We start from the raw sequence: 221539 nt of genomic DNA, 5'->3' as shown, positions 1-221539 counted from the left end.
ACACCGTTGGCGCCGATCTCGCCGAACGCGGCGACGATGGGGTCGGACGCGGCCTTGTCGAAGCTGGCCTTGAGGGCGGGCGGGCGGCCTCCGACGTCGTACATGGCATCCTGGGCGGCTTCGGTGCTCAGGTAGTTGACGGCGAACTCGTTCGCGGCGAGCGCGTTGGCGCTCTTCGCCGAGATGAAGAAGCCGTTGACGCCGATGAAGGGCTGGGCGTCCTGGTCGCCGACCGTGGGGAGCTTGTCCACCGCGAGGTTCAGGCCTGCCGCCTGCGCGTCGGGGACGTTCCACGGACCGGTAAGGAAGTAGGGCGACTCGCCGGCGTTGAACTTCTCCTTGGCGATGTCACCCGTGATGTTCGAGTTGATGACCTTCGACCCGGTGTCGCCCCACTCCACGAGCTTCTTGGCGAATTCCACGCCGTTCGGCTCGCCGAGCAGCAGCTCGTCGGCGTTGTAGCTGCCGTCCTCGTTCTGCCCGAACACCGGCACGCCCATCGAGGTCTGCAGCGGGTACAGGTGGTAGGGATCGCCCTGCTTGGGGTCCATGCCGACGAGGAACGGGTAGGTCGCCTCCCCGGCGGCGACGGCGGCCTCGCCGTTGGCGATGACCTCGTCGAACGTCCCGGCGGCCTCGGGGACGAGGTCGGTGTTGCGGAGCAGGGCGATGTTCTCCAGCGCGTAGGGCACGCCGTAGACGCTGCCCTCGTACGTCATCGCCTGGATGGCGGACTCCTGGAACTCCGAGGCCTTGTCGCCGAGTTCCACGGGGGCGACGACGCCGTTCTGCACGAACGTGCCCAGCCAGTCGTGGGGGCCCACGATCAGGTCGGGTCCCTTGCCGGTGGGCACCTGGGTGATGAAGTCGTCGCGGACGGCGGCGAAGTCCTTGACCGCGAGCTTGACCTCGATCCCGGTGTCCTCCTTGAAGGACTTGGTGATCTCCTCGAGGGCGGGGGCGCGCTCGGCGTCGACCCACATGGTGAGGGTGGTGGCGCCACCCTCGGCGAGGTCGGGAGCGGCGGAGCTGGAGCCGGCCGAGGAGGACTCGGCCGCCCCGCCGCCGCAGGCCGTGAGGGCCAGGACGGCCACCGACATGACGCCGGTGATCAGAGCGTGCCGACGCGTCGGCTGGGTGGATCGCACCTTCATTGGTGAACCTTTCATGAGCGGCTTCTGGGGGTCTCCCGGAGGAAGCACGGGGCTTCGCCGGCCGGGAGACGTGGATGTCGCAGCCGCTCCCTGCTCGGAGGCGACGGTGACCCGAGTCACAACTGTAAACGCTTGCATCAGTTTTACCCAATATCGGACCTGCGACGCGCCGGTACCCGAGGAAAGTCGCGAAGACAAGGCGTGTTCTTCTGAAAACGCTTCCATAATCGGGTCCGGTGCGGTCTAGGATGATCCGCATGTCTGAAGTTGCCCCCCTCCTGCACGGCGAGGACCTGTCCTCCCCCGATGCCTTCCATGCGCCGCTCCACCTCCCGTCCGAGGGCGACCAGTGGTGGCGCTCGTCCGTCATCTACCAGGTGTACCCGCGCTCCTTCCGCGACTCGAACGGCGACGGCATGGGGGACCTGCCGGGCATCACGGCCGAGCTCGCGCATCTGGCCGAACTCAGCATCGACGCGGTCTGGCTCTCGCCGTTCTTCACCTCGCCCCAGCGCGACGGCGGCTACGACGTCGCCGACTACTGCGACGTCGACCCCCTCTTCGGCACCCTCGCCGACTTCGACGCCCTCGTGGCCCGCGCGGACGGCCTCGGCATCCGGGTGATCGTCGACCTCGTCCCCAACCACTGCTCCAGCGAGCACGCACTCTTCCGCGCCGCCCTCGCGGCCCCGGCGGGGTCCGCGGAACGGGCGATGTTCATCTTCCGGGACGGCCTGGGCGCCGACGGCAGCGAGCCTCCCAACAACTGGCAGTCGCACTTCGGCGGGCCGGCCTGGACGCGCGTCATCGACGCCGACGGCACGCCGGGCCAGTGGTATCTCCACCTCTTCGATTCCTCGCAGCCCGATTTCAACTGGGACAACCCCGCGGTGCGGGCCGAGTTCGAGCGCGTCCTGCGCTTCTGGCTGGACCGCGGCGTCGGCGGCTTCCGCGTCGACGTCGCCCATGCCCTCATCAAGGCCGAGGGCCTGCCGGACTGGGGCGGACGCGCGGACGGCGGATCCTCCGAGGGCTTCCCCGGCTGGGAGGCGCCCATGTTCGGCCAGAAGGAGATCCACGACATCTACCGGAGGTGGCGGGCCATCCTCGCCGAGTACGACGGCGAGCGCATCCTTTGCGCGGAGGCCTCGATCGATCCCCTGCCGCGGCTCACGAACTGGGTCCGCTCCGACCAGATGCACCAGGCGTTCAACTTCGCCTACCTCCACCACCCGTGGGACGCGCACGGTCTCCGGCACGTCATCTCTTCCTCCCTCACCGCGTTCGACGCCGTGGACGCCCCCACCACGTGGGTGCTCAGCAACCACGACGTCGTCCGGCACGCCAGCCGCTTCGGGCTGACGGACGGCCCGCCGCGCGGCGGCGACGGCATCGGCCGCGCGGACGCGCAGCCCGACACCGCGACCGGCCTCGCCCGCGCCCGCGCCGCGTCGCTCGCCATGTTCGCGCTGCCCGGCGGGATCTACCTGTACCAGGGCGAGGAGCTCGGCCTGCCCGACCACACCGCCATGCCCGACGACGCGCGGCAGGACCCGACCTTCGTCCGCACCGCCGGCGAGAGGATCGGCCGCGACGGATGCCGCGTGCCCCTCCCCTGGCAGTCCGAGGCCCCGGCCTTCGGGTTCGGGGACGCCGCCGCGCCCGCGACCCCATGGCTGCCGCAGCCCGAGGGGTGGGCGGACTACGCCCGCGACGTGCAGTCCGCCGACCCCGAGTCCACCCTCTCGCTGTACCGGACTGCCCTGCAGCTCCGCCGGGACCTGCGCCTGGGCGCGGGATCCCTCAGCTGGTCCCGGGACTTCGAAGCGTCCGACGTCGTCGCGTTCCGCAACGGCGAGGTGCTGGTGGTGCTGAACATGGGCGAGTTCGCCGCCCCCCTGCCGGAGGGCACCGTGATCGCCGAAAGCACGCCGGGCTCGGTCACCGACGGCATGCTCGCCCCGGACGCCTGCGCCTGGCTGATGGCCTCCGCCGGGTAGGAGATCCGCGCGGGATCCGCAATGATCGGACGGGGACACCCTCCCGGGGTGTCCCCGTCACTGCTGCCCACACGGAAAGGGGACCATGGCCGGCATCAAGGACGTCGCGCAGCTGGCCGGCGTGTCCACCGCCACGGTCTCCCGGGCCCTCAGCGGCAACGGCCGAGTCTCCGAACGGTCGCGCGCGCGTGTCCTGCAGGCGGCGAGGGAACTCGACTTCGTCGTCAGTTCGACGGCCTCCTCGCTGGCGTCCGGGCGCCACCGCAACATCGGCGTCGTGGTGCCGTCCGTCGCCCGCTGGTACTACTCGCAGATCGTGGACAGCCTCGCGGCGTCGCTCCTCACCGCCGGCTACGACCTCACGCTGTACAACCTGAACGAGGACGCCGCCATCCGCGACCGCGTCCTCTCCGAGTTCCTGCTCCGCCAGCGCTGCGACGGCGTCATCCCGGTCTCCCTCGAACTGAGCCGCGAGGAACTGGGCCAGCTCCTCGCGGTCGGCAAGCCCGTCGTGGGGATCGGCGGACCGCTCCCCGGCGCCGAGACCTACAGCGTCAACGACCGCGAGATCGCCGAGCTCGCCACCGAGCACCTCATCAGCCTCGGGCACCGGCGCATCGCCCACCTCGGCGGGTCCGACGCCTTCGAGAACGACTTCCGGATCGCGGGAACGCGCCGCCAGGGCTACGAGGCGGCGATGGCCGCAGCGGGCCTGGAGATCCTCGACTCCTGGCGCGTGGACGCCGACTTCACCATCCAGGGCGCGCACAGCCAGGCGAAGCAGCTCCTCGGCTACCCGCGGGACACCCCGACCGCCGTCTTCTGCGCCTCGGACGAGATGGCGATCGGCGCCATCCTCGCCGCCCGCGAGCTGGGCCTCCGCGTCCCCGAGGACGTCTCGGTGATCGGCATCGACGGCCACGAGCTCGGCGAGGCGCTCGGCCTGACCACCGTGGCCCAGTTCCCGCAGCAGCAGGGCAAGCGTGCCGTCGAGCGCCTGCTGCAGATCCTGCAGGACCCGGACGCCTACCGCCCCACGAACCACTGGGCCCGGACGGCACTGATCATCCGCTCGAGCACCGCCGCCCCGCCCGCCTGACCCGGGCCCTGTACCGTTCCCGGGGACTTCGGCCCCCGGAGAGGCGTGTCGGGCCCCGACACGCCGTGGTTCCGGCCTGGATCCGGTCCAAAGTCCCCGGCGTCGGCCCGAAGACGCAGGAGGGCCCGGCACCCCGGGAGGGATGCCGGGCCCCGACGGGGTGCGGCTACCGTGCCTCGAACACCGCCACCGTGCGGGCCGGGACCGTGAACGTCCCGTCCTCGGCGGCCGCGGCCTGCCGCACGACGTCGTCGCCGCCGTCCGCCTGGACGGCGTGCAGCGCGAAGCCGTCGCCGGCGGCGGCGGGGACACGCTGGGTGGCGGGCTCGTCGGAGGCGTTGAAGACCACCACGACGCCCGTCCGCTCCGGGTCGACGTCGGCACCGACGGTGTCGTCCAGGTGCATCACGATCACGCCGGGGGCCTGATCGGCGCCGCTGCCCGGGAAGGACAGCTTCTGCTGGACGAGCGCGGCGGTCCCGAGGCTGAACAGCGGGCTGCCCTGCCGGATCCGCAGGAGCTCCTGCGCCCGGCCGTTCGCGGCCTCGATGTCCGCCGGTGACGGCTTGAGTGCCGGGTCGGCCAGCAGCGGCTGCATGAACGCGTACTTGCCCTCGTTGTCAGCCCGCGGCGGCAGGCCACGGCCGAAGCCGTTGTCCGTCCCCGTGTGGTCGAGAACGTTGAACCAGTCGCCGGAATCGTAGCTGTTGCGGTCCAGCGACTTGCTGCGCAGCGCCTCGCCACCCGCGTGCCAGAAGGAGACGCCCTGCCCGAAGGCCGTGGTGGAGAGCGCGAGGGTCTGCATCCTGATGCGGTCGGCCATCGGAGTGTCGGCCGGCAGCTTGAACGCGAGCGCGTCGAAGAGCGTCTCGTTGTCGTGCGCCTCGACGTAGGTGATGCTCTCCTGCGGATCGGCGGCGTACCCGGTGGGTGAGCCGTTGTAGTCGACGTCGGCGCCCGTGACCCGGTCACCGTTGCGGTCGGTGAACGTGTAGTCCTTCAGGTTGCCGGTCAGCCCCACCCGGATCTGGTCCTGCGACAGCAGCAGCTCGGCACGCTGTTCGGCCTCGGTCCCGTTGCCGGCGACGCCGTTCGGGTCGGTCAGCAGCCCGGAGGCGAAGCCCTGGATCCGCGGGTCGTCGTCGAAGGGTCCACCGCCACGGACGGCGTCGCGGAGGCGGTCGTTGAACGTGCCGATACCGGTGCCGGCCATGGTGGCCTGCGTGGCCTGGACGAACCGGGCGTTGTCCGCTACCTCCCCGAAGTTCCAGCCCTCACCGTAGAGGTAGATGGACGTGCCGTCCACGCCGTCGCGCTCGAGCGTCAGCCTGTCGAGGGCGGCGCGGACATCGAGGATGTTCTGCTTGGTGTGGTGCCCCATGAGGTCGAACCGGAAGCCGTCGAGCTTGTAGGTGCGCGCGAGGGTCACGATCGAGTCGACCATCAGCTTGCCCATCATGGTGTGCTCGGTCGCCGTGTTCGGGCAGCAGGTCGAGGTCTCGACGGCTCCCGACGCCGGGTCGAGGCGGTGGTAGTAGCCGGGGACGATGCGGTCGAGGTTGTTGTCCGAGGACTGCCCGGCACCCGCGGTGTGGTTGTAGACGATGTCCTGGACGACCCGCAGCCCGGACTCGTTGAGCGAGGCGACCATGCCGCGGAACTCGCGGATGCGTGTGGCGTCCTCGGGGTTCGTCGAGTAGGAGCCCTCGGGCGTCGTGTAGTGCAGCGGGTCGTAGCCCCAGTTGAAGCCGTCACGGGCGGCGACCTCCCCGACGCACTGCTGCTGCTCGGTGCTGTCGGGGGCGAACGCCTCGAGGTCGCACGCGGGTTCGGCCTGCTGCGTCCGATCCTCCTCGATGGTCCCGATGTCGTTCACGGGCAGGAGGTGGACGGCGTTGAGCCCGTTGTCGGCCAGCTCGGAGAGGCGCTGCATGCCGGCGCTGTCCGGCCTGCTGAACGCGGCGTAGGTGCCGCGCTCGGCCTCGGGCACGGTGGTGTCGGAGACCGAGAAGTCGCGCACGTGGAGTTCGTAGACGGACAGCTCCTCCGGACGCTCGAGGGCCGGTTTCGGCAGGGCCGACCACGACGACGGCATGAGCGCCGGATCCGCGAGGTCCACGATCAGGGACCGCTCCGAGTTCGTGGACAGGCCCACGCTGTAGGGGTCGGTCACGAGGTTGTGTTCCACGGCGCCGGTCTCGGGGACGAAGACCTCGACGTCGTAGAGGTAGTACGCGCCGTTCCAGTTCTTCTCGCCGTCGACGCTCCACACGCCGTCCTTGCCCGCGCGCAGGGAACGCGTGGTGATCGGGTCCCCGCCGGAGCCGTCGCGGAAGACCTGCACGGACACGCTGCGCGCCGTGGGTGCCCACAGCTCCAGGTGCGGCTTCCTGCCCTTCCAGGTGAGTCCGAGTTCCTGCCGTGCCGCCCCCGCGTACAGGTCGTCGAGCACGCCGGGCACCTGGACGCCCGTGGTCGCCAGGAGCTTCCCCTCCGGGGAGACGGCGGCGAGGAGCAGCTGGCCCTTCAGCAGGTCCCCGGCCCTCCGCGCGTCCTTCTTGGCGAGCGTCACCGTCGCGAGGTCCGCCAGGTGCGGATAGCGGGCCGCGAGCTCGGCGGGCAGGGCGTCGCTGCCGCGTCCGAGGTCGAGAAAGGTGCCGCCCGTGACGGTGTCCTCGTCGGCGACGAGGCCGCCCTCCGGGGCGGAGTACAGCCGGAAGCGGGCGTCGGCGGGCACGTCCGCTCCCCAGGCGAGGGTGTCGGCGGTGAGCCAGTGCGCCGCCGTCGATCCCGTGGGCGCGGTGGGCGCGTCGCTCGAGATGACGTGCGTGCGGTGGTCGTACGTGAAGGTCACGGGGCCGCCCGGGGCCTGCAGCGCCAGGTTTGCCCCGCCGGCAGCGCCGTCGGCGCCGTAGTTCTCGCCCCAGGACCCGTTCAGGGCCACCTTGTACTCGTAGGATCCGGCCGGGACGTCGAAGGTCGCCGACCAGGTGCCAGGTGATCCGTCCACGGGGACGAGCCTCGTGGCGGCGCACTCCGGCTGCCAGTCGTCGGGGCAGCCGAGTTCCGCCTGCAGGGAGCCCACGAGCGCCACCGCGCCCGGCGGGGTCGTGTGGTCGGCCAGCGCGGGCGCCGGCATGAAGGTCGCGAGGAGCGGCGCGGTCAGGACGACGGCGGCCAGCCGGGAGCGGCGCCGCAGCGCTGGTCTCCCGCCGGTCCGGCCCGTATCCGTGGTGTTCAGGGTCATGGTGGTCCTTCCCCGGCCCTGCGTCGCTGCAGGCCGGACTGCGCGGGTGATGTTCCGACCCTAGGGACGGCGAGCACCGAGCGTCAAGGAATTTGCAAAACTTTCACGCAATCTTTCGAACCGCGCTGCGCCCTGCGCTAGATTGGGGCCATGACTCCCGGGAAGCGCAACGAGCGGCCGCGCCTCGATGACGTCGCCCGGACCGCCGGGGTGAGCGTCCCCACGGTGTCCCGCGTCCTCAACGGCAAGGGCGGCGCCTCCCAGGAGACGCGGGAAGCCGTCCTCGCGGCGATGGACAGCCTGGGCTACGAGCGGCAGTCCCGCACGGCCGGGCGCTCCAAGGGGCAGATCGGCGTCGTCGTCCCCGACCTCGTGAACCCGATCTTCCCGGCGTTCGCGGGCGCCATCTCGGCCCTCCTCGCCCCCAACGACTACATCCCCGCCCTGTGCACCCTGCCGGGCGGGGGCATCACCGAGGACGAGTACGTCGCCCTGCTGCTGGACCAGGGCGTGAGCGGCATCATCTTCGTCTGCGCCGCCCACTCCGACGGCCGGGCGAGCATGGAGCGCTACCGGCGCCTGCGCGGCCGGGTGCCGTTCGTCCTCGTCAACGGGGCCAGGCCCGAGATCGACGCGCCGTCCGTCTCGAACGACGACGTCACGGCCATCCGCACGGCGGTCCGGCACCTCGTGGCGCAGGGCCACCAGCGCGTCGGCTTCGCCACCGGCCCCGACCGGTTCATCCCGAGCCGCCGCAAACTGGAGGGGTTCCGCTCGGCGCTCGTCCAGTTCCTCGGCGAGGACGACGCCGCGCCGCACATCGCGACGAGCATGTTCACCATCGAGGGCGGGCAGAGCGCGGCGGACGAACTCATCGAATCGGGCCACACGGCCATCGTCTGCGCCTCGGACGTCATGGCACTCGGCGCCGTCCGCGCCGCACGGACCCGGGGCCTGCGGGTGCCGGAGGACATCTCGGTGGTCGGGTTCGACGACTCCCCCCTCATGGCCTTCACCGACCCCCCGCTGACGACGCTGCGGCAGAACGTGCCGGCGATGGCGGAGGCGGCGGTCCACGCCCTGGTCACCGAACTGGACGGGGACCGCGCCACGCGCACGGAGATCCTGTTCCAGTCCGACCTCGTGGTCCGCGGGTCCACCGGGGCGGGACCGGCGGTGCGCACCGGCCCGGAGCCGTCCGGGGGCGCGACGGATCCGGGCGGGGTTCGTCCCTAGCGGCGTGCCGGGTTCGGAGCCCGCACGGGCTCGGGACGCCAGACCATGAGGGCCTGGCTGCGGGGGCGGGGACGCTGCCCGCGGGCGAGGGTGACGACGTCCCCCGCGAGGCCCGCCGCGAAGATCCGGCTCGACTCCGCCTGGACGCGGCGGGCGGCCAGTTCGGAGGACAGTTCCGCGACGCGCGACTGCAGCGCCGCCACCTGGTTCTCGAGCTCGAGGATCCGGCGGATGCCCTCGAGCGACACGCCCTCCTGCGAGAGGCGCTGGACCTCGCGGAGGGTGCTGACGTCCTTCTGGGAGTAGCGCCGCGCCCGGCCCGGCGCCCGGCTCGGCGTGACGAGGCCGAGGCGGTCGTACTGGCGCAGTGTCTGCGGGTGCATATCGGCGAGCTCGGCGGCCACCGAGATGACATAGATGGGCAGGGTGTGGTCCATGACGGGCCTCCTTCCGTTGCCGATACTCCCTGGTCCTGCTCGAAATGCTGCTGCTACAGGCGCGCCTTCGCGGCCAGGCCTGCCCGCGGGTCGGCGTCCTTCGTCGCCGCGCGGAACGTCTCCACGGCGGCCTGGGCCTCCTTGGACAGGTTCTGCGGAACGACGACGTCCACGGTGACGAGGAGGTCTCCGGTCGCCTTCGACGTCTTCACGCCCCGGCCCTTGAGCCGGAGCGTCCTGCCCGACGGCGTGCCAGCGGGCACCCGCATGGTGACCATCTCGCCGGAGAGCGTCGGCACCTGGATCTCGGCGCCGAGCGCCGCCTCCGGGAAGCTGACGGGCACATGCACGCGGATGTTGTCGCCGTCGCGCTTGAAGAGCGGATGCTCCTTCACGCTGACGCTGACCATGAGGTCACCCGGGCCTGCCTGACCGGGCTGACCCTTGCCCTTGACGCGGACCTTCTGGCCGTCGCGGATGCCGGCGGGGATGCGGACGTCGATCTGTTCCCCGGAGGGTTCGCGCAGCCCGATCGTCGTGCCCTTGATGGCACCGGCGAAGGAGATCGAGGTGGTCGCCGTGCGGTCCGCACCCTTCTGCGGGCGGGTGGACTGGAATCCGCCGGGGAATCCGCCGCCCATGCCCCCGCCGCCGCCGAACAGGTCCGCGAACTCGGGAGGCAGGTTGCCGTTGGAGAAGCCGGTGCGCTGGCGGGTCCCCGCGCCCTGGCCGAACAGGTTGCCGAAGACGTCCTCGAAGCCGCCGCTCCCGCCGGCGCCGCCGCCCGCTCCGCCCGCGGAGAAGCGCGCGCCGCCGCCCATCGCGCGGATGGCATCGTACTGCTGGCGCTCTTCGGGATCGGACAGCACCGAGTAGGCCTCCGACACGTCCTTGAACGTGCGCTCCGACGCGGCATCCCCCTGGTTCTGGTCGGGGTGGTGCTTGCGGGCGAGCTTCCGGTACGCCTTCTTGATCTCGTCACCGGAAGCGCCCTTGGAGACACCCAGGATCTTGTAGAAATCCTTGTCGACCCAATCCTGACTAGCCAATTGGCGTCTCCTTTCCTAGTTCATACGAATTCGAGAGGTGGGTGAACGGGCGTGCGCCGGGGCAGTTTCCGAGGAAGGCGGCTTTAATATTCCAAGGGCCGCCAAGGCCCGCAGGAATTTCGTTGCCGCCGTTCGGGAACTGCCCCGGCGCCTGAGGCGCCGATTACTCCGGCACTGCCACGATCACCTGGGCGGCCCGGAGGACGCGCTCCCCCTTGCGGTAGCCCGCGCGGAGGATCTGGCTGACGCTGTCGGCCTCGACGTCCGCACTCGGCTGCTGCATGAGGGCCTCGTGGATGTTCGGGTCGAACGCGACGCCCACCTCGTCGATACGGGCGAGTTCGTACGTCTTCAGGACGTTCTCGAGCTTGCCCGCGATCGCCGCGAACGGGCCGTCCGCCAGATCGCCGTGCTGGCGTGCGGCGTCGATGTCGTCGAGGACCGGCATCAGCGAGTTGAGGACGCCGATGACCGCCTGGTCGCGGGCGACATCCCGGTCACGCTCCACCCGGCGCCGGTAGTTGACGTACTCCGCCTGCAGGCGGAGCAGGTCGTTCCGGAGTTCCGCGACGACGTCGACCGCCGGGTTGCTCTCCCCGTCGGCGCCGGCCTCGTTGAGGATGGCCTCGGCCTGGGCCAGGGCATCCCCCTCGGAGGCGTCGGTCGCGGGCGTGTCCTGCGCACCGGCCGCGGATCCCTCCGCGGCCGGCTCGCCGGCGTCCTGCTGCTGCCCACGGACGTCGCCCGACTCAGGGTCGATCTTCCGGCTGTCGGATGAGTTCATCGGCTCTGACTGGTGCTCTTCTTCATTTCCGTGGTGCGGCATGATTACTTCTTCTCGTCGGTGTCTTCGTCAACCACTTCGGCGTCGACGATGTCCTCGTCGGAGCCTGCGGCGGCTGGCTGGTCGTCGGCGGGCGCGGCGCCCGCCTGGCCGGCGTCCTGCTGGGCGGAGGCGTAGATCGCTTCGCCGAGCTTGGACTGCGAGGCCTGCAGCTTCTCGTAGGCCGTCTTGACCTCGTCGTCGTTGTCCTGCGTCTCGAGGGCCTTCTTGAGGGCGTCGACGTCGGCCTGGACCTCGGTCTTGACCTCCTCCGGCAGCTTGTCCGCGTTGTCGGCGATCAGCTTGTCCACCGAGTAGGCGAGCTGCTCGGCGCCGTTGCGGACGTCGGCGGCCTCGCGGCGCTTCTTGTCCTCGGCCGCGTGCTCCTCGGCCTCGCGCACCATGCGGTCGATGTCCTCCTTGGAGAGGGAGGAACCGCCGGTGATGGTCATCGACTGCTCGGTGCCGGTGCCCTTGTCCTTGGCGGACACGTGCACGATGCCGTTGGCATCGATGTCGAAGGTGACCTCGACCTGCGGGACGCCGCGCGGAGCCGGGGCGATGCCGGTGAGCTCGAACGTGCCCAGCGGCTTGTTGTCGCGGGTGAACTCGCGCTCGCCCTGGAACACCTGAATGGCCACGGACGGCTGGTTGTCGTCCGCCGTGGTGAAGGTCTCGCTGCGCTTGGTCGGGATGGCCGTGTTGCGCTCGATGAGCTTGGTCATCATGCCGCCCTTGGTCTCGATGCCCAGGGACAGCGGGGTGACGTCGATGAGGAGGACGTCCTTGCGCTCGCCCTTCAGCACACCGGCCTGCAGGGCGGCGCCGACGGCCACGACCTCGTCCGGGTTGACGCCCTTGTTGGGCTCCTTGCCGCCGGCGAGCTCCTTGACGAGCTCGCTGACCGCGGGCATGCGGGTGGAACCGCCGACGAGGACGATGTGGTCGATGTCGGCCACCTTGATGCCGGCTTCGGTGATGACGTCGTGGAACGGCTTCTTCGTGCGGTCCAGGAGGTCCTTGGTGAGGTCCTGGAACTTGGCGCGGGAGAGGTGCTCGTCGAGGTGGACGGGGCCGTCCGGCGTCACCGAGAGGTACTGCAGGGAGATGTTCGTGGAGGTCGCCGAGGACAGCTCCTTCTTGGCCTGCTCGGCGGCTTCCTTGAGACGCTGCAGCGCGATCTTGTCCTTGGACAGGTCGGCGCCCTTGGCCTTGGCCTGCGAGAGCAGGTAGTCCACGACGCGCTGGTCCCAGTCGTCGCCACCGAGGCGGTTGTCACCGGCGGTGGAGCGGACCTGGATGGTGGAGAAGGCGTCCTCGTCCTTGCCGACCTCCAGCAGGGAGACGTCGAACGTCCCGCCACCGAGGTCGAACACGAGGATCAGCTCGTCCTCCTTGCCCTTGTCGAGGCCGTAGGCGAGAGCCGCGGCGGTCGGCTCGTTGACGATGCGCAGCACCTTCAGGCCCGCGACCTCGCCGGCCTCCTTGGTGGCCTGGCGCTCGGCGTCGTTGAAGTACGCCGGCACGGTGATCACGGCGTCGGTGACCTTCTCGCCGAGGTAGCTCTCGGCGTCGGTCTTGAGCTTCTGGAGGATACGTGCCGAGATCTCCTGCGGCGTGTACTTCTTGTCGTCGATCGCGACATCCCAGTCGGTGCCCATGTGGCGCTTGACCGACGCGATGGTGCGGTCGATGTTGTTGACGGCCTGGCGCTTGGCGATCTCGCCGACCAGGACTTCGCCGGACTTGGAGAATGCGACGATCGACGGCGTGGTGCGGGCGCCTTCGGCGTTCGCGATGACGGTGGGCTCGCCACCTTCGAGAACCGAGACGACCGAGTTGGTGGTTCCGAGGTCAATACCTACTGCACGTGACATGCAAATTCCTTTCGACTGCCCGGGATTTGCGAGGCGCTCATCCGCCGGGCGCGTAGATTGAGCGTTCTGCACTCAACTATACGGGCGTGCCTCCGGAGAACAAAATGGAGTTGAGTCGAGCCGACTCAACTAGGGTTCGAGCGACGACCGTCGCGTGCCGACAGCCCCGCGCGCCGCGCCTTCAGGAAGCCCTCGATCACGTCCCAGGCCACGATGGCGAGGATCGCCGCGAGGATGCCCGCACCGAGCAGCGCCCCTGCCGCCTCCGGCGCTCCCGGGTCCCATCCGACGGCGGCCGGGAATGCGGGGTTGAGTAGCCGGTCCCCGGCCCACAGGAACACGGCCGGGACGACGAAGGCGAGGTTCAACCCGAGGTTCACCGCGGCGAGCGACCAGGACCACCCGCGCCGGTACAGCACGACGGCGAACACGGCCTCGGCGGCGAGCAGGCCGAGGAACCACGGGATCCAGAAGGACCACAGCCCCGGATCGAGGAACGGGACAGCGCCGCCCGCGGAGTCCCGGACCGCCGGGAGGAGCTGCTGCCAGATGATCACGCCCGCGACGAGGGCGAGGACGACGAGGGACGCGATCAGGTCCGGCAGGCGGCTGCGGCGCGAGTGGTCCGGCAGGTCCGGCAGGGCCTCGGGCGTCCACGCCGCACCGGGCCCGGGGGCGCCGCTGCGCTCGATGATCACGAACACGAGCGTGATCCAGAAGGCGAGGTGGACGGTGACCCCGAGCGCCGTCGAGACGGCGCTCCCGATGGCGTCCCCGGGATCGTTCGTCACCAGCAGCTGCGCCACCAGGACCGCCGCGGCGGAGATCGGCACGACGAGCAGCGTGACGGTCCTGAGCAGCCGCCACCAGTCGAGGTAGTACCGCGGCCCGATCAGGGTCAGTGGTCGGTCGACGTAGGCTGCGGCGAGCCGCTCCGGATCGCCCAGATCGGTGAGCGCCCGGGATTCCGCCGCCGGCATGTCCTCACCGGCGGCGACGCGCGCGCGGACGCTCTCCTCGACCAGCTCCCGGATCTCGGGCTCGAGGCCGGGGCGTTGCGGCTCCGGGACGGTCCGCACGGCGGCCCAGACATAGCGGTCGGTCAGTGTGGTCATGGCAGTTCCCCTTCGGCGATGCGGTGCAGCGATGCAGTCAGCCGATCCCAGTCGGCAGTGAGGGTGGCGGCGAGGGCGGCGCCGGCCGGGCTCGTCCGGTAGAACTTGCGCGGACGGGACTCGGCGGTGTTCCACTCGCTCGTCAGGAGCCCCTGCTTCTCGAGGCGCCGGAGCAGGGGGTACAGGGTGTTCGCGTCGACCTGGATCCCGAGCCCGTCGAGAGCCTCGAGAAGCGCGTAGCCGTAGTCGGGGACGCGCAGGCGGGCCAGGCAGGCGAGGACGACCGTCCCGCGCCGCAATTCCTGCAGGTGTCCGGCAACCAGGTCGTCATCATGGGCCATGTCAGAAACTATAGTGTGCTTCACACACTATAGGAAGGGCGCATCGCCCCTACCGATGATCAGGGCACCCCTGCACCGTCTACCCTGCTGTCCCACCACTCCAGGAGGTCGCCATGCATCCCCCCACCCGGACGCCCGGCGCCCCCGTCCCGGTCCGCGCCATCCCCGCCGAGGAACTCGTGCTCGCCGGCAGCAGGACACGCCGCTTCGAGGGCGGATCCTTCGGCTCCGCCGTCTCCTACTTCGCGGTGGACAGCGACCCCGGGCACACCGTCGCCCTGCACCGGCACCCCTATGTCGAGACGTGGGTCGTCGTCGAGGGCCACGTCCGCTTCACGGTCGGCACGGTGGCGCTGGCAGCAGCGGAGGGCGATACGGTCGTCGCGCCGACCGGCGTGTGGCACGGTTTCACCAATGACGGCGACGGCCCGCTGCGGATGCTGTGCATCCATGCATCGCCGCGCATCATCCAGGAATGGAAGGACGACGTGGTGACCGCGTAGCCGTCGCCGTCATTGCGCCGGCAGCGGGGGCCCCGTGACGAACCCGTCCAGGTCGTGGGATCGAATCCGTCCCGGGCACGGATCCGCGGGCGCGGCGGGTGCCATACTGTCCGACATGGATCTCGAACAGTGGTGGCAGAGCGTCACGCCCCGGACCCGCGACTGGCTGATCGCCCACAACGGGGAAGCACTTCCGCCCGAGGTGGTCGCGGAGATCAGTGCCGCCGGCGGCCAGGTGGCCTCCGAGTCCTGGTGGATGGGCGAGCGCACACCCGACGGCCTCTTCCTCTCGGACGCGGCGACCGACTGGATCGAGGAGCGCGCCAACCAGGAGTAGCTCCGGGCGGCGCTGTGATCGACCGCGACCGCGTCACCGCAGGACGAGCAGCACCGCCAGCAGGAGCATGACGGCGGCGATCAGTCCGTCCAGGATGCGCCACGCCCGCGGACGGGCGAAGACAGGCGCGAGGAAGCGGGCCCCCACGCCGAGCGCCGAGAACCACAGGACGCTGCCGAGGGCGGCACCCGCCGCGAACCACCACCGTCCCGGCGTGCCGTGCGTATTCGCGAGGGAGCCGAGCAGCAGCACGGTATCGAGATAGACGTGCGGATTGAGCCAGGTCAGGGCCAGGCACGTCCCGAGCGCTGCACGCCAGGACATCGCGGCGGATCCGCCGTCGACGTCGAGGCGCTCACCCCGGACTGCGCGCCGGCCCGCGAGGACGGCGTAGCCCGCGAGGAAGGCCGCCCCGGCCCACCGGACCACCTCCAGGACCACGGGGGCCCGCTCGATCGCCGCCCCCAGCCCGCCGACGCCGAGGACGATCAGCACGAGATCCGAGACGGCGCACACCGTCACGACCAGCGCCACGTGGGACCGCCGCAGGCCCTGGCGCAGCACGAAGGCGTTCTGCGCGCCGATGGCCACGATCAGGGTCAGACCGGCGGCGAGGCCGGTGGCGGCGGTGGAGATCATGGCTTCACGCTAGGCCGCCGGACCAGCTTCAGACCAACTAATGATTCTTCAGTATGGTAAGAGTTGCTCATGAAGCGCATCGATCCCGATCAGGCCGAGGCCCTCGCGGCGATCATCGACCAGGGCAGCTTCGACGCCGCAGCCTCCGTGCTGTCCGTCTCACCCTCGGCGGTCAGCCAGCGGATCCGGGCCCTCGAGGTGGCCGTCGGCCGTCCGGTCGTCACCCGGACCCGCCCCCTGCGCCCCACCGACGCGGGGCAGGCGGTCATCCGCTTCGCACGTCAGTTCGATCTGCTGGCAGCGGACCTCGCCGCCGAGCTCGACTCCGCTCGCCACGGCCGGCGCATCACGATCGTGGTCAACGGCGACTCCCTGCACACCTGGGCGTTGCCGGCCCTCGCGCGGGTCGCGGACACCCTGCAGCTCGAGATCCTCCGGGAGGACGAGGAGTACTCGCTCGAACTGCTGCGCAGCGGAGCCGCCTCGGCCGCCATCACCTCGGTGGCCTCCGCCGTACCGGGGTGTTCCTCGCAGCCGCTGGGCATCATGCGCTACGTGCCCGTCTGTTCCCCGGGCTTCCGCGACGCCTGGTTCGCGGCCGGTGCGACGCCGGACCGGCTCTCCCGCGCACCCGTGGTGCTCTTCGACCGGAAGGACGACCTCCAGGACCAGTATCTGCGCTCGCGCACCGGCGCGGCCCCTGATCCGCCGCGCCACTACGTACCCGCGGCACAGGAATTCGCGGACGCGGTCCGCCTGGGGATGGGGTGGGGCCTCGTGTCCGACCTGGAACTGCGGTCCGACCCGCAGGGTTTGGTCCCGCTCGACCCGCGGGGCCTCGTCGACGTCCCGCTGTACTGGCAGCAATGGCGCCATGGTTCAGCGGCGCTCGCTGCTGTCGGTGAGGCGGTGTCCAGGGCCGCGGCGGAGCTCCTCCGACCTCCGGGATGAGGAAGTGCCCGCGCGCCGGACACCCTGCGCCCGGCAGCAGCGGCACCGCGGTGGGACGCCGCTCCCGCGTCGTTCACGAAGGTGTGGGTGGGTGTTGCTACGATCATCGGGCGAGCAGCCGCTCGTCGACAAAGGCAAACCCGGTGCGAGCCGGGGACGCAAAGCCACGGGACCCTCGAGGTCAGCCGGGCCGCCGAAGAGAACAGGTCCACGGAAAATGCCTCGGACACGCCACGTCCCCACCGTTCCCATACCGGTCTGCCGGCGGACCCCCCTCGCCCCCCGGGGCAGCCGATGACCAGCGCCGCACCGGGCGATCGCCGTGCCGCCGTCGTCATCGAGGACGATCTCGACATCCGGAACCTCGTGAGTGCCGTTCTCGAGCAGGGCGGCTTCGCGGTCAGTGGCGCGACCACCGGGCGCGAGGGCGTCGACGTGGTGCGCCGGCAGCATCCGCTGGTGGTGACCCTGGACATCGGGCTCCCCGACATCGACGGCTACGAGGTCCTGCGGCGGATCCGCAACACGACCGACTGCTACGTGATCGTGCTCAGCGGCCACAGCGACGAGATGGACATCCTCACCGCACTTCAGGCGGGAGCCGACGACTACGTCCTGAAGCCGTTCCGGCCCCGCGAACTCCGGGCACGGATCGACGCGATGCTGCGCCGCCCGCGCATCGGGCAGAACGCGCAGCACCCGCCGGTCCAACCCGCGGCGCCCACCCCGTCAGCCCCGTCCGACGCCTCCGACGCCTCCGGTCCGACGAAGCCCGCCGACGTCCTGAGGAACGGCGGCGTCACCGTGGACGGCGACGCGCGCATCGCCCGGTGCGCCGGGGTCGAACTCCCGCTCACGAAGACGGAATTCAACCTGCTGTACGAATTGATGCGGGGCAACGGCGCCGTCCGCACCAAGGACGACCTGGTCCGCGTGTCGCGGGGCCCGGACTACCGCGGCTACAACTTCGTCAGCCGCACGGACGAGCGGGCCATCGAGGTGCACATCGCGAATCTACGCCAGAAGCTCGCGCGCTTCGACGCCGCCGAGCTCATCACCACGGTGCGCGGTGTGGGCTTCCGTGTCATGCCGGGGACCAGGGACTAGACCGGGCCGCTCAGGGACCTTCCGGGTACGCGTCCCGCAGTTCCGCCAGCGTCTCCGCCGCGCAGCCGCGCAGCAGGACAGCCGCGTGCCGGGCGCCGTCGAGGTCGTCGGACGCGATCCTCCCGCGGACCGCCCGCGCGGCATGGTGGAGGCGCACCGCGCCCACCATCATGGCCGACGTCAGGACGCTGAGGACGGCGTCCTCGGCTCCAGCGGCGTCGCCGTCCCCGATCCGCCGTTCCAACCGCTCGACCTTGCCCTCGAGCGTCCCGGAGAAGTCCCGCGCGAACCGGGAGACGACGGCGGGGTCGGAGAAGTCACGCGCCATGTCCGCGAGGACGGTGGGGTCGACGAGGGGCGTCGTCGACCCCGGCGCGTCGGGGGACGGCGCGGCGCCCTCCGGGACGGGTGCCGCGCCGTCCACCGGATAGCGGCCCTGATGCTGGTCAGGGCTTGACGGAGTCGAAGGTAGGGGCACCGTCCCAGCGTAGCGACGGCCGGTGGGCGGCGTGCACCCGCGTGGAGTTCTTGCGCAAAGCTTGCGCTGGAGCATGCCGTACGCCCTTCTCATTGCTGCGCTTCACGGCTCCGCCACCCGGATGGCCCGATCCTCGTCGCGCACCAACGGCGGGTCGCGCCGCCGGACACCGACCACTGCTGCGCGATCGGCGTCCGGCCGCCCGCGCCCCGGACCCTCCTACCGTGGGGACGGCACCTTCCCGAGCTTCGACGGCCACCAGATCTTCGGCCCGATGTCGTACGCCAGGGCCGGGATCAGCAGCGAGCGCACCAGGATGGTGTCGAGGAGCACCCCGAAAGCCACGATGAACGCGATCTGCGCGAGGAACAGGATGGGGATCACGCCCAGCGCGGCGAAGGTCGCCGCAAGGACCACGCCGGCCGAGGTGATGACGCCACCCGTCACGCCGAGCCCGCGCAGGATGCCGGGCCGGGTGCCGATCCGGAGGGACTCCTCGCGGACCCGGGTCATCAGGAAGATGTTGTAGTCCACCCCCAGCGCCACGAGGAACACGAAGCCGAACAGCGGCACCGACGCATCCGCCCCCGCGAACCCGAAGACGTTGTTGAACACCAGCGCCGAGACACCGAGGGCCGTCGCGTAGGAGAGCGCCACACTGGCGACGAGGAGCACCGGCGCGAGCACGGAGCGGAGCAGGACGATCAGCACGATCAGGATGACCACCAGGACGATCGGGATGATCTTGACGAGGTCGGCGAGCGCGGTGTCGTTGGTATCGATCGCCACCGCCGTGACCCCGCCGACCAGCGCGTCTTGACTGGCGTCGTCGAGCGCGGTCCGCAGCTCGCGCACCACGTCCTCCGCCTGCTCGGAGTCGGCCTGGTACTCGAGGGTGCCGCTGATGAGGACCCGCCCGTCCTCGACCACCGCGGCACCGCTGCGGTCCGCGGTCAGGGCGGCGTCGGAGATGCCCTCCTGCGCCGAGACGATGTCGAGCGCGGCCTCCTGGTCGGCCTCGGGGGCGACGACGTAGACGGGGCTGCCGGAGCCCGCGTCGAAGTGGCGGGCGAGGGCGTCCTGCCCGTCGACCGCGTTGGACGGGGTCAGGATCAGGGCGGACTGCGGGACGCCGTTCGCCTGCAGCTGGGTCAGCCCGAGGGCACCGGCGACCAGGATGAGCAGCGATGCGATCCAGAGCACGCGTGGGCGGCGGCCGACGAGCAGGGCGACGCGGCGCCACAGCCCCTTGAGCCGCTCGAGCCCGGTCTCCGGTCCCGCGCCGGTCGGGGCGGCATGCCTGCCGTGGTGCGGGGCGACGACGGCGGTCGCCTCAGGGTTGTAGCGCGGGAGCAGCGGCCAGAACGCCGCCCTGCCGAACAGGAGGAGGAACGCGGGAAGGAGCGTGAGCGCCGCACCGAGGGAGAAGGCGATGCCGATGGCGGCGATCGGCCCTAGGCTCCGGTTCGAGTTCAGATCCGAGAAGAGCAGGCACAGCAGGCCGAGGATCACCGTGGCGCCGGAGGCGAGGATCGGCTCGAACGAGCCGCGGTAGGCGACCCGCAGGGCCTCCCATCTCGTCTCGTGCTCCACGAGCGCCTCCCGGAACCGGGCGACGAGCAGCAGCGCGTAGTCCGTGGCCGCGCCGATCACGAGGATCGAGAGGATGCCCTGGCTCTGTCCGCTGAGCTGGATGAGGTCGAGCTTCGCCAGGCCGAAGATCAGCAGGATCGACGTCGCCAGCGCGAAGACCGAGGTCAGGAGGACGAGGAACGGCAGCACGATGGACCGGTAGACGACGAGGAGGATGATGAACACGGCGCCGAGCGCCACGGCGAGCAGGATGCCGTCGATCCCGCCGAAGGCCTCGACGAGGTCGTTGGTGAATCCCGCCGGGCCGGTCACGTAGCCGGTGACGCCGTCGGGCAGTTCGTCGTCCAGGATGGTGCGCAGCTCCCCCACCACCTCGGCGAGTTCGGCGTCCGAGGAGACGAAGGCGACGTACTGGACGGCGAAACCGTCCTCCGACGGGATGGGCCCCGCGACGGCGGGCGCTCCCTCGGCCGGAGCCTCGAGCCCCTCGACCCCGCCGAGGGTCACGCCGAGTTCCTCGTAGGCTCCGAGATCCCGGGGATCGATGGCGGTGTCCGACTCGGCGACGATCACCGCGGGAATGGCGTCGGAGTCACTGAACTGCTGCTGCAGCTCCCCGGCTTCCGTCGACTCGGCGCTGGCAGGAAGGAAGGACGCCTGGTCGTTGCTCGAGACCTCTTCGAGGCGTCCGAACGTCGGGCCGCCCACCGCCGCCCCGGCCAGCCAGATCAGGACCACCACGACGGGCAGCAGCACCCTCAGCCATTTGTTCTTCATTCCACTCCACGCCTCTCTCAGATTCTCTCTGTTGCAAAGTATATCCATGGCGGAGATAACAGGGAACGGCCTAAGCTGGGAGGGACAGGAGGCGAGGACCATGTCCACGAGGGACGAACTCATGGCGCTGATGCGGCAGTTCACCGTCGAGACCGAGCGCTACGTGGAAGCCGCCAGCGAGCGCGACAGCCTGTACCGCACCGACCTCCACGCCCTGAGCATCATGATGGGCGCTGCCCGGGCCGGGATCACCGTGACGCCCGGCCTGCTGCGCGAGGAGCTCAACCTCAGCTCGCCCGCCACGACGGCCCTGGTCGACCGCCTGGATTCCGCCGGCCACGTCACGCGGCGTCGCAGCGAGGTGGACCGGCGGCAGGTGCACCTCCTACTCACCGAGAAGGCCCGGAGCACGGGTGCGATGCTGTTCGCCCCGCTCGCCCGCCACATCAACGGTGTCCTCGACCAGTACACGGAGGAGCAGCTGGCCCTGCTGCGCGACATGATGCAGAAGATCACCGACGCCACGGTCGCGGCGAAGGACGACGCGCGGGACGGCGCCGAGCCGTCCGCGGACCGGCCGACCGGTTAGCCTTCGGAGCATGAACGACGAGGTCTACTCCCACGGACACCATCCGAGCGTGACGGCAGCGCATGCGATGCGCACGGTGGCGTCGTCCGCCGCCTACCTGGAGCCGTTCCTCGAGGCCGGCATGGACCTGCTGGACATCGGGTGCGGGCCGGGCAGCATCACCGCCGGGTTCGCGGATCTCGTGGCACCCGGCCAGGTGACCGGCATCGACCGGTCGGCCGACGTTGTTGCGCAGGCGTCCGCGACCCACGCGGACGTGGCCAACGTGGCGTTCCGCGAGGGCAACGTGTACGACCTCGACGCCCCCGACGAGTCGTTCGACGTCGTGCACGCGCACCAGGTGCTGCAGCACCTCGCGGATCCGGTGGCGGCGCTCCGGGAGATGCGTCGCGTGGTCCGGCCCGGCGGCATCGTGGCCGTCCGCGAGGCGGACTTCGGCGCGATGACCTGGTACCCGGCGGTCGACGAGCTCGACGAGTGGCGGGAGCTCTACGGACGGCTGGCCCGCGGGAACGGCGGCGAGCCGGACGCCGGCCGGCGCCTGCCGGGGTGGGCGTCCGCGGCGGGCTTCGCGGACGTCGAGGTGTCGTCGTCGACCTGGGTGTACGCCACCGCCGGGGACCGGCGCGCGCACGCGGAGTCCTGGGCCGAGCGCGTGCAGCATTCGGCCTTCGCGGCGCAGACCACGGAGCGGGGCCTCGCCGACCGGCAGACCCTGCAGCGCCTGGCCGAGGGATGGCGGCGGTGGGCGCGCGCGGAGGACGCCCTGTTCCTCATGCCGAGCGTCGAGATTCTCGCCCGCGCCTGAGCCGACCGCCGATAGGCTGGCCGGATGTACCGCATCGTCGCCGTCTGCACCGGCAACATCTGCCGATCCCCCATGGCGGAGCTCATGCTCGTCCACGCCTTCGCCCGGGCGGGGCTGCAGGACTACGTGGCCGTCGACTCCGCGGGGACCACCGACTGGGAGGCCGGCAAGCCCATCGACGCCCGGGCCGCGGCGAAGCTGGCGGAACTCGGGATCGAGAGCCACCTGCACCGCGCCCGGCGCTTCGAGGCCGCCTGGTACCGCGAGCGGGACCTCATCCTCGCCCTGGACCTGGACCACTACCGCGAACTCCGCCGGGACGCGCCGGACGGCGACGCACGGGACAGGATCCACCTCCTGCGCGAATTCGATCCGACGACCACGGACGCCGACCTCGAGGACCTCGGCATCTACGACCCCTGGTACGGCGACGCCAGCGACTTCGACGCCACCTGGCGGATGGTCCACGGCGCAGTGGAGGGCATCGTCCGGTTCGTGCGCCACGAGCTGGACGCCTGACGCTTACCATGAACGGGTGAACCCCTCCCTCTGGCTGGCGCTGCTCGGCGCGCAGACCCTGATCAGCTTCATGCCCGGAGCGGGCGCGGTGAACACGATGAGCAACGCGCTGACGGTCGGGTTCCGCCGGTCCATCTGGGGGATCATCGGCCAGCAGGCGGCCCTCCTCGTGCACATCGGCGTCGCCGCGGCCGGCGTCGGACTGCTCGTGGCCAACTCGCCGCTGGCCTTCAACCTCATCCGCTACCTCGGTGCCGCGTACCTGATCTACCTGGGGGTGCGGAAGTTCCTCCAGCAGCCCGAGCACAGCGAGGTCCGTGCCCGGCAGGTCCACGAGGGCGCCTTCTCGATGATCCGTCGCGGCCTCTGGGTGAACCTGCTCAACCCGAAGGCCATCGTGTTCTTCCTCGCCCTGATCCCCCAGTTCATCCGCCCGGACCGCCCGCTGCTCGGCCAGTACGCCGTGCTCGCCGCGACCGTCCTGGTCATCGACGTCCTCGTCATGTGGTTCTTCTACGCCGGCGCCGCCCGCTCGTTCCGGCGCTTCACCCAGGACGACCGCGGGCAGGTGGTCCTCAACCGCACCTTCGGCTCGCTCTTCGTGGGCGTCGGCGCCCTGCTCGCCGTGGCCTGACGCATGCCCTCCGACACACCGCTGCTCGTCGCCGTCGACGGGCGGTCCGGGGCGGGCAAGACCACCCTCGCCGTCGAGCTCTCCGCCCTCCTCCGCGAGCACCACAGCGTCAGCGTCTTCCACCTCGAGGACATCTACCCGGGCTGGGACGGGCTCGACGACGGCATCGGCCGCTACGTGGAGCGCGTCCTCCTCCCCCTGCGGTCCGGGCGGCCGGCGCACTGGAACGCCTGGGACTGGGACCGTGGGCAGGACGGCGCCGAGCGGACCACGGCGGCGGCCGAGATCGTGCTCCTCGAAGGCGTCGGAGCGGCGGCCGCCGCGGCGCGCCCCCACCTCGACGCCGTCATCTGGGTCGAGGCCGACACCGGGGTGCGGCACCGGACCGCGATGCAGCGCGACGGCGAGGCGTACGCGCCCTTCTGGCAGCGCTGGGCGGACCAGGAGGACGCCTGGCTGGCCGGCGACGCCCCCGCCGCGGTGGCCGACGTCGTCGTGCAGGGCCACTCCGGGCCCCCGTCGCCCCGCGCCGTCCGCCTGGCACTCACCGGACTGCCGGCGTGCGCGATCCTGCTCGCCCCGGAGCGGGCCGGCCGCCGCGGGCTCCGGCTGGACTGCGAGCGCATCGACGCGACGCCGGACACCGCCGCGCTGTTCTCCACCCTGTACGGGGCGTCCCCCGCGGCCGTCTGGCTGGACAGTTCCGACGCCGGGACCACGACGCCCCTGCCCGAGGGGCGCAACCGCTTCAGCATCCTGGCGGACGCCTCGGGCGAGTTCGGGCAGCAGGCCCTGCACCGGGACGGCACCACGGAGATCACGGCGGGCCCGGTCACCACGCGCATCCGCGAGCCCTTCTTCCGCTGGCTCGACGACGTGTGGGGCCGCCGGGCGGTCCGCACCCCGGAGGGCTTCGCGTGCGGGTTCGGGCTGGGGTGGCTGGGCTACCTCGGCTACGAGCTCAAGCGGGAGACCGGCGGCGCCGCCGTGCCCCTGCCGGCCGACGCACTCCCGGACGCCGCGCTGATCTTCGCGGGCCGCGCCGTCGTCGTGGACCACGCCGAGGCCGCCGTCTTCCTGCTCACCCTCACGGACGGGCGGCGCAGCCCGGACCGCGAGGCCTGGCTGGCGAGGGCACGCCGGGCCGTCGCGGCTCCCACGCCCGTCCCGCCGGCCCCCGTCCCGCCGCCGCCCCGGTTCGCCGCCCGGGACTCCCGCGAGGAGTACCTCGCGAAGACCCGCCGCGCGCAGGCGGAGATCGCCGACGGCACCACGTACGAGGTCTGCCTGACGACGTCCCTCTCGGCCCGCGTGGAGCCCCTCGACCCGCTGGCGACGTACCTGCGCCTGCGCGCCGCGAGCCCGGCACCGTTCGCGCACTACCTCCGTTTCCCCGGTTTCGCGGTCGCCAGCACCTCCCCCGAACGCTTCCTGAAGCTCGGCCAGGACGGCTTCATGCGGGCGGAGCCCATCAAGGGCACGCGCGGGCGGTCGGCGGACCCGGCGGAGGACGCCGCCCTGCTCGAGGACCTGCGGACCTCGGCGAAGGACCGCGCGGAGAACATCATGATCGTGGACCTGCTCCGCAACGACCTCTCGCACCATGCGCTCCCGGGCTCGGTCACCGTGAGCAGGCTGTGCGCGATCGAGTCCTACGCCACGGTGCACCAGATGGTGAGCAGCATCGACGCCCGCCTGCGGCCGGGCAGCGCGCGGGCCGGCGTGATCGGATCCGCGTTCCCGGCCGGGTCGATGACGGGCGCGCCGAAGATCAGCACCATGGCCATCCTCGACCGCCTGGAGCAGGCCCCGCGCGGCCCCTACTCGGGCGCTGCCGGGTACTTCAGCCTGACCGGCGCCACGGATCTCGCCGTCGTCATCCGGACCCTCGTGCTGGCGGAGGACGGCGACGCCACGCGCCTCACGCTCGGCGTCGGCGGGGCGATCACCGCCGACTCGGACCCGGCCGAGGAGTGGGCCGAGGTGCGCACGAAGACGCGCGGGGTCCTCTCCGCCCTGGGATCGGACTTCCCGGCCTGACGGCGGCCCCGACCCGGGGCACCTGCACACCCCGCGCGCGCAGACCCGGGGCAACGGCCCGAACCCGCGGGGGCTGTCCCCCGGCTCTGGTCACCCGCCGCGGCGACCCCGACCCGGCGGCGGCACGCCCGGGCGCCGACGGCTACGCTGAGGCCCATGACTGTTCTTGTGTTCCTGGACCCGGCCCATGACGACGGGAGGGTGGTCGACGCGTCCGAGCCGCAACTGATGGCCACCGACCTCGGCGCCACCCGCGGGGACGGCCTGTTCGAATCCCTGCTCGCCGTCGACGGGGTGCCGCGCAAGGAGCAGGCGCACCTGGACCGCCTCGCGGGGTCGGCCGCCGCGCTGGATCTCGCGGTCCCGGACGCCGGAGCCTGGAGCCGCGCGATCCGCACGGGCCTGCGCGAGTTCGCGGCGACGGACCCCGACGAGCGGAACGCCGTCGTGAAGTTGATCGCCACGCGCGGCGTGGAGGGCGCAGGACGGGCCACGGCCTGGGTGCAGGTGTCCCGCGTGCCGGAGGCCACCCTCCGCCAGCGCGAGACGGGCCTGAACGTCCTCTTCCTCGAGCGCGGCTACGACAGCACCGTCGCCCAGCGGGCGCCCTGGCTGCTGATGGGCGCCAAGACCCTCTCCTACGCGGTCAACATGGCCGCCGTCCGCTACGCGAAGGCGCACGGGGCCGACGACGTCATCTTCACCTCCTCCGACGGCAAGGTGCTGGAGGGCCCGACGTCGACCGTCCTCCTCGCCTACGACCGTGACGGCCGGAAGACGCTCCTGACGCCGCAGCTCGAGAGCGGGATCCTCGCCGGGACCTCGCAGAGCGCCCTGTTCGCCGCGGCGAAGGAGCAGGGCTGGGAGCTCGGCTACGGACCCCTGGAACCGCGCGACCTCCTGGAGGCGGACGCCGTGTGGCTGATCTCGAGCATCCGGCTCCTCGCCCCGGTGCTCTCGCTGGACGGCCAGGAGCTCCGCACCTCGAGCGCCCTGACCGCCGAACTCGCCGGCCTCGTGGACCGTTTCGTGTAATCTCCGCCACAAAACGGCCCTCCGGGGCCCTTCTGCTACGTCAAGCGTCGATTTCCGGCCCGTCCCGTTTTGACCCGGCGCTTCGTGCTGCCCTAGCGTTTTGCCTGCAATCAAGAGTTCCAGCCCTCGGCCCTGGCCGGCTGGACAGCAACCCTCTCCCGTAGTGGGGTGCTCCAGGTGAAGATTCGGCCGCCGGGACAAGTCCCCCGGTTGGCAAGTACGGCGTCGTGCGGCCTGTCCCGGACCATTCCCCGGTGACGGCACCCGTACCCGCGCACAGTCCAGAACAGTGAGCGTGTCACCCAGCAGCCTGTCCCCCGCCGCGACCCGGCACCCCCGCACCATCCCCGTTCTCCGCGCCCTCCCCGGCCCGGCACCCCGAAGGACACCATGAACATCTCCCGCAAGGTCCTGGCGGCATTCGCCGTCCCCTTCCTCGCCCTGACCGTCTCCTGCGGCAGCGGCAGCAGCGAGCCCACCGAGGCCACCGACGCCCTGGCCGGCAGCGACCAGCAGTCGCTGGACCAGTACACGACCGACACCACGACGCCGATCGACGAGATCGACACGTCCGAGCTCGGCCTCATCACCGACGGCACCCTGCGTGTCGGCACGCTCTCCGACGCCCCGCCGAACATCTTCCTCGAGGACGGTGTCTTCACCGGCTACGACAACGAACTGCTGCGCGCCATCGGCGACAAGCTGGGCCTCGAGGTCGAGTTCGCGTCCACGGACTTCTCCGCGCTCCTGGCCCAGGTGCAGAACAAGCAGTTCGACGTCGGATCCTCCTCGATCTCCACCACCGCCGAGCGCCGCGAGAACGTGGGCTTCAGCAACGGCTACGACTTCGGCTACATGGCCGTCGTCACGAAGAACGGCTCCTCCGTGACGGGCTTCGACTCCCTCTCGGAGAGCACCCGCATCGGCGTCGTCCAGGGCACCGTCCAGGACGACTACGTCTCCAACACCCTCGGCCTCGAGCCCGTGCGCTTCCCCGACTACAACACCGTCTACGCGAACGTGAAGAACGGCCAGGTGGACGCCTGGGTGGCCCCGTCGCAGCAGGCCACCGGCCAGGTGAAGGACGGCGACGACACCACGATCGCCGAGACCATCATCAACACCGAGAACTTCACCGCGTACGCCGTGAACAGCGACAACCAGCCGCTCATCGACGCCCTCAACGCCGGCCTGGACGCCGTCGTCGCCGACGGCACGTGGACCGAGCTCACGCAGGAGTGGTACCCCGAGCGCGAGATGCCCTCCGACTGGAAGCCCGGCAGCAAAGCCGTGGACGTAAAGTAGCGGTCCCTGCATGGATGCCCTCGAACAGCTCGGTAGGACCTTCTTCGACTGGGAGGCGATGGCGGCCGTCCTGCCGGACCTCCTGACCGTCGGACTGCCGAACACGCTGCTGCTCGCCCTCGCCTCGGGGATCATCGGCACCGTCGTCGGCATGATCCTCGCCGTCATGGGGATCTCCCGCAACCGCGTGCTGCGGTGGATCGCCCGCGTCTACACGGACATCTTCCGCGGCCTGCCCGCCGTCGTGATCATCCTGCTCATCGGCCTCGGGCTCGGCCCGGTCCTCCGGGAGATCACCGGCAGCACGAGCCCGTACCCGCTGGGCATCCTCGCCCTGTCGCTGATCGCGTCCGCCTACATCGGCGAGATCTTCCGCTCCGGGATCCAGAGCGTGGAGAAGGGACAGCTGGAGGCCTCGCGTGCCCTCGGCTTCAGCTACAACGCGTCGATGCAGCTGGTCGTGATCCCGCAGGGCGTGCGGCGCGTGCTGCCCGCCCTGGTCAACCAGTTCATCTCGCTCATCAAGGAGTCCTCGCTCATCTACTTCATCGGCCTCGTCGCCAGTGAACGCGAGCTCTTCCGGGTGGGCAACGACGCCGCGAGCAACACCGGCAACCTGTCACCGCTCATCGCCGCCGGCGTGCTGTACCTGTGCCTGACCATCCCGCTCACGCACCTGGTCAACTTCATCGACAACCGGCTCCGCGTGGGCAAGCAGCAGAAGCCCGAACCGGACGAACTGGCCGCACCGATCGGCGAAGGAGCAAAGGCGTGAAGACCATCGACTCGGGCACCCTGACGGGCAGGAACCTGCACCTGTCCTTCGGCTCCAACCACGTGCTGCGCGGCATCGACCTGCACGTGGAACGGGGCACGACGGCGTCGGTCATCGGACCCTCCGGATCCGGCAAGTCGACCCTCCTGCGCGTCCTGAACCGGCTGATCGAACCGGACCGCGGGGACATCCTGCTGGACGGCCGGTCCGTCCTGAAGGACAACCCGGACGAGCTGCGCCGGCGCATCGGCATGGTGTTCCAGCAGTTCAACCTGTTCCCGCACAAGACCGTGCTGGACAACGTCTCGCTGGCCCTGCGCAAGCTCCGGAAGATGCCGGCGGAGCAGGCCCGCGACAAGGCGCTCGCGCAGCTGGACCTCGTGGGCCTCAGGCACAAGGCCGACGCCCGTCCCGGCAACCTCTCCGGCGGCCAGCAGCAGCGCGTCGCGATCGCCCGCGCGCTGGCCATGGACCCCGAGGTCATGTTCTTCGACGAGGCCACCTCCGCGCTGGACCCCGAACTCGTCAAGGGCGTCCTGGCGCTCATGGCGGACCTCGCGACGGCGGGCATGACCATGGTCGTGGTCACCCACGAGATGGGCTTCTCGCGCAACGTCTCGGACACCGTGACCTTCATGGACGGCGGCGTCGTGGTGGAGTCCGGGCCGCCGGCGGCCATCTTCGACGACGCGCAGACGCCCCGCCTGAGGTCGTTCCTCTCGGACGTGCTCTAGCCCGGGGTCCGTTCGTCCGGGCCCTGGTACCGACCCCGGGGACTTCCGACCCGGACCCGTCCGTTTCGACGGCGTGTCCGCCCCGACACGCCGTCATCGGCCGCCGATGTCCCCGCAACCGGTACATCGTGGCGCAGGGTCAGGCGGTGCCGGGGTCAGGACAGGATGAAGTTCCAGGTCCCGGCGAGGACCGCCGCCGTCGTCGCGCCCACCGCGATGGCCAGGCCGACGCCGGCCACGACGACGTCGAGCCCCGTGAACGTGCTCGCCCTCGCCCACGTGCGCGTGCCGCCGCCGAAGCCGCGCGCCTCCATGGCCGTCGCCAGCCGGGTGGCGCGCCGGATGGCCTGCACGATCAGGCCGAACGACTGCCCCAGCAGGTTCCGGGTCCGGGCGACGATCGAACCGTCCGACCCGATCCCCCGGGCGTGCCGGGCGAGCCCGAGCATCTCCCACTGCTCCACCAGCAGTCCCACGAGGCGCAGCGACGCCAGCGCCCCGAGGACGAAGCGGTGCGGGAGGCGGAGCTTCTGGGCCAGGGCGTCGGCCAGGTCCGTGGGGTCCGTGGTGAGCAGGAGGAAGATCCCCGGCAGGGCGAGCGCCAGTCCGCGCAGCCCGACCGCGATCCCCGCCGCGACGGAGCCCTCGGTGAACAGGACCGGCCCGACGTCGAGCAGCACGCCGCCCGTCTTCTCCGCGAGCAGCGCCGTCCCGTACGCGCCGAGCAGGGCGGCCACCAGCAGGGGCCAGATCCGACGGACCAGCCCGACCACGCTGATGCCCAGCAGCGGCATCAGGGCGAGCTCGCAGGCGAGGACCACCGCGGCGCTGACCCAGTCGATGCTCGCCATGAGCGCGAGCGTGATCACCACGGCGGCGAACAGCTTGGACACCGGGTTGGCGCGCAGCAGCGTGACCCCGGTGAGGACCGGGGTCAGGTAGTCGCCGCTCACCGGACCACCAGGCGCCCGGCCCCGCCGGAGACGTGCAGGGTCGCCCCGCCGAGCGCCGCGATGAAGTCGGCGTCGTGGGTGACGGAGACGACGGCGACGCCGTCCTCGATCAGTTCGCGCAGGAGGGTCACGAGTTCGGCCCAGGTCAGGGCGTCCTGGCCGAACGTCGGTTCGTCGAGGATCAGGATGCGCGGTGCCGTGGCGAGCATCGTGGCCACGGACAGGCGCCGCTTCTCCCCGCCGGAGAGCGTGAACGGGTTGGCCCGCAGCAGGTGCGTGAGGCGCAGCCGTTCGGCCAGCTCCGCGATGCGCCGCGGGTCCGCCGTCCCGCCCACCGTCCGCGGACCGAACGCGAGCTCCTCCCCCACGCTCGGGGTGAGGAACTGGTGCTCGGGTTCCTGGAAGACGGTCCCGATCCGCTGCACGAGCTGCGCCGAGCGCCAGCGGAAGGGATCCGCGCCCGCAGCGCCCGCGAGATCGGGGGCCGCCACGACACGCCCCGCGCGGGGGCGCAGCAGGCCGCCGAGCGTGAGTGCGGCCGTGGACTTCCCGGCGCCGTTGGGCCCGGTGATGCACAGCGCCTGCCCGGCGCGGACGTCCAGTCCCAGCCCCTCCACGGCGGCCGGGCCCCGCTTCGTCCGGGCGACCGTCAGGCCCTGCGCGGACAGCAGCACCGGGCCCCCGCCGTCGGGGACGTGCCCTCCGACGGACGGCTGCCGGTCCGGGGTCCACACGCCGGCCTCCGCGAGCCGTGTGCGCGTGCCCTCCTGGCCCAGGACGGTTTCCGGTGCGTCGTCGGCGAGCACGCCCCCGGCGGCGTCGAGCACGATCACACGGTCCACGACGTCCGCCCACACGGCGACGCGGTGCTCGACGACGACGAGCGTGGCGCCCGTGCGGTCGAGGACGCGGACGACGGCGTCGCGCACTTCCAGCACGCCGTCGGGGTCGAGGTTCGCGGTCGGCTCGTCGAGCAGGAGCAGGCCGGGCTCCATGGCGAGCACCGCGGCGAGGGCGAGGCGCTGCTTCTGTCCGCCCGAGAGCGCGCTGGTGGGGTGGTCGAGCGGGAGGTCGAGCCCGACGTCGTCGAGCGCGCGGTGCACCCGCCGCCAGATCTCCTCCCGCGGGACGGCGAGGTTCTCGGCGGCGAAGGCCACCTCGTCGCCCACGCGCGCGAGGACCACCTGGGTCTCGGGGTCCTGCAGCACGAGGCCCGCGCGGCCGCGGGCGTCGGCGGGGCGGACGCCGTCGAGCAGCAGCTCGCCCTCCTGCTCGCCCTCGTCCTGGCTGCCGAGCAGCCCCGCCAGCCCGTGCAGGACGGTGGACTTGCCCGCCCCGGACGCGCCGAGGAGCAGCACGCGGTCGCCGGGCCGGAGGTCGAGGTCGAGGTGGCGGGCCGCGAAGGCCTTCCGGCCGGCGTGGCGCCAGCCCCATCCCCGGGCGCTGACGGATGCAGCTCCCGGGGACGGCGCCTGCGCTGGTGTCACACGTCCGCCGTGCGGCCGGCGGCGAACGAGGACAGCACGCCCGTCCTCGCGAGTCCGCGCATGGCCAGCCAGGAGAGCAGGCCCGCGATGACGACGCCGGAGAGGGAGGCGAACACCGTGTACAGGAGTTTGAACTCGAAGCTCCAGAGCGCGTTGTAGAGGATGTTCTCGCTGATCGCGAGCGCCAGCCCCGCGCCGAGGCCCGCGAGGAGGGCGACCGGCAGGTTCCACTTCCGGTAGAGGAAGAGCAGGAACACGAGTTCGGCTCCCGCCCCCTGGATGGCCCCGGAGATGAGGACGCCGACGCCCCACTGGGTGCCGATCAGGGCGGAGACCGCCGCGGCGAGGACCTCGCAGTAGATCGCGGCGCCCGGTTTGCGGATGATCAGCCCGCCCAGCACGCCGGCGACGAGCCACCCGCCCGTGTACAGGCCGGCGAGCGGCGGGAACCCGGCGGTGAGCACGCTGATGCCCGAGTAGCCCGCGGACCAGACGAAGAACAGGACGCCGACGGCGACGCCGATGACCGAGGCCACCACGATGTCGACGACGCGCCACCGGCTGGTGCGGGGGGAGAGGCCCTCCAGGGCCGTTGATGATGCCATGCTGATTCCTCCTGGGATGCAGGAGGGGAGGGTGCGCGGCGGTCGCACACCCCGAGAACTCGACTCCCTTCGCCGGTACTAGCCGGATCAGGTTCGAGGGTCTGCGGCATTCCGCACTCTCAGCGCCCGTTCCGGCAGCATGCTGCGGATCGGCGCTCCCCTGTCGTGTGTTGCTTGAGCGCCTCCGATCCTACACCCGCCCTCCGCCTGCGGAGAGGAGATCGGCCCGGCTAGGCTAGGCGGGAGACCATCGGACGAGAAGGAGAAACCATGAACGTCGTGTTCAAGCTGCTGGGTGTGGGCATGAGTGTCGGTGCGGGCTACGTCGGGACCAAGCTCGTCGACTTCCTGTGGGAGAGGATCACCGGCGAGGCGCCGCCCAAGAGCAAGGACGGCCTGGAGAACACGCTCCGCTCCGCGCTGGTGTTCGCCATCATCTCCGGTGCGGTGAGCACCACCATCCAGGTCCTGACCAACCGGTCCACGCAGAAGGCCATCGAGCGTTACTCGAAGTCCCGCGACCTCACCTGAGGCGCTCGACGCGGGAGGGGCGCTCTTCGGGGCGCCCCTCCCGCGTGTGTCAGGGCTCCCCGTCGCCGCCGAGCTCGGGTTTGACGGCCTGCAGGATGCGGTGCAGGTTCATGCCGATCGCGGCCGCCGATCCGAAGGGGACCGTCTCGGACGAGGACTCGTAGGCCGCCTTCTCGAGGACCTTCAGGGCCCGTTCGGCCTCCCGGACCATGTCCGTGCTGTGCTCGTCGACCGTCCACAGGTCCAGCACGTTCCCGGTCGCGGTGAACGCCTCCTGCAGGGGCGGGCGGACCGCGGCGGGAAGGGGGTGCTCGACCGCCGTCCCGTGGAGCCCGTCCTGCAGCATGTTCATGATGTTCAGCGTGTGCGAGGCGACGATCTCCAGGACCTCGACGTGCCGGTAGTCGCGGCGCATGTCCCGCGGGTGGAAGCGCCGCCGGACGTTGCCCTTCCGGCTCTCGGTCGCGTACTGGAGGGCGCTCCGGGCGTTCCGGACCGACGCCGTGAGGGCGTCGCGGCGTTCCGCCCACCGCGGGTCGTCCCCGGCCCAGTCCTCCTCGAGGGCCTCGCCCATCTCCTGGAGCTCCCGTGCCGCGGTCCGTCGGAGGCCACTCATCTGCCCCACCGCGTCATTGAGGTGCAGCGGGGGCAGGATCAGCGCACTGACGGCGAGGCCCACGCCCACTCCCACGAGGGTCTGCACCAGGTACCCCAGCGAATAGCCGAGGTTCTCGTTGCCGATGACGAGCACGAACAGCCCGGCCGAGGCGATCCCGGACCCGCCGCCGGCCGTCTTCTTGAGCACACCGCCGAGCAGCACACCCGCCCCGACGACGAAGGCGATCGTCATCCAGTCGGGGTCACCCGCCCAGACGGCGACGTACGCGAGGAGGATCCCGACCGTGAGCCCGACGACGGTCTGCAGGCCGAGCTTGAGGGTGCCCGCCACCGTCGGGTAGATCGCCAGCAGCGCACCCAGCGGCGCGTAGTACGGGTATTCGGCCGGGGTCCCGGGGATGGCGAGGGCGATCGTCCAGGCGAGCGCCGCGGCGAGGGCGGCCTTGCCCGCGAGGAGGATCTGCGGGTCGAGGACCGCGGCACGGAGGCGCTTCCTGAGGTCGCCGTCGAACCGGGCGGCGAGAATGCCGAAGCCCGGGTGGATCTTCATTGTGGGCATCCCGCAGTATGACAGCCGAACCTTGGAGTCCTTCTCCCGGGAGCGCCCATCGGCGCATACTGGCGGCATGACCCTCCTCACCACGCAGCAGGTCCTCGACGCCGGCCTCACCGACTGGCGCAAACTGGCCAAGGCACTGCACGCCCGCTTCCTCACCGGCGACTTCGCCACCGGGCTCGCCCTCGTCACGGCGATCGGCGACCTCGCGGAGGAGGCGGGTCACCACCCCGACGTCGTCCTGACCTACCCGCACGTCGACGTCACGCTCCTCAGCCACGACGCCTCCGGCGTGACGGAGCGCGACGTCGACCTCGCGCGGCGGATCAGTGCGGCCGCCGCCGAGCACGGCGTCGCGGCGGACCCCGCGGCGCCCGCCGTCGTCGAGCTCGCCCTCGACACCGCCGACGTCGCCGCCCTCGGCCCGTTCTGGGCGGCCCTGCTGACCGGTGACGCCGGCGCGGTGGACGGCGACGACGTCGAGGACCCGGGCGGGCGCGTCCCCCTCCTCTGGTTCCAGCACACCGACGCCCACGAGACCCCCCGGCAGCGCTTCCACCTCGACGTCTGGGTGCCGCACGATGCCGCGGAGGCACGGATCGCCGCCGCCGTGGCCGCGGGCGGACGCGTGGTCGACGACGCCCGGGCGCCCTCGTTCACGGTCCTCGCGGATCCCGAGGGCAACCGCGCCTGCGTCTGCACCGCCCTGGAGCGCTGAACACATCCTCGGGAGGCGAGCATGACCCATGGGAGCGCAGCCCCCGAAGACGTCGACGTCCTCGTCATCGGCGCGGGCCCCACGGGCCTGACGCTGGCGAACTGGCTGGTGAAGCTGCGGGTGCGCATCGCGGTGGTCGATGGCAAGGACGGCCCGACCGTGGAGTCCCGTGCCCTCGGAGTGCATTCACGCTCGATGGAGATCTACGACCAGCTCGGGGTCGTCGATCGCGTGCTGGCCGAGGCCGTGCGCGTGCAGTCGATCCGGCAGGGATTCGAGCATGCCTCCTTCGCGGCGGTACCGCTCGCGGGGTTCGGCCGGGGGATCACGCCGTACCCCGGCGTCTACATCCTGGAGCAGAGCGCCAACGAGCGTCTCCTCGGCGACAACCTGCGCGCGCTGGGTGGATCCGTGAGGTGGCGGCACCGGGTGTCCTCTCTGGAGCAGACCGACGGCGGTGTCCTCGTCGTCGTCGACGGCCCTGCCGGCTCCTCGACGATCCGCGCGCAGTTCGCCGTCGGCTGCGACGGAGCATCCTCCACCGTCCGGTCCCTGTGCGGAACGGCCTTCGAGGGGACGACCAGCCGGCAGAGCTTCTTCCTCGTGGACGCCGTGGGCGTCGGCGGGTTGGTCCCCGCGTCCATCAACGTCCGCCTGGGCGCCACCTCGTTCCTCCTCGCGTTCCCCATGCGGCCCGGCGACGACGGCAGGACCGGGCATCGCCTGATCGGTATCGCCGGCGATGACGACGCCCCGTCCACGACCGAGGACTCCGCACGCCGCCGCCTGGCCGAGGTCTTCGGGGTCACCTACGAGGATTCCCGCTGGTTCTCGACCTACCGCGTCCACCACCGGATCGCGGCACGGTTCCGCGACCGTTCGGTCCTCCTCGCCGGTGACGCGGCCCACGTCCACTCCCCGGTCGGCGCGCAGGGCATGAACACGGGGCTCCAGGACGCACACAACCTCGCGTTCAAGCTCGACGACGTCGTGTCCGGCCGGGCACCCGAGGCACTTCTCGACCGCTACGAGGCCGAGCGCCGGCCCGTGGCCGTACGCCTCCTGCAGACGACGGACACCGTCTTCCGCGGGGTCACGTCCGAGGCGCGGCGGGCTGTCCTGATCCGCCGCTTCGTGCCGCGGGTGGTGCTGCCCGTCGCGGTCGCCGTCCTGCCCCGCCTGCCGATCGGCCGTCGCGTCGCGGGCTACCTCGGGCAGATCCGCATCCACTACCGGCTGGAGGGTTCCGCGTCCGGGCGGCGAGCCCGCCGGGACGCCGTCGTGGGCCGCCGGCTCCAGTGGACCGGCGAGAACTTCGACGTGCTGCGCTCCGCGTCCTGGCAGCTGCACCTGTACGCCCCCGACGATGCTGCGGTGCGACGTGCCGAGGCCGCCGCCCTCGAGCTCGGGCTCCCGCTGCACGTCTTCGACTCCACCGGGTCCACGCCCCTGCGACCCGGCACCCTGTACCTCGTGCGGCCGGACGGCTTCGTGGCCGCCGCGTCCCTCCCCGCCGGGGCCGTCGTCCCGTTCCGGGCGGCGCGGGAGGGTTCCCCCACGTCTCCCGCCGAGCCATCCGCGCGCCGGGCACCCCGTCCCCTGCGCCGCCGTCGGACGGCCCGCCCCGGCGGAGCCGCCGGGAACGAAGGAGTCGGCGGAAGCGTCGGTGGCACGGTCTAGGCTTCGACGGACGGCACGCCCACCGCGGGTCGATGGCGCGTCGGCGGACGACGGCGGGAAGGAGCGGGACGATGGATGGTTCCGGTGCGGCCGGATCGGCGCTGGGTCGGCCGGCCGGCGGGGCGGAGGTCGGCTCGCTCCTGCCGTCGGGCTACGCGTCTCCCGCGCAGGACTGGTTCGAGGACCGGATCGACCTCAACCGCCACCTCATCCAGGACATCACGAGCACGTACATCGTGCGGGTCTCCGGGGACGCCATGGACGGCGCCGGGATCTCCGACGGCGACGAGCTGATCGTCGACCGCGCCCTCCGGCCGGCCGACGGCTCGGTGGTCATCGCCGTACTCGACGGCGAGCTCGTCATCCGGAGGATCCGCATCGCACCCACCGGCGTGGTGCTCGTCGCCGCGAGCCCGGGCCACGAACCCTTCCCCGTGCCCGATCCGGATGCCCTCGTGATCTGGGGCGTCGCCACCCGGTGCCTGCACCGTGTCTGAGCACGGCCGCAGCATCGCGCTCGTCGACGTCAACAACTTCTACGTCTCCGCCGAACGGGCCTTCGACCCGTCGCTCGAAGGCCGGCCCCTCGTCGTCCTCTCGAACAACGACGGCTGCGTGATCACCCGGAGCCCCGAGGCCAAGGCCCTCGGCATCACGATGGGCACACCCTGGTTCCGCATCGCGGGCCAGGCGCCGGCCTGGGGGCTGCAGGTGCGCTCGAGCAACTACGAGCTCTACGGCGACCTGAGCGCCCGCGTCATGGAACTCCTCGGCCGCCACACCGGGCACCTCGAGATCTACAGCATCGACGAGGCCTTCCTGACCCTCGCCGGTCCGGCCGCCGCCCAACGGCGGGCGGGAACGGAGATCCGGACCGCCGTGCGCCGCCACGTCGGCCTCCCCGTCTGCGTGGGGATCGCACCCACCAAGACCCTCGCCAAGCTCGCCAACCGCTGGGCCAAGGGCAATCCGGAGTTCGAGGGTGTGTGCCACTGGGGCCTGGTCCCCGAGGAGAACCGGCGGTCCCTGCTCCGGCGGCTCGCGGCCTCGGAGGTCTGGGGCGTCGGCGCTCGGAACGCACAGCGGCTGGGCGCGCTCGGGATCGACTCGGCCTGGGACCTCGCCGCCGCGGACCCCCTGACCATCCGCAAGCGCTTCTCGGTGGTCCTGATGCGGACCGTCCTGGAACTGCAGGGCACCCCCTGCATCACCGGACGTGAGTCCACCGGCACCGAGCAGGTCCTCTACTCCCGGTCGTTCGGGGCACCGGTGAGTACCCGGGAGGCCATGCACCAGGCCCTCAGCGTCTACGCGCAGGGCGCCGCCTCCCGCCTGGCCCGGAAGAACCTGCAGGGACGGGTCATCACGGCCTTCGCCGCCACGTCACCCTTCGCTGGGGGCCGGACGAGCACGCCCACCATCTGTACCCCCCTGCCCGCACACACTGCGGATCCCCTCGAACTCTCGCGTGCCGCGGACACGCTCCTCCCTCTGATCGAGGAGGGCGTGCCCTACATCCGTGCCGGCGTCGTCGTCACCGACCTGCGACCCGCGGGCGCCCAGGCGCTGCTGCCCGCCGACGGACCGGCGCTCAGGGACACCGGCCCGCTCCTGCAGGACGTGGGGCGGCGCTTCGGACGGTCGGCCATCGGGCTCGGGCACGCCGGGCTGAAGGGCGGGGCGGACTGGACCATGAAGCGGGACATGCTCTCACCGCACTACACGACGAAGTGGTCCGAGCTGCCGGTGGTCAGGGCCCGGTAGTCGCCCGCGACGCCGGCGGGGGTCGCGTCACGCGGCGTCGCGGAAGCCCCCGGAGGGGAGGACGTCGTCGAGGTAGGCGCGGAGCGCGCGCGGGCTGAAGGGCTTCGCCAGGAACTGGTCGGCGCCGGCCGCCAGGCACTGGTCCGCGGTGAGCTGCGGCGGCCGCGCGGAGATGGTGAGGATGTGGGCGTCGGAATGCGCCCGGAGCCGGGGGCAGAGGTCGAGCCCGTCCACATCGGGCAGATTGAGGTCCAGCGTGACGAGGTCCGGCCGGACGGCGTCGACGAGCCGCTGGCCCTCCGCTCCGGTGGACGCCTCGTGCACGGTGAACCGGCGCCCGGACAGCACGATGGCGAGCAGCCGGCGGATGTCGGCGTCATCCTCGATGACGACCGCATGGCGCTGCGGCATCGGCGCCTCCTCCCGACCGTGGACATGATTATCAGCGAGCTTATCATTTCCGCGCTGCTGGCCCGCCCGGGTCGGGAGGAGTGCCATACCGGCGGGTCGTCGCGGCGGGCGCAGGACCGCGGACGGGTCAGGCCGGGCCGCCGCCGGCGTCCGGGCGTGTCTCGCCCGGCCGGCCGGGCCGTCCGGGATCCGCCGCGGCGGCCCGCGCCACGACGTCGTCGAGCTCGTCCAGGGTGAGGAGGTCCCGGCGGAGGTGCCGCGTGCGGTAGCCGGCCCGGCCCACCATGTGCGCCGACACGGGGCTGGTGAGCAGCTGGAAGATCCAGCAGAGCACCAGCAGCGGGACCAGCGGCCAGCTCTCGGACTCCACGGCGAGCGCGAGGAGGAACAGGAGCAGTCCGAGGACCTGGGGCTTGGTCGCGGCGTGCATGCGGGAGAGCAGATCCGGGAAACGCACGAGGCCGATCCCTGCAGCGAGGGACATCAGGGCGCCACCGATCAGGAGGATCGAGACGATCACGTCGTTCACCATGGCGCTACTTCCTGTCCGTGACGAAACGGGCGACCGTGACGGAGCCGATGAACCCGACGACCGAGATCACGACGAGCAGCACGAGGTTGTCGAGGTGGCGCCCGACCACCATGTTCAGGACGAGGGCCGCACCGATGACGGCCAGGACGACGTCGAGCGCGAGCACGCGATCGAGGATCGACGGCCCGCGGACCGCCCGGTAGAGGGCCAGCAGCACGGCGACGGCGAGTATTCCTCCGGTGACATAGACGGCGATCGTCATCGGCGTGCCTCTTCTTCCCTCAGCGCGGCGAGGTCCGCGCGGCTGCCCATGATCCTGATGAGCCAGACCTCGGTGGCCCGGACGTCCCGCCGGATGGCCTCGGCGTCCTCGTCGGAACGGATGTGGAGGCAGTGCAGGTAGAGGGTCGACGTGGAACGGTCGACCTCCAGGACGAGGGATCCCGGGATCAGCGAGATGGCGTGGCCGGTCGCCGTGACGAGGAAGTCCGAGCGGCTCCGGAGCTGCACGGCCACCACGGCGCTGCGCAGGGACGGCCCCCGCGTGAGGGCCAGCCAGAACACCTCGGCGCTGGCGACCACCAGACGGGACAGGAACCGTCCGAGGAACGGGACGACCCACAGCACGTTGAACCTGCCCGTCAGTTCGACCGGCGGCAGGTAGAAGAAATTCACGACGCCGTAGGCGATGATCGCGCCGAACACGAGGGTGCCGGGGCTGAAGTCCTGCCAGAGGGCGCCCCACACGAGCACGAGCCAGATGACGAGCGGCAGTTCGGTGATGAGGGGGATGCGCTGGCGGCTCATCCGTCCGCTCCCGGCCCGAGGACGGCCTCGATGTAGGGGGTGCGGTCGAGCATCTCCTGGGCGGCGCCGTCGCTCAGCGAGAACAGCGGCCCGGCGAGGACGGTCAGGGCGAGCCCGAGGGCGACGAGGCCGACCGTGGGGCCGGTCATGGTGCGCGGCAGGAGCGTCACGGGGTCCTTGCCGGCGAAGCGCCCGGTGTCCTCCCCCGTGACGTGGCGGGAGGTGCCCACGCTCGAGCCGTCCGCCTTGCTCGCCAGCAGGATGGGGTCCGGGTCCTCCGCGTCGGCGGGGCTGCGCCAGAAGGCACGGTTCCAGACCCTCGCCATGACGAGGAGGGTCAGCAGGCTCGTCAGCACTCCCCCGGCGACCAGCGCGTACGCGAGCGGGGTCCCGAGCTCCACGCCGGCCTGGATGAGGCCGAGCTTGCCGAGGAAGCCTGAGAACGGAGGGATGCCGGCGAGGTTCATGGCGGGCAGGAAGAACAGGATGCCGAGGAGCGGTGAGAGCTTCGCGAGTCCCCCGAGGCGGTCGACGTTCGCCGTCCCGCCCCGGCGCTCGATCAGCCCCGTGACGAGGAACAGGCTCGTCTGCACGGTGATGTGGTGCGCCACGTAGTAGACCGCGGCGCCGAGGCCGACCCGCGAGGAGATGGCCAGCCCGAAGATCATGTAGCCGATATGGCTGACGAGGGTGAAGGACAGGAGCCGTTTGATGTCGGACTGCACGAGCGCGCCGAGGATGCCCACCACCATGGTGAGCAGCGCGACGACCATGAGGAGCGAATTGATGCGGTCGCCGGGGAACAGCAGCGTCTCGACCCGGACCATCGCGTAGACGCCCACCTTGGTCAGCAGCCCGGCGAAGACGGCGGTCACCGGGGCGGGGGCGGTCGGGTACGAGTCCGGCAGCCAGAAGGACAGCGGGAAGACGGCGGCCTTGATGCCGAACGCCACGAGCAGCATGAGGTGGAGCACCATCTGCGTCGCCGGGTCCACCGCCTCCAGCTTCACCGCGAGATCCGCCATGTTGACCGTGCCGGTCGCGCCGTAGATCATCGCGATGCTGATGAGGAACAGCATCGAGGACACCACGCTGACGACGACGTAGGTCACGCCGGCACGGATCCGCGGGGCGGTGCCGCCGAGGGTCATGAGGACGTAGCTCGCGGTCAGCAGGATCTCGAAGCCGACATACAGGTTGAACAGGTCACCCGTCAGGAAGGCGTTGGACACCCCCGCGACGAGGATGAGGTACGTGGGGTGGAAGATCGAGACCGGGCCGTCCTCGTCGCCGTCGGCCATGCCCTGGCCTGCGGCGTAGATCAGCACCGCCAGGCTGATCGCGGAGGACACCACGAGCATCAGGGCGGAGAACTGGTCCACCACGAGCACGATGCCGAACGGAGGCTCCCACCCGCCGAGCCGCACCGCCTGCGTTCCCGAGGAGGGCGCGGCGAGCAGCATCACCACCTCGACGATGAGGGTCACGCCGAGGGTCGAGATGCTGACGGCGCGCTGCGCCCGCGAATGGCGGATGAGCAGGAACGTGACGGCCGCTCCGAGGAAGGGCAGGACGATCGCGAGCGGGGCCAGGTCGGCGGCGATCACCGGTGGTCCTCCGGTCGGCGCGTCGTGGCGGCGGGATCGTCGACGCCTCCGCGGGCGCCGTCCCCGGGGGTCGCGCCGTGGGCGGTCGCGCCGCTGCGCGGGGCGGGATCCTCGTCGTCGAAGAACTCCGAGGTCTCCGCGACGACGTCGGCGTCGTCCTCCCAGTCGTAGCTGTCCTGGTCCGCGACGCGGCGATCCTCCGGGTCGTCCTGGACGTCGTCCTCGCGGCCCAGGACCCACGACCGGTAGATGATGCCGAGCATGAACGCCGTGACCGCGAACGTGATGACGATGGCCGTCAGGATCAGGGCCTGGGGCAGGCTGTCGGCGTAGTCCTCCGCGGGGGTCCCCGCGACGTAGAGCGGCGACTTGCCGCCGCCCCCGCTCATGGCGAGCATCAGGATGTTCGCACCGTTGCCGAGGAGGATCAGGCCGAGCAGCACGCGGGTCAGGCTGCGTTCCAGGAGCAGGTAGATCCCCGCGGCGAAGAACGCCGCCATGAGCACGATGAGCGTGAGGTCGACGGTCACGGCTGGGCTCCCTCGGCGACGGGCGGGACGAGCGCGTCGGACGCGGGGTCCTCCTCGACGGGCTGCCCCGCCTCGCTGTGCTCGTCGATCTCGGAGCCCAGGCTCCGCAGGACGTCCAGGACAAGACCGACGACGATGATGTAGACCCCGATATCGAAGATGGTGGACGTCACGAACTTCACGTCGCCGAAGACCGGCAGCGAGAACTCGAGGATGTAGCTCTCCAGGACCGCACCGCCGATCAGCAGGGGCGCAGCCGCGGTGAGGGAGACGATCGCGAGCCCGATGCCGAGCAGCGCCCCGGCGCTGACCGGGCTGGCCTCGGCCAGCTCGAACCGGCCGCCCGCGAGGTACCGGATGGCGAGCGCGAGCCCGGCGGTGAGCCCGCCGGCGAAGCCCCCGCCCGGGAGGTTGTGGCCGGCGACCAGCAGGTAGATGGACAGCACGATGATGGTGTGGAAGAGCAGGCGGGTGATCACCTCGAAGATGATCGACCGGCGCTCGGGCGCGAGGGTCCGCCCCGCCACGAGCCAGGGGTCGCGCGGGACGTCCGTGAACCGCGCCGCGAGCTCCCGGGCGGCGACGGCCCGGCCGGCCACGTCCAGCGGCTCCTGCCCCCGGTCCACCGAGCCGTCCTCGACGTCGGAGGCCCTGCGCCGTGTGTCACCGCGCCCGCGGATGAAGATCAGGCTCGCGATCCCGGTCGCGGCGATCGCCAGGACCGTGATCTCGCCGAAGGTGTCCCACGCGCGGATGTCGACGAGCAGGACGTTGACGGCGTTGGCACCGCCGCCGTCGTCGTAGGCCATCTCCGGGTAGGCGAGGGAGATGGGCGCCGCGGTGCGGGAGGCCATGGCCGACATCGCGATCACGGCCATGATGCCACCGAAGGCCACGCCGAGCCCCGCCCGCAGGATCCGGTGCCGGCTCCCCGCGCGGTTCCACAGCCGGGCCGGGAGGGAGCGCAGGGCGAGGACGAACGCGACCAGCACGATCGTCTCGACGAGCATCTGGGTGAGCGCGAGGTCGGGAGCCCCGTGCAGCGCGAAGATCGCCGCCATGCCGTACCCGGTGATCCCGACCATCAGGACGGCCATGAAGCGCTTGGTGGACCGCAGCGCGGCGATGATGCCGACGATGATGACCAGCGCTGCGACGAGCTGCGCGGGCGACTCCGCGATCCTGATGTCCGACGGCATGGGGGCGTCGAACAGGACGAGGGCGGCGAGCGGGGTGAGGACGGCGGTCGTCAGGATGACGAAGAGGTAGAAGGACAGCGACCCGCGCTGCGTGCGCCCCGTGATCCATACGGCGACGTCGTCGAGCACGCCGATCAGCGAGCGGTAGACCACCTCCGCCTCCCGCACCGCCGGCAGGCGTCCCTGCACGCGTTCGAACGGCCCGCGCAGCAGGTACAGCCCGGTGCCGGCCGCGATGGTGACCGCGGTGAGGAGCAGCGGAAGGTTGAAACCGTGCCACAGGGCCAGGTACGACGCCTCGCCGTCGGCCGGGAACAGCGTGGCGTACGGCTGGACGACGGCGTCCAGCGGCGCCGGCCAGAACCCGAACACCACGGAGGCGACCGCGAGCACGGCGGGTGCCAGCAGGAAGGACGTGCGGACCGGCCTGAACGGGGTCTGCGGCCGACCGTGCTTCAGCGCGAAGGCCCCCCACACGAAGCGCGCACTGTAGGCGAAGGTCAGGATGGAGCCGAGGACGATCCCCCCGAGGAGGAGCGTGCCGGCGACCCCGTCCTCGGCGCGGTGGACGAACGCCTCGAGGACCGATTCCTTCGCTACGAACCCCAGGAGCGGCGGCACCCCGGCCATGGACGCGGCGGCGACGAGGGCGACGGCGAACAGCGCCGGTGACGTGGCACCCACCCCGGACAGGACCCGCAGGTCGCGGGTGCCGGAGTGGTGGTCGATGATGCCGACGACGAGGAAGAGCGTGGCCTTGAAGAAGCCGTGCGCCAGCAGCAGGGCGAGTCCGGCGACGGCGCCGTCGCGTCCGCCGAGCCCCACCACCATGATCAGGAATCCGAGCTGGCTCACCGTCCCGTAGGCCAGCACGAGCTTGAGGTCGGACTGGCGCAGCGCACGCCAGCCCCCGAGCAGCATGGTCGCCATCCCGAGCCCGAAGACGACCGGGTACCAGAAGGCGGTGTCCGCGAACCCCGGGGCGAACCGCGCCACGAGGAAGACGCCGGCCTTGACCATCGCCGCCGCGTGCAGGTAGGCGCTGACGGGGGTGGGGGCGGCCATGGCCCCGGGCAGCCAGAAATGGAAGGGGACGAGCGCGGACTTCGTGATGGCGCCGACCAGCACGAGGCCGATCGCGACGTCGATCAGCAGGCCGCCGGCCGCGAGGGTGCCGGCGTCGGCCATGATCTCGGAGATGCGGTAGGTCCCGGCCTCCTGTCCCAGGATGATCAAGCCCACGAGCATCGCCAGGCCGCCGAACGTCGTCACGATCAGGGCCTGCAGGGCGGAGCGCCGGGCGGAGAGCCGCTGCCGCGAGTACCCGATCAGCAGGTAGGACAGGATGGTGGTCAGTTCCCAGAAGATGAACAGGAGGATCAGGTCGTCGGCGGTGACCAGCCCGAACATCGACGCCGCGAAGGCGAGGAGCTGGGCACCGAAGGCGCCGACGTCGGGATCGTCGTTCTTGAAGTAGCGGGCGCAGTAGAACAGGACGAGGGCCCCGACGCCGAGGATCAGGATGCACAGGACCGCCGCGAGGGCGTCGAGCCGGAAGGACAGCTCGACCTGCAGGCTGGGGATCCAGGGGATGGTCAGCGACGGCGGGGCGCCGGGACTGCCGTTCGGCGCCCCCTGGTCCGCGGCCAGGACCTGCGGCAGGACGGTCAGGAGCCAGGCGAAACCGGCGGCGGGCGCGGCGGCGAGGACGAAGAAGGCGGACCGCCCGAACCGGGCGAAGAGCAAGGGCGCCACGAGTGCGAGCGCGAACAACGCGATCAGCACGGTGAGCATCGAGTCTCGATCTTCCACTGGGGGTCGGTCGGGCTCCTCCCAGTCTACCCGGGAAATGCTTCAACGTTTCAGTGTTGCCCGCTGCGCGCACCGTCCGACGGCGTCCGTGCGCCTCGGCGTGACCGGGATCATGCGGGGCTAGCATTCACCGTATGAGTACCCATGAGCCGCTTCCGCTCCCGGCGGAGGCGCCCGCTCCGACCCCCCTCCGCGGTTCCGGCCGCATCTTCAGCCGGCCGGTCATGGCCTGGGCGTCGTGGGACTGGGGGTCGGCCGCCTTCAACGCCGTAATGACCACCTTCGTATTCACGGTGTACCTCACCTCCGATGCCTTCGGGGGCGAGGCCCGCGCCTCGCAGGTGCTCGGGTGGGGCCTCGCCGTCGCGGGCCTGCTCATCGCACTGCTCGCACCGGTCATCGGGCAGCGGTCGGACACCGGGGGTCGCCGGAAGCTCTGGCTGGGCGTGAACAGCGCGATCGTGGCCGTCCTGACGGCGCTGTGCTTCTTCGTCTTCCCCAGCCCGGAGATGCTGATCGTCGGCGTCGCGCTCATCGCCGCGGCGAACATCTTCTTCGAGTTCGCGGGCGTCAACTACAACGCGATGCTGACGCAGGTCTCGACGCCGGCGACGATCGGCCGGGTCAGCGGCTTCGGCTGGGCCATGGGCTACGTGGGGGGCATCGTGGCCCTCGTGGTGGTCCTCGTGGTCTTCATCGAGCCCGTCGTCGACTGGCCGGGTGCCTCGGGCGAGGACGGACTGAACATCCGCCTCGTGGCCGTCTTCTCGGCGCTGTGGTTCGCAGCCTTCGCCCTACCCGTGATGGTCACCGTGCCGGAGGTCCCCCGGAAGGCCAGGGCGGCGCAGGTCGCCTTCTTCGCCTCCTACGGCCTGCTCCTGCGCCGTGTGAAGGCGATCTACCGCCAGAGCCCGCACACCATCTTCTTCCTGCTGGCCAGCGCCGTCTTCCGCGACGGGCTCGCGGCGGTGTTCACCTTCGGCGGGATCCTCGCAGCGGGGACCTTCGGCTTCTCGACGAGCATGGTCATCGTCTTCGCCATCGCGGCGAACGTGATCGCCGCGATCGGGGCGGTCGTGGGCGGCTTCCTCGACGACCGCATCGGGCCGAAGCGGGTCATCATCGGCGCCCTGGTCGGCCTGCTGGTGGCGGGGACGGCGATCCTCGTCCTGGGCACGGGATCGTATTCCTTCTTCGGCATGGACTGGACGGCGGACACGACGTTCTGGGTCTTCGGCCTCCTGCTGACGCTCTTCGTCGGCCCGGCGCAGTCGTCCTCCCGCGGCTATCTCGCGCGCCTGGCCCCGGTCGGCGACGAGGGGGAACTCTTCGGCCTCTATGCGACGACCGGCCGGGCCGTGAGCTTCCTCGCGCCGGCGCTGTTCGCGCTGTGCATCGGGATCTTCGGCTCACAGCTCTACGGCGTGGTCGGGATCCTCGCGGTCCTCCTCGCGGGGCTCCTGCTCCTGCTCCCGGTCCGGTCGCCGGAGCGGGTGACGCGCGCCGTCGTGCCGGAGGCCTGAGCCGGTCAGATGTCGGTTCGGTGGAAGTTCAGGTGGCTGCGCGACGCCGTCGGGCCGCGCTGGCCCTGGTAGCGGTTCCCGTACTCGCCCGAGCCGTAGGGATGCTCGGCCGGGGACGTGAGCCGGAAGAAGCACAGCTGGCCGATCTTGGAGCCCGGCCACAGCTTGATCGGCAGGGTGGCCATGTTGGACAGCTCGAGGGTCACGTGGCCCGAGAAGCCGGGGTCGATGAACCCTGCCGTCGAATGGGTGAGCAGCCCGAGACGGCCGAGCGAGGACTTCCCCTCGAGCCTTGCGGCGATGTCGTCGGGCAGCGTGACCGTCTCGTACGTGGAGCCGAGGACGAACTCTCCGGGGTGCAGGATGAACGGCTCGTCGGGCGCCACCTCGACCAGGCGCGTGAGCTCCGGCTGGTCCTCTGCGGGGTCGATGTGCGCGTACTTGTGGTTGTCGAAGAGCCGGAAGTAGCGGTCGATGCGGACGTCGACGCTGGAGGGCTGCACCATCGCCGGGTCGAGCGGTTCGAGGACGATCCGCTGGGCTGCGAGTTCTGCTCGGATGTCGCGGTCGGAGATCAGCACCGTCCAAAGTTACCAGCCCGGCGGGGGCGATCCGCCGCGGCGGATCAGCGTCCGATCTCCGTGCGGACGGCGAAGAGTTCGGGGAAGAACGTGAGTTCGAGGGCGCGCTGCAGGAAGCCGACGCCGGACGAGCCACCCGTCCCCGCCTTGAACCCGATGGTCCGCGCGACGGTCTTCAGGTGCCGGAAACGCCACAGCTGGAAGTTGTCCTCGAGGTCGACGAGCTCCTCGCAGGCCTCGTAGACGTCCCAGTGGCCCGCGGCGTCCTCGTAGACCTGCTTGTAGACGGCGACGAGCGCCGGCGTGAACTCGTGGGCGAGGCTGACGTCGCGGGCGAGCAGGTCCGCCGGGACGGCGTAGCCCCGCCGGGCCAGCAGGGCGATGAACTCGTCGTACACGCTGCTCGTTCCCAGCAGGTCGGAGAGCAGGGCGCGTGCGGCGGGGTCGGCGTCGAACACCCCGATCATCGCGGCGTTCTTGTTGCCGAGCAGGAACTCGACGGCACGGTACTGGTAGGACTGGAAGCCGCTGGAGGACCCGAGGTCGCCGCGGAACTCCGCGTACTCCGACGGCGTGAGGGTCGCCAGGACGGACCACTGCTCGGTCAGCGAGCGCTGGATGTGCTTGATGCGGGCGATGCCCTTCATCGCGGCGCGCAGGTCGTCGGCCCGCAGGTGCAGACGCACCGCGCGGAGTTCGTGGAGCACGAGCTTCAGCCACAGCTCGGAGGTCTGGTGCTGGATGATGAACAGCATCTCGTCGTGGTGCTCCGGCGAGCTCACGGGGTGCTGGGCGTCGAGCAGCCGGTCGAGGTCCAGGTACGAGCCGTAGCTCATCTTGTCGGAGAAGTCGCGCTCGATCCCCTGCTCCAGATCGCGGGTGTTCCGTTCGACGCTCATGCCGCCCAGCCTACGTGCGCGCGGTACGGCGAGGAATGTCGGCCCGCCGGTCTACCGTGGGACCACCGAAGGAGGCCCCCATGCCGCGAACCCCCTGCAGCATCGTCCCCCCGCACCTGCTCACCCGCCTCGCCTCGCTGCGGGACGCACGGCACGCCGTCGCGTCCCAGGCGGCACGCCGCGCCCTCCGGGAACTGGACCCGCTGACGCACGCCCGCGCCGAGGCGCTCCGGGCGCCCGTGCGCCGGTCCGCCGTCGTCGGGACGCTCACCCGCCGTATCCGGGACGCCGGGGGTCGCGAGGAGCTCCCCGGAACCCTCGTGCGGGGCGAGGGCGCCGCACCCACGGGCGACGCCGCCGCCGACGAGGCCTACGACGGACTCGGCTCCACCTACCGGCTGTTCAGCGAGGCGTACGGACGCTCGTCGATCGACGGCGCGGGCCTGCCCCTCGACGCCACGGTGCATTACGGGACCGGCTACGACAACGCGTTCTGGGACGGCGAGCGCATGGTCTTCGGCGACGGCGACGGCGAGATCTTCGGCCGGTTCACGGCATCCCTGACGGTCATCAGCCACGAACTCGCCCACGGCTTCACGCAGTACTCCACGAACCTCGAGTACCGGGGGCAGTCCGGCGCGCTGAACGAGTCGCTCTCGGACGTCTTCGGCGTCCTCGTCGAACAGCGCGAGTTCGGGCAGGATGCGGCGTCTGCCTCCTGGCTCGTGGGCGCGGGCCTGTTCACGGCGGAGGTGCAGGGCGTCGCCCTGCGGTCGCTCGCGGCGCCGGGGACGGCGTACGACGACGACGTGCTGGGCAGGGATCCCCAGCCCGCCACGATGGCGGACTACGTCGAGACGACGTCGGACAACGGCGGGGTGCACATCAACTCCGGGATCCCCAACCATGCCTTCTATCTCGCTGCCACGGCCGTGGGAGGCCGGGCCTGGGAGGGCGCCGGGCGTATCTGGTACGACGCCGTCCTCAGCGGGAGCATCCCACCGGACTGCGACTTCCCGGGGTTCGCGGCCGCGACGGCCGACGCCGCGAACGCGCGGTTCGGGGCCGGCAGCCGCGAGGCCGCCGCCGTCGCCGATGCCTGGGCCGCGGTGGGTGTGCTGCAGTGAGGATCGAGATCACCCGCTCCGGGGGCGTCGGCGGACTGACGCGGACCTGGAGCCTGGAGGTCAGCCGGGAGGAGGCCGAGGAGCGCTGGCTGCCGCTCGCCGAGGCGGAGGCGTCGGCGGAAACGCGTCCGGGGGAGGCCGCGCGGCAGCCCGACACGGGCCCGCCGGGTCCTTCGCGGGACCGGTTCACCTACCGCATCACCGTTGGCTACACCGAGGTGTCCGTTCCCGAGAGCCGGCTCGCGGCGCCGTGGCGGGAACTGATCGACCGGGCCCGCGCCGGCACCCGGGGCGGGCCTGCGACGGGTCCGGGCGCCCGACCCGCACCGGGTGCCGAACCCTCCTCCGAGGGTGGGCACGGCACGCCGGAAGAATTGTTGTAAGGTGATGGAGCGGTTTCAACTGCCGTGCGGGCGTAGCTCAATGGTAGAGCGCTAGCTTCCCAAGCTCGATACGCGGGTTCGATTCCCGTCGCCCGCTCTCTTCTTCCCCGGCAGGGCATTGACGTCCTGCCGCGTGTGCCCGAGGACACTCGGAGGCCTGCCCGTTCCCGGCCTGATCGGCAGTATCCTTGAGGCGATGATTCGCACAATGTTCGCCTCGAAGATCCACCGCGCCACGGTCACGCACGCCGATCTGCACTACGTCGGCTCGGTCACCGTGGACCTCGACCTGCTCGACGCCGCCGACATCCTGCCCGGGGAGCTCGTCTCGATCGTCGACGTCACGAACGGCGCCCGGCTCGAGACCTACACGATCGCCGGGGTGCGGGGTTCCGGGGTGATCGGCATCAACGGCGCCGCGGCGCACCTCGTGCAGCCCGGCGACCTGGTCATCCTGATCGCCTACGCGCAGATGAGCACCGAGGAGGCCCGCGCGTTCATCCCCACCGTCGTCCACGTGGATGCGGACAATCGGATCGTCGAACGGGGCTCGGACCCGGCCGAGGCCGTCACGGAGGGCCTCGAGCGCCCGCCGTTCGCCCTGGACACCACCGCCGTCCCCGCCTGAGCCGCTCCCTCCCCCCGTCGTCGGCCTACCATGTCCGGCGGCCTCGGCGCAGCCACCGTTCCGGTCGTGTAACACCGAACAGGTTGCCTAGCGCATCCCGTTCCCAAGGCATAGGGTCGGAAAGCAAGCTCGCTTAGGCTGTCGATTCGCTCGAACCGTCAGCCGGGCTGTCTACGAGGATGTGGAGGCTCGGTACGAATGCCGATCAGTCGAAGAACGCGCAATGGAAAGAGCCGTCCGAAGGCCGCCGTCCTGGCGGGCCTGGTGATCGGCACGATGGCGATGAGCGGGTGCACCCCCGCGGAGGCCGACAACAGCCTGACCTGGTACATCAACCCCGACGCCGGGGGGCAGGCCGCGATCGCCCAGAAGTGCAGTGACGAGTCCGGTGGCCGCTACCGCATCGAGACCTCGCTCCTTCCGAACGATGCCGCGTCGCAGCGCGAACAGCTCGCCCGCCGCCTGGCGGCTGGAGACACCTCGCTGGACATCATGAGTCTCGATCCCCCGTTCGTCCCCGAACTCGCAGAACCCGGATTCCTGGCGCCGGTGCCGGACGAGGTCGCCGAGGGCGCCACCGAGAACGTCGTGGAGGGGGCCATCGCCGGGGCCACCTGGAAGGACGAGCTCGTCACCGTCCCGTTCTGGGCCAACACGCAGATCCTGTGGTACCGGAAGTCGGTCGCCGAGGCCGCGGGACTCGACATGAGCGGGCCCGTCACCTGGGAGCAGATCATGGAGGCTGCCCGGACCCAGGACAAGACCCTCGGGGTGCAGGGCGCCCAGGCCGAATCGATGACGGTGTGGGTCAACGCGCTGATCGAATCGGCCGGCGGATCGATCATCGTCGACCCCGAGGCGACCGCGGAGACGATCGAACTCGCCATCGACTCCGAAGCCGGCGTCGCCGCGGCGGACGTGATCTCCACGATCGGCAACGACGGCCTCGGCGGTCCCGGCCTTCCCACCCAGGCGGAGAACGAATCCCTCATCGGTTTCCAGGGCGACTCGGGGTCCTTCATGGTGAACTGGCCGTTCGTCTGGCCCGCGACGGTCGCCGCCGTCGAGGCGGGCTCCCTCGATCAGGCGGTCCTGGACGATATCGCCTGGGGCATCTACCCGCGCATGATGGAGGACGAGGAGGCAGCTCCCCCGCTGGGCGGGATCAACCTCGGCGTCGGCGCGGAGAGCGACAACCCCGAACTCGCGTACGAGGCCATCGAGTGCATCGTCTCGGTGGAGAACCAGGCGGAGTACTTCCTGACCAACGGCAATCCGCCGGCCAACACCGAAGCCTATGAGGACCCTCGCATCGAGGAACAGTTCCCCATGGCGGAGACCATCCGGGACTCGCTCCAGTTGGCGGCACCCCGACCGCAGACCCCGTTCTACAACGAAATATCCACCGGCATCCAGCAGACCTGGGCGCCGCCCGAAGGCGTCGACCCCGATACGACTCCGGAGAGGTCGAGCAACTTCATCCTTTCGGTCCTCAGAGGGGAGCAACTCCTATGACCTCCGCGATCCCAGCAAAGACAACGACGGCGTCATCCTCCGAACCCGGCCCAAAGCTGGACGCAGGCAACGGCAAGGGCAACGGCAACGGCAGGAAGCCGCGGGTCCAGTACAGCGACCGGGCGCGTGCGGAACGGCGACTCGGCTGGATGCTGGCCGGGCCCGCATTCATCATCATGCTTGCGGTCACGCTGTACCCGATCCTGCAGGCCGTCTACGACTCCCTCTTCCAGTTCCGCCTCACGGCACCGGACGAGCGGGCGTTCATCGGCTTCGAGAACTACGCCGTGATCCTCACGGACCCGGTCTGGTGGGCCGCCCTGCGCACCACGGTGCTCATCACCCTGGTGACGGTCGTCGTCGAACTGGTGCTCGGTTTCGCCCTCGCCCTCGTGATGCACAAGGCCCTGAAGTCCGTCCGGGGCATCCTGCGCACGGCGATCCTCGTGCCGTACGGCATCATCACCGTGGTCTCGGCGTTCGCCTGGTTCTACGCCTTCGACATCAACTCCGGGTATGTGAACAACTGGTTCAACTGGGTGCCCGGTATCGACGAGAACCTCAACTGGTTCGCCCAGGGCGGCACGGCCCTGTTCGTCATCATGGCCTCCGAGATCTGGAAGACCACGCCGTTCATCTCGCTGCTGCTCCTCGCCGGCCTCGCCCAGGTGCCGGACGAGCTCACCGAGGCGGCGAAGGTCGACGGCGCCACCTGGTGGGAGCAGATGCGCAAGGTCATCATCCCCAACATGAAGGCCGCGATCATGGTCGCGGTGCTGTTCAGGGCACTGGATGCGTTCCGCATCTTCGACAACGTGTTCATCATGACCAACGGCGCCTACGGTACGGAAGTGCTGTCGCTGCTCGCCTACCGGCAATCGATCAGCCGGCTCGAGATCGGGTTGGGCTCCGCCGTCTCCGTCCTCCTGTTCCTGTGCGTCCTGCTGATCTGCTTCGTGGCGATCAAGCTGTTCAAGGTCGATCTCGCCGGATCGCAGGGAGGAAAGTAATGACGAACAACAGCACCAGGCACAAGGTCCTGTGGGCAGTCATCACGGTCGTCGTGATGCTCTATGCGCTGTTCCCCGTCGCGTCGATCCTCGCCACGTCCTTCAAGACACCGAGCGACCTCACGAGCGGCAAGTTCCTCCCGTCGTCGGGGACGGCGACGACGAGCAACTACGAGCAGATCCTGGTCGGCGACGCCCAGGAACTGTTCCTCTCGTCGCTGCGCAACTCCGTCGGCATCGCCCTGATCGCGACGTTCATCGCCGTCGTCCTGGCGACGCTGTGCGCCTACGCGATCGCCCGCCTGGACTTCCCGGGGAAGAAGGTCATCCTGACCACGGCACTGGCCGTGTCGATCTTCCCCGTGATCTCCATCGTGACCCCCCTGTTCAACCTGTGGCGCACCATCGGCCTCTACGACACCTGGCTCGGCCTGATCATCCCGTACCTCTCGCTCACCCTGCCCATCTCCATCTGGACCCTCGCCGCCTTCTTCCGGCAGATCCCGTGGGAGCTGGAGCAGGCGGCCCAGGTGGACGGGGCGACCACGTGGCAGGCGTTCCGCAAGGCGATCATCCCGCTGGCAGCACCGGGGGTCTTCACGACGGCGATCATCGCCTTCTTCATCGCATGGAACGACTTCGTGTACGGCATCTCGCTGACCTCCACCGAGGCGGCCCGCCCCGTCCCTGCGGCGCTGGCCTTCTTCACCGGAGCCTCGCAGTTCGAGGCCCCGACCGGGGCCATCTCGGCGGCCGCGATCATCGTCACGATCCCGGTCGTCCTGCTGGTCCTGCTCTTCCAACGCCAGATCGTCTCAGGCCTGACCTCGGGCGCCGTCAAGGGCTAACGCCCCCGGTTCAAGTAAAGGATTCGCACCATGGCTTCAATCACCCTCAACCACCTGGTCAAGAAATATGGCGACGGGTTCCCCGCCGTCAACGACATCAGCATCGACATCGCCGACGGCGAGTTCATCATCCTCGTCGGCCCGTCCGGCTGCGGGAAGTCCACGCTGCTCCGCATGATCGTGGGCCTCGAGGACATCACGGACGGCGACCTCCTGATCGACGGGCAGCGCGTCAACGAGAAGGCTCCCCGCGACCGCAACCTGGCGATGGTCTTCCAGAACTACGCGCTGTACCCGCACCTGACGGTGTACGAGAACATCGCGTTCCCCCTGCGCCTGGCCAAGGGCAAGCACTCCGAGGAGCAGGTCGACAAGCTCGTCACCGAGGCCGCGGCCACGCTCGAACTCACCGACCACCTGCAGCGCAAGCCCGCGAACCTCTCCGGCGGCCAGCGGCAGCGCGTCGCGATGGGCCGGGCGATCGTGCGGCAGGCGGACGCGTTCCTCTTCGACGAGCCGCTGTCCAACCTCGACGCCAAGCTCCGCGGCCAGATGCGGTCCGAGATCTCACAGATGCAGCGGCGCCTCGGCGTCACCTCGGTCTACGTCACCCACGACCAGACCGAGGCGATGACGCTGGGCGACCGCGTGGCCGTGCTGAAGAAGGGCGAGCTGCAGCAGATCGCGTCGCCGCGCGAGCTCTACGAGCAGCCGGTCAACCTGTTCGTCGCGGGCTTCATCGGCTCGCCGTCGATGAACTTCCTGCCGGCCACCCTGGAGGGCACCACCCTCAAGACCGCCATCGGCGACCTCGAGATCCCCGAGGAGAAAGCCCGGAAGGCGGCCGGCAAGAAGGTGGTCCTCGTGGGCGTCCGGCCCGAGTTCTTCGAGGACGCGAAGCTGGTCGAGGACAGCAAGAGGCCCCACGGCTCGACCTTCGCGGCGACCCTCACGCACACCGAATGGCTCGGGAACGAGCAGTACGGGTACATCAACTTCGACCCGGCACCCGAGATGCGTGAACTGCTGAACGGTCTCGCCCGGGAGATGGACGCCGATGAACTGCGCCCGCAGGTCGTCGTCACCCTCGACGCCTCCAGCCGCATCCGGGGCGGACGCGAGTCGGAGCTCTGGGTCGACACCCGGAAGCTCCACCTCTTCGACGCCGAGTCCGGGGAGAACCTGACGCGGGACGCCGAGGCCGGTGCCGCCCTGACCCGTGAGGCCGCCGAGGAGCGGGCCGAGGAGATCGCGAACGCCCAGCACGACGCCGGGCGCAGGGACTCCGACGCTCCCGGAGGGCTCGAGGGGGCGAACGGCGGGAACTCCGCCACCGTCGACGCCGGCCGGGCCGGTGGCGCGACGGCGGCCGGCGGGAAGCACGCCGCAGGCTGACCGCGACGGCGCCCGCGCCATCCGCAGGCAGGACCGGCACCCCGGAGGGTGCCGGTCCTGCTGTGTAGTCTGGCTCCATGGCTGACCACGCAGGTACCCCTCGCGGCGGTATCTGCACGATGCGCCGACGTCCGGACAGGCCCCCGTGGTGCTGATCGAGATTCTCAGTTCGACCCTCACCGTGCTGGGACTGGTACTTCTCCTCGCCGCGCTCGTGGTCCGGCTCGTGGACGGTTCGTGGAGCAGGACACAGGCCGTCGCCTTCATGCACGAGGGGCATCCCTACCTGCGCTGGCACGACCACCGGTTCCGCATCGTCGAAGCCCTGTGGTCCAGCGGCCGACGGCGTCGCCCGATGCCGCCCCCTCCCCCGCTGCCGCCGGGTGAGGACGTCACCATCTTCTACCAGGTCCGGCACCCCACGCAGTGGTCGCTCGACGCGCCCTACCGCGGCGCGCGGCGCACGGCGATCATCGGGCTCGCCTGTGCTGTCGCCGGGGTCGTCCTGGGCTTCCTTCCCGGCTGATCCGGCCCACCCGGTAACGTGGAAGCGTGAACATCACCCCGGCCATGAAGGTCCTCGCGGTGTGGCTGCTCGGGCTCCTGCTCGTGGGCGCGGCTTTCTTCGCGACCGTCTCCTTCCTGAACGGGCGGCTCTACAGCCCGGAACACCAGGTGGACCTGTACCTCGGCGCGCTGCGGAACGGCGACGGCGGGGCGGCCCTGGGCCTGCTCAACGCCTCGGTCCCGGAGGGGTCCAATCCCACGCTGCTGGACGGCGACGCGCTCCGTCGGGCGAGTGCGGCGGTCAAGGACATCGAGGTCGGCGATGCGCAGGACGCCGGCGCCGACCGCGTCGAGGTCCCCGTCACCTACACCCTGGACGGCGCGGAGACGACGACGGTGTTCCCGCTCGAGCGCATCGACACCGAGTGGGGCTTCTTCAACGTCTGGCGCTTCGAGGAGTCGGTGCTGCCCACCGTGCAGGTCACCGCGCAGCACACCGTCGAGGCCGCGGTGAACGGCGTCGACGTCGGCCTCCCCGAGGGCGCGGCCGGCCTGGCCTCGTTCTACCCGGCCGCCGTCACCGCGCAGTACGACGGGAAGTTCTTCGCCGCCCCCGAACAGCGCGCCGTGGTGACCGGCGCCGAAGCCCCTCCTCCCCTTGCGCTCACCACCGAGTCGACGCCGGAACTCACCCAGGCTGTCGACGACGAGCTCCGGGCCTTCCTCGACGGGTGCGCGAAGCAGACCGTCTTCCAGCCCACGAACTGCCCCTTCAACTACGTGACGAACGAGCGCCTGGCCGGGGACATCACCTGGTCCATCGCGGAGTACCCCGCCGTCAGCATCACCCCGGCCGACGGCGACTGGTCCCTGGCGCCGCTGCGCGGGTCCGCGCGCATCGACACGCAGCTGCGCGACTTCTTCTCCGGGGCGGTCCGGGACGTCTCGGAGACGGTCCCGTTCGAGTTCGAGGCCGATCTCACGGTGACGGAGGACGACGTCACCGTCACACCCGTCGTGCGGTACTAGCTCCCGCGCGAAGGGCTGCGCCTCAGGGGATGAGCTTCTCCGCACGGTAGCGCTCGAACAGGGTCGTGAACGCGTCGAGGGTCCGGCGGTACCCGGTGAAGCCGGCCACCCGGCTCTTCCCCATGTCGGTGACCACTTCGATCCCCCGCCCGAGGTCGCTGTCCGTGTGCCACCAGGACGCCAGGCGGTCCAGCCGGGGTTCGGTGAGGCCGTGGCGCCCGGCGAGGTCGGCCCACTGGTCCTGGCGTCCGGCCATCGCCTGCTCCAGCGGCCGCGGCGCGCCGTCGTAGCCCTCCCAGTCGACGCCGAACCAGGCGGCGAGTTGCGGCCACATCCAGCGCCACCGGAAGACATCGCCGTTGACGATGTTGAACGCCTCGTCGGCAGCCGCCGGCGTCGTCGACGCCCACAGCATGTGCTCGGCCAGCAGGCCGGCGTCCGTCATGTCGGTGAGCCCGTTCCACTGGGTTTCCGAACCGGGGAACACGAACGGCTCCCCCGTGTCCCGGCACAGGGCCGCCTGCGTGGCGAGCGTGAGGCCCATGTTCATCGCGTTGCCGACGGCGTGGCCGATCACGGTGTGCGCCCGGTGCGCCGACCAGCTGAAGCCCTGGTCCGCCGCGGCGGCGAACAGTTCGTCCTCCTGCGCGTAGTAGAAGTTGCGGACGGGCAGGCGCGGCTCCTCCTCGTGGAACGGCGTGTCCGCCATCTCCCCGGCCGCATAGGCCTCGAAGGGGCCGAGGTAGTGCTTGAGCCCCGTCATGAGAGCCACGTGCACCAGGGGCTTCCCGCGCAGGGCGGCGAGCAGGTCGCGCAGCATGGCGGCGTTGACCTCGATGTTCTCCTCCTCGGTGTCCCGGCGGGACCAGGCGGTGAAGAAGATGTGCGTGGGGTGCTCGGGGGCGAGGACCGCGGCGAGCGCCGCGGCCGAGGTGAGGTCCGCGGACAGCCAGCGCACGCCCTCCTGCGCGGGCCCGGGCCGACGCGACAGGGCCAGCACGGGCCACCCCTCGGCGGTGAGTCTCCCGACGAGGGCGGACCCGGCGATGCCGGTCGCCCCTACTACGAGGGCTGTTCGTGGGCTCGGGTCTGCGGGGCTGTGATCGGTCGTCATAATGCGCTCCTCGTGGTGGTCCCTGCCGGGTGCCGGCACGGTGGATGAGGCCCGCGACGCCTGTCGCAGGTCATGGACGGCCCTGGCACCGCGCGTCGGGGTCATGGACGGCCCTGGCACCGCGCGTCGGGGTCGGAGCCGGGGCATCGGGGCGTTCCCGGGGGAACGCCCCGTCGGGTCGGGACGCCCGGCGCGGCGGTTCACCCCACCGCGGGCGGGGTCAGTCGAGGCCCCGCAGGTCCAGGGTCAGGCTCGTGTCGCCGTCGGCCGAGAGCGTGACGGGGATCCCCCAGTCCTGCTGGTACAGGTGGCATGCGGCGTGGTCGGGGATCTCCCCGCCCGGCTCGCCGTCACAGGACGCCGCGCGGGCGGTGATGTGGAGGACGCCGCCCTCCACCTCCGGGGAGAGCACCAGTTTGCGGGTCAGGCCCGTGGAGGTGCCGCCACCGGAGACGAGCAGCGCCTCCGGCGACGCGCTGATCTTCAGCTGGGTGGGATCCCCCCAGCGGTCGTCGAGCTTCTGGCCCGTCGGCGCGGTGAAGCGCACGGTGAGTGCCACCGGGCCCGCGACCATCGGCGTGCTGGGCCGCTGGGTCTGCGAGGCACCCTCGTCGACGGCGAGCGCCTCCTTGGGCAGCGGGACGCGGACCAGCTGGTGCCGGTTGGTCTCGACGACGATCAGCAGCGGGTCCCCGCCGTCGGCCACCGGCGTCAGGTCCACGAGGACGTCGGACGGCTCGGACAGCCCACGGAGCAGCGTGGACACCTCGCGGGTCGCGGGGTCGTACCGGCGGACGGCACCGTTGTAGGTGTCGGCGATCGCCACGGAGCCGTCCGGGAGGGCGGTGACCCCGAGCGGGTGCTGCAGGCGCGCCTGCCCGGCGTCGCCGTCACGGAAGCCGAAGTCGAACAGGCCGGTCCCGACGGCGGTCTGCACCTGCACGCGGTGGCGGCCGTTGACCTCGAGGAAGGACAGGATCCGCACGGACGACGTCTCCGAGTCGGCGATCCAGATGCTGCCGTTGGCGTCCTCCGCGAGGCCCGAGGACTGGGCGAACCACGCGGCCGACGCGTCGCCGTCGAGCAGCCCCTCCAGACCGGTCCCGGCGAGGATGTCGACGGCGTGGGTGCGGGGGTCGTAGGTGAAGATCTGGTGCGTGCCCGCCATGGCGACGACCACGCGGTCCAGGACGGTCGAGTGGAGCACGTCCCACGGCGATGACAGCGACACGTTCAGCGCGTCCGTGCCGAGCTCCGTCTCGGTGAGGCGCGGCGTCTCGCTCGCCGCCGCCACCTCGAACGCGTCCTCCTGCAGCCCCGTCCTGCTGTGGTTGGCGGCGTCGAGCAGCCGCTGGGTGCCGTTGCCGGCGAGCGTGCGCACCTCGCCCGTGGCGAGGTCCACGCCGCGCAGGCGGTGGTTCACGGAATCGGCGACGACGACGTCGTACCCGACCTCCGCGGCCAGCCCGGCGGGCAGCAGGGCGAGGCCCTGGGGCTCGTTGAACTGCGCCTCGCCGGCACCGCCGTCGCGGAAGCCCTTCGTGCCGGAGCCGATGGTGCGCCGCACCGTGACGAGGTCCGCCTCGAGCTCCACGAGCCGGTGGTGGCCGGTGTCGCCGGCGAGGAAGGTGCCGGTGGCGGGCAGCGCGAGCAGCTTCCCGGGGAACTTCAGGTCCCCCGCGGTGCTCTCGGCCGGGACGTACGGGCCGTCACCGCGATGCAGCGTGCCCTTGGCCTCGTGCTCGGCGACGAGCTCCTCGACGAGCGACGTGAGGCCCGCGGCGTGCCCCTCGCCGGAGAGGTGCGCCACGATGTAGCCCTCCGGGTCGATCACGACGAGGGTCGGCCACGCGCGGGCCGTGTAGGCCTGCCAGGTGGTCAGCTCGGGATCGTCGAGGACGGGGTGGTGGATGTCGTAGCGTTCGACGGCGGCGGCGAGGGCGTCCGGGTCGGCCTCGTGCTCGAACTTCGGCGAGTGCACGCCGACCGTCACCAGGACGTCCGCGTGCTGCTCCTCGAGCGGGCGGAGCTCGTCCAGGACATGCAGGCAGTTGATGCAGCAGAAGGTCCAGAAATCGAGGATCAGGATCTTGCCTCGGAAGTCCTCCAGGGAGAGGTTCCGGCCCCCTGTGTTCAGCCAGCCGCGCCCCGTCAACTCGGAGGCGCGGACTCGGTAGGCGGTGCGGGTCGAGGCGATAGTCATGCGGTGAATTCTCCCGTAGCGGCGTCCATGGATGCCAACCGGGCGCCACGCGCCGTCACGGGTGCGCGGCGCGTTCCCAGGGGGTACCCGGAACCGGCAGCACTGGCGACAACGCAGGACGGCGCCACAATATGCCTGGGTCGTACCCGGACCCGCCCGCTGGCCGGACGCCTGAACCGCCGTGCGCTCCTCGTTCCGACGGCCACCGGTCCCGCCGAGGAACGCGGTCCCGCCGCGCGGGGCGGATCTACGGCTGGGCGTGCAGGGCTGCGTCGGGACCGCCGAACGCGACGCGCGAGAAGGAGACCTCCAGCCCCTCGCGCTCGGGAGCGCACAGGTACAGCCCGGCCCGGGTGGACGGACCCACGGACAAGGGTGCCAGGCGGATCGTCCGCCAGGGTCCGTGGGCGCTCCTCGCCCGGACCGTCACCGCTCCCCCGGCCCAGCTGGCCCTCATGGTGACATCCGTCCCGGCCCACTCGGGCACCGGACTCAGCGACCAGTCGGACACCTCGCGCGTGACGACGGCGCCGACGTGCAGCTGACCGTCGCTGACCTCGACGCCGGCCTTGATCCAGGTCGACCCGCTGGTCCTGATCATGAGGCCCGCCTGATCGTAGAGCCGGTCGAACGAGGCCCGGAAGGTGACCTCCACGGCACCGGGCGCAGCGCCTGCGGGCAGGGGCGCCAGCAGGGCGTGCCCGGTGTCCCGCATGAACCCGTAATGCGTCCTCTGCCAGAAGTCGCTGCCGGCGGCGGCCTCGACCAGGAGGCCGCCGTCAGGCGTGGTGCTGTTCACGGGCTCTGTGGTCCACACCGCCCGTTCGAGAAAATCCTTCATGAGTCCTTCCGAACCTCGTCGTCGAGAACATGGGCGTCGGTGTTGCGGACCGCGTTCCGGCGTCATCCTGCGCCCCCATACCGCCGGAGCGGCCGGCAGCCGTTCCGACGACCGCCGTCGGCTTGCCGCTCAGAGCGCTTGCGCCGTAGGGGCTTGTCGGTCAGGCGCACTACTCCGGAGGGCCCACCCGCGCCGATCCAGGAGCGTCGCCCCCCGCGGTGCCGGTCCCCCGCGGCGGGGATTGACGTCCCGGACGGGCAGGACCGGCGTCGCGTGCGGCGAGGTCGGCGAACATGCTGTTGTACGCCGCGAGATCGGCGTCGTTGTTCCTGTCCGCCGCGCGGTCCTTGCGCTTCGTCTCCCGCGCGTCCGACCGCGACCACACGATCGCGACACCGATCGCGAGTAGCAGTGTGGGGATCTCGCCCACGCCCCACGTCACGGCACCGCCCACCTGCTGGTCGGCGAGGGCGGAGGGACCCCACTCGCGGCCCATGTTGCCGAACCAGGAGGCCTGGAGCAGCGATGTCGAGCCCATGAGGGTCACGCCGAAGAAGGCGTGGAAGGCCATGGTCGCGAACAGGAGCAGCAGGCGCATCGGGTAGGGGGCCCGGTACGGGACGGGGTCGGACCCGATCATCGACAGCACGAAGATGTAGCCGGTGAGGAGGAAGTGGGTGATCATCAGCTCGTGGCCCACGTGCTCGCGCAGCGCGAAGCCGAACAGCGGCGAGTAGTAGAACACGACGATGGAGGCTACGAAGTTGCCGGCCGCGACGAGCGGATGGGTGATGATCCGCGACGGCAGGGAGTGCACGATCACGAGGATCCATTCCCGGATCCCGCGGGTGCCGTCCCGCCGGGCGCTGAGCGCCTTGAGTGCGAGGGTGACGGGGGCGCCGAGGACGAGGAAGAGCGGCACCACCATCGTCAGGGCCATGTGGTCCACCATGTGCGCGCTGAAGAGCACCATGCCGTAGATGGCCGGGGCCCCCGACGTGAAGTAGGTGAGGAGCACGAGGCCCACCAGCCAGCTCACGAGCTTCAGCGGCGACCAGGAGTCACCCCGGCGGTGGAGCTTCAGCACGCCCAGCACGTATGCGACGGCGAAGGTCAGCGCGACCGCGATCCACAGCCAGTCGGGCCGCCACTCGGTGAACCAGCGGGCGACGGTGGGTTCGGGTGGGAGATCGTAACCGGTCAGGATCCGCGCCGGGCCGGCCTCGGTGGGCAGCTCCTCGGAACGCGGCGGCGCCGTGCGTCCGAGGGCCCCGGCCACGCCCAGGACCGCCGCCATGATGAGGAGTTCCACCGTGATGAGCTGCCACAGGACCCGGCGCGCGGACATCCTCGACGCCGCCGTCCCCGCGGGGGCCTCGAGCTGCGGGATGATCCACTGCCGGTGCATCCAGCCGATCCCGCCGAGCAGGATCGTGGCGATGGTCTTGAACGTGACGAGCAGCCCCCAGGAGGAGCTCAGCTGCCCGAGATCGGAGATCCGGAGGCTGGCGTTCACCACGCCCGAGGCGACCACGAGGATGAAGGCGAAGCCGGCGAGGGCGGAGAACCGCTTGAGGACCGGGAGGGTGTGCTCGCCGAGCAGGCCGCCCACCACGGCGAGGGCGATGATCCCGCCCACCCACAGGCAGGCGCCCACCAGGTGCAGCGCGATCGAGTTCACTGCGGCGTTGTGGTCGTCACCACTGGCGGAGTGGCCGATCAGGGCCATGGGCAGCAGGTTCAGCAGCGCGAGCACCAGGGTCAGGGCCAGGCCGGTCTGCGAGCGCACGCCGAAGAGGATGGTCGCCAGGACGGCCGAGACGATGGTCGTCACGAGCCAGGCGCGCCCGGTGGAGAAGTCGGTGAGGAAGGCGGCGAGCCCCTGCGTGTAGGCGGGGTCCGTGCTGAGCGGCAGTCCCGCCGCGTCGGAGTAGGTGAAGACCATGACGCCGAGCGCGCCGAGCGTCCAGGCGACGGCGGAGGCGGCGGCGAGCAGCATCACCCGCGAGAAGGCGGGATGCTCGGCGGCGGTCTCCGCGGGCTTCCGGCCCACGGGGCCGACCCGGCGCGGGAGCATGAGAACGGCGAGGACGAGGGCACCGATGGTCGCCGCGGCCGCGGTGTTGTTGAGCACCTTGGCGCCCGGCAGACCCCACCGGGTCAGGGCGCCGGGGTCACCGAGCTGCCGTGCTGCGGCCGCCCCGGTGTAGAGGAGGGCGACGGCGAGGGCGATGACGACGACGGCGCCGGCCAGGACGAGCCAGCCGCTCCCGACGGCACGATCGGGGGAAGAAGCGGCGGCGGTCTCCCGGGGTTGCTTCACAGAGGTGGGCACAGACACCATTCTCTACCCCGAGTAGAAATAGGGCCAATCTCCGGCCGGCCCACGCGGCGCGGTATCGGCCCCGGAACGCCGAGGGGACCGCTGCCTGTCGGCAACGGTCCCCGGGCGTCAGGCAGTGGGACTACTTGGCGGAAGCCTTCAGCTTCGAGCCGGCGGTCAGCTTGACGCTGTGGCCGGCGGCGATCTGGATGGTCTCACCGGTCTGGGGGTTGCGGCCCGTGCGGGCAGCGCGGCTGGTGCGCTCGACGGCGAGCCATCCGGGGATGGTGATCTTCTCGTCCTTGGCGATGGACTCGGAGAAGACGTCGAACAGCGCATCGAGGACGCTGTTGACTGCAGCCTGGCTGGTGTCAGCCTTCGCCGCTACCTCTGCAACAAGTTCACTACGGTTCTTAGCCAATTTTTGCCCTCCTGGACGTCACTCTTCTGAAAGAGCTTTTCGCGGTATTCGAAAAGCCTCTGTGCGAAAACCTACCAGCTTGCAGGCCCCGACCCGCGTGTTTCCGCGGCTCTTCGGCTCGAACGCGTCCGTTTCGACGTCATTTTGCGTCTGGGCGGCCCTCATCGGGGCGCCAACGCGAAGAAGCCGCCACCCGGGGGTGACGGCTTCTACGGTTACCGCGCGGAGCGGTGGATGATGCGGCAGGGCGCGAGCCCCGGGTGGCTGACTACCAGCTCGACTTGGTCACGCCGGGCAGCTCGCCCCGGTGCGCCATGTCGCGGAAGCGGACACGCGAGATGCCGAACTTCTGGAGCGTGCCGCGGGGGCGGCCGTCGATCTGGTCGCGGTTGCGCAGGCGCACCGGCGAGGCGTTGCGCGGAAGCTTCTGCAGACCGAGGCGGGCCGCTTCGCGGGCTTCGTCGGTGGCGTTCGGATCCACGAGGGTCTTCTTGAGCTCGAGGCGCTTGGCCGCGTAGCGCTCGACGATGACCTTGCGCTGCTCGTTGCGAGCAATCTTCGACTTCTTGGCCATGCTTAGCGCTCCTCTCGGAATTCGACGTGCTTGCGGATCTTGGGGTCGTACTTCATCAGGACCATGCGGTCCGGATCGTTACGACGGTTCTTGCGCGTCACGTAGGTGTAGCCCGTCCCGGCGGTGGACTTCAGCTTGATGATCGGACGTACGTCCTTGTCCTTGGCCATTAGAGCTTCACTCCCCTCGCGAGGATGGACGCGACGACCGCATCGATGCCACGCACGTCGATGGTCTTGATACCGCGGGCCGACACCTGCAGCGTCACGTTGCGGCGCAGGGAAGGCACGTAGTAGCGCTTCTTCTGAATGTTGGGGTCGAACCGGCGCTTGTTACGGCGGTGCGAGTGCGAAATGCTGTGTCCAAAGCCGGGCTCGGCTCCGGTCACTTGGCAGTGGGCTGCCATAACTCTCCTCCAGATTAGATGAACGTGACGGAATCACTTGTTGGGCGTCCCGCCACCAGTAATGACACCGTTATTACTGCAGCTTTCCGGAGGTTGACCTGGCAGGGTGAGAACCTGCCGAAGCGCCTCGCCGCGGGGAAGACGGTGAAGTTCAGGCGGGGCGCGGCCTTGCGGCCGGCACAGCCTTCGATTCTAGGTAGTCGCGGGTCGCTGGGCAAATTCCTCCCGTCCGGAGACGGGCGTCATCGGCCACAGCCAAACGCCCTACCATCCTACCGGCCGGATCAGGCGTGGCCAAACCGCTCAGTCGTCGATCCGCCCGTCCCTGCCCACGACGGCGGGCTCGTCCGGACCGGCGCCGAGGCGCTCCCCGTCGACGACGGCGTCGGAGTCCACGACCGCGTGCCGCACGACGGCCCCCGCCGTCACCCGTACCCGGTTGAGCAGCACGGAGTCCTCCACGAGCGCCCCCGCCTCGACCGTCGCGCCGGAGCCGACGACGCTCCGGCGGACCGTGCCGTGCACCCGCGCGCCGGGAGCCACCAGCGACGCCCCGACGACGGCGCCGTCGCCGATGAACGCGGGCGCCAGCTCCGCAGGTTCGGTGAGGATGGGCCAGGCCGGGTCCGAGAGGTCGAGTCCCTCGCCGTCCAGGAGGTCCAGGTGGGCGCGGAGGTAGTTGGAGGGCGTCCCGAGGTCGCGCCAGTAGCCGTGGAGCCGGTGCTCGACGACCGAGCCCCGCTCCACCAGGTGCGGCACGAGGTGATCCCCGTAGTCCCCCAGTCCGTCGCGGGTGGCCTCCAGGTGCTCGAGAGCGTGGAGGAGGGTCTCCGCGCTGTACAGGAAGATCTCCGTGGTGACGATGCGTGTCCGCGGCGTCTCCGGCTTGTAGGCGAAGTCGGTCACGCGGCCGTCGTCGTCCACCTCCACCACGCCGTGGGCGGAGGCGTCGCCGTCGAAGTCGACCGTGACCACGGTGAGCCCGGCCCCGCTGTCGAGGTGCGTGGCGACGACGTCGCGGTAGTCGAGGCGGTAGAGGTGGTCCGCGCTGAGGACGAGGACCAGGTCCGGGGCGAAGTCGCGGATGGCGTCCGCCTGCCGGAGCAGTCCGTCCGCATTGCCCTCGGCGAACCCCTCGCCGTCGCCTCCGCTGAACGGCGGAAGCACCAGCAGCCCCCCGCGCGTGCGGTCGAGGTCCCAGGGCCGGCCGTTGCGGAGGTGGTCGTTGATCGTCTTGGCCCGGTACTGCTCGAGTACCCACACGTCGGAGATGCCGCTGTGGTGCAGGTTGGACAGCGGGATGTCGATCAGCCGGAAGCTGCCGCCGACGGGCAGCACGGGCTTCGCCCGGTGGTCGGTGAGCGCCCCGAGGCGTCCTCCCGCCCCGCCGGCGAGCACGATCGCGAGGATGCGCGGCTCGCGCCGGGCCTTCGTCTGCGGGTCCATGGGGTGTCCTGTCGTCTCGTGTGCCGGATGGACTCGTTCTGGGGAATCTCGTGCAGGCCCGGGGAACGTCACGGGCCGTCGGGGGGGCCGGCCTGCGCCGGCCCCCCGTCCGACCCCGACGCCGATGCGCCGTCGGCCAGGATCCAGTGCGCGCTGTCCATCCCGCGGAGGATCTTGACGCCCACCCGCTCGAGGTCGGCGACGTCCCGGTCGTCGAGGGCGTCGAAGACGGTGGAGCGGACCTGCGCCACGTGGGACACCGCGAGGTCGGTCAGCATCGCGAGCCCGGAGGCCGTGAGGGAGGCCGTGGTCACGCGTCCGTCGGACGAGGACGGCAGCCGGGTGACCCAGCCGCGCGCCTCGAGCTTCTTGACCACGTGGCTGAGCCGGGAGAGGGACGCCGTGGACCGGGCGGCGAGCTCGCTCATCGGCAGGCTGGCGCCCTCCGCCTCGGAGAGCATCGCCAGGACGTGGTAGTCGAAGAGCGTGATCCGCGCCTCGCGGAAGAGGTGGGCGTCGAGGTTCGCCGGGAGCAGCGAGGTCAGCGCGTAGAGGGCCAGCCATGCCCGCCGCTCGTCGGGTGTGAGCCAGTGCGCCGCCATGCGCTCATTCTGGCATACGGGCCCCGCCGTCGACGGCGCCCGCCGCGGGTCCGCGGGGGTTGCGGCCGGGGTCGGCGCCGTGCCCGGCGCGGGCCTCAGGCGCTGATCGACGCCCAGTGCGGGTGGCCCGGCACCGGGTACTTCGGCGTCAGGTCGTCGCCGGACGAGACGCCCCGCAGCCGCCGGCCCACCCAGGGCGTCAGGTACTGCCGCGCCCACTGCGCGTCCGCGCGCAGCTGCTCCGCCCGGTTCAGGGCGGGGCGCGCCTCGAGCTCGGGCAGGTCGATCCGGTGGGAGGCCTTGACGGCGTCGAGCACCCGGGCGGCCATCAGCGTGTGCCCCGCGACGGACATGTGCATGCGGTCGACGTCCCAGTAGCTCCAGTCCTGGAACTCGCGCAGGCGCCAGTAGTCGACGATCGTCGCGTCGTGCCGGTCGGCGATCTCGCGCACCCACTCGTTGTAGATGGCGGTCCGGCCCCGGGTCTTCCCGAAGACCGCGGACCCTGCGGCGTCGAAACCGGTGAACAGCACGACGGCGGCTCCCCCGGCGCGGAGCCGGCCGACGCCGTCGTCGTAGCGGGACATGAGGAGGTCGATGTCCACGCGTGGCCTCAGGATGTCATTGGCCCCCGCGTACACGGTGACGAGCGTCGGCTCGAGCGCCAGGGCGGCGTCGACCTGCTGGTCGAGGATCTGCCGCATCTTCTTGCCGCGGATGGCGAGGTTCGCGTAGCCCCACGACGCGTCGGCGAGGACGAGTTGCTCGGCGACGCGGTCCGCCCAGCCCCGGACACCGTTGGGCGACGCCGGGTCCCAGTCACCCACTCCTTCGGTGAAGGAATCGCCAAGGGCCACGTATCGCTGGGAGAAGGTCACGACAGAACAGTACCCCCGGCCGCCGCAGCCGCCGCGATAAGCTCGACGGAGACACCCCCGACCCGCCCGAAGGACACCATGCCCACCGAAGCAGCACCCGAAGCGAGCAGCGGAACGCCCGCGGACACCGGATCGGGACGCCGTCGCGCCGCGCTCATCGTCAATCCGATCAAGATCACCACGGTGGACGTCGAGTCCGCGGTGAAGCGCATCTCGGTCGAGGACGGGTGGGAGGACCCGCTGGTCATCGAGACGACCGCGGACGATCCGGGGCACGGCCAGGCCCGGCAGGCGCTCGACGCCGGCGTCGACCTCGTCATCGCGGCGGGCGGTGACGGCACCGTGCGGTGCGTGGCCGAGGAACTCGCAGGCACCGGCACCATGATGGCCCTGGTCCCGCTGGGCACGGGCAACCTCCTGGCCCGCAACCTGGACATCGCGGTCGACGACCCCGACGCCGCCGTCGAGGCCGCCTTCCGCGGGACCGAACGCACCATCGACGTCGTGCACGTCACCGTGGACCGCGCGCAGGACGCCCACGTCTTCCTCGTCATGGCCGGCATCGGCTACGACGCCGCGATCATGACCGACACCCGCGACGACCTGAAGGACAAGGTGGGCTGGCTCGCCTACGTGGACGCAGGGATCCGGAACCTGCCCGGCAAGCCGACCCGGACCACCATCTCGGTGGACGGAGGCAAGCCCTTCGACCGCCGTCTGCGCAGCGTCATGGGCGGCAACTGCGGCAAGATCATGGGCGGCCTGGAGATCTTCCCCGGCGCGAAGATCGACGACGGCCTGATGGACCTGATGACGGTCGCCCCGAAGGGGAAGCTCGGCTGGCTCGCCGTCGTCGGGAAGCTCTTCGCCCGCGGCAAGGGCAAGGATTCCTCGCTCGAGTACTTCCAGTGCCGCACCGCCGAGGTGACCCTGGGCGAGCCGCTGGAGGTGCAGCTCGACGGCGACCCCCTCGGCAAGGCGACCCACATGGCCTTCGAGGTCAAGCCCGATTCCCTGCGGCTCCGGATGCCGCTGGGCTACAAGGACCCCGCCGTGGTGAGCGAGCCCCTGCCCTGACGGCCCAGTACTGCTAGAGCCACGGCTGCGGGTCCACCTTCTCGCCGCCGATCAGGACCTCGAAGTGGAGGTGGCAGCCGGTCGAGTTGCCGGAGCTGCCGACGGCGCCGACGGTCTGCCCGCGGTGCACCGCCGTCCCCGCGGGAACCTCGAGGGTGCTGAGGTGGTTGTAGGTGGTCGTGAGGCCGGCCCCGTGATCCACCACGATGCGGAGGCCGCCGCCGTAGGCGTGCCATCCGGAGTCGACGACCGTCCCGGCGTCGGCCGCCCGCACGGGGGTGCCGCACGCACTGGCGTAGTCCTGGCCCGTGTGGAGTTCGGACCGGTAGCCGTCCAGGGGGTCGACGCGGTAGCCGAAGCGCGAGGACACCTTGGGGTCCTCCACGGGACCGCCGAACGGCCGGCGGTCCGCGAGCGCCGGTGGGAGCGGACCGGAGAGCGCCCTCGCGCGCACCACCTCCGGCGGGAGGCCGTCCTTCGCCGGGCCCGTGCTGTCGTAGTCGAAGATGACCGATGCCTCCGCCGACGCCGTGACGGCGGGGTCCGGTGCGGGCGCCGGGGCCACCTCGGCGATCCTGTCACCTGTCCTGGCGGGGGGCGTCGGGGGCGCGACGGCCCCCATGAGCAGGCCGGCGGACGCGAGGATCGTGCCCAGCAGGGCCGCATTGTCGCGCAGCCGCCCGAGGGGCGTCCGGCGTCCCGCGGTGCCGCGTGCACCGGAGCGGAGGTCCTTCCTGCGGGCATCGGGGTCGCGATGGCGGCCGGACGTGGCCGTCTGGGTCAACTGTCCACCTCTTTCAGGGCGCGCCCGGACATCGACCGTCGGGGCCGAACGGGAATCGACCCTGTCACGGGCAGGTGCATCGGTCCGTCGACGGGAACGGACCCTTTCCGGAAGAAGCCGTCTTTCAACCGTCAACTGTAGGACGGCGCGCAGGACGCGACACGTTCGTAATACGGCTTGTGGATGGTCCGGTCAGGCGTTATGCGACCCGTGGACGTCCGGTCAGGACAGTTCCGCGCGCCCCTTGCGCCAGTAGCCCATGAACGCCACCTGCTTCCGGTCCACGCCGACGTCGCGCACGAGGTAGCGGCGCAGGCTGCGCACCACGGCCGCCTCGCCGGCGATCCAGGCGTAGAAGGGCTGCGTGCCCGGAGGCCGCTCCGGGTTGACCGACGACTGCACGATGGCCGCCTCCAGCAGTTGCGGGGTCTCCCAGAGGATGGTCCTGTCGATGTCGACGTCCTCCGGTTCGCTCCCGCCGCTCGCCGCGGCCCGGCCGGACAGGGAGACCCACCCGGGCACACGCACCGCCTCCCGCACCGCGGCCTCCAGCCGCTCACCGTGCGTCCGGCCGTCGCGGGCCAGCCAGGTGACCTGCACGGAGGACCGCGAGCGGAGGGGCCGGATGTCGCGCTGGTCCGGCACCTCGAGGAACGCGTGTCCGCCGATGTCCTCGGGGAGCGCCTCGAGGATGGCGCTGATGGCCGGCACGGCGGTCTCGTCCCCGGCGAGGAGGACGTGCTGTGCGAGGCCCGGGCTCCACTCGATCCCTCCGTAGGCGCCCGCCGTCCGGCACTGGGCGGCGGAGGCGTTCGGCCCGATGATGCAGACCCTGTCCCCGGGCCGCGCCGCCGCGGCCCATTCCGCGGCCGGACCTCCCCGGCCCTGGGCGTCCAGGTGCAGCACGAAATCGACGTCGATCTCGGGACGTGCACCGCCGCAGCGCGACTCGCGCACGGTGTAGGTGCGCATCGACCCGCGGTCCGCGGGGTCCAGGCCGAGCCACCGCTGGTACCAGCCCGAGGTGGTCCCGCTGCCCATCATCGCCGCGATGTCCGGGCACTCGCGGCCCGCGGAGGGGATGACGAGCTTGATCCGCAGGTCGAGGGTGTCCCCCGCCACGCCGAACCGGCTCAGGCACGCGCCGCCGAAGGTGATGCGGCGGAAGGTCGGGGTGAGGTCCTCGACGGCGGCCACGACGACGTCGAACGCCAGGACCATCGGCTCGGTGTCCGCTGCCGTCCGTCGTGCGCTGCGCTGGGTCACGTCGGTCATGATGCTGCCTCCATACGGGCGGGTAGGGGTTTCTGCGGGCCGTGGTGCCGGCCGATCGGGATCACCATCGGGGTCCGCGCGACCGGGTCCGTGATGACCCGGCAGGCGAGGTCGAACACGCCGGAGACGGCCTCCTCGGTCACCACGTCCGACGGCGTGCCCTCGGCCACGATCCTGCCCTCGCGCATGGCGATCAGGTGGTCCGCGTAGCGTGCGGCGAGGTTGAGGTCGTGCAGCACCATGACCACCGTGGTTCCGGAGCGCCGGTTGAGGTCCGCAATGAGGTCGAGGACCTCGATCTGGTGGGCGACGTCGAGGAACGTGGTCGGCTCGTCGAGCAGCAGGATGCCGGTCCGCTGGGCGAGGGCCATCGCGATCCAGACCCGCTGGCGCTGCCCGCCGCTGAGCTCGTCCACGGACCGGTCGGCGAGCCCCAGGGTGCCGGTGGCCCCGAGGGCTTCCGCGACGGCGTCATCGTCCTCCGGCGTCCACTGGCGGAACCAGCCCTGGTGCGGGTACCTGCCGCGGCCCACGAGGTCGGCGACGCTGATGCCGTCGGGCGCGACCGGGGTCTGCGGGAGGAGGCCGAGGACCCGGGCGACGGACTTGGTGGGCTGCGTGGCGATGTCCGCCCCGTTGAGCAGCACGGTGCCCCCGGCCGGCTTCAGGAGGCGCGCCAGCCCGCGCAGCAGTGTCGACTTGCCGCAGGCGTTGGCGCCCACGATGACCGTCACCTTCCCGGCGGGCAGCACCACGTCGAGGCCGTCGACCACGGTGCGGTCGTCGTAGGCGAGGGTGAGGGCCTCCGCGGACAGCGTGGCCGCCGTCGTCGTCCTGGACGTGGGCATCCTCAGCCTCCCTGGCCTGATCGGTTCGCGGTGGCCAGCAGCCACAGCAGGAACGGCGCTCCGAGCGCGCCGGTGACGACGCCGACGGGCAGCGCGGTGTCCGGGACGAGGTTGGCGGCCATGAAGTCGGCGCCGAGCACGATGGCCGCCCCCACGAGGGCCGCCATGGCCAGCGACGGCCGGTGGCCGAGCAGGCGGCGGGCGATCGGCCCGGACAGGAAGGCGACGGCGGCGACGGGCCCGGCTGCGGCGGTCGCGACGGCGGCGAGGGCCACGCCGGTGGACAGGAGGCCGAGGCGGGAGGCTTCGACGCGGAGGCCGAGGCCCGCGGCGGCGTCGTCGCCCAGTTCGAGGCCCTGCAGGCTGCGGGCGAGGAGCGCGGTGGCGGGCAGCAGGACGGCCAGGCAGGCGGCGAGCACCGCGGCGCGGTCCCAGGTGCTGGAGTTCAGCGAACCGTTGAGCCAGAGCACCGCGGCCGACGCCGTGCGGAGGTCGGTGCGGGTGATGAGGAAGCTCACGAGCGCGTGCAGGACCGCCGCGAAGCCGATGCCCACGAGGATCAGCCGGTAGCCCGCCACGCCGCCCCGGTGCGAGATCAGGTAGATGGCCGCCGCGACCGCCGTCCCGCCCACGAGGGCCGAGAAGGACACCGCGACGCCGGCGGCCCCGAAGAGGACGATCGCGGTGACGGCCGCCGCGCTGGCGCCGTAGCTGATGCCGATGATGTCGGGGCTCGCGAGCGGGTTCCGCAGCATCGTCTGGAACACGGCGCCCGCGATGCCGAACGCGATCCCGATGAGGAGCCCGATCACCGCGCGGGGCAGTTTGTTCTCGAGCACGATGAAGCCGGCGCCCGGGATGTCGGCGCCCGCGACGATGCGGAGGAAGTCGGGGATGGTGACGGTGTAGGAGCCGAGCAGGACGTTCACGGCGAACAGCACGGCGACGACGCCGGCCACCGCGGCCAGCCGCCTGCCCGTGCTCCGGCGGCGCCGGGCCCGGGCTGCGGCGATGCCCGCGGCCGGGCGGTGCGTCTGCGGCGTCCGGGCGGGTGCGGTGTCCGCGGGCGCGCTCACAGCTGTGCCATCCTGCGGCGGCGGACGAGCCAGATGAAGACGGGCGCGCCGAGGACGGCGGTCATGATCCCCACCTGCACCTCGCCCGGAGGGAGGATGACCCGGCCCGCGACGTCCGCGCCGAGGAGCAGCACGGGCCCGAGCAGTGCGGAGAAGGGCAGGATCCAGCGGTAGTCGGCGCCCACGACGAGCCGCACCAGGTGCGGGATGACGAGCCCGACGAAGGCGATCGGCCCCGCGGCGGCCACGGCCGCACCGCACAGCAGCACGATGCCGACGGCGGTGACGGCGCGGGCGAGGGGGACGTTCTGGCCGAGGCCGCGAGCCACGTCGTCGCCCAGTGCCAGCGAGTTGAGCATCCTGCCCGTGGCCAGGGTCAGCACGAGGCCCGCCGCGAGGAAGGGCACCACCGCACCGATGACCTCCCAGTCCCGGCCGGCGAGTGTGCCGACCTGCCAGAACCGGAAGGCGTCGAGGGTCTCCTGGCTGGAGACGAGGACGGCATTGGTGAGGCTCCCGAGGCCCGCGGCCAGGGCCGCGCCGGCCAGGGCCAGCTTGACCGGCGTCGCGCCGTCCCGTCCGAGGCTCGCCACGGCGTAGACCGCGACGGCCGCACCGCCGGCGCCCGCGAAGGCGAACCAGAGGTAGCTGGAGGCGCTGCTGAGCCCGAACAGGTAGATGCCCACGACCACGGCGAGGGACGCCCCCGCGTTGATGCCGAGGATGCCGGGGTCCGCCAGCGGATTGCGGGCGATCCCCTGCAGGGCGGCACCCGCGGTGGCGAGCGCCGCCCCGACGAGCAGCCCGACGACCGTGCGGGGGACGCGGGAGAGGACGACGGCGTGGTCGCCGTTCGACGGGTCGAAGGACAGTACGGCGTCGAGCACGGTGGGAATGCCGACGGAGCGGGCACCGACGGTCAGGGAGGCCAGGCACGCCACGGCGAGGATCAGGGCCGCGAGCAGCAGCTTCGCGGGTGCGCTCCCGTGGGTGGACCGGTGGAGCGGGGCAGGAACCCGGCGGCTCAGGGAGGCCTGGACTGCCATGTGCCTCCCTCAGCCGGACGATCGGTCGGAAGTAAGGCTAGCCTACGCTTCGCCCTATTACGAAACGGCTTTGTTTGCTAATAGGGCCGAGTGGGCGCGCAGGTCCGGTCCCGCTCCGTCACGCGGCGGCCGGCGGCGTCCCGTCGCCGAACGGACGTCCGCCGAGGGCCTCACGACCGTGGGCGGTGGTCCAGCCCGCGAGATCCGGCCCCTTCGGCACGATGCCGGTGGGATTGATGTCCTCGTGGACGATGTAGTAGTGCTGCTTGATCTGCTCGAAGTCGATCGTGTCCCCGAAGCCCTGCGTCTGGAACAGGTCACGCGCGTACGCCCAGAGCGCGGGCATCTCGGTCAGCTTGTTCCGGTTGCACTTGAAATGGCCGTGGTACACGGGGTCGAAGCGGACCAGCGTGGTGAAGAGGCGCACGTCCGCCTCGGTGATGGTGTCCCCCACGAGGAAGCGCCGGCCCGTCAGTCGCTCCTCCAGCCAGTCCAGGGCGGTGAACAGGCGGTCGTAGGCGGCGTCGTAGGCGTCCTGCGATCCCGCGAACCCGCAGCGGTAGACCCCGTTGTTGACCTCCGTGAAGACTCGCCGGTTCACCGTGTCGATCTCCTCGCGGAGGTGCTCCGGGTAGAGGTCGGGCGCTCCCTCGCGGTGGAACTCCGTCCACTCGGAGGAGAGGTCGAGGGTGATCTGCGGGAAGTTGTTCGTCACGACCGCGCCGGTGGTGGTGTCCACGATGGCCGGCACCGTGATGCCGCGGGAGTAGTCCGGGTCCCGCTTGAAGAAGGCCTCCTGGAGGCGCTCGATGCCGAGCACCGGGTCCCGCCCGTCGGGGTCCAGGTCGAACGTCCAGGAACGGCTGTCGTGCGTGGGCCCGGGGGTGCCCAGTGAGATGGCATCCTCCAGCCCGAGGAGCCGCCGGACGATGATGGCGCGGTTCGCCCAGGGGCAGGCGCGGGCCGCGACGAGGCGGTACCGGCCGGCCTCCACCGGAAATCCGTCGGCGCCGTCGCGCGTGATGCGCGTTTCGATGTACTGGGTGTCGCGCGTGAATTCCGCGCCGGAGGTCACGTACGCCCCCTTGGTGCTGTGCTCGGACGGCTCGGCCTGCTGGATGTCGGTCATGCTGCCAGTCTAGGACCGCGGAGATGCGGAAGGCCCGGCCGCACGTGCGGCTGGGCCTTCCGACGGGTGCGGTCGGGTTACCGCTGGGCGGACTCCCGCGAGTACTTCTCGCGAAGTTCCCGGCCCCGATTGACGAGCTTGAGGTGCTTCTCGCGCTTCTTCTCGGCGGCCTTCGAGTCGCGCGGGGGCAGCTGGATGGTGTCCTCCGCCTCGATGCCGCCCTGCAGCTGGCGGCCGCGCTCCATCTCGGCGTCGAACTCGACGCCGAACAGCAGCGAGATGTTGGCCAGCCAGAGCCAGAGGAGCAGCACGATGACGCCGGCGATGGCGCCATAGGTCGCGTTGTAGTTGCCGAAGTTGGCGACGTACAGGGAGAAGCCGGCCGTGGTGATCGCGAGGACGAGCAGGGCGATGAAGCCGCCGAGGCTCATCCAGCGGAATTTGGGCTGCTTGATGTTCGGGGCACCGTAGTACAGGACGGCGATCATCAGGACGGCGAAGAGGACCATGACGGGCCACTTCGCGATGTTCCAGATGAGCACCGCGGTGCTGCCCAGGCCGATGGCGTTGCCGACGGCCTCGGCCACGGGGCCGGACAGCACGAGCATCAGGCCCATGGCGACGATCAGGAGGAGGACGATGATGGTGATGAGCAGCATCTGGGGGCGGAGCTTGAGGAAGCCCCGGCCCTCCTCGACCTCGTAGACGCGGTTCATGGCGCGGGAGAACGCGTTCACGTAGCCGGAGGCCGACCAGATGGCGCCCAGGAGACCGATGACGAACGTCAGGCCCGCGGCCTGGTTGGACGCCAGGTTCTCGATGGTGGGCTTGATGGTGTCGAGCGCCTCATCAGGCGCGAACTGCCCGATGATCCCCATGACCTGGTCGGTGGTGGCCTGCGCCTGCCCGAAGAGACCGAGGAGGGACATCAGGGCGAGGATGCCGGGGAAGATCGCGAGGACCGCGTAGTACGTCAGCGCGGCGGCGAGGTCGGTGCACTGGTCCTTGCCGAACTCGTTGACGGAGCGCTTGAACACGTACTTCCAGGCCGGCTTCTTGACGTCCTTGGGATCGTCCGGCTTGCGGGGATCGTTCGGGTCGGGCGCGTTCTGGGCCTTCTGCCCCGCTGCGCTCCGGGGCTCCGCCCCCACCCTGCTGTTGCTGCTCACGGATACCTCCCGGTCTGGCCCCGCAGACGGTGTGGGGCGCTCTTTCGGCTATGCGTCTTCGTCCACTGCACCATAAGCTTACTTAGTAGTCCAGTCCGAGTCGGCGCCCGACCGTGCCGCACGCCCACCAGGCCAGGAGCATCCATGCGCATCGCAGTCATCGGAGCCACCGGGAACGTCGGCACCGCAGTCCTTTCCCGGCTCCACCGCGCCGTCGAGGACCACGAGCCGGTCCCGCGCCCGGGCTCTCGACGCCGTCGAGAGCCCGGGCGGCTTGTCGATCACCGCGGTGGCCCGCACCGTCCCGGACACCAGCAGGGCCCCCTATGCGGGTGTCGACTGGCACGCCCTCGACATCGGGACCGATGAGGGTCGGGATGGCCTGACGGCGGCGCTCGCCGGCGTGGACGCCGTCGTGCACCTGGCCTGGGCCATCCAGCCCAACCGGGACGAGGACGCCATGCACCGGACCAACGTGACCGGCACCGCGAACGTGCTGCGGGCCGCCGCCGCGGCGGGTGTCCGCCACGTGGTCTGCGCGTCCTCCGTCGGGGCCTACTCCCCCTCGGCCAAGGCCCCCCGCAGGGACGAGTCGTGGCCCACCGGAGGCATCCGGTCCTCCCACTACAGCCGGCACAAGGCCGAGCAGGAGGGGCTGCTGGACAAGTTCGAGCGCGACCACCCGGAGATCGCGGTGGCGCGGCTGCGGCCCGGGCTGATCTTCCAGAGCCGGGCCGGGAGCGAGATCGGCCGGTACTTCCTGGGGCCGCTCGTGCCGAAGATCGTGCTCGGCGGCCTTCCGCTGCCGCTGCTGCCCGTCCCCGGATCCTTCGTCTTCCAGGCCGTGCACGCCGAGGACGTGGCCGATGCGTACTGGCGCGTGGTGGCACGACGCGCGTCCGGCGCCTTCAATATCGCGGCCGAGCCGGTTGTCACTCCCGAGCGGATCGCCGACCTGCTGGGCGCGCGGCGCGTCGTAGGCCTCCCCGTGCGCTTGCTCCGCGCACTGGTCGGCGCGAGCTGGGCCCTCGGCGTCCAGCGGACCGACCCGGGCTGGATCGACATGGCTGCGGGAAGCCCCGTCATGGACACCACGCGGGCGCGCACCGAGCTCGGGTGGGACCCTCGCCACTCCTCGAGGGACGCCCTGGTCGAGGTCCTGGCCGGCCTCCGCCGCGGCGCCGGGCACGACGGCTCCCCGAAGCTGTACTCCCGCTCGACGCGCTGAGCGGGACCGCTCAGGGGGTGGCCACCCGCGGGGCCTCGGCGGACGCGAGCAGCGGGACGCCCTCGGGCAGCTGGTCCGCGCCCCCGGGAAGGCTCACCGTGAACTCGGCACCGCCCCCCTCGACGTTGCGCACCCTGATCCACCCGCCGTGGCTCTCGGCGATGCGCCGGCAGATGGCCAGTCCCAGGCCCGTGCCCGTCGCCTGGCCCAGTCCGTTCTCCGACCGGTGGAACTCCTCGAAGACGCGCTCGAGGTCGGCGCCCGGGATGCCGATGCCGTTGTCGCGCACATGGACCACCGTCCTGCCGCTCGAGGCGTCCACGGAGGTGTAGACCGCGACCTCGGCCGAGCCGTCGGCGCGCCCGTACTTCATGGCATTGCCCACGAGGTTCTCCATGAGCTGCAGGAAGAGCCGCTCGTCGGCGTACACGGGATGCGGCGCCCGGACGTCGAAGCGCACCTCGGGCAGGTGCGTGCCGGGCAGCGCGGTCCGCAGGTCGATGATCCCCTCCACGACGCGGCCGACGTCGATCCTCGACGCCGTGAGCCGCTCCTCCTTCGCCAGGCTGTAGGCGAGGAGGTTGCGGATGAGGTTCCGCATGCGCAGGCTGGCCTGCTGCAGCCGTCCGATGCTCGCCTGCCGTTCCGAGGCCGGCAGGTGCGGGTCCTCGAGCATCTCGAGCCAGCCGTCGAAGACGGTCAGGGGTGTCAGGAGGTCGTGGGCGACGACGGACGCGAAGCGGCCGAGGTCCCGCTGGTGTGCCCGCTCGTCGGTGACGTTCCGCAGCACGACGAGCGCCCCGCGCTCACCGGGCAGCGGCATCGCGTCGACGGAGAGATGCACGACCTCACCGGATCGGTGGAGGAGGTCCAGGTCCATCCGCTCCGTCACCCGGCCCTCCAGGGCCAGGGTCAGCGGATTGTCGGCCTCGTCCAACCGGGTGCCGTCGGGCCGGGTGATCTCGTAGTCGCGCCGCCACACCTCACCGGGACGGGCCGTGCCCGGCCCGAGCCACCGCTCGCTCGCGGCGTTCTGGAAGATGAGGTGACGGTCCGGTCCCGCGACGAGCACGCCGTCGTTCATGCGGCCGATGACGAGGTCGCGCAGGTCCGCGGCGGCCTTCGCCTCCTCGTTGGCGCGGTACAGGCGCTCGATCAGGCGGCGCCGCTCGTCCATGCTGAGTGCAAGGACGGCGGAGAGCGAGAAGCTGATGAACATGAAGGACTGCGCCACGTAGACGCCCACGCCCGGCGCCAGGTCCTGGAACGGTCCGAGGCCGGCCAGCGTGCAGAGGACGAGCACACCGCCGCTCACCAGGGCGTGCAGCATGGCCCACCCGGGCCGCAGCCGGAGCCCGGCCCACATGTGCGCCGGGATCGTGGCGTAGGCGATGGGCAGGGCGGACCCTGCTCCGAACGTGGCCCCGTAGAGCATCACGGACACCACGACGAGGAGTGCGTATTCCGCGCGCCGCGCGTCGCTGACCGGTGGCGGGTAGTCCCCGCGGGCACGGGCCGTGATGCTCGCCGCGGCGACGATGCCGAGGGCTCCGATCGCCGTGAGGGACACCGCATGGCGGACCAGCCACGGGATGAAGGACGCGAACGGATCGGGGCCGCCCTCGAGCGCGACACCGAGGACGATGAAGAGGGCGCCGACGGAACACGCCCCGAGCGCCACGAGGCCGAGACGGAGGTAGTCCCCCACGGTCCGCACGGACAAGGACGGCACCAGGCGCCGGAAGAAGTAGACGGCCACGGCGGTCTGGGCCGCGGTGCCGACCGCGACGGCCAGGGCCAGGTGAGGGCTGAGGCCGGTGGCCAGGTTCACCGCGGACAGGAGCGGCACGGCGGCGACGAGGGCGGTGGTGAGATCGCGCCGGCTGCGGGAGGCCCACAACGCCCAGAGGAAGGTGATTCCTGCCGCGGGCCAGACCAGTGCGAGGCTGGAGGATTCGAAGGTCGTGAACCGTCCGACGGCGGCGGCGCCCGCGAGGAGCACGGCGAACGCGGCGTGCACGCTCAGAGGAGCCATCCGTGTCAGCCCCCCAGCGACCGTCCGCATTCGCCCCTCGTCCATCCCGTCTCGTGCCAGGACCCCGAGTCCCGCTGTGGGACCGGATCCTGCGGAGGCGGCCCGACGAAGAGCCACCGACACACAGTTTACTTGCTACTGCAGCCATTCTGCCTGCATCCGCGGTGTTGGACGATTCCGCGGGAGCAGGGCGCGGCGGCCGGCCCGTCCGGGGTGCCGGGGCGACCGCCGCGCAGTGCGGCCTATCCCAAGGTTGCCGTGTCGATCACGAAGCGGTAGCGCACGTCCGAGGACAGGACGCGCTCATAGGCCTCGTTGATGGCGTCGGCGGAGATCAGTTCGATCTCCGGAGCGATGCCGTGCTCGGCGCAGAAGTCGAGCATCTCCTGGGTCTCACGGATGCCGCCGATGCCCGATCCCGCGAAAGAACGCCGCTGGTTGAAGAGCGTGAAGACGTGCAGGGGAAGGGCATCGGCGGGAGCTCCCACGTTGACCATGGTGCCGTTGAGTCCGAGCAGCCCGAGGTGGGCATCCAGGTCGATCTTGGCGCTCACCGTGTTGATGATGAGGTCGAAGGTGTTCGCGAGCTGCTTGAACGTGTCGGGGTCGCTCGTGGCGTAGTAGTGCTCGGCGCCGAACCGCTTGCCGTCCTCCTGCTTGCTGAGGCTCTGCGAGAGGACCGTGACCTCGGCGCCCATCGCGGAGGCGATCTTGACGGCCATGTGCCCGAGCCCACCCATCCCGACGACCGCGACCTTCTTGCCCGGGCCCGCGTTCCAGTGGGACAGCGGCGAGTAGGTCGTGATGCCCGCGCAGAGCAGGGGTGCTGCGGCTTCGTAGGGGATGCTCTCGGGCACGGTGAGGACGAAGTCCTCGTCGACCACGATGTGCGTCGAGTAGCCGCCCTGCGTGATCGTACCGTCGCGGTCCACCGCCCCGTAGGTTCCGACGTTGCCGTTGAGGCAGTACTGCTCCTCGCCCTGGAGGCAGTTCGCGCACTCCCGGCAGGAGTTCACCATGCAGCCGACGCCCACGCGGTCACCGACCTTGTGGCGGGTCGCCCCGCTGCCGACTTCCTCGACGACGCCGACGATCTCGTGGCCGACCGTCAGCGGGTACTGCTGGGGGCCCCATTCGCCCCGGACGGTGTGGATGTCGGAGTGGCAGATCCCGGCGTAGGCGATCCTGATCAGGACGTCCGTCGCGCCGACGTCGCGGCGCTCGATGGTCGTGGGGACGAGCGGGTCCGTGGCGGACGGTGCTGCATAGGCCTTGACGGTCTTCATGGGTTCCTCCTGGAGGATCGGGACACGGGGCGCAGGGTTGCGGGCCGTGAGTCGGGTGGCGGTCGTGGGTGCGGCAGGTGCCCTGCCTGCTACCTGGTCACGCGGGAGCGTTCGGAGACGAGGACGTCCTGGACGTGTCGGGGCCGCTCACTGCTTCCACGGTACGTCCGATCACCGGCCGGTGATGCATTGTGGCCCGGGCGGCATCCGATGGAGGATGGGACGAGCCACCCCGGGCGATCTGAAGGAGCATCCCATGGACTACACGTTCGACGTCCTCGTCATCGGCGGGGGGCCCGCCGGCATGGCGGCCGCCACCCGCGCGGCCGAGCTCGGGGCGCGCACAGCCGTCGTCGAACGCTCCGCCCTCGGGGGGACGTGCGTGAACTCGGGGTGCGTCCCCACGCGCGTGCTCGCCAAGACCGCGCGGTTGTTCCGCGAGGTCCGCACGGCGTACGACTACGGGATCGTCGTCGCGGAACCGTCCGTCGACTGGGACAAGACGGTGCGGCGGGTGCGTGCCACGGTGGCCCGGGTGCTCGACGCCAAGGGCTACGGGTCCACGATGGAACGTCTCGCCATCGACCACATCGAGGGCGACGCCGAACTCACCGGCGAGCACAGCGTCGTCGTGGACGGCCGGGAGGTCACGGCCGGCGCGATCATCCTGTGCATCGGGGGCAGCGGCCGCCGCCTGCCCATCGAGGGCGCCGAGCACGCCTTCCTGCCGCACGAGGTGCTGGACATCCCGGACCTGCCCGGCTCCGTCGCCATCATCGGTGGCGGACACACCGGGGCCCAGATGGCCACGATCTTCGACGCCATGGGCTCGCAGGTCCTCCTCCTCGATGTCGCACCGCGCATCCTCATGACGGAGGACGAGGACGTCGCGGACGCCGTCACCGCGAGCTTCCGGGGCAGGGGCATCCGGGTGGAGACCGGCATCAGCGGTGTCGACGGCATCCGGCGGGACGACGGCGGCCTGAACCTCACCTGGCAGCGCGACGACGAGCCGGAGTCCGTCATGGTGGACGCCGTCGTCATGGCGACCGGGTGGCCGGCGAACCTCGACGGCCTGGGCCTCGACGCCGCGGGCGTCCGGACGGCGCGCTCCTTCATCCCGGTGGACGACTACCTGCGGTCCAACGTCCCCCACATCTTCGTGGCGGGCGACGCGAACGGCAGCAGCATGCTGGTGCAGGCGGCCGTGTTCGAGGGTGAGACGGCGGCCGAGAACGCCGTGATGGGCGCCATGCGGACCACCCCGCACCACCTCCTGCCCGAGGGCGGGTTCACCGACCCCGACTACGCGGGCGTCGGCCTGACGGAGGCCCAGGCGAGGGGCCGCGACGTGGAATGCCACGCCGTCACCGTGCCCTACGCCGCCGTCGAACGGCCCATCATCGACGACCGCGAACAGGGCTTCCTGAAACTCGTGATCGACCGCCGCCGGGAGCTGATCCTCGGCGCGCACGCGGTCGGCGAGAACGCCGTCGAGGTCGTCACCGCGGTCGCCGCCGCCATGGCGGCGGGCACCGACCTGGCGACGCTCGCCCGCGTGAAGTTCGCGTACCCCACGTACAGCGCCATCATCGGTCGCGCGGCGCGGGCCGGCCTGCACAGCTGACTGCCCGGGCCTGACTGCGGTGCCCTGCCGCGGGCGCCGACCTCCCGTCAGGACGTGTGGGCCAGCGCGCGGTACTGCGGATTCCGCTCCAGGAAGAGCCTGGCCGCGGTGCACCCGGCGACGAGCTCCAGCCGGCGCTTGTGGGCGCTCAGGACCGCGCGACCCATCAGCACCCGGCCCAGGCCGCGCCGTTCGAAGCCCGGCATCTCGACCAGCGCCCGCAGGGTCAGCCGCCCTCCCACCATCGAGTACTCGAGGTAGGCGCCCAGGCTCCCGTCCACGAACAGTTCGAAGCGTGAGCCGGGTGGCGAGTCCTTGAAGACCTCCCGGGACAGGGGTGCGTCCGCGCGGGCGCCCTCCCGGCGGGCCCGGCGCCCGATCTCGCCGACCGCCGCCGTGTACCGTTCCGTGGCCTGTTCGGGCGGGTAGGCGTCGTCGAGCAGGCGGAACATCCTGTCCGCCAGGCTGCGGAGGTCGGCCAGGGATGCGGTGCCGACGTCGCACGCCGCGGCGTCCGCAAGCCACTGCGCGTCGCGCTCCCGCCTGGTGGGAGGCACGACGGCGTCGACGTCCGGATCGTTCGGGCCGGCCGGCCCGGGAGTCACGTCGCGCAGGGCCGGATCACCGCCTGCGCCGGTGGCATCAGGAAAGGTCGAGGGTTCTGTCATGGAGGATCCGATGGTGGTCGGGAACCGGGGCCTGCTGCTGGACCGCGGTACAGGGAACGGTAACCGATGCCACCCCCAAGAACGCCTGGGCCCCGGGAACGCACTGCTACTGTTGCAGCCATCCATATTGCAAGGGCACTTGGTGTGTCAGGATCGGCAGGGATGGCGAGGACCATGACGGACAAGAAATTCACCGTGACCGAGGAGTCGACGAGCAAGCATCCGCACGACTGGGGACGCGCCATGGCGGTCGCCATCAGCCGCCTGACCGATCTGGCCCGCGAGGCCGGGGACCCGGTGCACGACGAGGCACTCATCGGCGAGGAACTCCAGCTCTTCGTGGAGGACACCGAGCACGGCGTGAACATCACCATGGCCTGGACTCCCGGGGAGCAGGGCCCTCGCCGCGAGGCCCCGACGCAGCCCCCGGCGGGCCAGGGCATCGATCCCACCGGCGGCAGCACGGCCGGGCTCGGCCAGTGAAAGCAAGGACGGCCGGGAAGGCCACGGAAGTAAGCAGACTGATGATCCTGTGCGTAGGGTAGGAGGGAACCAGCCTGCCAACCATGCGGAGGACGACATGAGCGAACGAAAGAACCCGGATCCCTCGAATGCGGGAAATCCCGATCCGGACGACATGAAGCTCACGGGACTCGAACCCGGCGGCGGCGTCCCCCCGGGCGAGACCCCTCCCGGCGAGGCCAGCACCACCTGGCAGCAGCCGACCGTCGAGAACAAGACCCAGTCCAAGACCGTCACCGGCCTCTGGATCGGCGTTCTCGCCGTCGTCGTCCTCCTGGTGCTGCTGTTCATCGTCGGGAACATCATCGGGCTGTTCGACCTGACCTGAGCGGCCCTGCACAGCGAAGCCCCCGTCCGATGGACGGGGGCTTCGTCGTGCAGGGAGGCCGGTCAGGCCTCGGCGCCGTCGCGCAGGCCGTAGTGGTCGATCAGGGCCCTCTCCTCCTCCGGGGAGAGCTCGATGCTGCTGTTCGCGCTCGGGGCGTCGGAGATCTCCTTCTTCGTCCAGGCGAGGTGGAGGTCGTCGCCCTCGAAGCGCGAGTTGGCCAGGGGGACGTAGTGCTTGCGCGAGTTGAGCAGGCCGAGGGACACCGTCACCCAGGCGGGGATGCCGGATTCCTTCTCGAGGTGCACGTCGTTGACGTCGCCGAGCTTCTTGCCCTTGCTGTCCCACGCCGTCGCGGCCTGGAGTTTGTTGATTTCGGCCTGAGCCATCGGGGATTCCCTTCAGTGGACGAGATGCGGTTCGTCCTCCATTCCAGCCGAGATACCGCCCGAGGGCAATCGGCGCGGGGACCGCGGTTTCGTTCAGGCCCGGTCCGCGGCCTCGCCCAGCAGGGGCAGGAAGCGGTCGAGCGCCCAGGGCAGGCTCAACGGGCTGGCTGCGGAGACGGACAGCGTCAGCGTGTTGTCGCTGTCCGCCACGAGCGCCCCGCTCCCGACCGCCGGGATCTGCTTCAGCAGCGGATCGGTGGAGATGGCCTTCTCGGTGGCCTCGTCCGCGACCCAGGTCACGAAGAGGTCGGAGTCCAGCTCGTTCGCGCGCTCGGCCGACCACGGGATGAAGAACTCCGCGGAGTCCTTCGTGTTCTCGGTGACGACGTCGGCCTGGACCATGCCGAGCTCGGTCAGGAAACGCGGGCGGTTGTCGTTGGCGGTGTAGACGCTGACGCTGTCGGCACTACCGGGATCGAGGGTGCCGTAGATGAAGCTCTTCCCCTCCAGCTGCGGATACTCCGCGGCCGCGGCCGTGATCGCCTGCTCCGTGTCCGCCACGAGTCGCTCGGCGTCGTCGGACCGGCCCAGCGCCTCGCCGATGATGCGCGTGGAGTCCTGCCAGGCGGTGCCGTAGGCGACCTCCGGGTAGGCGACGACGGGGGCGATCTTGCTCAGGGTGTCGTAGTCCTCCCGGGAGAGCCCGGAATACGCGGCGAGGATGACATCGGGGTTGGTGGCGGCGATGTCGTCGAAGGCGATGCCGTCGGTCTCGGAGTACTGGACCGGCGCGTCCTCGGTGCCGATGGCGGCGTCGAGCTCCTCGAGCCTTGCGTCCTTCCACGGGGTGGACTGGTTCTCGTTGCCGCCGTAGGTGTCGGCCGGCATCCCCACGGGCACGACGCCGAGCGCCAGCGACACGTCCGCGTTCACCCAGGAGACGGTCGCCACGCGCTCTGGCTGCTCGGTGAGGGTGGTCTCGCCGAAGGCGTGCTCGATCGTCACCGGGAACGCCCCGGCGTCGGCGGACGCCGTCGCACCGCCGTCGGCCGCACCGGATCCGGCGTCGGCCGGACCGGTGGTGCAGGCGGAGAGGGAGAGGACGGCGATCGCGGCAGCGGCGACGAGGCCGCGCAGGCGGGTGGGGGTCATGGGGTTCCTTGACTTCTGTGGCCGTGGGGCCGGGACGGGACAGAAGTAAGGCTAGCCTAAGCTCGATCGAATTACGAAATGATTGTGTTGCGTAATGCTCAGCCCTCGCGGGCCTTCCGGGTCTCGCGGTCGTTCGCCTTCTGGAGCGCGTCGACGAGCTCGGCCTTCGACATGGTGGACCGGCCCGGCACGTCGAGCTTCCTGGCAAGGTCGTAGAGGTGCTTCTTCGACGCGTTCGCGTCCACGCCGCCGGCCGTCCGCCCGGCGTCGGTGCGGTCCCCGGCGGCGCGCTCGTCCGACGGGCCCCTCTCCTCCTTGGGCTCCCAGTGGTCGCCCACCTTCTCGAAGCCGTGCTTCAGGGAGGCGTAGGCCGTGCGGCGGGCCCGCTCGCCGTCGCCGTACTGCTCCTCCGCGGCATCGAGGGTCGCGGCGAACGTGTCCTGCGCCTTCTCGCCGGAGCGCTGGAGCGTGCTCGGGAGCGTCTCGGACCTGACCTTGCCGTCCTTCGTGAAGCGGGCCATTCCTGCGTCCTTCCGGTAGGGCGCCCGTCCGGCGCGTACGAGCACGCTACCGCAGCGGCGGCCTCCACCGAACCGTTGCCCTGTGCAACCGGGGCCGTGGGCGGTAGCGTGAGCAGGACCAGTCATTGGGTACCGTCAACCGCTCGGGGATGCGGTGGCCGGCCCGGGGCCGGACCATCACCTACGCGCCAATGGAGGACATTCGTGATCTGGAGCAACACCACCGCGTCCACAACGCCCAGGAGGGCGCCGAACCGGACCCTCGCACTCGGCCTGGCGGCGCTCGTCGCCCTGCCGCTGCTCACCGCGGGCCCGGCACAGGCGAAGGGGAACTTCCCCTCACCGGAAGGCGCCACCAGCACCGCCAGCATCCTGACCTACGCCGACACCGTCAAGGAACTGGAGAAGATCGAGACGACCTCCCGCTACGGCGTCGACGTGTTCACCCTCGCCGAGGCCGGGACGGAGATCGCCACCAGCGAGCAGGGGCGGAACCTGTACGTGGCGACGGTCGGCTCGGGCCCTGAGGACGTCTGGGTGCAGGGCCGCATCCACGGCAACGAACCCTACGGGGCCGAGGCCATCCTCAGCCTCCTGAAGGACCTCGGCACCAACGGCTCTCCCGAGTACCAGGAGATCCGGGAGGCGTTCACCATCCACTTCATCCCGATGTACAACCCCGACGGCAGCGAACTCAACATCCGGCAGACGGTCCTGTGGGACGACGCCCTGGACGGGCCCCGCAAGGACGCGGCCGGGCGCGACGTGATCGTCGACCTCAACCGGGACTGGGTCGCCGGCAAGTTCCAGGCCCGCGAGTCACTGGCCTTCTACGAGTACTGGACCATGGTGGACCCGGACTACGGCATCGACATCCACCACCAGGGCCTGAAGCAGCAGTACGGCACGGGCGACGACGTCACCCTCTCACTGGGCATCTCGCTCGCGCCCGGCGGTCCGACGCTCCCGACGCTCGAGGGCGGCGCCTACGACGTGCTCACGCGGCAGATGCACGGGTACGTGTACGAGGAACTGAAGGGCACGGGCTTCATCACCATGGACCGCTACCAGGTGGGCGGAAGCCTCGAGATCGACATCAAGGGCGGAGTGGTCTCGGCCATGATGCTGGGCCTGGACCACCGGGGCCTGAACCCGGAGGGGCACTCGAACCCGGTGGTGTTCTTCGAGACCTCCGGCAACACGAGCGACGGGTCGCTCGGCCAGAAGGCGCGCGGCAAGAGCATCCAGCAGAACATCCTGGCCATGCGGACCCTGCTCACCGGCCTCGCGAACGGGGAGGTCCAGCAGACCGACCCGGAGGTGTGGGAGGACATCCCCCACGCTCCGGTCACCGGCTACAGCACCGACTACGCGGGAACCATCCCGGTCACGCCGTAGGACCGGCGACGACGACGGCGCCCCTCCCCGGGAGGGGCGCCGTCGTCGTGCTGTCCGCACCGCCACCGCCGGGCTTCCGGCCGCCGGCCTGCCGAACGGACAGAAACGACCGCCGATCGCCGTCGTGGGCGGTCATTCGTGTCCTCTCGGCAGGGATCGACGGCGTCAGCCGAGCGTGGCGAGGTACCGGACCAGCTCCCGCGGTGCGGACGTCGGCGCCGCGGCCTCGACCGCGGCGTTGTAGTTCGTGTTGGTGTTGACGTCGTAGGTGAGGATGCGCCCGTCCGCGGTCTCGATGAACTCGATCCCGCAGACCTCCAGGTTGTTGCGTCGGGCGAAGTCCTCGAACCGGGCGATCACCGGGTGGTCGAAGTCCTCGCGGAGACTGAAGAGCTGCTGGCCGGGTTCGGGGGCGATGGTGGCTCCCGGGGGCATGATCGGCCTGCCGGTCTCCGGGTCGATCGCGCACGCGTCCGCGGGGCAGAGCTGGAAACCGCCGCGGGCGGTGTCGGCCTTGATCGCATACACGAACCGTCCGCCCACGAGCTCCGCCCGGGTGATGAACGGCTCGGCGGCCTGGATGTACTCCTGCACCAGCGTGATGCCGTCCTGGGGCTCCTCGAACCCGTCCGAGCCGACGTACTCCGCGAGCTCCTCGTGGGAATCGAACTTCCGTACCCCGAGTCCCTTGCCACCCTGGTTGTGCTTGACGATGAACGGCGCCTCGAAGCCCCGCGCCGCTTCGACGATGCGCTCACGCCCGACGGCGGCGACCGTCCGCGGGGTGGCGATGCCGGCAGCCTTCAGGGCGGTCAGCTGGTCCACCTTGCTCATCTCGAGTTCCAGGACGCGGCGGCCGTTGACCGTCCGCCGCCCGTGGGCTTCGAGCCAGGAGAGGACGGAGCGCGCGTAGTCCTTCGACAGGCCGTGGTCGCGTGTGTGGGCGGAGGCGCTGATGCGCGACCAGAAGATGCCCTCCGGCGGCGCGGCATCGAGGTCCAGCACGCCGTCCGTGAGCAACCACTCGACCACCTCGACGCCTTCCGCCTCGAAGGCGCGCGCGAAGGGAGGGAACCATTCGGGGTTCTCGTGCAGGGCGTAGACCGTGGTCATGGGGTCCTTCCGTCGAAGCGCGTGGGTCTGGTGACACAACCCGTGTACCCGGGCACCTATTCCGGAGCGGCCGGTGCGACGACCCCGACGTCGGCCATCATCCGATGAAGATGCCGTTGCCGGGGCCCATCGGCAGATCGAGGGCATAGAACACCGTGAGGATGGCGACCCAGGCGAGCCAGAAGGGCACCACGAAGGGAAGCATGCGTGCCATCAGCGTGCCGAGCCCGGCATCCGGTTCGTACTTCCGCAGCATGGTCAGCAGCACGATCATGTAGGGGTTCAGGGGGGTGATGACCTGCGTGGCCGAATCGCCTACGCGGAAGGCGCCCTGGATGAACGCCGGTTCGTAGCCGAGCAGCGCGAACAGCGGCACGAAGACGGAGGCCATCAGCGTCCACATGGACGAACCCGAGATGATGAACAGGTTCAGGACGGACGCCAGCAGGATGAACGCGAGGACCGCGGGGTACCCGGTGAGGCCGATCCCCTCGAGGGCTCCGGCGCCGGCCACCGCGATCCACGAGCCGATGCCGGACCAGTTGAAGAGGGCGATGAACTGGCCGAGGATGAAGGCGAGCACCAGGAAGCCCGCCATGTCCCTGATGGCCTCGCCCATGACACGCGGGACGTCGCGGCCGGTGGTGATCGTGCCGACGATCCGCCCGTAGACGAGTCCCGGGATGGTGAACAGCAGGAACACGATGAAGACGATCGAACTCAGCAGGGGTGAGCGCGGCAGGAAGCCGCCCGTCTCGTTGCGCCACGGTGAGTCCGGCACCAGCACGGCGGCGAGGATCGCCAGCGCGACGACGCCTCCGGCGATCAGGGACCACGTCAGGGCGTGCGCCTCCCGTGGCTCCAGGTCGGCCGTGAGGATCACCGGCGCGGCGGCGTGCTCGCCCTCATCCCGGATCTCGTCCCTCCGGACGTCCTGCCGTACGAGGCGCGGCTCCAGCACCCTGTCGATGATGAAGCCGGCGATCACGATCAGCACCACCGAGGAGACGACGTTGAAGTAGTAGTTCGAGAGCGGCGTGACCGGGGACCCGGCGTTGGGCAGGGTCTCGGTGACCGCCGTCGTGATCCCGGCGAACAGGGCGTCCAGGCTCGTGACCAGCAGGTTGGTCGAGTACCCCGCCCCCGCGGCGGCGAACCCGCCGAGCAGCCCCGCCACGGGGTGCCGTCCGGCGGCCTTGAACACGAGCGCGGCGAGCGGCGGAATGATGACGAACGCGGAGTCGGACATGACGGATCCGACGACGCCCACGAGGCCCACCGCGTACGGCAGCGCCCACCGGGGTGCCGAACCGAACACGCGGCGGATCAGCGCGCCGAGGAGTCCGGATTTCTCGGCCACACCGACGGCGAGCAGGATGGGCAGCACCGTGGCCAGCGGTGGGAACCCCAGGTAGTTGGCACCGAGGTTCTCGGTCAGCCAGGTCAGGCCCTCCGCCGTGAACAGCCCCTTGATGACCGTCACCTCCTCCGCGCCGGGGACCTGCACGGTCACGTTCCCGAGAGCCATGCCGGTGGTGACCACGGCCGTGATCCCGAAGAGGATGAGGAAGAGCATGAACGGGTCGGGGAGCTTGTTGCCCACCCGCTCCACCCCGGTGAGGAAGCGGTCGGACAGGGCCGGGCGGGTCACTGCGGTGGTGGACATGCGTTCTCCTCGAGCGGTCGGTGCTGCGGTTCCTGCGTGGAGTGCTTCGGGACGGTCAGTCGAAGTAGGACGGCACGTCGATGGCCCCGCCCTGCTGCTCGAACTCCTCGTGCACCGCGGCGCGCAGGGAGTCGTCGAGGAGGTAGTCGAGGGCAGTCAGCGCCAGCCCGACGGCGCCGTCGAGCGCCCCCTGCTCCGCGGCGGCACTCCCCGCGGCCTCCGCGAAACCACGCGTGTGCAGGGCCGTGGACGGCTCGGCGATCCGGATCAGCGGGTGGATGCCGGGCACGCGGTAGCTGACGTTCCCGAAGTCGGTGGACGCCGCGAGGGTCTCCGAGACGACGCCGAGCGGCAGTGGCGAGCGCCCGCGGCGTTGCTGCGCAGCGACCCACCGGCCCGTGAGCGCGGTGTTCGTTCGGATCGGGAGCGACGGCGGGTGCTCGTCCCAGCGCAGCTCCACCCCGGTGCCGGTCATGAGCGCCGCGCCGCGGGCCACGTCCTCCAGGCGGCCGCTGAGGTCCTTCAGTGTCGCGGGCTGCTGCGAGCGCGCATACAGCTTCATCACGGCGCGGCCCGGAATGATGTTCGGGCTCTCGCCGCCCTCCGTGATGGTGGCATGCACGCGGTCCGACGGCGGGAGCTGCTGGCGGAGCAGGCCGATGCCCTGGTAGGCGAGGTTCGCGGCGTCGAGCGCGTTCCGGCCCATGAACGGCTGCGCGGACGCGTGCGCCTCCACGCCGGTGAAGGTGATGGTCAGGAGCCGGCGGCCGAGCCAGACCTGGTCGGCGAGGTCGTACCCGTAGGGGTGCACCATGATGGCGGCGTCGACGTCGTCGAGCGCGCCGTGACGCGCCATGACCTCCTTGCCGGAGTGTCCCTCCTCGGCCGGCGTCCCGAGGAACAGCACGCGGCCGGGCAACCGGTCGGCCACCGCGGAGAGGCCCAGGAAGGCGCCGAGGCCCGCGGCGGCGATCACGTTGTGCCCGCAGGCGTGGCCGATCCCGGGCAGGGCGTCGTACTCGGCGAGGATCGCGATGGTCGGGCCGCGGTCGGCGGCGCCTGCCTCCGCGCGCACCGACGTCTCGACGCCGAACTCCCCGAGGCGGGCCTCGATGCCGTGGCGGCTGAGTTCCTGGTGCAGGAGCATCGCGCTGCGGTGCTCCTGGAAGGCCGTCTCGGGATGCGCGTGCAGGTCCCGGACCACGTGGCGCAGGCGATCCTCCAGAACGTCGACGCCCTGCTCAACGACGGCGGCGAGTTCGGCCGGGGCGCCCCCGAACGGCGACGGAACCGGCTCGGCGGCTCCCTGGAGCCTGCGGGTCCGCTCGTCGATGGACTGGAGATAGGCGTCGTCGGGACGCGTGGGTTCCGTCATTTGTGTAGCTTAGGCAACAATCAGGAGGCTGGGCAGTCCCCCGCGGACATCCTGGGTAACACTGGGCGCGCGGCGGAAGCGCCGGCGCGGGCCGCGATCGGTCCTAGCAGTACACCTAGCGGCGGTCGGCCGACGTGCCGGCATCCACGCCCGACGCCGACCCGCTCCCGGCGCCCGCCCCGGCGGTCGCCCCGCCGGTCTCATCGGCCGGCTCACCGGTCTCATCGGCCGGCTCACCGGTCGTCTCCTCAGTCGCCTCCTCATCCGACGATGCCTCGCGGCCGGCCTTCGAGGCCGGCAGCAGTGCGAGGATCCCGAGGGCGCCCGCGACGGCGAAGGTCAGGATCGGCGAGGTGGCACCGTACAGGAATCCCATCAGGACCGAGCCGATCGCCTGCCCGATGGCGAGCGCGATGAACAGGACGGCCGTGCCCTCGGCCGCGTGCTCCGGCACCACGCGCTCCGCCCAGATGATGAGGACGCCGCAGGCCGCGGTGTAGGCGGCGCCGAAGACGGCCACGGACACATAGGCGGGGAGCAGCACCCCGGGGACTGCACCGAGGACGATGGTCGCTGCGCCCATCGAGACCGCGCTCAGGACCCAGGCGGTCCGCAGGGTCCAACGGTGGATGATCCCCCCGGCTACGGCACCGAGGACGCCGAAGGCACCCAGGACCATCCACGCGACCACGGAGTACACCTCCGCGCCCGTGCCGGATTCCGCCATGGCCGAGCGGCCGAAGGTCCAGACCGCGGCACTCGATGCGCCGACCAGCATGGCCGCGGCGATGGGCCGGACCAGCACGGATCGGTCGCGGGCGCGCATCCGTGCCGACGGCGTCGCCTCCTGCTGCTCCTGGCCGGCCCGGTCGCTCCGGATCGTGGCCACCGTGGCCAGGACCACGAGCAGCGCGATCGCCACCCAGCCGATCCGCCACTGGGTGATGGTCAGGAGCATGATCCCGCCCGCGACGACGATGCCCGCGCCGGTCCCGGCATTGACGACCGTCTGCGCATTCTCCTGGCGCGCGGCGTCGAGGTTTCGCTCGATGAGGGTGACCAGGCCGGGCGTGGCGAACCCGGCACCGGCCCCCGCGAGCACCACCGCGATCGCGAGGACGACCGCGCTGGGCGCTGCCGCGACCCCCGCCGAACCGATGGCGGCCGTGGCCCCCGCCAGCAGGACGACCAGACGCGGACGTGCACTGAGCTTGAAGGCGAGCGTCGCAGCGACGCAGAAGGAGAGAAAGCTGCCGGCCTGGATGAAGCCGGAGACGGCGGGCCCGAGCTGGAACTCCTCGACGAAGCGGGGCAGGAAGAGCCCGTACCCGAAGCGGGCGAGTCCGTAGGTCGCGGCGATCAACGCCATGCCATTGAGCACCAGGGATCGCACCGCGACTCCTTCTCGATACATCGGGGATAGAACGATCGTTACGCTACCCCAGAACGATCGTTCTGAATTCCTGGTCGTTACAGTGGTGCCATGACCTCCGACCGGCTACCGTCCGCCCGTGCGCGACTCCTCACGGCCGCCGACCGCGTCCTGTTCGACCGCGGGATCCGGGCGACCCCGGTCGACGACCTGCTGCGGGAGGCACACGTCTCCGCGGCGTCGCTGTACACCCACTTCGGCAGCAAGGAGTCCCTGGTGGCCGAAGCCCTTCGCGTGCGCCTGACCGATTGGCGGGCGGTCTGGGACGCGCACGTGCTCGCGGCCGACGACGACCGGGGACGGTTGACCGCGGTGTTCGACGCCCTGGCGTCCTACCAACGCGAGGCACATCACCCGTCCCGCTGGTGCGCCTTCCTGGCGACCGCGACCGAGCTCCCCGATGCCTCGGGCGTGATCGGCGACCTCCTGGCGGAGGACAGCGCACTGCTCACCGACCGCCTCCTGCGCCTCTCCCGTCCACTCGCAGGGGCGCGGGCAACGGACCTGGCCGACGAGGTGCTCCTGGCCTACAGCGGAACCCTCGCCTCGTTCCTCCGCGGCTCTCCCCGCTCTCCCATCGAGACCGGCCGCCGGCTGGCCCAGGCGGCGATCCGCACCCATACGGGCGGCTGATGCCGGCACCGGGCTCCGCGGCGGCGCCGGCGGCCCGCGGGTCAGGTCGCGGGCACCGCGTCCCCGGCCCGCCGCCAGGCGCTCCAGGCCGCGTAGCTGCCGTCGAGTTCGACGACGTCGTAGCCGGCGCGGCGCAGGGCGCTGGCGGCGACGGAGTTCCGTAGCCCGCTCTGGCAGTAGGTGACGATGGTCCCGTCGGCGGGGAGTTCGTCGAGGTGCCACATGAGGCGTCCGCCGTTGAGCTGGTGGGCTCCGGGGATGTGGCCCGCGGTGTGCTCCGTGCGGTTCCGGACGTCGAGGATCATCGCGGCGTCGACCGCCGCGAGGTCTGCCGGCTGCACGAGGGCCGGTGCCGTCAGGGGCAGCCCGTCGAGGCTGGTGACGTATCCGGCGACGTCGTCGATGCCGACGCGGACCAGGTGGTCCCACAGCTCCTGGGCCTGGTCCTGGCCGGCGGCGAGCAGGACCAGCGGGTTCGTGTCCGCCTCGGGGTTCACGACCCAGGCGCCGTGCGTGGCCGGCGTGGGGTGTGCGGGGATGTTCAGGGACCGCTCGACGGTCCCGGTGTGGACCTCGTCCGCGGTGCGGGTGTCGATGAACGTGAGCGTGTCCGCGGCGAGGCCGGCGGCGACCTGCGCCCGGTCGAGTTCGGCCAGCGGGGCGCGTGCGCCCAGGACGGCGGGGCCGTCGCGGTTCTCGCGCTTCATCCGGCCGAAGTAGGCGTGGGCGTCGGGCTGGCCGTCGAGGAGTTCGTCGATGAAGCCCTGCTCGTCGTCCGCCGCGAGGTAGGGGCCCCACCAGGAGTAGAGCCGCTCGTAGCCGACGGTGGAGGACGGGATGGCGCCCAGGGCCTTGCCGCAGGCGCTGCCGGCGCCGTGGGCGGGGTGCACCTGCACATAGTCGGGCAGGGTCAGGAACTTCTCCTGCAGGCTCCGGAACAGCTGCCTCGCTCCCTCGAAGCGGGTGTCGACGCCTCCGGCGGCCTCGTCGAGGAGGTCCGGACGTCCGAGGTCCCCGGAGAACACGAAGTCCCCCGAGAGCAGGTAGCCGGGCTGGTCGCTGAACGCGCCGTCGGTGACGAGGAAGGACAGGTGCTCGGGGGTGTGCCCGGGCGTGTGGATGGCCCGGATGCTGATGTTGCCGACGGTGATCGCGTCGCCGTCGTGGAGCCGGGTGCCGTCGAAGGCGTACTGCCAGTCGGGCCCGCCCTCGCCGGAGACGTAGATCGCAGCCCCGGTCGCCGCGGCCAGCTCGCGGGTCCCCGAGAGGTAGTCCGCGTGGATGTGGGTCTCGGTGACGGCCACGATCTTCATGTTGTTCTTCGCGGCGAGATCCTGGTAGACGGCGATGTCGCGGCGGCCGTCGACGACGACCGCCGTTCCGTTGGCCTGGCAGCCGATCAGGTAGCTGGCCTGGGCGAGGTCTTCGTCGTAAATGCGTTCGAACAGCATCGGGTTCTCCTTCGGGTCGGACGGTTCGTGATACCCCCGGGGGTATCGTTCTTCTTGTGAGCGTAATACCCCCATGGGTATCTGGCAAGACGTGGCGATGCCGGCAGGGGTGGCGGCAGGGGCGGCGGGAGAGGGGCGTGACCGGGCCCGGAACGGGACGGGACCGGTCACGCCCCAGATCTAGGGGGTCCTGCGGGCCTGCCGTGCGGACCCCTGCGCCGGTGCGCCCTCTGCCCGGCCCACGGGGAGACCCGCTGCGACCCAGGCGGTCATGCCACCGGCCATGGTGTCGGCGGTGAAGCCTGCGGCGTTGAGGGCGTCCGCGACCTGCGCGGAGCGGTTGCCGCTGCGGCAGACGACGATCACCGGGGTGTCCTTCTCCAGTTCCGACAGGCGGCTCCGGAGCTGACCCATGGGGATGTGCAGGGCGCCGGGGATCACCCCGGATGCGACCTCGAAGTCCTCGCGGACGTCGAGGACCTGCTCGCTGTGTCGGCGGTCGTTGGTGGCGGTGACGGTGGTTTCGGCCATGGTGGTGTCCTTCCTGGAATCAGAGGGGGCCGGGTCCGGCCGGCGTTGATCTGCTGGGGCGCCGAGATCGCCCTGTCTGCGGCGCCGGCTGGTGAGGGCACAGGAGGGGACGACGAACCGGCAGGCGGCGAAAGCCACGAGAGCGACACCGGCGGTGATCGCGGCGGCGGCGGGGCGCAGGCCCTCCGGGAGCTGCTGGAGGAGGACGAAGACGCCCATGGCCAGCACGAACCAGCCGAAGGCCTTGCGGAGCGCCGCCTCGGGGATGCGTCCGGCGAGCTGCGCGCCGATGAGGGATCCGACGATCGCGGCGGCCGTGACCGCGAGGGTGAGCGGCCAGTCGATCTGCACCGTCGTGAGGTAGCCGGCGAGGCCCGCGAACGACTTCATGGAGATCACGACCAGGGACGTGCCGACCGCGACGGACATCGGCAGTCCGCCGAGCAGGGCGAGGGCCGGGACGACGAGGAACCCGCCGCCTGCCCCGACGAGCCCTGTGACCAGGCCGACGACCACGCCGTCGAGCAGGACCCGACCGAGGGGCAGTTCGCGCGGACCGCCGTCGGTGGCCGCGCCGTGGGCCGCGCCGACGGGCTTCCGTCGGCCGCGGATCATGGCGATCGAGGTGGCAACCATCATCAGGGCGAAGGCGACGAGCAGGACCTGTCCGGGGATGAACCCGCCGAGGATCCCGCCGACGAACGCCCCCACCATGCCGGCCGCGCCGAAGATCAGCCCGGTCCGCCACATCACCCGACCGCTCCGGGCGTGGCTGACGACGCCGACCGCGGACGTGACGCCGACAACGAACAGGGACGCGGCGATCGCCTCCTTCGCCTCGAAGCCCGCCACATAGACGAGGATCGGGACGGTGAGGATGGACCCGCCGCCGCCGAGCACGCCCAGGGACAGCCCGATCAGGATCGACAGGGCCAGGACCAGGATCAGGACCGCGCTCATGCCACGTCGGCCCGCTGGTCCACCCCTGCATCCCCGACGCCGGCGGAGGCGGTCGGCAGGGACAGGATCGCCGACTCGCGGGTGGGCTCCTGGGCGGCCCGGTTCCAGGGCATCGCCGACAGCGCGCGGCCCATCGCGCAGGTGTTCGTCGCGGCCGAGAAGGTCAGGCCGGTGCCGATCACGCCCGCCAGGGCCCGGACCTTCGGGGAGACGAAGCGCCCGCCGGCGAGGCCGACGAGGACGAGGGATCCGGCGGCCATGCGGACCTGGCGTTCGAGGTCCCACCGGCCGCTCCCCCGCACGACGTCACCGCCGACGGCGGCGTATCCGGGGACCCCGCCCGTCAGGACGTAGGCTGCGCCGATCCCGGATGCGGCCAGCTTCTGGCGCGCCTGCTCGGCGCGGACGCCGGACTGGCAGGCCAGGACGACGCGGCTTCCGAGGCGGGCGGCCAGCTCGTCGGCGTGCTCGGACAACAGCGGCAGCGGCACGTTGTAGGAGCCGTGGATGTGCAGGGACTCGAACTCGGCCGCGGAACGCACATCGATGACCACCAGGTCCTCGTGCTCGGCCACCCAGGTGCGCAGCGTCTCGGGGGTCAGCTCCGTCAGGGGCCACCCCCTCGTCGCCCCTGACGCGGTGGGGGCAGTGGGGTTCACGGTGGAGGGGGAGCTCATGGGAGCCTCTCGGTCGAATCGGAAACGTATACCCCCTGGAGTATTCCGCATACCCCCCGGGGTAGTCAAAATACCCATGGGGGTATACTGTGGTGAAGTAATCACGACCGTTGGAGATAACCATGCAACTCGACCCCACCGAGATGACCCCCGTCATCAACCGCCTCAAGCGTGCCCAGGGACAGCTCGCTGCCGTGACCCGCATGCTCGAGGAGGGCAAGGACTGCAAGGACGTCGTCACCCAGCTCGCCGCGGTGTCGAAGGCCCTGGACCGGGCCGGGTTCGCGGTGATCGCGAGCGGCCTGGAGCAGTGCATCGTCCGCGAGGACACCAGCCTCGACAAGAAGGAGCTCGAGAAGCTCTTCCTCACGCTCGCCTGATCCGCAGAAGGAGCCACCCATGACCTACACCCATTCCATCGCCGTCCCGCTGGCCTGGGACGAGGCGGTACGCCGTACCCGGGACGCGCTGCAGGAGCAGGGATTCGGCATCCTCACCGAGATCGACGTGCGGGCCACCTTCGAGACCAAGCTCGGGGCCGACGCCGCCGCGGCGGTCGGCGACTACGTCATCCTCGGCGCGTGCAATCCCGCCCTGGCGAGCCGTGCCCTCGCGGCGGAGCCCTCCCTGGGCGCGCTCCTGCCGTGCAACGTCGTCGTCCGGCGGGGCCGGGACGAGCAGTCCACCACGATCGAGGCCGTCGACCCGCAGACCATGGTCCGGCTCAGCGGAAGCCCGGCGGTCGGTGCGGTGGCCGACGACGCCGACGCCCGCCTCGGCAGGGCCCTGGCCCTCCTCGCCGGGCGGGAGTAGCAGCCCGGCGCCCTGACGGCGTCGGGCCGTACACGTCCCGGAAACACGCCCGCAATACCGCTCCCCGACCATGGGGGTAGCCCGCCGTCCCGACGGGCTACCCCTGGATCACCAAGGAGCACCGATGACCGCCATCGCCACCCCCGCCGCCCGCATCCTCGACCTCTGCGCGCTGCCACCGGGGACGATCGTCGAAGCCCGCCGCAGGGACGAAGTGCACTACCGCGGGTCCGTGGAGGACGCCGCCCCCGGTCTCGGCGTCGTCTGGATCCGCGACGACCTGGCCGGGCACCGCGCCATCCTCCACCTCGACGAGTACAGCATCTGGCACGTCGCGGCCTGAGCCCGGCCCACGGGCGTTCTGCCCGCCGGGCAGGCCCGGCCCTCCTAGACTGGAGGGATGACTGCAACCCTCGTGGCGAAGGACCTGTCCGGGGGCCACGCCCATCGCACCCTCTTCTCGAAGCTCGACCTCACCGTCTCGCCGGGCGACGTCGTCGGCGTCGTGGGGGCCAACGGCGCGGGGAAGACGACGCTCCTGCGGCTCCTCGCCGGAGCGCACACGCCGCTCGCGGGCACCGTCCGCACCACCCCGGCCGACGCCTTCGTGGGCTGGCTCCCGCAGGAACACGAGCGCATCGAGGGCGAGACGGTGGCCGCCTATCTCGGCCGACGGACGGGCACGACGGCGGCGACGCTCGCCATGGAGGACGCCGCCGCGGCGCTCGGGAGCGCGGCGAAGGGCGCCGACGACGCCTACGCCTCGGCACTCGACCACTGGATGGCCTCCGGGGCCGTGGACCTCGAGGACCGCATGCCGGCCGTCCTGGCCGACGTCGCCGGGGGCCTCGACCCGGCCACCCCCACCACCGCCCTGTCCGGCGGGCAGCTCGCACGGGTGGCGCTGGCCGCCCTGCTGCTCAGCCGCTTCGACATCGTGCTCCTCGACGAGCCCACCAACGATCTCGACCTCGCCGGGCTGGACCGCCTGGAGTCCTTCATCCAGAACCTGCGCGGCGGTGTGGTCCTCGTCTCGCACGACCGCGAGTTCCTCGCGCGCTGCGTGACCACCGTCGTCGAACTGGATCTCGCCCAGAACCGGGTGGCGGTGTACGACGGCGGGTACGACGCCTTCCTGGAGGAACGCGCCGTGGCGCGTCGGCACGCCCGCGAGGCCTACGAGGAGTACGCGGACAGGAAGCAGGACCTCGTGGGCCGGGCCCGGACGCAACGCGAGTGGAGCTCGCAGGGCGTCCGCAACGCCCTGAAGAAGAGCCCCGACAACGACAAGATCCGCCGCAGGGCCAGCATGGAGTCCTCGGAGAAGCAGGCGCAGAAGGTCCGCCAGATGGAGTCGCGCATCGCCCGGCTGGACGAGGTCGAGGAGCCGCGCAAGGAGTGGCAGCTGCAGTTCACGATCGGCGCGGCCCCGCGCTCGAGTTCCGTCGTCGCCACGCTGAACAACGCCACCCTCACGCAGGGCGGCTTCACCCTCGGGCCCGTCTCGGTCCAGGTGAACGCCGGGGAGCGCATCGGGATCACCGGCCCCAACGGTGCCGGGAAGTCCACGCTCCTGCGCCTCCTGCTCGGTCACCGGCAGCCCGACGGCGGCGCGGCCGCCCTCGGCTCCAGCGTGGCCGTCGGCGAGATCGACCAGGCCCGCGGACAGCTCGACGACGCCCTGCCCCTCGGCACGGCCTTCGAGTCCCTCGTGCCGGAGCTGTCGCAGGGCGAGGTCCGCACGCTGCTGGCGAAGTTCGGGCTCAAGGCCGACCAGGTGCGGGCCGCCGTCGGCTCCCTCTCCCCCGGCGAGCGGACCCGTGCCGGCCTCGCCCTGCTCCAGGCCCGCGGCGTGAACCTCCTGGTCCTGGACGAACCGACGAACCACCTCGACCTGCCGGCGATCGAGCAGCTGGAGGACGCCCTCGAGTCCTACACGGGCGCACTCCTGCTGGTCACGCACGACCGCCGCCTGCTGGAGAATGTGCGCCTCGACGAGCGCTGGCAGGTGGTGGACGGCCGGGTGACCGTCGGCTGATCCCCGGCGTGCCACCGCGGCCGCACGGGACGGACGCGCATCCCCCTCGCCGCCGCATCCGTGACAGCATGGACGGTGAAGCGCATCCTGCCGCTTCCCGGACGAGGGGCGCCGTACCCGGTGTGCGACAAGACGGCCCAGAGAGAGTCATGGCCTGGATCGTCCTCATCATCTCCGGAGTCCTCGAAGCCGTGTGGGCGACAGCCCTCGGCAAGTCGGAGGGATTCACCCGGCTCGCACCGACCGTGGTGTTCGGCGTCGCCATCGCCGCAAGCATGGCCGGCCTCGCCTATGCGATGCGGACCCTGCCCGTCGGGACGGCCTATGCGGTGTGGGTGGGCATCGGTGCGTCGCTGACCGTCGTCTACGCGATGGCGACCGGCACCGAGCCGGCGTCGCTCCTGAAGATCCTGTTCCTGCTGATGATCGTCGGCGGCGTCATCGGCCTGAAGCTCGTCCACTAGAACATCCCTTGCGCCAAAACTGAGCCTGGACCCCCGGTTCACTTGACCTTCGTCCGACAGGATCTGATCAGGCTCAACTCGGGCCCGAACAGGGGGTTGAGCAGAATGCAGCACGAGGACACGCTGATGGCCATGGAGTTCGTGGGGCTCTCCGTCTACGAGACGTGGATGCACTACTGCAACATGGGGGGCGCGTCCGACTACTTCGAATTCGATGCCTACCTCCACGGGGTCCTCGGCCTTGACGTCGAGGACGCCGATCTGGTCTCGCAGGCCGTCAACGAACTGATCGACGACGTCCTCCCGGCCGAGGAGTCCGGGGCCAACCGCGCGCCCTACTCGTGGACCGCGCGCACGGGCGTGCCGGGGTCGGGCGAGGACGGTCCGGTCGCCCCGGCCGTCCCCGGGATCCCACTGCCGCCGGGCGCCCCGCTGGAACTGCTCGACGACATCCTGGGCACCGGCCCCCTGAGCCGCTCCATCGCGGGCGGGCACGGGGGCTAGCGGCGCGGCTCCCGCTCGAGCGCGGCGTCGTGCTCGGCATGCGCGCTGCGGATCAGCTCCAGGAACTCGGTCTCGTTCCGGATGAGGCGCTTGTACTTCTCCGGCAGCGCCCGCAGGCCCTCCTCCTCGGCGCACAGCCGCGCGAAGATCTTCTCGCGCTCGTCCATGTCGGTCTCGTAGTTGAGGTCCAGGTACTCGGTGGCGTGCCGTTTCGCCCCGGAGATCTCGTTCTTGGCCCGCCCCTTCGGGCTCAGCACGGAAGCCAGGACGGTCACGACGAGCACGCCGAGGATCACGCTGAGCGAGAGCCCGGTACTGATCTCGACCACCTCGACGTGCTCGCCGCCGTTGATGAACGGCAGCGTGTTCTCGTGCAGGGCGTGGAGGATGAGCTTCACGCCGATGAAGCCGAGGATCACGGCGAGGCCGTAGGAGAGGTAGATCAGGCGGTCCAGCAGCTCGTCGATGAGGAAGTACAGCTGCCGCAGGCCCATGAGCGAGAACGCCGTGGCGGTGAAGACGATGAACGTGTTCTGCGTCAGCCCGAAGATCGCCGGGATCGAGTCGAGGGCGAAGAGGATGTCCGTGCCGCCGATCGCGACCATGACCAGCAGCATCGGGGTGAGGACGCGCTTGCCGTTCTCGACGGTGAACAGCTTGTCGCCGTCGTAGTGCTCGGAGGCCGGGAGGAAGCGCTTCGCGAGCCGGATGACGAGGCTGTCGCCGGCGTCGTCGTGCCCGTCCGGCTTGAGGAGGTTACCCGCAGTGAGCAGGAGGATCAGGCCGAAGATGTAGAACACCCAGGCGAAGCTGTTGATCAGCGCGGCCCCGAGGAAGATGAACCCGGTGCGGGCGATCAGCGCGAAGACGATGCCGAAGAGCAGCACCTTCTGCTGGTCCGCGCGCGGCACCCTGAAGCTCGCCATGATGATGAGGAAGACGAACAGGTTGTCCACCGAGAGCGCCTTCTCCGTGACGTACCCGGCGAAGTACTCGGTGCCCATGGTCGGCCCGCCGAGGACCAGCACGCCGACGCCGAACAGCAGGGCGATGCCCACGTAGATCGAGGACCAGATCGCCGACTCCCGCAGCGTGGGGCTGTGCGCCTTGCGGACGTGGAAGAAGAAGTCGAACAGCAGCAATCCCGCGATGCCGATGATGGTGCCGACCCAGACGTAGAACGGTACTTCCATGGTGCACGTCTCCCGCCGTCGTTGGTGATGGTCCCGATTCTCCCGCTAACGGTACGGGCACGCCCCTAGACTGGCGCAGTCCCTACCTATCTGACGAGGATTGCCATGAGCCCGATGATGCGTACCGCGGTGCTTCGCGCCGCCGAACTGCCCCGTCCCTATGCGACGAGCGCGCCGCTGTCCCTGGAATCGGTTCCCGTCCCCGAACCGCGCCGGGGCGAGGTGGTCGTGCGGATCGCCCGGGCCAGCCTGTGCCACTCGGACCTGTCCGTCATCGACGGGTCCCGCCTCCGCCCCCTGCCGATGGCGCTCGGGCACGAGGCGACCGGCGTCGTCGAGGGGATCGGCGACGGCGTCGGCGACGTGCGGGTGGGCGACCACGTGGTGCTCGTCTTCGTCCCCGCGTGCGGAGCGTGCCGTGCCTGCTCGGCCGGCCGGCCGGCGCTCTGCTACCGGGGCGCGGAGTCCAACGGCAGCGGCGACCTGCTGCACGGGCCCGCCCTGCTGCGCGATGCCGACGGCGGGCGCATCAACCACCATCTCGGCGTCTCCGCGTTCGCGCAGTACGCCGTCGTGGCCCGCGAATCGGTGGTCGTGATCGACGACGACGTCCCCTTCGACGTCGCCGCCATGTTCGGCTGCGCTGCCCTCACCGGGATCGGCGCCGTCCTGAACACGGCCGCCGTCCGGGAGGGGCAGTCGGTCGTCGTCTTCGGGCTCGGCGCCGTGGGACTCATGGCCGTGATGGCCGCGGCCCAGATCCCTGGGACCACCGTCATCGCGATCGATCCCCTCGCCGCCAAGCAGGAGCTCGGCCTGCGCTGCGGGGCGCACCATGCGGGCGCTCCGGAGGAGGCCGCCGACCTGGTGCGGCGGACGACGGACGGTGGGGCCGACGTCGTGATCGAGGCGGTGGGGAGCGCCCGCGTGATGGAGGCGGGCCTCGGGCTGCTCGCCCGGGGCGGCGCCCTCGTGTCCGTGGGCCTGCCGCACCCCGACCAGGAGCTCTCCACGCAGGCCCTGCAGTTCGCGGGGCTGGGGCGGCGCCTGCTCGGGTCCTACATGGGGGACGCCGTCCCGGAGCGGGACATCCCCGCCTACCTGGACCTGTGGCGGCAGGGGCGCCTGCCGGTCGAACTGCTCCATTCGGACACCCGGCCGCTCGAGGACCTCAACGAGAGCCTCGACGCGCTGGCCGAGGGCCGGGTGGTACGGCGGATCTTCACGCTCGGCAAGGGTTGAGGGCCGTTCATCGCGGGCTGCGAAGCATGCTTATCATGGCGTCGGCACGTCTACCCGAAGGAGAACAGCAATGCAGCAACGCTCGCTCGGCGGTACCCCGGTCAGCGCCCTCGGCCTGGGCGGCATGCCCATGTCCATCGAGGGACGCCCCGACGAGGACCGGTCCCTCCGCACCATCCATGCGGCGCTGGACGCCGGCGTCACCCTGATCGACACCGCGGACGCCTACCATCGCGACGCGGACGAGGTGGGCCACAACGAGCTGCTGATCGCGAAGGCACTCGCCCACTACGGGGCGGACAGCTCCGGCGTCCTCGTCGCCACCAAGGGCGGGCACCTCCGGCCCGGCGACGGCTCGTGGACGCTGAACGGCCGCCCGGACTACCTCAAGGAAGCCGCGAAGGCCTCGCTCAAGCGGCTCGGCGGGGACGCGATCGGCCTGTACCAGTTCCACCGCCCGGACCCCGAGGTCCCCTACGAGGACTCGGTCGGCGCCCTCAAGGACCTCCTGGACGAGGGCGTCATCCGCCTGGCCGGCATCTCCAACGCCTCCGTGCACCAGATCAGGAAGGCGAACGAGATCCTCGGGGGCGCGCTGGCCTCGGTGCAGAACCAGTTCTCCCCGGCCTTCCGGTCGAGCGAGGACGAGCTCCGCTACTGCGGCGAGAACGGCATCGCCTTCCTGCCGTGGAGCCCGCTCGGCGGGATCAAGAAGGCCGGTGGGCTCGGCGAGCAGTTCGCGCCCTTCCAGGAGGTCGCCGACGCCCACGGCGTGAGCCCCCAGCAGGTGTGCCTGGCGTGGGAGCTCGCCCTCGCCCCGACGGTGATCCCCATCCCGGGGGCATCCCGTCCGGAGAGCATCCAGGATTCGGTGCGGGCCGCGGAGCTCGAGCTGTCCTCCGACGAGATCGCGCTGCTCTCCCGGACGGACTGACCTCCCGCCCCGGCTCCGGGCCGGGACCGCCGCGGCGGGCGTGCAGACCCGGGGGAACGCCCCACCGGGTCTGCACCGCCGCGCCGGGTGCCCGGCCCGGGGGACCGCCGCGCCGGGTGCCCGGCCCGGGGTCAGGCGTCCTGCTGCATCGCGACGGCGCGGATGGGCGCGCCGTCCGTCCCGGCCAGGGCCAGCGGGAGCACCGACACCAGCGGGCGGTCCCAGGTGACCTGCGCCAGGTTCGTCAGGTTCTCGACGATCACGCCGTCGGCGCCGAGGAGGACGGCGTGGAACGGCAGCTCGTCCCCGTTGTCGAGGGTCGCGTCCGGGTTGAGGGTGTCGACGCCGACCACGGTGATCCCCGCGGAGAGCAGCTGCTCGGCCACCTCGGCCGCGAGGACCGGGTGCTCGAGGTAGCGCTCCGAACCGAAGTGCTCGGACCAGTCCGTGCGGAACAGCACCATGGCGATGCCGTCGAGGTCCTCGAGCTGGTCCGCCACGTCGGACCAGCGGATGGTCTCGCGCGCCGCGAGACCCGTGCACCGCACGATCCTCGCGGGCCCCACCAGCCGTGCGAGGTCGATGGCGTCCACGGCCCGTCCGCCCGGGATGGAGTGGAGGGGCGCGTCCAGGTGGGTCCCCGTGTGGGAGCCGGCGTGCAGGGACGCCACCTGGTAGCCGTCCTCGACGACGGTGGCCACGGTGCTCAGGGTGACCTCCGGGTCACCGGGATAGACCTGCATCCCGGTGTGGACCGGCTGGGACAGGTCAACGATCCGCATGCGCGCGGCTTTCGTCCTGCAGGTCGAGGAGGTGGGCGTGGGGGCGCCGCGTGCGGTCGATCCGCCCGGTCGCTGCGGCCCAGGCCAGGTACAGCAGGGCCGACAGCACGAAGGTGGGAATGGTCGCGCCGATCGGGCTCGGCACCTGGTAGGTCAGCACCAGGGAGGCGACCGCCCCGATCAGCCACACCAGCACAGCGGCGATGTTGACCCCACCCCAGTACCAGTACTCCCCGCCGCGGGCGCGCAGGATGTCGCGTCCGTAGTGCCGGGACCTCACCAGGTAGTAGTCCACGAGCATGACGGCGAAGACCGGGATGAAGAGCGCACCGATCACCACCAGGAAGGCGGTGAACTGGTTGAGGAGGGCCAGCCACGTGGACCCCAGGATCGAGATCGCGCCGAGGACGATGGCCGTGGGCAGGAAGGTGACGCGGCGGGACGGCGCCATGTTCACCACGGACGCGACCATCCCGTAGACCACCATGGTGTTCGTGGCCATGACGGACAGGAAGATCACGACGGCCAGCGGTGCGCCGAACGCGGCGACGATGACGGTGGGATCGAAGGGCACTGCCTCGCCGCCGTCGAGCACCACGTACCCAATGGCCGTGGCGCCGAGGGTCATGGCGAGGACGGTGGACAGGATGTAGCCCACGCCCGACCCGACGACGCCGGCCGACTGCGACCGGGCGAGCCGGTTGAACTCGGCGGAGAGGACGGTCCAGGAGATGGCGGTCGCGATGACGACGTCGAGGGCCGCGACGGGCGTCCACCCGGCGGCGGCGTCCTGCGGGATCGACGCGAAGTCCGCGGGGCTGTACGCGAGGAACGCCGTGGTGAAGATGTAGGCCATGAAGGCGAGGATCACGAGGGCGAGCCACGGCTCCACGCGGGCAATGCCCGTGTGGCCGAAGATCGCGAGGCAGACGACGAGCAGCTGGCAGAGCACGGAGAACAGGACCGGGCTGGAGAATCCGGTGGCCTGCTCGACGAGGAAGTTGACCGTGACCCCCGCGAGCATCGCCTGGACCCAGCTCCAGCCCATCAGGATGATCACGTTCGCGGCGACCGGGAGGAAGGAGCCGCGCAGCCCGAAGGAGCCCTTGGTGAGCGACATCGTCGCCAGGCCGGTGCGGGTGCCCATGTTCCCGACCAGCACCAGGACCGAGCCGCCGATCACGGTGCCGAGGACGATCATGCCGACCGCGAGGCCCCAGCTGATGCCCGGGACGAAGAGCGTCCCGGTGAGCAGGGTGGTCACGACGAGGTTGGCGGCGAGCCAGATCATGCCCATGCGGGCGGTTCCGAGCGTGCCGCGCAACGGCCCGTAGCCGTCCGAGTTCTTGTCGAGGTGATCGGACAGGCGCCTATACGCCGAGGTCTGGGGGGCCTGCGTCATGCGGCGCTCTCTTCCGTGAGGTCTTCGGGGGCGGGGCTGAGGTGTTCGTGGACGGCATCGATCGAGGACCCGCTGCGGCGGAACACGATCGTCTCCCGCTCGCTGGTCGTCTCGCTCGCGCCGCCGACCGAGGTGGTGGTCCGGACGTGGTGGGTGAAGACGGCCGTCGTCCCGACGAGCTGCACGCGCGCATCGCTGCTGATGCAGTCCGTCACGCGCCACCCGTCGGCGATCCATCCCGCCCACAGCTCCTCGTAGGCGGCCCGGTCCTCGAGCCGGCGCTCCTCCGTGTGGAACACGAAGGTGGCCTCCGGGGCGAAACACCCGAAGTAGGCCTCGGTGTCCGTCGCGCGGAAGGCGGCCACGAGCGCCTGGGCTGCTGTGAGGACCTCGCCTTCCGTGAGGGTCTCATCGGGTGGATCTACGACAGGCATGCGCTCTCATCTCTCGAAGTTGTCCCCCAGTGAACTTTTGTTGTCAGGCGATCTTGTGTGACGTGGGCTTCATTGTCAACGCCGGACCATTCCGCCCGCGCCTGCGGGAACGGGCGCGTTGCTAGGGTGAGGTCATGTCCTCCTCCCCCGTCGCCCTCATCACGGGCGCCTCCCGCGGCATCGGCCGCGCCATCGCCGACGAGCTCGCCACCACGCATCACCTGCTGCTCGGCGGACGCGACCTGACCGCCCTCGCGGAGCTCTCGTCGTCGTTCCCCTCGGCGGAACCGTTCGCCGCCGAGCTCCGCGATTCCGGGCAGGTGGCCGCGGCGGTCGCCGGGATCCCGCGGCTCGACGTCCTCGTCCACTCGGCGGGGATCCTGCGCATGGGCCCGGTGGCGGAGCTGTCCGACGACGCCTGGCGCGAGAGCTTCGAGGTCAACGTGTTCGCCGTGGCGTCCCTGACCAGGGCACTCCTGCCCGCGCTGCGCGCCGCCGGCGGGCAGGTCGTCACCATCAACAGCGGTTCCGGCTACAGTTCCGGGGCCGGCTCCGCCGCCTACAGCGGCACCAAGTTCGCGCTGCGCGCCCTCACGGACGCCCTGCGCGAGGAGGAACGCCGGCACGGCGTCCGGGTCAGCTCCATCCACCCCGGCAGGGTGGCCACCGACATGCAGGAGGAACTGCATGCCTGGGAGGGCAAGGACTACCGGCCCGAGGCGTGGATCCAGCCCGGCCAGGTGGCGCGGGCCGTGCGACTCGCCGTGGACGCGACCCGCGAGTCCACGATCGAGACACTGAGCATCCGCCCCTCGGGCATCGACCTCACCTGACGGGTCCGGGCGTCCGGGCGCGGCATCGCCGGCACGGCCCCGAACGGCCGCGCCCTGCCCACCGGCGCCCGGGGATCACCCCGCGCGCACCTCGCGGGGCCTCCCGAACTGGGTCTGCACGCCCGGGGAGAACAGGACGGACTCCGGCGGCCCGTCCACGGGGAGCCCCGCCGCGGCGAGCAGCCCGTCGTCGAGCTCCGTGAGCGTGGCGGGGTGGAGGGGCCACGGCGCGTGCGTGTTGGGGATGTAGAGGGTCCGTCCGGCGAGGACGCTGTGCAGTCCGAAGCGTGCCGTGAGCTCCAGCGACAGCGGGTCCTCCGCCGTCACCGCCGTGTCCGGTTGCACCGCGAAGCGGGAGGAGGCCTGCCGACGGTACCGGACGACGTCGTAGCCGTACTCCCGGCGCGCGCCGTCCCCGCGCACGAGCGGAGCGCACATCGACCAGACGTACGGGATCCCGGCCGCGCGGGCGGCGAGGACGACGGCGAGGCGGGAGGCGTCCAGGGTCACGAACACGACGCCGCGGCTGCCGTCGGGGCCGCGCGAGTAGAGCCGGACGTTGACCTCGGTGAAGGACCCGAAGTACGGGACGGGCAGTCCGCGGCCCAACCCGGCGCCGACCATCCGGAAGCCGATCAGGCCCACCCAGGACGAGCCGTCCACCTCGTCCGGGACGACGCCGGGCGGCATGAAGCCCGCCACGGCCGCGGCGTCGATCCGCCAGTGCAGGAAGACGGCGTCCGCCCAGAACTGGTCCATGATCACGGGGCGCGGCAGCTGCGGAGCGAGGTACCGGCCGGGGCCCTCCTGATGGCCAGCGGTCATGACGGCTCCTCGCGACCCTCGGATCCGACGGCGGAACGGCACCGGCCGGACACGGGGACCAGGTGTGCGACGGCGATCGCGGGGTGACGGGGCGTGGTGCGCGTCCTAGAAGGCATAGCGGATCCGGCAGTAGGGCAGCTGCGCGGCGGCGAGGCTCAGGAACTCGTCGAGGTACCCCCGCTTCTCATAGGCGACGTAGCGCACGTTCGTGAACCCGTTCTGGGACTGCTTGGTCTCCTGCAGCTCCGGCCGCCACAGGATCTCCTCGGCCTGCGGGTGCCAGCCGAGGTTGACCTCGTGCAGTTGCTGGTTGTGGGTCAGGAAGATGACCTCCGCCGCGAGCTGCTTCCTCGCCGCCGGCGACAGGGCGGCGTCGAGTCGGCCGAAGAGTTCGCGCCACTCCTCCTGCCACCCGGGCGTGATGATCACGGGGGAGAAATTGACGTGCACCTCGTAGCCCGCCTCCACGAAGTCGTTGATCGCGGCGATCCGCTCCGCGACCGGCGTGGTGCGCACATCCACGGTGCGTGCGAGCGTCTCGGGCATGAGGGAGAAGCGGATGCGGGTGCGTTCCCGGGGATCCCAGGTGAGCAGGTCCCGGTTCACGTACTTGGTGGCGAAGGAGAGCTTCGCGGTCGGGAGGTCCCGGTACAGGTCGACGAGGTCCCGGACGTTGTCGCTGACGAGCGCGTCCACCGAGCAGTCGCTGTTCTCCCCGATGTCGTACACCCAGGCGTGCTCGTCGCACTGGTTCGGTTCCAGCTTCATGCCCTGGCGCGCCACGTGCCGTTCGAGGTAGCCGCTGATCTGGTCGATGTTGGCGAACACGGTGATGGGGTTGCTGTAGCCCTTGTGGCGCGGGACGTAGCAGTAGGCGCAGGCCATGGCGCAGCCGTTCGCCGTCGACGGCGCGATGAAGTCCGCCGACCGCCCGTTCGGCTTCGCGGTGAGGGACTTCTTGACGCCGACGATCAGGGCCTCGGTCTTGATGCGGACCCAGCGCCGGACGTTCGCCTCGTCCCCGCTGAGTTCCGGGATGCGCCAGTGACTCGCCACCTCGACGACGTCGGCGTCCGGCCATCGCGCCAGGATCTCCTGGCCGCGCGGCAGGGCCGCCGCCGCGGGCTCGACGTAGATGCGGCTGATCTGGAGCAGCTTGCTGGCCTGGAGCATACAACCCTTCGAGGTGTCCGTCGTTGCCCCGACACTAGCCGCTGCCACCGACACTTCCGGCGCGTCGGCGGCCCGTCTACTGTTGCCGCATGGGCGCCCACGGTGCGCCCCGGGAAGAGGTGGACCGAGCGTGGCCGAACTGCGGACCCAGCCGACGGATCAGGATCCCCACTCGTTCATCGCGACGGTGACGCATCCGACACGCCGCGCGGACGCGCTGGTCCTGCTCGAGCTCATGGGCCGGGTCACGGGTGAGCGACCCGTCATGTGGGGGTCCTCGATGATCGGCTTCGGCCGGTACCACTACCGGTACGCGTCGGGGCACGAGGGCGACGCGCTGTCCGTCGGGTTCTCGCCGCGCAGCACGGCGCAGGCGCTCTACGGCCTGCTCGCCGCTCCGGGGGCCGAGGACCTGCTGCCGAGTCTCGGCAGGCATCGGCGGGGCGCCGGGTGCCTGTACATCACCACGCTCGCCGCCGTCGACCTCACCGTCCTCGAGGACCTGGTGCGGCGGGGGCACGAGTTCATGACGACGGAGAACTTCACCTAGGGCACCAAGGCACAGGCGGACCGGCCGACATGAGCCGCCCGGTGACATTGCCCGGATCATCGCGACGGCGGCGGCGCCGACCCGCTGGACGGACGACCTCGGGCCCGTCGCGGGTACGTCCCATGCCGGCCCGCTGCCCTCGCCGCGCGGGAACACTAGTACCCTGACCAGTAGGCCCCCGCCTCCGACCGGAGAGCACCACGGAGGACGACTCCCGTTCCGGACGCCGAAAGGAATCAATGAGCGCGAAGGATCCGCTGTCCGCCCGCTTCATGCGGGCCACCGGCAAGCTCCGCATGTTCTTCGGGCCGGCACAGCGCGGCAGTACCGCCGGACCGATCGTGTATCGCGACGACGATGCGCAGCGGGCACGGCAGGAGGAGCTGCAGCAGTGGACGGTGGTGCGCAATCCGGACGGATCGACCTACCTGACCTCGAAGCAGGATCCCTGACGGACGGCATCGGACGGACGGTCCGTACCCGTCGGTAACTTTCGCGTCGGATCCGGGTCGAAATCACCGGGAATGCGACCGGGTGATGGCACACTGTCCCTGTCAATGCCGTTTTCCGCCCTGAGCCAGGCCAGGGTGCCCCCACCACACACCGAGGTCTCGGATCCATGAGCACACAGTGCCCGTCTGCCCCCACGCCCACGGACGACGCCGTTCCGCACCGGAGCGCGGTCCTCGAGGTGCCCGGCGGTGGGGACGCACGGGGGAGGGAGACCCTCGCCCGTCAGCTCGCGGCCGAGACCGACGCGGTGCTCGCGCAGCTCGAGGGGACGGTCGGGCGGCTCGCCCTCGCGCACCAGGCGGGCGCTCCGGACGTCGAGACGCAGATGACGGACGACGACGCCTTCGCGTGGGTGCAGCAGTCCATCGAGGACATCGCGGCGACGCTGCGGGGACTGGCCCTCAAGCGTTCGTTGGAGCATTCCTCCGAGACCGGGCGCCACGCGGTCGGCAACCGCGCCTGAGGGTCGCCCGGGCGTCCGCCTCCCGGGTCCTCATGCGGCTCCGGGGAGCCTGCAAATTCTCAGATGGACTGGCGGGCACGGATTCCGGCGCGGCCCATCGCATCGGTGTAGGCCGCCTGGATCTCCTTGAGCCACAGCTCCTGGTTGGCGGGCGTGCCTTTGAAGGCACGCTCTCCCGGGGACCGGACCTCGTAGATCTTGAACCCGCGCTTGGCGATGGCCCGGTTCTCGAGCTTCATGAGCCGGCGTGCTGCCTTGTGCGCATCGGCGCCGTGCGCCACGAGCGCCGACGCCCGTGGAACCTGCTGCAGGAAGGTGAGCAGGGGCTTCACGCCGTCGGCGATCTGGTCCATGGTCAGCGCCCGTTCCTTGCCCTCGGGCAGGTACCACGGGTGGGCGTTCCACGGCATGAACGCATCGGGGCGCAGTCCGACGGCCTCATAGATGCCGGCCATGCGGATGGAACTCGGGTCGTCGTTCTCGAACGAGACGAAGCCGGAGGGCAGGGCGGATCCAGGGTTCGAGAAGAGACTGACGATCTTGCAGCCGTCGACGTCGTGGATCGGATCGATGTAGGGCACCGCGGACCCGGGCTTCGACTCGGCCAGGGTGTCACACAGCCGGTTCACGTCCTCGATCTGCGGATCGTACCGTTGTTCCCACTGCTGTGCCCTGTACGTGGGGTCTGACATACGCTGTACCAATTCCGCCTCCTCGCGGGCGGCGCCAGAGGTGGCGCGAACGTGCCCGCATCTCCCAGCCTACGCCAGTACCCGACGGGCGTCGCCGCCACCGGATCCCGACAGATGCTCGACATCCGCGAGACTCCGGTGGTCGGCCACCGCCGGTCCGTCTTCCTGTGCGGGGCGATCGAAGGGCTCAGGAGAGGGTCGCGGCGGACGGGTCCCAGTCCTCGGGCAGCGGCTCGGCGGCCGTCGCTGTGCTCGTGAGGGACACGAACTCCCCCGTGGCGATGCTCTCCGAGATCGACACCATCGCATCGAGGACGTGGTACGCCGTCTCGCCCTGCGCACGATGCGGGCGTCCCTCCCGCAGGGCCCGGGCCATCTCGAGCACACCGCTGCCGCGCGTGGATGTCGCGCCGACGGCCGGGATGACCTCCGGCTCGTCGCTCCCCCGTCGGGTGAGCAGGAGATCGCCGGTGAAGTTGTTCGGATCGGGGAACGCGAGGGTCGCCTCGGTGCCGGTGACCTCGACGAACCCTGCCCGCTTGAGCGGCGAGTCGAAGCTGAAGATGCTCTGCGAGGACGCGCCGTTCGCGAACTGCGCGATCGCACTGACGTGGGACGGGACGGTGACGTCGAAGACCTCACCGGCCTTCGGCCCCGATCCGATGGTGCGCGTCGCACGGGACGTGGATCCCACGCCCGCCACCTTCGTGATCGCCCCGAAGGTCTGGACGAGCGTCGTCAGGTAGTAGGGTCCCATGTCGAACAGCGGCCCGGCGCCCTCCTGGAAGAGGAAGGCCGGGTTCGGGTGCCAGGATTCGGGGCCGGGCGACTGCATGAGCGTCAGCGCGGTCAGCGGCTCGCCGATGTCGCCGCGCGCCACGAGGCGCAGCGCGGTCTGCAGGCCGGCGCCGAGGAAGGTGTCGGGCGCGCAGCCCAGGCGGAGCCCGGCGGCGTCCGCCGTCTTCAGGAGTCCGATGCCGCTCTCACGGTCCAGCGAGAAGGGCTTCTCGCTCCAGACGTGCTTGCCCGCGTTCACCGCGGCGGTCGCCACCTCCACGTGCGCTGCCGGGATGGTGAGATTCACGACGATCTCGACGTCGGGGTGGTCCAGCGCGTCCTGGACCCCGCCGTAAGCGAGCACGCCGAACTCCGCGGCGCGGACGGCGGCGACCTCCTCGAACATGTCGGCGACGATGTGCACCGTGACGTCCGGGAAGCCGGTCAGGTTCGTGAGGTATTCCTTGCTGATGACCCCGGCGCCGATGACGGCGACGCCGACCGGCCCGGTGCGCTGTGGAGCAGTGTTCACTTCTTCCCCTCCTGGAGGTACGCGAGGCTGTCGGCGACGGCGGTGAAGATGTCGCCGTCGAAGTCGTCGAGTTCGACGACGGCGGCCTCGATCCCGGGAGCGGCGTCGAGCACGTCCCAGACGCGCATGCTTCCGGAGCCGACGGCCACCTGGGCCTTGTTGTCCTTGGTGAGCGGGCCGTCCTTGATGTGGATGAACCGCACGCGGTCGCCGAGCCGGCGGAGCAGTTCGGCGGGGTCCTCGCCGCCGACGGCCGCCCAGTAGGTGTCCACCTCGAGGACGACCGCCGGGTCGAGGTGACGGGCGAGGACCTCGAGGGCGGACGTACCGTCGACGCGCTCCTCGAGTTCGAACTCGTGGTTGTGGTAGCCGACCGTGATGCCGTACCCGGCGCCCTTCCGGGCCGCGGCGTTGAGGGCGTCGGCAGTGGCGCGGATGTCCTCGTCCGAGGTCCAGCGGGCACGCTCCACGTGGGGATCGATGACGGTGCCGATGCCGAGCTTCCGCGCGGCCTCGAAGATCTCGTCCTGGTCGGCGCTGAGCAGGGGCGCGTGGCCCGACGGGGCGGTGAGTCCGCTCTCCGAGAGCGCGGCCGCCAGTTCGTCCGCGGTGGCGACGAAGTTGTAGGGCTCGACGGCGGTGTAGCCGAGGGCGGCGACACGCTTGACGGTGCCCGGAAGGTCCTCCCCCAGGGCCGTCCGCAGGGTGTAGAGCTGGAGCGAATACGTCACAGGGGGTTCTCCTCGGTGGGGAAGTCGGAGCTACTGAACCGGTTCAGCCGCTGACTCGAACGTAAGGGATATTCCGAGGCCGGTCAAGGAATTCGTGGGGCTATTGTGTAAGCCATGGCCAAGGAAACCATCGCCGGTCTGGCGAAGAGACTGGGCATCTCCAAGGCGTCCGTCTCCTACGCGCTGAACGGCCAGTCGGGCGTCAGCGACCTGACCCGGCGTCGTGTCCTGGACCTCGCCGAGGAACTCGACTGGTACCCCAGCTCCTCCGCGAGGGCGCTTTCCCGGTCCCGGGCGGGGGCCGTGGGCATGGTGCTCTCCGCCGACCCTGCACTCATCGGCACCGAGCCGTACCACATGGGGCTGCTGGCCGGCATCGAGGCCGCCCTCGCCGAGAGCGACACGGCGCTGATGCTGCGCATGGTGGGCAACGACCCCGCCCAGGAGCATGCCGTCTACGAGCGGTGGGCGGGCGAGCGGAAGGTCGACGGCGTCCTCGTCTTCGACCACCTGCTCGACGACCCGCGGCCCGCCCTGCTGGACCGCCTGGGACTGCCGTTCGTGCTGCACGGCACCCCGGAGACCGGGGCACCGCCGGCCTTCTCCGGTACCACCACGGACCACGACGTCGACGCCGCGACCATCATCGACCACCTCCACGACGCCGGCCATCGCCGCATCGGGCACGTGTCCGGCCCGCACCGGCTCCTGCACGAGAAGGAACGCATCCGCGGGGTGCGGGAACGCGCAGCGAGCCACGGCATGGAGGTCGTCCAGTACGAGGCGAATTACGCGCTCCAGGCCGGCCACGACGCCGCCGTGACCCTCCTCCGCCCCTCGGAGACACCGGGGGCACCGATGACGGCGATGGTGTTCGGCAACGACCTCATGGCGATGGGCGGGCTGCTCGCCCTGCGCGAGCTCGGCCTGCGCTGCCCGGACGACGTCGCGATCATCAGCTGGGACGACTCCCTGCACTGCCGGCTCGCCTTCCCCGCGGTCACGGCCCTGTCCAGGAACCCGGGCATGCAGGGCCGGGTGGCCGCCGAACTCCTGCTCGACCTGCTCGACACCGGCACGATCCGGACGACGTCCATGCCCCCCGGCGAACTCGTGGTCAGAGCCAGCACCGCCACCGTCTGACCGCGGCCCGACAATCCGGGTGGGCCCCTGTCACAGACCACCGGCGAGCGGTGTCCTGATGGTGTCGGGAACTCCTGAGGAAGCGAGGCGTGATGAGCGGAACAGTGCACGTGGTGGTCGTCGGTGGCGGGTATGCGGGGGTGATGGCGGCGAACAGGGTTGCGGGCAGCACGGCGGGCCGGCCCCCGGTGGAGGTCACCCTGGTGGACCCGGGGGCGCAGTTCACCGAGCGCATCCGGCTGCACCGGGTGGCCGCCGGGAGCAGGGATTCGGCAGGCGTGGCGTGGCCGACGGTGCTGCATCCACGGGTGCGACGCCTTCCCGACCGCGCGCTCCGGATCGATGCCGACCGGGGATCCGCCACCCTGCAGGACTCCGGCCCTCTCGGTTTCGATCGGCTCGTGTACGCGGTCGGCAGCGGGGAACCGTCCACCCCTCTGCTATCGGTCACCGACGCGGCGGCCGCGGCGCGGGCGCGGCGCGCCATCGCGCGTCTTGGGCCCGGCGCAACAGTCACCGTGGCCGGCGCCGGTCCCACGGGCGTGGAGCTGGCGAGCGTGCTCGCAGTCGAGCGTCCCGAGCTGCGGATCACGGTCGTCGCCCCGTCGGGCCTGGCCCATCCCCTCACCGGCAAGGCCGCGGTGGCCCGCCGCCTGAGCCGCCTGGGCGTCGTCGTCGAGCGCGGCAGCGTGGACCCGGCCACGGGGACCGTGACTCCCCGGACCCCGGGCGCGCATCCGCGTCCGCCCGCAGCGGCGACGATCTGGACGGCGGGGTTCGCCGTGCCGTCCCTCGCCGCCGACAGCGGACTGCCGGTCGACGGCGGGGGTCGGCTCCTCGTGGACGCGACCCTCGCCGTGCCGGGTCACGAGTGCATCCTCGGCGCCGGCGACGCCGTGTCCGTCACCGGCGCGGCCGGTCTCCACCTGCGGGCGTCCTGCGCGATCGCCCTGCCGATGGGAGCCCACGCCGCCGACAACGTCCTCGCCCGCCTGACGGGCGCCGCTCCGTCGCCGATCGACGCCGGCTACCTCGCACAGTGCCTGGACCTCGGGGCGGGCCGGGGGCACGTGCAGTTCGTACGCGCCGATGACACGGCCCGCCCCTGGGCGCTCTCCGGGCGACCCGGAGGCTGGGGGAAGGAACAGATCTGCCGGATGACGGTCGCCTGGCTGGCCGGGGAGGCGCGCCGGTCGGGGTCCTACACGTGGCCGGCCGGCCCGGCAGTGCCCGTAGGCTGAGCCCATGGCCTCCCCTACGGAGCAGGACGAGCTGTTCGCCGCGCATCGCCCCCTGATGTTCGCGATCGCCTACGAGGTCCTCGGGACCCGCGCCGATGCCGACGACGTCGTCCAGGACAGTTACCTGCGCTGGGCCGGCGTCGACCCGTCCGTGGTTCGGGACCCGCGCGCCTACCTCGCCACGATCGCCGCCAGGACGGCGCTCAATGCGATCCGGACCGTCTCCCGCCGCCGGGAGTCCTACCCGGGCCCCTGGCTGCCCGAGCCCCTCGCAGCGGGGGCCGACGATCCGGAGCAGCGCCTCCTGCTGGACGAACAGCTCAGCTATGCCCTGACGGTGGTGCTGCTGCAGGCCACGCCGGAGCAGCGCGCCGTGTTCATGCTCCACGACGTCTTCGACCTCCCGTACCCGGCGGTCGCCGAGGCCCTGGGCAAGAGCCAGGCAGCGGTCCGGCAGATCGCGGCGCGGGCACGGGCCCGCCTCGGCGCCGCCGATCGGTCCGCGAGCAGCACCCGCGAGAGCACGGCGGCCCTCGCGGCCTTCCAGTCCGCCGTGGAGACGGGGGACCTCCAGTCCCTCATGGACGTCCTGGCACCCGACGCCGTCCTGCTCTCCGACGGGGGTGGCAAGGTGGTCGCGGCCCGCAAACCGGTCGTGGGCGCCGCGGCGATCGCCGGCTTCCTCCTGAAGATCGCCCGTACGCCGGCGCCGGGGACGCGTGTGGGCATCGGCCCCCTCAATGGCGGCCAGGGCATCCTGGTCCACGCGGGTGATCGGCTGGAGCTGACCGTCGCCCTCGGGGTGGACGAGCGAGGCAGGGTCAGCGGGGTCTACCTCGTGCGCAACCCGGACAAGCTCGGCGGAGCCGCGGCCGGTCCCTGAGTGCCCGCGGAGCACTCCCGCACGGAGCCGGCAGATCGACCACTGCATGGCTCCCGGGTCGTACAGTTGATCGCAGGACGACGTTCGGCGGCACTCCGTGGAAGGGGCTCACCCGGCGATCCGCTTCGGAGCGGATCGCGGAGCGTCGGCCCGATGACCGCTTCGTCCAAGGAACCAGCCGTATGCCCGATGAGAAGGACCTTGCTCGCGAGATCGATCGCGATCCGGTCACCGCGCTCCTGCAGGACATGGTCCTCGAGAGCGACGACGTCCAGGAATTCCTCACCGGCCTCGCGACCATCGCCGCCGAGGCGTTCAGCAGCGCCTACGGTGAGGTGTTCTGCGGCGTGACCCTCCTGCGCCCACGATCGATGATCACCGTCGCCAGCAGCAGCGACAAGGCCCGGGAACTCGACGAAGTGCAGTACGGGTTCGACGACGGCCCGTGCCTCCGGGCCGCCCGCACCGGTGAGACCGTGCACATCCGGGACTTCCTGACCGAGGAACGCTTCCCCGAGTACCGCAGTGCCATCGCATCCCATGGCCTGCGCTCCGCCCTCGGCATCCCGATCCGGCTCGACGAGGGTGCCAGCGCGGGCCTGGACTTCTACTCCACCACTGCGGACGCCTTCGACGCGACGGGCATCGCGGTGGCCGAGGGCCTCGCGCGCGACGCCTCCCGATCCCTCCGCCTGGCCGTGCGGATCGCCCAGCTCAGCGAGGACACGCAGCACCTCAAGGCCGCCATGGTGAACCGCACCACCATCGACACGGCGGTCGGTGCGATCATGGCCCAGAACAGGTGCACGCAGAAGGAGGCCTTCGCGATCCTCCGCCAGGCATCCTCCACACGGAACGTGAAGGTGGCGGACCTCGCTGCGGGCATCCTCGCCTCGGTGGGGCAGACAGAACCGACGACCACGCACTTCGACCACTGACCCGGGCGGGTGCGGGCACCGTGCTGCGGGGCACGAGCCGCTAGCGGGCGGTCTTCGTTCCGGGGAGTTCGCCGCTGCTGATGAGGTGGTCGGCGACGTTCCAGAGTTTCAGGCGGTTGCGCTGGCTGGCCATGGACAGCACGATGAACGCCTGCTCGCCGGTGATCTTGTGCCGTTCCATGAGGATGCCCTTGGCCTGGCCGATGACGTCCCGGGAGTTCACCGCCTCCCGTAGCTGGCGGTTCTTCTCGGCCTCGGCGAACGCGACGGACGCGTGGGAGGCGACGAGCAGGCCGATGTTCTCGGACTCGTCGGTGAAGGCGCCGGCCCGGTACGAGTACAGGTTCAGGGCGCCGAGGTCGTCGCCCTCGACCCACAGCTGGATGGAGAGCATGCCCCGGGCGCCGGCCTGCGTGGCCCGCTGCCCGAAGAGCGGCCACCGCGTTTCGTGCGCCATGTCGGGGACCCGCACCGTGGTGTGCTCGTAGGCCGCTTCCAGGCACGGGCCCTCGCCGGTTTCCATCTGCAGTGCGTCGATGCGTGCGGGCAGGTCCCCGGAGGCGCCCCGGGATCCGATGTTCCTGCGTCCCAGGACGATGCTCACGGAGCCTTCGTCGACCCCGGGGATCAGTTCGAGGGCCGCGTGGACGAACCCGGCGATGATCGCGTCCGAGTCCGCTTCGCGCTGCAGGGATCGGGCGAGCTCGGCCAGTTCCGTGGCGAGATCGCGCTCCCGGTCACGGCCGCCGTGGTGGGACGACGGCATACCCCTCTTCACCCTGAGCTCCTCGCTCATCCTTCACACCCTTCGGCAGTGGGATCACGATCAGTACAGGCAGCGCTGCATCCAACTCTAATCGGCGTCGCGGCCACCCGGATAGACCTCGATCACCAGTCCGTCCCTGACCGCAGGGCCTTCCCGACCGGCGGCTCGACGGCGTGGCCCGTGCTGGTCGGCCGACCCACACTTTGCTGGGTGTCGGCTGTATGAACAGCGGTTGCGTCCGGGCGGGATCCGCTCTTCACTGGGAGGAGTCTCCGGGTCGAGCACACGGCACTGGGGGCGGCAGGGGTGCAGGGCCTCCCGCCCTGCACCCCTGTTCATCCTCAGCCCTTGCGCAAGGGCTTTGTCGCCGGCAGGAAGCGCCACGGCGAACCCTCCCGGTCGGGCATCCTGAGAGGATGGAGACTGCGCCGCGGCGTCTGACGGTTACACCCTCCGGAACGCCGGAGGGCATCCGTGCCCTGGTGGAAGCATTCGGTGCGACGTCCGAGGACATCCATCTCGACACGGTCCTGGAAAGGGTCGCCTCCGCGGCCGCCGTCGCGATCGCGAACTCCCGCCCGATCGACAACTCAGCCCGCCGCACACGATGGCTCCAGGGCGGCCTCGACGCGGTCCGCGAGATCCTCGGACAGACCGGCCCGACCCACAGCCATCCCGCATCCCTCGCGCACCACGCCCTGCTGGCGTCGCGCAGCGACATCACCCTCGTTCTCCGCGAGATCGGTGACGGGCGTCGGCTCCTCTGCGCGGCGGCCGGCGGCCCCCAGGCTTCTTCCTTCGTCGGAGAATCATGGGGTTGTCCGACGCGCCTCAAGGATCTGACGGTGACGTCACCTCCCCTGCTGCTGACACCGGGGGAGATCGCCCGCCTGCTGCCCGGGGCCTCCTTCACGGCCCCGACGACGGCCCTGTGTGTCCGACTCGCCGGGTCGAGAGAGCGGCAGTACCTGTTGTTCGGTCGCCGGGCGGACGCCCCGTTCACCGACGTCGACCAGGCGATGGTCCGGACGTTCACGTCCCACGTGTCGTTGGCCCTGCAGCTGCTGTGTGCCCAGCGGCAACGAGAGCTGGACGCGGTGTTCAGCGACCGGGACCGGATCGCACGCGACCTCCACGACCTCGTCATCCAACGACTGTTCGCGACGGGCCTGAGCATCCAGGTCCTCCGCAAACACCTCCCGGACCCGGAGGCCCTCGACCGCCTCGGGGTGGTGACCACCGAACTCGATGCGACGATCAGGACGCTACGGGACACCATCCACTCGCTGAGGTCGGCCCCGCGGGTCGCCCCGGCCTTCAGCGCCCGGGTCTTCGCCCTCGTGGCAGCGGTGGCGGAGAGCCATACGATCCAGCCCGTACTGCATCTCTCGGGCCCCCTCGACGCCTCGGTCGATCCCGGATTGGCGGACCATGTCCACGGAGTGATCCGGGAGGGCCTGTCCAACGCACTCCGGCACGCTGCCGCGAACTCCATCACGATCACGCTGCAGGCTCTTCCCGATCACCTCGGGATGGAGATCGTCGACGACGGTGCCGGGTTCGTGGAACCGTCCTCGTGCCCCGGCCTGACGGAGATGCGACGGCACGCGGAACTCTGCGACGGCGCCCTGGCAATCTCGAGTGCCCTCGGTCGAGGAACACACATCCGGCTCAGCGTCCCCCTGGACGCCCGGGGAGCTGTCCGGCAGGGAACCGGAAGTAGGAGGCACTTACGGTAGTGTCGTTCTCGCCTCTAGAAGCGGGGCTCTCGAGTTCTTGGTACCCGAATGAGGCACTTCGTGAGTGATGACAGCAGGCTGGATCCGGACAAGGTCTTCCCGGAGGACCTGACATTGATCGATCGGGATGACCTGGACATCCTGAACAGCAGGAACCACCGGTCGAGGGATGTGCAGTACGTCCGCGACGGTGAAGTGGATGCGGAGACCGACGGGCAGCACCACGAGCTCCGGGAAGAGCTCGACCGCCGCCAGCTGATGCGCGACACCCGGGCGTCGGAGGACACCCGGAGCCAGGCGAAGGAAGCCTGAGCCTACCCGGGGCGGACGCGCGGCCGGTCAGAGGGCTACGAGGGCATCGATGATGTCGCTGGTCTCCGTGCGGTTCGTGTAGTCCACCTGCACGTCGATGAACCGGATGGTGCCGGTGGCGTCGGCGACGACCACCGTGGGGAACGGGAGCCTCGGGGTCCGGCCCATGTTGGACCCGGCGACGTCCACTCCGAGGGCGATACGCGCGAGCGTCGCCTCGGGGCCGGGCGTCGTGACGATCCCGAGCCGCGAAGCGAGGGCGTTCGATGCATCCGAATAGAGCGGCAGGAACAGCCCCTTCTCGTGCGCCATGTCCCCCGCGATCCCCGGGTCCTGTGGGCTGATCGCGATGAGCCGCGTCCCGAAGGTCTCCGCGAGGGGGCTCAGTTCCCGCTGATAGGTCTGCAGGGCGATGCTGCAGTAGGGGCACCACCCACCGCGGTAGAAGACGATGATCGCGGCTGCCGCGCCGAGAACCTCCCGCAGGGGCACCGGACGCCCTCGGTCGTCGTACACGAGGGCCTCGGGGAGCGTGTCGCCCACGCGGGCGATGCCTTTCGGGATCCCCGCGCGGCGGAGCTCCTCCTGCTCCAGCGCGAAGACCTCCGCGAGCGCCGGACCGATCTGAGCATCGAAGGTGGGCCTGAACTCGGCCACCTGCGCCGCGATCGTGTCCGTGAATGTCTGTTTCTGCTTCAACTTTCCCCCTCCGCACAGCTGCGACGGGAGCCACCAGCCCGCCACATGACCCATTGTCGTGCAGGCCGGTCGATTTCCCAAGGCCCACCCCGGAAGCCCCTTGCGGAAGAGCTGCCGGAATCCTAGCCGTCGTCCGGCGCAATCCTGCCGCCGTCCTGCGGGTCTCGCTGCACAATGAGGTGGGCCCCGCTGCACCGCGGTGTCCGACGACGCCCCGGGCGACCGCTCGGCGACAAGGGCAAACCCGGCGCGAGCCGGGGACGCAAAGCCACGGGACCTTCGCGGTCGGCCGGGCCACCGAACCAGCGAGGTGCCGATCATGCTTCCCGTTCCCCCTCTCGCAGCATCCGTGATGCGGACGACCGCCGCGCGCCTCGCCGTGGTCGCCGTGGCGCTGTCCGTCCTGATGCTCGGGGTGACGCCGGCGCCGGCCCAGGCCGCGGCCACGATCACCCTCAGTTCCGCCGCCGGAACCTCCGGCGCCGCCATCACGGTGACGGGCGCGGGCTTCCCCAAGAAGACGAGGGGGACCATCGTCGCAGGGACCGTGAGCGCGTCCCTGACCACGACGCCGCACGGCGCCTTCACCGTGTCGATCGTGCCAGCGGGGACCGGGCCTGTGAGCATCACGGCGACGGCCGGCACCACCACCGCGAGCGCCGCCTACACCGTCCTCGCCCCGGCGCCCACGTCCGCAGCCCCGAAGGGCATCCGCTTCGGCGTCGGCACCAGTGGCGGGCCCGCCGTCGGCGGTGAGCTGGACGCCGTCACGGCCCTCGCCGGTGAGGCGCCCTCCATCGTGCTGTCCTACAAGGACTTCAACCAGCCCGCGCCCATCGCGGAGCTCGACGCGGTGCGCGCCCGCGGCGCCGAGACGCTGCTGACCTGGGAGCCCTGGACCTGGGGCGGGGGCACCGAGCAGCCCGCCTACTCCCTCGACCGCATCGCCGCCGGCGAGTTCGACGCCTATCTCCGCGAGTGGGGCACCGCCCTGGGACGCTGGGGGCAGCCCGTGTACCTGCGCTTCGCCCACGAGATGAACGGCGACTGGTACCCGTGGGCGGTGGGAGTGAACGGCAACACCGCGGCCGACTACGTCGCCGCCTACCGGCACGTGCACGACGTCGTCGCCTCCACCGGCGCGACCAACATCAGTTGGGTGTGGAATCCCAACGTCCCCTACTGGGGGTCCACGCCCCTGGACCAGCTCTACCCGGGCGGAGGCTACGTCGACGTCGCCGCGCTCGACGGCTACAACTGGGGTACCTCGCAGTCGTGGAGCTCCTGGCAGGAACCCGAGGCGCTGTTCGGCGAGGGCATCGCGCAGCTCCGGCACCTCGCCCCGGGCACGCCGATCATGATCGGCGAGACGGCCTCGTCCGAGCTCGGCGGGTCCAAGCCCCAGTGGATCTCCGCCCTGTTCGGATACGTCTCCGCGCAGCCGGACGTCGTCGCGCTCGTCTGGTTCCACATCGCGAAGGAGACCGACTGGCGGATCGACAGCTCCGCCGCCTCCGCCGACGCCTTCGCGGCCGCCCTCGCCGCGCGGCGCTGAGGACCCGCGCGACGAGGTGCGCGCAGGACCGTCACCTCAGCCGGGCAACGGTTGGCAGCGGGGACACCACCAGGTGCGACGGCGGCCCGGGTCGTGCGGCACCTCCGCCCTGACGCGCACGGTGGTGCCGCACCGGAGGCACGGCCGGCCGGCGCGGCCTGCCACCCAGTGCTTCTCCCCCCGGCGGGTGTTCCCCGTGGTGACCTGGTGCGCGCCGGGCTGCGTCGCCGAGAACCGCAGGCACCGCGCGCCGAGGGCCACCAGCGCCGCGGCGTCCACGTCGGCCATGGGCGTGTCGGGGTGGATGCCGCGCAGGAAGCAGAGCTCGTTGGCCCAGAGGTTCCCGAACCCGGCCACGTTCCGCTGATCGAGCAGGGCGGCGGCCACGCGCTCCCCCGGGTCGCGGCGCAGCCTGCGTGCCGCCTCGTCCGCGGACCAGTCCTCCCGCAGCGGATCCGGACCGAGGTGCCCGACGGCGTCGCCCTCCGCCCGGGTGTCCAGCAGGTCGACGACGGGCAGATCCAGGCCGTACGCCGTCGGGCCGTCCCGCACGGCGAGGATCACCCGGGCGTCCGGCAGGAGCGTCCGCGGCAAGGCCCTGCCGGGGGCCGTCACGGTCCACGAGCCCTGCATCAGCAGGTGCGTGTGGAGGGTCAGCCCGCCGTCGAACCGCGTGAGCAGGTGCTTGCCGTGGGTCACGTGCTCCGCGATGCGCATCCCGTCCAACGGCGTCGCGGCATGCGCGGGCACCCGAAGGTCGCCGCGGCGCAGTGTGCGCCCGTCGAGGGATCGCCGCAGGCGGACCGCCAGCCGGAACACGCTGTCGCCCTCGGGCATGGAGCCTCCCTGTCCTGTACCTACCGCCACCAACCTAGCGTCCGGCGCCGACGCTCCATCCCGGAGACCCCTACAGCACGGCGCCCCGGGTGGCCACTCTCGCCCCCGGCCGACCGGGTGGTCTAGATTCGGATGGAACGCAGTCCATCGATGGGAGAACACCATGAAGAACAAGCTTGTTTTCGCCGCAGGCATGGCGGCCGGTTACGTCCTCGGGACGCGGGCCGGCCGGGAGAGCTACGAGCAGCTCAAGACCAAGGCCCAGGAGCTGTGGGAGAACCCGAAGGTGCAGGAGACCGTCGCCTCGACCACCGACACCATCAAGGCCAAGGCCCCGGAGGTGCAGGACACCCTGAAGGGCGCGCTGAAGAAGGACGAGTCCGCGTCCGGCAAGAACGGCACGGCGACGGGTACCACCGGACCGGCCGGAGGCAACCCCCGCGACATCGAGGACACCCCGTTCCAGGCCCAGGACAGCGACACGCGCCCGGAGCTCGGGAAGGATCTTGGGAAGTAGCGGTTCCCCGGAGGGCGGGCGCCGGCATGATGTCGGGGCCCGCCTTCTCCTTGTCCGCCTCGACCCCGGAATGTCCCCGCTTGCGCTCAGCCGGCGGGTGGGGTCGGCTCCTCGGCCCGCGTGGGTCCGTCCGGTGTCCCGGCCCCGGCGGGCAGGCCCAGCGAGGCCACGAGCGACGAGAAGCGCCCGTTCGCGGCGAGGTCCTCGACGAGGACGGCCGCCCCGTCGGCGTCGGCGAGGGGGATCCGCCAGTTGGGGTACTCGTCATGGGTGCCCGGCTGGTTCTGCGTGCACCGCTCCCCGACGGCGTCCGCGAGCGCCACACCGAGCAGGAGGGACGGCGTCTGCCCGATGAAGGCGTGCAGGGCCTCGACGGTCCCGGGGATGTCCTCGGCGCCGTCGGCGAGGAGCCGGCGCTCCCGGAGGAGGTCCAGGAACTTCTCCTGGACGGCGCGGTCCTCGGCCTGTTCCTCCTCGACGGGCCGGCTGAGCAGCCCGAGCCTCTCCCGCAGCGCCACGTGCTCGCCCGCCAGGTACCCGGCGCTGGGTGGGAGGTCGTGCACGGTCACGGTGGTCAGGCAGCCCTCCCGGTAGGCCTCGGGGGGAAGGGGCCCGTCCGCGTCCTGCTCGAACCACAGGATCGACGTGCCGAGGATGCCGCGCTCGGCGAGGTACTCCTGCACCCCGGGTTCGAAGACCCCGAGGTCCTCCCCGACCACGATCGCCCCGGCCCGTTCCGCCTCGAGGGCGAGGATGCCGATCAGGGCCCGGTGGTCGTAGTACACGTACGCTCCGGCGCCGGGCGCCTCGCCCTGCGGGATCCACCACAGCCGGAACAGGCCGAGGATGTGATCCACCCGGATGCCGCCGGCGTGGCGCAGGATGTTGCGGAGCATGTCGCGGAATGCCGCATAGCCCGAGGCGGCCAGGCGGTCCGGGTGCCAGGGCGGCTGGCTCCAGTCCTGGCCGCGCTGGTTGAACATGTCCGGTGGCGCGCCGACGCTGATCCCCCGGGCGAGAACGTCCTGGAGGGCCCACGCGTCGGCCCCGCTGGGGTGGACGCCCACCGCGAGGTCGTGCACGACGCCGATGGACATCCCGGCGTCCGTCGCCTTCTGCTGGGCCTCCCGCAACTGCTCATCGAGCAGCCACTGCAGCCACGCATGGAAGTCGACCCGCTCTGCGTGGCGCTCGGCGGACGCACGGGCTCCGGGCGAGCCGGGACGTCCGACGCCGTCCCATTCCGGGGCGCCCGGCGGGTACGCCTCGGCGAGCGCCGACCACAGGGCGAAGTCGGCCAGGCCCCGGCCCTGGTCGGCACGGTACCGGTCGAAGTCCTGCTGGCGTCCCGCGGGCCGTCCGACGGCGAAGATCAGCTCGAGCGCCTCCAGTTTCGCGGCGTACGAGGAGTCACGGTCGAGCAGGTCCGTGGCCGTGTTCACGGTGGAGAAGCCTGCGGCGAGGTCCTCGACGCGCTTCCGCTCCGGGGCGCCGAGACCCGCGTACTCGGGGATGTCCTCGATGCGCAGGTACAGGGGGTGGAAGTACCGGCGCGTGGTCGGCAGATAGGGCGAGGGTTCCACCGGCGGTACCGGCTCGGCCGCGTGGAGGGGGTTCACGAGCACGAAGTCGCCCCGGTGCCGTGCGGCCGCCTGCGCGATGCCGCCGAGGTCCGCGAGGTCGCCGATGCCCCAGGAGCCGGCGGAGCGGACCGAGTAGAGCTGGGCCATCAGGCCCCACCGGCGGCGGCCGGCGAGCGCCGCCGTCGTACCCAGCCGGTCCGGTGTGACGACGAGGGCACAGGTGCTCTCCCGCCCGTCCACGCCGGCGTGGAGCGTGTGCCAGCCGAGCGGCAGGGAGCGCGGCAGGGTGGCGTCGCGCCGCTCGACGTCCCGCCGGTCGATCGTCCGGGCCTCCACCGCCACGCCGACGGACCCCGGATGGCGGACGCCGTCCTCGTCCACGATCCAGAGCTCCACCTCCGCACCGGCCGGCACGTGGAGGGGCACGGGGTCGGTGTCGCTCCGCCGCACGACGACGACGGCGGGCAGGACCGACCGCCAGGGGGCGGTCGCGGCGTCCGCGAGGGCCTGCGCGATGGCGGCGTCGGACGAGGCGTCGACACCGAGTGCGGCGAGGACCGCCACGAGCGTCGCGGGCGCGACCTGGGCGGGTTCGCCGTCCCATCCCTTGAAGGTGGTTCCCACGCGGTGCGCCTCGGCGAGCCGGGCGAGGGGGGAAGGGGTCCGCGGGCGGGCGTCGTCGTGCTGCGTCGTGTGGGCCATGGCTCCAATCTAGGCGGCAGTCAGCAGGCTGCGCATCCGGGTCCGAGGCGCCTGCGGACTTGACGGGCTACCAGGTGTCCTTCGTGTAGGTGCTGTTGAGGCGGGCGATCAGGGTGCCGAGCGCCTCGACGTCCTCCGGTTTCCAGCTGCGCATCAGGGCCGTGAAGGCCGTGCGTCGGCCGCTCTGCGCGACGGCGAGCTGCCGCTGCCCGAGCGGTGTCAGGACCACGCGCTGGGAGCGGGCGTCGTGCGGGTCGAGCTGGCGGTTGACGAGGCCCAGCCGTTCCAGCCCGGCGAGCTGCCGGCTCACCGACGGCTTGCCGACCCCGATGCTCTGGGCGATGTCCGTCGCCCGGAGGGACCCCTCCCGCTGCAGGAGCGTCAGGATGCCGTAGGCGGCCGGCTCCATGGCGGGGTGCACATGCTTCGCGAGCGCGTGCGAGGTGGTCCGTTCCCTGCGCCACAGCACGCTCGTCTGCTCCTCGAGGACCTCGATGGCGCGGTCGAACGCGACGTCGTCGGCGCCCGCTGCTGTCTCCATTCCCGAAGCGTATAGACGGCCGGCCCGGACGGGGAGGGGTTACGGCGAACAATCCGAAGATTTCGGCGCGGGCGGCGCCTGTGCCCTGACGAAGTCCCGGTGCATCTCGGTCTGGGAGAGCGCGGAGAGCAGCTGGAAGCCCTGCAGCCCCTCCCAGCCGGCGGACCACGTGAGGCGTGAGGCGAGGTCCCAGACCGTGGGCTCGGCGACGGCCCCGAGGACTGCGGTGACCTCCTGCGCACGCTTCAGGTGGTGCTGGGCGCTCTCGTGCGCCCGCTCGTCGAGCCCGGCGAACCGGTGCCCGTGCCCGGGGAGCGCCTCGTAGTGTCCGTAGCGGCGCACCCTGTCGATGGACGCCACGTAGTCGGCCAGCGGGTTCGACGGCGTCGCGCCCCCGAGCCCCAGACCGGCGAAGACCGTGGGCAGCACGTGGTCGCCCGTGTAGAGGAGCCCGCGGTCGTCGTCGCGCAGGCAGATGTGGCCTGCCGTGTGGCCGGGCGTGGCCATCACGACCGTCCGGAAACCGGGAACGGGCAGGACGTCGCCGTCGGACAGGGTGCGGTCGACGGCCGGCCCGAGTCCTGCGGGCGAGCGGTCCACGAACCGGGACAGCTCGTCCCGGCGCTCCGGCGGCACACCCCACCCGGCGAGGCGCGCGGCCACCTCCTCGGGGTCGAGCCGGCGGGCGGCGTGCCGCTCGAGGGCGGCACGCTCCACGCCGTGCATGGCCAGGGGTGCGCCCGACGCCCGGCGGAGGCGGGCGGCCATGCCCACGTGGTCGGGATGCAGGTGCGTCCCGGTGATCCCGGTGACGGCGCCGTCGATCTCCGCCAGCGCGCCGGTCAGCCTGTCCCAGTTCGCGTCGGAGTCCCACCCCGGGTCGATGACGTGGACGCCGCCGTCCGCGCTGCGGAGCAGGTAGGTGAGGGAGTAGGCGAGGTGCCCGCCCGGCATCGGCTGCGCGAGGGACCAGACGTCGTCGCGCACCTGTTCCAGCGGCGGGAGCTCCCCGCGCTCCAGGGCCCCGAGCTGCTGCGTGCTGGTGTTGTGCATGAATCCTCCCGATGGTCCGCTCAAACGGTGGAGCCGCCGCGGCGGGGGTGCAGACCCGTGGGGGCGTTACCCCGGGTCTGCACGCCCGCCGCGGCGGCCCACCCCGTGAGGGGGCGCTGGTCAGCCTCCGAAGAGGGCTGCCGCGCGGGTCAGGGTCTGGACGATCCCATAGGCGAGGGGCACTCCGACGAGCGCCCAGACGGCGGTGATGCGTGCTCCGGCCATGTCACGCCTCCTTTGCGAATTCTCTCGGCGCGTTCCGCACGGGTTCGTGGAAACGGGCGCTGACGGGCTTGACGAGCAGATTGGCGATGAACCCGATGACCAGCAGCACCACCATGGTGAGCAGGGCGGGCTGGTAGGCAGCCGCCGTGAGCTCGCCCGGGGTGCCCTGCGCGTCGAGGAACGCGTTCACGATCAGCGGCCCGGCGATCCCGGCGGCGGACCACGCGGTGAGCAGGCGGCCGTGGATCGCGCCGACCTGGTAGGTGCCGAACAGGTCGCGGAGGTAGGCCGGTGCCGTGGAGAAGCCACCGCCGTAGAAGGAGATGATCACGAAGGCGAGTCCGACGAACAGCAGGGTCGTGGAGGCCCCGGCGAGGGCGAGGATCAGGTACAGGACCGCGCCCACGCCGAGGTAGACCATGTAGATGCGCTTGCGGCCAATGAGGTCCGACAGCGTCGACCAGCCGAACCGCCCGGCCATGTTGCCGATGGACAGCAGGCCGACGAAGCCGCCGGCGACGGCGACGGACACCGCCGTCGAGCCGTCCGCGCCGCGGAAGAAGTCCTGGATCATCGGCGACGCCTGCTCGAGGATGCCGATGCCCGCGGTGACGTTGCAGAACAGGGCGACCCACACGAGCCAGAACTGGGGCGTCTTGATGGCGTTCGCGGCGGAGACGTTGTCCGTGGTGACGAGGGGCTTGGACTTCAGCTGCGACGGATCGAAGCCCTCCGGCTTCCAGCCCTCCGCCGGCACCTTGATGGTGAAGGCACCGAACATCATGTAGACGAAGTAGATGACGGCGAGGGTCAGGAACAGCTTCCCGACGGCGTCGCCGCTGGCCACCCACCCCTCGGTGCCCGAGTTCGGGTCGTACATGCGGAGCAGCTGCGTGGACAGGGGGCTCGCGATGAGCGCGCCGCCGCCGAAGCCCATGATCGCCATGCCGGTCGCGAGGCCCGGGCGGTCCGGGAACCACTTGATGAGCGTGGACACGGGCGAGATGTAGCCGATGCCCAGCCCGATGCCGCCGATGAACCCGTACCCGAGGTAGACGAGCCACAGCTGGTTCGTGAAGATGCCGAGCGCTCCCACCAGGAAGCCGGAGGTCCAGAGCACGGCGGAGGTGAACATGGCCTTGCGGGGACCGTTGCGGTCCACCCAGGTGCCCAGGAGTGCCGCCGACAGGCCGAGCATCACGATCGCGATCGAGAAGATGATGCCGATCTGCGTCAGCGTGGCGTCGAAGTGCGTTGTGAGTGCGGTCTTGTAGACGCTGGTCGCGTACGCCTGGCCGATGCACAGGTGGACGGCCAGCGCGGCGGGCGGGATCAGCCAGCGGTTGAATCCCGGTCGGGCGATGGTGTGGTCGCGGTCGAGCCAACTCATGGATGGCCTCTCTGTCAGCTGGAGCGGCCTCCCCCGGGCCATTGTTTGTCGAAAGCAATTATGCTCTCCGTCACAGCCACCACAAGCGCACCCGCGTCCGGCGGTAGGGGTGGCGCGTCGAGCGGTTCTATGGATGGGAAATTACCCAGCCTGCTTAGCACTTTGGTCTACACTGGCGCTCATGACCATCACCGAGCAGGGCCCCGACACGAGACTGAAGCGCGGGATCACCGGCCCGCTCCTGTACCTCTTCATCCTCGGTGACGTGCTCGGGGCCGGTGTCTACGCCCTGGTCGGCGTCATCTCGGAGGAGGTGGGCGGCGCGATCTGGATGCCACTCATGGTCGCCCTCGCGCTCGCCCTCCTGACGGCCGGCTCCTATGCCGAACTGGTCACCAAGTACCCGAAGGCCGGTGGAGCCGCGGTCTTCGCCGAGCGCGCCTTCAAGAAACCGTTCATCTCGTTCCTCGTCGGTTTCTGCATGCTGGCCGCCGGCGTGACCAGTGCCGCCGGACTCGCCCAGGCCTTCGCCGGCGGCTACCTCACCACCTTCGTGGACGTGCCCGCCACGCCGGCCGCGCTCGCCTTCCTCGTGCTCCTGGGCCTGCTGAACATGCGCGGCATCAAGGAGTCGGTGCGCAGCAACGTGGTCATGACCGTCATCGAGGTCTCGGGCCTCGTCCTCGTGATCGTCGTCGTCGGGATCTTCGTCGCTGGCGGCAACGGTGACCTCTCGCGCGTCAACGAATTCCCTCCCGGCGTGGGCGCGGCCTCCGCCGTCCTGGCGGCATCGCTCATCGCCTACTACTCCTTCGTGGGCTTCGAGGTCTCCGCCAACGTCGCCGAGGAGGTCCACCACGTCAGCCGCGTCTACCCGCGGGCGCTCTTCGGCGCACTCCTCACGGCCGGCGTCGTCTACCTCCTGATCGGACTGGCCGCCTCCGCCGCCGTCGCCCCCGACCAGCTCGCCGGATCGAGTTCGCCGCTGCTCGACGTCGTCGCCACCACCGGCGCGGGCATCCCGGCCTGGCTCTTCAGCCTCGTGGCCCTCATCGCTGTCGCCAACGGCGCCCTCCTCACCATGATCATGTCGAGTCGGCTGACGTTCGGGATGGCGGAGCAGGGCCTCTTCCCCTCGGTCTTCGACCGCGTCCTGTCCCGCCGCCGCACCCCATGGGTGGCGATCGTCGCCACGACCCTGGTCGCCATGGCACTGACCCTGACCGGCGGGCTCGAATCCCTCTCCCAGACCGTGGTGCTGCTGCTGCTCTTCGTGTTCCTCAGCACCAACATCGCGGTGCTGGTCCTGCGCAAGGACGCCGTGGAGCACAAGCACTTCCGCATCCCGGCGGTCTTCCCCTACCTCGCCATCGCGTCCTGCATCCTGCTGCTCACCCAGCAGCCGGCCGAGATCTGGGTCCGCACCGGCGTCCTGCTCGCCGTCGGCCTGGCGCTGTACGGCGTGCAGCGGGTCGTCCGCGGACGGGCACGGGAAGCTACTGCCCGGTAACTTCTTCCGCCGAACCCCTTGCTAAGTTACCCGTCGGTAGCCTAAGAATGTAACGAGCGTCACACATTTCCCAGGCTTCCGGCGGGTTTTCGCCGTGCGCCTACCGCACCACTCAATGACGAGTGCTCGACGGCGCCCGACTCGTCCGTCCAAACGCCCCGTCCGGGCGACAGCTTTTGAGAACGGATCACCATGCCCTCTACACACGCGCCCACAGGCAGCCGCCTGCACGCGGTCCTGACCATCTTCCTCGCCCTCCTCCTGATCGCCCTGCTGGCGTTCTTCGCCCTGTTCACCGGCAGGGTGGCCAACGGCGCGACACGGCTCGACGACGGCGCGGGCCGCGCGAGCGAGGGATCGTCCGCCCTCAGCGAAGGTGCAGCGGCGGCACGCGACGGCTCCTCCGAACTGGCCGACGGAGCACAGCGCCTGAACACCGGCGCCGGCGAACTGGCGGCGGGCCTGAAGACCGCCGGCACCGGGTCCGTCACGCTGTCCACCGGGGCCAAGGCCCTCGACGACGGCGCCGCGGCCCTGGAGGACGGAGCGGCCGCGGCCGCCGTCGGCTCCGCGTCGCTGCAGGAGGGCGCCGGCCGGCTGGCCGCGGGCAACACCGCGATCCTCGAGGGGGCGGCCCGCGCCAACGACGCCACGCAGAAGATCGCCGCGGGCGCAGCGGCCCTCGACACCGGCGCCTCCGCAGCCCGCGACGGCGCGGGTGCCCTCGCGGAGGGGACCGGCGTCCTCTCCCAGGGCGCGGCGCTGACCGCCGACGGCGCGGCGGCGGCACGGGACGGATCACTCGCCGTCGCCGACGGCGCCACCCGGCTCTCCGAGGGGGCGGCATCGGTCGACGACGGCGCCGTCGCGGCCCGTGACGGCTCGTCGGCCCTCGCCGCCGGCGCCGGCACGCTCTCCGCCGGAGCGGAGCAGGCAGCCGGAGGAGCCGCGGCTCTCGCGGCAGGAGCGGAACGCCTCGCCGACGGCACCTCACAGGCCCTCGAGGGCTCGGGCGCCCTCGAGGCCGGACTGCAGCAGATCAAGACGGAACTGGACCAGGACGGGGGCTCCCTCCAGCGGTCGGCCGCTCTGGTCACCGGAGCGGAGAAGGTCGCCCTCGGTGCCGAAAGCGTGCGGGCGGGCGGGGAGCAGCTCACCGGCGGACTCGCCACCCTCTCCGCGGGCAGCACAGGCGTGAGGGACGGCGCGGGAGGTGTCTCGGCGGGTCTCGCCGAGCTCCTCGCGGCCGCCAACGCCCAGCCGGATCTTCCCCTCAGCGCGATCCTGCCGCAGCTGCAGGGACTGTCCGCCGGGGCCTCCGCCGTCGCCACGGGCGCGACCGACGTGGCAACCGGCGCTGCGACCCTCTCCGCCAGCAGCGCCCCCCTCTACGCGGGCATGCAGTCCGTGGCCGCCGGGGCGTCCGCCGTGCATGCCGGCACCGTGGAATCCAACACCAAGACGAACAACCTCTACACCGGAGGCATCACGCCGCTCCTGCAGGGAGCGGGGGCGCTCCGCGGAGGCCTCGCGCAGCTCGACGCCGGCTTCACGGGCTCCGCCGGGACCCCGGGGCTGCTCGCCGGGTCGCAGGCCCTCGCCGAAGGCACCTCCCTCCTCGCCGCCGGCACCACCAGCCTCAGTGACGGTGCGGCGGATCTCGCCGCCGGCACCACCCGCCTCGCGGAGGGGACCTCGCTCCTCGCCGCCGGCAGCGGCAGCCTCAGCGACGGCGCCACGGATCTCGCCGCCGGCACCACGCGACTGGCCGACGGCTCGGCACGTCTCGCCGCGGGCAGTACCACCCTCGGGGTGGGCGCGGCGAAGCTCTCGGAGGGCACCACCAGCCTCGCGGACGGGACCGACCGGCTGAGCGCCGGATCGGCGGAACTCGCCGCCAAGACCCCGGCCCTCGTGGACGGCGCGTCCACCGCGGCAACCGGCGCGGCCGCCCTGAACGACGGCGCCATCCGTCTGGGCGAGGGCTCGACGAAGCTCGCCGACGGCGCAGCCGACCTCCACTCCGGGACGCAGCGGGTCGCGGACGGCACCACCGACCTGAACGAGGGGCTGGTCGCGCTCAATACCGGCGCCGTGGCCCTGCAGACCGGATCGGGCGCCCTGGACGACGGCGCCGCAGCACTCGCCGACGGCAATGCACGCCTGGCCGACGGCGCAGCCGAGCTCGCCTCCGGCAACGGGGAGCTGGCGGACGGGACCGGCGAGATGTCCGCGTCCACCGCGGCGTTGACGCCGGCGTCGATCGCCGGATCGCGGGGCATCGCGGCCCTGGCGATCCCGTTCGCCGTCGTCGTCGGGCTGCTCGCGGCCATGCTGGTCAGCCGCACCCGCCAGGCGTACTGACCTCCGGCACACGAAGGGAGGTGGCCCGCCATCGGGCCGCCTCCCTTCGCCATGTGTCCGGCGCAGCCCCTACCAGGCGTGGGGCGCGGGCCTGCGCGTACTGGGCAGTGCGTTGTTCAGGCGCCATTCGTGGATCCACTCGGGCAGCACCAGGTCCGCCGGCGGCGCCCCGAAGGCCGCGAGGATCTCCTCGTTGCTCACCGGGCCGGAGGCCGAGACGAGCCTCGTCGCGATGAAGGCCCGCGCGTAGATCTCCCCGTCGGCGACGGCACGCTGCTCGAAGTACACGGCGCGCTCGTCCAGACCGATGATGCGCGTCTCCACGGCGTAGCGCTGGCCGAGCTGGAGCGACTTCCGAAAACTGATCGTCTCCCCCGCAGCCACCGGGCTCCACCCGCGACGGCGCATCAGCCGCCACACCCCGCTGCGGACCATCAGGTCGAAGCGGCCGAGGTCGAAGACCGAGAAGTACATCCCGTTGTTCATGTGCAGCGCGATGTCGATGTCCGTGAGCAGGACCCTGAGGCCCACGCTGCTGGAGCCCCAGATACTGAGACGGGAACGCCTGCCGGACAGGAAGAGCTGCAGCATCGTGCGGAAGATCAGGTGCATGCACACGATATTACTCGTCGGTAACATCGCCGACGCCGGGCCCCCCCGCCTAGACTCGGTGGATGGACCCGGCTTCCCCGCACGCCCTTCCGTTCAACCGGTACCGGGAGGTGCTGGACCGGGAGTACCGGGCCCTCGCCGACCTCGTCCCCGCCACGCTCGACCTGCCCGTGCCGGGCTGTCCGGGCTGGACGGGCGAGGACCTCGCGCGGCACACCGCGATCGTCTTCCTCCACAAGGCGGAGACCATCCGGACCGGCGAGCGCCCGAGCCACGGCTGGCCTCCGGTGAGCATCGGCAGCCTCCCTCCGCGGGCCCTGCTCGACCACTCCTTCGCCCGGCTCACCGACGAGTTCGACCGGCACCGCCCCGAGGATCCCGCGGAGACGTTCGTCCCGGGGGACCAGACCGTCGGCTTCTGGATCCGCAGGCTCACGCACGAGACCGCGATCCACCGCGTGGACCTCGAGGACACGGCGGGCAGGGGCTCCACCCGGCTGGACCCCGACCTCACGGTGGACGGCATCGACGAGGTACTGACCGTGATGCTCGTCCGCAGCAGGCCGGATCGCACGGCGTCCGGGGCGGTGGTCCGCCTCGAGGCGGCCGGGCACTCCTGGGACGTCCGCCTGGATCCTGGACGGGTCGGCGTGACGCGCGACGCCACCGCGAACGGGCATCCGACCGTCCGGGCGGACCCCGAGGCATTGCTCCTCTGGCTCTGGGGCCGCGCGCCGCACGCGGTCCCGCCGTCCGACGCCGCCCGCGAGCTGCGCGCGCGCCTCGCCCGGGCCCTGTAAACGGAATAATCCCTCCGGATCGCCGGTTGGCACAGGCAGGAAGCAACCGACCACGAGGAGCAGCAATGACCACCAGCACACAGATCCAGCTCGTCCGGCGACCGGTCGGCGAACCGACGCTCGAGGACTTCGCCACCGTGACGGTGGACCTGCCCGCACTGGGTGAGGACGAGGTGCGCGTCCGCAACGAGTACGTCTCCGTGGACCCCTACATGCGCGGCCGGATGAACGATTCCCGGTCCTACGTCGCACCCTTCGGGCTGGACGAGACCATGACCGGCGGAGCCGTGGGACGGGTGGTGGAATCCACGGCCGCGGCCCTGCCCGTCGGCACCGCGGTCCTGCACGGCTACGGATGGCGCGACGTGGCGCAGGGCCCCGCCGCCCAGTTCTCCCCCCTGCCGGCCACCGAGCTGCCGCTGTCGGTCTTCCTCGGCGCCGCCGGCATGACGGGCCTCACCGCCTATGCGGGACTCAAGCGCGTGGCAGGGCTGAAGGAGGGCGACGTCGTCTTCGTCTCGGGCGCGGCCGGCGCCGTCGGCTCCATCGCGGGCCAGATCGCCCGCAAGCTCGGCGCCTCACGCGTGATCGGTTCGGCCGGCTCCGCGGAGAAGGTGGCGCTCCTCAAGGAGAAGTACGGCTACGACGAGGCGTTCAACTACAAGGACGCCCCCGTGCGCCGACAGCTCCGCGACGTCACCCCGGACGGGATCGACGTCTACTTCGACAACGTGGGCGGGGACCACCTCGAGGCCGCCATCGACCGCCTCAACACCGGAGGCCGTGCGGCCCTGTGCGGCGCGATCTCGCAGTACAACGACACCGCCCGCACCCCCGGTCCCGACAACCTGGGGAACCTGGTGACGCGCTCCCTCAAGCTGGAGGGCTTCATCGTCGGCCAGCACCAGGACCTGCAGGCCGAGTTCGCCGAACGGATGACGGGCTGGCTCGCCGACGGCAGCATCGTGTTCGACGAGACCGTGGTGGACGGCATCGAGAACGCGGTCGGCGCCTTCCTGGACATGATGAACGGCGCCAACACCGGCAAGATGCTCGTCCGCGCCTGATCCGCGCGACGCGTCGCAGCCGCGCGGACCAGGCGCGGCCGCGGCGCGCCCTGCGACGGGGACGGTCGTCCGGCCCATGCCGGGGGCTGGGATACTGACGCCATGACGGCAGAGTTCACGTGCACGACCACCACCACGATCAGCGCGGCGGAGCTGTTCGACCGCTCGCGCAGCATCGATGCGCACACCGCGTCGATGCGTTTCTCCCGGGAGCGTGCCGTGGCCGGGGTGACGGCCGGTCTCATCGGCGCCGGCGAGCAGGTGACGTGGCACGCCTGGCACTTCGGTGTCCCGATCAGGATGACGAGTGTCATCACGGACTTCGCCCCACCGCACCGGTTCGTGGACGAACAGCTCAGCGGCCCGTTCCGCTCCTTCCGCCACGTGCACGAGTTCTCGGAGACCGACGGCGTCACGACGATGGTCGACCGAATCCGCTTCACCGCACCGTTCGGCATCGCGGGCGTCGTCGCGGAGCGCGTCCTGCTCCGTCCCTACCTGCGGTACCTGATCGGGGTGCGCAACCGCTCGCTCACGGCCGGCCCGGCCGCGGACGGCACGCCCGGCCAGGGCTCCGGTCAGGCGTCGGCGGAAACGCGCGGAGCCGTCTCGAGCCGCCTGCGCTGGTCCACGGGCAGGAGCGCGCGGTACTGGGGGAACTCCCGGAGGAACTCCCGCACCCGCGGGCAGTAGGGAACGACGGCGATGCGTCGCTGGTGGGCGTTGAGGAGGACCCGGCGGATCAGCGCGGGCTCGACGTCGGCGGGATCGAACTGCGGGTCGACGACCGCCTGGATCAGCACGGCGTAGGACCCCTTCATCTCGTACTTGACGTGCCCCACCATGATGCCGTCGCTGAAGAGTTCGAACCGCGAGAAGAGCGTGTTGTCGCGGAAGCCGCCGCGCGCCTTCGTGGGTTCGCTGCGCGTCTCCGCCTGGACCTCGCGCCGTTCGATCTCCTCGGTCAGCAACTCGTAGTGGAAGACGGCCTCCATCGCCGGGAAGTCGCGGTCGAGCATCCGGTAGGTCTGGTTGCAGAGAACCCTCAGCTGCCGGTTCGACACGACGGTGAGGTCGTCGGGGAACCTGCCGTCCTCCGGACGGGATGCGGCGCTCGGGGAGGCTGCGGGGACGACGGTCAGTGCGAACTGCTGGGAGTCGCTGCTCGGCGCAACCTGGGTGCGGGAATCTGCGAAAGAAGAAGAATGCATGGTCAGCTCCACGATGGCGGTTCAATGGCCCGCTGCTAGGCCCTGCGAGAACTATACCGTGCCGGCGGCCGATGCGAAATCATGTACTTGTCACATTCCGGATCCGCCCCGGCCGGCCGGGGACGGAGGACCGCTCGGGCGGCCGCCCGGGAACCGGGCGGGATATCGTGGCGGGAGGCGCTGCGCGCCCCGTCCCGACGCACCCCTGACAGGAATACCACCATGGTCCTCGCCCCCACCGTCCAGCTCCGCAGCGGCGCCCGGCTCCCGCTCCTCGGCCTCGGCACCTGGCCCCTGAACGACGCCGAGGCTGCGGACACCGTGGACCTCGCGATCAGGACCGGCTATCGACTGATCGACACGGCGGAGAACTACCGCAACGAGACCGGCGTCGGCGAGGGGATCCGCCGCTCCGGCGTCCCGCGGGAGGAACTGTTCATCACCACCAAGTTCAATCGTGAGCACCACAGCAGGGACGGCGCCCGGCGCGCCTTCGAGACCAGCTGCGCCCTGCTGGGCCTCGAGTACGTCGACCTGCTCCTGGTCCACTGGCCCAATCCCGGGCAGGGGCGCCACGTCGAAGCGGTCGAGGGCATCGCCGCGTTGCTGGAGGAGGGCCTCGTCCGCGCGGTGGGGACCTCGAACTACAAGCCGGCGCATCTGCAGCAGGTCATCGACGCCGGGATCGTCCCGGACGTGAACCAGATCCAGCTCGATCCGCAGCGGCCGCGCATCGTGGAACGCGCCTTCCACAACGAGCACGGCATCGTGACCGAGGCCTGGAGCCCGCTGGGCCAAGGCGGCGGGCTCCTCGACGAGCCCGCCGTCACCGCGATCGCCGAGGCCCACGGCCGGACACCCGCGCAGGTGGTGTTGCGCTGGCACGTGCAGCAGGGCATGGTGGCCATCCCGAAGTCCGCCCACCCCGAGCGGCTCGCCCAGAACCTGGACGTCTTCGACTTCGAGCTCTCCGGTGCGGAGCTGGCGGCCGTCTACACGCTCGACTCCGGGCGGGCCGACGTCGTCGATTCGGACGACTTCGGCCACTGACCCGACGTCGCGCCGGACCGGCGCGCCGGCCGGGGACGCCCTACGGCCAGAGCATCTCCCGGCGCCAGCCCTCACCGGACCGGCTGTACAGCAGGCGGGTATGGCGCCGCTCCTGGTCGGCCTGCCAGAACTCCACGGCGTCCGGTGCCACGGTGAAGACCGTCCAGGTGGGCGAGGCGAGGCCGTCCGCCGCTTCGAGGCGGCGCACCTGCTCCGCCACCGCGGCGTCGACGTCGTCCCTGCTGGGCACCACGGCGCTCTGGCTGCCGGCAAGCACCAGGGCGCGGGCCACGGGGTGACGGCGCTGGAAGTCGGCGTCGTTCTCCTGCGTGGTGCCGGTCGAGACGGCACCCCGGACCCGCACCTGGCGGCCGGCCTCGGGCCAGAAGAAGGTCAGCGCGGCGGACGGGGTCCCGGCCAGCTGCCGGCCCTTCGGGCTGTCACTGCTGGAGGCCACCTGCCACCCTCCGGGTGTGAGGTCCTTCAGGATCACCACGCGCGCATCCGGCAGGCCGTCGTCGCCCACGGTGGCGAGGTTGACCGCATGGGGAGCAGCGACGCCGTCCTCCACGGCCCGCCGCAGCCACTCGGTGAACAGCTGGATCGGCGACTCGGGGGCCGCCTCCGGGTCGAAGGGCGGCATCTCGTCGGGGAACACCGGAACGCCGCGGACGATGTCGCGGATCATGCCTGGATCGCTCATGCGGCCAGCCTAGCCCCGCGCCGGGAGACACCGAGGGTCGACCGCGCAAGTCGGCGCCCCGGATCCTCCCCCGAGGTGCCGTCCCCCACCCCGCGGCATAGAGTCGGTGGATGCCAGCGCACCAGGACAGCCATGTAGGACCACGGGACCTCACCCGGTGGACGACGCCGGTGGGACGCTTCCTCGTCCGGTGCGTCAGCCCCCTCGTCCGCTGGGCAGGCCCGCATGCGGCCCTGCTGCTGCTCATCGCGATCGGCGGCGGGGTGGCCGCGGCGCTCACCGCGGCGTCGGCCGAGGTCTACGAATCGGTCGTGGATGCCGACGGCGTCGCCGCCCTGGACCAGCCGGCCCTGGAGCTCGCCGTGTCGTGGCGCGAGGGCTGGTTCGATGCCGCCGTCACCGGCTACACCCACATCGGTGGACCCATCGGCATGCCCGTCCTCGCCGTGGCGATCATGGTGCTGCTCGCCGCCCGCCGCCGCTCCCGGACACCCGTGATCCTCCTGCCGGCCGCGGCGTTCGGCTCCCTGCTCATGACGGTCGCGGGGAAGGATGCGATCGGGCGCCTGCGTCCGCCCATCGAACTGGCGGTCCCGCCCTACGAATCCTCGCCGTCGTTCCCCAGCGGGCACTCCCTCAACGCCGTCGTGATCGCCGGCGTCGTGGCGTACCTGCTCGTGCTGCGGCAGAACCGCAAGCGCACCCGCCTCCTGACCGTCGCCCTCGCCGTCGCCTTCGCCGTGACCATGGGCCTCAGCCGGGTCTACCTCGGCCACCACTGGCTCACGGACGTCCTGGTCGCATGGACGCTCGGGGTCGCCTGGCTCGCCGTCGTGATCACGGTCCACCGGCTCTTCCTGACATTCCGCCTGCACCGGACAGCCACGCGTGGCGCCCCCGTCTGAGGCTCCCGGGTCCGACGCCGGGGCCGCGCCCGCGCTGCGGCCGCTGCGGCGGGACGCCCGGCACAACCGCGAGGTGGTCCTCGCGGCCGCCCGGCGCATGTTCGCCGCCCACGGCGCGGACTGCCGCTTCGAGGACATCGCCCGTGACGCAGGAGTCGGCGTGGGGACCGTGTACCGTCGGTTCCCCGACCGCCGCACCCTCATCGAGGCCATCCTGGAACAGCGGGTGACGGACGTCGACGCAACGGTATCCCGCGCCCTCGCACTCACGGACGCCTGGGCCGCCGCGCGGCTGTTCATCGGCTCGACCGCCCGCATGCAACTCGAGGACCGCGGACTGCGGGACCTCCTGCACGAGGACGGCTTCGTGTCCGCGGGGCTCGCGATGCTGCGGCGGCGGATCGCACCGGCCGCGGAGGAGATCGCCGCACGGCTGAGGCACGACGGCGCACGGCCCGATCTGACGGGTGACGACGTGCTGGTGCTCATCCGCATGCTGGGCTCCCTGCCTCCGGGGACCGCTACGGCAACCCCGCCGGGCCGCGACGCGGGATTCCAGCGGTACCTCGGCCTCGTCCTGGACGGCCTCCGCGGCCGCCCGGGCATGCCCGACGAGCAGCGGTTGTAGCGCCCACCGGGAGACGGGGCCGCCCGCGTCACGAACGTGCGGAGGGCACCGGCAGCTTCTATCCTCGACAGGGGCCACGGCCACCCGCGCCCCGTTCCCACCGTTCCCACCACTGAAGGACCAGCCTCCATGGACCTCTTCCGGACCAAGTCCATCGAGCAGTCGATCAAGGACTCCGACGAGAAGGGGCGCGGCCTCAAGCGGTCCCTGACCACCTGGGACCTCATGGTCATGGGGGTGGCGGTCGCCGTGGGCGCCGGCATCTTCTCGGTGGGAGCGCAGGCCGCCGCCTTCAACGCCGGGCCCGCCGTGACCATCTCCTTCGTCCTCGCCGCGATCACGTGCGCCCTCGCGATCATGTGCTACGCGGAGTTCGCGACGGCGCTGCCCGTCGCGGGGAGCGCGTACGTCTTCACCTACGCCACCATGGGTGAGGTGATCGCGTGGATCATCGGCTGGAACCTGATCCTCGAACTGCTCATGGCGGCCGCCGTCATCGCGAAGTTCTGGGGCGTGTATCTCTCCGACCTCTTCAGCGCCCTCGACCTCGACGTCCCCGCCGAGGTCAGCCTGCTGGGCCTGGATCTGGCCTGGGGCCCCCTGCTGATCGTCGCCGTCTTCACTGCCGTGCTGATCTGGGGCACGAAGCTCTCGGCCAGGGTCAACAGCGTCTTCACGGTCGTCAAGATCGGCATCGTGCTGTTCGTGATCGTCGTCGGCTTCTTCTACGTCGACGCGGCGAACTACACCCCGTTCGTCCCGGCGTCCGAGCCGGCCACCGACGGCGGCACAGGGTGGGCCGAGCAGCCCTTCCTCTCCTTCCTCAGCGGCGCCACCCCGGCCGCGTTCGGCTTCACCGGCATCATCTCGGGCGCGGCGCTGGTGTTCTTCGCCTTCATCGGGTTCGACGTCGTGGCGACTTCCGCCGAGGAGGTGAAGAACCCGAGCCGCACCCTCCCCCGCGGCATCTTCGCCGGCCTCGCCGTGGTCAGCGTCCTGTACATCCTGGTGACCCTCGTGGTGACCGGCATGGTCCCCTACACCGAGCTCGGGGCCTCCGGCGCGCCGTCGCTCGCCACGGCCTTCCAGCTGGTCGGCGCGGACTGGGCCGCCGGCGTCATCTCGGTGGGCAGCCTCATCGGGCTGACCACCGTGATCATGGTGCTGCTGATGGGCCTGGCACGCGTGATCTTCGCGCTCAGCCGCGACGGGCTGCTGCCGCGCGCCCTCAGCCGCACCTCCGACAAGCACGGGACACCGGCACGGACGCAGCTGCTCTGCGGCGTGGTCGTGGCCCTGCTCGCCGGGTTCACCCAGGTGGAGATCCTCGCCGAGATGATCAACATCGGCACCCTGTCCGCCTTCATCACCGTGAGCCTCGGGATCATCGTCCTGCGGCACCGGCGACCGGACCTGAAGGCCGCGTTCCGTGTCCCGTTCGGCAAGGTCATCCCGATCGCCTCCGCGCTGCTCTGCCTCTACCTGATGTTCAATCTCGCCACCATCACGTGGCTGTTCTTCGCAGGCTGGCTGGTGCTCGGCTTCGCCATCTACTTCGCGTACGGCAACCGGCACTCGCGCCTCGGGGCGCAGCAGCGCGCCGACGGCGGCATCCCCTCGGCCCGGTGAGGTGCGCCGGCGTGCCGGAGACGGGATGATGGTCTCCCCGGGTAGCGTCGCCGGGGACCCGCCGAGCCGATCAGGAGAACCACGATGTCCCAGGATCCCTATCCCAGCGAATCACCCTCCCCCGGCCACCGGAATCCGTACGACGGCAGCGCGTACGGGGAGCCCGGCCGGTACGACGGCGTCGGCGGCTACCCGCCGTACCAGCCCGGCACCAGCCCCTACCAGCCCACCGGCAGTTACCCGTCGGGTCTCTACCAGTCCTCGTACCAGACGATGGAGGGCGAGAAAGCGGCCCAGCTCTCCCTGATCCTCGGCCTCCTGGGGTTCTTCGTGGCGGGCATCATCCTCGGGCCGCTCGCCATCTGGCAGGCCCGGAAGGCGGAACGCCTCGGCGTGCCCGCGACCGCGGGCAAAGTGCTCGGCTGGATCGTCACGGCCCTGTACGCGCTCGCGATCCTGGCCGGCATCCTGTTCGTCGTCATCATCATCGTGGGGTTCGGTGCCACCGCCGGCCTCAGCACCTGACCGGCCGCCGCAGGGGTCACCGGGTCAGGGCCGGTCCGCGTCAGAGCGTAGGGAACAGGTGGGTGGACTGCTCCCCGGCCTCGAACACGCGCGAGTGCGGCCCCGTCCCGACGATCAGCGGATCGGGCGCGCCGACGACGTCGTGGTCCTTCTCGTCGTAGTCGAGGACGGACAGGACGTAGCGCATCGCCTCGATCCGGGCCCGCTTCTTGTCGTTGCTCTTGATGACCGTCCACGGGGCGTCGGCCGTGTTCGTGTAGAAGAACATCGCCTCCTTGGCCGCCGTGTACTCGTCCCATTTGTCGAGGGACTGCAGGTCCATGGGGCTGAGCTTCCAGCGGCGCACCGGATCCGTGTGGCGCTTCGCGAACCGGCGACGCTGTTCGGCCCGGGAGACCGAGAACCAGAACTTGACGAGATACGTGTCGCTGCGCACGAGCATGCGTTCGAATTCGGGCGCCTGCCGCATGAACTCGAGGTACTCCGTGGGCGAGCAGAAACCCATGACGCGCTCCACCCCCGCCCGGTTGTACCAGGAGCGGTCGAACAGCACGATCTCGCCGCCCGAGGGAAGGGTCGAGACGTAGCGCTGGAAGTACCACTGCGTCTTCTCCCTGTCGCTCGGCTTGTCCAGCGCGACGATCCTCGCCCCGCGGGGATTCAGGTTCTCCATGAAGCGCTTGATGGTCCCGCCCTTGCCGGCGGCGTCACGCCCCTCGAACACCACCGCGACCTTCGCCTGGTTCGCCCTCACCCACCCCTGCATCTTGAGCAGTTCGATCTGGAGTGCGCGCTTCGTCCTCTGGTACTCCTGCTCCGTCATGCGCTTCTCGTACGGGTAGTCCTCGCGCCACGTCGGCTGGTCCGGGTGCGGCAGGAGCATGGGGGCGTCACCCTTGGTGTGGGGATTCGGGACGGGGACGGCCGGGGCTCCATCGAGCTCGGCGCCGCCGTGGACTGCCTTTCCTGAACCCATCCCTGGCCCTCCGGTCCGACCCTGCCGCGCGGATGCCCCATCCTCTCAGAGAAAGCACCGGGGAGGAACGGTGCCGGGTCTTTCCCTCCCCGGTGACCACCGTCCGATCCGGCGCAGCCTCAGTCCTCCGTGCCGGGGTAGATGCTCCGCGTCTCGGTCCGGCGGTTCCGGTCCGTCACCCAGTCGGTGGGGTAGACCTTCGGCAGGATGTTCGCAAGCGCCAGGGAGGCGTAGATGACGGTGTTGATCGCGACGAACGCGGCGAGGACGGCGAACATGCTGCTGGAGAGGACCGCCTCGGGGAGGAGTAGTCCACTGTGCACGACGGGTCCTGCTGTGGTGACGGTCATGGCTCAGGCCTCCTGGAGTTCGAGGTCGCCCGCGGGCGAGGTGTGGGAGAGGTGCTTCCAGTTGGCCTCGCGGCCGAAGGAGATGTCGATGATGCCCTTGACGTACACCAGGTTGAGGAACATGTCGAAGAGCAGTTCCGGCAGGAGGGCGGCGGCGAGCAGGCGGGCCCTCCAGCCGCCCTTCCATGCCCCGAGGACACGCTCGATGGCGAAGAGCAGCCCGAGTCCCAGCCAGAACGGGAACCAGATCCAGGTCTCGAGCGACACGACGGTCAGGAGGATCAGGGCCAGGTACGCGCCGAGCGCGATCACCCCGTAGCCGATGCCGAGTTGCTGCGCCCAGTAGCGCAGGGTGGTGGGGGTGATGCCGTAGGCCCCGATGTTCTCGAGGGCGCCGCGCTGCCAGCGCAGGCGCTGGTTCCACAGCGTCCGCCAGGACGGCATGAGCTCCGTGACCACCGTGCACTCCTGCGGGGAGACCATCAGCGCGCCCAGTGACTTCAGCGCGATCGTCAGTTCGTTGTCCTCGGTCAGGGCCGCAGTGTCGTAGACGTCGCCGGGCGTGCCGGGGATCGTGCGGTTGCGGGCAGCGGCGACGGTGCGGAGGGCGACGGGCCGGAAGAGCGAGGCGGTGCCGGTGAGCACGAACACGCGACCCCGGCGGCGCTGCATCTGGCGGGCGTACCGGAGGTACTCGTTGCGCTGGAACTGGCCGATCAGGCCATGGCCCTGCTCGCCGTAGAACAGTCCGCCCACGGCCATGAGCGCGCGGTCCGCCGCGAACCGCTGCACCGCGGCTGCGAGGAAGCCGTCGTCGAGCCGGGTGTCCGCATCCATGACCATGACGACGTCGTTGTCGCCCTGCTGCGGCAGGACCACCCTCAGGACCTGGTTGAGTGCGCCGGCCTTCTTGCTGGTGTTGTCCACGGATTCGACGACCTCCACCCCGGCCTCCCGCGCGAGGCGGACCGTGGCGTCCGTGCAGTTGTCGGCGACGACGATGATCCGCTCGGGCCGGTGCGACTGGCCATTCAGAGAGGCGATGGTCTGCGGGAGGGACGCCTCCTCGTTGTGCGCCGGGATCAGCACCGTCACGGTGACGGCGCCCGCGAACTCGCCGCGGGTCGCCTCCATGATGACCTTGGGCGCCAGCGGCTGGTGGGTCGGGTTCATCGAGCGGCGGGACCTGGTGGCGATGCGTTGCTCCAGCAGGGCCAGGCCGGCGGCCGCCAGCAGGGCCAGGGCGATGGCCGCGAGGATGACGCTCGTGTCCGGGGCGTCCGCGTTGTAGAGGACGCGCCAGATGCCGATCACGGCGTCCTGCGACACGGCGATCGTCGGAGCCGGGCCGCTCGCCGCGACCGCGAGCCACAGGAGCGCCGCGGCAAGGATCACGATGCCCGCGATGACCAGGCCCACCACGCGGTCGAACCGGCCCCGCGGGGCGTACTCCCCCGACTCGTCCTCGCGCGGGCGTGCTGCAGTCGTCATCTACGTCGGTCCTCCCCGGATGGCCTGGCACCACCGGGGTGCCGGTGTCCTCGTCCGAGTCTGCCGCGCCCGCCTCGATGCGGTACCGGGCGGGGACCGAAGATTGCTTCAAGAAACGGCGTGGCTCCCCGGAGCACAATGGTGGGGTGACCGATCCGTTCGACGCCCTCATCCCGCGCCCGCGGCGGCAGCTCGCGCCCGGCGCCGTGCACATCCCCGACTGGCTGGACCCGGACCGGCAGCGCCGGCTGGTCGGGCTCTGCCGCACCTGGGCGAGCGGGCCCGTCCCGATGCGCGCGGTCACCATGCCGACCGGCGGCGTGATGTCCGTGAGGAGCGTGAGCCTCGGCTGGCACTGGCTGCCGTACCGGTACAGCCGCACGGCCGACGACGTCGGCGGGGCCGCCGTCGCGCCGTTCCCGGAGGTGCTGCGCGCGCTGGGGCGCGACGCCGTGACGGCCGCCTACGGGGAGGACGCCGGCTCCTCCTACGAGCCCGACGCCGCCCTCGTAAACTACTACGACGCTGCCGCCCGGATGGGCATGCACCAGGACCGGGAGGAGCGGATGAATGCGCCGGTCGTCTCCCTCAGCCTCGGCGCGGCGTGCGTGTTCCGCTTCGGCAACACGGAGAACCGGAACCGTCCCTGGGAGGACGTGCAGCTCGCGTCCGGCGACCTGTTCGTCTTCGGCGGACCCTCGCGCTTCGCCTACCACGGGGTCCTGCGGACCCTGCCCGGGACGGCGCCGGACGGTATCGGCTTCGAGGGGCGGCTGAACATCACCCTGCGGCAGACGGGCCTCGCCTAGCCGGAGCGGGTGGGCGGGCGCCGGCGGCCGGCGAGGACGATCCCCCGGGCGTAGGCGGCCTGGCCGGCGTGCTGCACGGCGTCGTCGAGCACGCTCACGAGCCGGACGAGGAGGGTGACCGGCGGGTCCCACCGCTCGTCGACCACCCGGTGCAGATCCTGCTCGCCGACGTCCGCCACGAGACTCCGGGCGAGCCTGTGGACCGCGTCGAAGTAGTCCAGCAGCTGCTGTGCGGACGCCACGCGCACGGCGTCGACCTGATCCGCCGAATGCCCGTACCCCGTGTCCCCCGGGTCGAGCGCGAGGTCCCAGCGGTCGGCGAAGCCGTCGGCCAGCCACACCTGCTCGTGGCCGAAGACCTCGGCGAGGTGGGTGTCCTCGACACGGGTGAGGTGCCAGATCAGCCAGGCGATGGAGTTCGCGGATCCCCCCGGGCGGACGGACAGCTCCTCGGCGTCGAGGCCGCGCACGGCGCCACGGACGAGGTCCGGCACCCGGCCGAAGGCGTCGGCGAGGACCTCGGCGGACGTCACCGGCGATCCCGGCCTGCGACGCCGGCAGCCCCGACGAGGCGGAGACGACGGCGCGCGGTGCCCGGGGTGGGCGGAAGGACCACCGCGGCGTCCGGGACCCGCGACCCTGTGTCCCCCGCTCGCGACCGTGCGTCCCCCGCTCGCGACTGCTCCGCGAGGACCTCCCGCCGCTCGAGCTCCTCGACGACGGCCTGGTAGCGCGCACGCACCGCAGGAGGGGGACGGTCCTCGTCGAGCAGCTGGTAGGTGCGGTTGCAGACGATCCGCAGCCGGCGGGTCGTCACCTGCCCGAGGTCCTCCGGGACGTCCCCCTGGCGGACCTCGGTGGCCGCGCCGGGCAGGATACCGGGGAGGAGGGAACGCCGGTTCCTCCCGAGGAGAGCGGGCTCGTCCAGTCGCGCGGTGGGGTGTTCGAGAATGTGAGGAAGATACTCCATGGCCTGCTCCACGTCCGAGGGTCCACGGCCTTCTGCTCGACCAGTACCCTGAAGTCTAGGTGTCCGGTATCCGGATGGAAAGACATGGTGCTCCCTCCGGAGGCGGCGCCCCGGTCCGGGCCGACGACGAGCAAAGGCAGACCATGCAGACACCCGCGAGCGCCCCCGTCCCCCCGGCCCTGAGGCGCCGCGTCCCCAGGGTCGCGGACCTCGCGCCGCTGATGCAGTTCAAGCAGCCCGAGTTCGGTGCCGCCGCGCGCCTGCAGCGCGCCAACACCATCTGGGATCTTCGTGACCTGGCCAAGCGGCGCACGCCCGCCGCGCCCTTCGACTACACGGACGGCGCGGCGGAGGCCGAGATCTCCCTGCACCGTGCACGCCAGGCGTTCCTCGACATCGAGTTCCGGCCCGGCATCCTCCGGAACGTGGAGTCGGTCAGCACGGTCACGCCGATCCTCGGAAGGGACTCCGCCCTGCCCTTCGGTATCGCCCCCACCGGCTTCACCCGCATGATGCAGTCCGAAGGCGAGTACGCCGGCTCCCGGGCGGCCGAGGCGGCGGACATCCCCTACACGCTCTCGACCATGGGGACCGCGTCCATCGAGGACGTGGCGCAGGCGGCTCCCGACGGGCGCAACTGGTTCCAGCTGTACCTGTGGACGGACCGGGACCGATCCATGGAGCTCATCGCCCGGGCCGCCGCCGCGGGCAACGACACGCTCATGGTCACGGTGGACACCGCCGTCGCCGGGGCCCGGCTCCGGGACGTCCGGAACGGGATGACCATCCCGCCTGCGCTGACCCTCAAAACCGTCGCCGATGCCTCCTACCGGCCGGCCTGGTGGTTCAACTTCCTCACCCACGAACCGCTCTCCTTCGCCTCCCTCTCCCGCTACTCCGGAACCGTGGCCGACCTCATCAACTCGATGTTCGACCCCACTCTCACCTTCGAGGATCTCGACTGGCTGCGCAGCGTCTGGAAGGGCAACCTCGTGGTGAAGGGCATCCAGACGCTCGAGGACGCCAGGAAGGCCGTGGACCACGGCGCCGACGGCATCGTCCTGTCCAACCACGGCGGCCGCCAGCTGGACCGCGCGCCGGTGCCGCTGCACCTGCTGCCGCGCGTCGCCGCCGAGCTGAAGGGCAAGACGGCCATCATCCTCGACACCGGCATCATGAGCGGCGGGGACATCGTCGCCGCCGTGGCGCTCGGCGCGGACTTCACCCTGATCGGCCGGGCCTACCTGTACGGGCTGATGGCCGGCGGCCGCAAGGGCGTGGACCGCACCATCGAGATCCTCGGCACCCAGACGGCACGCACCATGCAGCTCCTCGGCGTGAACCGGATCGCGGACCTCACACCCGACCACGTGCGGCTGCTCGGAGAAGCCCCCGCCGCCGCCGATCTGCCGAACGCCGCCACGACCCGGTAGCCGGGTATCGATTCGGTCTCGAATCCCCGGAGAGCCCTGGCGCCGGTCTAGTCTTTCGTCCAGTGGTCCTGCCCTGGGCGGGCCGAGGGACCGGTCCAGGAGACGAACATGAGGCGTAGTCGGGTGCATCACCCGTTGCAGTACCGGCGGGCGCGGACCGTGCTCTACGCGGTCGGCCTCTTCTGGCTCTGGCTGTGGCTCGGCAGCGGGGCCCTGCTGGACGGGCTTCACGACTCCCCCGTCCACGCAGCCCTCGCGGTCTACGCGCTCGCCGTCGTCATCCTCGTGTCTATCCCCGCCGCGCTGCTCGCGGTGGCGCGGATGCTCCTCACCCATCCGCGCCGGCGCGCCGTCGTCGTGGCACTCCACGCCCGGCAGTCCCCCGAGGGCGCGCACTGGTGGTACGGCGAGAAGGCCTCCTGAGGAGTGCCGGGCCTAGCCTTCGCAGTCGGTGCAGTACTTCTGGCCGTTTCTCTCGAGGGCCACCTGGCTGCGATGCCGGACCAGGAAGCATGACGCACACGTGAACTCGTCCTCCTGCGGCGGGATCACCTGGATGAGGAGTTCCTCGCCGGAGAGATCGGCGCCCGGCAGGTCGATGCCTTCCGCGGTGTCCGCGTCCTCGACGTCGACGGACGACGACTGGGCGGTGCTGCCGCGGTTCGCCTGCAGCGCCTCGAGGGATTCCGCCTCCTTGTCCTCGTCGTTGTTGCGGGGTGCGTCGTAGTCCGTTGCCATGCCGATGCCGTTCTTCGTGGGGGAGCCGGCGCCCGGTGGGGCGCGTGCAGCATCCGATTGTAGTAGCAGGACATGCCACGGGCTCGGCGGACGCCCGGCGATCCTCGAGCAGTCGGCAGGGCGCGTCGTCGCGGCCACGGAGGAGGGATGGATCGCGAAATGGACATCGGCCGGGCGGCCCGCATATAACTAGTTAGTCGAACTAGTTGACAGTATGGTTGGTTTTTCCTGATGCGAAAGGTCGGACAGTGACGCAGACGATCGTTGCCATGCAGAGCGGGGAAGAGGCGGCCGTCGACGCCCCGCACCACTGCGGGGACCCCATGGCCCTCCGTGAGACCTCCTACCGCGGCTCCTCCTACGGCATGATCACGCAGGCACCCAACGGGGCCGACGTCGAACTCGTCTGGGCCTGCGCGTGCGGCTTCCAGCTCTCGCCCGAGGAACCCGCCGAACTCGCCCACCCCCTGCCTCCCGCCCTGCGCCGCGTGGCTGCCGCCGCCGCCGATCTCGAGTCCGTGGAGTGGCACCTCGACCAGCTGACGGGCGACCTCGAGGCCGCCGTCGTCCGGGCCGCTGACGCGGGCGGAGCGATCGTCGCCATCGCCGACGCCGCACACCTCGATCCCGAAGATGTCCAGCAACTCGCCGCGGGCGACCGGCAACTGGTCGACGTAGGCTAGAGACGCCCCGGCCCCGGCCGGAGCGCCGCCCGGCCGGGGCGTGCGAGCAGACGGAAAGGCCTCCGCCATGAACGAACCCGAGTGGGTCCAGCACGCGATCTGGTGGCAGGTCTACCCCCTCGGATTCGTGGGCGCCGAGAAGAGCGCCACCCGGCACCCCGCTGCGCCGCACCGCCTGCTCGACCTGATCCCCTGGCTCGACTACGCCGTCGAGCTCGGCACCTCGGGCCTGGCGCTCGGCCCCGTCTTCGCCTCCGAGACGCACGGGTACGACACCACGGACTACTTCGCGATCGACCCCCGACTGGGCACGCTCGATGACTTCGACACCCTGGTCGCCGAGGCGAGGACGCGCGGGCTGCGCATCCTCCTGGACGGCGTCTTCAACCACACGGGCCGGTCCTTCGCGCCGTTCCAGCAGGTCCTCGCCGAGGGGCCGGTCGCCCCGACCGCCAGATGGTTCGCCCTCGACTGGCCCGACGGCGCCGGGCCGGGCACCGAGCCCGGGTACCGCGATTTCGAGGGCCACCACCACCTCGTGGCCCTGAACCACGAGGAGCCCGCCGTCGCCGACTTCGTCGTCGAGGTCATGGAGTACTGGCTCGGGCGCGGCGCGGACGGCTGGCGGCTCGACGCCGCCTATGCCGTGCCGTCGTCGTTCTGGGCCGGAGTGACGCGGCGCGTGCGGTCCTCGCACCCTCACGCGTACTTCGTCGGTGAATACATCCACGGGGACTACGCGGCGGCGGTCCAGGCCGGCGGCATCGATTCCACCACGCAGTACGAGCTGTGGAAGGCCGTCTGGAGTTCCCTCAACGATGCGAACTTCTACGAGCTCGCCGCCGCCCTCGAGCGCCACGACGCGCTCCTCGCCGACTTCGCGCCGCTGACCTTCATCGGGAACCACGACGTCACGCGCATCGCGAGCAGGCTCGAGGACCCGGCCCTCGTACAGCACGCCGTCGTCATCCTGTTCACGGTCGGCGGGACGCCGTCGGTGTACTACGGGGACGAGCAGGGCTACCGCGGTATCAAGGCGGACCGCGCCGGGGGCGACGACGACGTCCGCCCGCTCTTCCCGCCCTCGCCGCAGGATCTCTCCCGGCTCGGCGGACCCGTCCTCGCCCTGCACCAGGAACTCATCGGGCTGCGTCGCCGGCACGCGTGGCTGCACCGGGCGACGACGACCGTGCTGCACCTCTCCAACGAGGTGCTGGCCTACCGAGTCGCGGACGGTCCCGACGCCCTCGTGGTCCTGCTGAACCTCTCCCACGAGGACCAGCGGGTGGAGGTGTCCGGGGCGTCATCCGTCCTCGCCGGACAGGCCACGGTCGACGACGGCGCGGCATCTGCGGTGGTGCCGGCACGGGGCTGGGCCGTCCTCGGCTGAAGCACCGCCGCCGTGGATAATGGACTCACACACGAGGGCAGGGGAGGTCGGATGAGCGGGGACGCACAGCGCGGGGACACCGGCACGGCCGACTTCACGCCCTGGCCGCGGCCCGTCCCGTCGCATGTGCTGAGCGCGCTCAAGAAGGTTCTCCTCGTGGCGACGGTCCTCGTGGGCGTGCACCAACTCTTCCCGTCCACGACCCTGGGCTCGTCCCTGAGCAGCACCTTCACCCTCCTCGTGGTGATGTCCTGGCTCGGGCCGCTCACCCGGGTCCTCGCGGCGAAACCCTGGACACGGAAGGCGCCCGAGGCCGAATAGTCGGCGCGGCGCGCGTGCGCCTTCGTCACGAATTCATTAAACGACCGGTAGTGTTCGATCCATGACACCGACTTCCGCCCTTGCCTCAGGCATGCTCCCGGCGATGACCACCACGACCACCACCACTGACCCCGCTGCGGCTGCGGGGGCCGCGATCGGCGGCCTCCTCGGCCTCGTGATCGGCCTCGTGATCATGGGCCTCGCGCTCATGGGCATGTTCAAGAAGGCCGGCGAGCCCGCGTGGGCTGCGTTCGTCCCGCTCTACAACATCATCGTCCTGCTGCGGATCGCAGGGCTCTCGCCCTGGCTGGTCATCCTGGCGTTCATCCCCCTCGCGAACATCGTCCTCGTGGTGCTGCTCGCCATCAACCTCGCGAAGGTCTTCGGCAAGGGCGTCGGCACGGCGGTCCTGATCTTCTTCTTCAATGTGATCATGTACTTCGTCCTGTCCTACGGGTCGGCGCGCTACCTCGGCCGCGAGGCGGCCCGATACCCCCTCGGCCAGGCTCCCCAGCAGGGCCACGGCGCCGTCGGCTCCTACGGGACGAACCAGTACCAGTCCTGATCCGCCAGGCCCGGGGTTCCCGGGCCTCCCCCTACGACAGAAGCGAGGCCCCTGGTGACAGGGGCCTCGCTTCTTGTGTGTACGGAACCGTGGAGCTTAGGGGAATCGAACCCCTGACCTTTTCATTGCGAACGAAACGCTCTACCAACTGAGCTAAAGCCCCGGGTACTACTTCCGGACACCAACACTGTACCCAGAAGTTCCCGCAACGCCCAAAGCGCGGGCGGCTTCCAGACGGGGGAAGGATGTCAGCGGGCGGGCGTAGTCTTCTCACCATGTTCCGCACCCCCGCTCCGGCCGCCACCGAACCCGCCCAGCAGGACGGCATCCGGGCGTGGCCGGCCCTCTGGTCGCTCGTCATCGGGTTCTTCATGATCCTCGTGGACTCGACGATCGTCTCGGTCGCCACCCCGGCCATCATGGAGGGGCTCGACGCCGGAATCGACAGCGTCATCTGGGTGACCAGCGCGTACCTGCTGGCCTACGCGGTGCCGCTGCTGGTGACGGGCCGGCTGGGCGACCGCTTCGGGCCCAAGCGCGTCTACCTGGTGGGGCTGGTGGTCTTCACGCTGTCGAGCGCCTGGTGCGGACTCTCCGGCACGGTGGAGGCGCTGATCCTCGCCCGTGTGCTGCAGGGGCTCGGCGCCGCGCTCATGACGCCGCAGACCATGTCCGTCATCACGCGGATCTTCCCGCCCGAGCGGCGCGGTGCCGCCATGGGCCTGTGGGGCTCGGTCGCCGGCATCGCGACGCTCGTGGGCCCCGTGCTCGGCGGCATCCTCGTGGACTCCGCCGGGTGGGAGTGGATCTTCTTCATCAACGTCCCGATCGGCGTCGTCGGCTTCGTCCTCGCCTTCCGCCTGGTCCCCACGCTGCCCACCACGTCCCACCGCTTCGACCTGCTCGGCGTCGTCCTCAGCGCCTCCGGCCTGTTCTGCCTCGTCTTCGGCATCCAGGAGGGTGAGACCTACGACTGGGGCACCATCGCCGGCCCCCTCTCCGTCTGGTCGCTGATCATCACGGGCGTCGTACTGCTCGTCGCCTTCGTGTTCTGGCAGAAGGTCAACCGCGGCGAGCCCCTCGTGCCGCTGCGGCTGTTCCGGGACCGCAACTTCTCCCTGGCCAACACCTCCATCAGCGCCATGGGTTTCGCCATCACCACGATGGCGCTGCCCCTCATGCTGTACGCGCAGACGGTACGCGGCCTCTCACCCACGCAGGCGGCGCTGCTCCTGACCCCGATGGCGGTGATCTCCGGCGCCCTCGCGCCATTCGTCGGCAAGGCCGTCCAGCGGGGCAACCCGAAGTACATGGCGATCGCCGGGTTCGCCGGCATGTCGGCGTCCCTCTTCTGGCTGGGGTCGCTCCTGACGCCGGATGTCCCCCTCTGGCAGCTCCTGCTGCCGATCTCCCTCCTCGGCCTCTCCAGTGCGGGGATCTGGGCGCCGGTGTCCCTCACCGCCACGCGGAACCTCGCGCCGTCGCTGGCGGGAGCAGGGTCCGGCGTCTACAACACCACGCGGCAGATGGGCGCCGTACTCGGCAGCGCCGCCATCGCGGCGATGATGCAGTCACGCCTGATGGCGAACCTCGACGGCGGCGGCATGAGCGCCACCCCCGGGGCGGCGCTGCCCGACGACGCGAAGGCCGGCTACGCGCTCTCCATGGGCCAGTCGCTTTACCTGCCCGCCTGCATCATCATCGTCGGCTTCCTCGCCGCGCTGTTCTTCGCCCGTCCGCAGCGCAACGACCAGTGGTCCCGCGACGCCGGGGCCGCCCGCGCCCAGGGCGACTCCCGGTCGGCGTCGGACCCGCGGGAGACGACTACCGCCGACTCCTGAGCGGTTGCCTCAGAGAACTACCGGTAGTCTTCTGGCATGGCTGAAGAGACGAAGGACACACCGGGCACTGCCGCACAGGACCAGGATGCGAGGGCCAGGGAGGTGTCGGACGACTTCGCCGTCCGGGAGCACACCTCCCCCACGGGCCTGAAGTACACGACGACGACCGGGCGCCTCGTCCTCCGGCGCGAGGAGACGAAGGACGGCAAGGTGGACGGCTTCAAGCCGAAGGCCGAGATCTTCATCGTCGCCTACACGAAGCAGGACCCGGAACCGGACCGGCCCGTCACCTTCGCCTTCAACGGCGGGCCCGGATCCGCCTCCGTGTGGCTCCATCTGGGCCTGCTGGGCCCGCGCCTGGTGGACGCGGGGGACGTCGGCTCGATGACGCCCGCCCCCTTCGGCCTCGTCGACAACCCGGGCAGCCTGCTGGAGTCGAGCGACCTCGTGATGATCGACCCGGTGAACACCGGCTACTCGCGCGTGGTCGACGGCGAGGCGGCCGACGAGTTCCACGCCTTCGTCCAGGACCGCGACCTCGTGGCCGAGGTCATCCGCCTCTGGACCACCCGCAACAACCGCTGGCTCTCCCCCAAGTATCTCGTCGGCGAGTCCTACGGCACGCTCCGGGCCGTCGCGGTGGCCGGGCGCCTGTTCGACGCCTACGGCATGGCGGTCAACGGACTCGGCCTCATCTCGACCGTGCTCAACATGTCGACGCTGCGGTTCTTCCCCGGCAGCGACCTGCCCTACGCGCTCCACCTGCCCACCTACGCCGCGATCGCGCACTTCCACGGGCGGCACGGCGACCGGACGCTCCCCGACGTGCTCCGTGAGGCCGAGGAGTTCGCGGCACGCGACTTCGGCTACGCACTGACGCAGGGCAGCCGGTTGAGCCCGGCGGAGTACGACGACGTCGTCGCCCGCCTGCATGCCATCACGACGCTCGACGAGGGCTTCATCCGCCGCACGAACCTCCGCTGGGCCTACCACGAGTTCGCGGCCGAACTCCTGCGCGGCCGGGGCCTCGCCGTGGGGCGCATCGACGGCCGGTTCGCCGCCCGGCCCGGGAACCAGCAGGCCTCGGACTCCTTCGACGACCCCAGCATGCGGGCGATCACCGGGCCCTACTCCGCGGCGATGAACCACTACGTCCGGGCCGAACTCGGCTACGAGAACGACCTCCCCTACGAGATCCTCACCGCCCGCGTCCAGCCCTGGAGCTACCGGACCTTCGAGGGTGCGCCCGTCGACGTGTCCGGGGTCCTGGAACGCCTCCTCGTGCACAATCCCGCCCTCCGCGTGCACGTCGACTACGGCTACCACGACGGTGCCACGCCCCACTTCGCGGCCGAGTACGTGTGGGCGCACATGAACCTCGACGACGCCGCTCGCGCCCGCTTCACGCATCACTACCACGAGGCCGGCCACATGATGTACCTGAACCCCGTAGCACGGGACGCCCAGCTCCGCGCGCTGGCGGCGTTCGTCACGGAGGGCCGGGCCGCACAGGAATGATCAGTAGGATGATGAAACCGACCGGCCGCATCCCTCGCGGACGGCCCTACCTCAAGGACACACCATGCTGCTGAAGAAGATCCTGTGGGCCCTCGTGCCCGTCGTCGCCTCACGCCTGATGAACGGCCGCCGCGCGAGCCGGCAGTCCCGTGCCGGCAAGATGCGCTACAACGGCCGGTCCGGCAGGTAGACGGAACCGCGGCGGACCGGCACGTGACCGGCAGCGCGCTCCGCGACACGGCGGGCTTCGCCGATCTCCGCTCCTATGCGGCGATCGGCGACGGGCGCACCGTGGCACTGGTGGCGCTCGACGGATCCATCGACTGGTACCCGACCCCGGACCTCGATTCCGCCCCGGCCTTCGCCCGCCTGCTGGACGCCCGGGAGGGTTTCCTGTCGCTCGCCCCCACGGAGCACTTCTCCGTGGAGCGCCGCTACGCCGACGGGTCCAACGTCCTGGAAACCACCTTCACCACGGCCGCCGGCACGGTGCGCGTCACCGATTCCCTCAACACGGGGGTGGCCGGCCGGCTTCCGTGGGGCGAGCTGGCCCGACGCGTCGACGGCCTGACCGGTGCGGTGGAGATGGCCTGGTCCGTCGCGCCCGGCACCTGCTTCGGCGAGGCATCACCGTGGGTCGACACGGGGGCCGCGCATCCGATCCTGCGCATCGACGGCGTCGCGCTCGGCGTCCTGGGCATCGACCACGGCGTCCGGCACGCAGGGGGGCGGTCCGTCACGGGCGTCTTCACCACCTCGCCCGGATCGAGGCACCTGGTCGCCGTCGTCTCCACGCACGGCGAGCCCCTCCCCCTCCCGGACCCGCAGACCGTGGACGACGGCGTGGACCGCACCATCGCCAACTGGCAGTCCTGGTCGGACAGCTTCGCCTACGACGGCGAGTACCGGCACGCGGTGCTGCGCAGCGCCCTCACCCTGAAGCTGCTGCTGCACAGCCCGTCCGGATCGATCGCGGCCGCCGCCACGACGTCCCTCCCCGAGAGCGTCGCGGGCGGCAAGAACTGGGACTACCGCTACGCCTGGGTCCGGGACACCGCGTACACGCTCCACGCCCTCACCCGGGCGGGGGTCCGCGAGGAGGTGCACGCCGCGGTGTCGTGGATGCTGAAGAACTTGCGGGCGCAGGGCACCGATCTGGAGGTCTTCACCCGGCTCAACGGGGACGTCCCCGACGGGACGCACCGCCCGGATTTGACCGGCTGGCGCGGCATCGGCCCCGTCGTCGACGGCAATCCCGCCGCCGGCCAGCTGCAACTGGGCGTGTTCGGGGACATCTTCGACATCGTGTGGCAGTACGTCCAGGCGGGCCACTCGCTCGATCCGGCTACGATGCGGCAGCTGGCCGATCTCGCGGACCTCGCCTGCGACAGCTGGCAGCGCCGGGACGCCGGCATGTGGGAACTGCCGGAGGAGCGGCACTACGTGACCTCCAAGCTCGGATGCTGGAACGCCCTCCGGTGCGCCGTCCTGCTCGCCGAGCGCGGACAGCTCCAGGGGCCGGTCGAACGGTGGACCGGGGAGCGCGACCGCATCCGCGACTGGGTGCATGAACACGGGTGGTCCGAGGAGCGCCAGAGCTACATCTGGTATCCGGGTTCCACCGAACTCGACGCCTCGATCCTCCTGCACGCGATAAGCGGCTTCGACACCGGGCCGCGCATGTCCTCGACGCTCGACGCCCTCCGCGCGGAACTCGGCGCCGGCCCCCTGCTCTACCGCTACAGCGGGATGCAGGAGGAAGAGGGCGCGTTCGTGGCATGCGCCTTCTGGATGGTGTCGGCGTTGGTCGCCGTGGGCCGCCGGGGTGAGGCCGTCCACCTGATGGACGAGCTCGTGCCCCTGGCCAACGACGTCGGCACCATGGCGGAGATGATCGAACCGTCCGACGGCGCATTCCTGGGGAACCTGCCGCAGGGGCTGAGCCACCTCGCGCTGATCGTCGCCGCGCTGACCCTCTCGGGAGACTCCTGACGCCTACTGCCCGGCGAAGTGGACCCACACCCCGATGACCCAGGTGGCCCCGGCCAGGCAGGCGAGCGCCAGCTCGGCGAGGATCCCGAAGCCCGTCGCCTTCAGGGCGTGGAGGCTGGAGGTGACCGCCTCCCGCGCGTTCCGCTGCCGGGCGAACTCGCTGAGGAACAGCCCGAGGGCGAATCCCACGACCAGGCCGACGACGGGGATGACGAACATGCCGGCGATCCCGGCGAGCACGCCGACGGTGACGGACCGGCCGGGGATCTGTCGCTGCCGCAGCGTCCTGCCCGTGAGCACCAGCCCTGCGGCGAGCCCCGCACCCGCCAGGACCGTCCCGACCGCAAAGACGGTCCAGCCCGTGGTGCTCGCCACCGTGAGCGCCCAGACGAGCAGCGACACGATGATCAGGATGCTGCCCGGCAGCACCGGTATCACCACACCCGCGATGCCGACGGCGATCAGCGCTCCACACACCACGGTCACGAGCAGCTGAGGATCCATGAGCCCAGTCTCGCATCCCGCGGTGCGGCGCGGCGCCACCGGCCCTTCCGGGTCGGATCGTGGGATACTTGCAGGGAATACTAAGCCACCTTAGCGAGCCTGCGGGCCCTGAGATCAGGAGGACCGATGAGTACACCGGCAACAGGGAACACGGACGGCGACCGCCGGGACGCCGCCGGACCCGAGCACACCCAGGACAACCCCACCGAGCTGATGGACACCCACCGCGCGGGAACCGGTGACCGCGGGGCGTCGGCCGTGGCGCCGTCGCCGGCGCAGGGCGGGGGCACCGACGGCGGGAGGGGGTACGAGTCCGACGACGACGCGGGCGGCTACGTCCCGGGCATGTACTCCGACAGCCCGGCCGACACCGCGGACAGCACGCCCACCCGGCGGCAGGCGCCGCCCATCTCCGCCTCCCGGGAGACGCGTCCCGCCGAGGACACGACGACGCGGCCCCACACGCAGGTGGCCCCCGCGGCGCCCGCCGGCAAGCGCAGCGACCGCGGCACCACCGTGCCCGAGACCGACCACCACCTCGCACGCGGCGCGGCAGCCGCGTCGGGCGTCCCCAGCCTGTCCGACCGCAAGCTGCTGCACCAGCGCGAGAAGGAGCACTTCGGGGGCATGAGGTTCGGCTCGGCGTTCTTCGGCTGGCTCACGGCCACCGGCATGTTCGTGCTGCTCTCCGCCCTCGTGGGCGGTCTCGCCTCGCTCTTCGGCGTCGGCGGCAACCTCTCCACCACGGAGCTCACGAGCGGCTCGGGCGAGGCCCAGAGCGCGGCGATCACGACGGCCGTGGTGCTCGGCATCATGCTGCTCGTCGCCTACTACACCGGCGGGTACGTCGCCGGGCGCATGGCGCGGTTCAGCGGGGCCAAGCAGGGCGTCGCCGTGTGGCTGTGGGCGGTGATCGTCACCCTCGTGCTCGCCATCATCGGGCTCGTCGTCGGCAACCAGGCGAACGTCACGGAACGGGTGCAGGACCTCGGCCTGCCCTCCCTGCAGGACTTCACCGGGCCCGGGCTCCTCGTCCTGCTCGTGGTGGCGGCCATCGCGCTCGCCGGGGCCGTCCTCGGCGGGCTCGCCGGCATGCGGTACCACCGCCGTATCGACCGCGCGGACTTCGACGCCCTGGACGAGGCCCCGTAGCTCCGTCGCGACGCACCGCCCGACGACAGCAGCCCCGGACTCGCAGGAGTCCGGGGCTGCTGTCGTCAGGCCTCAGGGATCACGGCGAGGGCATGCCGCCGTTGACGTTCAGCGTCTCACCGAGGACGTAGCTCGACTCGGAGGACGCCAGGAAGACGTACGCGGGCGCGAGCTCGGTCGGCTGTCCTGCGCGGCCCAGCGGGGTGTCCTTCCCGAACTCGGGCAGCGCCTCCTTCGGCTGTCCGCCGGAGGGCTGCAGCGGCGTCCAGATGGGTCCGGGCGCCACGGCGTTGACCCGGATGCCCTTGGGGGCGAGCTGCTGGGCGAGCCCCTTGGTGAAGTTGTTGATCGCGGCCTTGGTGCTCGCGTAGTCCACGAGGGTCGGCGAGGGCTCGTAGGCCTGGATCGACGTCGAGTTGATGATCGCCGAACCGGGCTGGAGGTGCTTGAGCGCCTCCTTGGTCACGCGGAAGAACGAGTAGATGTTCGTCTTGTACGTGTGGTCCAGCTGCTCGTCGGTCAGCTCCTCGAGCGATTCGACGGCCACCTGCTTGCCGGCGTTGTTGACGAGGGTGTCCAGACCACCGAGGCCGTCCACGGCCTCCTGGACGACGGAGATGCAGTACGCGGGATCCTTCAGGTCACCCGGGATGCAGACGGCCGTGCGGCCCTCCGCCTCGATGAGCGCCTTGACGACCTGCGCATCCTCCTCCTCCTCGGGGAGGTAGGACAGCGCGACGTCGGCCCCTTCGCGGGCGAACGCGATGGCGACGGCGGCGCCGATCCCGGAATCCGCCCCGGTGATCAGGGCCTTGCGGCCCGTGAGCCTGCCCGTGCCGCGGTAGGAGGTCTCGCCGCGGTCGGCCGTGATGTCCATCTGGGACTCGAGCCCGGGCTCGCTGGTGTGTTCGGCGGGAGGGGTGATGCTCTCGAACCGCGTCACCGGGTTCTGGAACGTGTACTGGTCGGTGGATCCTGCGGTGCTGGCGGAGGTCATGGGTGTTCTCCCTGGGGTCGGTGCGTACCCTGCGCCGCTGCGGGCGCCGGTCCGGAAGTCGGCTCGCCGCTGAAGGTAAGCCTACTTATGACCCTAGGGCCGCCAGGGCTGCCGGGCAAGTCCGGGGTCAGGGCGGGCCGCACGGGAGGAGTGCGGCTCCCGTGCCCGGGAGGTCCTAGAAGAGGACGGAGAAGAAACCCGCGCCGATGCTGAGGACCAGGGCGGCGACGAGCAGCCAGACGATCGGGGTGCGGAGCCGGCGCATGTGATCCATAGGCGTCGAGTCTAGTCGCCACGGACCCGCCTCGATGCCGGGAGGAATAACTCCGCCCTCGGCGTGGCTGTTCCGGGCATGGAGCAGCGCATCGCAGTCACAGGGTCCACCGGCGCCGTGGGCGGGCTCGTCGCCCGCGCCCTCGCCGCCGACGGCGTGCCCCTCGTCCTCCCGGCCAGGTCACCGGACCGCGTGCAGCGCCTCCCGGACGCCGTCGTCCGGCAGTGCGCCTACGACGACGCCGACGCCGCCGTCGAGGCGCTCGCGGGCGTCGACGTCCTGTTCATGGTCTCCGCGGCCGAGGAGGCCGACCGCGTGGCGACCCACCGCATCTTCATCGACGCGGCGGAGGCGGCGGGCGTGCGGCACGTCGTCTACACCTCCTTCCTCGGCGCCGCGCCCGACGCCACCTTCCTGCTCGCCCGGGACCACTGGGCCACGGAGGAGTACCTGCGGCGCTCCGGCATGGCCTGGACGTTCCTCCGCGACAACCTCTACTCCGACGTCGTGCCCGCGCTCGCCGAGGACGGCGTCATCCGCGGTCCTGCCGGGGGCGGCCGGCTCTCCGCCGTCGCCCGGTCCGACGTCGCGCGGTCCGCTGCCGCGATCCTGCGTGCCCCGGCGGACCATGAGGGGCAGGCCTACCGGCTGACCGGCCCGGAAGCGTTCACCCTGACCGAGGCCGCCGCGACGCTGACGGAGCTCACGCCGGCGAGCGTGCGGTTCGAGGACCAGACGCACGAGGAGGCGATCGCCTCCCGCGCCCACCATGGCGCGACCCGCCCGCAGGTCGAGGCCTGGGTGAGCACGTACACGGCCATCGCACGCGGCGAGCTGGCCGAGGTGTCCCCCGACGTCGAGCAGCTCACCGGGCATCGCCCGCTGAGCCTCCGCGACCTCCTCACGGCGCGGGGCTAGGCCGGGATGCGCAAGGATGTCGTTCCCGACCCCGCCGACAGGCGCGCGTTCTACCGGCTGCTGACCTCCGTCGTCGTGCCGCGGCCCATCGCCTGGGTCTCGTCCACGTCGGCGGACGGCGTGGACAACCTCGCACCGCATTCCTTCTTCACGATCGCGTCGGTCGACCCGCCGATCGTCCAGTTCACGTCGGTGGGCCGCAAGGACTCCGTGCGCAACATCGAAGCCACGGGTGAGTTCGTGGTCGGCTTCACGCCGGAGGGCCTGTTCGAGGCCGTCAACGCCACCGCCACCGATTTCCCGCCGGAGGTCAGCGAGTTCGACGCCGTCGGGCTCACCCGGGAGCCGAGCGCGACGGTGCGGCCGCCGCGGATCCTGGAATCCCCCGTGGCGCTCGAGTGCCGGCTCCACCTGATCCAGGAGATGGGGAACTGCACCCTCGTGTTCGGGGAGGTGCTGCACGCAGCGGTCTCGGAGGACGTTCTCGACGGCGATCTCCCCTCGATCACCGCACTCGGACCGCTCTCGCGCCTGGGGAGGAACGAGTGGGGGACGGCGGGAACCATCCGGACGATCTCGCGCATTCCCGTACGGGAATGGCCAGGGCACTACCGCGGAGCACGGACCCCCGATGCCGGCCCGTCCTCCCGCTGATCAGCCTGCCGGACGCCGGAGGGGACAATACTAAGCGGGCTTTCTTCTTTGTGGCGGCGCCCGTACCGTGGAGGGATGTTCTTCCTCTTCGGCCTCACCACGCGTGAGCACCTCCAGTCCACCCGCTCGGCCTCCTGCCGCTTCTGCGGGATGTTCGCACCGCAGCAGCTGATCCTGCGCAGGACGAAGATCTCGGTGTTCTTCATCCCGCTCCTCACCGTGAGGACGACGCGCCTCCAGGTGTGCACGAACTGCGGCGGCACCTCACGGATCAGCGGCATGGAAGAACGCGCCCTCACGCACTGACGCGGCGGGCCCTCAGCCGCCGACGGAACCGATCGTGCCCCTGACCATGCTGACGCTGGAGTGGGTGGGGTCGCCGTCGAAGGGCTCATCGGAGACGTCGACGATGGGGTATTCCGCCAGGTCGATGTCCTCCGGCACCGCGAAGGTGCCGTGCTCCGTCTCCAGCAGGCCGACGCTGTACATCTCCTGCAGATCCGGGGCGATCAGCCACACCTGCCGGAACCCCTCCGGCGCAGCCCCGGTCAGATCGATGTCGAGACTCCGGGTGCCGTCGTCGCCGCGCAGGACCGTCGCCTGCCCGGACCCGGAGAATCCGGGCAGGGGGTCCAGCTCCGCCCGGGCCAGCACCACGCCGTCGTCGCCGGACCGCAGCGTCTCCCAGCCCCAGAGCGCCCCTCCACCAACGAGGATGCCGACGCCGGCGGCGACCGCCAGCCAGCGGGTGGGAACCTGGCGCCTCCTGCGGCTGCGCGAATCCCCGGCCCCGGCGAGGGGGTGCACGTTCGTCGCCGGGTCGGCGGGGGGTTCCGCATCGTCCGCGCGCAGACCGAGCTCGGCCCTCACAGCCTCCCAGACCGCGGGATCGGGCCGTTCGAGGACCGCGACCGCGCCGTCGGCCCTCGCTGTGGCGACGACGCCGCGCAGGCCTTCCACGTCGGCGGCACACGCGCTGCACTGTTCCAGATGCGCCCGCGACCAGGGGTCGAGTGTTTCACCCAGCGCAGCAAGACCCACGGCATCCGGGTCAAGATGCTGCATTCCATTCCCCCAGTCGATTACGCAGGTGCACGAGACTCCTTCGGATGTGGCTCTTGACTGTTCCCAACGGGAGATCCATCCGCGCCGAGATCTGCTGGTGTGTGAGGTCTTCGTAGAAGGCCAGTTTAAGGATGGAGCCCTGCGGCTCGCCGAGCCGTTCGAGCTCCGATCCCAGGACGACGCGATCGGTGATGCTGTCGACACCGTGGTCCGACCCGCCACCCGGCTCCGGCGCGAAGCCGGCCCGAGCCACGAGATGCTCCTGGCGGCTCCTGGCAGACAGGGAGTCGAGGATGACGTTGCGGCAGATCCCCATGATCCAGGCCGGCACGACACCCGATTCGGGATCGAACCGGTCCCGGGATCGCCACGCCCTGACGAACACGTCCTGGGTGACGTCCGCAGCAGCCGTCCGGTCCCTCATCGACCGCAGGGCGATCGTGTACACGAGAGGGGAGAAGCACTCGTACGCGACGGTCATCGCCCGCTCGTCCCCCGCGGAGAAGTCCAGGTCGAGCTGCCTCGTCCATTCCGGGGGCGGAGATGCCACGCGTCACTCCTCAAGCCGGGGCCGATGCCGCACCGGTGCGGCGTCCTGCGATCCTAGGCTCTTACCCCTTCGGACTCAGAGCGGTAAGGCTGTGAGCACTACATTATCCTCATAGTCTCCTTCCTCGGCCAACCATTCACCCCCGCAGGTGATGACCTTGAGTTCGTGGGCGCCGTCGCGCTTGAAGATCTCCGATCCGTTCAGCGTGGCCTTCGGGACGTTCCGCACATCCGAGACCTCGTACGTCAGGGACCGGCCGTCCTCCAGGCCCACCGTGACGATCGTGCCGACCGCCACGTCCTTCAACTGCGCGAAGGGCATCACCTCGGTGAGGCTGTCGACGTGCGCGGCGATCACCGCGTTGCCCTTCTCCGCTCCCGGGGACGGGCCGTACCGGTACCACCCCGCCTCGTAGAAGCTGTCGGGAATCTCCATGGCGTCGTTGTCCTCGATCCCGACGTCCACGACCTTCACCGAGATGTCGGTGCCGGCGATGGCGAGCGAGACGGGTTCCGGATCCCTCGGCTGGAGCGCCGCGTCCGCCTGCTGCACGGGCACATCCGCGACCGCCGTCGGACGCGCGGGTGGCGGCGTCGGGGGTGCCGTCTCGGTTGCAGGCGCCGCGGAGGGCACCTGGCTGCCGGCATCGTCCGCGGGGACGGTCGGCGCCGGGACGGGGGCCGTGATCGCCGGTGCCGGGTCCGCAGGCACGTCGGCCTGCGCGCAGCCCGTGAGGAGCACGGACGCGAGGATCGCCGCGGCCAGGGCGGGTCGTCTGGAATGCACTGTCTAGGACTCTCCTGCGAAGGGTGGCGTGCCGGGCGGGGTGCGAACGGCCTCCCCGCCCGGCACTGCTGGCATCAGATCCGCGCGGTCCGACGGCGGGCGACGGCTACCGCTCCGCCGAGCAGGGCCAGGAGCAGTGCCCCGAGCCCGACGGCCGCTCCGTTGTCGTCCTGGGCTGCGAGCCCGGACTGGCCACCCGGGACGGCGCCGGGTGCGGAGTGGAGCCCTTCGATCGACTGCGTGGCGAGCGCGAGGTTGCCTGCTTCGAGGCTGCCCCAGGCGTAGACGATCGTCGACGTACCTTCCGGGAGGTTCAGATCGGCGGGGCCGATCACCGGATCGGTGGTGCCCGTGGCCGCGACGGCCGCCGAGACCGTGCCGGGATCCGTCGTCAGCGACGCCTCGTCCGGGTTGCTCAGGTTCTGGATGATCGGCGTACCTCCGGCCAGGACATCAACGGCGGGGGCGGCTGCGACGTGGCGCACCGTCAGCCGGGTCTTGCCGGCCTCGATGGTCGAGGTGTCATTGGTGTAGAAGTTCGCCGTCGGCTGGCCCGCGGCGTCGAGGTTCGCCGTGGCGGTGTAGTTGCCACCGGCCTCGAGTGTCACGTCGACGGGGCCGATCACCGGTGCGCTCGCGTCCGCGGCATCCGACGCCGTGATGGCCAACTGGTAGTCCCCTGCCGGGAGGGCGAGCGGGCCGGCGAGCGTGCCCGGGGTGAAGTCGTCCAGCGTGAGTGCACCGTTGACGTACACGTCCACCGTGAGGTCGGGGACGCCATGAAGGACGGACAGGGACGCATCGCCGTCTGCGGCGGCGGCCGGGGCTGCGATGGACGCTGCTCCCAGTGCTGCTACGGCTCCAATGGCGTACAGGCTTCGTTGCATTGCTACTCCTTGGTGAGGCCCCGTATCGGGGTTTTTCGCTGACACCCGGTACTACCCGGGCGCGGGGCGATTTGGATGCAAGGAGTGCGAAGAATTTTTCCGGTCAGGCGTTCCAGAGCCCGTAGGAGTCCGCGAGGGAGGAGATCTTCTGTGCACGGGCCAGTCGCGGCAGGTAGGAGCCGTCACCCACCACGGCTCCGGCGGCGTGCTCCCGGAGGAGTTCGGCGGCCCAGCTGATCTCGGACTCGCTGGGCGACAGGCCGCGGTTGATGGTGTCCGTGGCGTCCGTCAGCAGGCACAGCTTGCCGGTCATCCCCATGGAGGCCGTGACCTTGCAGGCCTCGAGCAGTTCCTCCCCCAGGGCTCCGACGGTAGGGCCGTCGATCGGGCCGGGAAGCTGTCCCACGCGGGAGGCGACGACGAGCTTCGACCGCGCATAGGCGAGCGCCATCGGGTCGTCCGATGCTCCGGTGTCCCGCCGGAAATCACCGACGCCGAAGGCGAGGCGGAACGTTCCGGGCGCGCTGGCGATCGCCGTCGCGTTCTCGATGCCGAGCGCTGATTCGATGAGCGCGAGCACGGGCGTCCCGGCCTGCAGGCGCATGGCGGTGTGCGTGACCTGCTCGGGCTTCTCCGTCATCGCGAGCATCACCCCGCGCAGTCCGGGCGCCTTGGACAGTGCTGCCAGGTCGTCGGCCCAGTACTCCGTCTCGATGCCGTTGACCCGCACCCAGGCCGTCATGCCGGTGGACAGTGCCTCGACCACGCGCTCGCGTGCCTCTGCCTTGTCCGCTGCCGGGACGGCGTCCTCCATGTCGAACACCACGGAGTCCGCCTCGGAGGTGAGGGCGGGGATGAAGGTGTCCTCGGAGGCCGCGGAGGCCAGCAGCCAGGATCGTGAGAGCTTGGCGGGGAGCGCGGCGGCGCGGCTGTTTCTGAGGAAGGTGGCCATGGTCAAACACTACTGAGGATCGCTCCGGGTTACCCAAAGAACATTCCGCCCTCGCGTGAACACTACGACCAAAAGCGTCCGATCCGCGGTCGAGGACCCTTGACCCCACGCCGGCGCACCCCTACTCTTCGTATACGATCCTGCGCCCGACGCCGACGATGCCGGCGCCCGCCTTCGCAGGGATCACGCCAGCAGGACACATCGGAGAACAAAGGGGTTTTTCATGGCACTAGCGTCAGAGCGTCCGGACGCGCAGTCCCGGGACGGCATGAGCGCGGCGGACCGCAAGGTCCTCGCCGGGACCATGGTCGGCACCACGATCGAGTGGTACGACTTCTTCATCTTCGCCCAGGCCGCAGGGCTGGTCTTCGCGTCCCTCTACTTCGGACCGCTCGAGGGCGAGAGCCCGGGCCTGGCCCAGCTCGTCGCCTGGGCCACGATCGGCATCAGCTTCTTCTTCCGCCCTCTGGGCGCCGTCATCGCCGGACGCCTGGGGGACAAGATCGGGCGGAAGGCGATGCTCGTCTTCACCCTCGTCCTGATGGGCTCCGCGACCGCGCTGATCGGGCTGCTGCCCACCTACGCGCAGATCGGTGTCTGGGCTCCCATCCTCCTGATGCTCCTGCGCATCCTCCAGGGGTTCTCCGCCGGCGGCGAGTGGGGCGGCGCAGCCCTCATGGCCGTGGAGCACGCTCCGGTGAACAAGCGCGGCTTCTGGGGCGCCTACCCGCAGATCGGCGTGCCCGTCGGCATGATCCTGGCCACCCTCGTGCTGTTCCTCATCCGCAGCTCCCTGTCCCCCGAGGACTTCCTCGCGTGGGGGTGGCGCATCCCGTTCCTGCTGTCCGTCGTCCTGATCGTCGTCGGCTACTTCATCCGCGCCGCCGTCGCGGAGAGCCCCGTCTTCAAGCGCATGATCGAGCGCAAGAGGGACACGGCGACCCCGCTGCGGGACCTGATGCGGACGCACAAGCGGCCCGTGATCCTCGCCGCCGTCATCTTCATCGGCAACAACGCGGCCGGCTACCTCGTGATCGCGTTCCTGTCCTCCTACGCCCAGCGCACCCTCGGCATGCCCGCGCCGCCCGTGCTCCTGGCGACGCTCCTGGCGTCCTTCGGCTGGCTGATCTTCACCCTCTACGGCGGCATCCTCTCGGACCGCATCGGGCGCGTGCGGACCTTCCAGATCGGGTACGGGCTGATCTTCGTCTGGATGATCCCCATGTTCATGATGATCGACACCCGGAACGTCTGGGCCTACGGCATCGCGATCTTCGTCCTGACCATCGGGCTCGGGCTCTCCTACGGCCCCATGTCCGCGATGTACGCCGAGATGTTCCCGGCGAACGTCCGCTACTCCGGCATCGGCATCGGCTACGCCCTCGGCGCGATCCTCGGCGGCGCCTTCGCGCCCCTGATCGCCCAGGCCCTGCTGAACAGCACGGGCTGGTCCGGCTCGATCGGCCTCTACATCATGGGCCTCTGCGTCGTCTCCTTCCTCGGCGCCACCCTGGTCAAAGAAACCAAGGGCGCACCCCTCGAGGCGGAGCAGGCCGACGCCGGCACCGCGGCAGGCCGCCGCGCCTGACCGTCCGACGCCGTCGGGCCCGACCCGACCCTCTCCTGGACGATGCCCACCGACCACCCGGTCGGTGGGCATCGTCCGGGATGCCCACCGACCGACGCGCCGGTGGGCGGATCGCGCCCGGACACCGGGACGCCCGGACGCGGACGACGCCGGGAACGGCACCGTCCGCCCGCTATAGTGGCAAGCGTCGGGTGCCACGGGCACCGTGCCTGAAAAAGAGGCAATAAGGGCGACGCAGCCCGAGGCACATACGGAACTCACCCACCGGTCCCCGGGTGACCGTGTGCCTGCACCAGCGCCCCGGGGACATCGCCTGCAAGGACCCGACCATGGCCACCGTCTCCGCCCGCATCGCCGCCGCCCTCCTGCCCGCCGCCGCCGAGGTGTTCGGCGTCATGGGCAACGGGAACGCGCATTTCCTCGACGCCGTCATGGCCTCGCCGTCGCTGCACTTCACCGCGGTGCGGCACGAGGCCGGGGCCGTCGCCGCGGCGGACGCCTACCACCGGGCCGGCGGCCGCCTCGCCGTCGCCACCACCACGTACGGCGCCGGGTTCACCAACGCCCTGACCCCGCTGGCCGAGGCCGCGCAGGCGGACATCCCGCTGGTCCTCGTGGTCGGTGACGCCCCCACCACCGGGATGCGCGTGTGGGACGTCGACCAGTGCCTCGTGGCCAAGGGCCTCGGCGTCACGACGTTCACGGTGTCCGCCGCCCACCCGCTGGGGGTCACGACGGCGGCGGTCGAGCACGCGCTCCGCCACCGCGAGCCCGTGGTCCTGGCCATCCCGTACGACCTCGCCGCCACCGAGGCCGCCGAGGAGGATGCCCCCGCGGCGCCGGCGCCCCTCCCCCGTCCGGTACCGGCCCCCGCGGACGTCGACCGCGCCGCGGCGCTGCTCTCGGCTGCCGAGCGGCCCCTGATCCTGGCCGGTCGCGGCGCGTGGGTGAGCGGGGCGGGCGCGGCGGCGGGAGCGCTCGCGGACCGTCTCGGCGCGCTCACCGCAACCTCCGGCCTCGGGGCCGGACTCTTCGGGGACGACGCCGCCGCCCTCGGCATCGCGGGCGGCTGGGCCTCCGGGCGCACGGCCGATCTCATCCGGCAGGCCGACGTCGTCCTGGTCCTCGGCGCGCGGCTCAACCAGTTCACGATGCGCTTCGGCGACGCCTTCGACCCCGACGCACGGATCATCCAGTCCGATGTCGCCGCCGGCCCCACCTCGCCCGTCGTCACCGACTTCCTGCACGCCGACGCGCGCCTCACGGCGGAGGCGCTCCTGGCCGCGGTCGAACTCCGCGAGGGTGGGCGGCGGTGGAGCACACGCGCAGCAGCGGACGCCCTGCACGCCCATGACGCCCGGGACGACGGCGAGCCGACCGCGCCCGACGGGCGCCTCGATCCGCGCAGCCTCTGTCGCGCGCTGGACCGGATGCTGCCCGCGGACCGGACGATCGTGCAGGACGGCGGCCACTTCATCGGCTGGGCGCCCGGCTACCTGCATGTCCCCGCACCGAACCGCCTGATCATGGTGGGCACCGCCTACCAGACCATCGGCCTCGGCTTCCCCAGCGCCGTCGGCGCCGCCCGCGCGCTGCCGGGCTCCACGATCGTCCTCTGCACGGGCGACGGCGGCGCGCTCATGGCGCTTCCCGATCTCGAGACCGTTCTCCGCACCGCACGCCGCGCCGTCATCGTGGTCTTCAACGACGCCGCCTACGGCGCCGAGATTCATCAATATGCCGTTCGGGGCATAGACTCCGGGCCGATGCTCATCGACGAGGTGGACTTCGCCGCCGTCGCCGCGGCGTTCGGGGCGCGGTCGGCGACCATCGCCTCGCTCGACGACCTCGCCGCGGTGGAGGGGTGGCTGGCCGGCGACGACGACGGCGTCCTGCTGCTGGACTGCAGGATCTCCCGGCAGGTCGTCGCCCCCTACATGCAGGAGATCGTCGCCGTCGCCGCCCGGGTGAGCGCCCGCTGAGGTCAGCGCTTCACGCGGTACCGGGAGATCACGACGCCCGAGCCGAAGACCCGGCTGCCGATCAGCTCGAGGCCCGTGCGGCGACGGTGGGGCGGGAAGAACGGACGCCCGCCCCCGACCAGCACCGGATGGACCCGCACCCGGTACTCGTCGATGAGGTCCAGCGCCGCCGCCTCCTCGGCGAGGGCGGCCCCTCCGATCGCGATGTCCCCCTCCGCCGGGTCGGCGCGCCACCGCGCGATCTCGTCCGCCAGGCTCGCGGACGCCAGGCGGGTGTTGGTCCCCCGGACCGCGGAGAGCGAGTGGGAGAACACCACCTTCGGCACCCGCTTCCACAGCGCGGTCCACTCGCGGTCCGGCTCGTCGGCGGACGGGTCAAGGTCGACGCCCTCCCAGTACAGCATCGTCTCGTAGAGCCGACGCCCCAGCAGGTGGACGCCGACCCCGCGGAGCTCGTCGATGGCGGACCGGAAGACCTCCTCGTCCGGCATGGTGAAGTCGAAGCCGTCATCGGGTCCGACGATGTAGCCGTCCAGGGAGACGCCCATCGAGTAGGTCACAGTGCGCATCAGCTCTCTCCTCCGTGGTGTATCAGGACGCGGTACCTCGCAGGGTCACGAGGTCTCCCACGCTGACCACGCCGCTGCGGTCCGCGCGGGCCTGCACCCCGAACTCCACCCCATTGTGGACCGAAAGGGCCTTCAGCGCGCGGGGCCCGGCAGCCGTTCCCGCCTGCGGCTGGTCGATCATCGTGCAGCGGGGCATGCCGGCGTCGACGGTGACGACCACGTCGTCGCCGATCGCGAGTTCCACCCCCGCCCAGTTCCGGTCGAGGAAGAGCGGGGCGGAGCCGGTGTCCAGGACGATGTTCGGGCGGAAGCGGCGCTCATCGATCGCGCCGCCCAGCAGGTCCGCGAGCGCGGCGAGGGACGATGTCGTCACCAGGTGGAGCGGTGACTCGTCGTGGTGCTGCAGGGTGGTCCCCTCCCGCAGGGTCAGCTCCTGGCCGAGCCCCGCCGTCAGGGCCTCGGAGGCTGCGGGGTCATCCACCCGGTACGGGACGCCCGCGGGGCTGCGGAGGAGGGGGACGCCGTCGGGCCCGTCGCACTCCGACGTCCAGTCCAGGAGCCCGGGGACCGGCCGGAACCGGCGGGTACGCTTGCCGCTGGCAATCCCGCCGTCGTGCGTGTAGACCGCCCAGCGGCGATCGTGCTCGAGGCCTGACGAAGTCACGGCGGCGGTGACCAGCGGCTGGCCCGACGTCGACTTCACCGGATAGCGGTACAGCGCGTGGACCCGCCCGACGGGTGTTCCCTGGTGCGGCATGCGGTCATTCTCGCACCGGGGGCGCCCGAAGGCCGTCCGACGCTCTCCGAGACGCGGCCGGACACCAGGACCGAAGCGCGGCCGACCACCGGGAACCCGGACGTCGGGGAAACGCCGGGAACCCGGGTGTCGGGGAAGCCCCGACGGCGCGCGCCACCCGGCCCGGGCGAGCCGCCCACCGGGAGCGCACCGGGAGCTCGCCGAAGCGTACGATGAGGCCTCTACCCAGGGGGTGCGCATGTCGCTCGAGGTCGGCGGACAGGTCCACGGCCCGACACGGCATCGGGCGGTCGGCGCCTGTCCCGCCCCGGATCGGGCGGTGGGGCGTGCGCGCCTGGTGGATTGACGACGACGCCCGCGACCCGGGGGCCGGGACCGGCGCGGGGAACACGCCGGCGCTCGTGTCCGGCACCCGGCCGGACCCCGTGCCGGGCTCCGGTGAACTGCTGGTCGGCGTCCGCGCGTGCGGGGTCTGCCGGACCGATCTGCACCTGGTCGAGGGCGATCTGCCCGCGAAGCATCCGCGCACCGTGCCGGGGCACGAGATCATCGGCGAGGTGGTGGACACCGGGCCGGGCTGCAGCCTCTTCGGTGTGGGCGACAGGGTGGGCGTCGCGTGGCTGCGCTCGACCTGCGGGGCCTGCCGGTTCTGCCGCCGCGGCGACGAGAACCTGTGCCTGTCCCCGCGCTTCACCGGCTGGGACGACGACGGCGGGTACGCCGAGCTCGTGACCGTGCCCGAGGCCTTCGCCTACGCGGTGCCGCCGGGGTTCTCCGACGACGAGGCGGCCCCGCTGCTCTGTGCCGGGATCATCGGGTACCGGGCGCTGCGCCGGTCCGGGGTGCGGCCCGGCGGCCGGCTCGGCATCTACGGTTTCGGCGCATCCGCCCATCTGGCCGCGCAGGTGGCGCTGTTCGAGGGCGTGGAGGTCTCCGTCATGACCCGCTCGGCGAGCGCCCGCCGCCTGGCCGCCGATCTGGGCGCCGCCTTCGTGGGGACAGCCGCGGAGGAACCCCCGCAACCACTGGACGCCGCCATCCTCTTCGCGCCCGCCGGCGGCCTGGTCCCCCCTGCCCTGCGCGCCCTGGACCGCGGCGGCACCCTGGCCGTCGCGGGCATCTACCTCAGCGACATCCCGGTGCTGCACTACGCGGACGAGCTCTTCCAGGAGCGCCGGCTGTGCAGCGTCACGGCCAACACCCGGGCGGACGGCCGGGAACTCCTGGCGCTCGCCGCCCGCATACCGCTCAGGCCCACCGTCCAGCCGTACGCGTTCACGGCGGCGGACCGCGCCCTGGCGGACCTGGCGGCGGACCGCGTCGACGGCGCCGCCGTCCTGCATCTGGGCGGCGGCTCCGGTGGGACCTGAGCACGTCGACGGCGTCTCCCACGAAGCCCACGTCGCAGGGACCGGCGAAACCGACGCGGTCGACGCCGTCGGGGAGGGCGGCACGGACGCCGCGGGCCCTGCCGCAGGCGCGGCCGGCACCGAGGCGGCGACGCTGCGGAACCGCGCCCGGCGGCGCCGGTCGGGTTCCCCGACGGTCGCGGGGACCGCGTCCCCGTTCGACGCGGTGATCTTCGATCTGGACGGCGTGGTCACGGACACGGCGTCGGTGCACCGGGCCGTGTGGAAACAGCTGTTCGACGCCGTGCTCACGGATCCGCGGGTGCCGGCCGGCGCGGACGTGCGCCCCTTCGACGACGCCGACTACTACGCCTGGGTGGACGGGCGCCCCCGCGAGCAGGGCGTCGCCGTGTTCCTGCGCTCCCGCGGGGTCCACCTGACGGCCGGGACGCCGTCGGACCCGCCGGAGGCCTGGACCGCGCAGGGCCTGGGGGCGGCCAAGAACGCCCTGTTCCTCGAGGAGCTGCGGCGGCACGGGGTGAGGGCCTTCTCCGGCACGGTGGAACTCATCCGCCGGCTGCAGGACAGCCGGGTCCCCTGCGCCCTCGTGACGGCGAGCCGCAACGCCGCCTCCGTGCTCGCCGCCGCCGGGCTGGAGGGGGCGTTCGACGTCGTCGTCGACGGGACCGTGGCCGCGGAGCTCGGCCTGCCCGGCAAACCCGAACCGGCGACGTTCCTCGAGGCAGCACGACAGCTGAAGGCGCGCCCCTCCCGCACCGTGGTCATCGAGGACGCGACGAGCGGCGTGGCCGCCGCCCGCACCGGCGGCTTCGGGCTGATCGTGGGGATCGACCGCGCGGAGCAGCGGACGGCGCTCGAACGCGCGGGAGCCCACATGGTGCTCGACGACGCGCGTGAACTGGACATGGGCCTGGTCCTCTCGCACCGGTGGCACCTGATCTACGACGGGTTCGACCCCTGGCACGAGGGTCATCGTGAGGCCCTGACCACCCTCGGCAACGCCCGCATGGCGACGCGCGGCGCCGCCCCGGAGGCCGTCGCCGGCGCCGTCCACTACCCCGGCACGTACCTCGCGGGCGTTTACAACCGGTGCTCGGAACTGGTGCACGGCGAGGAGGCGGACGGCGAGCACCTGGTCAACCTCCCCAACTGGCTCCCCCTCGACCTCCGGCTGCCGCCCGGCGCGTGGTGGTCCGACGGCGGCCTGACTATGACGGCGCAGCACCGCGAACTGGATCTGAAGCGGGCCGTCCTCTTCAGGCGGGCGGTGCTCCAGGACGCGCACGGCCGGCGGCTGGAGGTCCACCAGCGGCGCATCGTCTCCATGGCCCAGCCCGGACTGGCGCTGCTCGAGACCACGCTGACCGCCCGCGGCTGGAGCGGTGCCGTGGAGATCCGCACGGGCCTCGACGCGGACGTGGTGAACGGCAACGTCCCCGAGGACGCCGCTCTGGGGGGCCGGCACCTCCGCGTCCTGGACCGCCGGGTGCGGTCGGGCATCGAGTCCGTGGAGGTGTCGACCCGGCAGAGCCTGGTCCGGATCGCCGTCGCGTCCGAGGTCACGTTCACCGGGCCGGACGGCGCCCCCGCCGCGGTGAGCAGCACGCCGGCCCCCGGCGCGGAGCCCGACGGCGGGTCCGCCCCCTCCCGCTGGCTGCAGCACCACGCCGCCGCCCTGGTGGACGGGGTGCCGCTGACCGTCTGCAAGACGGTCGCCGTCGTCAGTTCGAGGGACCGCGCGGTGTCCACGCCGCTGTCCGCGGCCCTCTCCGTCCTGGCCCGGGCACCCGGGGGCCTCCCACGGGCGCTCGCCGCGCACGAGGACGCATGGCGGCCGCTCCTGGACCTGTTCGGCTTCGACCTGCACGCCGACCGGCAGACCCAGTTCATCCTGAATCTCCATGTGTTCCACCTGCTGCAGACCCTGTCGCAGCACACGGCGGAGCTCGACGCCGGCGTCCCCGCGCGCGGACTCCATGGCGAGGGGTACCGGGGGCACATCTTCTGGGACGACCTCTTCGTCCTGCCGTTGATGACGTCCCGCCTGCCGTCGGTGACCCGGTCCCTGCTCGACTACCGGTGGCGTCGGCTCGACGCCGCCCGGGACCGGGCGCGTGCCGCCGGTCTCGCCGGCGCCATGTTCCCCTGGCGCAGCGGCAGCGACGGCACCGAGGACACCCCGCCCTGGCTCTACAACCGCTACTCCGGACAGTGGACACCGGATCACTCCCACCTGCAGCGCCACGGCAGCCTCGCCGTCGCGTACAACGCCTGGCAGTACTACGAGGCCACCGCGGACCGGGAGTGGATCATGGGCCACGGCGCGGACCTGATCGTCGAGGTGGCCCGGTCCTTCGCCGCCGCGGCGGAGTTCGACGCCGGGGACGGCCGGTTCCACTTGCGCGGCGTGGTGGGGCCGGACGAGTACCACGACGGTTACCCGGGCCGGCCGGGAGAGGGCGTCGACGACAACGCCTACACCAACGTCATGGCGTCCTGGGTGTGCTCCCGCCCGGCGCGGATCATGGACGCCGTCCGCGGCCGCGACCGCCGGGACCTGCGCCGCCGGCTCCACATCACCGGCGGGGAGCTGGACCAGTGGAAACACCTGTCGCGCCTGCTCCACGTGCCCTTCCACGACGGCGTCATCAGCCAGTTCGCGGGGTACGAGCAGCTCGAGGAACTGGACTGGGAGCACTACCGGCGGACCTACGGCACCATCGAACGGCTGGATCTGCTCCTCGGCGCCGAGGGGGACACCACCAACCGGTACAAGCTCTCCAAGCAGGCGGACGTCCTCATGCTCTTCTACCTCCTGGGTCAGGACCAACTGCTGCGCCGGCTCCGCCGCATGGGCTACGCGCCCACGAAGGAGCAGATGGCGCGGACAGTCGAGTACTACCTCGCCCGCGTGGCCCACGGCTCCACCCTCAGCCGCGTGGCGCACGCCTCGGTCCTCGCGGCGTCGCACCCGGAACGGGCGTGGGCCACCTTCCGCGACGCTCTCGACGCCGACCTCGACGACACCCAGGGCGGCACCACACGCACGGGGATCCACCTCGGGGCGATGGCCGGCAGCGTGGACGTGGTCCAGCGCAGCTTCGCGGGACTGCGGATGCACGCCGATGCGCTCGTCTTCACCCCCCGCCTGCCCACGGAGCTGCAGCAGGTCTCCTTCCGGATCCGGTACCGGGGCCTACCCCTGGCCATCACCCTCAGGAAGGACACGCTGACGGTGGTCGCCGCCGAGAGCACCGCCGATGCGGTCCGCGTCCGTGTGGGACGGCGCCTGACGGTGGTGGAGCCCGGCAGCACCGCGCGGATCAGGTTGCGGCCGGGACCTGCGTCTTCCGGTGCATGAGCCGCTTGTGCCAGTAGTCCGCCGCCAGCAGGGCCGGCATGGAGAGCAGCGCCACGAGCAGCCCGGCTGCCGTGGGAGGAGCATGCCCGAGCATGGCGGCCACCGGCACGATGAACAGGAACCCGAGCAGCGCCACGAGTTCCACGGCCACGGCACGCAGCATCAGCGGATTGGTCCGCCAGCCCAGGCGCCACGGGGGCAGGGACTCGCTCCGGCACGCGAAGGCGTTGGCGAGCTGCGCCAGGACCACCGTGGTGAACGCCGCCCCGGACGCCGCCGCGAGGACCCCGACAGGGGGGAACTCCTCACCGGGCCGCCACCCCGCCAGCCACAGGGTGAGGGTGAAGGCCGTCATCTCGAAGACGGCCTCCACGGGCCCGAGGACGGCGAAGACGCGCACCATCAGCCGGGTGTCCATCAGGTGCCGGCGGTCCGGCGGGCAGTCCATGGCGCGCTTGTTGGCTTTCTCCCCGCCCAGGGCCAGGGCGGGGAGGAGGTCCGTGCCGATGTCCAGGAACAGGATCTGCAGCACCCCGAGCGCCAGCGGGAAGCTCCCGCCGGACAGCGCCCACACCACGAAGGGGGTGAGTTCCGCGACGTTGTCGGTCAGGTGGTAGGTGAGGAACCGGCGGATGTTCGCGTAGGTGGCGCGGCCCTGCTCCACGGCGGCGACGATGGTCGCGAAGTCGTCGTCCAGCAGCACCAGGTCCGCCGCTTCCCGTGCCACGTCGGTGCCGCTCGCGCCCATGGCGACGCCGATGTCCGCCTCCTGCAGGGCCGGTCCGTCGTTGACGCCGTCCCCGGTCATCGCCAGGACGTGCCCGCGCAGCTGCAGGGCCTTCGCCACCGCGAGCTTCTGTTCGGGGGACACCCTGCTGACCACCACTCCGTCCCGGTCCAGCAGGGCTCCGAGCAGGTGCGGATCCTCCGGGAGGTCGCTGCCCTCCAGGACGGTCCGGTCGGGCCCGAGCAGCCCGATCTCCTCGGCGATCGCCGCCGCCGTCGTCGGATGGTCCCCGGTGAGCATGGCCACCTTGATGCCGGCCCGCCGCGTGGCGCGCAGCGCTTCCGCCACCGACTCCCGCGGCGGATCGTGCAGGCCCACCAGCCCGAGCAGGGTCAGGTCCCGCTCGAGGTCGCCCGGATCCTCCGGCCAAGGCACACCCGGTCCGGGCGTGCCGGGCCGTGCCGGCAGCACCCGCTCCGCCACCGCGAGGACGCGCAGCCCACGTCCTGCCATCTCGTCGAGCGCGGCCTGGCACGCCCCGAGCTGCACCGGCGCCACGCACAGCGGCAGCACGGATTCGGGGGCGCCCTTCAGCAGCAGGAGTCCTGCGACGGCTGCGGATTCGCGCTTGCGGGCCGGGTCGAACGGCCAGCGGGCCTCCACGGCAACCTCCGCGTCGGCGCCGTGCCCGACGGCGTCCAGCCCGCCGGCGTCCCTCCCGGCGCCGCGTCCTGCGCCGGGCCGGTCCAGGCGGCGGACCAGCGCGTCCAGGGCCGCCTCCATCGGGTCCCCCTCGGCTACCCACTGGTCCCCGTGCAGCACGGCCCGTCCGCGGGACGCCGCCTGCGCCGCGGACGCCAGGCGGCGTGCGCGCGCGACGGCGTCGGGGCCGCCGGTGACGCTCGCGACCGGGGCGTACCCGAGGCCGTTCAGCGTCACGACGCCCTGCGGCGTCCACACCTCGACGGCGCTCATCCGGTTCTGCGTCAGGGTGCCGGTCTTGTCGGTACAGATGAACGTCGTGGATCCGAGCGTCTCCACGGCCTGCAGATGCCGCACCAGGGCGTTCCGGCGCGCCATGCGCTGCGCGCCCATGGCCAGGGAAAGCGTGACCGTGGGCAGCAGGCCCTCGGGGATCAGGGCCACGGACACGCCGATGGCGAACAGGAACGCATTCCGCCAGGACGTCCCGGACAGCAGGGAGACCGCGAAGAACATCCCGCCGAAGGTCAGGGCGACCACCGAGATGATGCGGACCACCCGGCGCAGCTCGACGTTGAGGGGGCTCTGGGGTGGCTCGGCGGTGGCGGTCAGGGTGGCGATGGCCGCGAGCCTCGTCCTCGCCCCGGTGGCCGTGACCTCCGCCTCGGCGTTCCCGTTGACCAGGAAGGTCCCGCCGAATCCCGCATCGCCGGGTCTCTTGGGCACGGGGTCGCTCTCCCCGGAGAGCATCGACTCGTCCACGGTGCAGGATCCGGTCGCCGTGAAGTCGACGTCGCCGGGGATCCTGTCGCCCGCGGAGAGGAGCACCACGTCCCCGTGCACGATCTCCGCGGCCGGGATGCTCACCGCCGCGCCGTCGCGCCGCACCAGCACCTGGGCCGGGAGCATGGCCCGCAGCTGCGACGCCGCGCGCTCGGCCCGGGCCTCCTGCACGTACGAGAACACCCCGTTGATGACGACCACCACGGTCACGGCGACCCCGAGCTGCGGCATGCCCGCGACGAAAGCGAGGGCCGCCGCCACCCACAGCATGACCGCGAAGAAGTGGGTGAACTGGGCGGCGAACGCCCGCCAGCGCGGAACGGTGGCGGTCTGCGGCAGGACGTTGGGGCCGTCCTCGGCCAGGAGGCGGACCGCGGTCGCCGTGGTGAGGCCCGCGACGGTGGTGGTCATGGGCGGCGCCCGCGGCGGCGGAGCGTCGCGGCGGCCGGGGACGGCATGCGCACCGGTCCGGCTGGACGGGCGGGGGCTCTGGTCTTCTCCGATGATCGGGGCACGGGGCCAGTATCGGCGTCCGATCCTCCGCTGGGGAGGGTCCTCGGTCCCCACCGGTCACCGGTCGGGATCAGCGCGCGAGCGCGACGTCCTCGCCCCTGAGGGTGGCGCGGAACCCGTCGTCCCGGACGGCGACCTCCCGGAGCACGAGGCCCTCGGGCAGGCCCTCGATCTCGTGCTCGATCGTGACGAAGCGGCGGACGAGGGCGGCGATCCCGTCGGAGAGGAAACCCGGGCCGCCGAGGTCGATCGAGCGCGGCTCCATGACGAGCCGGCCGCCCTCGACGTCGACGGTGCCGGTGGCCGTGACGGGCAGGTCCCGGCCGAGGACCTCGACGGAGCGCAGCACCGTGACCTGGCCGTCGTCGGCCGGGCGGACCACGGCGCCGCCGCCGAGCTCGGCGGCGACGGCGTCGAACGGCACGGTCGCGTCCACGGTGAGCCGGTCGGCGATCAGCCCGGCCGGTCCGGTGACCACGCCCTGCCCCTCGGCGCGGACGTCCCGCAGCGTCGACCCCGCGGCCACCACGGCGCCGGCCTCCAGTTGGAGGTCGGCGAACCACACCTCGTCCCCGGACAGCCCGGCCGGGGGCCCCACCGGGGGCTCGGGCGGGGTCGGGGATCCGGACTCCGTGATCGCCGGCGCGCCCCCGTCCGCGCCGGCCGGGCTGCTCGCCACCCACCAGAGGACCCCGACGGCGACCCCCAGGACCAGGAGCATCCCGAGAGCACCGATCAGCCAGTCCCTGACTCGTGTCCACTGCATCACCACAGTCTGGTGGAGCGGCGCCCCGGGCGCGACCCCGCCGCGGGTGTGCGGCGGCGTCGTCCCGGTCAGGCGCGGGGCCGCAGGTCGTAGATGCGCCGGAGCTTGCCGCTGGAGCGCACGAGGGAGCCCTGGTCCACGACGGTGACGGCGCACGTGGAGCCGATGTGCGTCTTGACCAGGTGCCGGAGTTCGACGGCGGCCGCGGCGGCGTCGGCGGCCGGAACGCCCTCCCGCGGCTCCACCTTGATGGTCAGCTGGTCCATCCGCTGCCCCTCGGGGCGCGTGAGTTCGAGCTGGAAGTGCGGGCTCAGGGCGGGGATGCGCAGCGCGAGCTCCTCGACCTGCGTGGGGAACAGGTTCACGCCGCGCACGATCACCATGTCGTCGCTCCGCCCGGTGATGCGTTCCATCCGGCGCATGCCGGGCCGCGCGGTGCCGGGCTGCAGCCGCGTGAGGTCGTGGGTGCGGTAGCGGATGATCGGCAGTGCCTCCTTGGTGAGGGACGTGAACACGAGTTCGCCCGCCTGGCCGTCGCCGAGCACCTGCTCCGTGAACGGGTCGATGATCTCCGGCCGGAAGTGGTCCTCCCAGATGTGCGAGCCGTCCTTGGACTCGACGCATTCGCCGGCGACGCCGGGCCCCATGACCTCGGACAGCCCGTAGATGTCGCACGCGTCGAAGCCCGCGCGCCCCTCGAGTTCCTGCCGCATGCCCTCCGTCCACGGCTCGGCCCCGAGCACGCCGGTCTTCAGGGACGTCGAGGACGGGTCGATTCCGGCGGCGGCCATCGTGTCGAGGATGGTCAGCAGGTAGGTGGGCGTGGAGAGGATGGCGTCGGGTTCGAAGTCCCGGATCAGCTGCACCTGCCGTTCGGTCTGTCCGCCCGAGATGGGGATGACGGTGCACCCGAGCCGCTCCGCGCCCGCGTGCGCGCCGAGGCCGCCCGTGAACAGCCCGTACCCGTAGGCGTTGTGGACCTTCCAGCCGGCCTTCACGCCGGAGGCGCGCAGCGAGCGCGCCACGAGGGTCGCCCACCGGTCGAGGTCCCCGGCCGTGTAGCCGACGACGGTGGGCTGGCCCGTCGTGCCCGAGGACGCGTGGATGCGGGCCACGCGTTCCTGGGGCACGGCGAACATGCCGAACGGGTAGGTGCTGCGCAGGTCCTCCTTCGTGGTGAAGGGGAACTTCGCGAGGTCGGCGAGGTCGCGGAGGTCCTCGGGGTGGACCCCGGCGTCGTCGAATTTCCGCCGGTACAGGGGCACCTGCGCGTAGGCGTGGGCGAGCGTGGCCTTGAGGCGGTCCAGCTGGACGGACTCGAGGTGGTCGCGGGACCACGTCTCCTCGGCGTCGAGGGTGGCGGGATCCGCGGCGGAGGCGCGGAGGGCGGTGGTGGTCATGGCTGGTCCTTCGCACGGAGGGGGATGGGCTGGTGGTACTGCATCACAGGACGGATCCGACGGCGCGGGCCGCTGCGGCGACGCGCGCGCCGATGGCTTCGACGGGCCGGTCGCTGCGGAGGTAGACGACGGCGAGCGCGGCGGGGAGCCCGCCGCGGACGTGCACGGGCGCGGCGACGGAACTGACGCCGGGTATCACCTCATCCCGGCTCGTCGCGTACCCGGTGGCCGCCGCGAGCCTGGATTCCTCGCGGTAGGGCGCGCCGGGCGCCAGGCGCTGCCAGTGGGCCTCGGTGAGGGCGGACTGGATGGCGATGCCGGGCGCCCCGGCGTCGAACGGGTGGCGCGAGCCGGGCCGCTGCACGAGGGTGCCCTCGCCGTGCGGCGGTTCGACGGCGACGAGGGTGACGCAGTGGTGCCGGTCGAGGACCGCGATGAACGCGGTCATCTGCAGCTCGGAGGCCACCGCGGTGAGCTCGGGCAGGGCCGCGGTCTGCAGCCGGGGCGCCACGCCCCGGGCCAGGTTCGCGAGTCCCGGGCCGGCCTGGAAGCGGCCGCCGGCATCCCGGACCACGAGGGAGTGCTCCTCGAGGGTGCGCAGGATCCGGTAGGCGATGGAGCGGTGCACGTCGAGCGCGCCGGCGATCTCCGCCGTCGTCAGCCCGTCCGGGGTGTCCGCGAGGATCTCGAGGGCCCTGATACCCCGGGACAGGGTCTGGGAGGCGGGGGCCGACGGCGTCGCCCCGGTCGCGTCCGTCGTGGGGCGACCCTCCGGTACGGTCCGCATGTCAGGCGACGGCCCGTCCGGCGCGAGGAGCCCCGGCACGGTCCGTCCGGGAGACCAGGAGCGGGGCGAAGAACGCGGCGAGGCCCGCCGGGTCGGCGAGCGGGAGCACGTGCGCCACGTACTGGTCGGGGCGGACGACGACGACGACGCCCGCCCGGTCGAGTCCGCGCAGGTCGAAGATGTCCGCGGCCGGATCAGCGGCGTACACCTTCTCGTAGTCGGTGAGCCCGAACGGCCCCACCGCGGGCGTGAACTCCGCCGGGACCCGCCCGATGTCCACCTGCGCGTGGCCCTGCTGGTAGATCACCTTCACGTCGAACCAGGCGTCCCGGTCGGTTCCCTCCGGCGTGGCGGCGAGCGGCGAGTCGGGGTGGCTGCCGATCCAGTCCGCGAACGCCCCGACGGCGGAGTCCGCGCCGGGCTCCGCGCCGTCCGCGAAGGCGTAGATGCGCCACCGGCCGTCGGCCGTCGCATGGTGGCCGAGGTGCATCGGGACGCCGTCGCACACGCGGACCACGGGCGCGGACTTGAAGCGCTTGCCGACGGGGAAGCCGGTGGCGAGGTCCTGGTGGGCGTTCCCGGCGACGAGCATCGACGGCGCGTACTGGGTCATGAAGCCCGCGGGGAACTCCATGGTCCGCACGTAGAAGTCCTCGAGTTCGGACGGGTCCGCGAAGTCCTCCGGCTTCCGCGCCATGAGGGTGGACCATTCCTTGTCGAAGGCGATGAGGTCCTTCGCCACGACCTGCCGTTCGGCGGAGTAGGTGGCCAGCAGGGCCTCCGGGCTGCGGCCCTCGAGGACGTGCCCGAGTTTCCAGCCGAGGTTGAAGCCGTCCTGCATGGACACGTTCATGCCCTGGCCGGCCTTGGCGCTGTGCGTGTGGCAGGCGTCGCCGGTGATGAACACGCGCGGGGTGCGGGTGCCCACGTCCTCCGGCCGGACGTCGTCGAACCTGTCGGTGAGGCGGTGCCCCACCTCGTAGACGCTGTGCCAGGCGACGTTCCGGACGTCGAGCGTGTAGGGGCTGAGGATCGTGTTCGCCTTGGCGATGATCTGCTCGAGCGTCGTGGACCGCACCGCGGCCTTGTCCGCCGGGTCCACCTCGCCGAGGTCGACGTACATGCGGAAGAGGTGTCCGCCCTCGCGCGGGATCAGCAGGATGCTGCCGCCGGCCCCGGACTGGATGGCGCACTTGCGGCGGATGTCGGGGAAGTCGGTGACCGCAAGGGCGTCCATCACGCCCCAGGCGTGGTTGGCCCGGTCCCCGGCGAGGGTGCAGCCGATCGCCTGGCGCACCGGGCTGCGCGCGCCGTCGGCCCCGACCACGTACCGTGCCCGTACGGTACGCTCCGCGCCGGCGTGCTCCCCCGCTGTGCGCACGAGGGTGACCCGCACCGGGTACTCCTGCTCGTCGTCGACCTCCAGGCCCGCGAATTCGAAGCCGTAGTCGGCTTCCATGCGGGTGGGGGCGTTCTTCATGTACTCGGCGAAGTAGTCGAGCACGCGGGCCTGATTGACGATCAGGTGGGGGAACTCGCTGATGCCGGTCGGATCGTCCTCGGGCCGGGCCGTGCGGACGATGCGCGAGGGATCCGCGGGATCCGGCTTCCAGAAAGCCATCTCGACGATCCGGTACGCCTCGTCGATGATCCGGTGGGCGAAGCCGAAGGCCTGGAAGGTCTCGACGCTGCGGGCCTGGATGCCGTCCGCCTGGCCGATGGCGAGCCGGCCCGGGCGGCGCTCCACGATACGCGTGGTGATACCCGGGAACTGGGAGAGCTGTGCGGCGGCGATCATGCCGGCTGGCCCGGTGCCGATGATGAGGACGTCGACCACGTCGGGGAGCTCCTGCGGGCGGTCGAGGCCGACGCCGGCGGCAGGCTGGACGCGGGGATCACCGGACACGTAGCCGTGATGGTGGAATTGCACGGGCGGGCCTCACTTCATTGTGGATGTGCCATTTGCGTTCGATAATCGAACGCACCGTTCTTCTTTTGTAGGGCGATGGTAGCCCGGGCAGCGCCGCGACTCAATGGGGGTGGGCGGTCGACGGCGCGCAGCCGCCGCGTCCGCCGTCATGGACGGAAGGCCAGCCGGCCGCCGGGACCACACGCCGCTTGACCCGACGCCCGCCTTCCGGTGAACTGGTAAGTGTGCTTATCAAAACGGGTCAAGAAGTCGGCCCGAGGATGAGCGCCCCGACGGCGTCCGGCCTGCAACGTACTGGAGGCCGGGCGCTCTCGCGGGGACACCCGACCTGACACCGTCTCCCTGGCGGCGCAGCGACGGATGGTCTCCCCCTCCGGCCACCCCCTCGGGCAGGGCGTCGGGCAGTTGGGCCTCTCGAACTGCGATGCCCGACCCACCCTCATCAACTCAGGGCAGCCTCCCGGCGAACCGGCCCATCCGCTGCCCGGCAGTGTTGGTCCCTGCTCCGACCGGAACATGGGCGGTCGCCTTGGCCAGGCCGACCCGGGGCATCCCGTTGTAGATGGTCTCGATGCCGGGGGCAGGCACAAGACAGGTCTCGTGCCAGACGCCGACGTCCCCGCTCCCGGCGCCCTCCTTCATGAATCGGCGCCAGGGCTCCAGGTGCGGGGCCTCCCTATCGGCGGCGAAGGCGCGGAGATGCTCCGGGCTCGTCCAATAGCTCAGTAGCAGGGTGGTCCGGCCGAACCACTGCTCATAACCCAGCATTCCGGCAGACCCGCGCCTGGACCGCCTGACCCCGCACCCCCCCCTCGGGCAGGGCTGGCGGGCACGAACCTCCTACCTCGAGTGGCTGTTAAAGACCACAGGGGTCATCTTGAGCGAATCAGCCGGGAAGGTACGGCTCGTACGGCTCGTACGGCTCGAGCGTGCCGTCGAGCACCGGCACGTCGAGGGTGGTGGTCTCGGTCGGGGCGGCCAGGGACAGCTCCGTGAGAGCGCCGGGTGGTTCCTCCACACCGGCGAGGATCTGCTCGTTCGTGTCCAGCGGGTATCGGCCGTCCGCCGGCACGGTCACCACGATCTGGTCGTCGGGGTCGCTGATCGTCACCTCGACGGGGGCGGAGGATTCGTTGACGAGCGTTCCCAGGAGGCGGCCGGGTTCGCCCTCGTCCGCGGACACGAGGAGCATGCTGCGCAGCTCCACGACCCCGACCTGCCCGTCCTCACCGGTGGTGATGGCATCCCTGGTCTCCTCGGGGGCACTGCACCCGGTCACCGCGAGGGCGGTCAGCAGTGTGAGCACGATGGAACGCCGCAGTGGGCTTCGCGTAGGACGGTCCGTGGGACGGTGCATGACAGCTCCTTTTCAGGCCGGCGGGTGCTGACCTCGATGTGTCGTCGGAGGTGCCGTTCTCGGAGCCGGCATCGGATTCCTCGACGACCGGTTCCTGACGGGTGGATTGTGCTGCGCCTGAACCGACCGTAAGCAGGCTTTCCAGCGACCCTCAACCGCCGTTGCTGCTTCGTGACAGGATCACGGGCTACGTTGCCTAATCGCAACTGGCCCGTTATTCAGGCGATCATCAGAATCCCGGGGCGGTCGCCCCGGGCCGGAACCGTCATCGCCGGGGCATCATGTCGGGGAGAACTTCCCGGCGCGTGCAGGCACCTCGACGCAGCCCGGGCGGATATCCTCACGTTCACCGAGGGATCACGCAGACTCCGATGATTTTCCTGCCGAAGGATCGTCCAACAGGCAGTGGAGGACTGTCCGGTCGGCTTCACATCAACGAGTGTCAGGAGAAACCATCATGGCTGCACCCCTTGTCTACATCAGCTTCCCCGGAACCGCGCGCGAAGCGCTCGGGTTCTATGCCGATGTCTTCGGAGGTGAGTTGTCCCTGCATTCGTACGAGGACCACGGGAGGACCGACGGTGCGCCGGACGCCGTCGCCCACGGAATCCTCGACGGTGTCGTCGCCCTCGCAGGCTCGGACACGCCGGCGGGAGAGCAGTCCGTGCGGTGCGAGGGCCTCATGCTCTCACTGCTGGGGACCGCCGAACCGGCAATCCTGCACGAGTGGTTCGACAAGCTCTGCGTCGGCGGATCCGCGATCGACCCCCTGGTCCAACGGCCCTGGGACGGCGCGGACGGACAGGTCACGGACCGCCATGGGCTTCGCTGGCTCATCGGCTACGAGTCCAAGGCATGAGTGATGCTCGACTGTTCGCGCAGCTGGCGGCGGAGCGCGCCCACGTGCTGCGCGCCGTCGAGGGGCTGACCGAAGCACAGATGAGCACAGCACGTGTTCCGTCGGGGTGGAGCGTGACGAACCTGTTGACCCATCTTGCGTTCGATGACGAGATGTTCTGGATCTCGGCCGTCCTCGGCGCAGATCCTGCTGCGATCGACGCCCTTCATGACGGATGGCACTCCACACCGATGACCGGCGCGGAAGCGGTGACCATCTATCAGGAACAGATCACCAGCAGCGACAGGGCACTCGTCGAGATCGACCTGGATGCCCCTCCCCTTTGGTGGCCCCCGGTCAGTGAGTTCGGCCACCCGCCCATGGCGGACGGGCGCGAGGTCGTGTTCCGTGTGCTCGCGGAGACCTCGGTCCATGCCGGTCACCTCGACATCGTGCGTGAACTGATCGATGGGCACCAGAACCTCGTCGTCGCCTGACCGACACGCCCACACCCCGCACCCCGCACCCGCAAGGACCGCTCACCTATCGAAAGGCCACCTGATGCCCGACTTCGCCATCCTCATCTACGCGGACGAGTCCCTCCATGCCCTCGAAGCGGCTGAGGCCGATCTGGAGGAAAACGACCGGCACGCGCAGGACCTCCAGGACTCAGGGGCGATGTCCCTCGCCTACGCCCTGACGCCCAGGGCCAGCGCGGTCTCCGTCCGACGCGGAGGCACGACGGCCGGCCCCTTCGTCCGGGCCGATCAGTTCGTCGCCGGCTTCTACGTCATCGACGCACCGGATCTCGACGCCGCCATCGCCGTCGCCCGCCTGAACCCCGCAGTCCGCACGAGCACGGGCGGGGTCGAAGTCCGCCCCGTCCACAGCGGAGGGATCATCACCGGGAGCCAGTAGGCCGCGCGACGCTCCTCGTCCGCGCCTCCGGCACGTATCGGGCTTCAGCTTCGGTGGTTGAACACCGCGAAGGAGGAGACCCCGGTGACGGCCAGGGCCCCCATGAGGAGGGTCATCACCATCGGCGCTTCGGCTCCGAAGCCGATGGCAAGAGTGGCCACGCCGACCGAGGGGAGGGAGACCAACCCGACGACGGCGAGTGCGCGCGTCAGGAGCGCGTCCTCACGCTCGTCCCCGGTCTGCGTCCACGCCCGCTCGAAGGTGGACGCCCGGTCCGGGCGGCGCAGCACCCGCCATGCCATCCCCAGGGCCGCGGCCATACCGATGCCGAGGCCGACGAGGAACCCCGGGATCATGTTTCCCGGCGCGTGCTGCCTCAGCAGCACCACGACGACGGCCATCAGGACGAGGATCACCGCGAGGATACCGAGGGCTACCACTTTGCGCCGTGCTGGCGTGTCAGTCTGCATGGAAGATCTCCTCTACCGGGTGTTGGAAGTAACGAGCAATGGCGATCGCCAGGGGAAGGGAAGGATCGTAGCGACCGGTCTCGATCGAGTTGATGGTCTGACGCGAGACCTGAAGAGCCTCGGCCAGGTCCTGCTGGGACATCCCGGCTCCCGCACGGAGGCCACGAAGACTGTTCCGCACGTCACCCCCCTAGGTGTAAAGGAACCTTGTCATGTCGAGTGTCCTTTACGCGGCGCTCATTGTCGAGACCCGCCAACCCCCCTGTTGCGGAAAACCCCGACGACCCGCCGTCGAGGAGTGGGCGGGTCGATGCCCTCTCAGCGGTGCGTGCGGGCGAAGAATTTGAAGCGGTCTCCCCGGAACACTGATCGGGTCCACTCGACCGGCACTCCCTCGGCATCGAGGCCACGTCGGTGGATGAGCAACAGGGGGGCGCCCATTTCGATGGCGAGGAGACGCACCTCCTCCGGGCCGGCGACCATCGTGCCCACGGTGTCTTCGGCTTCGGCAATATCCACGCCGTACTGGCTGCTGAGCACTGAATACAGCGAGCCGTTCTGCTCGAGCTGTCGCCGCAGGTCGGGCATGGACCCCGGGAGGTATGCCACCTCGTGCGCCACGGGCTCGCCATTGATGAGGCGTACGCGTGCGACGCGCGTGAGATCCGCGTCGGCCGGGACGCCGAGCTGCGCTGCCAGGTCGGCATCGGCGAGGATCGACTCGACGCCCAGGATGTCCGATGCACTCTTGAGGTGCTGAGCGTCCGCGTCCGCGGTGAAGGATGTGAGCTGGCGGAGGTAGCTGGGGCGCGAGGGCGCCACGAACGTCCCCTTACCTTGCGTGCGGTTCAGCATCCCCTCGGCCACGAGCTCGGAGATGGCTTGCCGAACGGTGGTCCGGGACGTTTCATAGCGGGCGGCGAGGGCGCGCTCGGTGGGCATCGGCGCTCCCGGACCGGCCTCGGCGGCCAGGCGGCGCAGGTCTTCCTTCACTGTGTAGTACTTCGGAGCAGTAGACACCAACGTGGTCATTCGATGATGATACCGCCGCGCCCGAAAATTGGTCTATGCCAATCCATTGACTTCGAAATTGGTCTAGTCCAAACTTGGGGAACTGAAGACATATCTCCCCGCTCGGCACCGGAAGGAACTATTGCGATGACTGCACCCAGGAGGTCCCGGCCCGCGGTCGTGACGATCGGCGCGGGCCTTTCCCTCGCCCTCATGCTGACTGCATGTTTGGGGGACTCGGGGGGTGACAACTCCTCCGACGGCACGATCGAGGTGTGGGCCCACAGCGGCCAAGCCGCGGAGGCGGAAGCACTCGGGACTCTCGTGGATGAGTTCAACGAGTCGCAGGACGACGTCACCGCCAACCTGACGCTCATTCCGGAAGCGGACTACACCAGCACCATCCAGGCGACCTCGGCCGATGAACTCCCCGAGGTCATGGAGATGGATGCCCCTACCATGGCCTCCTTCGCCTACGACCGGAAACTCATCCCGCTCGAGGGTGTCGTCTCGCCCGAGGCGCTCGACAACAGGATCAGCGGCGTCACGGAGAGCGGAACCTACAACGACGAGACCTACGCTGTCGGCCTGTTCGACGTCGGCCTGGGCCTGTGGGGCAACAAGGCACTCCTCGAGGAGGCAGGCATCGAAGCCCCCACCACGGCTGAGGAGGCGTGGACCGTCGACGAGTTCCGTGCGAATCTCGCCGAGCTGGCCGAGGTGTCACCGTCCGGCAAGGCCATCGATCTCGGGGAAGCCAACGGTTTCGCTGCCGAATGGGGGACCTTCACGACCACGCCGGACATCTGGTCTGCCGGTGGCACCCTGATGAAAGATGGCAAGGCGGACGGCGTGCTCAACAGCCAGGAGAACGTCGACGCGCTCGAGGAGTGGGCGTCGTGGCGGGAATTCGCGGACCCCAACACCAGCGGTAGCGCGTTCCCCGATGGACAGACCGCACTCACCTGGACCGGGAACTGGATGTACCCGACGTTCAGCGAAGCGCTGGGCGAGGACCTTGCCCTGATGCCCCTGCCCGACTTCGGCAATGGCACCAAAGCCGGCCACGGGTCCTGGCAGTGGGGCGTCACGCCCGCCGCCGAGGGCAACACGGAGGCCGCCGGATCCTTCCTGGACTTCCTCCTCAGGGACGAGAGCATCGCCACGATGGTCGAGGCCAATGCCGCAGTACCGGGCAGCACTTCGGCACTGGAGCAGAGCGAGCTGTACGGGCCGGGCAAGCCGCTCGAGCTGTTCGCCACCAACCTGGAATCGGCGTGCGGATCGGACAACGTGACCCAGGAGTGCATCGCTGTCGCGCGACCGGTGACCCCCGGGTACCCGACGGTGACCAGCTCCTTCGGCAGCGCCCTCCTGGCAATCTGGGGCGGAGCGGACGTGCAGGACGAACTCGATTCCGCGGCCCGCGCCATCGACTCCGACTTCTCGGACAACGACGGCTACCAGAACGACTAACCGGCCGTGAGGCGGGGCCGAACGGCCCCGCCTCCTTGTCAGAGGAGCTCGCCATCGCCACCACAACAGGCCTCACTCCCCCTCAGGCGCCGACAGCGGCCGAGCGGCCCAGACGACGAAGCAGGTCCGCCGGCCTCGCCGGCCCGCTCATGGCCACGCCGGCACTGCTGCTCCTGCTGCTGTTCGTCGCAGTGCCTTTCCTGGCAGCGATCGGGTTCTCGGCGTACAACGTCCGGCTCGGCGACCCCCGGGCACCGAGCTTCATGGGGTTCACCCAGTACGCGCGGATCCTGACCGACCCGGACGTCTCGCGCGACTTCCTCAGCGCGCTGCTGCACAACCTGATCTTCGCAGTGATCGTGGTACCCGTGCAGACAGCCCTGGCACTCGCCCTGGCGTTGCTGGTCAACAAGAGCATCCCGGGAATCGGCATCTTCCGGTCGCTGTACTTCCTCCCGGTCGTCTTCCCCATCGCGCTGGTCGCCATCATCTGGCGCCTCATCCTTGCTCGTGGTGACCAGGGCCTGCTCAACTCGGCTCTGTCCTTCTTCTCGGGAGGAGCGTTCGGCGCCCAGGACTGGCTGGGGTCCGAAGTCACCGCGCTGGCGTCGGTGATCGTCCTGTCCATCTGGCAAGGGTGCGGTTTCCAGATGGTCATCCTCCTCGCCGCGCTGCAGCAGGTTCCCGCGGAACTCTACGAGGCGGCCGAGCTCGACCGCGCCAACGCCTGGCACCGCTTCATCCACGTCACGGTGCCAGGCATCAAGACCACCCTGGTCTTCGTCGCCCTGTACACGATGATCCTGTCACTGCGCGTGTTCGACCAGATCTACGTTCTGGCGAAGTCCGGCGGCGGGCTCAACGAGGGGGCCACCCGGACCGTCATGTACGAAGCCGTCACCGCCGCCTTCGACGAGAACAACATCGGTCGTGCGAGCGCCATATCCGTCGTGTTCTTCGTCATCGTCGTCATCCTGTCCGTGATCCAGCGCCACGCCACCCGCGAGAAGGAGAGTTGAAGATGGCCCAGCCCGTCGCGCCGTCGCGGACGATCAGCAGACGTGAGCTGACGTCCCGCATTCCGCACTACGCCGCCCTGCTCATCACCGGCCTGCTCTTCCTCGCCCCCGTCGCCTATATGATCGCGGCGTCACTCGCCCCGGCAAGCGACACCCTCGCCGGCTTCGCGGTCTTCGATGTGACTCAATGGGGATTGCACAACTACTCGGGCGTGGCCTCGAGCCTGTCCTCGGACAGCACCGGGCACCTGTGGCGGTTCTTCGCCGTCTCGTTCACCGTGACCGTCGCCGTCGTCGGGCTGGGTCTCGTCGTGAACTCGATGGCAGCGTTCGCGCTCTCCCGCCTGTCCTGGCGCGGCCGAGGCGTCGCCCTTCTCGCCATCCTGCTCCTGCTGATCGTGCCCTTCGAAGCGGTCGCCGTCCCGATGTTCTACCTCTACAACGACGCCCGCAACACGCTGTGGATCCAGATCGTGCCGTTCATCGGCAACGCCCTGTCCATCTTCCTCTTCTACTCCTTCTTCTCCGGAATACCGCGAAGCATCGACGAGGCGGCGCGGATGGACGGGGCGGGGCCCTGGCGCATCTTCTGGCGCATCATCGCACCCATGAGCAAGCCCGCCTATGCATCGGTGGCGATCCTCACGTTCCTCACACAATGGGGATCCTTCCTCTGGCCGGTGCTCATGATCTCCGATCCGAACCTGCGACCGCTGCCACTCCAGATCAGTGTCTTCGCGGGGCAGTTGCCGCCCGCGTGGGGGCAGGTCATGGCTTTCGGTGTCCTCCTCGTCGTACCGGTCATCGTGGTGTTCCTCGTGTTCCAGCGCTGGTTCATCGAGGGCGTGGCGAGTTCCGCCGTCAAGGGCTAGGCCCTTCCCCTCCTCACGCCATCCACCCACCAGAAAGGACAGACCGTGGACGTCGTCATCCTGCCCGACCCCGCAGCGGTCGGTTCCCGGGCCGCGCATCTCATAGCGCAGCGCGCAGCGGCCGATCCGGAAATGGTCCTCGGCATAGCCACCGGCTCGTCGCCGCTGGGAACCTACCGGGAACTCGCCCTGCTGCGGGCACAGGGGAAGGCCACACTCGACCGATTGCGGTGCTTCGCGCTCGACGAGTACGTAGGACTGCCCGACGGGCACCCGGCACGTTACGCCGTCGTCGTCGCCGACGAGGTGACGGCGCCACTGGGACTGGACCCGGCGAACGTGCACGTCCCCGACGGGAGCGCGGCGGATGTCCATCGGGCATGCCTGGACTACGAGCAGGCGCTGACTGCTGCCGGAGGCGTGGACCTCCAGATTCTCGGCATCGGGACCAACGGCCATATCGGCTTCAACGAGCCGATCTCGTCGCTGGCCTCCCGCACACGCATCAAGGCCCTGTCCGCGCAGACGCGCAGGGACAACGCACGGTTCTTCTCATCGGACGATGCCGTGCCCACGCACTGCATCACCCAGGGACTCGGCACGATCCTGGACGCGCAGGAAATACTCCTGATGGCGCAGGGACCATCGAAGGCGGACGCCGTCGCCGCCGCGATCGAGGGCCCGGTGACGAGCATGTGCCCGGCGTCCGTCCTCCAGTTCCATCCGCGCGTGACAGTCCTGCTGGACGAGGACGCCGCGTCACGACTGACGCTGACCGACTACTACCGATTCGTGGCCGACGCCGAACCGCTGCTCGTCGGGGAGAACCGATGACGTTCCGACTGCCCGACCACTGGGTGTGGGACAGCTGGCTTGCCGACGACGGGGAGAACTACCACCTGTTCTTCCTCCGCGCGAGCAGGGCACTGATCGATCCCGCCAGGCGCCACTTCCGGGCCTCCATCGGGCACGCCATATCCCCGGACCTCGAGGGGTGGACTCTCCTGCCGGACGCCCTCGTCGCCGCCGACGTACCAGCCTGGGACGATCTGGCCACCTGGACCGGCTGCACCGTCCGAGGCTCGGACGGCCTCTGGCACCTGTTCTACACCGGCGTCAGCCGTGCCGAGAACGGTCTCCAGCAGCGCATCGGATCCGCCGTGTCCGATGACCTGGTCACCTGGACCCGATCCCCGATGCCGGCGCTCGAGGCTGACCCCCGGTGGTACGAGAAGCTGGGTGAGGGAACCTGGCCGGATGAGGCATGGCGGGATCCGTTCGTCTTCTTCGACGAGGAGACGCAGTTGTGGCAGATGGTCATCACCGCCCGCAGCCGCACCGGCGATCCCGACCAGCGTGCCGTCGTCGGGCACGCCGTCAGCGCGGACCTCACGCAGTGGGACACGCGCCCGCCGCTGTCCTCTCCTGCCGGCTTCGGGGAGATGGAAGTGATCCAGTCGCGAGAGGTCCAGGGCGAAGCAGTACTGCTCTTCTCGTGCCTCCCGGACAAAGCGCCCGGCGTGGCATTCGACACCGCCAGCACCGGCACCTGGATCGCCCGGGGCGAGAGCCTGGTGGGTCCCTGGAACATCACCGGCAGCTCGAGTTTCTTCCTCCCCGGCGTCTACGCCGCGCAGCTGTTCAGGAAACGCGACGGCGAATGGGTCGTCTTCGGTTTCCAGAACAGCGTGGACGGACGCTTCGTAGGGGAGATCGCCAGCCCCGTTCCGCTGGCGGACATCCTCGCCGGAGAGGCGCTCTTCCCGGTATCGACCACCAGCATGTGACCCCGCACCACACCCACAAGGAGAGACCATCATGTTCAGACGACAGATCGCCACAGCATCGATCGCCGCGCTCATCGCCGGCGGCGCCGTGCTCGGCGCAGGACCAGCCCTGGCCGCACCAGAGAAGAGCGCGCAGAAGACCACCGACGTGACAGTGATGTCCTTCAACATCCACTACGGCGCCGACGGTGACAACGTGTTCGACATCGAACGGACAGCCTCCGTGATCGAGGATTCGAGCGCCGAGATCATCGGCCTGCAGGAGGTCGACAACCACTGGGGCGCGCGCAGCGACTTCCTCGACGAAGCGGAATGGCTGGCGGAACGGCTGGACATGCACGTCGTGTACGGGGCGAACCTGGATGAGCCACCCCTGCCCGGCGACGTGGACAACCGCCAGTACGGCACAGCGATCCTGAGCGAGTACCCCATCATCTCGTCGGAGAATCACCTGCTGACGAACATCGAGTACGAGGAAAGGCCCACTGAGCAGCGCGGCCTCCTCGAAGCCGTGGTCAACGTCCGCGGCAACCACATCGCCTTCTACAGCACCCACCTGGACTTCCAGCGTGAGGAACAGCGCGCACTGCAGGTCCAGGAGATCATCGACATCACCGACGCCAGCAAGCGCCCCGCGGTCATCGTCGGTGATCTCAACGCGACCCCGGACGCTCCCGAGCTGCAGCCCCTTTTCTCGGTCTTCACCGACACCTTCGCAGCCCTCGGGCAGAACGAGGACTACACCTTCGGACCCGACCTCGAGGGCCTCCCCGGCAGCGGTTCCGTGGAGAACCCCAGCCTGCGCATCGACTACATCCTGACCGCTCGGGGCGCCACCGCGACCTCCGCGAAGGTCATCCACACCACGGCGTCGGATCACCTGCCCATCGTTGCCGAGCTGTCTATCACCAAGACCCCCAACGGCAAGGTCAAGTAGCGGCCGACGGACATGACGTCAGGGCAGTGCACGGTGCCAGGGGTTGTCCTGGCCGTCGATATCGGGGGAACCACGGTCAAGGGTGCCGTCTTCGTCGATGGCGTCGAACAAGCCCCCGGAAGCACTGTCCCCACCTTCACGGCGTCCTCAGGCGCCCTCGGCGCGGTCCTCGCGGTGCTGTCAGCGCTCGCGGGGACCGCGCGTGCGCTCGGCCACGAGCCCACCGCCATCGGGGTAGGAACTCCCGGCCTCGTGGACAGAGGTGCCGGCATGGTGCGGTATGCCGCGAATCTCGGGTGGACCGACCTGCCCCTGCAACAGCTCCTCGAAGCACGGTTCGGCGTTCCGACACTGATCGATCACGACGCCCGCACGGCAGCGCGCGCAGAAATGGCTGTGCGCCCGGCGCTGCGGGACTTCGTGTTCATTCCCATCGGCACCGGCGTCTCTGCCGCCGTCGTCGTCGCCGGGAAGACCGTGACCGGAGCACGCGGACAGGCCGGCGAACTGGGGCACATCCCCACCGTGCCCAACGGTCGGCCGTGCTCCTGCGGGCAGTTCGGGTGCCTGGAGGCGTATGCCTCCGCCGGTGCTGTCCTGGCGAGGTACATCGCGGGCGGAGGCAGCGCCGAGAGCGCTGCCGACGTGGCCGGGCTGGTGGGCCACGACGGACTCGCCGATGACGTGTGGTCCGACGCCGTCGACGGCCTCGCCACGGGGATCATCACCCTGACTGCAACACTCGATCCGGAGGAGATCGTCATCGGAGGAGGCCTGGGAGCCGCGGGGCCCCTGCTGCTGGACCCCCTCCGCGCGAAGGTCGGGAGCCTGCTGCGTTGGCGCGACCCGCCGGCGATCAGCGCCTCCCGTGCCGGTCCTCGAGCCGGACTCCTGGGCGCCGCACTGCTCGGCAGCGCCGCTCGATCCAGCTCCCGTCACGCCAACCAGGAAAGTCCATGACCAACACACAGCGCCAGGTGATCCTCGGACGCGTCCACACGGGACTCATCGAGCACACCGAGGGTGCGGTAGCCATCGACGATGGGCACATCGGGTACGCGGGGGCACGGGAGCATTTCGATGCAGAGGGTTGGCCGGCACCGATCGTGCTGGGACCCGAGGAGATCCTCGTTCCCGGATTCGTCGACACGCACTGCCACGGCGCCTTCGGCGCGGACTTCTCCACATCGTCGGAGGCATCGATCCGGCAGGCCCTGACCAGGCTCCACGCACGTGGCACCACCACGGTGGTTGCCAGCCTCGTCACCGCCCGTAAGGAGGACATGCTGGACGCTGCCGCCCTCCTCGGGGCGCTTGCCGCCGATGGGGCCGTGGCAGGCATCCACCTCGAGGGCCCCTTCCTCTCCCATGCGCGCTGCGGGGCACAGGATCCACGGTGGTTGTCACCTCCCGACCTCGAGCTGACCGCGCAGCTCATCCAGGCCTCCGGCGAGACCATCCGCGCCATGACCTACGCGCCGGAACTCGAAGGATCCGACGCTCTCGTCGAGTTCCTGGTGAGCCGAGGCGTCATACCGTCACTCGGCCACACGGATGCTGATGCGCCGACCACTGGAACCTCCCTGGCACATGCACGACGACGAATGGCTGCCGCGGCCACTCCCGCAGCAGTGCCAGCCGTCACCCACCTGTTCAACGGCATGCCCACCATTCACCACCGATCGCCCGGCCCCGTGATGGCCTGTCTCCGCGCGGCAGCCCGCGGTGAGGCCGTGATCGAGCTGATCGCGGACACCCTGCACCTGGATGCCTACACGGTCGAATCCGTGTTCGAGCTGGTCGGTCCCGACAACATCGCGCTGGTCACGGACTCCATGGCCGCCGCGGGCCTCGAGGACGGGACCTACCGGCTAGGGCCCGCGACGGTGAACGTCAGCGAGGCCGCAGCCACCCTCAGTTCGTCCAACGCCATCGCGGGAGGAACCGCCTTCATGCAGGACATCTTCCGGAACACTGTCCGGGCAGGAGTTCCCTTCGACGATGCCATCCGCTCTGCGACCGTCATACCCGCGCGCACCTACGGACTGGGGGATCGGATCGGCCGCCTGGCAGCGGGCCTCACCGCCGACGCCGTCGTCCTCACCGGCGACCTCGACGTCGCGCGCGTCCTTCGACGGGGAACCTGGATGACCTGACGCCTCCGATACGCCCCTGACACCACGGCGTGCCGTCGACGCGCTCCCTCAGCGCCGGATCCCCTTCCAGAAGTACGCCACCGGCCCCACGAAGTTGATGGCGATGATGGCGGCCCACATGCCCTTGCTCCCGTTCACCGTGTCCTTGGGCCGCGTGGCGAGGTCCGTCCAGGCGAAGGCGGCCAGGGACAGCTGCACGGTGCCGAGGATCATCACCCTCGCCTTCTGCCCGTCCGTCAGGTCGCTCCAGTGCTTCCTGGCGGCCCTCTTCGAGGAATGCGTCGATGCTCTGCGGTCTGCCATGGGTGTCTCCCGGTTTGGGGCCGGTGCCGGAAGCGGGGCTCGAGCCCCGTCCCCGGAAGCACGGGCCGGGCGGAACGTTTCGGATGTCATATCCCACCACGGACGGCTCCCCCTGACCATGCCCCCGACGAGAATTCCGACGCGGCAGCGGTCGGACCTTGACGCACCGGAACACCCCTGCCTACTCTTCGTATACGATTTCGTACTCGATGAGGAGCAACGGGTGGAACTGCTCGACGACGGCGTCCTCGCCGCAGCCCGCAAGGTCATCGCGGTGCACATCAACTACCCCAGCCGCGCAGCGCAGCGGGGCCGCACGCCCGAGCAGCCCTCCTACTTCCTCAAGCCCTCCTCCTCCCTCGCCCTGTCCGGGTCCGCCGTCGAACGCCCGGCCGGCTGCGAACTGCTCGGTTTCGAGGGCGAGATCGCACTGATCATCGGCACCCCTGCCCGCCGGGTCTCCCCCTCGAATGCCTGGAGCCACGTCCGCTGGGTCACGGCAGCGAACGACCTCGGCGTCTACGACCTGCGCTACGCGGACAAGGGCTCGAACCTGCGGTCCAAGGGCGGGGACGGCTTCACCCCGGTGGGCCCCGGCCTCCTCCCGGCCGACGCCGTCGACCCCGCCGCCCTCCGAATCCGCACGTGGCACAATCGGGCGCTGGTGCAGGACGACACCACCGCAGACCTCCTCTTCCCCTTCGCACGGCTCATCGCGGACCTGTCCCAGCTCCTCACCCTCGAACCCGGCGACATGATCCTCACCGGCACGCCCGCGGGTGCGTCGGTCGCCGGACCGGGCGACCTGCTGGAGGTCGAAGTCACCGGAGCCGACCTGTCCACGGGGCGGCTGGTGACGACGGTCAGCGAGGGCACGACGCCGCTGGCCGCGTTCGGCGCCGGCCCGAAGGTCGACGACGTGCAGCGCGAGGAGGCCTACGGCTCCCGCGAGGCCGCCGGGCTGCCCCCGGCCGGGGCGACCGGCGTCCTGACGCCCGCGTTGAAGGCAACCCTCGAGAGCGTCTCCACCGCAACGCTCTCCTCCCTGCTGCGCAAGCGCGGGCTGAACAACGTCAGCATCGACGGCCTGACGTCCACGCACCCGGGCCGGCGCGTCGTCGGGCTCGCGCGCACCCTCCGCTACGTGCCGAACCGCGAGGACCTCTTCGCCGCCCACGGCGCGGGCTACAACGCCCAGAAACGCGCCATCGACACCGTCGGCGAGGGGGAGATCCTCGTGATGGAGGCCCGCGGCGAGAAGGGCACGGGCACGATCGGGGACATCCTGGCCCTCCGCGCGCAGGTCCGCGGCGCGGCGGCGATCATCACCGACGGCGGCGTCCGCGATTTCGCCGCCGTGGCCGCCATGGACATGCCCACCTTCTACGCCAACCCGCACCCCGCCGTGCTGGGGCGGCGCCACATCCCGTGGGACACCGACGTCACGATCGCCTGCGGCGGGACGACGGTCCAGCCGGGGGACGTCATCGTGGCGGACGCCGACGGCATCCTCGTGATCCCGCCCGCCCTCGCGGAGGAGCTGGCCGGGGACGCCGTCGTGCAGGAACGGGAGGAGGCGTTCATCGCGGAGATGGTGGCCGACGGGCACGGCGTGAACGGCCTGTACCCGATGGACGCGGCCTGGCGGAAGCGCTACGACGAGTGGCAGGAGCGGCAGGCCCATGGTTGAGCCGATGGCGACCGACGACGACGCCCCCGCGGAGGGCAGCAAGTCGCAGCAGGCCTACGAAGCCGTCACCCGGCGGATCGTGGACGGCTCCTACCCGCCGGGGCACCGCCTCGTCCTGGCGATCATCGCCCGGGACCTCGGGATCAGTGTCGTGCCGGTGCGGGAGGCCATCCGCCGCCTCGAGGCCGAGGGCCTGGTGACGTTCCAGCGGAACGTCGGCGCCACGGTCGCCGGCATCGACCCCACCGAGTACCTCTACACCATGCAGACCCTGAGCCTCGTCGAGGGGGCGGCGACGGCACTGTCCGCGCCGCTGATCGGCGCGGCGGACATCGAGCGGGCGCGGACGGTCAACGACGAGATGAGGGCCTGCCTGCAGGACTTCGAGCCGGTCCGCTTCACCCGCCTCAACCAGGACTTCCACGCCATCCTCTTCGAGCAGTGCCCCAATCCGCACATCCTGGACCTGGTGCACCGCGGATGGAACCGGCTGGCGTCCCTCCGGTCCTCGACGTTCCGGTTCGTGCCCGAGCGCGCCCGCGAGTCCGTCGAGGAACACGCGCACCTGCTCGCCCTCATCGCGGACGGGGCGGACGCCGACGCCGTCGAGCGCGCCGCCCGCCGCCACCGCAGCGCCACCCTCGACGCCTACCTGACGCACTTCAATGCCCCGGAAGCAGCCTCCGGCGCCTCCCACGACCACGGTTAGGACCTCCCCATGACGATCCCCGGCGCACGGACCACCACGGCCACCGCGCAGCACATCCCGGAGGGCCTGCCCTCCTCCCTCCAGCACTACATCGACGGCCGGTTCGTCGACTCCGTGGGCGGGGGGACGTTCGACGTCCTCGACCCGGTGTCCAACACCGTCTACGCCACCGCGGCGGCGGGCCGGCAGGAGGACGTCGACCTCGCCGTCGCCGCCGCGCGGTCGGCGTTCACCAGCGGACCGTGGCCGCGGATGAAGCCCCGCGAGCGCGCCCGCGTGCTGAACCGGATCGCGGACGCCGTCGAGGCGCAGGAGGACCGGCTCGCCGAACTCGAGACCTTCGACACCGGTCTGCCGATCACGCAGGCGAGGGGCCAGGCCCGGCGTGCGGCCGAGAACTTCCGTTTCTTCGCGGACCTGATCGTCGCCCAGTTCGACGACGCCATGAAGGTCCCCGGCTCCCAGATCAACTACGTCAACCGGAAGCCGATCGGCGTCGCCGGGCTCATCACCCCCTGGAACACGCCCTTCATGCTGGAGTCCTGGAAGCTCGCGCCGGCCCTGGCCACGGGCAACACGGTGGTCCTGAAGCCCGCCGAGTTCACGCCCCTCTCCGCATCCCTGTGGGCGCGGATCTTCAGGGACGCCGGGTTGCCCGACGGCGTCTTCAACCTCGTCAACGGGCTCGGCGAGGAAGCCGGGGACGCCCTCGTCAAACACCCCGACGTGCCGCTGATCTCCTTCACCGGGGAGACCACCACCGGCCAGACCATCTTCCGGAACGCCGCAGCGCACCTCAAGGGGCTCTCGATGGAGCTCGGCGGGAAGTCGCCCTGCATCGTCTTCGCGGACGCGGACCTCGACGCCGCCATCGACTCGGCCCTCTTCGGGGTGTTCTCCCTCAACGGCGAGCGCTGCACCGCCGGCTCCCGCATCCTCGTCGAGCGGCCCGTCTACGAGGAGTTCTGCGAGAAGTACGCGGCCCGGGCGAAGACGATCGTCGTCGGCGATCCGCACGACCCCCGGACCGAGGTCGGGGCGCTCGTGCACCCGGAGCACTACGCCAAGGTGGCCTCCTACGTGGAGATCGGCAAGACGGAGGGCCGCCTCCTCGCCGGCGGCGGGCGCCCCGAGCACCTGCCCGAGGGCAACTACATCGCGCCGACGGTCTTCGCCGACGTCGCCCCCGACGCACGGATCTTCCAGGAGGAGATCTTCGGGCCCGTCGTCGCGATCACCCCGTTCGAGGACGACGCCGAGGCCCTGGCGCTCGCCAACAACACGCGCTACGGGCTCGCGGCCTACGTGTGGACGAGGGACCTCACCCGTGCCCACACGTTCGCACAGGACGTGGAGGCCGGGATGGTTTGGCTGAACAGCCACAACGTACGCGACCTGCGCACCCCGTTCGGCGGCGTCAAGGCCTCCGGACTGGGCCACGAGGGCGGCTACCGGTCCATCGACTTCTACACGGACCAGCAGGCCGTGCACATCACCCTCGGCACCGTCCACACCCCGCAGTTCGGCAGGATCGACGACTTCGCAGCCAACGAAGGCTGACCCCCCCCCCGTCCGCTCGACGAAGAGAGAATCGCATGACCACCCGCATCCCCACCCCCTCGGTCCCCGCCCCGGACATCGTCCGCTGCGCCTACATGGAGATCGTGGTCACCGACCTCGCCCGGTCGCGCGCGTTCTACGTCGACGTCCTCGGCCTGCACGTCACCGAGGAGGACGAGGACGCGATCTACCTGCGCTCGCTCGAGGAGTTCATCCACCACAACCTCGTGCTGCGGCGGGGCCCGATCGCCGCCGTCGCCGCGTTCGCCTACCGGGTGAAGTCGCCCGCCGAGGTGGACGCCGCCGAGGCGTACTACCGCGACCTGGGCTGCCGCACCGAGCGCCGCCGGGACGGGTTCACGAAGGGCGTCGGCGACTCGGTGCGGGTCGAGGACCCCCTGGGCTTCCCGTACGAGTTCTTCTACGACGTGCAGCACGTGGAGCGCCTCACCCAGCGCTACGACCTGTACTCGGCCGGCGAGCTCGTACGCCTGGACCACTTCAACCAGGTCACCCCCGACGTGCCGCGCGGCCGCGCCTACCTCGAGGACCTCGGCTTCCGCGTCTCCGAGGACATCCAGGACTCCGACGGCGTCACCTACGCCGTCTGGATGCACCGCAAGCAGACCGTGCACGACACCGCCCTGACCGGCGGCAACGGCCCGCGCATGCACCACGTGGCGTTCGCGACCCACGAGAAGCACAACATCATCCAGATCTGCGACAAGATGGGCGCCCTGCGCATCAGCGACCGCATCGAACGCGGGCCCGGGCGGCACGGCGTCTCCAACGCGTTCTACCTCTACATCCTCGACCCGGACGGCCACCGCGTGGAGATCTACTGCCAGGACTACTACACGGGCGACCCCGACAACCCCACCATCACCTGGGACGTCCACGACAACCAGCGCCGCGACTGGTGGGGCAACCCCGTGGTCCCGTCCTGGTACTCGGAGGCGTCCCTCGTGCTGGACCTCGACGGCAATCCCCAGCCCGTCGTCGAACGGGACGAGCGCAGCGAGATGGCCGTCACCGTGGGTGCGGACGGCTTCTCCTACACCCGGAAGGACGACGACGGCGTCGAGGGCTTCAAGCTCGGCACCCAGCTGTGACCCCCGCCCCGCTCCCGGAGGACCCCGATGCTTGACCCGCAGACCATCAGCCGGATCGCCGACGAGCTCCTCGACGCCGCCCGGACGCGGACCCCCGTGCCGCTGCTGACGGGGCGCTACCCGGGCATGACCGTCGAGGACTCCTACGCGGTGCAGCGCCTGTGGCGGCAGCGGAACGAGGACGCCGGCCGTACGCTCGTGGGACGCAAGATCGGGCTCACGTCCCGGGCGATGCAGGCCGCGACGGGCATCACGGAACCGGACTACGGCGCCATCTTCGACGACATGGTGTTCGAGACGGGCTGCTCGGTGCCGTGGGACGCCTATACCCGCCCCCGCGTCGAGGTGGAACTCGCGTTCGTCCTCAAGCACGACCTCGCCGGCCCCGGCTGCACGATCTTCGACGTCCTGAACGCCACGGACTACGTGGTGCCCGCCCTCGAGATCCTCGACTCGCGGATCGAGATGGAGGGGCGCACCATCGTGGACACCATCTCCGACAACGCGGCGATGGGCGCCATGGTGGTCGGTGGCAGGCCGGTGAGGCCCGACGCCGTCGACCTCCGCTGGGTGTCCGCCATCCTGTACAAGAACCAGGTGGTCGAGGAGACCGGCGTGGCCGCGGGGGTCCTCGACCACCCGGCCGCCGGTGTCCACTGGCTCGCGAACAAGATCGCCGCCCACGGGGACGGGCTGCACGCCGGGGACATCATCCTCGCCGGGTCCTTCACCCGCCCTCTCTGGGTGGGGAAGGGCGACACCGTCCACGCCGACTACGGACCACTGGGTGCCGTCACATGCCGCTTCCACTAGGAGAATCCTTCCGCGAGGCGCTGGCCGCGGCCGATCGTCCGCTCGCGGGCATGTGGGTGTGCTCGGGCAGCCCGCTCGTCGCCGAGATCTGCGCCGGGGCCGGCCTGGACTGGCTGCTCGTGGACGCCGAGCACAGCCCGAACGGGCTCGAGTCGATCCTCGCCCAGCTGCAGGCCGTCCACGGGTACCCGGTGCAGACGCTCGTCCGGCCGCCCGTCAACGACGCCGTCCTCATCAAGCAGTACCTGGACCTGGGCGTGCAGAACCTGCTGATCCCCATGGTGCATTCCGTCGCGGACGCCGAGGCCGCCGTCGCCGCGACCCGTTACCCGCCCGAGGGCGTGCGCGGCGTCGGCTCGGCACTCGCGCGGGCGGCCCGCTGGAACCGCGTCCCCGAATACCTGGCGCGGGCGTCCTCGACGATCAGCGTGACCGTGCAGATCGAATCGGCGGCCGCCGTCGATGCGGTGGAGGACATCCTCGCGGTGGATGGCGTCGACGCCATCTTCGTCGGCCCGTCCGATCTCGCGGCGTCCCTGGGACTCCTCGGCCAACAGGAACACCCCGACGTGGTGGCCGCCGTCGGGCAGTGCCTCGCGGCGGCCGGACGCGCCGGGAAACCGGCCGGGGTCAACGCCTTCACACCCTCCGTCGCCCGGGGCTACCTCGACGGCGGGGCCGGGTTCGTCCTGGTCGGGGCCGACGTCGCGCTCCTCGCCCGCGGGTCCGAGGCCCTGGCCGCGGCGTTCGTCCCGGCGTCCGACGACGCGCCGGGGTCCAGCTACTGACCTCACGTCCGTTCCCCGTTCCGGGACGCCGTTCCCGCGCTCGCGCATGAAGGCTAGGATCCGAACATGACTCGAGCGGTCCTTTCCGATCCTGCCCCGCATCGGGCGTCCACCGGCTTCGCAGCCCTCCTCCTCGCCGTCGTCGGGGGCTTCCAGGCGGCACTGGCCGCCGGCGCTCCCTGGGGAGAAGCCGCCTACGGTGGCGCCCACCGGGGCGTGCTCCCGGCGAGATACCGGGCGTCAAGCGCCGTGTCCACACTGGTCTACGCCGCGCTTCTCGCGGTCACCCTCGGCCGCGGTCCGGGCACGCTGGCGCGGCGGCGGATCCTCACGGCGGCGTCCGGGCTGATGATGGTCGGTACCGTGATGAACCTCGCGTCGCGGTCCCGGGTCGAACGGGTGGTGTGGACGCCGGTGGCGGGAACGCTCGCGATCACCCTGCTGCGCGTTGCCCGCGGGTCCCGGACGCGGCGTTCCGGACCATGGGCCAGCGCCCGTCTCCTTCCCTGACGCCGGGCGACGGTCGGTCTCGGACCCGTCGGCGGCGGCTGTCACCGCGCATCGATTCAGGCGCGTGGTTGCCCGTCCAGCTGACCGATGTCGGTCAGCTGGGAGAGAAGGTCGGCGCGGATCGACGCGTCGAGCGTCGAGGCTTCGACCGCTGACTGGACGCGTGCCAGGTGTCCGTGAGGGGTCGGCGCGTGGGCCGGAAGGGTGCCCGCCTGGGATGCGGTTATCGTGACCTCGGAGAGCATGGCGATGCTCCGGCCCGCTGTTCGAGGGTCGGTGAGGGCGTAGGTGGTGAGTTGGTCCATGACGAGATCGAGGAGCTCCGCGAAGGAGGGAAGTGTCAGGTTCACCCTGGCTTGATCGTTCGTGTCGTAGAGCGTGATGGGTCCGGTCGTCCTGGCGGTGAGGGAGCAGAGCACCGCGGAGATATGGCTGAGGGCGTGGACGGCGGTCGTGGGGTCGTTGACGCCGGGCGAGAGAGCCTTGTCGGTGACATCGAGGAGTTGTTGCAGCCCGAACGAGGGGTCCTGCGTGGAGGTGCGCTCAAAACCTGTTCTCAGTGACGTGGACACCGCGTCGTCCAGCTCAGCGAGCCGGTCACCGTCGAGCGGGACTCGGCATCCGGCAGCCGGTCCCGGAGACCCTCGGCGAATCGACCGGCCACGGTAGCGGCGGACAGGGAGCCCTTGAACTTGTCGGGTGCGACGACGATGCGCACTGTGTTTGCCATGGCTTGTCCCTGGAGCGGTCGGAGGGATGGCGGATGCGGGGAACCTTCATAGCCTGGCGGCATACCGTGAGGTAGTCGACCAGCACCACTTCTCGCTCGCCGTTCGTGGACGGCTCAGCGGAGCAGCCGGAGGGTCACGGGACCCTTCGCCGTCGACGGGTCGACGACGGCGCCGCGCTGCACGATCTCCGCGAGGTCGCGATTCACGAGCCGGCGGGCAGCGCTCCGGGCCGCCTCGTGCAGGAGGCCGCTCTCGTCGAGGGCCTGTGCCGCCTCCGCCGGGTCGACGACGCGCCCGTGCGGCATGCTGCGCAGACGCGTCAGGAGCCAGTCCTCGAGGGCCTCGTCGATCGGCCTCACCTTGCGGGCCCGGCAGGCCTCGCTGCAGTAGAGCACCGTGTCCCAGGTCCGCTCCCACTTCTTCCGCCACTCGAGGCGGCGACCGCAGGACCTGCAGAACTTCGGGTCACGCTCCGCGCTGCTGTTCCCGGTCACGGCGTTCCTCCCTGACATCCCTGCCGGTTCTGTGGTGGACGGGCGCTGCTGCGGGCTGCGACTCCGTGGTGCATCCAGCATAGGAGGCGCGGGCGCAGCCGGACGTGCTGCGCGACGCGGTGAAATTCGCAGGCCAGAACCCTTGAGGTGATGATCCCGGCACGGCAGACTGATCACGCCAGTCCCATCCGGCACGTCAGCGCACACCATGGTCTCGTTCACGCTCCACGGTCAGCAGAACAGCGCTGCCCGACCACCTGGAGCCACACCATGAATGACGCCGTGATCGAGAGCGGCTCCCTCCGCCTCGCGCAGGAGGGCGACCTCATCGCCACCCTCGAAGCCGCCGAGGTCAGCGCCGATCTTCCGCGGGCCGCGGCGGAGGCGGCCGAGATCAGGGCCTTCGCGGAGGCGCTCGGCCGGCTCGACGTCGCGTTCTGGGCGGAGGTGACCGGGCTCGACGCGCTGGCCCGCACCGACGGCGCCCCCGGTGCCCGGACCCGGGGCCAGGAGATCCTCGAATGGGCCACCGAGCAGGGCGACGCGCGGCTCGCCAGCCGCTGCCACGCGCTCATCGCGATGATGGACCTCATCGCCGGACACTCGGGCTCCGGCGCCGAGCAGGCAACCATCGCCGTCACCCTGCTGGACGGCACCGAGCTCCCGCGCCTCCGCGCGAAACTCCTGACGCGCCAGGCGGTGGGCCTCCTGTTCGCGGGGCTCCTCCAGCACGGCTTCGACGTGTCCCGCCGGGCGCTCGCCCTCGCGGACCAGCTAGCCGACCCCGAACTCCTGGCCCAGATCGCCTCGAACGCCTTCCACGCGGCGCTGGACGAATCCATGCCGGAGGAGGCACGCTTCTGGATGCGGCGGCTCGAGGCCGTGATCGCCACCTCCCCGGACCTCGAGGCGGAGCTGTCGGACGTCCTCGCGCGCGGCCATCTGGCGGACAACCGCCCGTGGGACGCACTCGACGTGCTGGAGCGGGCCGGGGACGACGACGCCGCGACGTCGCAGCCGGAGACCCGGGCCACCCGGATGCTCCTGCTCGCGCAGGCCCACCACGGGGTCGGCAACCTCCCCGCAGCGCGACGCGCCCTCGACCGGGCGGAGCAGATCACAGTCCGTCATGCCCTCGAGGAGGTCGCGTCCACCGTCCTCGAGGAGCGGGCGGCCATCGCGGCGTCCGCGGCCGATTTCCGGCTCGCCTACGAACTCCACCGGCAGTTCCACCAGGCGGCGCGGAGCCGGTGGATCGAGGCCCGCCGCTCCCGGGTGGACCACCTGTTCGCCGAGCAGAACGTCACCGAGGCCCTTGAACGCGCGGAGCAGGCGGAGGCCGCCGTCGCCATCGACCCCCTGACGAAGGTCCGCAACCGGCGGTGGGTCGAGGACACGCTGCCCGACGTCGTCCGGACCTGGCAGGCCGCCGGTCCAAGGGGCGGCTCCCTGGCCATCCTCGACCTCGACCACTTCAAGCTGGTCAATGACCGGTACGGGCACCCCGCGGGCGACGACGTGCTCGTCGCCGTCGCTGCGGCGCTGCAGACCTGCCGGGGCGTGCAGCACGTCGCCCGGATCGGTGGCGAGGAGTTCCTGCTGGTCCTGCAGCAGGACGCCGGCCCGGAGGAGGTCGCCGCGCGGGTGCTGGCCGCCGTCCGGGACCTCCGATGGCCCGGGATCGACGACGGCCTGCGGCTCACGGCGAGCGTCGGCTTCGCCGACTGCGCACCGGCGACGACGACGTCCGACCTCCTGCGGGAGGCGGACCGCCGCCTGTACAGCGCGAAACGGGCGGGTCGGGACAGGGCGGTCGGCCCCTGGACACGGTGAGCGTGCCCTCCGCGGTGCCATGAGCAACCGGGGGCGCGCATCGCGGGACGGTGGCGAACTTCCCGGGGCCTGCCCTCAGGACGCCCCGACGGGCAGGCTGAGGAGCCGATCGTCCTGCTCGGAGGGATTCCCGCGCCCGTCGGTGTTGCTGGTGAGGATCCACAGGTGGCCGTCGGGTCCGACGGCCACGTCGCGGAGCCTGCCGTACTCGCCCGTGAGGTAGTCCACCGATCGTCCCGGGTCGGAGGCCGGCACGGCACGCAGCACCTCCCCGCGGAGGTTGGCGATGTACAGGGTTCCATCGAGGAACGTCATGCCACTGGGGCTCGCCGTCCCGGGGTCCCATTGCTGGACGGGGTCGGTGAACCCCGCTGCGTCGGCCCTGCCTTCGACGACCGGCCAGCCGTAGTTGGCGCCGGGTGTGATGACATTCAGTTCGTCCCAGGTGTTCTGCCCGAACTCGGTCGCGAACATGGTGCCGTCGTCCGACCAGGCCAGGCCCTGGGGGTTGCGGTGCCCGTAACTGTAGGTGAGCGAGCCCGGGAACGGGTTGTCGTCCGGGGCGTCGCCGTCAGGCGTCAGGCGGAGGATCTTCCCTGCGAGCCCGGCGCGGTCCTGGGCGGTGTCCGGCCGGCCTGCATCGCCGGTCGTGGCGTACAGCATCCCATCCGGTCCGAAGGCGAGACGGCCGCCGTTGTGGGTGCCCGCCGCGGGGATGCCGTCGAGAAGTGTCTCCCCCTCCCCCAGTTCCACGCCGCCCGGGTCACCGGCGAGGGCGAAACGCTGGATGCGGTTGCCGTCCCCTGCCGTGGAGTAGACGTAGAGCCTCCGCTGATCGTCGACGGCCAGTCCGAGGAGGCCGCCCTCCCCGGAGCCGGTGACGCCCTCGACGGTTCCGGCGAGGCGGGTCGATCCGCCGTCGAGGACCTCGAGGATCCTGGCGCTGTCCCGCTCGCTCACGAGGGTGGCCCCGTCGACGAACACCACCGACCACGGTGCGTCGAGATCCTCGACGAGGGTGGCGGGCTGGGCGGCCGCCCGGCCCTGCGACGGGGTCGCGCCGCCCGGGCCCGGCTGGTTCGGGGCGCCGGGCCCGCTGCAGGAGGTGGTGAGCACCGCGGCGCCGAGCCATGCCGCGGCGAGAGCCCTGCGGCGGGCACAGCGGATGGTCACCGTGGTCCTCCTGCCGGACCGCGCTCGCGGTGGACGCGCGGCGTCCCCCGTCCGCCCGGCGGTCAGGACGCGCCCGCGAGCCACGCCTCGAGCGCGGAACGGACGAATGCCGCACCGCCCGGCCCTCCGTAGTTCGCCGCGAACCGCGGGTCCTGGACATACATGTCCCCCAGTCCCCGGAGGTACTCGGGCAGGAGTGCCCCGTCGTCAGCCCGCGGCAGGCCCGGCATCGAGGAGAGCCAGGCGACATGGCGACCGGCCAGTTCCTGGGCTTCTCCCCCGGTCGGTGGCACACCGCGGGCAGCGGCTTCGGTCCAGCCCGCGTTGAGTTCTGCCACCTCCCTGCCGAAGGCCTCCCTCTCCGCGTCGGGCTTCCCGCGCCACCAGGTATCCGCCTGGGCGTAGGCGTCGGGGCCCCACCGCTCCTCGACCTCCTCCCGGTAGCGCGTGTGGTCGAATCCGTCGAACATCTTCTCGGGCATGGGTTCCTCTCCCCTCTCCAGCGCCTCGACCGTCGTGAGGACCGCAGTGATCTGGCGATCGAGCCGGCGCTGCTCTCCGCGGAGGTGGTCGAGGTGGGCCCGCAGGGCGGATGCCGGGGCAGCGCCCTCGCCGTCGTCGAGCACCGCCCGGACGGCCGGGATCGGCAATCCGAGGGAGCGCAGCAGCAGGATGCGCTGCAGCCTCACCAGCGCCCGGGCGTCGTAGAACCGGTACCCGTTGGCGCCCACACGGGACGGTTCCAGCTGACCTCACCGTAATGGCGCAGGGTCCGGCTCGTGGTGCCGGCAAGCCGGGCCACCGTGGCGATCGGGTAGTCCACGTCGTCCTCCTCCGCCCGCCGCACGGTGCGCCGGGCGAAGTCCACAGTAGGAATTGACGCTGCGTAAAGGTCAAGCGGGCCGGTCAGCTGTACCAGAACCACTGCGGCGGCCGCCACGACTCCGGGACGGCGTGCGCGTTGAAGGTGCCGCACTCGGAGCACGTGTAGCTCACGCTCGCGGGAAGGAGATCGGTGGTGTGCTCGGCCTGACGCGCCGGTACGAACTCCTCGAAGATCAGGTAGTCGTCCGTACGGCACAGGGGGCAGGAGGGTGCTTCTTCGACGGGTGGGACGGCGGAGGTGGCAGTGCCCAGGCTCCGCCCGTGATCGATTGTTGTCATGAGGTTCACCGTTTCCGTAGCTGCAACCGACGCTGGGTGCAAGTACTTTGGGTTACGTATACGCCGAGGATAGACCCGTACTACTCGATGCGGAACCCTCCGGCTCCACGTAATCGCGTGGATCGCGGGCCCGGCTGGCACAATGGCCGCATGACCATCAGGGCCCCCAGATCGGCGGCAGCACTTCCCCCGGAGCAGGCCGCGCGCCTGCGCCGTGCACTCACCGGCAGCGCCGATGTCACCGTCTTCGTGGACGGCACCGCGCATCGGCTCCCCGGCGAGGCCCAGGCCGCCGTCGTCGACCTCCTCGCCCGCCTGTCCGACGGCGACGCCGTGCAGGTGACCTCCGTCGCCGAACTGCTCACCACCTCCCAGGCGGCCGAGCTCGCGGGCATCTCGCACAGCTACCTGCGCAAGCTCACCGACGCCGGCACGCTCCCGGTGGAGTACCGCGGATCCCACCGCCGCCTGCGGCGGGCCGACGTCGAGGACTGGCTGCGCAGCCAGCTGCGCCGGTCGGACCGGCCGGCGCCTGAGCCCGACGACGCCTAGCGTCGGCGGGACGGCCTACGACTGCTCGAAGCGGGGTCGGGAGCGCCACCTGCCGGCCTTGAGCGCGAGGTGCAGTTCCAGGCGCACCAGTCCGGCGAGCGGGTCCGCGCCGACGATCGAGCGGATCCTCGTCAGCCGGTTGTAGACGCTGCTGCGGTGCAGGTGGAGTTGTTCGGCGACGTCCTGCACCGAGCCGTTCTTGTCGTACAGCAGTTCGAGGACCGGCAGGAGTTCCCCGAGACGGTCCGCCTCGCACAACTCGTCGAATCGCACGCTGCCGTGCGCTGGAGCCTGCCAGCCCACCGCGCCGAGGAACTGGTAGACGCCGATCTCTGCGAACGACGACACCCCGCCCAGCTGGGGATCCACCGCACCGGCCTGGGCCGCGTGCTCGGCCTGGCGGAAGGCGTCCGCGAACTCCCGGGGGTCGGTCGCGGGCTCGCTGAGCCCGAGGACCACCCGCCCCGCGGGACGCCCCGCCCGCTTGGCCACCCCGACCCGGCAGCGCTCCACCACCTGCTGGAGGGCGCTGCGGCCCACCCTGGCCTCGCACAACAGGACGGAGTGCGTGGACGCCCCGGCACTGAACAGGACGGGCTCGACGCCGACCGTCGCCTGCAGGGCGATGGTGCGCTGGAGCAGGGCGGCCTCCTGGGGGTCCTCCTTCCCGGCGCGGGCCGACGACTCCGACAGTTCGTGGACGAGGGCCACGCGCCACGGCCCGTGCCCGCCGAGTTCACGCCAGCCGCGCAGATCCTCCACCGCGGGGGCGACCCCCCGGCACGCGGCGAGGAACGTGGCCTCCCGCTGTGTGCGCCGCTCGGAGGACGCCGTGTCCGTCTCGAGCAGCAGTTCGGCGAGGCGGTCGATCGTCGGCCGGACCGCCGGCAGGGCGGCGAGGATGCTCCGGGCGGGATCCTCGCTCGAGTGCTGCTGCACCCAGAGGTAACCCACACGGAAGCCCCGGACGAGGAGGGGGACGCACACCCGCCCGAGCATCCCGAGCTCCTCGTTCGCGGGAACGGCGACCGGGCGGACGGCCTGGGCGATCCCGTGGCGGAGCTGCCACTCGCTCACGTCCGCCGGCACCTTCTTGCTCAGCAGGAAGGCGACCCGGACGCGGTCGGCGGAGGTCTGGTGGCTGCTGTACGCGAGGAGGGCGCCGTCGGGGTCCTCGAGGGACAGGCCGCGCCCGAGCGTCTGCGCGAGCTGTTCGACGAGGTCCTCGATCTGCTGGTTCTGCACAGCCCCACAGTAGGCGGGGCCGGCCGTCGGGGGCGACACTTGCCGCTTCCGGACTCGACATTTGTCGATGGCCTCTCCGGCCGCGACCTGCTAGTGGCGCAGCTCACATCCGGGCGCAGGCGCGCAGCGGCGGGATTCCGCGGCCGCACGGCACGGTGGGATGCGCGACGCACCCGCCGGGCCCGCACGAGCGCCCGCGGGACCGCTCCGGGTCGCTCCCTATTCTGGAACCACCCCGTCCGCCCGATCGAACCCGTGGAGCATCCAATGATCATCGGCGTCCCCAAAGAAGTGAAGAACAACGAGTTCCGTGTCGCCATCACGGCGTCCGGCGTCCACGAGTTCCGCGCCCACGGACACACCGTGCTCGTGGAACGCGGAGCAGGCGTCGGCTCCAACATCACGGACGCGGAATACGAGGCCGCGGGCGCCGAACTCGTCGACGCGGCCGACGATGTCTGGGGCCGCGCGGACATGGTCCTGAAGGTCAAGGAGCCCATCGCCGCCGAGTACCACCGTTTCCGCAAGGGCCTCATCCTCTTCACCTACCTCCACCTCGCGGCGGAGCCCGAGCTGACCCGGGCCCTCGTGGACGCCGGTGTCACGGCGATCGCCTACGAGACGGTCCAGGACGGCCGAGCCCTGCCGCTGCTCGCCCCGATGTCCGAGGTGGCCGGCCGCCTCTCCGTCCAGGTGGGCGCGCAGGTCATGACGGCCCCCGCCGGCGGCCCCGGCCTGCTGCTCGGTGGCGTCGCCGGGGTCCGCCCCGCCAAGGTCGTGGTCCTCGGGGCCGGCGTCGCGGGCACCAATGCGACTGCGATGGCCGTCGGCACGGGAGCCGAGGTCACCATCCTCGACATCAACATCGGCCGGCTGCGGGAGATCGACGCCCTGTACGCCGGTCGCGTGAAGACGGTCGCCTCGAACTCCCTGGAGATCGAGACCTCCGTCCTCGACGCGGACCTCGTCATCGGCTCCGTCCTGATCCCCGGCGCCAGGGCCCCGAAACTCGTCACGAACGAGCTCGTCTCGCGGATGAAGCCGGGCAGCGTCCTCGTGGACATCGCGGTGGACCAGGGCGGGTGCTTCGAGGACTCCCGCGTCACCACGCACGAGAATCCCACCTTCACGGTCCACGAATCGCTCTTCTACTGCGTGGGCAACATGCCCGGCGCCGTCCCCAACACGTCGACCTACGCGCTGACCAACGTGACGCTGCGGTACGCCGTGGCACTCGCCGACCTCGGCGTCCGTGCCGCGTTCGACGCGGACCCCTCGCTGGCCCGCGGGCTGAACGTGGCGTCGGGGCAGGTGGCGCACCACTCGGTGTCCGAGGCGCACGGACTGGAGCTGGCGACGGACTGGTCCGCGCTGGTCTAGGCCCCTGGCACGCGGCGGATCAGGGGATCCGGGACGGGTACGCGGCGTGGACCTGCTCGATCAGCCGCACGACGTCGAGGGCCTCGTCCGCACGGACGGGCGGCGGTCCACCGGCGTGGATGGCCGTGACGAGCCCGGCGTAGAAGTCCGGGTACCGGCCGGGCAGGACCTCGAGCACCCTGGTGTCCCCGTCGCGTCCCGTGAGGCCCCGGCGTGTCGTGGTCGGGGCACCGGCGGTGTCCGCGACGCCGTCCGGCGGCACGCCCGCCGCCAGCAACGCCTCCTGCGGGTCCGTACCCGTGATCTCCAGCCCGCCCTGCGCCCCGGTGACGCGGAAACGGGGCCGGGCGAGCGGTGCGAGGGTCCCGGCGTGCAGTCGGCTGGTGACACCGCCGTCGTGCCTGAAGACGAGGAAGGCCGAGTCCTCGGCGGCGCCTCCGCGGTCGCTGCGCAGTTCGGCGTACACCGGGACGGCCGGCCCGAAGAGAGTGAGCGCCTGGTCGATCAGGTGCGCACCGAGGTCGTAGAGCACGCCCCCGCCGTCCGCCGGGGCCGCGTCGCGCTTCCAGGGCTTCCTGACGGACGGCTTCCAGGACTCCATGGCCGACTCGAACACGCGCACGTCCCCGAGGGACCCCGCCGCGACCGCCGCCCGCACTGTCAGGAAGTCCCCGTCCCATCGCCGGTTGTGGAACGGCACGAGGAGCCTGCCGGCCGCGCGGGCGGCGTCGACGAGCCGCTCGCCGTCGGCGGCATGCACCACGAGGGGCTTGTCGACCACCACGTGCAGGCCCCGCCCGAGGGCTTCGGCGGCCAGCGGCGCATGCGTGGCATGGGGCGTGGCGACGACGGCCAGACCCAGGTCCGGTACCGCTCGGAGCGCGTCGTCGAGGTTCGCGGCGACCAGGGCGCCCGGGCACGCGGCGCGCGCGGCCTCCCGCCGCCCGGGGCTCGGGGTGACGACGACGGCGAGGTCCAGTCCGGGCTCGTGCCGGATCAGCGGTGCGTGGAAGACGCTGCCGCCGTGACCGAAGCCGACCAGCACCGTCCGGACGGGCCGGCGGGGCATCGGAGCCACGGGCGTCAGGACGGGTCGAAGTGGGCTCGGGGCACGACGCCGTTCAGCCCGGCGACCATCCCCGCGGCGAGCACCCGGATCTTCACGTTGCGGGAGTTCGAGGCGCGGCGCATCTTGTCGAACGCGTCCTTCTGGGAGCAGTTGTCCTGCCCCATGATGATCCCGACCGCGAGGTCGATCTCGGTGCGGGTCTGCAGCACGGCATGGAGGTCCTCCGCCGTCGCTGCGTGCTGTGCCACGCGCACCGCGAGCTTCAGGGCCTGCGACGCCTGGACCGCGAAGGCGCGGGCGACCCGGCGGTAGTCCTCGCTGAACACGGACGCATCCTCGGCGTAAAGGTTCAGGGCCGCACGCGCCTGTCCCTCGAGGTCCAGGGGCAGGCAGAACATCGCGCCGACACCGTTCCGCATGATGTGTTCCATGAACTCCGGCCAGCGCGACTCGGTGCGGGCGTCGGCGACGAACACCTCGTCGTGCACGCGGAGGGCATGCAGGCACGGGCCGTCGTCGTGCTCGTACTGCACCTCGTCCATGGCCCTGGCCGTCGCCCCGCTGCTGCCGACGGTGAACTGCTCGTGGACGGAGCGCTGCAGGGTGATGCCGCAATAGGTGTCGCCGTCGGCGCCGAGCACCCCGGCGGTGTACTCGGCCAGTTCCTGCAGGAAGGCATGGACGTCCGGGTGGTCCACGAGCAGGTCCTGGAGCCGCGCGGCGACCGTCGCGGGGGGAAGGGGCTCGACGGCGTCGGCCACGACGTGGAGGTGCAGGTCGGGTACGGTCTGCGTCTCCATCGCCTCACGGAAGTCGGACATCTGCTCGGACACCTCCTCCACACTCGATCGGGCTGCTGCACGGCCGACCGGGCGCCGACACGTGCCAGTCTACTAGGGGCCGGTGGTCGTCCGGCCGTGATCGGCAGCTGCCGCGAGGGCCGAGACCAGCCTGCGCCACGACGCGGCCAGGCGGGCGTTGGACATGCCCCGGCGCTCCTGCAGGTGCAGCAGCAGCCCCGCGTTCAGGAACGCGGACAGCTGGTACGCACCCAGTTCCGGGTCCGGCACGTGCAGGCCGCGCAGCAGCACGGACAGGTGCAATCGCGTGAGTTGCTGCGTCGGGTGGTCGAGGTCCGGTCCGCCCTGCTGCTCGGCCGCGCGGAGGATCTGCCCGTCGAAGCGCATGCGCTCGATGCTCGCCTCGCCGAAGGCGATCAGCCGCTCGAGGGGTGGTGCCCCGGGTCCCAGCGGAGGAGGACCGGCCATGAAGTCGTGCTGGAAGGACCGTCCCGCCTCGTCCGCGAGCGCCTGCATGAGGCCTGCCCTGTTCCCGAACCTCCGGAAGACGGTGCCCTTCCCGACGCCCGCGCGACGCGCCACGGCGTCCGTCGTCAGCCGCTCGGGACCCTGGGTCGCGACGATCTCTGCCGCGGCGTCGAGGATGAGGCGGCGGTTGCGCGCCGCATCGGTGCGCTCCCCGTCGTCGCCGGTGACCCGGAGCAAATCCTCGCCCTGCATGCCGCAACTATAACGGCGGAATAAAGCGGACTGCAGTCCGCTTGTAGGAGGGGACGAACCAGTCGCAGTACCGAACGCCCGGCCGCTAGGCCCCACAGTCCTGGGAGAACCATGTCCACCACGATCCTCACCCTCGTCGGCAGCCTCCGCGAAGGGTCCATCAACCGCCAGCTCGCGGAGGCGGCTGCCACTCACGCTCCGGAGTCCGTCGACGTCGTCACGTTCGACGCCCTGAACGATGTCCCGTTCTACAACGAGGACATCGACAACGACGCCGACCGCCCCCAGGCCGCCGACGCCCTGCGTGCAGCGGCAGCCGACGCGGACGCCGTCCTGCTCGTCTCCCCCGAGTACAACGGCAGCATGCCTGCCGTCCTGAAGAATGCCATCGACTGGCTCTCCCGCCCCTACGGTGCCGGCGCGATCTCGGCCAAGCCCGCCGCCGTCATCGGCTCCGCATTCGGCCAGTACGGCGGCGTGTGGGCCCACGACGAGGCCCGCCGGGCCCTCGGGGTCGCCGGCGCCACGGTGCTCGACGACGCCAAGCTCTCCATCGGCAGCTCGATCACGCGCTTCGCCGAGATCCACCCAAAGGACGACGCCGAGGTCTCGGGCCTGGTCACCGGCGTCCTGATGGCCCTCGCCGGTGCAGCCGCACCTGTAGCGGCCTGACCCGGACCCGACAGGACGCCGGCGCATCGCGCCGGCGTCCTGTCGGGTTCTCTACCGGGGGTCTCAGCGCCAGAGACTGTCGGCCCAGGCGGCATCCCTCAGGTAGTCCCGTGCCGGCCCGATCTCCCAGAGCTGGCCCTGCGAGGCGAGGACGCCGTCGTGCTGCATCGACTCGACCTCCTCCGACGAACAGCCGAGCGCCTCGGAGAGGTCGGCGTCGTCCATGGCCAGCACGATGGTGTTCCTTGCATTCATGGCGCAGTCCTTCGGTCGATGGGTGGGCCGGGTCAGGGGGCGGCACGCGGTCCGCGGGCCGGGAGTGCCAGGGGCTTCCAGCTCCGGGCGTACAGGCCCAGGGCCGCCTCTTCGCGGGCGACGAAACCGAGGCGATTGAGCGCCATGTGCGCCTGGTACACGGTCAGGTGCTGGGCGCTGCGGCTGACCCGCACCCGGTCCGCCCGGTAGAGGTAGGTGTCGAGGGCGCGGAACCAGCGCCGCCGCCAGTTCTGCACGGCGGATTCGGAGGCCGTGGCAGCCATGAGGGCATGGAAGCCGGGTGCTTTCGCCGCGACCTGCGCAGTCATCGCCTCACGGACCCCCGGGGCGCGCGGGCCGACGTCGGCCGTGCACGCGCGCAGGTGGCTGTCCCAGTAGAAGTCCCAGGAGAGTCGCCGCCGGTCCGGCCACCCGGCGGATCGGGGGCCGCGCATCATGCTCTGCGCGGAGTCGAAGAGGATGAGCGCTCCGAGCGCGGAGCGGCTCTGCATGCGGGGGAAGCGGTGATTGGCCCAGAGTGCGAGCTCCGATCCGAGCTCGAAGACCTCCTCGGCGAGGTGCAGGCCCTCGACGCCCCCGTACTTGACGAGATCGGCCTCGAGCTGCGGGTCGGCCGACTCCCGGCCTCCGGAATAGTAGGTGTTGCCGGCGGGAGCGGTGTACTGCTGGCGGACCACCAGCAGGGGCATGCTCCTCGCGCTGCGCATCTGCAGCGCCCGCTGGTAGGTGCGCAGGGGCTCGAGGACCCGGGGATGGGCGTGAATGCTCAACTTCACCTGGCCCACCACGCCGGTCGAGGGGTCCTCGCACCGCGTGAAGTACCAGCGCTTGGCACCGAGCGTCTGGGCCTGCGCCACCAGCGGGGTGACCAGTTCTCCGATGATGCCGTCCGCTGCATCGAAGCCACCCGTCGAGAGGGAGAGATGCCACCACTGAGTGCTGAGGGCCGTCCGTGAGGCGGTACGAACGGCGGTCAACTGGCTCATGGCTCTCTCCTTCAGGGTCTGTGATCACCCCCGCTGGGGCGGGCTCTGGGGTGCCCTCCGGGCTCTGGTCCGGAGGCTCCTCCTACTTCGGCCAGTCCCAGCTGCTCGCTGTGGGCTGACCCTTCGGCCAGTCCCAGCTAGCTGCGCTGACGGTCTGGCCTGCCGGCAGGACAGCCCCCACCACGATCAACAAGCCTGCAGTTGCGCCGAATACCTTCTTCATGGCGATCCTTCCTTGCCCGTGTCCGGGTGGTTGAGCTGTCCCCACACTGCCGATCGGCAATGCCCGATCCATTGCGGAAGGCCCCCTCGGGACTTCCGGTGGACCGGCCTCATCAGAATGTCCGGCCCCGGCGGGTAGTGTCCAGCTGTAGGGGTGGCCGTTTGCGGACATGGCGCGATCAGGACGCGGGGGCGCTCCGCCGGGACCCGGATCATCGGCCGCGGGGGCGGACTTCCGCGGAATGCCGGTGATCCCGGCGCTCGCGGAGGGACCGGATTGCCGGCATTCCGGCTCTGTCATTAACTGGACATGTCAGGTTTTTTGCACGCGATTCGCCGCTGGGGCCAGCGGCCGGGACTAGGAGCTCTCATGCTGGGTGCGACGTCGCTCGAGGTGTACCGGTACGCCGTCGGACACCCCGGCTGGACGCGCGCCGAGGCCTCCGAGGCGCTCGGGCTGACCCTGCGGCGCATCGACGACGCCGTCGCTGAACTGTCGGACCGCCGGCTGCTCAGCCCGCAGGCCGGCAGCCCGGACGGGCTCGTCGCGGTCTCCCCCGATGTCGCCCTCGCCGACCTCGTCGATGCGGACGAACGCGAGATGCAGGAGCTCAAGGCGCGGATCAGCGCCCAGCGGCGCGAGCTGTCCAGCCTCCTGCCCACCTTCCTCGACGCCCGCAAGCACGTCCTCGACAGCACGTCCGTGGAGACCCTCGAGGACCCGCACCTCATCCACCGCGTCCTCATCGACTACGGACGCGACGTCACCGAGAAGGTGTACATCGCGCAGCCCGGGCAGGGCTCGACGGCGGACGTCCACGAGGAGAGCGTCCGGAAGGATCTCGAACTCCTGGAGCACGGGGTCCGACGCCGCACCCTGTACGACACCAGCACGCGCGACCACGTCCCGACCCGCAAGGCGGTCGAGGCGATCGCGGCGGGGGGCGGGGAGTTCGGCGTCCTCCCGTTCATCCCCCTGCGGATGCTCATCTTCGACGAGAAACTGGCCCTGGTGGGCCGCCGGCTCACGCCCGACGACAAGGCCGCCCTGGTCATCAGGGACCACAGCCTGATCAACATCTTCACGCACCTGTTCGACATCGCCTGGGAGCTCAGCGAGTCCTTCCTCCGCCGACCGGAGGTGGGGTCACCCCTGAGCGCGATGCAGCGCTCCATCCTCCAGGGCCTCGCGAACGGGCTGTCCGACGAATCGATCGCGCGTCGCCTGGACATCAATGTGAGGACGTGCCGCCGTCATATCGCCTGGATGCTGGAGACCCTGCGGGCGGACAGCCGGTTCCAGGCGGCCCTACGGGCGCGCGAGGCGGGGTGGATCTGAGCGATTGCACTCGGAGGCAACACCTGTTGCCTGATGGTGAACCCCCGCCTAGACTCTGGGGCGTGACGTCCTCCCCCGAAACCCCGACCGATTTCCTGCCCGCCGAGACCGAGGCAGCCCTGGAGCGCGCCGTCGATTCCGCCGCACGGCACGACCGGCTCTTCTCCCTGCGCGCAGCCAACATCAAGCAGTCGGCCGTCCGCGACGTCTTCGACATCTCCATCCGCCCGGGCCTCGTGTCCCTCGCGGGCGGGAGCCCCTACCTGAAGTCCCTTCCCCTCGAGGACCTCGGCAGGACCGCCCAGAAGATCATCGCCGAGCACGGGCTCGAGGCGCTGCAGTACGGCGGCGGCCAGGGCATGGACGAGCTCCGGCGTCTCGTCTGCGACGTGATGGCGGCCGAGGGCATCGAGGGCGCGAGCCCCGAGGACATCGTGATCACCACGGGCTCGCAATCGGCGCAGGACGTCGCGGCGAAGGTCTTCTGCGATCCCGGGGACGTGATCCTCTGCGAGGACCCCACCTACGTGGGCGCCCTCAACACGTTCGAGGCGTACGAGGTGGACGTCGTCACCGTCCCGATGGACGACGCCGGGCTCGTCCCCGCCGAGCTCGAACGCGTCATCGCCGAGCTGCAGGCGCAGGGACGCTCGATCAAGCTGCTGTACACGATCCCCAGCTTCAACAATCCGAGCGGCGTCACGATGGCCGCCGATCGCCGCCAGCGGGTCGTCGACATCTGCCGTGACCACAACATCCTCGTCCTCGAGGACAACCCGTACGGCATGCTGCGCTTCGACGGCGAGCCGCTGAAGCCCATGCGCGCCGGCAACCCCGACGACGTCATCTACCTGGGTTCCTTCTCGAAGATCTTCGCGCCCGGCGTGCGGCTCGGCTGGGCCCTGGTGCCCAGACACCTCTACCGCCGGTTCTACCTCGCCTGCGAGGCCGTGGTGCTGTGCCCCTCCCCCCTCACGCAGATGCTCGTCAGCGCCTATCTCACCGAGTACGACTGGCGGGGGCACCTGACCTCGATGCGCAGCCTCTACCGCGAACGGTGCGACGCCATGCTCGGCGCACTCGCCGAGGAGTTCCCGGACGGCGTGCACTGGACCACCCCGGACGGCGGCTTCTTCGTGTGGGTGACCCTCCCGGAGGGTATCGACACCTACCCGCTGCTCTACACGGCGATCGACGCCGGCGTCGTGTTCATCCCCGGTGCCGCGTTCACGCCGTCGGACGAGCTGTCGAACAAGCTCCGGCTGGCCTTCAGCGCCGTCTCCCCCGAGGACATCGTCGAGGGCGTCCGCCGCCTGGCGCCGATCCTGCGCGAGGCGATCGAGCAGAACCGGTAGCCCACGGCCCTCTCCGCTCCCCCCTCGCGCGGCTTCGTGCACGCGTTCCGAGCGTCGAGGGGCGTGTCGGCCGGGGACACGCCGGCATCCGGTGGTCCCTCCCCGCAAAGCCGTGCACGATGCCCCGCGGACCGCCGGTCCGGCTATCGCGGCGGCCGCTTCTGCTGGCGCAGCGTGACGGCGATGGAGATGAGGGCGGCAATGATCACGAGGATCGACAGGCGTGCCACTGCGCCGAGGTCCGGGAAAACCACCTGCAGGACGGTCGACGCGAGGAAGCCGATGAGCACCACGAGCAGGAGCCTGCTCAGGGGGTAGCGCGGGCGCGGGCTCCGGCGCGGTTGCCCGCCGGATGGCTGCTGGTCCATGATCCGACCCTAGTCCAGCAGGAGTGCCGGCTCCTCGAGGATCGAGGCGACGTCGGCCATGAAGCGCGCGCTCAGGTCGCCGTCCACCACGCGGTGGTCGAACGATCCCCCGAGCGTGGTGATCCAGCGCGGGATCACCTCGCCGTCGAGCACCCAGGGCTTCTGCTTGATCGTGCCGAACGCCACGATCGCCACCTCTCCGGGATTGATGATGGGTGTGCCGGTGTCGATCCCCAGGGCCCCGATGTTGGTGATCGTCAGCGTCCCGCCCTGCATCTGGGCCGGTTGGGTCCTGCCGGCGCGGGCCGTGGTCGCGAGATCGTTGAGCGCGAGGGCCAGCTCCTTCAGAGAGAGATCCTGCGCGTCCTTGATGTTGGGCACCATGAGCCCCCGCGGTGTCGCCGCGGCGATACCGAGGTTCATGAAGTGCTTGACGAGGATCTCGTCCCCGGCCCAGGTCGCGTTGACCGACGGGTTCCGTGCCGCCGCCCAGATGACGGCCTTCGCCAGGATCAGCAGCGGCGAGACCCGGATGCCCTCGAAGTCCCGGGACGCCTTGAGCCGCTTCACGAACTCCATGGTCCGGGAAGCGTCGACGTCCACGAAGATGCTCACGTGCGGTGCTGTGAAGGCGCTCTGCACCATGGCCTTCGCGGTCGCCTTGCGGACGCCCTTGACCGGGATCCGTTCGACGCGGCCGCCCCCGAGGAGCCTGCGGTCCGACCAGAAGGAGTCCGCGCCGTCCTGTTCGGCGTCGCGCTGCGACTGGTAGCTGATGAGGTCCTGCTTGGTGACCTCCCCCGCGGATCCGGTGGCCGGGACATCGGCGAGATTGATGCCGAGGTCCCGTGCGGCCTTGCGGACGGGCGGTTTAGCGAGGACACGGTTGATGAGCTGGTTCAGCGGGTTGGTCCTGCCGGGCGCGGCGACGGGCCCTGCCGGGTGCTCCTCGGTCGGCGTACCGGGCGCCGACGGCGCGGCGGACGACGACGCGGCGGACGACGACGGCGCGGGGGCCGGCGGGGTGCCGGGCCTCGCCGGCGCGGTGCCGGGCGTCGCCGGCGCGGGCCGCCCGGCCGGTGCGGCAGCGTCCCGGGTGGGC

225 protein-coding genes, 2 tRNA genes, 3 pseudogenes and 5 riboswitches (1 of these 235 cut by a window edge) are annotated in these 221539 nt (G+C 71.0%); of the genes and pseudogenes, 112 read left to right on the top strand and 118 right to left on the bottom strand.

Features of this window, described 5'->3' with window-relative positions; all coding sequences use genetic code 11:
• Positions 1 to 1154 carry the 5' portion of a sugar ABC transporter substrate-binding protein gene (locus ACSGDB_RS11850; RefSeq protein ID WP_434994945.1) on the bottom strand. Its footprint begins 145 nt before the window's first position, so the window shows 1154 of its 1299 coding nt (coding positions 1–1154); it begins with the start codon at positions 1152 to 1154; the stop codon falls past the left edge of the window.
• A 257-nt stretch (positions 1155 to 1411) separates the two neighbouring features.
• Here ACSGDB_RS11850 and ACSGDB_RS11845 point away from each other — a divergent pair, with 257 nt between their 5' ends.
• Both ACSGDB_RS11845 and ACSGDB_RS11840 read left to right on the top strand, forming a co-directional pair.
• A complete protein-coding gene (locus tag ACSGDB_RS11845) occupies positions 1412 to 3154 on the top strand; it encodes a glycoside hydrolase family 13 protein (protein WP_434994944.1) in 1743 nt (580 codons plus the stop codon).
• Positions 3155 to 3239: 85 nt separating this feature from the next.
• The gene (locus ACSGDB_RS11840) at positions 3240 to 4253 is read left to right on the top strand and encodes a LacI family DNA-binding transcriptional regulator (RefSeq protein WP_434994943.1); all 1014 of its coding nucleotides are present in this window, start codon (positions 3240 to 3242) and stop codon (positions 4251 to 4253) included.
• Positions 4254 to 4419: 166 nt separating this feature from the next.
• Here ACSGDB_RS11840 and pulA read toward each other — a convergent pair whose 3' ends face one another.
• On the bottom strand, positions 4420 to 7500 hold the full coding sequence (gene pulA, locus ACSGDB_RS11835; protein ID WP_434994942.1) for a pullulanase-type alpha-1,6-glucosidase: 3081 nt from the start codon (positions 7498 to 7500) through the stop codon (positions 4420 to 4422).
• Between the two features lie 150 nt (positions 7501 to 7650).
• On the opposite strand from pulA, the gene ACSGDB_RS11830 reads away from it, so the two are divergent.
• Positions 7651 to 8736 carry a LacI family DNA-binding transcriptional regulator gene (locus tag ACSGDB_RS11830; protein ID WP_434994941.1) on the top strand — a complete coding sequence of 362 codons (1086 nt, stop codon included), beginning with the start codon at positions 7651 to 7653 and terminating at the stop codon, positions 8734 to 8736.
• On the opposite strand, the gene ACSGDB_RS11825 is transcribed toward ACSGDB_RS11830, so the two are convergent.
• From ACSGDB_RS11825 to ACSGDB_RS11800, 6 genes are all read right to left on the bottom strand, one after another.
• The gene (locus tag ACSGDB_RS11825) at positions 8733 to 9173 is read right to left on the bottom strand and encodes a heat shock protein transcriptional repressor HspR (RefSeq protein ID WP_434994939.1); all 441 of its coding nucleotides are present in this window, start codon (positions 9171 to 9173) and stop codon (positions 8733 to 8735) included. The two genes, ACSGDB_RS11830 and ACSGDB_RS11825, sit on opposite strands and share 4 nt — an antisense overlap.
• A 53-nt stretch (positions 9174 to 9226) precedes the next feature.
• Positions 9227 to 10222, bottom strand: a complete 996-nt coding sequence (locus ACSGDB_RS11820) for a DnaJ C-terminal domain-containing protein (RefSeq protein ID WP_434994938.1) — start codon at positions 10220 to 10222, stop codon at positions 9227 to 9229.
• 163 nt (positions 10223 to 10385) lie between these two features.
• Positions 10386 to 11048, bottom strand: a complete 663-nt coding sequence (locus ACSGDB_RS11815; protein WP_434994937.1) for a nucleotide exchange factor GrpE — start codon at positions 11046 to 11048, stop codon at positions 10386 to 10388.
• 2 nt (positions 11049 to 11050) lie between these two features.
• Positions 11051 to 12922, bottom strand: coding sequence for a molecular chaperone DnaK (gene dnaK, locus ACSGDB_RS11810; RefSeq protein WP_434994935.1), 1872 nt, complete (start codon positions 12920 to 12922; stop codon positions 11051 to 11053).
• Positions 12923 to 13047: 125 nt separating this feature from the next.
• Positions 13048 to 14037 carry a permease prefix domain 1-containing protein gene (locus ACSGDB_RS11805; RefSeq protein ID WP_434994934.1) on the bottom strand — a complete coding sequence of 330 codons (990 nt, stop codon included), beginning with the start codon at positions 14035 to 14037 and terminating at the stop codon, positions 13048 to 13050.
• Positions 14034 to 14378 (bottom strand): PadR family transcriptional regulator, encoded by a 345-nt coding sequence (locus ACSGDB_RS11800; protein ID WP_434994933.1) that lies wholly within the window; start codon positions 14376 to 14378, stop codon positions 14034 to 14036. Before ACSGDB_RS11800 ends, ACSGDB_RS11805 begins: the two co-directional genes overlap by 4 nt.
• A 113-nt stretch (positions 14379 to 14491) precedes the next feature.
• Between ACSGDB_RS11800 and ACSGDB_RS11795 the strand changes: the two genes are divergently transcribed.
• Together ACSGDB_RS11795 and ACSGDB_RS11790 are read left to right on the top strand one after the other, a co-directional pair.
• Positions 14492 to 14881 carry a cupin domain-containing protein gene (locus ACSGDB_RS11795; protein ID WP_434994932.1) on the top strand — a complete coding sequence of 130 codons (390 nt, stop codon included), beginning with the start codon at positions 14492 to 14494 and terminating at the stop codon, positions 14879 to 14881.
• A gap of 115 nt (positions 14882 to 14996) precedes the next feature.
• Positions 14997 to 15218: a hypothetical protein gene (locus ACSGDB_RS11790; protein ID WP_434994931.1), complete on the top strand. Its 222-nt coding sequence runs from the start codon at positions 14997 to 14999 to the stop codon at positions 15216 to 15218.
• Positions 15219 to 15251: 33 nt separating this feature from the next.
• On the opposite strand, the gene ACSGDB_RS11785 is transcribed toward ACSGDB_RS11790, so the two are convergent.
• Positions 15252 to 15857 (bottom strand): LysE/ArgO family amino acid transporter, encoded by a 606-nt coding sequence (locus ACSGDB_RS11785; protein WP_434994930.1) that lies wholly within the window; start codon positions 15855 to 15857, stop codon positions 15252 to 15254.
• 69 nt (positions 15858 to 15926) lie between these two features.
• Between ACSGDB_RS11785 and ACSGDB_RS11780 the strand changes: the two genes are divergently transcribed.
• Together ACSGDB_RS11780 and ACSGDB_RS11775 are read left to right on the top strand one after the other, a co-directional pair.
• A complete protein-coding gene (locus ACSGDB_RS11780) occupies positions 15927 to 16808 on the top strand; it encodes a LysR family transcriptional regulator ArgP (RefSeq protein ID WP_434994929.1) in 882 nt (293 codons plus the stop codon).
• A 123-nt stretch (positions 16809 to 16931) separates the two neighbouring features.
• A riboswitch (cyclic di-GMP riboswitch) is annotated at positions 16932 to 17006 on the top strand.
• Positions 17007 to 17102: 96 nt separating this feature from the next.
• Complete coding sequence (locus ACSGDB_RS11775; RefSeq protein WP_434994927.1) at positions 17103 to 17915, top strand: response regulator transcription factor; 813 nt, start codon at positions 17103 to 17105, stop codon at positions 17913 to 17915.
• A 10-nt stretch (positions 17916 to 17925) separates the two neighbouring features.
• Here ACSGDB_RS11775 and ACSGDB_RS11770 read toward each other — a convergent pair whose 3' ends face one another.
• Together ACSGDB_RS11770 and ACSGDB_RS11765 are read right to left on the bottom strand one after the other, a co-directional pair.
• Positions 17926 to 18393, bottom strand: a complete 468-nt coding sequence (locus ACSGDB_RS11770) for a hypothetical protein (RefSeq protein WP_434994925.1) — start codon at positions 18391 to 18393, stop codon at positions 17926 to 17928.
• Between the two features lie 219 nt (positions 18394 to 18612).
• Positions 18613 to 20763: an MMPL family transporter gene (locus ACSGDB_RS11765; RefSeq protein ID WP_434994924.1), complete on the bottom strand. Its 2151-nt coding sequence runs from the start codon at positions 20761 to 20763 to the stop codon at positions 18613 to 18615.
• A gap of 100 nt (positions 20764 to 20863) precedes the next feature.
• On the opposite strand from ACSGDB_RS11765, the gene ACSGDB_RS11760 reads away from it, so the two are divergent.
• The 9 genes from ACSGDB_RS11760 (at position 20864) to ACSGDB_RS11720 (ending at position 29202) form a co-directional block, all read left to right on the top strand.
• On the top strand, positions 20864 to 21352 hold the full coding sequence (locus ACSGDB_RS11760) for a MarR family winged helix-turn-helix transcriptional regulator (protein WP_434994923.1): 489 nt from the start codon (positions 20864 to 20866) through the stop codon (positions 21350 to 21352).
• Between the two features lie 10 nt (positions 21353 to 21362).
• The gene (locus ACSGDB_RS11755) at positions 21363 to 22160 is read left to right on the top strand and encodes a methyltransferase domain-containing protein (RefSeq protein WP_434994922.1); all 798 of its coding nucleotides are present in this window, start codon (positions 21363 to 21365) and stop codon (positions 22158 to 22160) included.
• 24 nt (positions 22161 to 22184) lie between these two features.
• Positions 22185 to 22679 carry a low molecular weight protein-tyrosine-phosphatase gene (locus ACSGDB_RS11750; protein WP_434994921.1) on the top strand — a complete coding sequence of 165 codons (495 nt, stop codon included), beginning with the start codon at positions 22185 to 22187 and terminating at the stop codon, positions 22677 to 22679.
• Between the two features lie 16 nt (positions 22680 to 22695).
• Positions 22696 to 23313: a LysE family transporter gene (locus ACSGDB_RS11745; RefSeq protein WP_434994919.1), complete on the top strand. Its 618-nt coding sequence runs from the start codon at positions 22696 to 22698 to the stop codon at positions 23311 to 23313.
• Between the two features lie 3 nt (positions 23314 to 23316).
• The gene (locus ACSGDB_RS11740) at positions 23317 to 25353 is read left to right on the top strand and encodes a chorismate-binding protein (RefSeq protein WP_434994918.1); all 2037 of its coding nucleotides are present in this window, start codon (positions 23317 to 23319) and stop codon (positions 25351 to 25353) included.
• 156 nt (positions 25354 to 25509) lie between these two features.
• Positions 25510 to 26388 (top strand): aminodeoxychorismate lyase, encoded by an 879-nt coding sequence (locus ACSGDB_RS11735; protein ID WP_434994917.1) that lies wholly within the window; start codon positions 25510 to 25512, stop codon positions 26386 to 26388.
• 108 nt (positions 26389 to 26496) lie between these two features.
• Positions 26497 to 26614: riboswitch (SAM riboswitch) on the top strand.
• Positions 26615 to 26778: 164 nt separating this feature from the next.
• Entirely contained in the window at positions 26779 to 27693 is a 915-nt protein-coding gene (locus ACSGDB_RS11730) for an ABC transporter substrate-binding protein (protein ID WP_434994916.1), read from the top strand.
• Between the two features lie 10 nt (positions 27694 to 27703).
• On the top strand, positions 27704 to 28468 hold the full coding sequence (locus tag ACSGDB_RS11725) for an amino acid ABC transporter permease (RefSeq protein WP_434994915.1): 765 nt from the start codon (positions 27704 to 27706) through the stop codon (positions 28466 to 28468).
• Complete coding sequence (locus ACSGDB_RS11720) at positions 28465 to 29202, top strand: amino acid ABC transporter ATP-binding protein (protein WP_434994913.1); 738 nt, start codon at positions 28465 to 28467, stop codon at positions 29200 to 29202. Before ACSGDB_RS11725 ends, ACSGDB_RS11720 begins: the two co-directional genes overlap by 4 nt.
• 155 nt (positions 29203 to 29357) lie before the next feature.
• Here the strand turns inward: ACSGDB_RS11720 and ACSGDB_RS11715 are convergent, their stop codons facing one another.
• From ACSGDB_RS11715 to ACSGDB_RS11705, 3 genes are read right to left on the bottom strand one after another with little or no spacing between them, the layout of a single operon-like run.
• Positions 29358 to 30155, bottom strand: coding sequence for an energy-coupling factor transporter transmembrane component T family protein (locus ACSGDB_RS11715; RefSeq protein WP_434994912.1), 798 nt, complete (start codon positions 30153 to 30155; stop codon positions 29358 to 29360).
• Positions 30152 to 31642, bottom strand: coding sequence for an ABC transporter ATP-binding protein (locus ACSGDB_RS11710; RefSeq protein ID WP_434994911.1), 1491 nt, complete (start codon positions 31640 to 31642; stop codon positions 30152 to 30154). The genes ACSGDB_RS11715 and ACSGDB_RS11710 overlap by 4 nt, the downstream gene beginning before the upstream one ends.
• Positions 31639 to 32247: an ECF transporter S component gene (locus tag ACSGDB_RS11705; RefSeq protein WP_434994910.1), complete on the bottom strand. Its 609-nt coding sequence runs from the start codon at positions 32245 to 32247 to the stop codon at positions 31639 to 31641. The genes ACSGDB_RS11710 and ACSGDB_RS11705 overlap by 4 nt, the downstream gene beginning before the upstream one ends.
• A 47-nt stretch (positions 32248 to 32294) precedes the next feature.
• A riboswitch (TPP riboswitch) is annotated at positions 32295 to 32419 on the bottom strand.
• 98 nt (positions 32420 to 32517) lie between these two features.
• On the opposite strand from ACSGDB_RS11705, the gene ACSGDB_RS11700 reads away from it, so the two are divergent.
• Positions 32518 to 32778, top strand: coding sequence for a DUF4235 domain-containing protein (locus ACSGDB_RS11700; protein ID WP_434994909.1), 261 nt, complete (start codon positions 32518 to 32520; stop codon positions 32776 to 32778).
• Positions 32779 to 32827: 49 nt separating this feature from the next.
• Here the strand turns inward: ACSGDB_RS11700 and ACSGDB_RS11695 are convergent, their stop codons facing one another.
• On the bottom strand, positions 32828 to 33955 hold the full coding sequence (locus tag ACSGDB_RS11695; RefSeq protein WP_434994908.1) for an FUSC family protein: 1128 nt from the start codon (positions 33953 to 33955) through the stop codon (positions 32828 to 32830).
• 67 nt (positions 33956 to 34022) lie between these two features.
• Between ACSGDB_RS11695 and ACSGDB_RS11690 the strand changes: the two genes are divergently transcribed.
• The 4 genes from ACSGDB_RS11690 (at position 34023) to ACSGDB_RS11675 (ending at position 38114) form a co-directional block, all read left to right on the top strand.
• Positions 34023 to 34670 (top strand): 4a-hydroxytetrahydrobiopterin dehydratase, encoded by a 648-nt coding sequence (locus ACSGDB_RS11690; RefSeq protein ID WP_434994907.1) that lies wholly within the window; start codon positions 34023 to 34025, stop codon positions 34668 to 34670.
• A gap of 21 nt (positions 34671 to 34691) precedes the next feature.
• A complete protein-coding gene (locus ACSGDB_RS11685; RefSeq protein WP_434994906.1) occupies positions 34692 to 36350 on the top strand; it encodes an FAD-dependent monooxygenase in 1659 nt (552 codons plus the stop codon).
• A 71-nt stretch (positions 36351 to 36421) separates the two neighbouring features.
• Positions 36422 to 36847, top strand: coding sequence for a translesion error-prone DNA polymerase V autoproteolytic subunit (umuD, locus tag ACSGDB_RS11680; RefSeq protein WP_434994905.1), 426 nt, complete (start codon positions 36422 to 36424; stop codon positions 36845 to 36847).
• Entirely contained in the window at positions 36840 to 38114 is a 1275-nt protein-coding gene (locus ACSGDB_RS11675; RefSeq protein WP_434994904.1) for a Y-family DNA polymerase, read from the top strand. Before umuD ends, ACSGDB_RS11675 begins: the two co-directional genes overlap by 8 nt.
• A gap of 27 nt (positions 38115 to 38141) precedes the next feature.
• Here the strand turns inward: ACSGDB_RS11675 and ACSGDB_RS11670 are convergent, their stop codons facing one another.
• From ACSGDB_RS11670 to ACSGDB_RS11640, 7 genes are all read right to left on the bottom strand, one after another.
• Complete coding sequence (locus tag ACSGDB_RS11670) at positions 38142 to 38525, bottom strand: response regulator transcription factor (protein WP_434994903.1); 384 nt, start codon at positions 38523 to 38525, stop codon at positions 38142 to 38144.
• Between the two features lie 127 nt (positions 38526 to 38652).
• Positions 38653 to 39057, bottom strand: a complete 405-nt coding sequence (gene mnhG / locus ACSGDB_RS11665) for a monovalent cation/H(+) antiporter subunit G (RefSeq protein WP_434994902.1) — start codon at positions 39055 to 39057, stop codon at positions 38653 to 38655.
• 4 nt (positions 39058 to 39061) lie between these two features.
• Positions 39062 to 39319 (bottom strand): monovalent cation/H+ antiporter complex subunit F, encoded by a 258-nt coding sequence (locus ACSGDB_RS11660; protein ID WP_434994901.1) that lies wholly within the window; start codon positions 39317 to 39319, stop codon positions 39062 to 39064.
• Positions 39316 to 39864, bottom strand: coding sequence for a Na+/H+ antiporter subunit E (locus ACSGDB_RS11655; protein ID WP_434994898.1), 549 nt, complete (start codon positions 39862 to 39864; stop codon positions 39316 to 39318). Before ACSGDB_RS11655 ends, ACSGDB_RS11660 begins: the two co-directional genes overlap by 4 nt.
• Positions 39861 to 41471 (bottom strand): Na+/H+ antiporter subunit D, encoded by a 1611-nt coding sequence (locus tag ACSGDB_RS11650; protein ID WP_434994896.1) that lies wholly within the window; start codon positions 41469 to 41471, stop codon positions 39861 to 39863. The genes ACSGDB_RS11655 and ACSGDB_RS11650 overlap by 4 nt, the downstream gene beginning before the upstream one ends.
• A complete protein-coding gene (locus tag ACSGDB_RS11645; RefSeq protein WP_434994895.1) occupies positions 41468 to 42001 on the bottom strand; it encodes a Na(+)/H(+) antiporter subunit C in 534 nt (177 codons plus the stop codon). The genes ACSGDB_RS11650 and ACSGDB_RS11645 overlap by 4 nt, the downstream gene beginning before the upstream one ends.
• Positions 41998 to 44994, bottom strand: coding sequence for a Na+/H+ antiporter subunit A (locus ACSGDB_RS11640; protein ID WP_434995116.1), 2997 nt, complete (start codon positions 44992 to 44994; stop codon positions 41998 to 42000). The genes ACSGDB_RS11645 and ACSGDB_RS11640 overlap by 4 nt, the downstream gene beginning before the upstream one ends.
• Before the next feature lie 152 nt (positions 44995 to 45146).
• On the opposite strand from ACSGDB_RS11640, the gene ACSGDB_RS11635 reads away from it, so the two are divergent.
• A complete protein-coding gene (locus tag ACSGDB_RS11635; RefSeq protein ID WP_434994893.1) occupies positions 45147 to 46535 on the top strand; it encodes an MFS transporter in 1389 nt (462 codons plus the stop codon).
• 5 nt (positions 46536 to 46540) lie between these two features.
• Here the strand turns inward: ACSGDB_RS11635 and dcd are convergent, their stop codons facing one another.
• On the bottom strand, positions 46541 to 47116 hold the full coding sequence (gene dcd / locus ACSGDB_RS11630) for a dCTP deaminase (protein WP_434994892.1): 576 nt from the start codon (positions 47114 to 47116) through the stop codon (positions 46541 to 46543).
• Between the two features lie 44 nt (positions 47117 to 47160).
• Positions 47161 to 48015 (bottom strand): tryptophan 2,3-dioxygenase, encoded by an 855-nt coding sequence (locus ACSGDB_RS11625; protein ID WP_434994891.1) that lies wholly within the window; start codon positions 48013 to 48015, stop codon positions 47161 to 47163.
• Positions 48016 to 48095: 80 nt separating this feature from the next.
• On the opposite strand from ACSGDB_RS11625, the gene ACSGDB_RS11620 reads away from it, so the two are divergent.
• The 10 genes from ACSGDB_RS11620 to ACSGDB_RS11575 all read left to right on the top strand — a co-directional run bounded on the left by ACSGDB_RS11620 (position 48096) and on the right by ACSGDB_RS11575 (position 56457).
• Entirely contained in the window at positions 48096 to 49142 is a 1047-nt protein-coding gene (locus ACSGDB_RS11620; RefSeq protein ID WP_434994889.1) for a M4 family metallopeptidase, read from the top strand.
• Positions 49139 to 49525: a protealysin inhibitor emfourin gene (locus ACSGDB_RS11615; protein WP_434994888.1), complete on the top strand. Its 387-nt coding sequence runs from the start codon at positions 49139 to 49141 to the stop codon at positions 49523 to 49525. The genes ACSGDB_RS11620 and ACSGDB_RS11615 overlap by 4 nt, the downstream gene beginning before the upstream one ends.
• Positions 49526 to 49551: 26 nt before the next feature.
• Positions 49552 to 49622, top strand: a tRNA-Gly gene (locus ACSGDB_RS11610).
• A 99-nt stretch (positions 49623 to 49721) separates the two neighbouring features.
• The gene (gene panD, locus ACSGDB_RS11605) at positions 49722 to 50153 is read left to right on the top strand and encodes an aspartate 1-decarboxylase (RefSeq protein WP_434994887.1); all 432 of its coding nucleotides are present in this window, start codon (positions 49722 to 49724) and stop codon (positions 50151 to 50153) included.
• Positions 50154 to 50351: 198 nt separating this feature from the next.
• The gene (locus ACSGDB_RS11600; RefSeq protein ID WP_434994886.1) at positions 50352 to 51668 is read left to right on the top strand and encodes an extracellular solute-binding protein; all 1317 of its coding nucleotides are present in this window, start codon (positions 50352 to 50354) and stop codon (positions 51666 to 51668) included.
• A complete protein-coding gene (locus ACSGDB_RS11595; protein ID WP_434994885.1) occupies positions 51665 to 52678 on the top strand; it encodes a carbohydrate ABC transporter permease in 1014 nt (337 codons plus the stop codon). Before ACSGDB_RS11600 ends, ACSGDB_RS11595 begins: the two co-directional genes overlap by 4 nt.
• A complete protein-coding gene (locus tag ACSGDB_RS11590) occupies positions 52678 to 53526 on the top strand; it encodes a carbohydrate ABC transporter permease (protein ID WP_394248654.1) in 849 nt (282 codons plus the stop codon). The genes ACSGDB_RS11595 and ACSGDB_RS11590 overlap by 1 nt, the downstream gene beginning before the upstream one ends.
• A 30-nt stretch (positions 53527 to 53556) precedes the next feature.
• On the top strand, positions 53557 to 54921 hold the full coding sequence (locus tag ACSGDB_RS11585) for an ABC transporter ATP-binding protein (RefSeq protein WP_434994883.1): 1365 nt from the start codon (positions 53557 to 53559) through the stop codon (positions 54919 to 54921).
• 148 nt (positions 54922 to 55069) lie between these two features.
• Positions 55070 to 55447, top strand: coding sequence for a hypothetical protein (locus ACSGDB_RS11580; RefSeq protein ID WP_434994881.1), 378 nt, complete (start codon positions 55070 to 55072; stop codon positions 55445 to 55447).
• A 26-nt stretch (positions 55448 to 55473) separates the two neighbouring features.
• Positions 55474 to 56457 carry a hypothetical protein gene (locus tag ACSGDB_RS11575; protein WP_434994879.1) on the top strand — a complete coding sequence of 328 codons (984 nt, stop codon included), beginning with the start codon at positions 55474 to 55476 and terminating at the stop codon, positions 56455 to 56457.
• 22 nt (positions 56458 to 56479) lie between these two features.
• Here ACSGDB_RS11575 and ACSGDB_RS11570 read toward each other — a convergent pair whose 3' ends face one another.
• The 12 genes and pseudogenes from ACSGDB_RS11570 to ACSGDB_RS11515 form a co-directional block, all read right to left on the bottom strand.
• Positions 56480 to 57571, bottom strand: a complete 1092-nt coding sequence (locus ACSGDB_RS11570) for an SDR family oxidoreductase (protein ID WP_434994877.1) — start codon at positions 57569 to 57571, stop codon at positions 56480 to 56482.
• A gap of 220 nt (positions 57572 to 57791) precedes the next feature.
• Positions 57792 to 59774 (bottom strand): NHL domain-containing thioredoxin family protein, encoded by a 1983-nt coding sequence (locus ACSGDB_RS11565; RefSeq protein WP_434994876.1) that lies wholly within the window; start codon positions 59772 to 59774, stop codon positions 57792 to 57794.
• Positions 59775 to 60021: 247 nt separating this feature from the next.
• Positions 60022 to 60615, bottom strand: a complete 594-nt coding sequence (locus ACSGDB_RS11560; RefSeq protein WP_434994875.1) for a DUF1349 domain-containing protein — start codon at positions 60613 to 60615, stop codon at positions 60022 to 60024.
• A 58-nt stretch (positions 60616 to 60673) separates the two neighbouring features.
• A pseudogene (locus tag ACSGDB_RS11555) lies at positions 60674 to 60766 on the bottom strand (FMN reductase); the annotation flags it as partial.
• 18 nt (positions 60767 to 60784) lie between these two features.
• The gene (locus tag ACSGDB_RS11550) at positions 60785 to 62959 is read right to left on the bottom strand and encodes a cytochrome c oxidase assembly protein (protein WP_434994873.1); all 2175 of its coding nucleotides are present in this window, start codon (positions 62957 to 62959) and stop codon (positions 60785 to 60787) included.
• Positions 62960 to 63080: 121 nt separating this feature from the next.
• Positions 63081 to 63359, bottom strand: a complete 279-nt coding sequence (locus tag ACSGDB_RS11545; RefSeq protein WP_043441577.1) for an HU family DNA-binding protein — start codon at positions 63357 to 63359, stop codon at positions 63081 to 63083.
• 268 nt (positions 63360 to 63627) lie between these two features.
• Positions 63628 to 63933 carry a 30S ribosomal protein S14 gene (rpsN, locus tag ACSGDB_RS11540; protein ID WP_434994871.1) on the bottom strand — a complete coding sequence of 102 codons (306 nt, stop codon included), beginning with the start codon at positions 63931 to 63933 and terminating at the stop codon, positions 63628 to 63630.
• A 2-nt stretch (positions 63934 to 63935) separates the two neighbouring features.
• Positions 63936 to 64103 carry a 50S ribosomal protein L33 gene (gene rpmG / locus ACSGDB_RS11535; protein WP_019481734.1) on the bottom strand — a complete coding sequence of 56 codons (168 nt, stop codon included), beginning with the start codon at positions 64101 to 64103 and terminating at the stop codon, positions 63936 to 63938.
• The gene (gene rpmB, locus ACSGDB_RS11530; RefSeq protein ID WP_043441573.1) at positions 64103 to 64339 is read right to left on the bottom strand and encodes a 50S ribosomal protein L28; all 237 of its coding nucleotides are present in this window, start codon (positions 64337 to 64339) and stop codon (positions 64103 to 64105) included. Before rpmB ends, rpmG begins: the two co-directional genes overlap by 1 nt.
• A gap of 303 nt (positions 64340 to 64642) precedes the next feature.
• Entirely contained in the window at positions 64643 to 65785 is a 1143-nt protein-coding gene (locus tag ACSGDB_RS11525) for a glucose-1-phosphate adenylyltransferase family protein (protein ID WP_434994868.1), read from the bottom strand.
• Positions 65786 to 65853: 68 nt separating this feature from the next.
• On the bottom strand, positions 65854 to 66387 hold the full coding sequence (locus ACSGDB_RS11520; RefSeq protein ID WP_434994867.1) for a MarR family winged helix-turn-helix transcriptional regulator: 534 nt from the start codon (positions 66385 to 66387) through the stop codon (positions 65854 to 65856).
• A gap of 95 nt (positions 66388 to 66482) precedes the next feature.
• Positions 66483 to 67265, bottom strand: coding sequence for an SGNH/GDSL hydrolase family protein (locus ACSGDB_RS11515; RefSeq protein ID WP_434994866.1), 783 nt, complete (start codon positions 67263 to 67265; stop codon positions 66483 to 66485).
• A gap of 78 nt (positions 67266 to 67343) precedes the next feature.
• On the opposite strand from ACSGDB_RS11515, the gene ACSGDB_RS11510 reads away from it, so the two are divergent.
• Entirely contained in the window at positions 67344 to 68342 is a 999-nt protein-coding gene (locus tag ACSGDB_RS11510) for a diacylglycerol/lipid kinase family protein (protein WP_434994864.1), read from the top strand.
• Between the two features lie 13 nt (positions 68343 to 68355).
• Here ACSGDB_RS11510 and ACSGDB_RS11505 read toward each other — a convergent pair whose 3' ends face one another.
• The 7 genes from ACSGDB_RS11505 to ACSGDB_RS11475 all read right to left on the bottom strand — a co-directional run bounded on the left by ACSGDB_RS11505 (position 68356) and on the right by ACSGDB_RS11475 (position 75669).
• Complete coding sequence (locus tag ACSGDB_RS11505; protein WP_434994863.1) at positions 68356 to 69126, bottom strand: M23 family metallopeptidase; 771 nt, start codon at positions 69124 to 69126, stop codon at positions 68356 to 68358.
• A gap of 222 nt (positions 69127 to 69348) precedes the next feature.
• Positions 69349 to 70401, bottom strand: a complete 1053-nt coding sequence (locus ACSGDB_RS11500) for a siderophore-interacting protein (RefSeq protein ID WP_434994862.1) — start codon at positions 70399 to 70401, stop codon at positions 69349 to 69351.
• Positions 70398 to 71249 carry an ABC transporter ATP-binding protein gene (locus ACSGDB_RS11495; protein WP_434994861.1) on the bottom strand — a complete coding sequence of 284 codons (852 nt, stop codon included), beginning with the start codon at positions 71247 to 71249 and terminating at the stop codon, positions 70398 to 70400. Before ACSGDB_RS11495 ends, ACSGDB_RS11500 begins: the two co-directional genes overlap by 4 nt.
• A 2-nt stretch (positions 71250 to 71251) precedes the next feature.
• A complete protein-coding gene (locus tag ACSGDB_RS11490) occupies positions 71252 to 72217 on the bottom strand; it encodes a FecCD family ABC transporter permease (protein ID WP_434995115.1) in 966 nt (321 codons plus the stop codon).
• A gap of 104 nt (positions 72218 to 72321) precedes the next feature.
• On the bottom strand, positions 72322 to 73371 hold the full coding sequence (locus ACSGDB_RS11485; RefSeq protein ID WP_434994860.1) for a FecCD family ABC transporter permease: 1050 nt from the start codon (positions 73369 to 73371) through the stop codon (positions 72322 to 72324).
• A 118-nt stretch (positions 73372 to 73489) separates the two neighbouring features.
• Entirely contained in the window at positions 73490 to 74500 is a 1011-nt protein-coding gene (locus ACSGDB_RS11480; RefSeq protein WP_434994859.1) for a glutathione S-transferase family protein, read from the bottom strand.
• A gap of 77 nt (positions 74501 to 74577) precedes the next feature.
• Positions 74578 to 75669: a YihY/virulence factor BrkB family protein gene (locus tag ACSGDB_RS11475; RefSeq protein WP_434994857.1), complete on the bottom strand. Its 1092-nt coding sequence runs from the start codon at positions 75667 to 75669 to the stop codon at positions 74578 to 74580.
• Between the two features lie 274 nt (positions 75670 to 75943).
• On the opposite strand from ACSGDB_RS11475, the gene ACSGDB_RS11470 reads away from it, so the two are divergent.
• Positions 75944 to 76897 carry an NAD-dependent epimerase/dehydratase family protein gene (locus ACSGDB_RS11470; protein WP_434994855.1) on the top strand — a complete coding sequence of 318 codons (954 nt, stop codon included), beginning with the start codon at positions 75944 to 75946 and terminating at the stop codon, positions 76895 to 76897.
• A 10-nt stretch (positions 76898 to 76907) separates the two neighbouring features.
• Here ACSGDB_RS11470 and ACSGDB_RS11465 read toward each other — a convergent pair whose 3' ends face one another.
• Both ACSGDB_RS11465 and ACSGDB_RS11460 read right to left on the bottom strand, forming a co-directional pair.
• Positions 76908 to 78932: an ATP-binding protein gene (locus tag ACSGDB_RS11465; RefSeq protein ID WP_434994854.1), complete on the bottom strand. Its 2025-nt coding sequence runs from the start codon at positions 78930 to 78932 to the stop codon at positions 76908 to 76910.
• 242 nt (positions 78933 to 79174) lie between these two features.
• Positions 79175 to 80218 (bottom strand): NAD(P)-dependent alcohol dehydrogenase, encoded by a 1044-nt coding sequence (locus ACSGDB_RS11460; RefSeq protein WP_434994853.1) that lies wholly within the window; start codon positions 80216 to 80218, stop codon positions 79175 to 79177.
• 256 nt (positions 80219 to 80474) lie between these two features.
• Here ACSGDB_RS11460 and ACSGDB_RS11455 point away from each other — a divergent pair, with 256 nt between their 5' ends.
• A complete protein-coding gene (locus tag ACSGDB_RS11455) occupies positions 80475 to 81845 on the top strand; it encodes a dihydrolipoyl dehydrogenase family protein (protein ID WP_434994852.1) in 1371 nt (456 codons plus the stop codon).
• 47 nt (positions 81846 to 81892) lie between these two features.
• Here ACSGDB_RS11455 and ACSGDB_RS11450 read toward each other — a convergent pair whose 3' ends face one another.
• The gene (locus tag ACSGDB_RS11450; protein WP_434994850.1) at positions 81893 to 82513 is read right to left on the bottom strand and encodes a GNAT family N-acetyltransferase; all 621 of its coding nucleotides are present in this window, start codon (positions 82511 to 82513) and stop codon (positions 81893 to 81895) included.
• A 174-nt stretch (positions 82514 to 82687) separates the two neighbouring features.
• Here ACSGDB_RS11450 and ACSGDB_RS11445 point away from each other — a divergent pair, with 174 nt between their 5' ends.
• Together ACSGDB_RS11445 and ACSGDB_RS11440 are read left to right on the top strand one after the other, a co-directional pair.
• Positions 82688 to 82996 (top strand): hypothetical protein, encoded by a 309-nt coding sequence (locus ACSGDB_RS11445; protein WP_434994849.1) that lies wholly within the window; start codon positions 82688 to 82690, stop codon positions 82994 to 82996.
• A gap of 97 nt (positions 82997 to 83093) precedes the next feature.
• The gene (locus ACSGDB_RS11440; RefSeq protein WP_434994847.1) at positions 83094 to 83363 is read left to right on the top strand and encodes a DUF6480 family protein; all 270 of its coding nucleotides are present in this window, start codon (positions 83094 to 83096) and stop codon (positions 83361 to 83363) included.
• 62 nt (positions 83364 to 83425) lie between these two features.
• On the opposite strand, the gene ACSGDB_RS11435 is transcribed toward ACSGDB_RS11440, so the two are convergent.
• From ACSGDB_RS11435 to ACSGDB_RS11425, 3 genes are all read right to left on the bottom strand, one after another.
• A complete protein-coding gene (locus tag ACSGDB_RS11435) occupies positions 83426 to 83749 on the bottom strand; it encodes a PRC-barrel domain-containing protein (protein ID WP_434994846.1) in 324 nt (107 codons plus the stop codon).
• 93 nt (positions 83750 to 83842) lie between these two features.
• A complete protein-coding gene (locus ACSGDB_RS11430) occupies positions 83843 to 84901 on the bottom strand; it encodes an iron-siderophore ABC transporter substrate-binding protein (protein WP_434994845.1) in 1059 nt (352 codons plus the stop codon).
• Between the two features lie 98 nt (positions 84902 to 84999).
• A complete protein-coding gene (locus tag ACSGDB_RS11425; protein WP_434994844.1) occupies positions 85000 to 85422 on the bottom strand; it encodes a ChaB family protein in 423 nt (140 codons plus the stop codon).
• Positions 85423 to 85626: 204 nt separating this feature from the next.
• Between ACSGDB_RS11425 and ACSGDB_RS11420 the strand changes: the two genes are divergently transcribed.
• Positions 85627 to 86820 carry a M14 family zinc carboxypeptidase gene (locus ACSGDB_RS11420; protein WP_434994843.1) on the top strand — a complete coding sequence of 398 codons (1194 nt, stop codon included), beginning with the start codon at positions 85627 to 85629 and terminating at the stop codon, positions 86818 to 86820.
• Between the two features lie 165 nt (positions 86821 to 86985).
• Here ACSGDB_RS11420 and ACSGDB_RS11415 read toward each other — a convergent pair whose 3' ends face one another.
• The 4 genes from ACSGDB_RS11415 to ACSGDB_RS11400 all read right to left on the bottom strand — a co-directional run bounded on the left by ACSGDB_RS11415 (position 86986) and on the right by ACSGDB_RS11400 (position 92367).
• On the bottom strand, positions 86986 to 87933 hold the full coding sequence (locus tag ACSGDB_RS11415) for an ATP-grasp domain-containing protein (protein WP_434994842.1): 948 nt from the start codon (positions 87931 to 87933) through the stop codon (positions 86986 to 86988).
• 97 nt (positions 87934 to 88030) lie between these two features.
• Positions 88031 to 89599 carry an AbgT family transporter gene (locus tag ACSGDB_RS11410; protein ID WP_434994840.1) on the bottom strand — a complete coding sequence of 523 codons (1569 nt, stop codon included), beginning with the start codon at positions 89597 to 89599 and terminating at the stop codon, positions 88031 to 88033.
• A 55-nt stretch (positions 89600 to 89654) separates the two neighbouring features.
• Complete coding sequence (locus ACSGDB_RS11405) at positions 89655 to 90974, bottom strand: M20 family metallopeptidase (RefSeq protein ID WP_434994838.1); 1320 nt, start codon at positions 90972 to 90974, stop codon at positions 89655 to 89657.
• Positions 90975 to 91089: 115 nt separating this feature from the next.
• A complete protein-coding gene (locus tag ACSGDB_RS11400; protein WP_434994836.1) occupies positions 91090 to 92367 on the bottom strand; it encodes an MFS transporter in 1278 nt (425 codons plus the stop codon).
• 90 nt (positions 92368 to 92457) lie between these two features.
• Here ACSGDB_RS11400 and ACSGDB_RS11395 point away from each other — a divergent pair, with 90 nt between their 5' ends.
• Positions 92458 to 93039, top strand: coding sequence for a TetR/AcrR family transcriptional regulator (locus ACSGDB_RS11395; RefSeq protein WP_434994835.1), 582 nt, complete (start codon positions 92458 to 92460; stop codon positions 93037 to 93039).
• A gap of 41 nt (positions 93040 to 93080) precedes the next feature.
• Here the strand turns inward: ACSGDB_RS11395 and ACSGDB_RS11390 are convergent, their stop codons facing one another.
• The 4 genes and pseudogenes from ACSGDB_RS11390 to ACSGDB_RS11375 form a co-directional block, all read right to left on the bottom strand.
• Complete coding sequence (locus ACSGDB_RS11390; RefSeq protein WP_434994834.1) at positions 93081 to 94490, bottom strand: MBL fold metallo-hydrolase; 1410 nt, start codon at positions 94488 to 94490, stop codon at positions 93081 to 93083.
• A gap of 180 nt (positions 94491 to 94670) precedes the next feature.
• Positions 94671 to 95021, bottom strand: a complete 351-nt coding sequence (locus ACSGDB_RS11385) for a rhodanese-like domain-containing protein (RefSeq protein WP_434995114.1) — start codon at positions 95019 to 95021, stop codon at positions 94671 to 94673.
• A gap of 51 nt (positions 95022 to 95072) precedes the next feature.
• A pseudogene (locus tag ACSGDB_RS11380) lies at positions 95073 to 95981 on the bottom strand (sulfite exporter TauE/SafE family protein); the annotation flags it as partial.
• Complete coding sequence (locus ACSGDB_RS11375; RefSeq protein ID WP_434994833.1) at positions 95978 to 96658, bottom strand: rhodanese-like domain-containing protein; 681 nt, start codon at positions 96656 to 96658, stop codon at positions 95978 to 95980. The gene ACSGDB_RS11375 and the pseudogene ACSGDB_RS11380, both read right to left, overlap by 4 nt.
• A gap of 122 nt (positions 96659 to 96780) precedes the next feature.
• Here ACSGDB_RS11375 and ACSGDB_RS11370 point away from each other — a divergent pair, with 122 nt between their 5' ends.
• The 6 genes from ACSGDB_RS11370 (at position 96781) to ACSGDB_RS11345 (ending at position 100477) form a co-directional block, all read left to right on the top strand.
• The gene (locus ACSGDB_RS11370; RefSeq protein ID WP_104121696.1) at positions 96781 to 97038 is read left to right on the top strand and encodes a metal-sensitive transcriptional regulator; all 258 of its coding nucleotides are present in this window, start codon (positions 96781 to 96783) and stop codon (positions 97036 to 97038) included.
• A 19-nt stretch (positions 97039 to 97057) separates the two neighbouring features.
• A complete protein-coding gene (locus tag ACSGDB_RS11365; RefSeq protein ID WP_434994831.1) occupies positions 97058 to 97471 on the top strand; it encodes a DUF302 domain-containing protein in 414 nt (137 codons plus the stop codon).
• Between the two features lie 124 nt (positions 97472 to 97595).
• Positions 97596 to 97814 carry a hypothetical protein gene (locus ACSGDB_RS11360; RefSeq protein ID WP_434994830.1) on the top strand — a complete coding sequence of 73 codons (219 nt, stop codon included), beginning with the start codon at positions 97596 to 97598 and terminating at the stop codon, positions 97812 to 97814.
• A gap of 57 nt (positions 97815 to 97871) precedes the next feature.
• Complete coding sequence (locus ACSGDB_RS11355; protein ID WP_434994829.1) at positions 97872 to 99509, top strand: ABC-F family ATP-binding cassette domain-containing protein; 1638 nt, start codon at positions 97872 to 97874, stop codon at positions 99507 to 99509.
• 74 nt (positions 99510 to 99583) lie between these two features.
• Positions 99584 to 99651, top strand: a riboswitch (guanidine-III (ykkC-III) riboswitch).
• A gap of 7 nt (positions 99652 to 99658) precedes the next feature.
• Positions 99659 to 99973, top strand: coding sequence for a DMT family transporter (locus ACSGDB_RS11350; protein WP_434994827.1), 315 nt, complete (start codon positions 99659 to 99661; stop codon positions 99971 to 99973).
• Positions 99974 to 100078: 105 nt separating this feature from the next.
• Positions 100079 to 100477, top strand: coding sequence for a hypothetical protein (locus ACSGDB_RS11345; protein WP_434994825.1), 399 nt, complete (start codon positions 100079 to 100081; stop codon positions 100475 to 100477).
• Here ACSGDB_RS11345 and ACSGDB_RS11340 read toward each other — a convergent pair.
• Positions 100474 to 101670 (bottom strand): TerC family protein, encoded by a 1197-nt coding sequence (locus ACSGDB_RS11340; protein WP_434994823.1) that lies wholly within the window; start codon positions 101668 to 101670, stop codon positions 100474 to 100476. The two genes, ACSGDB_RS11345 and ACSGDB_RS11340, sit on opposite strands and share 4 nt — an antisense overlap.
• A 117-nt stretch (positions 101671 to 101787) precedes the next feature.
• Between ACSGDB_RS11340 and ACSGDB_RS11335 the strand changes: the two genes are divergently transcribed.
• Entirely contained in the window at positions 101788 to 102912 is a 1125-nt protein-coding gene (locus tag ACSGDB_RS11335; protein ID WP_434995113.1) for an alcohol dehydrogenase catalytic domain-containing protein, read from the top strand.
• A gap of 70 nt (positions 102913 to 102982) precedes the next feature.
• Positions 102983 to 103846 carry an aldo/keto reductase gene (locus ACSGDB_RS11330; RefSeq protein ID WP_434994821.1) on the top strand — a complete coding sequence of 288 codons (864 nt, stop codon included), beginning with the start codon at positions 102983 to 102985 and terminating at the stop codon, positions 103844 to 103846.
• A gap of 131 nt (positions 103847 to 103977) precedes the next feature.
• On the opposite strand, the gene ACSGDB_RS11325 is transcribed toward ACSGDB_RS11330, so the two are convergent.
• Genes ACSGDB_RS11325 through ACSGDB_RS11315 form a run of 3 tightly spaced genes read right to left on the bottom strand, consistent with a single transcriptional unit; the run spans position 103978 to position 106464 of the window.
• Entirely contained in the window at positions 103978 to 104628 is a 651-nt protein-coding gene (locus ACSGDB_RS11325) for a cyclase family protein (RefSeq protein ID WP_434994820.1), read from the bottom strand.
• The gene (locus ACSGDB_RS11320; RefSeq protein ID WP_434994819.1) at positions 104615 to 106030 is read right to left on the bottom strand and encodes a purine-cytosine permease family protein; all 1416 of its coding nucleotides are present in this window, start codon (positions 106028 to 106030) and stop codon (positions 104615 to 104617) included. The genes ACSGDB_RS11325 and ACSGDB_RS11320 overlap by 14 nt, the downstream gene beginning before the upstream one ends.
• On the bottom strand, positions 106027 to 106464 hold the full coding sequence (locus tag ACSGDB_RS11315; RefSeq protein ID WP_434994818.1) for a YybH family protein: 438 nt from the start codon (positions 106462 to 106464) through the stop codon (positions 106027 to 106029). Before ACSGDB_RS11315 ends, ACSGDB_RS11320 begins: the two co-directional genes overlap by 4 nt.
• 134 nt (positions 106465 to 106598) lie before the next feature.
• Between ACSGDB_RS11315 and ACSGDB_RS11310 the strand changes: the two genes are divergently transcribed.
• On the top strand, positions 106599 to 107297 hold the full coding sequence (locus ACSGDB_RS11310; RefSeq protein ID WP_434994817.1) for an SDR family oxidoreductase: 699 nt from the start codon (positions 106599 to 106601) through the stop codon (positions 107295 to 107297).
• 75 nt (positions 107298 to 107372) lie between these two features.
• Here the strand turns inward: ACSGDB_RS11310 and ACSGDB_RS11305 are convergent, their stop codons facing one another.
• Positions 107373 to 108122, bottom strand: a complete 750-nt coding sequence (locus tag ACSGDB_RS11305) for a YqjF family protein (RefSeq protein ID WP_434994815.1) — start codon at positions 108120 to 108122, stop codon at positions 107373 to 107375.
• A gap of 105 nt (positions 108123 to 108227) precedes the next feature.
• Complete coding sequence (locus ACSGDB_RS11300) at positions 108228 to 109295, bottom strand: spore photoproduct lyase family protein (RefSeq protein ID WP_434994814.1); 1068 nt, start codon at positions 109293 to 109295, stop codon at positions 108228 to 108230.
• A gap of 130 nt (positions 109296 to 109425) precedes the next feature.
• On the opposite strand from ACSGDB_RS11300, the gene ACSGDB_RS11295 reads away from it, so the two are divergent.
• The 3 genes from ACSGDB_RS11295 (at position 109426) to ACSGDB_RS11285 (ending at position 110821) form a co-directional block, all read left to right on the top strand.
• Positions 109426 to 109845, top strand: coding sequence for a DUF1801 domain-containing protein (locus ACSGDB_RS11295; RefSeq protein ID WP_434994813.1), 420 nt, complete (start codon positions 109426 to 109428; stop codon positions 109843 to 109845).
• A gap of 239 nt (positions 109846 to 110084) precedes the next feature.
• Positions 110085 to 110297 (top strand): hypothetical protein, encoded by a 213-nt coding sequence (locus ACSGDB_RS11290; protein WP_434994812.1) that lies wholly within the window; start codon positions 110085 to 110087, stop codon positions 110295 to 110297.
• A 167-nt stretch (positions 110298 to 110464) separates the two neighbouring features.
• On the top strand, positions 110465 to 110821 hold the full coding sequence (locus ACSGDB_RS11285; RefSeq protein WP_434994811.1) for a hypothetical protein: 357 nt from the start codon (positions 110465 to 110467) through the stop codon (positions 110819 to 110821).
• A 59-nt stretch (positions 110822 to 110880) separates the two neighbouring features.
• Here ACSGDB_RS11285 and ACSGDB_RS11280 read toward each other — a convergent pair whose 3' ends face one another.
• The 3 genes from ACSGDB_RS11280 to ACSGDB_RS11270 form a co-directional block, all read right to left on the bottom strand.
• On the bottom strand, positions 110881 to 111513 hold the full coding sequence (locus ACSGDB_RS11280; protein WP_434994809.1) for a uracil-DNA glycosylase: 633 nt from the start codon (positions 111511 to 111513) through the stop codon (positions 110881 to 110883).
• A 187-nt stretch (positions 111514 to 111700) separates the two neighbouring features.
• Entirely contained in the window at positions 111701 to 112822 is a 1122-nt protein-coding gene (locus ACSGDB_RS11275; RefSeq protein WP_434994808.1) for a Gfo/Idh/MocA family protein, read from the bottom strand.
• Complete coding sequence (locus tag ACSGDB_RS11270) at positions 112819 to 113553, bottom strand: sugar phosphate isomerase/epimerase family protein (RefSeq protein WP_434994806.1); 735 nt, start codon at positions 113551 to 113553, stop codon at positions 112819 to 112821. Before ACSGDB_RS11270 ends, ACSGDB_RS11275 begins: the two co-directional genes overlap by 4 nt.
• A gap of 114 nt (positions 113554 to 113667) precedes the next feature.
• Here ACSGDB_RS11270 and ACSGDB_RS11265 point away from each other — a divergent pair, with 114 nt between their 5' ends.
• The 4 genes from ACSGDB_RS11265 to ACSGDB_RS11250 all read left to right on the top strand — a co-directional run bounded on the left by ACSGDB_RS11265 (position 113668) and on the right by ACSGDB_RS11250 (position 117758).
• On the top strand, positions 113668 to 114696 hold the full coding sequence (locus ACSGDB_RS11265; RefSeq protein WP_434994805.1) for a LacI family DNA-binding transcriptional regulator: 1029 nt from the start codon (positions 113668 to 113670) through the stop codon (positions 114694 to 114696).
• A gap of 92 nt (positions 114697 to 114788) precedes the next feature.
• Positions 114789 to 115937: an NAD(P)/FAD-dependent oxidoreductase gene (locus ACSGDB_RS11260; RefSeq protein WP_434994804.1), complete on the top strand. Its 1149-nt coding sequence runs from the start codon at positions 114789 to 114791 to the stop codon at positions 115935 to 115937.
• Between the two features lie 4 nt (positions 115938 to 115941).
• Positions 115942 to 116820 carry an RNA polymerase sigma factor SigJ gene (gene sigJ, locus ACSGDB_RS11255; RefSeq protein WP_434994803.1) on the top strand — a complete coding sequence of 293 codons (879 nt, stop codon included), beginning with the start codon at positions 115942 to 115944 and terminating at the stop codon, positions 116818 to 116820.
• Positions 116821 to 117002: 182 nt separating this feature from the next.
• Complete coding sequence (locus ACSGDB_RS11250; RefSeq protein WP_434994802.1) at positions 117003 to 117758, top strand: ANTAR domain-containing protein; 756 nt, start codon at positions 117003 to 117005, stop codon at positions 117756 to 117758.
• A gap of 40 nt (positions 117759 to 117798) precedes the next feature.
• On the opposite strand, the gene ACSGDB_RS11245 is transcribed toward ACSGDB_RS11250, so the two are convergent.
• Complete coding sequence (locus tag ACSGDB_RS11245) at positions 117799 to 118554, bottom strand: GAF and ANTAR domain-containing protein (protein ID WP_434994801.1); 756 nt, start codon at positions 118552 to 118554, stop codon at positions 117799 to 117801.
• A 386-nt stretch (positions 118555 to 118940) separates the two neighbouring features.
• On the opposite strand from ACSGDB_RS11245, the gene ACSGDB_RS11240 reads away from it, so the two are divergent.
• Positions 118941 to 120263, top strand: coding sequence for a sensor histidine kinase (locus ACSGDB_RS11240; RefSeq protein WP_434994800.1), 1323 nt, complete (start codon positions 118941 to 118943; stop codon positions 120261 to 120263).
• 60 nt (positions 120264 to 120323) lie between these two features.
• A complete protein-coding gene (locus tag ACSGDB_RS11235) occupies positions 120324 to 120575 on the top strand; it encodes a hypothetical protein (RefSeq protein WP_434994799.1) in 252 nt (83 codons plus the stop codon).
• A gap of 27 nt (positions 120576 to 120602) precedes the next feature.
• On the opposite strand, the gene ACSGDB_RS11230 is transcribed toward ACSGDB_RS11235, so the two are convergent.
• Entirely contained in the window at positions 120603 to 121274 is a 672-nt protein-coding gene (locus ACSGDB_RS11230; RefSeq protein WP_434994798.1) for a peroxiredoxin-like family protein, read from the bottom strand.
• Positions 121275 to 121501: 227 nt separating this feature from the next.
• Positions 121502 to 121576, top strand: a riboswitch (cyclic di-GMP riboswitch).
• Between the two features lie 17 nt (positions 121577 to 121593).
• Between ACSGDB_RS11230 and ACSGDB_RS11225 the strand changes: the two genes are divergently transcribed.
• A complete protein-coding gene (locus tag ACSGDB_RS11225) occupies positions 121594 to 122829 on the top strand; it encodes a glycoside hydrolase family 26 protein (protein WP_434994796.1) in 1236 nt (411 codons plus the stop codon).
• Positions 122830 to 122865: 36 nt separating this feature from the next.
• On the opposite strand, the gene ACSGDB_RS11220 is transcribed toward ACSGDB_RS11225, so the two are convergent.
• Positions 122866 to 123666, bottom strand: coding sequence for a DNA-formamidopyrimidine glycosylase family protein (locus ACSGDB_RS11220; RefSeq protein ID WP_434994794.1), 801 nt, complete (start codon positions 123664 to 123666; stop codon positions 122866 to 122868).
• A 163-nt stretch (positions 123667 to 123829) separates the two neighbouring features.
• Here ACSGDB_RS11220 and ACSGDB_RS11215 point away from each other — a divergent pair, with 163 nt between their 5' ends.
• On the top strand, positions 123830 to 124183 hold the full coding sequence (locus ACSGDB_RS11215) for a YtxH domain-containing protein (RefSeq protein WP_434994792.1): 354 nt from the start codon (positions 123830 to 123832) through the stop codon (positions 124181 to 124183).
• A gap of 86 nt (positions 124184 to 124269) precedes the next feature.
• Here ACSGDB_RS11215 and malQ read toward each other — a convergent pair whose 3' ends face one another.
• The 5 genes from malQ to ACSGDB_RS11190 all read right to left on the bottom strand — a co-directional run bounded on the left by malQ (position 124270) and on the right by ACSGDB_RS11190 (position 129677).
• Positions 124270 to 126468, bottom strand: a complete 2199-nt coding sequence (gene malQ / locus ACSGDB_RS11210; RefSeq protein WP_434994791.1) for a 4-alpha-glucanotransferase — start codon at positions 126466 to 126468, stop codon at positions 124270 to 124272.
• 67 nt (positions 126469 to 126535) lie between these two features.
• Positions 126536 to 127009: a MarR family winged helix-turn-helix transcriptional regulator gene (locus tag ACSGDB_RS11205; protein WP_434994790.1), complete on the bottom strand. Its 474-nt coding sequence runs from the start codon at positions 127007 to 127009 to the stop codon at positions 126536 to 126538.
• A gap of 39 nt (positions 127010 to 127048) precedes the next feature.
• The gene (locus ACSGDB_RS11200) at positions 127049 to 128062 is read right to left on the bottom strand and encodes an MBL fold metallo-hydrolase (RefSeq protein ID WP_434994789.1); all 1014 of its coding nucleotides are present in this window, start codon (positions 128060 to 128062) and stop codon (positions 127049 to 127051) included.
• A 120-nt stretch (positions 128063 to 128182) separates the two neighbouring features.
• The gene (locus ACSGDB_RS11195) at positions 128183 to 128287 is read right to left on the bottom strand and encodes an MFS transporter small subunit (protein ID WP_434994787.1); all 105 of its coding nucleotides are present in this window, start codon (positions 128285 to 128287) and stop codon (positions 128183 to 128185) included.
• A gap of 1 nt (position 128288) precedes the next feature.
• Positions 128289 to 129677 carry an OFA family MFS transporter gene (locus ACSGDB_RS11190; RefSeq protein ID WP_434994785.1) on the bottom strand — a complete coding sequence of 463 codons (1389 nt, stop codon included), beginning with the start codon at positions 129675 to 129677 and terminating at the stop codon, positions 128289 to 128291.
• A 181-nt stretch (positions 129678 to 129858) separates the two neighbouring features.
• Between ACSGDB_RS11190 and ACSGDB_RS11185 the strand changes: the two genes are divergently transcribed.
• On the top strand, positions 129859 to 131187 hold the full coding sequence (locus ACSGDB_RS11185) for an APC family permease (RefSeq protein WP_434994783.1): 1329 nt from the start codon (positions 129859 to 129861) through the stop codon (positions 131185 to 131187).
• A gap of 192 nt (positions 131188 to 131379) precedes the next feature.
• The gene (locus tag ACSGDB_RS11180; RefSeq protein WP_434994781.1) at positions 131380 to 133551 is read left to right on the top strand and encodes a hypothetical protein; all 2172 of its coding nucleotides are present in this window, start codon (positions 131380 to 131382) and stop codon (positions 133549 to 133551) included.
• A 69-nt stretch (positions 133552 to 133620) separates the two neighbouring features.
• Here ACSGDB_RS11180 and ACSGDB_RS11175 read toward each other — a convergent pair whose 3' ends face one another.
• Entirely contained in the window at positions 133621 to 134163 is a 543-nt protein-coding gene (locus ACSGDB_RS11175; protein ID WP_434994779.1) for a thioesterase family protein, read from the bottom strand.
• A gap of 62 nt (positions 134164 to 134225) precedes the next feature.
• Here ACSGDB_RS11175 and ACSGDB_RS11170 point away from each other — a divergent pair, with 62 nt between their 5' ends.
• The 3 genes from ACSGDB_RS11170 to ACSGDB_RS11160 all read left to right on the top strand — a co-directional run bounded on the left by ACSGDB_RS11170 (position 134226) and on the right by ACSGDB_RS11160 (position 136723).
• Positions 134226 to 134963, top strand: a complete 738-nt coding sequence (locus ACSGDB_RS11170; protein WP_434994778.1) for a maleylpyruvate isomerase family mycothiol-dependent enzyme — start codon at positions 134226 to 134228, stop codon at positions 134961 to 134963.
• 65 nt (positions 134964 to 135028) lie between these two features.
• The gene (locus ACSGDB_RS11165; RefSeq protein WP_434994777.1) at positions 135029 to 136030 is read left to right on the top strand and encodes an NADP-dependent oxidoreductase; all 1002 of its coding nucleotides are present in this window, start codon (positions 135029 to 135031) and stop codon (positions 136028 to 136030) included.
• 102 nt (positions 136031 to 136132) lie between these two features.
• Positions 136133 to 136723 (top strand): SRPBCC family protein, encoded by a 591-nt coding sequence (locus ACSGDB_RS11160; RefSeq protein WP_434994776.1) that lies wholly within the window; start codon positions 136133 to 136135, stop codon positions 136721 to 136723.
• On the opposite strand, the gene ACSGDB_RS11155 is transcribed toward ACSGDB_RS11160, so the two are convergent.
• Positions 136609 to 137241 carry a GNAT family N-acetyltransferase gene (locus ACSGDB_RS11155; RefSeq protein WP_434994774.1) on the bottom strand — a complete coding sequence of 211 codons (633 nt, stop codon included), beginning with the start codon at positions 137239 to 137241 and terminating at the stop codon, positions 136609 to 136611. The two genes, ACSGDB_RS11160 and ACSGDB_RS11155, sit on opposite strands and share 115 nt — an antisense overlap.
• Positions 137242 to 137463: 222 nt before the next feature.
• Between ACSGDB_RS11155 and ACSGDB_RS11150 the strand changes: the two genes are divergently transcribed.
• Positions 137464 to 138291: an aldo/keto reductase gene (locus tag ACSGDB_RS11150; protein WP_434994773.1), complete on the top strand. Its 828-nt coding sequence runs from the start codon at positions 137464 to 137466 to the stop codon at positions 138289 to 138291.
• Positions 138292 to 138331: 40 nt separating this feature from the next.
• Here ACSGDB_RS11150 and ACSGDB_RS11145 read toward each other — a convergent pair whose 3' ends face one another.
• A complete protein-coding gene (locus ACSGDB_RS11145; protein ID WP_434994772.1) occupies positions 138332 to 138994 on the bottom strand; it encodes a pyridoxine/pyridoxamine 5'-phosphate oxidase in 663 nt (220 codons plus the stop codon).
• 110 nt (positions 138995 to 139104) lie between these two features.
• On the opposite strand from ACSGDB_RS11145, the gene ACSGDB_RS11140 reads away from it, so the two are divergent.
• From ACSGDB_RS11140 to ACSGDB_RS11125, 4 genes are all read left to right on the top strand, one after another.
• Positions 139105 to 139899 (top strand): phosphatase PAP2 family protein, encoded by a 795-nt coding sequence (locus tag ACSGDB_RS11140; RefSeq protein WP_434994771.1) that lies wholly within the window; start codon positions 139105 to 139107, stop codon positions 139897 to 139899.
• Complete coding sequence (locus ACSGDB_RS11135; protein ID WP_434994770.1) at positions 139883 to 140527, top strand: TetR/AcrR family transcriptional regulator; 645 nt, start codon at positions 139883 to 139885, stop codon at positions 140525 to 140527. Before ACSGDB_RS11140 ends, ACSGDB_RS11135 begins: the two co-directional genes overlap by 17 nt.
• A 129-nt stretch (positions 140528 to 140656) precedes the next feature.
• On the top strand, positions 140657 to 142156 hold the full coding sequence (locus tag ACSGDB_RS11130; RefSeq protein ID WP_434994769.1) for an amino acid permease: 1500 nt from the start codon (positions 140657 to 140659) through the stop codon (positions 142154 to 142156).
• An 84-nt stretch (positions 142157 to 142240) separates the two neighbouring features.
• Complete coding sequence (locus tag ACSGDB_RS11125) at positions 142241 to 142681, top strand: DUF4190 domain-containing protein (RefSeq protein ID WP_434994768.1); 441 nt, start codon at positions 142241 to 142243, stop codon at positions 142679 to 142681.
• A 40-nt stretch (positions 142682 to 142721) separates the two neighbouring features.
• Here the strand turns inward: ACSGDB_RS11125 and ppk2 are convergent, their stop codons facing one another.
• From ppk2 to ACSGDB_RS11110, 3 genes are all read right to left on the bottom strand, one after another.
• On the bottom strand, positions 142722 to 143657 hold the full coding sequence (gene ppk2 / locus ACSGDB_RS11120; protein WP_434994767.1) for a polyphosphate kinase 2: 936 nt from the start codon (positions 143655 to 143657) through the stop codon (positions 142722 to 142724).
• Positions 143658 to 143776: 119 nt separating this feature from the next.
• Positions 143777 to 144007: a hypothetical protein gene (locus ACSGDB_RS11115; protein ID WP_434994766.1), complete on the bottom strand. Its 231-nt coding sequence runs from the start codon at positions 144005 to 144007 to the stop codon at positions 143777 to 143779.
• Positions 144008 to 144010: 3 nt separating this feature from the next.
• A complete protein-coding gene (locus tag ACSGDB_RS11110; protein WP_434994765.1) occupies positions 144011 to 145498 on the bottom strand; it encodes a glycosyltransferase family 2 protein in 1488 nt (495 codons plus the stop codon).
• 146 nt (positions 145499 to 145644) lie between these two features.
• Between ACSGDB_RS11110 and ACSGDB_RS11105 the strand changes: the two genes are divergently transcribed.
• Positions 145645 to 146307 (top strand): alpha-ketoglutarate-dependent dioxygenase AlkB family protein, encoded by a 663-nt coding sequence (locus ACSGDB_RS11105; protein ID WP_434994764.1) that lies wholly within the window; start codon positions 145645 to 145647, stop codon positions 146305 to 146307.
• On the opposite strand, the gene ACSGDB_RS11100 is transcribed toward ACSGDB_RS11105, so the two are convergent.
• Together ACSGDB_RS11100 and ACSGDB_RS11095 are read right to left on the bottom strand one after the other, a co-directional pair.
• A complete protein-coding gene (locus tag ACSGDB_RS11100) occupies positions 146304 to 146840 on the bottom strand; it encodes a mycothiol transferase (protein ID WP_434994762.1) in 537 nt (178 codons plus the stop codon). The genes ACSGDB_RS11105 and ACSGDB_RS11100 overlap by 4 nt on opposite strands.
• Positions 146837 to 147277, bottom strand: coding sequence for a hypothetical protein (locus ACSGDB_RS11095; RefSeq protein WP_434994760.1), 441 nt, complete (start codon positions 147275 to 147277; stop codon positions 146837 to 146839). The genes ACSGDB_RS11100 and ACSGDB_RS11095 overlap by 4 nt, the downstream gene beginning before the upstream one ends.
• Before the next feature lie 143 nt (positions 147278 to 147420).
• Between ACSGDB_RS11095 and ACSGDB_RS11090 the strand changes: the two genes are divergently transcribed.
• The gene (locus ACSGDB_RS11090; protein WP_434994759.1) at positions 147421 to 148710 is read left to right on the top strand and encodes an alpha-hydroxy acid oxidase; all 1290 of its coding nucleotides are present in this window, start codon (positions 147421 to 147423) and stop codon (positions 148708 to 148710) included.
• Positions 148711 to 148818: 108 nt separating this feature from the next.
• Positions 148819 to 149133, top strand: a complete 315-nt coding sequence (locus ACSGDB_RS11085; RefSeq protein ID WP_434994758.1) for a hypothetical protein — start codon at positions 148819 to 148821, stop codon at positions 149131 to 149133.
• 12 nt (positions 149134 to 149145) lie between these two features.
• Here the strand turns inward: ACSGDB_RS11085 and ACSGDB_RS11080 are convergent, their stop codons facing one another.
• Positions 149146 to 149448, bottom strand: coding sequence for a DUF4193 domain-containing protein (locus ACSGDB_RS11080; RefSeq protein ID WP_434994756.1), 303 nt, complete (start codon positions 149446 to 149448; stop codon positions 149146 to 149148).
• 269 nt (positions 149449 to 149717) lie between these two features.
• On the opposite strand from ACSGDB_RS11080, the gene ACSGDB_RS11075 reads away from it, so the two are divergent.
• The 4 genes from ACSGDB_RS11075 (at position 149718) to ACSGDB_RS11060 (ending at position 152407) form a co-directional block, all read left to right on the top strand.
• Entirely contained in the window at positions 149718 to 150131 is a 414-nt protein-coding gene (locus ACSGDB_RS11075; protein ID WP_434994755.1) for a hypothetical protein, read from the top strand.
• A gap of 67 nt (positions 150132 to 150198) precedes the next feature.
• Positions 150199 to 151521, top strand: a complete 1323-nt coding sequence (locus ACSGDB_RS11070) for an alpha-amylase family glycosyl hydrolase (protein ID WP_434994754.1) — start codon at positions 150199 to 150201, stop codon at positions 151519 to 151521.
• A 51-nt stretch (positions 151522 to 151572) separates the two neighbouring features.
• Positions 151573 to 151842, top strand: a complete 270-nt coding sequence (locus ACSGDB_RS11065; protein ID WP_434994752.1) for a hypothetical protein — start codon at positions 151573 to 151575, stop codon at positions 151840 to 151842.
• A gap of 103 nt (positions 151843 to 151945) precedes the next feature.
• Positions 151946 to 152407: a DUF5684 domain-containing protein gene (locus ACSGDB_RS11060; RefSeq protein WP_434994751.1), complete on the top strand. Its 462-nt coding sequence runs from the start codon at positions 151946 to 151948 to the stop codon at positions 152405 to 152407.
• A 90-nt stretch (positions 152408 to 152497) separates the two neighbouring features.
• Here ACSGDB_RS11060 and ACSGDB_RS11055 read toward each other — a convergent pair.
• Positions 152498 to 152570, bottom strand: a tRNA-Ala gene (locus ACSGDB_RS11055).
• Positions 152571 to 152682: 112 nt separating this feature from the next.
• Between ACSGDB_RS11055 and ACSGDB_RS11050 the strand changes: the two genes are divergently transcribed.
• The 4 genes from ACSGDB_RS11050 (at position 152683) to ACSGDB_RS11035 (ending at position 157758) form a co-directional block, all read left to right on the top strand.
• Entirely contained in the window at positions 152683 to 154248 is a 1566-nt protein-coding gene (locus ACSGDB_RS11050; protein ID WP_434994750.1) for a DHA2 family efflux MFS transporter permease subunit, read from the top strand.
• A 36-nt stretch (positions 154249 to 154284) separates the two neighbouring features.
• Positions 154285 to 155766 (top strand): S10 family peptidase, encoded by a 1482-nt coding sequence (locus tag ACSGDB_RS11045; protein ID WP_434994749.1) that lies wholly within the window; start codon positions 154285 to 154287, stop codon positions 155764 to 155766.
• A 64-nt stretch (positions 155767 to 155830) separates the two neighbouring features.
• On the top strand, positions 155831 to 155956 hold the full coding sequence (locus ACSGDB_RS11040) for a hypothetical protein (protein WP_434994748.1): 126 nt from the start codon (positions 155831 to 155833) through the stop codon (positions 155954 to 155956).
• A gap of 23 nt (positions 155957 to 155979) precedes the next feature.
• Positions 155980 to 157758, top strand: a complete 1779-nt coding sequence (locus ACSGDB_RS11035) for a glycoside hydrolase family 15 protein (protein WP_434994747.1) — start codon at positions 155980 to 155982, stop codon at positions 157756 to 157758.
• A gap of 3 nt (positions 157759 to 157761) precedes the next feature.
• Here ACSGDB_RS11035 and ACSGDB_RS11030 read toward each other — a convergent pair whose 3' ends face one another.
• Positions 157762 to 158262, bottom strand: coding sequence for a DUF456 domain-containing protein (locus tag ACSGDB_RS11030; RefSeq protein ID WP_434994746.1), 501 nt, complete (start codon positions 158260 to 158262; stop codon positions 157762 to 157764).
• Positions 158263 to 158388: 126 nt separating this feature from the next.
• Here ACSGDB_RS11030 and ACSGDB_RS11025 point away from each other — a divergent pair, with 126 nt between their 5' ends.
• On the top strand, positions 158389 to 159414 hold the full coding sequence (locus ACSGDB_RS11025; RefSeq protein WP_434994745.1) for a YrzE family protein: 1026 nt from the start codon (positions 158389 to 158391) through the stop codon (positions 159412 to 159414).
• A 79-nt stretch (positions 159415 to 159493) separates the two neighbouring features.
• On the opposite strand, the gene ACSGDB_RS11020 is transcribed toward ACSGDB_RS11025, so the two are convergent.
• Positions 159494 to 160411 (bottom strand): SDR family oxidoreductase, encoded by a 918-nt coding sequence (locus ACSGDB_RS11020; RefSeq protein ID WP_434994744.1) that lies wholly within the window; start codon positions 160409 to 160411, stop codon positions 159494 to 159496.
• A 352-nt stretch (positions 160412 to 160763) separates the two neighbouring features.
• Between ACSGDB_RS11020 and ACSGDB_RS11015 the strand changes: the two genes are divergently transcribed.
• The 3 genes from ACSGDB_RS11015 to ACSGDB_RS11005 all read left to right on the top strand — a co-directional run bounded on the left by ACSGDB_RS11015 (position 160764) and on the right by ACSGDB_RS11005 (position 162563).
• Positions 160764 to 161603 (top strand): SDR family oxidoreductase, encoded by an 840-nt coding sequence (locus tag ACSGDB_RS11015; RefSeq protein ID WP_434994743.1) that lies wholly within the window; start codon positions 160764 to 160766, stop codon positions 161601 to 161603.
• Positions 161604 to 161609: 6 nt separating this feature from the next.
• Complete coding sequence (locus ACSGDB_RS11010) at positions 161610 to 162257, top strand: flavin reductase family protein (protein ID WP_434994742.1); 648 nt, start codon at positions 161610 to 161612, stop codon at positions 162255 to 162257.
• A gap of 75 nt (positions 162258 to 162332) precedes the next feature.
• Positions 162333 to 162563 (top strand): zinc-ribbon domain-containing protein, encoded by a 231-nt coding sequence (locus ACSGDB_RS11005; RefSeq protein WP_434994740.1) that lies wholly within the window; start codon positions 162333 to 162335, stop codon positions 162561 to 162563.
• A 12-nt stretch (positions 162564 to 162575) separates the two neighbouring features.
• Here the strand turns inward: ACSGDB_RS11005 and ACSGDB_RS11000 are convergent, their stop codons facing one another.
• The 5 genes from ACSGDB_RS11000 to ACSGDB_RS10980 form a co-directional block, all read right to left on the bottom strand.
• Positions 162576 to 163322: an anti-sigma factor domain-containing protein gene (locus ACSGDB_RS11000; protein ID WP_434994739.1), complete on the bottom strand. Its 747-nt coding sequence runs from the start codon at positions 163320 to 163322 to the stop codon at positions 162576 to 162578.
• Complete coding sequence (locus tag ACSGDB_RS10995) at positions 163309 to 163872, bottom strand: RNA polymerase sigma factor (protein ID WP_434994738.1); 564 nt, start codon at positions 163870 to 163872, stop codon at positions 163309 to 163311. The genes ACSGDB_RS11000 and ACSGDB_RS10995 overlap by 14 nt, the downstream gene beginning before the upstream one ends.
• Before the next feature lie 75 nt (positions 163873 to 163947).
• Positions 163948 to 164658, bottom strand: a complete 711-nt coding sequence (locus tag ACSGDB_RS10990; protein WP_434994737.1) for a class F sortase — start codon at positions 164656 to 164658, stop codon at positions 163948 to 163950.
• 74 nt (positions 164659 to 164732) lie between these two features.
• Complete coding sequence (locus ACSGDB_RS10985) at positions 164733 to 165545, bottom strand: DUF4397 domain-containing protein (protein ID WP_434994736.1); 813 nt, start codon at positions 165543 to 165545, stop codon at positions 164733 to 164735.
• Positions 165546 to 165648: 103 nt separating this feature from the next.
• Positions 165649 to 166497 (bottom strand): HpcH/HpaI aldolase/citrate lyase family protein, encoded by an 849-nt coding sequence (locus ACSGDB_RS10980; protein ID WP_434994735.1) that lies wholly within the window; start codon positions 166495 to 166497, stop codon positions 165649 to 165651.
• Positions 166498 to 166720: 223 nt separating this feature from the next.
• On the opposite strand from ACSGDB_RS10980, the gene ACSGDB_RS10975 reads away from it, so the two are divergent.
• Together ACSGDB_RS10975 and ACSGDB_RS10970 are read left to right on the top strand one after the other, a co-directional pair.
• Positions 166721 to 168085, top strand: a complete 1365-nt coding sequence (locus ACSGDB_RS10975; protein ID WP_434994733.1) for an MFS transporter — start codon at positions 166721 to 166723, stop codon at positions 168083 to 168085.
• Between the two features lie 329 nt (positions 168086 to 168414).
• Positions 168415 to 170067 (top strand): thiamine pyrophosphate-binding protein, encoded by a 1653-nt coding sequence (locus ACSGDB_RS10970; RefSeq protein WP_434994732.1) that lies wholly within the window; start codon positions 168415 to 168417, stop codon positions 170065 to 170067.
• A 2-nt stretch (positions 170068 to 170069) separates the two neighbouring features.
• Here the strand turns inward: ACSGDB_RS10970 and ACSGDB_RS10965 are convergent, their stop codons facing one another.
• Together ACSGDB_RS10965 and ACSGDB_RS10960 are read right to left on the bottom strand one after the other, a co-directional pair.
• Positions 170070 to 170636, bottom strand: a complete 567-nt coding sequence (locus tag ACSGDB_RS10965; RefSeq protein WP_434994731.1) for a dihydrofolate reductase family protein — start codon at positions 170634 to 170636, stop codon at positions 170070 to 170072.
• A 22-nt stretch (positions 170637 to 170658) separates the two neighbouring features.
• A complete protein-coding gene (locus ACSGDB_RS10960; RefSeq protein WP_434994730.1) occupies positions 170659 to 171393 on the bottom strand; it encodes an MOSC domain-containing protein in 735 nt (244 codons plus the stop codon).
• Positions 171394 to 171719: 326 nt separating this feature from the next.
• Between ACSGDB_RS10960 and ACSGDB_RS10955 the strand changes: the two genes are divergently transcribed.
• On the top strand, positions 171720 to 172763 hold the full coding sequence (locus tag ACSGDB_RS10955; RefSeq protein ID WP_434994729.1) for a zinc-dependent alcohol dehydrogenase family protein: 1044 nt from the start codon (positions 171720 to 171722) through the stop codon (positions 172761 to 172763).
• Positions 172753 to 176124, top strand: coding sequence for an HAD-IA family hydrolase (locus ACSGDB_RS10950; RefSeq protein WP_434994728.1), 3372 nt, complete (start codon positions 172753 to 172755; stop codon positions 176122 to 176124). Before ACSGDB_RS10955 ends, ACSGDB_RS10950 begins: the two co-directional genes overlap by 11 nt.
• Here the strand turns inward: ACSGDB_RS10950 and ACSGDB_RS10945 are convergent.
• The 7 genes and pseudogenes from ACSGDB_RS10945 to ACSGDB_RS10915 all read right to left on the bottom strand — a co-directional run bounded on the left by ACSGDB_RS10945 (position 176087) and on the right by ACSGDB_RS10915 (position 185089).
• On the bottom strand, positions 176087 to 178747 hold the full coding sequence (locus tag ACSGDB_RS10945; RefSeq protein ID WP_434994726.1) for a cation-translocating P-type ATPase: 2661 nt from the start codon (positions 178745 to 178747) through the stop codon (positions 176087 to 176089). The genes ACSGDB_RS10950 and ACSGDB_RS10945 overlap by 38 nt on opposite strands.
• 172 nt (positions 178748 to 178919) lie before the next feature.
• Entirely contained in the window at positions 178920 to 179615 is a 696-nt protein-coding gene (locus ACSGDB_RS10940) for an LmeA family phospholipid-binding protein (RefSeq protein WP_434994725.1), read from the bottom strand.
• Between the two features lie 68 nt (positions 179616 to 179683).
• Positions 179684 to 181015, bottom strand: a complete 1332-nt coding sequence (gene paaK, locus ACSGDB_RS10935; RefSeq protein ID WP_434994724.1) for a phenylacetate--CoA ligase PaaK — start codon at positions 181013 to 181015, stop codon at positions 179684 to 179686.
• A 43-nt stretch (positions 181016 to 181058) separates the two neighbouring features.
• Positions 181059 to 181802 carry an IclR family transcriptional regulator gene (locus ACSGDB_RS10930; protein WP_434994723.1) on the bottom strand — a complete coding sequence of 248 codons (744 nt, stop codon included), beginning with the start codon at positions 181800 to 181802 and terminating at the stop codon, positions 181059 to 181061.
• Position 181803: 1 nt separating this feature from the next.
• Positions 181804 to 183732 (bottom strand): FAD-binding monooxygenase, encoded by a 1929-nt coding sequence (locus ACSGDB_RS10925; protein WP_434994722.1) that lies wholly within the window; start codon positions 183730 to 183732, stop codon positions 181804 to 181806.
• Between the two features lie 447 nt (positions 183733 to 184179).
• Positions 184180 to 184503 (bottom strand): annotated as a pseudogene (locus tag ACSGDB_RS10920) (monooxygenase family protein); the annotation flags it as partial.
• 115 nt (positions 184504 to 184618) lie between these two features.
• Positions 184619 to 185089, bottom strand: coding sequence for a hypothetical protein (locus tag ACSGDB_RS10915; RefSeq protein ID WP_434994721.1), 471 nt, complete (start codon positions 185087 to 185089; stop codon positions 184619 to 184621).
• 457 nt (positions 185090 to 185546) lie between these two features.
• Between ACSGDB_RS10915 and ACSGDB_RS10910 the strand changes: the two genes are divergently transcribed.
• From ACSGDB_RS10910 to ACSGDB_RS10900, 3 genes are all read left to right on the top strand, one after another.
• Positions 185547 to 185948, top strand: coding sequence for a VOC family protein (locus tag ACSGDB_RS10910; RefSeq protein WP_434994720.1), 402 nt, complete (start codon positions 185547 to 185549; stop codon positions 185946 to 185948).
• On the top strand, positions 185945 to 186424 hold the full coding sequence (locus tag ACSGDB_RS10905; protein WP_434994719.1) for a DUF664 domain-containing protein: 480 nt from the start codon (positions 185945 to 185947) through the stop codon (positions 186422 to 186424). The genes ACSGDB_RS10910 and ACSGDB_RS10905 overlap by 4 nt, the downstream gene beginning before the upstream one ends.
• Positions 186425 to 186488: 64 nt before the next feature.
• Positions 186489 to 186845 carry a YciI family protein gene (locus ACSGDB_RS10900; protein WP_434994718.1) on the top strand — a complete coding sequence of 119 codons (357 nt, stop codon included), beginning with the start codon at positions 186489 to 186491 and terminating at the stop codon, positions 186843 to 186845.
• Positions 186846 to 186889: 44 nt separating this feature from the next.
• Here ACSGDB_RS10900 and ACSGDB_RS10895 read toward each other — a convergent pair whose 3' ends face one another.
• From ACSGDB_RS10895 to ACSGDB_RS10885, 3 genes are all read right to left on the bottom strand, one after another.
• Positions 186890 to 187315 (bottom strand): hypothetical protein, encoded by a 426-nt coding sequence (locus ACSGDB_RS10895; protein ID WP_434994716.1) that lies wholly within the window; start codon positions 187313 to 187315, stop codon positions 186890 to 186892.
• Complete coding sequence (locus ACSGDB_RS10890) at positions 187305 to 187496, bottom strand: helix-turn-helix transcriptional regulator (RefSeq protein ID WP_434994715.1); 192 nt, start codon at positions 187494 to 187496, stop codon at positions 187305 to 187307. The genes ACSGDB_RS10895 and ACSGDB_RS10890 overlap by 11 nt, the downstream gene beginning before the upstream one ends.
• A gap of 137 nt (positions 187497 to 187633) precedes the next feature.
• A complete protein-coding gene (locus ACSGDB_RS10885) occupies positions 187634 to 188347 on the bottom strand; it encodes a GntR family transcriptional regulator (protein ID WP_434994713.1) in 714 nt (237 codons plus the stop codon).
• Between the two features lie 126 nt (positions 188348 to 188473).
• Between ACSGDB_RS10885 and ACSGDB_RS10880 the strand changes: the two genes are divergently transcribed.
• The 8 genes from ACSGDB_RS10880 to ACSGDB_RS10845 all read left to right on the top strand — a co-directional run bounded on the left by ACSGDB_RS10880 (position 188474) and on the right by ACSGDB_RS10845 (position 196573).
• Entirely contained in the window at positions 188474 to 189802 is a 1329-nt protein-coding gene (locus ACSGDB_RS10880; protein ID WP_434994712.1) for an ABC transporter substrate-binding protein, read from the top strand.
• A 149-nt stretch (positions 189803 to 189951) separates the two neighbouring features.
• Entirely contained in the window at positions 189952 to 190821 is an 870-nt protein-coding gene (locus tag ACSGDB_RS10875; protein ID WP_434994711.1) for a carbohydrate ABC transporter permease, read from the top strand.
• Positions 190822 to 190823: 2 nt separating this feature from the next.
• A complete protein-coding gene (locus tag ACSGDB_RS10870; RefSeq protein ID WP_434994710.1) occupies positions 190824 to 191693 on the top strand; it encodes a carbohydrate ABC transporter permease in 870 nt (289 codons plus the stop codon).
• 45 nt (positions 191694 to 191738) lie between these two features.
• The gene (nagB, locus tag ACSGDB_RS10865; protein WP_434994709.1) at positions 191739 to 192527 is read left to right on the top strand and encodes a glucosamine-6-phosphate deaminase; all 789 of its coding nucleotides are present in this window, start codon (positions 191739 to 191741) and stop codon (positions 192525 to 192527) included.
• Positions 192524 to 193480, top strand: coding sequence for a glycosyl hydrolase family 32 (locus ACSGDB_RS10860; RefSeq protein ID WP_434994708.1), 957 nt, complete (start codon positions 192524 to 192526; stop codon positions 193478 to 193480). Before nagB ends, ACSGDB_RS10860 begins: the two co-directional genes overlap by 4 nt.
• Positions 193481 to 193511: 31 nt before the next feature.
• Positions 193512 to 194417, top strand: a complete 906-nt coding sequence (locus ACSGDB_RS10855; protein ID WP_434994706.1) for an endonuclease/exonuclease/phosphatase family protein — start codon at positions 193512 to 193514, stop codon at positions 194415 to 194417.
• A gap of 33 nt (positions 194418 to 194450) precedes the next feature.
• Positions 194451 to 195377 (top strand): ROK family protein, encoded by a 927-nt coding sequence (locus tag ACSGDB_RS10850; RefSeq protein WP_434994705.1) that lies wholly within the window; start codon positions 194451 to 194453, stop codon positions 195375 to 195377.
• Positions 195374 to 196573 (top strand): N-acetylglucosamine-6-phosphate deacetylase, encoded by a 1200-nt coding sequence (locus ACSGDB_RS10845; protein ID WP_434994704.1) that lies wholly within the window; start codon positions 195374 to 195376, stop codon positions 196571 to 196573. Before ACSGDB_RS10850 ends, ACSGDB_RS10845 begins: the two co-directional genes overlap by 4 nt.
• Positions 196574 to 196621: 48 nt before the next feature.
• Here ACSGDB_RS10845 and ACSGDB_RS10840 read toward each other — a convergent pair whose 3' ends face one another.
• Positions 196622 to 196876: a hypothetical protein gene (locus tag ACSGDB_RS10840; protein WP_434994703.1), complete on the bottom strand. Its 255-nt coding sequence runs from the start codon at positions 196874 to 196876 to the stop codon at positions 196622 to 196624.
• A gap of 223 nt (positions 196877 to 197099) precedes the next feature.
• On the opposite strand from ACSGDB_RS10840, the gene ACSGDB_RS10835 reads away from it, so the two are divergent.
• The 7 genes from ACSGDB_RS10835 to ACSGDB_RS10805 all read left to right on the top strand — a co-directional run bounded on the left by ACSGDB_RS10835 (position 197100) and on the right by ACSGDB_RS10805 (position 204058).
• Positions 197100 to 198566, top strand: coding sequence for a fumarylacetoacetate hydrolase family protein (locus ACSGDB_RS10835; protein ID WP_434994701.1), 1467 nt, complete (start codon positions 197100 to 197102; stop codon positions 198564 to 198566).
• The gene (locus ACSGDB_RS10830) at positions 198559 to 199275 is read left to right on the top strand and encodes a GntR family transcriptional regulator (protein WP_434994700.1); all 717 of its coding nucleotides are present in this window, start codon (positions 198559 to 198561) and stop codon (positions 199273 to 199275) included. Before ACSGDB_RS10835 ends, ACSGDB_RS10830 begins: the two co-directional genes overlap by 8 nt.
• Before the next feature lie 9 nt (positions 199276 to 199284).
• Entirely contained in the window at positions 199285 to 200835 is a 1551-nt protein-coding gene (hpaE, locus tag ACSGDB_RS10825) for a 5-carboxymethyl-2-hydroxymuconate semialdehyde dehydrogenase (RefSeq protein ID WP_434994699.1), read from the top strand.
• A gap of 35 nt (positions 200836 to 200870) precedes the next feature.
• Positions 200871 to 201947, top strand: a complete 1077-nt coding sequence (gene hpaD, locus ACSGDB_RS10820; protein WP_434994698.1) for a 3,4-dihydroxyphenylacetate 2,3-dioxygenase — start codon at positions 200871 to 200873, stop codon at positions 201945 to 201947.
• Positions 201948 to 201974: 27 nt separating this feature from the next.
• Positions 201975 to 202760, top strand: coding sequence for a 2-oxo-hept-4-ene-1,7-dioate hydratase (gene hpaH / locus ACSGDB_RS10815; RefSeq protein WP_434994697.1), 786 nt, complete (start codon positions 201975 to 201977; stop codon positions 202758 to 202760).
• Positions 202745 to 203548 carry an HpcH/HpaI aldolase family protein gene (locus ACSGDB_RS10810; RefSeq protein ID WP_434994696.1) on the top strand — a complete coding sequence of 268 codons (804 nt, stop codon included), beginning with the start codon at positions 202745 to 202747 and terminating at the stop codon, positions 203546 to 203548. Before hpaH ends, ACSGDB_RS10810 begins: the two co-directional genes overlap by 16 nt.
• A gap of 66 nt (positions 203549 to 203614) precedes the next feature.
• Entirely contained in the window at positions 203615 to 204058 is a 444-nt protein-coding gene (locus ACSGDB_RS10805) for a hypothetical protein (protein WP_434994695.1), read from the top strand.
• A 56-nt stretch (positions 204059 to 204114) separates the two neighbouring features.
• Here the strand turns inward: ACSGDB_RS10805 and ACSGDB_RS10800 are convergent, their stop codons facing one another.
• The 3 genes from ACSGDB_RS10800 to ACSGDB_RS10790 form a co-directional block, all read right to left on the bottom strand.
• Positions 204115 to 204630, bottom strand: coding sequence for a DUF2254 family protein (locus ACSGDB_RS10800; RefSeq protein WP_434994694.1), 516 nt, complete (start codon positions 204628 to 204630; stop codon positions 204115 to 204117).
• Positions 204615 to 204788: a glycerate kinase gene (locus tag ACSGDB_RS10795; RefSeq protein WP_434994692.1), complete on the bottom strand. Its 174-nt coding sequence runs from the start codon at positions 204786 to 204788 to the stop codon at positions 204615 to 204617. Before ACSGDB_RS10795 ends, ACSGDB_RS10800 begins: the two co-directional genes overlap by 16 nt.
• 114 nt (positions 204789 to 204902) lie before the next feature.
• Positions 204903 to 205283: a DUF2256 domain-containing protein gene (locus ACSGDB_RS10790; RefSeq protein WP_434994691.1), complete on the bottom strand. Its 381-nt coding sequence runs from the start codon at positions 205281 to 205283 to the stop codon at positions 204903 to 204905.
• 270 nt (positions 205284 to 205553) lie between these two features.
• Between ACSGDB_RS10790 and ACSGDB_RS10785 the strand changes: the two genes are divergently transcribed.
• On the top strand, positions 205554 to 207116 hold the full coding sequence (locus ACSGDB_RS10785; RefSeq protein ID WP_434994690.1) for a diguanylate cyclase: 1563 nt from the start codon (positions 205554 to 205556) through the stop codon (positions 207114 to 207116).
• Between the two features lie 75 nt (positions 207117 to 207191).
• Here the strand turns inward: ACSGDB_RS10785 and ACSGDB_RS10780 are convergent, their stop codons facing one another.
• The 3 genes from ACSGDB_RS10780 to ACSGDB_RS10770 form a co-directional block, all read right to left on the bottom strand.
• Complete coding sequence (locus ACSGDB_RS10780) at positions 207192 to 208283, bottom strand: PQQ-dependent sugar dehydrogenase (RefSeq protein WP_434995112.1); 1092 nt, start codon at positions 208281 to 208283, stop codon at positions 207192 to 207194.
• A gap of 68 nt (positions 208284 to 208351) precedes the next feature.
• A complete protein-coding gene (locus ACSGDB_RS10775) occupies positions 208352 to 209020 on the bottom strand; it encodes a MerR family transcriptional regulator (protein ID WP_434994688.1) in 669 nt (222 codons plus the stop codon).
• 175 nt (positions 209021 to 209195) lie between these two features.
• Positions 209196 to 209453 carry a hypothetical protein gene (locus ACSGDB_RS10770; RefSeq protein WP_434994687.1) on the bottom strand — a complete coding sequence of 86 codons (258 nt, stop codon included), beginning with the start codon at positions 209451 to 209453 and terminating at the stop codon, positions 209196 to 209198.
• Positions 209454 to 209603: 150 nt separating this feature from the next.
• Here ACSGDB_RS10770 and ACSGDB_RS10765 point away from each other — a divergent pair, with 150 nt between their 5' ends.
• On the top strand, positions 209604 to 210005 hold the full coding sequence (locus ACSGDB_RS10765) for a helix-turn-helix domain-containing protein (protein ID WP_434994686.1): 402 nt from the start codon (positions 209604 to 209606) through the stop codon (positions 210003 to 210005).
• Between the two features lie 15 nt (positions 210006 to 210020).
• Here the strand turns inward: ACSGDB_RS10765 and ACSGDB_RS10760 are convergent, their stop codons facing one another.
• Complete coding sequence (locus tag ACSGDB_RS10760) at positions 210021 to 211250, bottom strand: PucR family transcriptional regulator (protein ID WP_434994685.1); 1230 nt, start codon at positions 211248 to 211250, stop codon at positions 210021 to 210023.
• 267 nt (positions 211251 to 211517) lie between these two features.
• On the opposite strand from ACSGDB_RS10760, the gene ald reads away from it, so the two are divergent.
• Complete coding sequence (gene ald, locus ACSGDB_RS10755) at positions 211518 to 212630, top strand: alanine dehydrogenase (RefSeq protein WP_434994684.1); 1113 nt, start codon at positions 211518 to 211520, stop codon at positions 212628 to 212630.
• A gap of 19 nt (positions 212631 to 212649) precedes the next feature.
• On the opposite strand, the gene ACSGDB_RS10750 is transcribed toward ald, so the two are convergent.
• The 3 genes from ACSGDB_RS10750 to ACSGDB_RS10740 form a co-directional block, all read right to left on the bottom strand.
• On the bottom strand, positions 212650 to 213699 hold the full coding sequence (locus ACSGDB_RS10750) for a Gfo/Idh/MocA family protein (protein WP_434995111.1): 1050 nt from the start codon (positions 213697 to 213699) through the stop codon (positions 212650 to 212652).
• A 14-nt stretch (positions 213700 to 213713) separates the two neighbouring features.
• Positions 213714 to 214520, bottom strand: coding sequence for a GAF and ANTAR domain-containing protein (locus ACSGDB_RS10745; RefSeq protein ID WP_434994683.1), 807 nt, complete (start codon positions 214518 to 214520; stop codon positions 213714 to 213716).
• A gap of 72 nt (positions 214521 to 214592) precedes the next feature.
• A complete protein-coding gene (locus ACSGDB_RS10740; RefSeq protein ID WP_434994681.1) occupies positions 214593 to 215219 on the bottom strand; it encodes a TetR/AcrR family transcriptional regulator in 627 nt (208 codons plus the stop codon).
• Positions 215220 to 215330: 111 nt separating this feature from the next.
• On the opposite strand from ACSGDB_RS10740, the gene ACSGDB_RS10735 reads away from it, so the two are divergent.
• Entirely contained in the window at positions 215331 to 215891 is a 561-nt protein-coding gene (locus tag ACSGDB_RS10735; protein WP_434994680.1) for an NAD(P)H-dependent oxidoreductase, read from the top strand.
• A gap of 63 nt (positions 215892 to 215954) precedes the next feature.
• Here ACSGDB_RS10735 and ACSGDB_RS10730 read toward each other — a convergent pair whose 3' ends face one another.
• Both ACSGDB_RS10730 and ACSGDB_RS10725 read right to left on the bottom strand, forming a co-directional pair.
• On the bottom strand, positions 215955 to 216146 hold the full coding sequence (locus tag ACSGDB_RS10730; RefSeq protein WP_434994679.1) for a hypothetical protein: 192 nt from the start codon (positions 216144 to 216146) through the stop codon (positions 215955 to 215957).
• Between the two features lie 32 nt (positions 216147 to 216178).
• Positions 216179 to 217153 carry a lantibiotic dehydratase C-terminal domain-containing protein gene (locus tag ACSGDB_RS10725; protein ID WP_434994677.1) on the bottom strand — a complete coding sequence of 325 codons (975 nt, stop codon included), beginning with the start codon at positions 217151 to 217153 and terminating at the stop codon, positions 216179 to 216181.
• Positions 217154 to 217745: 592 nt separating this feature from the next.
• On the opposite strand from ACSGDB_RS10725, the gene ACSGDB_RS10720 reads away from it, so the two are divergent.
• Together ACSGDB_RS10720 and ACSGDB_RS10715 are read left to right on the top strand one after the other, a co-directional pair.
• Positions 217746 to 218714 carry a helix-turn-helix transcriptional regulator gene (locus ACSGDB_RS10720; protein WP_434994676.1) on the top strand — a complete coding sequence of 323 codons (969 nt, stop codon included), beginning with the start codon at positions 217746 to 217748 and terminating at the stop codon, positions 218712 to 218714.
• A 62-nt stretch (positions 218715 to 218776) separates the two neighbouring features.
• On the top strand, positions 218777 to 220069 hold the full coding sequence (locus ACSGDB_RS10715; RefSeq protein WP_434994674.1) for a PLP-dependent aminotransferase family protein: 1293 nt from the start codon (positions 218777 to 218779) through the stop codon (positions 220067 to 220069).
• A 143-nt stretch (positions 220070 to 220212) separates the two neighbouring features.
• Here ACSGDB_RS10715 and ACSGDB_RS10710 read toward each other — a convergent pair whose 3' ends face one another.
• Positions 220213 to 220437, bottom strand: coding sequence for a hypothetical protein (locus ACSGDB_RS10710; RefSeq protein ID WP_434994673.1), 225 nt, complete (start codon positions 220435 to 220437; stop codon positions 220213 to 220215).
• Positions 220438 to 220446: 9 nt separating this feature from the next.
• The coding region (locus ACSGDB_RS10705) for a dihydrolipoamide acetyltransferase family protein (protein ID WP_434994672.1) at positions 220447 to 221539 on the bottom strand (1093 nt) is incomplete at its 5' end.

Origin of the sequence: Arthrobacter sp. Ld5, from assembly GCF_051172775.1 — a bacterium.
Lineage (GTDB): Bacteria > Actinomycetota > Actinomycetes > Actinomycetales > Micrococcaceae > Arthrobacter_D.
This window is presented reverse-complemented; position numbering and strand designations above follow the sequence as displayed.

Coding starts and splice junctions, on each gene's coding strand:
- ACSGDB_RS11845 (WP_434994944.1), top strand. CDS start 1,412: ATGTCTGAAGTTGCCCCCCTCCTGCACGGCGAGGACCTGTCCTCCCCC.
- ACSGDB_RS11840 (WP_434994943.1), top strand. CDS start 3,240: ATGGCCGGCATCAAGGACGTCGCGCAGCTGGCCGGCGTGTCCACCGCC.
- pulA (WP_434994942.1), bottom strand. CDS start 7,500: ATGACCCTGAACACCACGGATACGGGCCGGACCGGCGGGAGACCAGCG.
- ACSGDB_RS11830 (WP_434994941.1), top strand. CDS start 7,651: ATGACTCCCGGGAAGCGCAACGAGCGGCCGCGCCTCGATGACGTCGCC.
- ACSGDB_RS11825 (WP_434994939.1), bottom strand. CDS start 9,173: ATGGACCACACCCTGCCCATCTATGTCATCTCGGTGGCCGCCGAGCTC.
- ACSGDB_RS11815 (WP_434994937.1), bottom strand. CDS start 11,048: ATGCCGCACCACGGAAATGAAGAAGAGCACCAGTCAGAGCCGATGAAC.
- dnaK (WP_434994935.1), bottom strand. CDS start 12,922: ATGTCACGTGCAGTAGGTATTGACCTCGGAACCACCAACTCGGTCGTC.
- ACSGDB_RS11805 (WP_434994934.1), bottom strand. CDS start 14,037: ATGACCACACTGACCGACCGCTATGTCTGGGCCGCCGTGCGGACCGTC.
- ACSGDB_RS11800 (WP_434994933.1), bottom strand. CDS start 14,378: ATGGCCCATGATGACGACCTGGTTGCCGGACACCTGCAGGAATTGCGG.
- ACSGDB_RS11795 (WP_434994932.1), top strand. CDS start 14,492: ATGCATCCCCCCACCCGGACGCCCGGCGCCCCCGTCCCGGTCCGCGCC.
- ACSGDB_RS11790 (WP_434994931.1), top strand. CDS start 14,997: ATGGATCTCGAACAGTGGTGGCAGAGCGTCACGCCCCGGACCCGCGAC.
- ACSGDB_RS11785 (WP_434994930.1), bottom strand. CDS start 15,857: ATGATCTCCACCGCCGCCACCGGCCTCGCCGCCGGTCTGACCCTGATC.
- ACSGDB_RS11780 (WP_434994929.1), top strand. CDS start 15,927: ATGAAGCGCATCGATCCCGATCAGGCCGAGGCCCTCGCGGCGATCATC.
- ACSGDB_RS11775 (WP_434994927.1), top strand. CDS start 17,103: ATGACCAGCGCCGCACCGGGCGATCGCCGTGCCGCCGTCGTCATCGAG.
- ACSGDB_RS11765 (WP_434994924.1), bottom strand. CDS start 20,763: ATGAAGAACAAATGGCTGAGGGTGCTGCTGCCCGTCGTGGTGGTCCTG.
- ACSGDB_RS11760 (WP_434994923.1), top strand. CDS start 20,864: ATGTCCACGAGGGACGAACTCATGGCGCTGATGCGGCAGTTCACCGTC.
- ACSGDB_RS11755 (WP_434994922.1), top strand. CDS start 21,363: ATGAACGACGAGGTCTACTCCCACGGACACCATCCGAGCGTGACGGCA.
- ACSGDB_RS11750 (WP_434994921.1), top strand. CDS start 22,185: ATGTACCGCATCGTCGCCGTCTGCACCGGCAACATCTGCCGATCCCCC.
- ACSGDB_RS11740 (WP_434994918.1), top strand. CDS start 23,317: ATGCCCTCCGACACACCGCTGCTCGTCGCCGTCGACGGGCGGTCCGGG.
- ACSGDB_RS11735 (WP_434994917.1), top strand. CDS start 25,510: ATGACTGTTCTTGTGTTCCTGGACCCGGCCCATGACGACGGGAGGGTG.
- ACSGDB_RS11730 (WP_434994916.1), top strand. CDS start 26,779: ATGAACATCTCCCGCAAGGTCCTGGCGGCATTCGCCGTCCCCTTCCTC.
- ACSGDB_RS11725 (WP_434994915.1), top strand. CDS start 27,704: ATGGATGCCCTCGAACAGCTCGGTAGGACCTTCTTCGACTGGGAGGCG.
- ACSGDB_RS11705 (WP_434994910.1), bottom strand. CDS start 32,247: ATGGCATCATCAACGGCCCTGGAGGGCCTCTCCCCCCGCACCAGCCGG.
- ACSGDB_RS11700 (WP_434994909.1), top strand. CDS start 32,518: ATGAACGTCGTGTTCAAGCTGCTGGGTGTGGGCATGAGTGTCGGTGCG.
- ACSGDB_RS11695 (WP_434994908.1), bottom strand. CDS start 33,955: ATGCCCACAATGAAGATCCACCCGGGCTTCGGCATTCTCGCCGCCCGG.
- ACSGDB_RS11690 (WP_434994907.1), top strand. CDS start 34,023: ATGACCCTCCTCACCACGCAGCAGGTCCTCGACGCCGGCCTCACCGAC.
- ACSGDB_RS11685 (WP_434994906.1), top strand. CDS start 34,692: ATGACCCATGGGAGCGCAGCCCCCGAAGACGTCGACGTCCTCGTCATC.
- umuD (WP_434994905.1), top strand. CDS start 36,422: ATGGATGGTTCCGGTGCGGCCGGATCGGCGCTGGGTCGGCCGGCCGGC.
- ACSGDB_RS11670 (WP_434994903.1), bottom strand. CDS start 38,525: ATGCCGCAGCGCCATGCGGTCGTCATCGAGGATGACGCCGACATCCGC.
- mnhG (WP_434994902.1), bottom strand. CDS start 39,057: ATGGTGAACGACGTGATCGTCTCGATCCTCCTGATCGGTGGCGCCCTG.
- ACSGDB_RS11660 (WP_434994901.1), bottom strand. CDS start 39,319: ATGACGATCGCCGTCTATGTCACCGGAGGAATACTCGCCGTCGCCGTG.
- ACSGDB_RS11655 (WP_434994898.1), bottom strand. CDS start 39,864: ATGAGCCGCCAGCGCATCCCCCTCATCACCGAACTGCCGCTCGTCATC.
- ACSGDB_RS11640 (WP_434995116.1), bottom strand. CDS start 44,994: ATGCTCACCGTGCTGATCGCGTTGTTCGCGCTCGCACTCGTGGCGCCC.
- ACSGDB_RS11635 (WP_434994893.1), top strand. CDS start 45,147: ATGAGTACCCATGAGCCGCTTCCGCTCCCGGCGGAGGCGCCCGCTCCG.
- ACSGDB_RS11625 (WP_434994891.1), bottom strand. CDS start 48,015: ATGAGCGTCGAACGGAACACCCGCGATCTGGAGCAGGGGATCGAGCGC.
- ACSGDB_RS11620 (WP_434994889.1), top strand. CDS start 48,096: ATGCCGCGAACCCCCTGCAGCATCGTCCCCCCGCACCTGCTCACCCGC.
- panD (WP_434994887.1), top strand. CDS start 49,722: ATGATTCGCACAATGTTCGCCTCGAAGATCCACCGCGCCACGGTCACG.
- ACSGDB_RS11600 (WP_434994886.1), top strand. CDS start 50,352: ATGCCGATCAGTCGAAGAACGCGCAATGGAAAGAGCCGTCCGAAGGCC.
- ACSGDB_RS11595 (WP_434994885.1), top strand. CDS start 51,665: ATGACCTCCGCGATCCCAGCAAAGACAACGACGGCGTCATCCTCCGAA.
- ACSGDB_RS11590 (WP_394248654.1), top strand. CDS start 52,678: ATGACGAACAACAGCACCAGGCACAAGGTCCTGTGGGCAGTCATCACG.
- ACSGDB_RS11585 (WP_434994883.1), top strand. CDS start 53,557: ATGGCTTCAATCACCCTCAACCACCTGGTCAAGAAATATGGCGACGGG.
- ACSGDB_RS11570 (WP_434994877.1), bottom strand. CDS start 57,571: ATGACGACCGATCACAGCCCCGCAGACCCGAGCCCACGAACAGCCCTC.
- ACSGDB_RS11565 (WP_434994876.1), bottom strand. CDS start 59,774: ATGACTATCGCCTCGACCCGCACCGCCTACCGAGTCCGCGCCTCCGAG.
- ACSGDB_RS11560 (WP_434994875.1), bottom strand. CDS start 60,615: ATGAAGGATTTTCTCGAACGGGCGGTGTGGACCACAGAGCCCGTGAAC.
- ACSGDB_RS11550 (WP_434994873.1), bottom strand. CDS start 62,959: ATGGTGTCTGTGCCCACCTCTGTGAAGCAACCCCGGGAGACCGCCGCC.
- rpsN (WP_434994871.1), bottom strand. CDS start 63,933: ATGGCCAAGAAGTCGAAGATTGCTCGCAACGAGCAGCGCAAGGTCATC.
- rpmG (WP_019481734.1), bottom strand. CDS start 64,103: ATGGCCAAGGACAAGGACGTACGTCCGATCATCAAGCTGAAGTCCACC.
- rpmB (WP_043441573.1), bottom strand. CDS start 64,339: ATGGCAGCCCACTGCCAAGTGACCGGAGCCGAGCCCGGCTTTGGACAC.
- ACSGDB_RS11525 (WP_434994868.1), bottom strand. CDS start 65,785: ATGGACCCGCAGACGAAGGCCCGGCGCGAGCCGCGCATCCTCGCGATC.
- ACSGDB_RS11520 (WP_434994867.1), bottom strand. CDS start 66,387: ATGGCGGCGCACTGGCTCACACCCGACGAGCGGCGGGCATGGCTGGCC.
- ACSGDB_RS11510 (WP_434994864.1), top strand. CDS start 67,344: ATGCCCACCGAAGCAGCACCCGAAGCGAGCAGCGGAACGCCCGCGGAC.
- ACSGDB_RS11500 (WP_434994862.1), bottom strand. CDS start 70,401: ATGACCGACGTGACCCAGCGCAGCGCACGACGGACGGCAGCGGACACC.
- ACSGDB_RS11495 (WP_434994861.1), bottom strand. CDS start 71,249: ATGCCCACGTCCAGGACGACGACGGCGGCCACGCTGTCCGCGGAGGCC.
- ACSGDB_RS11485 (WP_434994860.1), bottom strand. CDS start 73,371: ATGGCAGTCCAGGCCTCCCTGAGCCGCCGGGTTCCTGCCCCGCTCCAC.
- ACSGDB_RS11480 (WP_434994859.1), bottom strand. CDS start 74,500: ATGACCGACATCCAGCAGGCCGAGCCGTCCGAGCACAGCACCAAGGGG.
- ACSGDB_RS11465 (WP_434994854.1), bottom strand. CDS start 78,932: ATGGCTCCTCTGAGCGTGCACGCCGCGTTCGCCGTGCTCCTCGCGGGC.
- ACSGDB_RS11460 (WP_434994853.1), bottom strand. CDS start 80,218: ATGAAGACCGTCAAGGCCTATGCAGCACCGTCCGCCACGGACCCGCTC.
- ACSGDB_RS11455 (WP_434994852.1), top strand. CDS start 80,475: ATGGACTACACGTTCGACGTCCTCGTCATCGGCGGGGGGCCCGCCGGC.
- ACSGDB_RS11450 (WP_434994850.1), bottom strand. CDS start 82,513: ATGACAGAACCCTCGACCTTTCCTGATGCCACCGGCGCAGGCGGTGAT.
- ACSGDB_RS11445 (WP_434994849.1), top strand. CDS start 82,688: ATGACGGACAAGAAATTCACCGTGACCGAGGAGTCGACGAGCAAGCAT.
- ACSGDB_RS11440 (WP_434994847.1), top strand. CDS start 83,094: ATGAGCGAACGAAAGAACCCGGATCCCTCGAATGCGGGAAATCCCGAT.
- ACSGDB_RS11435 (WP_434994846.1), bottom strand. CDS start 83,749: ATGGCTCAGGCCGAAATCAACAAACTCCAGGCCGCGACGGCGTGGGAC.
- ACSGDB_RS11430 (WP_434994845.1), bottom strand. CDS start 84,901: ATGACCCCCACCCGCCTGCGCGGCCTCGTCGCCGCTGCCGCGATCGCC.
- ACSGDB_RS11425 (WP_434994844.1), bottom strand. CDS start 85,422: ATGGCCCGCTTCACGAAGGACGGCAAGGTCAGGTCCGAGACGCTCCCG.
- ACSGDB_RS11415 (WP_434994842.1), bottom strand. CDS start 87,933: ATGACCACGGTCTACGCCCTGCACGAGAACCCCGAATGGTTCCCTCCC.
- ACSGDB_RS11410 (WP_434994840.1), bottom strand. CDS start 89,599: ATGTCCACCACCGCAGTGACCCGCCCGGCCCTGTCCGACCGCTTCCTC.
- ACSGDB_RS11405 (WP_434994838.1), bottom strand. CDS start 90,974: ATGACGGAACCCACGCGTCCCGACGACGCCTATCTCCAGTCCATCGAC.
- ACSGDB_RS11395 (WP_434994835.1), top strand. CDS start 92,458: ATGACCTCCGACCGGCTACCGTCCGCCCGTGCGCGACTCCTCACGGCC.
- ACSGDB_RS11390 (WP_434994834.1), bottom strand. CDS start 94,490: ATGCTGTTCGAACGCATTTACGACGAAGACCTCGCCCAGGCCAGCTAC.
- ACSGDB_RS11385 (WP_434995114.1), bottom strand. CDS start 95,021: ATGGCCGAAACCACCGTCACCGCCACCAACGACCGCCGACACAGCGAG.
- ACSGDB_RS11375 (WP_434994833.1), bottom strand. CDS start 96,658: ATGAGCTCCCCCTCCACCGTGAACCCCACTGCCCCCACCGCGTCAGGG.
- ACSGDB_RS11370 (WP_104121696.1), top strand. CDS start 96,781: ATGCAACTCGACCCCACCGAGATGACCCCCGTCATCAACCGCCTCAAG.
- ACSGDB_RS11365 (WP_434994831.1), top strand. CDS start 97,058: ATGACCTACACCCATTCCATCGCCGTCCCGCTGGCCTGGGACGAGGCG.
- ACSGDB_RS11360 (WP_434994830.1), top strand. CDS start 97,596: ATGACCGCCATCGCCACCCCCGCCGCCCGCATCCTCGACCTCTGCGCG.
- ACSGDB_RS11355 (WP_434994829.1), top strand. CDS start 97,872: ATGACTGCAACCCTCGTGGCGAAGGACCTGTCCGGGGGCCACGCCCAT.
- ACSGDB_RS11350 (WP_434994827.1), top strand. CDS start 99,659: ATGGCCTGGATCGTCCTCATCATCTCCGGAGTCCTCGAAGCCGTGTGG.
- ACSGDB_RS11345 (WP_434994825.1), top strand. CDS start 100,079: ATGCAGCACGAGGACACGCTGATGGCCATGGAGTTCGTGGGGCTCTCC.
- ACSGDB_RS11340 (WP_434994823.1), bottom strand. CDS start 101,670: ATGGAAGTACCGTTCTACGTCTGGGTCGGCACCATCATCGGCATCGCG.
- ACSGDB_RS11335 (WP_434995113.1), top strand. CDS start 101,788: ATGCGTACCGCGGTGCTTCGCGCCGCCGAACTGCCCCGTCCCTATGCG.
- ACSGDB_RS11330 (WP_434994821.1), top strand. CDS start 102,983: ATGCAGCAACGCTCGCTCGGCGGTACCCCGGTCAGCGCCCTCGGCCTG.
- ACSGDB_RS11325 (WP_434994820.1), bottom strand. CDS start 104,628: ATGCGGATCGTTGACCTGTCCCAGCCGGTCCACACCGGGATGCAGGTC.
- ACSGDB_RS11320 (WP_434994819.1), bottom strand. CDS start 106,030: ATGACGCAGGCCCCCCAGACCTCGGCGTATAGGCGCCTGTCCGATCAC.
- ACSGDB_RS11315 (WP_434994818.1), bottom strand. CDS start 106,464: ATGCCTGTCGTAGATCCACCCGATGAGACCCTCACGGAAGGCGAGGTC.
- ACSGDB_RS11310 (WP_434994817.1), top strand. CDS start 106,599: ATGTCCTCCTCCCCCGTCGCCCTCATCACGGGCGCCTCCCGCGGCATC.
- ACSGDB_RS11305 (WP_434994815.1), bottom strand. CDS start 108,122: ATGACCGCTGGCCATCAGGAGGGCCCCGGCCGGTACCTCGCTCCGCAG.
- ACSGDB_RS11300 (WP_434994814.1), bottom strand. CDS start 109,295: ATGCTCCAGGCCAGCAAGCTGCTCCAGATCAGCCGCATCTACGTCGAG.
- ACSGDB_RS11290 (WP_434994812.1), top strand. CDS start 110,085: ATGAGCGCGAAGGATCCGCTGTCCGCCCGCTTCATGCGGGCCACCGGC.
- ACSGDB_RS11285 (WP_434994811.1), top strand. CDS start 110,465: ATGAGCACACAGTGCCCGTCTGCCCCCACGCCCACGGACGACGCCGTT.
- ACSGDB_RS11280 (WP_434994809.1), bottom strand. CDS start 111,513: ATGTCAGACCCCACGTACAGGGCACAGCAGTGGGAACAACGGTACGAT.
- ACSGDB_RS11265 (WP_434994805.1), top strand. CDS start 113,668: ATGGCCAAGGAAACCATCGCCGGTCTGGCGAAGAGACTGGGCATCTCC.
- ACSGDB_RS11260 (WP_434994804.1), top strand. CDS start 114,789: ATGAGCGGAACAGTGCACGTGGTGGTCGTCGGTGGCGGGTATGCGGGG.
- sigJ (WP_434994803.1), top strand. CDS start 115,942: ATGGCCTCCCCTACGGAGCAGGACGAGCTGTTCGCCGCGCATCGCCCC.
- ACSGDB_RS11250 (WP_434994802.1), top strand. CDS start 117,003: ATGCCCGATGAGAAGGACCTTGCTCGCGAGATCGATCGCGATCCGGTC.
- ACSGDB_RS11245 (WP_434994801.1), bottom strand. CDS start 118,554: ATGAGCGAGGAGCTCAGGGTGAAGAGGGGTATGCCGTCGTCCCACCAC.
- ACSGDB_RS11240 (WP_434994800.1), top strand. CDS start 118,941: ATGGAGACTGCGCCGCGGCGTCTGACGGTTACACCCTCCGGAACGCCG.
- ACSGDB_RS11225 (WP_434994796.1), top strand. CDS start 121,594: ATGCTTCCCGTTCCCCCTCTCGCAGCATCCGTGATGCGGACGACCGCC.
- ACSGDB_RS11220 (WP_434994794.1), bottom strand. CDS start 123,666: ATGCCCGAGGGCGACAGCGTGTTCCGGCTGGCGGTCCGCCTGCGGCGA.
- ACSGDB_RS11215 (WP_434994792.1), top strand. CDS start 123,830: ATGAAGAACAAGCTTGTTTTCGCCGCAGGCATGGCGGCCGGTTACGTC.
- malQ (WP_434994791.1), bottom strand. CDS start 126,468: ATGGCCCACACGACGCAGCACGACGACGCCCGCCCGCGGACCCCTTCC.
- ACSGDB_RS11205 (WP_434994790.1), bottom strand. CDS start 127,009: ATGGAGACAGCAGCGGGCGCCGACGACGTCGCGTTCGACCGCGCCATC.
- ACSGDB_RS11200 (WP_434994789.1), bottom strand. CDS start 128,062: ATGCACAACACCAGCACGCAGCAGCTCGGGGCCCTGGAGCGCGGGGAG.
- ACSGDB_RS11195 (WP_434994787.1), bottom strand. CDS start 128,287: ATGGCCGGAGCACGCATCACCGCCGTCTGGGCGCTCGTCGGAGTGCCC.
- ACSGDB_RS11190 (WP_434994785.1), bottom strand. CDS start 129,677: ATGAGTTGGCTCGACCGCGACCACACCATCGCCCGACCGGGATTCAAC.
- ACSGDB_RS11185 (WP_434994783.1), top strand. CDS start 129,859: ATGACCATCACCGAGCAGGGCCCCGACACGAGACTGAAGCGCGGGATC.
- ACSGDB_RS11180 (WP_434994781.1), top strand. CDS start 131,380: ATGCCCTCTACACACGCGCCCACAGGCAGCCGCCTGCACGCGGTCCTG.
- ACSGDB_RS11175 (WP_434994779.1), bottom strand. CDS start 134,163: ATGCACCTGATCTTCCGCACGATGCTGCAGCTCTTCCTGTCCGGCAGG.
- ACSGDB_RS11170 (WP_434994778.1), top strand. CDS start 134,226: ATGGACCCGGCTTCCCCGCACGCCCTTCCGTTCAACCGGTACCGGGAG.
- ACSGDB_RS11165 (WP_434994777.1), top strand. CDS start 135,029: ATGACCACCAGCACACAGATCCAGCTCGTCCGGCGACCGGTCGGCGAA.
- ACSGDB_RS11160 (WP_434994776.1), top strand. CDS start 136,133: ATGACGGCAGAGTTCACGTGCACGACCACCACCACGATCAGCGCGGCG.
- ACSGDB_RS11155 (WP_434994774.1), bottom strand. CDS start 137,241: ATGCATTCTTCTTCTTTCGCAGATTCCCGCACCCAGGTTGCGCCGAGC.
- ACSGDB_RS11150 (WP_434994773.1), top strand. CDS start 137,464: ATGGTCCTCGCCCCCACCGTCCAGCTCCGCAGCGGCGCCCGGCTCCCG.
- ACSGDB_RS11145 (WP_434994772.1), bottom strand. CDS start 138,994: ATGAGCGATCCAGGCATGATCCGCGACATCGTCCGCGGCGTTCCGGTG.
- ACSGDB_RS11140 (WP_434994771.1), top strand. CDS start 139,105: ATGCCAGCGCACCAGGACAGCCATGTAGGACCACGGGACCTCACCCGG.
- ACSGDB_RS11130 (WP_434994769.1), top strand. CDS start 140,657: ATGGACCTCTTCCGGACCAAGTCCATCGAGCAGTCGATCAAGGACTCC.
- ACSGDB_RS11125 (WP_434994768.1), top strand. CDS start 142,241: ATGTCCCAGGATCCCTATCCCAGCGAATCACCCTCCCCCGGCCACCGG.
- ppk2 (WP_434994767.1), bottom strand. CDS start 143,657: ATGGGTTCAGGAAAGGCAGTCCACGGCGGCGCCGAGCTCGATGGAGCC.
- ACSGDB_RS11115 (WP_434994766.1), bottom strand. CDS start 144,007: ATGACCGTCACCACAGCAGGACCCGTCGTGCACAGTGGACTACTCCTC.
- ACSGDB_RS11110 (WP_434994765.1), bottom strand. CDS start 145,498: ATGACGACTGCAGCACGCCCGCGCGAGGACGAGTCGGGGGAGTACGCC.
- ACSGDB_RS11095 (WP_434994760.1), bottom strand. CDS start 147,277: ATGGAGTATCTTCCTCACATTCTCGAACACCCCACCGCGCGACTGGAC.
- ACSGDB_RS11090 (WP_434994759.1), top strand. CDS start 147,421: ATGCAGACACCCGCGAGCGCCCCCGTCCCCCCGGCCCTGAGGCGCCGC.
- ACSGDB_RS11085 (WP_434994758.1), top strand. CDS start 148,819: ATGAGGCGTAGTCGGGTGCATCACCCGTTGCAGTACCGGCGGGCGCGG.
- ACSGDB_RS11080 (WP_434994756.1), bottom strand. CDS start 149,448: ATGGCAACGGACTACGACGCACCCCGCAACAACGACGAGGACAAGGAG.
- ACSGDB_RS11075 (WP_434994755.1), top strand. CDS start 149,718: ATGCAGAGCGGGGAAGAGGCGGCCGTCGACGCCCCGCACCACTGCGGG.
- ACSGDB_RS11070 (WP_434994754.1), top strand. CDS start 150,199: ATGAACGAACCCGAGTGGGTCCAGCACGCGATCTGGTGGCAGGTCTAC.
- ACSGDB_RS11065 (WP_434994752.1), top strand. CDS start 151,573: ATGAGCGGGGACGCACAGCGCGGGGACACCGGCACGGCCGACTTCACG.
- ACSGDB_RS11060 (WP_434994751.1), top strand. CDS start 151,946: ATGACCACCACGACCACCACCACTGACCCCGCTGCGGCTGCGGGGGCC.
- ACSGDB_RS11050 (WP_434994750.1), top strand. CDS start 152,683: ATGTTCCGCACCCCCGCTCCGGCCGCCACCGAACCCGCCCAGCAGGAC.
- ACSGDB_RS11045 (WP_434994749.1), top strand. CDS start 154,285: ATGGCTGAAGAGACGAAGGACACACCGGGCACTGCCGCACAGGACCAG.
- ACSGDB_RS11040 (WP_434994748.1), top strand. CDS start 155,831: ATGCTGCTGAAGAAGATCCTGTGGGCCCTCGTGCCCGTCGTCGCCTCA.
- ACSGDB_RS11030 (WP_434994746.1), bottom strand. CDS start 158,262: ATGGATCCTCAGCTGCTCGTGACCGTGGTGTGTGGAGCGCTGATCGCC.
- ACSGDB_RS11025 (WP_434994745.1), top strand. CDS start 158,389: ATGAGTACACCGGCAACAGGGAACACGGACGGCGACCGCCGGGACGCC.
- ACSGDB_RS11020 (WP_434994744.1), bottom strand. CDS start 160,411: ATGACCTCCGCCAGCACCGCAGGATCCACCGACCAGTACACGTTCCAG.
- ACSGDB_RS11015 (WP_434994743.1), top strand. CDS start 160,764: ATGGAGCAGCGCATCGCAGTCACAGGGTCCACCGGCGCCGTGGGCGGG.
- ACSGDB_RS11010 (WP_434994742.1), top strand. CDS start 161,610: ATGCGCAAGGATGTCGTTCCCGACCCCGCCGACAGGCGCGCGTTCTAC.
- ACSGDB_RS11005 (WP_434994740.1), top strand. CDS start 162,333: ATGTTCTTCCTCTTCGGCCTCACCACGCGTGAGCACCTCCAGTCCACC.
- ACSGDB_RS11000 (WP_434994739.1), bottom strand. CDS start 163,322: ATGCAGCATCTTGACCCGGATGCCGTGGGTCTTGCTGCGCTGGGTGAA.
- ACSGDB_RS10985 (WP_434994736.1), bottom strand. CDS start 165,545: ATGCAACGAAGCCTGTACGCCATTGGAGCCGTAGCAGCACTGGGAGCA.
- ACSGDB_RS10980 (WP_434994735.1), bottom strand. CDS start 166,497: ATGGCCACCTTCCTCAGAAACAGCCGCGCCGCCGCGCTCCCCGCCAAG.
- ACSGDB_RS10975 (WP_434994733.1), top strand. CDS start 166,721: ATGGCACTAGCGTCAGAGCGTCCGGACGCGCAGTCCCGGGACGGCATG.
- ACSGDB_RS10970 (WP_434994732.1), top strand. CDS start 168,415: ATGGCCACCGTCTCCGCCCGCATCGCCGCCGCCCTCCTGCCCGCCGCC.
- ACSGDB_RS10965 (WP_434994731.1), bottom strand. CDS start 170,636: ATGCGCACTGTGACCTACTCGATGGGCGTCTCCCTGGACGGCTACATC.
- ACSGDB_RS10960 (WP_434994730.1), bottom strand. CDS start 171,393: ATGCCGCACCAGGGAACACCCGTCGGGCGGGTCCACGCGCTGTACCGC.
- ACSGDB_RS10945 (WP_434994726.1), bottom strand. CDS start 178,747: ATGACCACCACCGTCGCGGGCCTCACCACGGCGACCGCGGTCCGCCTC.
- ACSGDB_RS10940 (WP_434994725.1), bottom strand. CDS start 179,615: ATGCAGTGGACACGAGTCAGGGACTGGCTGATCGGTGCTCTCGGGATG.
- paaK (WP_434994724.1), bottom strand. CDS start 181,015: ATGACCACCACCGCCCTCCGCGCCTCCGCCGCGGATCCCGCCACCCTC.
- ACSGDB_RS10930 (WP_434994723.1), bottom strand. CDS start 181,802: ATGCGGACCGTACCGGAGGGTCGCCCCACGACGGACGCGACCGGGGCG.
- ACSGDB_RS10915 (WP_434994721.1), bottom strand. CDS start 185,089: ATGCACCGTCCCACGGACCGTCCTACGCGAAGCCCACTGCGGCGTTCC.
- ACSGDB_RS10910 (WP_434994720.1), top strand. CDS start 185,547: ATGGCTGCACCCCTTGTCTACATCAGCTTCCCCGGAACCGCGCGCGAA.
- ACSGDB_RS10905 (WP_434994719.1), top strand. CDS start 185,945: ATGAGTGATGCTCGACTGTTCGCGCAGCTGGCGGCGGAGCGCGCCCAC.
- ACSGDB_RS10900 (WP_434994718.1), top strand. CDS start 186,489: ATGCCCGACTTCGCCATCCTCATCTACGCGGACGAGTCCCTCCATGCC.
- ACSGDB_RS10895 (WP_434994716.1), bottom strand. CDS start 187,315: ATGCAGACTGACACGCCAGCACGGCGCAAAGTGGTAGCCCTCGGTATC.
- ACSGDB_RS10885 (WP_434994713.1), bottom strand. CDS start 188,347: ATGACCACGTTGGTGTCTACTGCTCCGAAGTACTACACAGTGAAGGAA.
- ACSGDB_RS10880 (WP_434994712.1), top strand. CDS start 188,474: ATGACTGCACCCAGGAGGTCCCGGCCCGCGGTCGTGACGATCGGCGCG.
- ACSGDB_RS10875 (WP_434994711.1), top strand. CDS start 189,952: ATGGCCACGCCGGCACTGCTGCTCCTGCTGCTGTTCGTCGCAGTGCCT.
- ACSGDB_RS10870 (WP_434994710.1), top strand. CDS start 190,824: ATGGCCCAGCCCGTCGCGCCGTCGCGGACGATCAGCAGACGTGAGCTG.
- ACSGDB_RS10860 (WP_434994708.1), top strand. CDS start 192,524: ATGACGTTCCGACTGCCCGACCACTGGGTGTGGGACAGCTGGCTTGCC.
- ACSGDB_RS10855 (WP_434994706.1), top strand. CDS start 193,512: ATGTTCAGACGACAGATCGCCACAGCATCGATCGCCGCGCTCATCGCC.
- ACSGDB_RS10845 (WP_434994704.1), top strand. CDS start 195,374: ATGACCAACACACAGCGCCAGGTGATCCTCGGACGCGTCCACACGGGA.
- ACSGDB_RS10840 (WP_434994703.1), bottom strand. CDS start 196,876: ATGGCAGACCGCAGAGCATCGACGCATTCCTCGAAGAGGGCCGCCAGG.
- ACSGDB_RS10830 (WP_434994700.1), top strand. CDS start 198,559: ATGGTTGAGCCGATGGCGACCGACGACGACGCCCCCGCGGAGGGCAGC.
- hpaE (WP_434994699.1), top strand. CDS start 199,285: ATGACGATCCCCGGCGCACGGACCACCACGGCCACCGCGCAGCACATC.
- hpaD (WP_434994698.1), top strand. CDS start 200,871: ATGACCACCCGCATCCCCACCCCCTCGGTCCCCGCCCCGGACATCGTC.
- hpaH (WP_434994697.1), top strand. CDS start 201,975: ATGCTTGACCCGCAGACCATCAGCCGGATCGCCGACGAGCTCCTCGAC.
- ACSGDB_RS10810 (WP_434994696.1), top strand. CDS start 202,745: ATGCCGCTTCCACTAGGAGAATCCTTCCGCGAGGCGCTGGCCGCGGCC.
- ACSGDB_RS10805 (WP_434994695.1), top strand. CDS start 203,615: ATGACTCGAGCGGTCCTTTCCGATCCTGCCCCGCATCGGGCGTCCACC.
- ACSGDB_RS10795 (WP_434994692.1), bottom strand. CDS start 204,788: ATGGCAAACACAGTGCGCATCGTCGTCGCACCCGACAAGTTCAAGGGC.
- ACSGDB_RS10785 (WP_434994690.1), top strand. CDS start 205,554: ATGAATGACGCCGTGATCGAGAGCGGCTCCCTCCGCCTCGCGCAGGAG.
- ACSGDB_RS10770 (WP_434994687.1), bottom strand. CDS start 209,453: ATGACAACAATCGATCACGGGCGGAGCCTGGGCACTGCCACCTCCGCC.
- ACSGDB_RS10765 (WP_434994686.1), top strand. CDS start 209,604: ATGACCATCAGGGCCCCCAGATCGGCGGCAGCACTTCCCCCGGAGCAG.
- ald (WP_434994684.1), top strand. CDS start 211,518: ATGATCATCGGCGTCCCCAAAGAAGTGAAGAACAACGAGTTCCGTGTC.
- ACSGDB_RS10750 (WP_434995111.1), bottom strand. CDS start 213,699: ATGCCCCGCCGGCCCGTCCGGACGGTGCTGGTCGGCTTCGGTCACGGC.
- ACSGDB_RS10745 (WP_434994683.1), bottom strand. CDS start 214,520: ATGTCCGACTTCCGTGAGGCGATGGAGACGCAGACCGTACCCGACCTG.
- ACSGDB_RS10740 (WP_434994681.1), bottom strand. CDS start 215,219: ATGCAGGGCGAGGATTTGCTCCGGGTCACCGGCGACGACGGGGAGCGC.
- ACSGDB_RS10735 (WP_434994680.1), top strand. CDS start 215,331: ATGTCCACCACGATCCTCACCCTCGTCGGCAGCCTCCGCGAAGGGTCC.
- ACSGDB_RS10730 (WP_434994679.1), bottom strand. CDS start 216,146: ATGAATGCAAGGAACACCATCGTGCTGGCCATGGACGACGCCGACCTC.
- ACSGDB_RS10725 (WP_434994677.1), bottom strand. CDS start 217,153: ATGAGCCAGTTGACCGCCGTTCGTACCGCCTCACGGACGGCCCTCAGC.
- ACSGDB_RS10720 (WP_434994676.1), top strand. CDS start 217,746: ATGCTGGGTGCGACGTCGCTCGAGGTGTACCGGTACGCCGTCGGACAC.
- ACSGDB_RS10710 (WP_434994673.1), bottom strand. CDS start 220,437: ATGGACCAGCAGCCATCCGGCGGGCAACCGCGCCGGAGCCCGCGCCCG.